This window comes from Geodermatophilus obscurus (assembly GCF_900143215.1).
GTDB classification, from domain to species: Bacteria; Actinomycetota; Actinomycetes; order Mycobacteriales; family Geodermatophilaceae; genus Geodermatophilus; species Geodermatophilus obscurus_A.
Map to the genome: position 1 here is coordinate 1 of NZ_FRDM01000009.1, position 169,518 is coordinate 169,518.

Consider the following 169,518-nt stretch of genomic DNA (forward strand, 5'->3'; position numbering starts at 1 on the left):
CTCAGCCTGGATCCACCGCTGACGATAGGAGCGCATTCCGGGAGCGGCCTTTGGCGCGCCGGTGACCTGCGCGGATGCTCTTTCCGGCGCCCTTTCGGGGTTGCATCTGCGGGATGCAGGTCCGGTGTGCGCCTCTCGCGAGCGTTGTCGCAGGTCGGCGGCGCGTCCCGAGCCTCAGGCGCCCCCACTACACAAGATCAACGGTGGATCCGGGCTCAGCGGACGACGGCCCGCTGACCACGCTGGGCTCGTGCTCGGCGTCGGCCATCACCTTCTCCGCGGGCGCCGCCACGGCGGCCCTCTACGGTCGCCTGCTCGCCCCGCCCCCGCCGGCCCACGGCGGCTGAGCGACCCGCGAACGTCGCGGCTGCGACCCGTGTGACAGGTGTGGTCGCACGTGCCGGGTGCGCCGCCGTGTCGACACGTTGACGTGACGCAACGTGTTTGTGCACGTACTCTCCATGAAGCCCGCGGTTCGTGCGGGTGCCATCCCCCGAGCAGGAAGACCGCTGAGTGTCCCGATCGTCCCGCGCGGACCGCACAGCCGGCGGCGACGGCGCCCCGCAGGGCGCCGTCCTGGTCGTGGGCGGTGGCTTCTACGGCTGCTCGTTGGCGACGCACCTGGCCCGCCGGGGCGCGCGGGTCACCGTGCTGGAGGCCCGGGCCGAACTGCTCGGCGGGGCCAGCTACTTCAACCAGGCCCGGGTGCACGGCGGCTACCACTACCCGCGCTCGCTCCGGACGGCCGGTCGCAGCCAGGCCTCCTACGAGTCCTTCACGGCGCGCTACGCCTCCTGCGTCGTCGACGACTTCCTGTGCATCTACGCCGTGGCGCGCGGGTCACTCACCAACGCCCGCAAGTTCCGCCGCGTCTGCGACCACATCGGGGCACCGCTGATGGACGCGCCCGCCTCGGTGCGCAAACTGTTCAACCCGGCGACGATCGAGGCCTCCTGGGTGACCCGTGAGTCCGTCTTCGACGCGGTCCGGCTGCGCGAGCTCGTCCGTGAGGAGCTCGCCGACGCCGGGGTCACGGTCCGGCTGGGCACCCCGGTGTCGGGCGTGGCGGAGACCGCGGCCGGTGCCCTCGTCACCCTCGAGACCGGGGAGGTCCTCACCGGGGACCGGGTGCTGGTGTGCACCTACGGCGAGGGGATCGACACCCTGCCGCCGGGCGTCGGGTACGGCGGACTGCACTGCGAGCCGTGCGAGATGGCGCTGGTGGACCTGCCGGAGCCGCTGCGCGGGAAGGGCGTCACCGTGATGGACGGCCCCTACTTCTCGCTCATGCCGTTCCCGTCCACGCCGTTCTCCACGCTCAGCCACGTCCGGTACACACCGCACGGCTCGCACCCGACCTACGAGCAGGCGGTGACGGCGCTGCGCGCGGGGCTGACCACCCGGGCGGACTGGATGATCCGGGACGCGGCGCGCTACGTGCCCGCCCTGGCCGGCGCCGTCCACCGGGAGTCGCTGTGGGGCGTCAAGACCGTGCCGGCCCGTCGTGACGGCGACGACGCCCGGCCGATCGTCCTCCGCCGGTCCGACGGCGGCCGCGTGCTGTCCCTGCTGGGCAGCAAGATCGACAACATCGGTGACGCACTCCGAGTGGCTGAGGAGCACCTCCGTGACGCTGTTTGAGACCCACCGCGCCGCGGGGAGCGAGGTCGGGGGGCCGCGCGCCGACGTCGTCGTCCGCACGCCGGCGCCGTCGGCCCGGTCCGGCACCTTCCTCAGCGTCGTCGTGGTCGCCGACGGGGCGGCGGCCGAGATCGAGCAGGACCTCACCGCCCTGGACGCCGCCGTCGCCCGGGCGTACCCCGTGCACGAGATCGTGCTGGTCCTCTCCGGGTCCCGCAGCCGGCTGGCCTGGGCCCGCGCGCTCGCCGAGCGGCAGCCGAACCTCCAGGTGCTCGGCCTGGTGCAGCCGGTCCGGGACGAGGTCGCCTTCACCGCCGGTCTCGACGGCGCTCTCGGCGACGTCGTGGTGACCGCACGCCTCGGGGTGGACGCGCCCGAGGACGTGCTCCGCTGCGCGGGCATGGTCACCGACGAGACCGCCGTCGTCGTCGGGGTCGACCGCCGCGCCCCGGCCGGCCGCCGGCTCGCCCTGCGGCTGAGCCGGGCGCTGGCCAGCCGCAGCATGGGCGAGGAGATCGCCACCGTCAGCCTGGGGCTGCGCGGCTACAGCCGTCCGGCGCTCGACGCGTGGCTGCCCCGCCGGGACCGGGACCGGGTGCTGCGCCTGCTGCCGTCGATCTCGGGCTACCCGTGGGCCGTGCTGCCCTACGAGTCGGGGGACCGGCAGCACCCGCGGCAGGCCAGCAGCTTCCGGCAGGTGGTGCGCTCGATCTTCTACGCCAGCGGCCGCCCGCTGCGGGTCGCCGTCGGCATCGCGCTGGTGACCAGCCTGGTCAACATGCTGTACGCGCTCTACGTGGTGGCCGTCGGGCTGTTCCGGGGGGCCGTCGAGGGCTGGACGTCGATGAGCCTGCAGATGAGCTTCATGTTCTTCATGCTCAGCGTCGTCATCGCGATCATGGCCGAGTTCATGTTCCAGTCGAACGAGACGGCGAACGAGCGGCCCATCTACCGGGTCGCGTTCGAGGCCACCAGCTCGGTGCTGGCGGCACGGGACACGCTCAACGTCGACGCCGAGGCCACCGCGGTGCAGGGCGCCGCCGAGCAGACGGGGGTCCGGCAGTGACCCGCCCCGCCCGTCGGGCGCTGGTCGGCTGGAGCGGCTTCGTCGGGGGCTCCCTCGATGCGCGGATCGCCCCGGTCGCCCGGTTCCGCAGCACCGACGTCGACCGGCTGCCCGCCGCCGACGTCGACGAGGTCGTCTGCGCCGGCGCCCCCGCGGAGAAGTGGCGCGCCAACGCCGAGCCGGAGGCCGACCTCGCCGGGATCCGCCGGCTGATCGCCGCCCTCGACGGCAGCCGTGCGACGTCCTGCGTCCTGGTGTCGACGGTCGACGTCTTCGCCGACTCCCGCGGCGTGGACGAGACGACCCCGGCCGACACCACGCAGGAGCAGGCCTACGGCCGGCACCGGGCGCTGCTGGAGGAGTTCGTCCGCGAGCGGTTCGACGACGTGCTGGTCGTCCGGCTGCCCGGCATGTACGGCCCCGGGCTGAAGAAGAACCTGGTGTACGACCTGGTCCACCAGCCCGAGGCGCGGTTCGCCCACGAGGACTCCAGCTTCCAGTTCTACGACGTGCGCGACCTCTGGGGGCACGTGCTGCTCGCCCGCGACGCCGGGCTGTCCGTGGTGAACCTCGCGACCGAACCGGTCACCTCGGCCCAGGTCGCCCACGAGTGCTTCGGGGTGGACTACCGCTGCGACGACCGGCCCCGGGTCGCCTACGACCTGCACACCGCCCACGCCGCCGCGCTCGCCGGACGCGAGGGCCGGTACCTGCGCTCCGCGGACGAGGTGCTGACCGGCATCCGCACCTGGGGCGCCCGGCTGCCGGCGGCCCGGGCATGAGGCTGGCCTTCTCCAACCTCGCCTGGCCGGCCGACCTCGACGCGGCGGTGCTGCCCGAGCTCGCCGAGCGGGGCTTCGGCTGCCTCGAGGTGGCGCCCACCCGGCTGTGGACCGAGCCGCTGGCCCAGGACGCCGACGAGGTGGCCGCGGCCCGCGCGGCGGTCGAGGCGGCCGGATTGCGGATCGTCGCCCTGCAGTCGCTGCTCTTCGGCCGCCCGCAGTTCCAGCTGTTCGGGGACGCCGAGGCGCGTGCGGGCCTCGTCGAGCACCTCCTCGGGATGGCCCGGCTGGCCTCGGGCCTGGGCGCGACCCGCCTGGTGTTCGGCTCGCCGGGCAACCGGCGCCGCGTCGATCTGCCCGTGCCGCACGCCGACGAGATCGCCGCCGAGGTGTTCGCCGGCCTCGGGGCGCGCGCCGCGGACCTCGGCGTCTGCTTCTGCATCGAGGCCAACCCGACCGTCTACGGGTGCGACTGGCTGACCGACGCGGTCGCCTCCACCGCCTTCGTGCGCGCCGTCGACTCGCCCGGCGTCCGGCTGCACCTGGACACCGCCTGCATGGCGCTGGCCGGGGACGACGCCGCCGAGCGGGTCCGCGCCGGGGCCGACGTGCTGGCGCACGTGCACGCCAGCGCCCCGCAGCTGGGCCCGGTCGGGCCCGACGGCCCGGTCGACCACGAGGCGGTCGCGGGCGCCCTGCGGGCCGCGGACTACGACGGGCACGTCTCCGTCGAGATGCTGCCGCCGAGCGAGGACGACCTGACCGGCGCCGTCCGGCGCACCGCCGAGTTCGTGAGGAAGACCTACTCGTGACCAGCGACCTGCAGGCCACCCCCGACACCACCGGCTGGGCGGTGCCCCGCGGCGACGTGCACGTCCTGCGCCCGCGCGCCAGCCGCCACTGCGTCGTGATCCCGGTGATCAACGAGGGCGAGCGCGTCCTGGGCCAGCTGCGCCGGCTGCGCGACCTCGGGCTGGACCTCGACGTGGTCGTCGCCGACGGCGGCAGCACCGACGGCTCGAACGACCCGGAGCTGCTGCGCGACCTCGGCGTCCGGGCGGTCCTGGTGAAGCGCGACAGCGGGAAGCTCAGCGCCCAGCTGCGGATGGGCTTCGCCTACGCGCTCACCGAGGGGTACGAGGGCGTCATCACCGTCGACGGCAACGGCAAGGACGACGTCTCGGCGCTGCCCCGGTTCGTCGCCGCGCTCGACGCGGGCGCCGGGTTCGTCCAGGGGTCCCGGTACGTCCCCGGCGGCAGGTCGGTCAACACCCCGCGCGACCGGCACCTGGCCATCAAGCTCTTCCACGCCCCGGTGACGTCGCTGGCCGCCCGGACGCGGTACACCGACACGACGAACGGGTTCCGCGGCCACTCTCGGGCGCTGCTGCTGGACCCGCGGGTCGCGCCGATGCGGGAGGTGTTCGACACCTACGAGCTGCTGGCCTACCTGCCGATCCGGGCCGCACGGCTGGGCTACCGGTGCACCGAGGTCCCGGTCACCCGCGCCTACCCGGACGCCGGCGACGTCCCCACGAAGATCCACGGCCGGCGCGCGCAGTTCGCGCTGGTGGAGATCCTGCTGCGGGCCGCGCTCGGGCGGTACGACGCACCGGGGCCGCAGGGGTGAGCCGCGAGCGGGTCGCCGTCTTCCTGCGCTTCGTGCTGGTCAACGTCCTCAACACGGGCCTCTACTGGGGGCTCTACCTGCTCCTGCTGCTGGTCACCCCCTACCTGGTGGCCAACACCCTGGCGCTGGTCGTCGCGGTGCTGGTGGCCTACCTGGCCAACGCCCGCTACGCCTTCGGTGTCGCGCCGTCACGCGGTCGGCTGCTGCGGTACCTGGGCGCCAACGGGACGACGATCCTCCTGCGGACGGCGGTGGTCTGGGTGCTCGTCGCGCTGCTGTCCCTCGACGAGCAGCTCGCCCCGCCGGTGGCGGTCGCCGTCACGATGCCCGCGGCCTTCCTGCTCACCGGGTGGGCCATGGCAGAGCGGCTGAACCGTCGGCCCGCCCCTGCCGCGGCGGCACCGGCGGCAGCACCGCGCGCACCACGCCAACCGTCTACCGATGATCAGCTGAGCTCACGGTCGTGGGTCCTGGCTCAGCGCCGGTGGTGAGCCAGGACCCACGACGATCAGCTCAGCTGATCACCGGCCGGGCCCCTCAGACCACCGGGTCGTCGAGCAGGTGCAGCAGGTAGTCGCCGTAGCCGCTCTTGCCCAGCGGCTCGGCGGCGCGGCGCAGGCCGTCGTCGTCGAGCCAGCCCTGCCGCCAGGCGACCTCCTCGATGCAGCCGATCTTGAGCCCCTGCCGCTCCTCGACCACCGACACGAACTCGGTGGCCTGCCGCAGCGAGGCGAAGGTCCCGGTGTCCAGCCACGCCGTGCCGCGGTCCAGAACGGTGACGGTGAGCCGTCCCTGGCGCAGGTAGTGCTCGTTCACCGCGGTGATCTCCAGTTCACCGCGGCCGCTGGGCCGGATGCCCCGCGCCACGTCGACCACCGACGACTCGTAGAAGTACAGCCCCGGAACGGCGTAGGAGCTCTTCGGTGCCACCGGCTTCTCCTCGATGGACAGCACCCGGCGGTCGCCGTCGAACTCGACGACGCCGTACTCCTCCGGGTTGGCCACGTGGTAGGCGAAGACGTGCCCGCCGTCGGGGTCGGGCAGCCGGCCCAGGGCGGTGCCCAGGCCCGCGCCGTAGAAGATGTTGTCGCCCAGCACCAGGGCCACCGACTGGTCCCCGACGAACTCCGCGCCGATGAGGAAGGCCTGCGCCAGCCCCTCGGGCCGCGGCTGGACGGCGTACTCGATGCGCATCCCCAGCCGGGTGCCGTCGCCCAGCAGCGCGCGGAACGCCTCCTGGTCGCCGGGAGTGGTGATCACCAGCACCTCGCGGACGCCGGCCATCATCAGCGTCGAGAGCGGGTAGTAGACCATCGGCTTGTCGTACACCGGCATCAGCTGCTTGCTGACCGCCTGGGTGATCGGGAACAGGCGGCTGCCGGTCCCCCCGGCCAGGATGATGCCCCGCATGTCCGGCGACGCTACCGGCGGAGCCGAGCTCAGGACGCGGGCGACCCGAGCCACAACCTCCCGACGAGTGAGCTGCCGCCGGGGGTGCCCACCGGCTCCCATCGGGTGGTCCAGCCCTCGGCGTGCAGCTGCACGACGGCCGCACCGACCAGCGCCCCGAGGTTGAGCGCGGCGGTCGTGGTGGCCCGCTCCGGCAGGTGCACGTCGACCACGCCGTCGCCCTCGCCGCCGTAGCGGAGGACGACCGGGAACTCCGGCAGGGCCGCGGTCGCCACCCGGAAGGCGGCGGCGACGGCGTCCAGCTCGCCGTCGCGGGGGACCAGGTCCGCGCCGGGCACGCGGGTCGCCACCAGGTCGCGGCTGCCGTAGGGGAACAGGTCGCCGGGACCGAGGCGGACCAACGGCCGGGTGCCGGCGTCGTCCTCCGGTGGGTCGAACGGCAGCCCGCGGACGACGGCCACCGGGATGCCGGCCAGCTTGCCCTTCACCAGGTCCGCAGCGGCCGCCAGCTCGTCGACCAGGGCGACCTGGGTGGTCTCCAGCCGGTTGCCGTGGGCGTCGACCGCGCCGCGGAGGTCGACCAGCGCGGGGATGCCCGCCGAGCCGACGGCGACGTCGGTCAGCCCGTCCCGCCAGGTGCGGCCGAAGGTGTCACTGACGATGACCGCGACCTCGACGCCGAGCAGCTCGCGCAGCCGGTCGCGCAGGGCCCGGGCCGACGCGTCGGCGTCCTCCGGCAGCAGCACGAGCGCGTCGCCGGACACGTTGGAGGCGTCGATCCCGGCCGCCGCGACCACCCAGCCCTGCGGCGTCTCGACGATCTTCAGCGGCCCGCGCCGGGCGACCACGCGCACCGTCTCCGCGTCGATCGCCCGCTGGCGCGCGGCCTCCCGGTCCTCGCCGGGCGCGACGGGCACCAGCCGGCCCTCGACCTTGGACACCACCTTGGACGTGACGACGACGACGTCGCGGTCGGCCAGCCAGGGCATGGCGCCGGCGATCGCGGCGCCGAGGTCGTCGCCGGGGGAGAACTCCGGCAGCCCGCGGACCGGGAGGACCTGGAGGCCGCTGGGTGGCGGGGGGCAGGGGGCTGCCCCGTCCCGGGTCCCGCCCTGAGCCTGCGAAGGGTGGGGAGGACGGGGTCCTTGCTCAGACACCAGCGGCGTCCAGCGCGGCCCGCGCCATCGCGGCGGTCGCCTCGGGGGAGGACATGAGCAGCGGAACGGCGCGGACATCGACAGCGGGGACGTCGGCCGAGTCGCCGGTGTGCACCAGCCAGCCGTCGAGCAGCCCGCCGGCGGAGCGAGCGCCGTAGTGCCGCCCGACCCCCTCGGCGCTGACCGCCACGCCCAGGACCGGCAGGCAGCGGTCGGCCATCCCGCGCACCACGGCGCCCGAGACGATCGGGGAGACGCCCACGACCCGGCCCGGGGTCGCCAGCAGCGCCTGCCGCAGCCCGGGGACGCCCAGGATCGTGCCGACGGAGACCACCGGGTTCGACGGCGCCAGCAGCACCGCGTCCGCGCCGGCGAACGCCTCCGCCACTCCCGGGGCCGGGCGGGCGGCGTCCACGCCGACCTGCACGAAGGCGCGGGCCTCGGGCTCGGCGCGGTGCCGCACCCACCACTCCTGGAAGTGCACCGCCTGCTGCCGCCCGGTCTCCGGGTCGGCGACCACCACGTGGGTCTCCACCCGCTGGTCGCTCATCGGCAGCAGCTCCACGCCGGGCTGCCAGCGGTCGGCGAGCGCCGCGGTCACCTGGGACAGCGGATAGCCGGCGTCGAGCATCCGGGTGCGCACCAGGTGGGTGGCCAGGTCGCGGTCGCCCAGGCCGAACCAGGTCGGCTCGGCCCCGTAGGCGGCGAGCTCCTCCTTGACCGTCCAGCTCTCGCCGGCCCGGCCCCACCCGCGCTCGGGATCGATGCCGCCGCCGAGGGTGTACATGACGGTGTCGAGGTCCGGGCAGATGCGCAGCCCGTGCATCGTCACGTCGTCTCCGGTGTTGACCACGGCGGTGAGCCGGGCACCGGGCGCGGCAGCGCGGAGTCCGGCCAGGAACCGGGCCCCGCCGACCCCACCCGCGAGGACGACGATGTGCACGAAAGTCATCGTGCCCGATGGGCAGTTGTCCACTGTTCGCCGGGCGTGTCGAGGTGTGCAGCGAGAAGTGACGAACGCCCTGTGGCCGCCGGGGCTGGTGTGACGTGACGCTTACACCGGGCGGAGTTGACGCCCCCACAACGACACGCGTGTAATTCCGGCGGTGTCAACGAGTGCCGAGCGGCCCGGGAACGTCCCGTGGAACGCACATCGGGACGGCAGCGAGAGGGGACGCATCGTCATGGCAGAGGTCTCGTGGTTGAGCGACTACGTCAGCGCGTCGGAGCGGGACGCCGACCGCGGCCCGGCGGGCCACGAGCGGGGCTTCGCGGGCCTGTGGAGCATGGGCCTGGAGGCCGAGGTCCAGTCCTGGCAGGAGCGCGCGCTGTGCGCCGAGACCGACCCCGAGGCGTTCTTCCCGGAGAAGGGCGGCTCCACCCGCGAGGCCAAGAAGATCTGCACCGGCTGCGAGGTCAAGGCCGAGTGCCTCGAGTACGCGCTGGCCAACGACGAGCGCTTCGGCATCTGGGGCGGGCTCTCCGAGCGTGAGCGCCGCCGGCTGCGCCGCCGCGCCGTCTGAGAGACGTCCCCGTCCGCTCCGCCCGACGCTCGAGTGGCCTCGTCCCGGGCCCGGCCCCCTGCAGGGTCCCGCCGCGAGCTTGCGAGCGGTGGGGCAGGGGGTCCTCTCCTGACACCAGCTCCGAGCTGTCCCCACAGCCGCCGACGGACCCCGTCGGCGGCTGTGGTGTTGTTCGGGGCGTGTCGACCTCGGGTGTGCGCGTCGTGACCGGCCGGGCCGGCGTGGTGCGGGAGCTCTGCGCGGCCGGCCCGCTGCTCGCGGCGCTGCACGCCCCGGTGACCGCCCGCGCTCCCTGGCTGACCGCCGCGCTGGCCCTCGACGCCGCCCGCGTCGCCGGGCCCCGGCCGGTCGCCGTCGTGGTCGACCCGCCCGGCGGCACGCACACCCCGCAGGCGCTCGCGACCCTGGTCCTGCGCGGCAGCCTCCGGCTGACCGCCACGCTGCTCGGCGACGGCCTGCCGGTGCCCGCCGGCGCGGCCCCGGCCCGCCTGCCGGCCCGCGACGACGCCGCCGCCCAGCGGCTGGCCGCCGGCGTGCTGGACCTGCTCGACCGGGTGCGCCGGCCCTGGACGCTGCGGCTGGCCGGCCTGCCCCTCGGCGACCCCACGTTGCGCGCGATCGGCCGGCTCCGACCCGAAGCGGCGTTCGCCAGCGCCCGCACCGCCCGCCTCGTCGACACCCTCGACGAGGCCGGTCCGGTGCACCGCACCCGGGACCCCGCCGAGGTCGAGCGCCGGCTGCCCGCGCTGCTCGCCGCCGAGCCCGACCGCCGGGTCCGCACCGCGCTGCGGGTGGCCACCCGGCTGCACGCCGCGATCGGGGAGGTGGAGCTCGCCACGGTGGCCGACGGCGACCGGCTGCGAGCCGGCCTGCTGACCCTCGTCGACGGCACCGACCGGCGGCCGTGGTGGAGCACCCCGGACTCCGGCCTGCGCACCGAGATGGGCGCGCCGCTGGTCTCGCTGACCCTGCGCGGCGGCGGGCCCATGGCGCTGCTGCGCCGGCCGTGACGAGGAAGGACGGGGTCCGCTCTCAGCCGGCGTACCGGACGACGTTCAGCCCCGGCTCGTCGACGCTGCCGGCGCGGTCGGTGCCGAGGAACAACGTGCCCTCGGCGGCCGCCGCGCCGTTCCGGACCGGCCCGGCGGGGGAGACGGTGACCGTCAGGTCGTACCCCCGCCCCGTGTAGGCCGGGGCGGTGCCGATCGGCCGCGTGTAGGTGGGGAAGCGACCGGTCAGCCGGAGGTCGCGGCCGTCCCTCGTCACGGTGAGGGCGGGGGAGGGCAGGTCGGCGTGCTCGGTCCGCGACCGCACGCAGCCCGCGGCGGCGGGGTCGGCAGGCGGCTCGAGGGCCAGGCAGTTCCAGGTCGGCAGCCGCAGGTGCGCCAGCGCCGTCCCGCCGTCCCCGGCCGCGGTCACGCTCACCGACGGGTAGGCCACCGTCGTCCCCACGGCGTGCCGCTCGACGACGATGCCGCCGAACGCCAGCCGTGCCACCACGCCGTCCTCGCCGGGCGGCACCGACCGGGCGGCGAGCACCCCCGCGCCGCCCTCGCCCGGCAGCGGGTCCACCGGCACGGCGGGCAGCGCCGGGGACGAAGCCGGGCTCGTGCCCGCCCGCGGGGACGGCGCTCCCGTGCCGGGAGCGGGGGTCCCCGGCGGATCGCCACCGTCGCGGGTCGCCACCGCCACGCCGGCCAGCGCGGCCACGAGCACCAGCCCCGCGGCCGCCATGCCGGCCAGCACGCGGCGGCTGCCGTCCCGCGTGCCGGCAGGCTCCTCGACGGCGTCCGCCACGGGCGCGGTGGCCGGCGCGGGGAGGGCGCCGGGCGTGCCGGGCGGTCTCTCCAGGAAGCCCGGGAGGTCGTCGTCCGGCCAGCGCGACGCCGGCCGTGCGGCCGCCGCCGGGTCCCGCCCGGTCCGGGGAGGAGCCGGGCTCCGCGGCCGGGTGAGCGCCAGCGCGGCCAGGCCGGCCAGCGCCAGCAGCGCCAGGACCAGCACGACCCAGGGGACGGCGGCCGGCGCGGAGGAGTCCATCGCGACAGAGCATCGCAGCCGCCAGCGGCTCCCTCGCCGACCCCGTCTCGGGCCTCGCCGGCCCCCTGCAGGGTCCCGCCGCGAGCTCGCGAGTGGTGGGGGGGCAGGGGGTCCTTACCCGGTGGGGTCGATCTCCTCCGGGTCGCGCCCCAGCAGGACGGCGACCTGGTCGACGACGACGTCGCGGACCAGGTCGGCGAGGTCGTCGCGGTCGTGCGCGCGCAGCTCCAGCGGCCGGCGGTAGACGACGATCCGCGGCGGCACCTCCCTGGTGCCGTCGCGGTGCGCGGGCAGCACGCGGGCCAGCGGCACGCTGCCGTCGTCGAGCACGTCGGCGTCGAGCACCACCTCGTCGGGGCTGGTGTGCTCCACCCAGGGCACGTCCTCGACGGCGAACTCGACGCCGGCGAGCTCCTTCTCCCACCGCCGCTCGAGGTCCTCGACCGCGTCGAGGACCAGGTCGTCGAACTGCGCGGCGCGGCTGCGGGCCAGCGGGACGCCGTCGGGCACCAGGCGGCCGCGCAGCCCCCTGCCGTGCCGGTCGCGGCGGGATCGGGCGGGTCGGCTCATGACGGGTGCGAGCGTACGGCCGGGTGGATCGGGGGCGCGCCCGGTGCGGGGTCGGGCACGGGCCGCAGCGGGCGCGCGACGGGGTGCACGGGGCCGTCGTGCAGGATGGGACTGCTGCTCCTCCAGGGCGCCGAAACCCGGTGCGCCTGATGCCAACCACCCGGGTACGCGTCTACTGTGCGGTCCGTGAGGAACCGGTGGTGAGGCAGTCACGTCGCTGCTCGCGCAGCGGCTGCGCGCAACCGGCGGCAGCGACCTTGACCTACGTGTACGCGGAGTCGACTGCAGTCGTCGGCCCGTTGGCGACGTTCTCGGAGCCGCACAGCTACGACCTCTGCGAGTTCCACGCCGAGCGGCTCACCGTGCCACGCGGCTGGGAGGTCGTCCGGCACGAGATCGACGTCGAGGACTCCGGTCCGACCGGGGACGACCTGCTGGCCCTGGCCGACGCCGTCCGCGAGGCCGCCCGGCCCGAGCCCCCGCGCAATCCCGCCGACGACGGCAGCGGCACCCGCCGCGGCCACCTGCGGGTCCTCCCCGACATCACCTGAAAGAGGTTCCCCGGCTCCCGTTAGGGTCGGGCGGCGCCGTCGACCGGGGAGTCGGCGGCCGGCTCCGGCGAAGGTGGCAGGGTGGACGGTCTCTCTTCGATCATCAAGGCCTACGACGTCCGCGGCGTCGTCCCCGACCAATGGGACGAGGGGGTCGCCCGCCGGATCGGCGCGGCGTTCGCCGAGCTCGTGTGGCAGGAGAGCCGCGCCACCGCGGTGGTGACCGCGCACGACATGCGCGACTCCTCGGTTCCCCTGTCGCGGGCCTTCGCCGAGGGCGTCCTGTCCCGGGGCGTCGACGTCGTCGAGGCCGGCCTCGGGTCCACCGATCTGCTGTACTTCGCCTCCGGCTCGCTCGGCGTCCCCGGCGCGATGTTCACCGCCAGCCACAACCCCGCGCAGTACAACGGCATCAAGCTCTGCCGCGCCGGCGCCACCCCGGTCGGGCAGGACTCGGGTCTGGCCACCCTCCGGGAGTGGGCCGAGCGCGACTCCTACGACCGGGCTCCCGGGCGGACCGCGTCGATCGAGCAGCGTGACCTGCTCGCCGAGTACGCCGCGCACCTGCGCTCGCTGGTCGACCTCTCGACCATCCGGCCGCTGCGGGTCGTCGTCGACGCCGGCAACGGCATGGGCGGGCACACCGTCCCGGTGGTGCTCGCCGGCCTCCCGGTGGAGGTGCTGCCGCTGTACTTCGAGCTCGACGGCTCCTTCCCCAACCACGAGGCCAACCCGCTGGACCCGGCCAACCTGGTCGACCTGCAGGCCGAGGTGCGCCGCACCGGCGCCGACATCGGGCTGGCCTTCGACGGCGACGCCGACCGGGTCTTCGTCGTCGACGAGCGCGGCGAGGCGGTCAGCCCCTCGGCGATCACCGCGCTGGTCGCCGTCCGGGAGCTGGCCAAGGGCCGGGGGACGACGGTCATCCACAACCTGATCACCTCCCGCGCCGTGCCCGAGATCGTCCGCGAGCACGGCGGCGAGCCGGTGCGCACCCGCGTGGGGCACTCCTTCATCAAGGCCGAGATGGCCCGCACCGACGCCGTCTTCGGCGGGGAGCACTCCGCGCACTACTACTTCCGCGACTTCTGGCGGGCCGACACGGGCATGCTCGCCGCCATGCACGTGCTCGCGGCGTTGGGGGAGCAGAGCCGGCCGCTGTCGGAGCTGACCGCCGGCTACACCCGCTACGCCGCCTCCGGGGAGATCAACTCGACCGTCGCCGACGCCGCCGGCCGCACGCGGGCGGTGCGGGAGGCGTTCGAGGAGCAGGACGGCGTCACCGTCGACGAGCTCGACGGGCTGACCGTCGACCTGCCGGACGGCTCGTGGTTCAACCTGCGGGCCAGCAACACCGAACCGCTGCTGCGGCTCAACGTCGAGGCGCCGGACCGGGCGCGGATGACCGAACTGCGGGATCGAGTGCTGGAGATGGTGCGCGCATGACGACGAGTCCTCCTCCCGACCCCACCGGCTCGCTGGGGTTGGACCCCGCGCTGCTGGAGATCCTCGCCTGCCCGGACACCCACCACAGCCCGCTGGCCGTGGACGAGGTGGCGAGCGAGCTGGTCTGCACCACCTGCGACCGGGCGTTCCCGGTGCGCGACGGCATCCCCGTGCTGCTGCTGGACGAGGCGCGGCAGCGGGGCACGGGGGCGGCATGACGTCGCCGGAGCTGGCCGAGGAGGTCCTCGACGACCTCGACGTGCTGCGCGCCCGGGACCCGCGCGGCCTGCTGCCGGCGGTGGCCGGCGCCGGTGCGCAGGTCCGGGAGACCATGCGGCTGACCGAGGAGGCCGGCCTCGAGCGCATCACCGCCGGTGGCCGCCCGCGCGGGCTGGTCATCGTGGCCCGCCGCGAGGGGGCCGTGGCCGCGCAGGTGCTGCGGGCGCTGCTCGGCCCGGCCAGCCCGGTCACCGTGGACGTCGTCCCCGGGCCCGACCTGCCGGTGTGGACCGGTCCCAGCGACATCGCCGTCGTCGCCACCCGCACCGGCGCCGGCCGCTACGCCGTCACCCCGGCCTACGAGGCGGCCCGTCGCGGCGTGACGCTGCTGGGCATCGGCGCGGAGGACGCTCCGCTGCGCGCGGCCTGCTCCACCGCCCGCGCGCCCTACGTCCCGCTGCCGCGCTCGCGGGTGCGGCACACGACGCTCTGGTCGCTGCTCACGCCGATGGTGCGGCTGGCCGTCGGCCTGGACCTGGTGTCGGAGGGCGCGGCCGACCTGGAGGCGGTCGCCGCGGCGCTCGACGAGGTCGCCGCGGAGTGCGGGCCGGCCCGGGAGTCCTTCGTCAACCCGGCCAAGACGCTGGCCCTGGAGCTGCTCGACGCGCTGCCGGTGATCGCCGCCGAGGGGCCGCTGGCCGGCACCGCCGCCACCCGGATCGCCGACCAGCTCGCCACGCTGGCCGGGCTGCCGGTCACCACGTTCCGGATGCCCGACCAGCGGGTCGCCGCCTGCGCGGTGCTGCGCGGCCCGCTGGCGCCCGAGAGCGGCGAGAACGACTTCTTCCGCGACCGGGCCGAGGACACCGGCCGCCGGCTGCGGCTGCTCACGGTCCGCGACGCCGACGCCGGCGAGCACGACGGCGCGGGCGAGCGCGAGCCCCGGTCGGCCCGCGAGGCGCTGTCCGAGGCGTTGCGCAGCGCCTCGGTGGCCAACGTCCCGGTGAGTGGACTGGCCGAGCACGGGGAGCCGGAGCGCTACGGGCGGCTGCCCCGCCTGGCCCGGCAGCTGGCGGTGGCCGACTTCACCGCGGTCTACCTGGCCCTGGCCCTGGACGCCGAGAGGTCCGCCTCCGCGTGAGCGGCGGCACCTCCCCGGCCGCCGCCACGCGCCTGACCGGGCACTCGGCCGGGACGCCGCGCGAGGTGGCCGACCTCGCGCGGACGGCGGGCTGACCCGATCGGGGGAGCACCCCGGCAGGTGTGGCCCGCGCCATGCCCACCGGAGCGGAACGGCCAGTAACCTCCCGGCTGATGTGGTCCCTCACCAGCGCCGTCCGCTTCTACCCGTGGGGCAGCCTGACGGTCATCCCCGAGCTGCTCGGTCAGCCCAGTCCGGCCCAGCAGCCGCACGCCGAGCTCTGGCTGGGCGCGCACCCGGACGAGCCCAGCCTGCTGGCCGACGGCCGTCCGCTGGACCGGGCCATCGCCCAGGATCCCGACCGGCTGCTCGGCGGGCCGGTCGTGACGCGCTTCGGTCCGCGGCTGCCGTTCCTTATGAAGGTGCTGGCCGCCGACCGGCCGCTGTCGCTGCAGGCGCACCCGACGATGGAGCAGGCGGCGGCCGGCTACGCCGCCGAGGAGGCCGCCGGCATCCCGAAGGACGACCCGACGCGGACGTTCAAGGACCCGTGGCACAAGCCCGAGCTGCTGCTGGCGCTGACCACCTTCGAGGCCCTGTGCGGCTTCCGGCCGGTCGAGGAGTCACTGCACTGCCTGGCCAAGCTGCAGCTGCCCGAGCTCAAGCCGACGATCGCAGCCCTCGCCCGCGGCGGGTTGCGGGCGGCCATCCCGCAGCTGATCGCGCTGTCCGGCCGGCGCCGGACCTCCCTGGTCGAGGCCGTCGCGGACAAGGCGGCGTCCTTCGTCGCCGCCCACGACCCGGAGTTCATCAACACCTACCGCTGGGCGGCGACGCTCGCCGGGGCCTACCCGGGTGACCCCGGCGTCGTCATCTCGCTGATGTGCAACCACCTCAAGCTGGCGCCCGGTGAGGCGGTGTTCCTGCCGGCCGGCAACCTGCACGCCTACCTGAGCGGCGCCGGGGTCGAGGTCATGGCCAGCTCGGACAACGTGCTGCGCGGCGGACTGACCCGCAAGCACGTCGACCTGGCCGCGCTGATCGAGGTGCTCGACTTCACCGACGGCCGGATCCCGGTCATCCACCCCGTGCTCGGTCCGGGCGGGCTGCGCTACCCCGTGCCGGTCGAGGACTTCGACCTCACCCGGGTACAGCTCGACGACGGCACCGGGACGCTGACCACCTCCGGGCCGCAGGTGCTGCTGTGCACCGAGGGCCGGGCGGTGCTGGCCGCGGCGGACGGCGAGCTGGTCCTGGAGAGGGGGCAGTCGGCGTTCGTCCCGGCCGGGGAGCCGGTCACCGCCCGCGGTCCCGCGCTGCTCTACCGGAGCACGACGAACCTGCGCTGACCCCCGCCCGACGGACGGCTCAGCCGGGTGTCCCGTGACGGGTCGAGCGCCGGGCGACGAGCGCGGCGACCCCGGCGGAGGCCAGCTCGACGACGGTGAACACCACCCGGGACACGATGGCGAGGGCCAGGGCCTGCCCGTAGGGCAGGACCGCGGTCAGCGCTCCCACGATGACGGCCTCCCGGGCCCCGATGCCCGAGGGCAGGACGAAGGCGGCCAGGCCGGCGGTCATCGCCACCCCCATGGTCCCCACGCACAGGACGAGGAGCAGCGCCCTGTTGGTCGACCCGGGGCCCAGGACCGTGTCGACCAACAGGAACAGCTGGACGCCGTACAGCAGGTAGCCCAGGAGGCTGAGACCGCTCGCGCGCAGGATCGCCCCGCCGGCGAGACGCTGCGGGAGCGGCTGCTGCCGCAGCAGCGCCAGCAGCCGGTCGACGACGGACGTCAGGACCGCGGGGTGCAGCAGTGCGAGGCCCACGGGCAGCAGGGTGAACAGCCACAGCAGGGCGGGTCGGCTGCCGGCCAGCGCCGGGATCGCGAGCAGGCCGGCGAGCAGGGAGGTGACGACGGCGACCCCTGCGGTCAGCAGCGAGGCGGTGAGGCCGCGGACCCGGGAGATGCCGGCCGCCCGGGCCAGTTCCATCTGGAGCAGGAGCGCCACGACCGAGCCCGGCACGTACTTCCCGAGCTGGCCGACGAGATAGACCCTTGCGGCCTGGGGGATCCGGACACGCGCGCCCATCGCGGCCAGCGCCGCACGCCAGACGAGCGGACCGAGCAGCACCCCCGCCGCCGTGGCGAGCACCGAGAGCAGGACGTGTACCCACGGGAGGGCGCGCACAGTGGCGGACACCTCGGGCCACTGCCGGGCCACCTGGACCGCGGCGAACGCCACGACGGTGGCCACCGTCAGCCGCCTGACCCAGGTCAGCAGCACCGACAGCCCGGTGCGGTGCGGGATGGCGACGGCCGGCGTCGTCCGGGCGGAGCCGGTCGGCTCCGCGACGTCGTCGTCCACCGGGTCCGCACCGCCACCATCCGGCGTGGCGCGGTGCGGCCGACCGTCACTCATCGGCTCGTCACGGTTGCGGGGTACCCGCGCGGACGGCGTCCCCGCGTCCGGAGAGCACGTCGGGCGTCCCGTCCGGCGCGGGCCCGGGGTCCGCGGTGGGGAGTGGCCCACCCCGCCGGCGACGTCGGTGCCCGCCGACGGCCCACACCACCGACTGGCCGAGGGTGACGAGGGCCGCGACGCCCAGGGCCGCCGCCCCCACCGACGACCCGGGCGACCGGAAGTCGACCTCCAGGACGTGCCGGCCGGCCGGGACCGCGACGGTGAGGAGCCCGGCGGGTCCGTCCAGCACCCGGACCGGCCGGCCGTCGAGCGTCGCGGTGTAGCCGGGCCAGGTCAACCGGGCGAAGACCAGCGTGCCGGGACGGGCGGCCTGGAACCGCACCTCTTCGCGGACGCCTGTCCCGGCGTCCGACAGGACCTCCACCCCGGGCGACACCCAGGACAGCCGCCCGTCGTACCCGACGGTCGGGCCCCGGACCCACACGGTGCGCAGGTCGTCGCGGGCCGCGACCGACCACCCGTCCGGCGGGGGCCCGGCGGCCGGTCCGGGGAAGAGCCGGGCATCGATCACCAGGGTCTGCACGCGCAACAGGTCGACCAGCGGCACGCCCGTGGCGCCGGCCGGTCGCAGGGCGCGGTCGAGGGCCTCCGGGCAGACCTGCCCCCGGTAGTCCATGCACAGGGCGTCGACGAACTCCGCGAAGCCCATGCCGCTGTACCGCACGATCGACTCGTGCCCGGACATGAGGGGCTCGTTGCCGAACAGCAGGTCACCGGGCGGCCGGGCCGGGACCGTCACCGGCGACGCCCGGGAGGCCAGCTGCAGCACCGTGCCCCGGTAGGCGGACGTGCGCTCCCGCACCTCGGTGATGGAGACGGGCGTGGGCAGGGAGACGACCGCGTCGGCGTCGTCCGCTGCGTCGGGTTGCTCGGGCGGGGGCAGCGGCAGCTGACCGCTCTGGTAGGTGACGACCAGGGCGGTGCCCACGACCAGGACCGCGGCGGAGAGGACCGGCCCGCGCCGGTGGAACGCGGCCACGGCCAGGAGGACGAGCACGAGGACCACGAGCGCGGCGACGACGTGCATCAGGACGACGTCGGGCCGGACGGCGAAGGAGAGGTAGCCGCCCGCGGCCACGACGGCGACCGTCGTCAGCGTCCGGGCGCGGATCCGGTCACCGGCCAGCCCCGCCGACAGCAGGAGCGCGAGGACGACGGCGAGCGCGAGGTAGAGGTACTCGATCAGCCGGATCGGCCAGCGGAAGAGCCAGAGGTTGGACGGCCCGAGGGCGAGCACCCCGAACACGGCGGCGGCGACCAGTGCGCTGGTCACCGGCCGGTCCGGGCGCCGCCACCCGTGCCACCGCACCCACGGCAGCAGCGGGAGGGCGAACCAGAGGAAGTAGGTCGAGGGCAGGCGCTCGACGAGTGCGCCACCCCAGTTGAGGATCGCGGGGACGTAGGTGGGGGCGCTGGAGGCGGCGACGTCGCCGAGCTGGGGGACGAGGAACGTGTCGTTCGCCAGCATCGCGACCTGCTGCCGCTCGGTCACCGGCAGCGTCCCCACCAGCGGCAGGAAGACGAGTGCCGCGGTGGCTCCCACGCAGGCGCCGGTCAGCACCAGCCCTCCCAGCCGGCGGTGCTCCCGGCGCGCGAGGAGCTCGGCGGCGATGCCGGCGAGCACGACCACCATGCCGAGCGCCGCGTACGGGTTGCCGGTCGTCATGCCGAGGGCGCCGAAGACGAACGGCACGACCGGCAGGAGGTGGCCGCGGGACTGACGACGGGCCGCCCACCAGAACCAGGTCACCCAGGTGAACGCCATGAGCCCTGCCGGCCAGCCGGACGCCTCGTAGAACAGGGTGAACCCCATGACGGGGACGCCCAGGGCGACGACCACCGCGGCCACCCGGCAGGCCCCGTACTCGCGGAACAGCAGGTAGGCGCCCATGCCCAGCAGGGCCAGGAACTGGATCTGCACGACGGCGGCCGCCGCGGCCAGGTCGTCGAACAGCGAGACCAGTACGTAGTCCAGCAGCTGGACCGGGTTCCACAGCGCATAGGCCGCCTCGGCGGCGTAGTTGCCGCCGCTCCAGCCGGCGGGGTCCATCGGAGGCCACTGCCCGCTGCGCAGTCGCTCGCCGAACTGGTGCCACAGCGGGACGAAGGACTCGGGGTTGTCCCCGCGGTAGTAGAACGTGTGCCGCTGCAGGAACGGGATGGTCGTCAGGACTGCGACGGCGAGCCCGACGCCGACGACGACCACGACCTCGAGAACCCGGTGCCGGCGGCGGTCGCTGGTCGGCGGTCCGGTCGACCTCTCCGCAGCGGTGCTCACCGAGAGGCCTCTCCTCCGTGGTGCCCGGGATCCGTGGTCATCCCTCGTCGTGCACGGTCGGCGCGGGCGCGAGGTGCTGTGACGTTACCCTCCGAGAGCGGATCGGGCCCCTGAGCTGGCGCGGGACGAGTGGAGCGGGACGGGAGCCAGCGGGCATGGACGAGTCGGCACCCACGCCGGGAAGTGGCTCGGCTCAGGGCGCCGCGAGGTGCGCGCTCACCTACGTCGTCCCGGCGCACAACAGCACGCTGGCCATCGAGCCCACGCTCCGCGCGCTGGCGAGCCGACTGGCCGACCGGGACGCCGAGGTGATCGTCGTCGAGAACGGTTCGACCGACGGCACCTCCGCCCTGCTCCTGGGGATCGAGCAGACCTGGGCCCACCCCGGGGTGCCCCTGCGGCTCCTCCGGTCGGCCAAGGGGATGGGCAACGCCTACCGCGCCGGCATCGCCGCCAGCCGCGGGGAACGGGTGGTCCTGACGGCGGACGACCTGCCGTTCGGGTTCGACGACCTGGACGCCGCCGAGGGCGTGGACCCCACCGCCCACCCGGTGGTCATCGGGTCCAAGGGACATCCGGACTCCGACGTCGACCGGGGGCTCCTGCGGCGGGTCCTCAGCTCGGGCTTCCGGGTGCTGCGACGCGTGGTCCTGGGGATGCGGACGCTCGACCCGCAGGGCACGTTCGTGCTGGCCGGCGACTGGGCGCGCGGAATCGTCCCCCGGCTCGTCGAGCCCGGTTACCTGGTGACGACGGAGCTGTGCCACGTCGCCGAACGCTCGGGGGTGCAGCCGCTGGAGGTGCCGGTGCGGCTCTCCCCGCAGCACCGCGACCATCGCAGCCGCATCGCCGTGCGGGACGTCTGGCAGATGGCCGTGGGGTTGCTGGCGATCCGGCGCCGGCACGCGTCCCCGGCAGACGGACGAGCGGCGGCGGCCGCTCAGCGGTAGGGCGAGCCGGCCGACCGCCGCACGGCCAGGGCCACCTCGAGAGCCCGACGACCCTGGAGGCCGGTCACTCGTGGTGACCGGCGGTGCATGACGCAGTCGAGGAAGTGCTCGAGTTCGAGTGCCAGCGGCTCTCCGCGGTGCTCGAGGAAGGGGATCTCGACCAGCCCGCTCTGCCGGTAGCGCACGCCCCCCTCGGCGAGGAACTCGTTGTGGTCCACCCGGTGGATCGTGAGGTCCTGGCGCACCAGGTCCAGGACGACGAAGTTCGTGCGCTGGGTCAGCTCGATGCGGCGGATCTTGGTCTGCCCGATCCGGCTGGCCGTGACGCTCGCCGTCACCCCGTTCCGGAACCGGAGCAGGGCGGTCGCGAGGTCCAGGGAGTCGGTCCGCTCACGCCGGCCCATCCCCTCGACCCGCTCGACGTCGGAGCCGGCCAGGGCCAGGGCCAGCTCGAGGTCGTGGATCATGAGGTCGAGAACGACGTCTGCGGTGACCCGCGGCGAGAACGGGCCCATGCGGGTCAGCTCCACGTGCAGCGGGTCGTGCACGAGGCCGTCGAGCTGGAGCACCGCGGGGTTGAAGCGCTCGACGTGGCCGGTCATCAGGACCCGGTGGTGCTCCCGGGCCGCCTCGATGAGGGCGTCGGCGTCCTCGACCGTCGTGGCGATGGGCTTCTCGACGAGCAGGTCCACCCCGGCCTCGAGCAGCGGGACGCCGATCTCGGCGTGCCGCTCGCTGGGTACGGCGAGGACGGCGGCCTCGGCGAGCCCGGCGACCGCTGCAGGCTCGGCGCAGTACCGCGCACCCACGGACTCCGCCAGCGCCCGGCCGCGCGGACCGTCCGGGTCGACGACCAGCGTCAGCTCCGCCTCGGGCAGTCGGCGCAGGACCCGGGCGTGGTTGGCCCCCATCAACCCCGCGCCCACGACGGCCACCGCGGTCACCGGAGGACCTCGGTGACGGCTGCGACGATCCGGTCGAGGTCGGACCGGCTCAGCTGGGGGTGGACGGGGAGGGAGACCACCTCGGTCGTCATCTGCGCTGCGACGGGCGTCTCGTCGACGACGACCCGCGGGTGGTCCCGGTGACCGGGGTGGTCGTGGACCAGCGTCGGGTAGTAGACGCCGGCCCGGATGCCTCGCTGCGCCAGCCCGGCCACGACACCGTCCCGGTCCACTGGCGCGTCCGCGGTGACCCGCACCGTGTACTGGTGGAAGACGTGCTCGCGTCCGGTCGGCACGGAGGGCAGGCGCAGCCCGGGCACGGAGCGCAGCCCCTCCGACAGATGGGCCGCGTGGGCGCGCCGGGCGTCGTTGATCGCCTGGAGCCGGCCGAGCTGGGGGAGGGCGATCGCCGCCTGGAGATCGGTGAGCCGGTAGTTGTGGCCGGGCACCTCGTACCGGTACGGCACCCGCATGCCGTGGTTGCGGAGCAGGCGGAGCCGATCGGCGACGTCCGCGTCCGCGGTCGTGATCATCCCGCCCTCGGCGCACATGACGTTCTTGGTCGCGTAGAACGAGAAGCACCCGACGCCGAAGGACCCAACGGAGCGTCCGTCGACCCGTGCACCGTGCGCCTGGGCGGCGTCCTCCACGATCGACAGTCCCCGCTCCCGGGCGAGCTCGTCGAACCGGGGCATGTCCGCCGGCAGCCCGTAGAGGTGCACCGGGAGGACGGCCCGGGTCCGCTCGCCGACCAGTGCCCGCGCGCACTCGACGTCGAGGCAGAAGTCCTCCGTGACGTCGGCGAAGCGCGCGGTCGCTCCCGACTCGAGGATGGCGTTCAGCGTCGCCACGAAGGTGAACGGCGAGGTGATCACCTCGTCACCCGGTCCGATCCCCAGCGCCTGGAGCGCCGCGACCAGCGCGGTGGTGCCGCTGTTGACGGCGACGGCGTGCTCGACGTCGTGCGCGGCGGCGAACCGTTGTTCGAGCTGCTCGACCTTCGGCCCCTGGGTCAGCCGGCCCGAGCGCAGGACCTCGAGGACGAGCGCCTCCTCGTCCGGGCCGATGGCGACGGCGGAGATCGGGATCGGCGCGTTCACACCAGCGCCGCTCGGTGCTCTGCCGTCCCGTCGCGGTGATCGGTGCACCGCAGGTCACCGGGGGGCTCCGCGGCACGGCTGACCACCTCGCCGCACTCGCACACCCATCCGGCGGGGCGGGCGGGGTTGCCGATCACCAGCTGGTGCGGTTCGACGTCCCGGGTCACGACCGAACCCGCGGCGACCATCGCCCAGCGGCCGAGCACGGTGCCGCAGACGATGGTCGCGTTGGCGCCTATGGAGGCGCCGTCGTGCACGACGGTCGGGGTGACCGACCACTGGTCGGCCGAGGCGCGGGGCCGCAGGTCGTTGGTGAACACGGCGCTCGGGCCGACGAAGACCTCCGACCCCAGCCTGACCCCGTTGTAGACGGAGACGTTGTTCTGGATCTTGCACCGGTCGCCGACCACGGCACCCGAGTCCACGAAGACGTTCTTGCCGAGGACGCAGCCTGCTCCGATCACCGCGCCGGCCCGGACGTGGGCGTGGTGCCAGATCCGGGTGCCCGCACCGATCCGCGCGGCATCCTCGATGACGGCCGTCTCGTGGGCGGCCGCCGGGTGACGCACGGGCTCCTGTGCCGAAGCCATGATCTCCGTCCGGGTCGGTGTGGTCCGGGTCACAGCCGGATCGGTCGAGGGCAGCCTACGGCGATCCCACGACGCCACCACCGGTCCGGAACCGCGCCCGTGCGGCATCGCCGCCGCTCCCTCCGCCGCCAGGGAAGACGCGCACCCCGGGTGGTGGTGTACCGACCCCCCGGAGTGGGCACCGGGTCACTCGCCGTGGTTGCCGCGACGTCGGTGGGACCAAGGTGCGAGAGCCGTGGAGACCTGGCGGCGGAGCCCGCCGGAGCCGCGGCCGGGGGAGGGGTGCGCGTGTCCGGAGGTCCACGGATGCGACCCGGCCGGCTTCCCGCCGCGGTGCGGCGCTGGCTGGTCCGGACGGCGGTGGCGCCGGTCGAGGCCCGGTTCGCCCGCCGGGTGGAGGCGGCCGTGCGCGCCGAGGCCGACCAGGTGGAGGCGGTCGTGCGCGCCGAGGCCGACCGGGTGATCCGGGCGGTGCACGAGGTCGAGTTCCGGGAGCGGCGGGACCTGCTCGCGGCGGGGGAGCGGGACGCGGCCGTGGCCTCGGCCCGGTTCGCGGCCCGGGAGATGTCGACCGCCCTCGCCTTCCACGACCCGGTCAGCACGCTGCGGTACGCCGTCGAGATCGCCCCGACCGGCGGCCTGGCGCTGGAGTTCGGCGTCTTCCGGGGGAGCTCGCTGGAGGTCATCGCCGAGGGGCGCGGTCGCCGCGACGTGTACGGCTTCGACTCCTTCCAGGGGCTGCCGGCGGACTACCGCCCCCACGTGCGGGCCGGCGCCTTCGCCACCGACGGACTGCCCGAGGTCGCCGGCGCCGAACTCGTCGTGGGCTGGTTCCAGGACACCCTCCCCGGCTTCCTCGCCGCCCACCCGGGTCCGGTCCACCTGCTGCACGTCGACGGAGACCTCTACTCCTCGGCAGTGACCGTCCTCGAGCACGTCGGCCACCGGCTGGTCCCCGGCTCGGTGGTGGTCTTCGACGAGTTCTTCAACTTCCCGGGCTGGGAGCAGCACGAGTACCGGGCGTGGCAGGAGCACCTCGCGCGCACCGGGACCCGGGCGGCCTATGCGGCGTACACGTCGAACAACGAGCAGGTCGTCGTCCGCGTCCTGGACCCCGGGACCCCGCCGGGGACTGACCGGGCGTGGCGTCCCGGCGGTGCCCGGTCGGCGCCCTAGCGTCGAGATCTCCCGTCCGCGCGCGTGGGAGGAGCCCCGTGAGCCCCCGCACTCCCGCAACGCCGTCCACGGTGCGCCGCGCTGCCCTGCTCGGCTGGACCGCCCTGGTCCTGCTGACCGGCTGCGTGCTGCCGCCCGGCGAGCAGCCGGCCGGCGGTGCGCCGACCGGCGTCCTGGACGACGCGGCCGCCGACCAGGCGATCGCGGCCGCGCCACCGGGCTCCGCGCTGGCCGCCCTCGCCGACGTCGAGGTGCGGGGCCGGGCGCCGCGCACCGGCTACGACCGCGACCGGTTCGGCGACGGCTGGGTGGACACCGACCGCAACGGCTGCGACACCCGCAATGACGTGCTGGCCCGCGACCTGACCGGCGAGCGGTTCCGGTCCGGCAGCGACTGCGTCGTCGTCTCCGGCACCCTCGAGGACCCCTACTCCGGGCGCACCATCGAGTTCCGACGCGGCGAGGAGACCAGCGACGACGTGCAGATCGACCACGTCGTCGCGCTGTCGGACGCCTGGCAGAAGGGTGCCCAGGGCTGGGACACCGACCGGCGCACGACCTTCGCCAACGACCCGCTCAACCTGCTCGCCGTCGACGGGCCGCTCAACATGCAGAAGGGGGACGGCGACGCCGCGACGTGGCTGCCGCCGAACACCGCCTACCGGTGCACCTACGTCGCCCGGCAGGTCGCGGTGAAGACCGGCTACCGGCTGTGGGCCACCCGCGCCGAGCGCAACGCCGCCGCCACCGTGCTCGCCGGCTGCCCCGCGGAACCGCTGCCCGGCGACCCGGCGACGGAGGCGTCAGCGACCCGGCCGGCGCCGGCGGACGCCGCCTACGCCGACTGCGACGCGGTCCGGGCGGCCGGTGCGGCGCCCATCCGGCGCGGCGAGCCGGGGTGGAGCGCCGCCTTCGACGGCGACGGTGACGGGGTCGGCTGCGAGTAGGACCGGATCGGCCCGCGTATCGTGGTCGGCGGCACGAGCCCCGCCGAAGCCTCGGCATGCTCGCTCTCCCCGCCGGAGCGGGGATCGCAGCGACACTGCATCCGACACGCATCGCTCGGCTCCTGGGCCGGGCGGATCTGGAGCGACATGACCGCCACCACCACCCGTGTGCTGACCGACGGCGACTTCGAGGTCGCCGACCTCTCCCTGGCCGGCTTCGGCCGCAAGGAGATCCGGCTCGCCGAGCACGAGATGCCCGGCCTCATGGCGCTGCGCGCCGAGTACGGCGACCAGCAGCCGCTGGCCGGGGCCCGCATCGCCGGCTCCCTGCACATGACCGTGCAGACCGCCGTCCTCATCGAGACCCTCGTCGCGCTCGGCGCCGACGTGCGCTGGGTCAGCTGCAACATCTTCTCCACCCAGGACCACGCCGCCGCGGCGATCGTCGTCGGGAACGGCACCCCCGAGCAGCCCGCCGGCGTCCCGGTGTTCGCCTGGAAGGGCGAGACGCTGGAGGAGTACTGGTGGTGCACCCAGCGGCTCTTCGAGTTCCGCGACGAGTCCGGCACCGTCGTCGGCCCGAACATGCTGCTCGACGACGGTGGCGACGCCACGCTGCTGGTGCATCTGGGCACCCGCTTCGAGGCCGACGGCGCCGTCCCCGACACCACCGAGGCCGACTCCGAGGAGTACGGCGTCATCCTCGACGCGCTGCGCGGCACGCTGGCCACCGACGCCGGCTACTGGACCCGGATCGGGCAGGGCATCGCCGGCGTCACCGAGGAGACCACCACCGGTGTCATGCGCCTCTACGAGCTGGCCCGCGACGGCCGGCTGCTGTTCCCGGCCATCAACGTCAACGACTCGGTGACGAAGAGCAAGTTCGACAACCTCTACGGCTGCCGGCACTCGCTCATCGACGGCATCAACCGCGCCACCGACGTCATGATCGGCGGCAAGGTGGCCGTCGTCTGCGGCTACGGCGACGTCGGCAAGGGCTGCGCCGAGTCGCTGCGCGGCCAGGGCGCCCGGGTGATCGTCACCGAGATCGACCCGATCAACGCCCTGCAGGCGGCGATGCACGGCTACGAGGTGACCACGCTCGACGAGGTCATCGGCAAGGCCGACATCATCATCACCGCGACCGGCAACCGGGACATCATCTCGGCCGAGCAGCTCGCCTCGACCAAGCACCAGGCGATCGTCGGCAACATCGGCCACTTCGACAACGAGATCGACGTGGCCGGCCTGGCCCGCACGCCCGGCATCACCCGGACGACGATCAAGCCGCAGGTCGACGAGTGGCGGTTCGCCGACGGCCACACGGTCATCCTGCTGTCGGAGGGTCGGCTGCTGAACCTCGGTAACGCCACCGGCCACCCCAGCTTCGTCATGAGCGCCTCGTTCTCCAACCAGGTGCTGGCGCAGATCGAGCTGTGGACCAACCGGGCGGCGTACGAGGGCCAGACCCCGGGCGTCACCGTGCTCCCGAAGAAGCTCGACGAGCACGTGGCGCGGCTGCACCTCGACGCGCTCGGCGTGCAGCTCACCGAGCTGACCAAGGTGCAGGCCGACTACATCGGCGTCCCGGTCGAGGGGCCGTACAAGAGCGACCACTACCGCTACTGAAAGGACCCCGCTGCCCCCCACCGCTCGCAGGCTCGCGGCGGGACCCTGCAGCGGGGCCGTTCCAGCACGTCACCCAGCTCGCGGCGGGACCCTGCAGCGGGGCCGTTCCAGCACGTCACCCAGCTCGCGGCGGGGCCCTGCAGGGGGCCGGCGCGGCCACGCGATCGGGGCACGGGGGACACCCGTCCGGAGCACTCCGGGCGGGTGTCCCCGTTTCGGGCGCCGAGCAGCGCAGAATGGTGGGCGTGCCACCCACCGCTGCTCAGAACGGGTCCTCCCGCGGCCGAGTCCTGGTCGTCGACGACGACGCCGCCCTCGCCGAGATGCTCGGCATCGTGCTCCGGCGCGAGGGCTACGAACCCGCCTTCGTCTCCGACGGCAACCGCGCGGTGGGCGCGTTCCAGCAGACCCGCCCCGACATCGTGCTGCTCGACCTGATGCTGCCGGGCCGCAACGGCCTGCAGATCTGCCAGGACATCCGCACCCAGTCCGCCGTTCCGATCGTCATGCTCACCGCCAAGGGCGACACCATCGACGTCGTGCAGGGGCTCGAGGCCGGCGCCGACGACTACGTCACCAAACCGTTCAAGCCGGTCGAGCTGGTTGCCCGGGTGCGGGCGCAGCTGCGCCGCGGGGAGACCGGGCAGGCGGAGAACCTCTCGATCGGCGACGTGCAGATCGACGTCCCGGCGCACCAGGTAACCCGGGACGGCGTGCCGGTCGCGTTGACCCCGCTGGAGTTCGACCTGCTGGTCGCCCTGGCCCGCAAGCCGCGCCAGGTGTTCACCCGCGAGCTGCTGCTCGAACAGGTGTGGGGCTACCGGCACGCGGCGGACACCCGGCTGGTCAACGTCCACGTGCAGCGGCTGCGCGCCAAGATCGAGCGGGACCCGGAGAAGCCGGAGATCGTGCTGACCGTGCGGGGGGTCGGCTACAAGGCCGGTCCGCCGTGAACGCACGGGCTCGTGAGCACCGCCGCGAGCAACGAGCCCGCCGCGGCAGTGGACCGGTGGGCACCGTGATCCGGTGGACCCGTCGGCCGTGAGCACCACGCGGCCCGCGCCTCCCGCGGCCGGTGCCCCGCCCGAGGCCTCGTCGTCCTCCGGCACCCTCGGGCCGGCGCCCGCCTCCGCGCCGCGCCGGACGCCATCGGGCGGCCTCGGCGCGCTGCGGCGCGAGCTGCGGCGGCGGGCCGTCCGGACCCGTCGGCTCACCACGCGGCTGGCCGCACGGGCGGTGGCCGCCTGGCGCTCGTCGCTGCACGTCCGGATCGGCGCGATCACCATGCTCGTGGCCGGCACGGTGGTCGTCATCGTGAGCCTGGTGCTGTTCAGCCAGATCCGCGAGCAGCTGCTGTCGGTCAAGGAGCAGGCGGCCATCGACCAGGTGCAGACCGGCGTCATCTACGCGCAGACGGAGGTGGCGGGCATCGCCGCCGGCGACAGCGCGAGCGTGCGGGCGACGCTGGACCGCACCGTCCGGCAGCTGCGTGAGAGCAGTGGCCCGGCCGGTGACTTCGAGGTCGTCATGGTCTACCGCACCGGCGACTCGGAGCGCCCGCCCGCGGTCAGCCGGCGCGGCATCTACCCGGCCATCCCCGCCGAGCTGCGGGTCCAGGTCGCTTCCGGGGGCCAGTACGCGCAGTACGCGATGGTCCCCGACGGCAGCGGGCAGCCCCGGCCCACCTACCTCGTCGGCGCTCCGGTGCCCACCGGCGCGGCCGGCGCCGAGCAGATCGAGCTGTACTACGCCTTCCCGCTCGACCAGGAGGCGGAGAGCCTCTCGCTGTTCCGCACCACGGTGGTCATCAGCGGCATCGCGCTCACCCTCCTCGTGGTCGGGATCGCCGTCCTCGTGACCCGGCTGGTGGTCGACCCGGTGCGCCAGGCCGCGGGCACCGCGCAGCGGCTGGCCGAGGGGCAGCTCGAGGAGCGGATGGCCGTCCGCGGCGAGGACGACCTGGCGCGGCTGGCGACCAGCTTCAACGCGATGGCCGACAGCCTGCAGCGGCAGATCACCCAGCTGGAGTCGCTGTCGCAGCTCCAGCAGCGCTTCACCTCTGACGTGTCGCACGAGCTGCGCACGCCGCTCACCACGGTGCAGATGGCGGCCGAGGTGCTCTACGAGTCCCGTGCGGACTTCCCGCCGCACGTGGCCCGCTCGGCGGAGCTGATGCACACCGAGCTCGACCGCTTCGAGGTGCTGCTCACCGACCTGCTGGAGATCAGCCGCTACGACGCCGGGGCCGCCGTCCTCGACGGGGAGCCGACCGACCTCGGTGCGCTCGTGCGCCGGGTGGCGGCCGGGATGTCGGCACTGGCGGAGCGGCACGGCTGCCGGCTGACGGTGTCCGGCCCCGCGCAGGACGTCATCGCCGAGGTCGACGCCCGCCGGGTCGAGCGGATCCTGCGCAACCTGGTCGGCAACGCCATCGAGCACGGCACCGGGAAGCCGGTGGAGGTCACCTGGGCGGCCAACCGGACGGCGGCGGCGGTCACCGTGCGCGACCACGGCGTGGGGCTGTCCCCGGCCGAGGCGCAGCACGTGTTCGACCGCTTCTGGCGCGCCGACCCCTCGCGGGTCCGCACCGTCGGCGGCAGCGGGCTGGGGCTGTCGATCAGCCTGGAGGACGCCCGGCTGCACGGCGGCTGGCTGCAGGTGTGGGGGCAGCCGGGCGCCGGTGCGCAGTTCCGGCTGACCCTGCCGCTGACGGCGGGCACCGACCTCACCAGCTCGCCGCTGCCGCTGCGACCGGCGGCCCTGCGCCCTCCCGGGGGTGCCCGGTGACCCGCCGGGGTGCCGTCCTCGGGGCGGCGCTGCTGGCGCTGGTGAGCGGTTGCGCCACCGTGCCGACGAGCTCGTCGGTCGTGCAGATCACGCAGGCGCCACCGCGTGCGGACAGCCCCGTCGGCATCGAGCCGCTGTCGCCGGAGACCGGCGCCACCCCCGAGGAGGTCGTCCGCGGCTTCCTCGACGCCGCCGCCAGCACCGTGCGCGGGCACCCCGTGGCCCGCGAGCACCTGGCCCCGGAGCCGCAGGGGTCCTGGTCGGACGACGCGGGCATCACCGTGCTCGGCGCCGACTACGCCACCGTCACCACCGACGCCGGCACCGTCGTCGTCACCGGCGAGCTGGTCGGCACGATCGACCAGCGGGGCGGGTTCACCGTGGGTGGGCAGGAGGTCTACTCGCGGGAGTTCCGTCTCGAGCAGGTCGGCGGCGAGTGGCGGATCAGCGACCCGCCGGACGGGCTGCTCATGCTCGAGCCGGACTTCGAGCGCCTCTACGAGCGGCGCGACCTCTACTTCCTCGATCCGACCGGTCAGCGCTTCGTGCCCGACCCGCGGTACCTGATCACCGGGGAGGCCCAGCCGACGGTGCTGGTCGAGCGGCTGCTCGCGGGGCCGTCGGCGGTGCTGGCCGCGGGTGTCCGCAACGAGCTCGAGGGAGCCGCGCTGGGCAGCACGGTGGTGGTCTCCGCGCAGGCGGTCACCGTCGACCTGACCGGGGTGGCCGACGCGACCCCCACCCGCCTGGCCGGGCTGTCGGCCCAGCTGGTGTGGACGCTGGGCCAGCTGCCGTCGGTGCGCTCGGTGGAGGTCCGCGTCGACGGCGACCCGCTGACCCTCGACGGCGTGCCGGCGGTGCAGACCGTCGACACCTGGACCGCCCTCGACCCCGACGCCGCCCCGGTGGACGCGGTCGGGCACTACCTGGTCGACGGCGCGCTGTGGACGGCGACCGATGCGCCGGCGCCGGCGCCCGGCCCGGCCGGCGCGGGCGCCTACGGGCTGTCCAGCGCCGCGGTCGCGACGGACCCCAGCACCGGCGAGCTGACCCAGATGGTCGGGGTGGCCGAGCGGGACGGCGCGGTGACGCTGCTCACCGGCCCCTACGGCGGCGACCTCATGCCGGTGCTGCCGAGCGGCTCGCTCACGGTGCCGACCGTGGCGCCCGCCCGCCAGGAGTTCTGGGTGGTCCGCGACGGCTCGACGGTGGTGCGGGTCGCCGGTGGCCGGCCCCCGCAGGCGGTCAACGCCGTCACCCTGCCGGGCCTGGGCCGGGCCACCGCGCTGCAGCTCTCGCCCGACGGGGTCCGGGCCGCGGTCGTCGTGGAGGACGGCGAGCGGCGGAGCCTGCACGTGGGCACCGTGGTGCGCTCGGACGACGGCCCGGTGGCGCTGCGCGACTGGCGCGAGGTCGCGCCGGCGCTGGGCCAGGTGGTCGACGTCGCGTGGCGGACCTCCGGCAGCCTGCTGGTGCTGGCCGGGGACGCCGGCGAGGAGCGGACCGTGCCCTACCTGGTCGGCGTCGACGGCTGGGACCTCTCGCCGGTGCCCACCGCCGGGCTGCCCAGCCAGGCGACGCAGGTCGCCGCGGCGCCCGAGCGTCCACCGCTGGTCAGCGCCGGCGGCACGATCTGGGAGTGGCAGGTCGCCGGGGGCACCTGGGTGACCCTGGTCCGCGGCCAGCAGCCGCAGCCGGGCACCGAGCCGTTCTACCCCGGCTGAAGAAGGACCCCGCGTCCCCCCGTCCCTCGCAAGCTCGCGGCGGGGCCCTGACGCGGGGCCGTTCCGGCACGTCACCGTCCCCCCGCCAGGGAAGGACCCCGTCCTGCCCACCCCTCGCAGGCTCGGGGCGGGACCCGAGACGGGGCCTGCGGCGGGACCCTGCGAGGGGCCGCACGAGCGAGACGCCAGGGGCTGCACCCGCGTCCACAGATGCGCGGCGGCGCTGGGCGGGTGGGCACGCGGGGCGCGAGGCTGGAGGAGTGGACGGCGGGTTGCTCGCGGCGCTGGCGGACCTGCTGCTGCCGCGCGAGTGCGCCGGGTGCGGGGTGCCGGACGCGGTCCTGTGCCGGCGGTGCGCCGCGCTGCTCACCGTTCCGCACCTGGCCCAGCCGCGGCGCTTCCCGGCGGGCTTCCCGCCGACGGTGGCCGCCGGCGCCTACGCCGGGCCGGTGCGCCCGGCGGTCAACGCCTTCAAGGAGCGCGGCCGGGCCGAGCTGGCCCGCCCGCTCGGCGCCGCCCTGGCGCTGGCCGTCGCCGGCGTGCTCTCCGGGCTGTCCACGCGGCCGGGGCCGGTCCGGCTGGTCCCGGTCCCCAGCGGCGCCGCCGCGCTGCGCGCCCGCGGCCGGGACCACGTCCGCGAGCTGACCGCCCGCGCGGTCGCCGAGCTCCGGGCGGCGGGGGTGCCCGCGGCCGAGGCGCGGCTGCTGCGCCGCAGCGGACGCGCCGCGGACTCCGCGGGGCTCTCGGCGGCACAGCGGCGGGCCAACCTGGCCGGCACCTTCGCGCTCCGGGACGGCGCGCGCGAGCTGCCCGACGAGGCGGTGCTGGTGGTCGTCGACGACGTCGTCACCAGTGGCGCGACGCTCACCGAGGCGGCCGCGGTGCTCGCGCCGGCCGCCGGCCCCCCGGTGCTCGCCGCGGTCGTCGCGGCGACCCCGCGGCGGCCTCCCGCGCAGGCTCCGCGGAGCGTCCCCCCACGTCGTCGTGGGGGGTCTGCTGATCGACTGTCGGGACCCGGCAACGCGGACTAGCGTGGGTTCGATCACAACCCGAACGACCGGGAGGTCTCATGGAGATCGTGGTCCGTGGCCGGAACGTCGAAGTCCCCGAACACTACCGACAGCACGTCGAGGACAAGGTCGGACAGTCCGACCGGTTCGACGGGAAACTGAAGATCCTGCGCATCGACGTGGAGCTCTTCCACGAGAAGAACCCACGCCAGTCCGGCAAGTGCCAGCGCGTGGAGATCACCCTCCGCGGCAAGGGCCCGGTGGTCCGCGCCGAGGCCGCCGCGCCGGACTTCTACGCGGCGCTGGACCTGGCCGCCGGCAAGCTCGACCACCGGCTGCGCAAGGCCGCCGACCGCCGCCGCGTCCACCACGGACGACGGACCCCGGCCAGCGTGCGGGTGGGCGCCGGCGCCCCCGACACCGACGTCGCGGAGTCCTTCGACCGCGACCGGCAGCTCGCGGAGGGGCCACACGTCACCGACCTCGACGAGCACCTCCCCGGCCAGATCGTGCGGGAGAAGCACCACCCGGCCACCCCGATGCACGTCGACCAGGCCCTCCACGAGATGGAGCTGGTCGGCCACGACTTCTTCCTCTTCCTGTGCGCCGACACCGGGCAGCCGACGGTGGTCTACCGCCGGCACGCCTACGACTACGGCCTCATCCGGCTCGTCGACGCACCGCTGGACGGCACCGCCGCGCGGCAGTCCGCCGCGCCCGCGGAGGCCGCGGCGACCGGGGCCTGACGCCGGGGCGGGGGCGCGGGTGACCCCGCCCCCGCCCCGCTCACCCCTCCCGCAGCCGCCCGAAGAGCACCGCGTCCGCGCGGCGGCCGTCGCGGTAGGCCAGGCACCGGCGCGCGACGCCCTCGCGGCTGAACCCCGCTCGCTCGGCCACCGACTGCGACGCGGTGTTCGCCACGTCGGTGAACAGGTGCACCCGCTCCGCGCCGTGCCGGAAGGCCCAGTCCGCGAGCGCCCGGGCGGCCTCGGCGGCGTAGCCCCGGCCGCGGGCCCAGGGCGCGGTCCAGTAGCCGAGGTCCGGCCCCAGCAGCAGCCCGCCGTCCAGGTGCCGCACGCCGCAGGCGCCGACCAGCCCGCCGTCGGCCTCGACGGCGGTGTCCAGCGCGGTGCCCCCGGCGCGACCGCGCGCGGCGGCCACGGCGACGAACTCCTCGGCGTCGGCCCGCGTGTAGGGCTCCGGGAGGTTCAGCAGCCACCGCCTGCTCTCCGGGTCCTGGCAGGCGCGGAACACCGCGTCGACGTCGTCCGGGCGGAACGGGCGCAGCACGAGCCGCTCGGTGCGGACCACCTCGGTGGTCAGGTCGACGCCGGTGAGCGAGAGGCCCCCGGCCCCCTCACCACTCGCACGCTCGCGGCGAGCCTCTGGCCGGGGCCGTGGAGTCGAGGTCATGCAGCGATGATCACCCCTTGCCCAGCACCCGGTCGACCGAGATCTCCAGGACCACCCGTGCCGGGTTCTCCCGGGGGGTGCGGTAGCGGCGGGCGTAGCGGGCCTCGGCGTCGGCGACCGCGGCCGGGTCGTCGCGCACCACCGCCGTCCCCTCGAGGGTCACCCAGCGGCGGCCGTCGACCTGGCACACCGCGACCCGCGCGCGGCCGGCGCGGACGTGCCGGGCCTTGGCCGACGTCCCCGAGGTGATGACCCGGGCGGTGCGGGTGGCGGGGTCGTAGGTGACCCCGACCGGGACGACGTGCGGGCTCCCGTCGGTGCGCAGCGTGGTCAGGGTGGCCAGGTGCCGCTCGGTGAGGAAGGTGAGCAGGCCGTCGGGGAGGTCGTCGAGGTCGTGGGCCACGGAGCGAGGTTAGGTCGTGCACTACCGGGGCATGCGCAGTCCATGGAACTCGCGGGTGCGAGGGTCCTCGTCGCCGGGGCGACCGGGGTGCTCGGCGGAGAGCTGGCGCGGGCGCTGGACGGCGCCGGGGCCAGGGTGGCGCTGACCGGCCGGGACGACGGCGCGCTGCGGGCGCTGGCCGGGGAACTCGGTGGCGTCCCCGCGATCGTGGTGGACGCCGTCGACGTCGAGGCGGTCCGCGCCGCGGTCGGCGCCGCGGTGGCGGGCCTCGGTGGGCTGGACGCCGTGGTCGTCGCCTGGGGTGTGGTGGCCTTCGGCCCGGCGGCGGAGGCCGACGACGCGGTGACCGAGGAGCTGTTCGCAGTCAACACGCTGGCGCCGATGAGCCTGGTCCGCGCCGCGCTGCCGCACCTGTCCGAGGGTGGGGCGGTCGTGCTGCTGTCTGCCATCGTGGCCGACGCCCCGACGCTGCAGATGGCCGAGTACTCGGCGAGCAAGGCGGCGCTGTCGGTCTGGGCCGGTGTGCTGCGCCGTGAGCTGCGGACCCGTTCGATCACCGTGCTCGACGTGCGGCCACCGCACATCGACACCGGGCTGGTCGACCGCGCCCTCGCCGGCGACCCGCCGCGGCTGCCCCCGGGACACGACCGCGCCGAGCTGGTCGCGGCGGTGCTCGACGGGCTTCGGCAGGGCGGCCGGGAGATCGTGCTCGACCCGGGCGAGAAGCGGCTCGTCCGCCGCTGAGCGTCGCGGTCGCGCACGGCGGGTCGTCGCCGGCAGCCCCGGGTGGCCGGTGGCGCCGCCTACCCTGGACACGTGGTGTTCTCGAAGATCCTCCGAGCCGGTGAGGGCAAGATCCTCCGACGACTGAACAAGATCGCCGACGCGGTCGAGTCGCTGGCGGACGAAACTGCCGACCTCACCGACGCGGAGCTGCGCGCCAGGACCGACGAGTTCAAGGAGCGCCTGGCGGAGGGGGAGACCCTCGACCAGCTCCTGCCGGAGGCCTTCGCCGTCGTCCGCGAGGCCGCCACCCGCACGCTCGGCCAGCGGCACTTCCGCGTGCAGATCATGGGCGGTGCCGCGCTGCACCTGGGCAACATCGCCGAGATGCGCACCGGTGAGGGCAAGACGCTGACCGGCGTCCTGCCCGCCTACCTCAACGGGCTCACCGGCCAGGGCGTGCACGTGGTCACGGTCAACGACTACCTGGCCAAGCGCGACGCGGAGTGGATGGGCCGGGTGCACCGCTTCCTCGGCCTGTCGGTCGGCGTGATCCTCTCCGGCGAACGCCCGGCGCAGCGCCGCGAGCAGTACGCCTGCGACATCACCTACGGCACGAACAACGAGTTCGGCTTCGACTACCTGCGCGACAACATGGCCTGGAACAAAGCCGACCTCGTGCAGCGCGGGCACCACTTCGCCGTCGTCGACGAGGTCGACTCGATCCTCATCGACGAGGCCCGCACGCCGCTGATCATCAGCGGCCCGGCCGGCGACCCGGCGATGCACCGCTGGTACACCGAGTTCGCGCGGCTGGCCCCCGTGATGCAGCGCGACGTCCACTACGAGGTGGAGGAGGGCAAGCGCACGGTCGCCATCACCGAGGAGGGCGTGGAGTTCGTCGAGGACCAGATCGGCATCGAGAACCTCTACGAGGCGGCCAACACCCCGCTGATCAGCTTCCTGAACAACGCGCTCAAGGCCAAGGAGCTCTACCACCGCGACCAGCAGTACATCGTCAGCAACGGCGAGGTGCTCATCGTCGACGAGTTCACCGGCCGCGTGCTGTCGGGCCGGCGCTACAACGAGGGCATGCACCAGGCCATCGAGGCCAAGGAGCGGGTGCAGATCAAGGACGAGAACCAGACCCTCGCCACCATCACCCTGCAGAACTACTTCCGGCTCTACGAGAAGCTCTCCGGGATGACCGGCACCGCCCAGACCGAGGCCGCCGAGCTCTCGCAGACCTACGGGCTCGGCGTCGTCCCCATCCCGACCAACCGGCCGATGGTCCGGGAGGACCGCTCCGACGTCATCTACAAGACCGAGCAGGCGAAGTTCGACGCCGTCATCGACGACATCGCCGAGCGGCACGAGGCCGGTCAGCCGATGCTGATCGGCACGGCCAGCGTCGAGAAGTCCGAGGTGCTGTCCAAGCTGCTGCTGCAGCGCGGTATCAAGCACGAGGTCCTCAACGCCAAGAACCACGCGCGCGAGGCGCACATCGTGGCCCAGGCCGGTCGGCTGGGCGCGGTCACCGTGGCCACCAACATGGCCGGCCGCGGTACCGACATCCAGCTCGGCGGCAACCCGGACTTCATCGCCGACGAGCAGCTGCGCGCCCGCGGCCTGTCCCCGGCCGGGACGCCGGAGGAGTACGAGGCGGCCTGGGACAGCGCGCTGGAGAAAGCCAGGGAGCAGGTCGGGGCCGAGCACGAGGAGGTGACCGAGGCCGGTGGCCTCTACGTGCTGGGCACCGAGCGGCACGAGAGCCGGCGCATCGACAACCAGCTGCGCGGCCGGTCGGGCCGCCAGGGCGACCCGGGTGAGTCCCGGTTCTACCTGTCGCTGGGCGACGACCTCATGCGGCGGTTCAACGGCCCGATGCTCGAGTCGATGATGACCACCCTGCGGGTCCCCGACGACCAGCCGATCGAGTCGAAGATGGTCAGCCGGGCGATCCTGTCGGCGCAGACCCAGGTCGAGCAGCAGAACTTCGAGGTCCGCAAGGACGTCCTGAAGTACGACGAGGTGCTCAACCGCCAGCGCACCGTCATCTACGCCGAGCGGCGCAAGGTGCTGGACGGGCAGGACTTGCACGTGCAGGTCCGCGCGATGGTCGACGAGGTCGTCAGCGCCTACGTCGACGGGGCGACCGAGATGGGCTACGCCGAGGACTGGGACCTCGAGCAGCTGTGGACCGGCCTCAAGGCCCTCTACCCGGTGGGCCTGGACCGCGACGAGCTGATCGACCGGGTGGCCGACGGCGACCAGGCGGCGCTGACCGCCGACGTCCTCAAGAGCGAGCTGCTCGACGACGTCCACCGGGCCTACGAGGAGCGCGAGGCCGCCCTCGGCGCGGAGGTCATGCGGGAGCTCGAGCGCCGGGTGCTGCTCAGCGTGCTCGACCGCAAGTGGCGCGAGCACCTCTACGAGATGGACTACCTGCGGGCCGGCATCCACCTGCGCGCGATGGCCAACCGCGATCCGGTCGTGGAGTACCAGCGCGAGGGCTACGACATGTTCATGTCGATGCTCGACGGCATCAAGGAGGAGTCGGTCGGCTTCCTGTTCAACCTGGAGGTCAAGACCAAGGAGCAGCAGGACGCCGAGGCGCGGGCCACGCAGGCCGAGGCCGAGGCCAAGGCGCTGGCGGCGGCCCAGCAGGGGACGGCGCGGGTGCGGGCCCGGCAGGGGGCGGCCGCGCAGGCCGCAGCGGCGCAGGCGGCCGCGGCGGCTCCGGCGCCCGCTGCCCCGGCTGCCGCCCCGCCGGCCCGACAGGCCCTCGCCGAGCCGCCCCTCGCCGAGTCGGCTCCCGCTGCGCCCGCGGCTGCTCAGCCCGCTCCCGCGCCGGCGCAGCCGGCCCCGGCCCCGGCGCCGGTCGAGCCGGTCCCGGCGCCGGTCGAGCCGGCTCCTGCGCCGGTCGAGGGCGATGGCGTCGCGCCGGTCGCCGAGCCCGTCCCGGCGGCCCGCCGCACGGGGACGGCCCGGCGCGGTCGGCACGCCGCGCCGGAGGCCCTCGCCCCGGCGGCGCCCGAGGCCGACGAGCCGGTGCCCGCGGGCACCGGTCCGGAGCTGTCGGTGACGGGTCTCGACGACCCGCACCGCAGCGACCAGCTCAGCTACTCGGCGCCGAGCCTGGACGCCTCGCCCCGGGAGAGCGGACGGGTCAAGGCGGCCAAGAGCGCGACCGTGACCGGCACCAAGGAGCCGGCCCGGAACGCGCCCTGCCCCTGCGGCTCGGGCAAGAAGTACAAGGTCTGCCACGGGGCGCCCTCGCGCGCCTGAGAAACGACCCCCTGCCCCCACCGTGGCAGGACCCCGTCCTCCCCACCGTTGGCAACCTCAGGCCGGGACCCGGACGGGGCCGCGGCGGGACCGTGCTGGGGGCCGTCGTCTGGCCTTCAGCCGATCTGCAGCGCCGTGCACCGCCACCGGCCGTCGATGCCCTCGAGCCGCGCGGCGACCGCGTGTGCCCGGCCGGCGCGGCGGGCCACCGCGGTGACCTCGGCCACCCCGTCGACCGGCTCGCAGACGTGCACCGGACCCAGCAGCACCGGAGCGGTCCCGCCGGCGCACCACCGGGGCCGGCGGCCGCTGGAGAGGGCCGCGTAGACGCCGAGGGCGGTGAGCGGCTGCACCTGGGTCAGCGGTCTCCGCCCGGCCAGCGCCTCGAGGGTGAGGGTCAGCAGCCGCCGGCCGGCGATCTGCGGATCAGGCAGGTCGGCACGGCCTGACCAGGTCGGCTCGAAGCCCGGCGGAAAGCCCGCGGGCGGGTCCTCCGGGCGGGGCCGCGGACCCGGCCGGTGGGGCGCCCGCGGGATCGCCGCGCCCGGCACCACCAGCCGCAGCACCGGCTGCGGGTCCAGTGGTGGCTGTGGCGTCGGGACGACGGTGAGCCGCAGCGTCGCCGCGCGCAGCGGCTGCGGACCGGTCGCAGGCGCGGTCCCGTCGACGGCGAGCTGGGCGGGGGTGGATGGTGCGGTCATCAGGGCGTGCTCCGGGGCTCGGGAACGGACGGGGCGGCGAGGTCAGGACGCCGGGGGTGGGCGCAGCACCTGGCCCGGCAGCAGGAGGTCGGGGTCGGGGCCGATCACCGCGGCGTTGGCCTGCCACCAGGCGTCGACGGCGGCGGCCACCTCACCGTCGGTCGGGGTCCTGCCGGTCCGTCGGGCGAGGTCGCCCGCGGCGAGGTCCCACAGGCACTCCCCCCGCAGGACGACGTGCTCGCCCGCCACCGGGGCCGGCCAGTCCGGCACGACCGGTGCGGACGTCGGCCGGTCGGGTCCGGGCTCCAGGGACGGCATGGCCGGCCAGTCCGCGACCGGCTCCGGCGCGGAGGGAGCGGGGGCCTCCGCGGAGACGACGGCGACGGCCCGGGGGAGCGCGCCCGAGGCCGCAGCGCAACCGGCCAGCAGCGGGCCCCCGGTGACCAGTCCGACGCCGAGGGCGAGGGCCGCCGCGCGCCGGGCGCCGGCGGGCAGCACCCACCGGGTCAGGGCCCGCGCGAGCGTGCCCGCAGCCCCGGGGAGGGCGGAGAACGCCGTGAGGGTCAGGCCGAGTGCGCCCCAGAGCCAGACGGCCCAGGCGAGCGCCGCGACACCGGCGAGCAGGACCGTCTCCGGGCCGGCGGTGTCCACGGCGCGCTGCAGGTCCAGACCGGCGTCGGCGACGGCGGCCAGGTCCGGGGTGACCGCGGACAGGCCGGCGGCCGCAGCAGCCATCGCTGCCGTCGTCCCCAGCAGGCGCCGGATCGACATGTCTCCTCCTCGACTGGTCGACGTGCCGCGTGACTAAAGCAAGCAAACGCATGCAAACGCAAGGTCTGGCACCCACTACTGTGGAAACCGAGGAGGTGGCGGATGCGGTGGCAACGGCTCTTCGCCGACCTGCAGGCGGAGTTCGACGAGGCAGAGGCCGCGGCCGAGCGGGCGGAGGACGCCTCGCGCCGGCGCGCGGAGGCGGGGGCGGTCCGGCTGGTGGACCGGCTGGCCGGCGCGCTCGGCCACCCGCTGACCCTGCGGTGCCGCGGCGCCGGGGACGTCGCCGGCGTCCTCGTCGAGGTGGGGGCCGACTGGCTGCTGCTGACCGACGACGGCCGCCGCGAGGTCCTGGTGGCGACGTCGACGGTGCGGACGGTCGGTGGACTCGGGCGGGCCACGGCCCCGGCCGAGGACCCCGGCCCGGTCCGCGCACGGCTGGACCTGCGGCGGGCGCTGCGTGGCCTGGCCCGCGACCGGAGCGTGGTGCATGTCGTGCTCGACGACGGCGCGGTGCACATCGGCACCGTGGACGGCGTCGGCGCCGACCACGTGGAGCTCGCCGAGCACGCGGCCGACCAGCCGCGTCGGGCTGCGGCCGTGCGCGGTGTGCGGGCGATCGCCCTGCCGGCGGTCGCGGTGGTGCGGACGCTGGCGCCCGGTCTCGACTAGCTCCGACCGGACCGGACCGGACCGGACCAGTCCGGCCCGGGCCGGGCGACCTCCGGCGCCGTGCGGGGTCAGCCCCGGCCGCGCCCTCCGGGGGTGCTCGCCGCGTCGTCCTGCCCGGCCGGCTCGTCGGCCGCGGGCTCGGGGGGGACCGAACCGGCGCGCGCCTCGGCGTACTTCCGCGCGATGAAGCGCTCGAGCTCCTCGTTCTCGACCCGCCACTGGCCGCGACCGCCGATCTGGATGGCGATCAGCTCCTTGCGGCGCACCAGCGCGTAGGCCTGGGACCACGACACGTTGAGGATCTCGGCGACGTCGTCGAGGGTCAGGAACCGCGGTGTGGGCATCAGGTCTCCGTCCGGTCCCGGACAGTCTGGCAGCCCCGTCCGGGTGGCATGCGCGCCGTCCACAACCCCGAACGTGTGGACAGCGCCTGCACGCACCGGCCCCGCTGCCGCATCATCTGCCTCCGACCGTGGCCCACCTTCGCCGTCCACGGCGTCCGTGCAGATGGAGGAACCGCTGGCTGTGAGCGCCACGCGCACCGTGCCCACCGCCCTGGCAGCCGCCCCGGGCCCGGCCGCCCCTGTGCCAGGGGCCGCACCGCGACGGGTCCGGCCCCCGCGCTGGCTGGACCTGCGCCTGGTCCTGGGCGTCCTGCTGGTGCTCGGCTCTGTGCTGCTGGGGGCGCGCGTGGTCGCCGCCGCCGACGCGACGGTGCCGGTCTGGTCGGCCGCGGGCGACCTCGCCGCCGGCACGGTGCTCACCGCCGGGGACCTCGTGGCCGTGGACGTCCGGCTCGACGACGTCGCCGGCGCCTACCTCGCCACGAGCACCCGCCCGGAGGGCCGCACCCTCGCCCGGGGGGTGCGGAACGGAGAGCTGCTGCCGCGGACGGCGCTGGAGGAGCCCGCGGGGCTGGTGCAGCTGGCGCTGCCGGTGCAGGCCGGGTACGTGCCGCCGGGGCTGGACCGCGGGCAGGTCGTCGACGTCTACGCCGTGGCGGACCCCGCTGCCGGGGCCACCGCAGCAGGGGACGGCAGCGTGGCCCTGGTCGTGGCGGCGGCACCGGTGCAGGCTGTCTCCGGGCGCACCGAGGGCGTGCTCTCGACGGCCACGACCACGGTGCAGGTCGTCGTCTCGGTGCCGGTCGACCAGGCGCCGGTCGTGCTCGGGACGATCGGCGGCCGGCCGCTGGTGGTCGTGGTCCACGGTTCGGTGGACGTCGCCGCCGGCATGGCGGCGACGCCGTCCGCCCGCCCGACCGCGACGCCGGCACCGGGCTCCTCGTCGGCGCCCACGGTCCCGTCGCGGACGCCTGTCGCGCCGACTCCGCAGCCCACCGCTCCGCCGACTCCGCCGCCCGCCGCTCCGACGACGCCGCCCGCCGCTGACCCGGCCGTCCCGCCGGCTGCGTCCGCCGCGACGCCGTCCGCCGAGCCGGGCGCCGTGGCGCCCGCCGCCCCGGCGACCGGGACGCCCTGATGGCACTGCAGGTCTTCACCGCCGTCACCGGTGCCGGCTGGGAGTCCGCGCTGGTCGGTGCCCTCGACCGGGCCGACCACGGCGTCACCGTCGTCCGCCGGTGCGTGGACGTCTCCGAGTTGCTGGCCGCAGCGGCCACCGGAACGGCGCAGGCCGCCCTCCTGTCGGCGGACCTGCGCCGCCTGGACGGCGACACCGTCGCTCGGCTGTCGGCGGCCGGGGTGGCCGTCGTCGGGCTGGTCGACCCTGGGGACGAGCAGGCCGCGGACCGGCTCCGCGGCCTCGGGATCGGGCGGGTGCTGCCCGCCGACGCCGAGCCGGAGGAGATCGCCCGGGCGCTCCGCGAGGCGGTGGCCGGCGGCCCGGCGCCCGGGCGGGACATCGCCGACCCGCGAGCGGCCCTGCCCGCGCACGGGCTTCCCGAGCCCGCGCCGGAACGGCCGGCCGGCCGGGGTCGGGTGGTGGCGGTCTGGGGCCCGACCGGCGCGCCGGGCCGCACCACGGTGGCCGTGGGGCTGGCCGACGAGGCCGCACGGCTGGACGTGCCGACCCTGCTGGTGGACGCCGACGTCTACGGCGGTGTGGTGGCCCAGGTGCTCGGCCTGCTCGACGAGTCGCCCGGCCTGGCCGGCGCGGCCCGGCAGGCGGCCGCGGGCACCTTCGACGAGGCGGCGCTCGGCCGCCTGGCGTGGGCGGTGCGCCCGCGGCTGGGTGTGCTCACCGGCCTGGCACGCGCGGACCGCTGGCCCGAGCTGCGCCCGCACGCCGTGGCCGCCGTCCTCGACGAGGTGCGCCGCAGTGCCGAGCTCACCGTGGTGGACTGCGCTTTCAGCCTCGAGGAGGACGAGGAGCTCTCCTTCGACACCGCGGCGCCCCGGCGCAACGGCGTGACGCTCACCGTCCTCGAGGCCGCGGACGTCGTGCTCTGCGTCAGCGGGGCGGACCCCGTGGCGCTGCAGCGGAGCATCCGCGCCCTCGGGGAGCTGCGCGACGTGCTCCCCGACGTCGAGCCGGTCGTGGTCGTCAACCAGGTGCGGCGTGGCCCGGTGCCCGGTGACCCCCGCCGCGAGATCGGGACCGCGCTCGAGCGCTTCTCCGGCCGCGCGGTGGGCTTCTTCCTGCCCGCGGACCGACGCGCCACCGACGCGGCGCTGGCCGAGGGGCGCACGCTGGCCGAGGTGGCGCCGTCCTCCCCGCTGCGGGAGGGGCTGCGGTCCATGGCGGCGGCGCTCACCGGCGTGCCGGTGCCGGTCGCCGGTCGCGGGCGCCCACGGCTGCGCCGGCGCGCCGGCTGAGCGGCGACCACTCCGTCCCAGGTGCCCCTCGACGGTGCCGCGTCGTAGCGTGGGGACCCCGACCGGGAGGAGACCTGAGGTGGAGCGCCTGACCACCCTGGACGCGTCGTTCCTCTACCTGGAGAAGCCGGACAACCCGATGCACGTGGCCGGCGTGCTCGTACTCGAGCCGCCCACGGGCGGTCTGGACGCGCTGGCCTCGCTGGTGGAGGCCCGGCTGCCCCTCGTCCCGCGCTACCGGCAGCGTGTCCTGGAGGTGCCCGGTCACCTGGCCAACCCGGTGTGGGCCGACGACCCGGACTTCGACGTCGAGTACCACGTCCGCCGGTCCGCGGTGCCCCGGCCGGGGACGCAGGCCCAGCTGCTGGACCTGGTCTCCCGGGTGGTCGCGCGGCCACTGGACCGGAACCGGCCGCTGTGGGAGCTCTACGTCGTGGAGGGCCTGCCCGAGGGCCGGGTCGCGGTGATCACCAAGACGCACCCGGCGCTGGTCGACGGGCTGGGCACCGTCGACATCGGCCAGGTCCTGCTCGACGACTCGCCCGACGCGTCCCTCCCCGAGCCGGAGCAGTGGCGCCCCCGCCCGTTGCCCGGTGCGCTCCGGCTGGTCGGCCAGGCGGTGGAGGAGTACGTGCAGCGCCCGTCGACGGTCGTGGAGACCGCCCGGCACGCCGTCACCGACGCCCGGGCCACCGGCGCGCGGTTGACCAGCGCGGCCGGCGGGGCGGTGCGGGCAGCGCGGTCGGCCCTGTTCCCGGCACCGCACAGCCTCCTGAACGCGACCAGTGGCAGCCAGCGCCGGGTGGCGGTGGCACGGGCCGAGCTCGACGACGTCAAGCGGGTGCGCAAGGCGCACGGCGGCACGGTCAACGACGTGCTGCTGACCGTGGTGACCGGGGCGGTGCGTGACTGGCTGCTGTCGCGTGGCCAGGCCGTCCTCGGCTCGACCTCGGTGCGGGCGCTGGTGCCGGTGTCGGTGCAGGACGAGGATGGGGAGGTCCCGGGCGGCCGGGTGTCGAGCTACCTGGTCGACCTGCCGGTCGGGGAGCCGAACCCCCGGGTCCGGCTGACGCGGTTGAGCTATGCGATGCGCGGTGTGAGCCAGCACGGCCGGTCGGTCGGCGCGGACACGCTCATCGCGCTCACCGGCTTCGCCCCGCCGACCCTGCACGCGCTCGGCGCCCGGGCGGCGCGCGGCCTGTCCCGCCGGATGGCCAACCTGGTGGTCACCAACGTGCCTGGCCCGCAGGTGCCGCTCTACGCCGCCGGCGCCCGGATGCTCGAGGTCTTCCCCGTCGTCCCGCTGGCGCCGGGGCAGGGTCTGTCGGTGGGCATCACCAGTTACGACGGCCGCGTCTTCTTCGGCCTGAACGCCGACCGCGACGGCGTCGGGGACGTCGACGTGCTCGCCGACCTGATCGAGCAGGAGCTCGCCGGCCTGGTCGAGACCGCGGATTGACCCGGGGCGGGCGGGACCGCTCGGGCGCCGGGATACCGTCGGGCGTCCGTCCAGCACGAAGGAGCCAGCCCGGTGCGTGTCTACCTGCCCGCCACGACGAGCGTCCTGCGGACCCTCGTGGACGACGGGCGGCTGACCGGGCCGCTCACCGCCTTCGCGGTCACCCCGGGTCTGCGGGAGTTCTACGCCCTCAGTGACGCCGGCGCCGACGAGGAGGAGCTCGAGTACGCCGCCCTGCTGGCGGCCGCGCGGGCCAGCCTCCGGCTCATCGACGTCGACCCGTCGGCGGCCCGCCGCCGGGTCGTGCTCGCCGCCGAGGTCCCCGACGCCGCGGTCGACGACATCGAGGACCCCGACGCCGACCGTGGTGCCGTCCGGGTCACCACGGACGTCGCCCGAGCCGATGTGGCCAGCGCGCACGTCGACGACGCCGCGGCCGAGGACGACGTCCGGGCGGCCGTCGGCGTCGTGCTCGAGGCCGACCTCGGCAGCGCGGACGCGCAGTTCGTCGTCGACCAGGCGGAGGGGCACGAGCTCGCCTGGTACGCCACCCAGGAGATCGGGGCGCTGCTCGAGCTGCTCTGAGCGCGGCCCGGAGCGGGCGGTCACCACCCCGCTCCGCACGCCCCGCTGCCCGCGAGCGCCTCGACCGCGCTCCCCGCCGGCGGATCGCGGCGGGCCACCTGGACCCGCTGCGCGGTGCCCGACACCACCAGCCAGCCCGACCCCGGGCGCGCGGGGACCGGCGTGCGGGGCAGCCGGATGCCGAGCAGGTCGGCGTCCCCGGGACCGGGGGACAACAGCAGGCCGCTGCGCCGCCGCCGCAGCGCGGGCACCGGACCCCGGTAGGCGGCCGACAGCTCGGCGGCCGTCCCCGCCACGACGAGGACGACGCCCGGAACGGACCCCGCCGCGGGCAGCGCGCCGAGCACCGCGGAGTCGGCGAGCAGAGCGCAGTCGTCGACGACCACGGCGGCCGGGCTGCCGTGCAGGCCGGCGAGCCAGGCCTGCCAGCCGGCGACGTCCGTGGCGTCCAGCCGCACCTGCCCCGGCGCACCGTCCGCGTCCGCATCCAGCGTGCTCCGGACCACGTGCCGGACCGCGACCCCCGCGGCCGCGAGGTGGCGGGCGCAGGCCTCCAGCGCCGTGGTCCGGCCACTGCCGGGTGGCCCGGCGACGAGCAGGCCTCCGGTGCGGGCCAGGTCGACGGTCAGCACGCCGCCGTCGTCGCCGCCCGGACCGACCGGCAGCAGCAGCGGGTGCCCCGAGCCGGTCGCCGCCGGCAGCGGCAGCACGGGCGCGGCCGGCAGCTCGGGGACCGACAGCGGCCGCTGCCGTCCGGGGGCGGCACCCGGCCAGGTGCCGGGCAGCCGGCGGGGCAGCGCGAGCTGGCACTCCCGGGCGTCCTCGCCGACCAGCGCGCGCCCCGGCGGCCGGTGCCCGGGCACGGTGCCGGCCGGGACACCGGCGACGGCGTAGTCGGCCCGGTCGGCCAGCGGCAGCACCAGCCGGGTGCCGACGGCGTTGGCCAGCCGGCCGCCCGGCACCGCCCGGTCGGCGGTGAGCAGGCACGTCAGCCCGGCCGCTCCGCCGTCCCGGACCAGGCGCAGCAGCGCCGCCGACCCCCGGCCCGGATCGGACTCGTCCAGCTGCGCCATGACCGACTCCGCGCCGTCGACGAGCAGCAGCAGGTGCGCCGGCGGGTCCTCCGGCGGGGCGGCGCGCCGTGCGGCCACCTCCTGCGCCAGCCGGTCCAGCAGCAGCACGGTGCGCAGGGCGTCGTCCCGGCCGACCGCGGTACCGGTGTGCGGCAGACCGGCCACCGTCGCGGCCAGTCCGCCTCCGCCGTGGTCGAGCACGTGCACGTGCAGCCGGTCGGGGGCCAGTGCGGTGACCGCCTCGGCCAGCACGGTCCGCAGGAACGTCGTCCGCCCGCTGCGGGGCCCGCCGACCGCGAGCCATCCGCCGGCGCGGGCCAGGTCCAGCTCGAGCGGTTCCTGCGCCTGCACGTCCGGGCGGTCCAGCAGCCCCAGTCGCAACCGGTCCACCGCGGCGGGCCGCCCACCCCGGTGCTCGAGGTCCTCGGCGGTCAGGCGGTCCGGGAGAGCGGGGCACCACGGCCGGTGCGGAAGCGGCAGGCCCGTCTCGCCGGCCCGGCGCCCCAGCGTCCCGGTCAGCACGGCGAGGTCGCTCTGCCCGGCCGGACCCGCTGCAGGTGCGGGCGCCGGGGGTGCCGGCCAGCGCCAGAGAGCCACCTGCGCTCCACCGTCCCGGACGTCGAGGGGGCCACCGCTGACCCTCGCGGCCTGGAAGAGCACCGCGGCGCCCCCGCCGGCCCTCAGGTAGCCGCGGCCGGGGGTGTCGACCGGCAGGGCGGCGGCCTGTGCGGAGCCGAGGACGTCCCGGGACTCCGCCTCGTCGGTCGTCCGCAGGCAGACGCGCAGCGTGCAGTTGGCCCGGATCTCGGGGGAGACGACCCCGCTGGGCCGCTGGGTGGCCAGGACCATGTGCACGCCCAGCGAGCGACCCCGCTGCGCGATCCCGACGAGCCCGGACAGGAAGGCGGGCAGTTCCTCGGCCAGCCCGGCGAACTCGTCGACGACGATCACCAGGCGGGCCAGCTCCACCGCGTCGGGCAGGGCGCTCAGATCCGGCACGCCATGGGCGGCGAGGAGGGCCTCGCGTCGGGTGAGCTCGGCGGTGAGCGACCGGAGCGCGCGGGCGGTGGTGGCGCCGTCGAGGTCGGTCAGCAGGCCGACGGTGTGCGGGAGCGCGGCCGCCTCGGCGAACGCCGCGCCGCCCTTGTAGTCGACGAGCAGGAACGTGCAGCGGTCCGGCGGGTGTGCCAGGGCCAGGCCGGCGATGAGGGTCTGCAGCAGCTCGGACTTGCCAGAACCCGTCGTCCCGGCCACCAGGGCGTGCGGTCCGTGCCGGCACAGGTCGACCGACAGGTCGCCGGTCGCGGTGCGGCCCAGCGTCGCGACGAGCGAGTCCCGGGCACGGGACCAGCCGCCGGACGGCGCGCCCGCGGCTGCGGGAACCGCCCCGGCGGCCGGCAGGTCGAGCAGCCGGACGTGCCGGGGGAGGGCGGCGTCGGAGGTGGCCGGTGCCAGCGCTGCCAGGTCGCGGGCCAGCTGCGCGGCCACGCGGCGGGGCAGCCGGTCGACCGCCGTGACCGGCCGCCGGCCGGTGCCGGACCGGAGGAGGGTCGCCTGCCCGCCGGTCTCGCCACCGAGCTGCAGCACCGCCTCGCCCAGCCCGGGGAGGTCGGCCGTCGACGACCCGCAGGCCAGGGGGACGACACCGGCGGATCGGGCCGTGCGCAGGGCGGCGAGCAGGTAGGGGCCGACCGGCCGGTCGACCAGCACGACGACCCAGCCGGGTGCACCGTCCTCGGCCGCTGCCCGCCGGGACAGCAGGGCGGTGAACCAGCGGAGCGAGTCCCCGTCGGGGCCGTCGGCCGGGGGAGCGGAGTGGACCTGCACCGCCTCGGCGGCGAGGTGCGGGAGCCACCGCAGCCACGCCCAGTCGGCCAGCCGGTCGGGGGTGGTGAGCAACGCCAGCTCCACCTCACCGGGAGCGTGCAGCGCTGCCAGCTGGCCGAGGACGGCCCTGAGGACGCCCACCGCCGGGGCGCGCGGACCGGCGACCCCCAGCCCACCGGTGCCGGCGAGCTCGATGACGACGGGCAGCAGTTCCGACGGCTCCCGCCGCCGGGGACCGTCGGACTCCACCCGCACCACGTGGGACTCCCCGGGGCCGGTTCCGATCCGCACGGCGAGCGCGTCAGCGTCCCCCCGGCGGCGCTGCCACAGGTCGGTGGACCGCCGGCGCGCCGCCGTGGTGAGAACGGCCAGGTCGGGGTGCGCGGCCTCCGCGGCGCGCTCGTCGGCGCGCAGTGCTGCGGCCAGCCGGTTCCGCGCCGCGGCGAGCTCGGCTGCATGGGTGGCGCTGGCGCGTCGTGTGCTGCGCCGACCCGACCACCGGTCCGACAACCAGGTACCGACCGCCACCACCGGGCTCAGCAGGGCGAAGAAGAGGAAGTGCGGCGCGTCCAGCACCCAGGTCAGGGCCACACCGCCCACCGCCGGCAGCGCCACCGCGACCCACGCCAGCCGCCGGGGCGGCGCGGGGGCGGGCGCGGCCGGGAAGGTGACCTCGACGTCCTCGCGCGGCGGGTGCAACCGCGGACGCGGGTGCAGGCGCAGTCGCCCGCCGTCCCCGGTCCCGAGGGTGGCCCGGGCGCTCCCGGGCCCAGCCGTCCGCAGCGTGCTGGACCCCAGCCGGATCGGCGCGCCCGCGGGCCAGGGCCGCGGCTCCCCGTCGAGCGGCTCGCCGTCCAGCTCGCTGCCGTTGCTGGACCCGAGGTCGCGCACGCTGAGGTCCCCGGTGCCGACCTCCACCAGCAGGTGCCGGCGGGACACGTCGGGATCGGTCAGCCGGGCGGTGGCCTCACCGCCGCGGCCGACGACGTGCCGACCCCGCGCCAGCGACAGGACCGTGCCTGCGTCCGGGCCCCCGACGACGTGCAGTTCCAGCGCGCTCGACCGCGTGGCGAGGCCCGGGCGCGGGCCGGGCCGGCCCAGCCCCAGCAGCGCTCCGTGTGCCAGCGCCGGATCGCTCAGCGGCAGCTCGTCGTCCAGCCGGGTGCTGCCGGACCAGAGCTCCGCGGACGGCAGGCGCAGGGCGGCGGCCAGCCGGGGCAGGACCGCGCCGAGCCGGTCGTCGTTCCGGGCCGAGACCGCCACGTCGAGGGCGCCGGTGGGCGTGACGAGGGTCCAGCACCGGGTGGCAGGGCAGGGGGCGGGCACGCCGGGACCCTGCTCGCCGCAGACCGCCCACCGCGTTCCGCGCACGGATCTGTGGACGTCGGGCGGGGCTGTGGAGGGCCGGGGCCGGTACCGGCCGAGGACCCCTACCGTCCACCCCGACCGGGAGGGACCCGGACCACGAGGAGGACACGTGAAGGTCGAGATCGCCACCCTGCAGTCGCTGGCCGGCCAGTGCCGCGCCGAGGCCGCCGACACCACGGCCCGGCACAGCACCCTGTCGAGCACCGTCGACGCCTCGGTGCTCGAGGGCTGGACCGACAGCCAGGCCGCGGCCCGCTTCACCGAGCTCTACGAGCAGTGGCGGCTCAGCGCCCAGGGGGTCAGCGACGCGCTCACCGGGATGGGCGGACTCCTCGACGGCGTGGCGGCGTCCTACCAGCAGCACGAGGCGGACATGGCGGCCCGCATCGGTGCGCTGCTCTGACGCCGGCCCGGGTGCGGGCTCAGCCCGGTGGCGCGGTCCCGGCCGGGGTCACCTCGGCCGGGCGTCCACCGCCGCGGGACCGCAGCCGCCGGGCAACCCCGGGCAGCTGCTCCCACGGCAGGATCGACAGGATCGCGACGCAGTGCGGCAGGAAGATGATCGCCACGCCGGCGTAGACGGCCAGGTGGAAGCCGAGCAGGAAGACCACCAGCGCCACGCGCGTGCGGGCCGACCAGACGAGCAGCATCAGCGGTGCAGCGAACTCCAGCGCCAGCATCGTCCACTGGGCGCCGACCAGCAGGCCGGGTGTCTCGAGGAGCCAGTCCGACAGCACGGTCCCGCGCCGCACGATTGCCCGGGCCAGCGTGGAGCCGGTCGCCCAGTCCCAGCCACCGAAGCGCATCTTGGCCCAGGCGGCGAGGAAGTAGGTGAGCATGACGGTGACGAAGACGGCCGCCATGGCCCAGCCGGCCGCCTCGGAGGAGCGCTTGTCGCGCCACCGCACGCGCCCGATGGTGGGCAGCACCGCCAGCGCGACGAGGTAGGCGATCCGGTCGTGGTCCACCTTCCCGTAGCTCATCGCGATGACCATCCACTCGAAGTAGAGGAGGAACACCGCGGTGCCGAGCAGTCGGGGCGCTCGGCCGGTCGCCGCCGCCAGGGCGGTGCCGACCAGGGTCCACTGCACGACGAACACCACCGCCGGGGTGGGCGCCGGCAGGGGCAGCAACTGGCCGATGGTCAGCGGCGCGTACCACTCGGTCGGGACGTCGCCGTGCGCCCGCACCCATGCCGTGGTCAGGAAGACGTCGACCGGCACGAACAGGTAGGCGATGGTGCGGAACACCGCGATGCGCGCCAGCGGAACGGGCCGGAACCACCAGTCCCAGCCCACCCGCCGGGGTGCGGACGACGGCGCGGCGGCGCTCACGGGGTGCCCTCCTGACCGGTCGTCACGGCGTGGTCGACGAGCACGCTCTCGGTGATCTCACCGGTGCGCCGGCCGTCGTCGAGCGCGTGGCGGCGCTGCACCACCCGCACCGCCACGAGCGGCTCGGCGTCGGGGTGGCCGGTGGCGTAGGACTCGGCCAGCAACCCGAGCAGCTGCGGCTCCTCGACGAGGCGGGGCAGCTGCCCCTCGAACTCCGCTCGGCGCAGGCCCACCTCGCCCCCGGAGAGCCGGACCTCGTCGCCGTCGGCGGTCACGCCCACCACGCTGGTGGAGACGACCGGCCGGTCGGGGTCGGCACGCGTCGAGTACATCCGGAACGGGCCGAACGGGAACTCGGAGTCGTTGCCCCACAGGGTGCCTCCTAGCAGCAGCGCGAGCACCACGGCGGTGGCGGCGAGCCGGACCCGCCGGCCGGAGGGGGGAAGCGTCAGGACACCGGTCTCCCCGGTGTCCGGAACGGGAGGAGCCGGTACCACGGGCGCATCGTAGGATCGGCGGCCGTCCAGGTGGGTCACCGACGCGGGGTGGGCAACTGGCCCGCCGGGCGTGGTGGGCCGCGCCTGCGACCGGCCGGTGTCCGCTGTCAGCGTCGACAACGGGAGGCAGCAGGTGCAGTTCGGTCGGTACTACGAGGAGTTCGAGGTCGGTGCGGTCTACAAGCACTGGCCGGGCAAGACGGTCACCGAGTACGACGACCACCTGTTCTGCCTCATCACGATGAACCACCACCCGCTGCACCTGGACACCCACTACGCGGCGGAGACCACCGACTTCGGCAAGAACGTCGTCGTCGGCAACTACGTCTACTCGCTGCTGCTCGGCATGAGCGTCCCGGACGTGTCGGGCAAGGCCATCGCCAACCTGGAGATCGAGTCGCTGCGGCACGTGGCGCCGACCTTCCACGGCGACACCATCTACGGCGAGACGACGGTGCTGGACAAGACCGAGTCGAGGTCGAGGGACGACCGCGGCGTCGTCCACGTCGAGACGATCGGCTACAAGCAGGACGGCACGGTGGTCTGCACCTTCCGGCGCAAGGTGATGGTGCCCAAGCGCTCCTACGGCGAGGCCCGCGGCGGCGAGCAGCCCGGCCGCCCGGAGCCGAAGCCGCGCGGATGACCGGCGGCGTGCTGCCGCGCCCGGTCAGGACGGCAGGACGCCCCAGCCGCTCAGCGTCTCCAGCAGCCGCGGCGTGCAGGTCAGCCGCTCGAGGTCGGCCGCATCGGCGAAGGTGACGGCGTCCGCGTCGTCCCCGGCGACCGGCGTGGCCGAGGGGTCCAGCAGCGTGCAGGTCAGGTCCACGACGTCGTAGACGACGCCGGAGCCGGGGATCCGCACCCGGCCCACCTCGGCGCCGGCCCGCACCGCCAGCCCGGTCTCCTCGCGCACCTCGCGCTCGACCGCCGCGGCCACCGACTCGCCGGCCTCCACCCGCCCGCCCGGCACCGACCACAGGCCGCGCGAGGGCTCGTTGCCCCGCCGGACCAGCAGCAGCCGGCCGCGCGGGTCGAACACCACCGCACCGACGCAGGCGACCACCCGCACGGGGGCGTCGGCGGCGGGCGGCACGCCCCGAACGGTACGCACGACCCCGCCGGGTCAGCGCTTGACGAACCCGTCAGGTCACAGGACGGTGATGCCCGATGACTGCCACCACGGTCTGTCCCCGCTGCGGCCAGCGCGTGGTCGTCCGTCCCGGGAACCCGGCCCAGGCCTGGTGCCACGTGCACGGGGCGGTGACCCCGCTGCACCACACGCTGCTGGTGGCGCACGACGCCATCGCCGCGGTGACCGCCGACGCCCGGGTCCCGGCGTGGGTTCCGGACCCGATGCCGTCGGGCTGGACGGTCACCGGCCTCGCGTGGGGCGGGGAGCCCGGCGCGCGGGCCATCGTCGTCGACTGCGCCGGGCCCGCCCCGCTCGGCGGCTCGGCCGAGCTGGTGCTCGTCGCCGAGGAGCCGGGCACGGGCGTGGGCTGCGGGTACGCCGGGCTGCCCGGCCTCGACCCCGGCGACGTCATCTCCGGCCCCTCGTCGGCCGACGTCGAGGCCGCCGGGCAGCGCGCGCCGCTGTGGGCTGTGCCGACCTCCGACGACCGGGCCGCCTTCGTGGGGGAGGCCTACGGGGTCTGGTTGTGGCTGGTCATGTGGCCGATGTCCGCGGCCTGGCTGCTCGCCGAGCGGCTGCAGCTGCTCGACCTGCGCGAGCGTCTCTACCCCGACCTGCCGCTCGGCCCGCCCAGCGAGCACCTGCTGCCCGGACCGTGACGGACCGGACCGGATCGACCGACATCCCGGGCGGCGTGTCCCGGGAGGGAGCCCTGAGGCGTGTGTTACCCATGGGGCTCGCCGTGCGGGCGACCCCGTCCGCGCGCCCGCCTGACACAACCGCGGAGGTGACGGTGAAGAAGGTCCTCACCTGGCTGGCACTCGCCTTCGTCGTCTTCTACGTCATCTCGGCGCCCGAGGACTCGGCCGACTTCGTCCGCACCGCCGGCCAGGCCCTGGGGAACGCGGCGTCCTCGCTGGCCTCGTTCTTCGACTCGCTCGCCTAGCCGGCGTGGGCGGCCCGGCGACGCCTCCTCCCGACGGCCGCCGGCCGCGGTGGAGCAAGGACGCCGAGAAGTACCTGCTCGAGCACGAGAAGCCGCCCGTCGTCGCCACCCGCCGGCACTGGGCCGTGCTCATCGTGCCGGCGGCCAAGGCGCTCCCGACGCTGGCCGTCAGCCTCTGGCTGATGGTGCTCGACCCGGAGAACCGGGTCACCGCCAGCGTCGGCCTCATCGTGCTGGTCGGGGCGCTGGGGTACCTGGCGCTGCGGGTCGGCGAGTGGTGGATGCGGCACTTCATCGTCACCAACCGCCGGGTGCTGCTGACCACCGGGATCATCGTCCGGACCGTGGCCCTGCTGCCGCTGCGCCGGATCACCGACCTGACGTACAAGGAGACGCCGTTCGGCCAGCTCCTCGGCTACGGCACCTTCCGCTTCGAGTCGGCCGGCCAGCAGCAGGCGCTGTCGGAGATCACCTACCTGCCGCGGGCCGGCGTGCTGTACCGCGACGTGAGCGACCTGCTGTTCGGCGACAACGGCGCCGACAAGGGCGACGACGAGGGCGAGGCCGAACCGTCGCCGCGGCAGCCCCGTCGGCTCCCGCCCCCGTCGCCGGACCGCCCCGCGGCGCAGACCGCCACCGACGGACGGCGGGACACCCAGCCGATCCCGCCGCTGCCCTCGCGGCGTCCCCGCTCGGCGAAGGTGGCCGGCCAGCGGGTGCGGCAGGCTGGGCGCTGATGCGGATCGACCTGCACACCCACTCCTCGGTGTCCGACGGCACCGACAGCCCTCCGGAGCTGCTCGCCGCGGCCCGGGCCGCCGGCCTGGACGTCGTCGCGCTCACCGACCACGACACCACCGCGGGGTGGGCCGAGGCGGAGCGGGCCCGCCCCGACGGGCTCACCGTCGTCCCGGGCATGGAGCTGTCCTGCCGCTGGTTCCCCGCGGGCTCACCGCCGATCAGCGTGCACCTGCTGGCCTACCTCTTCGACCCCGCGCACCCGGCGCTGGCAGCGGAGCGGGCCCGGCTGCGCGATGAGCGGCTCGGCCGCGGCGAGCGGATCGTGACCGCCCTCGCCGACGCCGGCCACCCGGTCGCGTGGAGCGAGATCGTCGAGCGCACCGGCGGCGGGGTGGTGGGCCGGCCGCACGTGGCGCGGGCCCTGGTCGAGGCCGGCGTCGTCGAGTCGGTCGACCACGCCTTCGCCACGCTGCTGCACCACCGCAGCCCCTTCTACGTCGCCAAGGCCGACACCGACGTGCTCGCCGGCATCGCGCTGGTGCGTGCCGCCGGCGGGGTGCCGGTGTTCGCCCACGGCCTGGCGACCCGGCGCGGCCGGGTGGTCGGGGACGAGGCGATCGCGGCGATGGCCGAGGCCGGGCTGCTCGGCCTGGAGGTCGACCACCCCGACCACGACCCGGACGAGCGCGCCCACCTGAGGGGCCTGGCGGGCGAGCTGGGGCTGCTGGTCACCGGCTCCAGCGACTACCACGGCAGCAACAAGACGACACCGATCGGCGCCTGCACCACCGCGCCGGACCAGTTCGAGGCGCTGCTGGCGGCGGGCACCGGCGCCGCGTCGTTCGGCGGGAGCACCGGCGCCTCCGGTTAGCGTGACCGGCATGGAAGCCGCGCAGCTGGAGATGCCGGGCATGCCGCGGCGGCTGTTCCCGGCCACACCGAGCAAGCTGGCCGCCTTCAGCGACTGTCCGCGCCGCTACCGGCACGCCTACGTCGACCGGCCCACCCCGGCGAAGGGCCCGGCCTGGGCGCACAACAGCATGGGCTCGGCGGTGCACGCCGCGTTGCGCTCGTGGTGGGAGCTGCCGCTGACCAGGCGCACCCCGGGCGCGGCGCGCCAGCTGCTCTACGGGGTCTGGTCGACCGCCGGCTTCCGCGACGCCGAGCAGTCCGAGCGGTGGCGCGCCCGGGCGGCCGGCTGGCTCACCGACTACGTGACCGGCCTCGATCCCGCCGACGAGCCGGTCGGCACCGAGCGCCAGGTCGCCGCCACCACCGAGCGGCTGGCGCTGTCCGGCCGGGTCGACCGGATCGACCAGCGCGGCGACGAGCTGGTGGTCGTCGACTACAAGACCGGCCGCTCGGTCTGCACCGACGACGAGGCCCGTGGATCACCCGCGCTGGCCGCCTACGTGCTGGGGGTGCGCCGCACGCTGCGCCGGCCGTGCAACCGGGTCGAGCTGCACCACCTGCCCACCGGCACGGTGGCCGCCTTCGAGCACACCGACCGGTCGCTGGCCAACCACGTCCGGCGGGCCGAGGACGTCGCCGCCGACATCGCCGCCGCCACCGCGGCCGTCGACGGCGGGGAGGACCCGGACGTCGCCTTCCCCGCGGCTCCCGGCCGGCAGTGCGGCTGGTGCGACTTCCGGCCCAGCTGCTCGGTCGGTCAGGCGGCCACCCCGCCGCGGGAGTCGTGGAGCTTCCTCGCCGAGGAGACCGCCGCGCAGGGATGACGCCCCTCGGCCCCGCCCCGAGCCCCCGCCCCGGGCCTGCGAAGGGTGGGGAGGACGGCGGCCCCCTGCAGGGTCCCGCCGCGAGCTTGCGAGTGGTGGGGGGCAGGGGGGCCTTTGTCAGGCGGTGAGCGGCTCGGCGGACGCGACGCGTTCCCGGGCCGAGCGCACGATCGGCGACTCCCGCACCTGCGCCGGAACCGTGAGCGCCGCCCGGCGGAAGGCGCGCACGGCGGCGGTCGCCGCGGTGTCGGTCAGGCCGTAGCCCGGCAGTCCGTACAGCCGGCGCGCCCACCGGGGCAGCGTCGCGGCCCCCAGCGCCGCCAGCGTGCCCCACGCGGGCCGTGCCGGGGTCAGCAGCTGCACCCAGCCGGGCATCGGCGGCAGCAGGACGAAGCGGGAGGCGTTCCGCGCCGCCGGGGTCACTCCCAGCTGCGGGCGGGTCCGCTGCAGGTAGTCGTCCAGCTCCGCCACGCTCGCCGGCACGTCGTCGGGCTCGCAGCCGATGAGCACCGCGGCGGTCACCTGCTCGGCGACGTACCGGTCGGCCTCGGCGTCGGTCAGCGGAACCCCGGCCCGCCGGGCGACCGACAGCAGCGAGTCGACCTCGCAGCAGTGCACCCACAGCAGCAGGTCGGCGTCGTCGACGGCGTAGCTGCGGCCGGTGGTCTGCTCGACCGCCGACTTGCGCCGGTGCATGCCGCGCACCCGGCGCACCGACCGCAGCACCTCGCGGCGGGTGCCGAAGGTCAGGGTGGCGACGTACTCCGCGGTGCGGGTCAGCCGCGCCCACGGGTCGTCGGTGAAGGCGGTGGAGAAGCGGGCGACGCCGTCCATGGCGACCGGGTGCAGCGCCTGCAGCAGCAGCGCCCGGAGGCCACCGATGGAGAACGCCGGGTCGGCGTGGATCCGCCAGCTGATGCTGTCGGGGCCGAAGAAGCCGAGCAGGTCCTCCTCGGCCGTGAAGTCGTCGACCGACGGCAGCCGGTTCACCGGAGCGCCCCGGCCGCGTCGGCCGTGGCCGGCACGGAGGCCCAGAAGTCGAGCAGGACCGCACACGTGCCGGGCGGGTTCTCGATGGCGGGGGAGTGGATCGCGCCGGCGATGACCCCGTGCCGGGCGCCGAGCCGGCGCGCCATGTCCTCCTGCGCGGCCGGCGTCCACGCGTCGTCCGCGGCGCCGTGCGCCACCAGCACCGGGACGCCGGTCGCCGCGAGCTCCGCGACCCGGTCCGGCTCGCTGGTCATCGCATCGGCCATGCCGCGCAGGCCAGCGGCGCTGTTGGCGAGGAACCGCCGGGCCAGGAACTGGCGGGTCGGCTCCGGCACCAGCTGGGCCCTGGGATCGGTCATCGCCAGCTGCTCGAGCGTCTCGTGCACCAGGGGCACGCCGCCTTCGTCCAGCAGCGGGGTGAGGTGCGCGAGCAGCTGTGCCCGGGCGCCTCCCAGCCGCGAAGGGCCGGAGCCGAGCAGGGTGAGCGTGCTGAACGCGGCCGGCTCGGCCAGGACCGCGGCCCGGCTGACCAGACCGCCGAAGGAGTGCCCGACCAGGTGCAGCGGAGCTGCGCCCTCGGCACGCAGCTGCCGCGCGACGCCGAGGAGGTCGTCGGCCAGCTCGGCCACCGAGTAGCGCGCCGGGTCATCGGGCCCGGGGGACTCGAACTGGCCCCGCTGGTCGAGGGCGACGACGCGGTACCCGGCGGCGCACAGCGGGCGCAGCAGCGGCGCGAAGTCCTCCTTGCTGCCGGTGAAGCCCGCGACCAGGAGGACGGTGCCGCGGTCCCCGGTCCCCCCGGTGTCCAGCGCCGCCAGCGGGCCGGCGCCGCCCTCGAAGTTGCGCTGCCGTGCGTCGTGCTCGGCCAGCTGGCGGAGGTCGTCGGGTGCGATGGAGACGGGAGCGCTGTCGTCCGGGCCGTCGGGCATCACCATGCCCACCAGTGAACATCGCCCGCCGCGACCGCGCCGCGCCGGCGGGTCAACGGTAGGCGGTGACGCGGTCGGGCAGCTGGTGGACGAGGACCGGGCCGGCCACGGTGACCAGCCCACCGGCGTCCAGTCCGGGGGCGTCGACGCGCTGCAGCTCGTCGCCGGTGACGAGGTCGCGGAGGACGACGGCGTTCCCCTCGGGCACCGGGACCGACGTCCCCGCGGGGAGCGGCGCCCGGTCGGCGGTGCCCGCGGTCAGGCCGGAGGCCGGGGTGCGCCAGGAGACCGCGCCGGTGCCCTGGTCGACGACGGTCAGCGTGCCGTCGGCCCACACGAGCGCGCTGGTGCCGAAGCCGGTCGCGAGCGGCTCGCCCGCAGCCTCCCCGAGAGGCGACCCGAGCGGGACGCCGTCGGCGCCGGCGAGCAGCTGCACGCCGTCGTCCCCGGCGACCACGACCGCCTGCGCCAACGCGGCCAGCGTCGTCCCCCCGGCCACGTCCCGGGTCCACAGCGGAGTGCCGTCGTAGCCGTCGAGGAGGCGCACCTGCACCGACCCGCCGCAGGTCTGCAGGACGGCGACGCCTGCGCCGCCGACGTCGCCGTCCGCGAACGAGCAGCCCTCGTCCGGATCGGCCCGCCAGCGGATGCTGTCGCCGACCGGGTCGAGGGTGAGCACGCCGGTCGGGCTGGTCGCCAGCACGATCCCCTCGGTGCTCGAGAGCACCGCGTCGGGGCGCAGGTCGAGGTTGCGGGTCCAGGCCCGCACGCCGGTGTCGACGGCGAGCGCGATCGCCTCGTCGCAGCGGTCCTCGGTGCCGAAGACGGCGACGACGCGACCGCCCACGAGGGTCCAGTCGCAGAGCCGGGCGTTGGCGCGGGTGTAGCGCCAGGCCTCCTCGCCGCTGTCGACCGCCAGCGCGCGCACCCCGTGCTCGTCGCCGACGACCACGCGGCCGCCGTCCACGGTCGCACGGACCGCGCCGCCGGTCGGCGTCGTCGGCGCGGACCAGGCGGCGGAGACGGCACCGGCCGGCGTCCCGGTGGGGACGTCGGCCGGTGCTGCGGTGGTGCTGTCGGTGGCGGCCGCGTCCGAGCCCCGCCACAGCAGGGCCCAGACGACGACCAGCGCGAGGGCGGCCGCCGTCCACCCCCACACCCGCAGCGGCGGGCGCATCGGCCACCTCCCGAGCGTGGTCACGTGCTGGGACGGCCCGCCTCCAGGGGTCCGCCCCGAGCGGAGCGAGGGGTGGGGGAGGGGCGGGTCCTCCGACTCGTTCAGGCGGCGGGCTCGGCGGAGCCCTGCCCGGAGCCGCCACGGCGACGACGGCGGCGCTTGCGGGCGGCACCGTCGCCGGTCGCGGCGGCCTCGCCGGAGGAGGCGTCGGCCGGTGCAGCGGGCGCGTCCCCCACCGCGGCACCGCTGCCACGGGTGCGCCGGCGCGGACGGCTCTTGCGCGGGCCGGCCGGCTTCTCCTCGTCCTCGCGGGCGGGGCCGCGACCCGCCCCGGAGCCGCCGCCGGAGCGGGTGCGCTTGCCGGTCTCGCCGAGGTCCTCGACGGTCTCGGCGTCCAGCCCCTCGCGGGTGCGCTGCGAGCGGGGCAGCCGGCCGGTCGCGCCCTCGGGCACGTCCAGGTCGGAGTACACCCACGGCGACGTGGAGTAGGTCTCCGGCGGGTCGGTGAAGTCCAGCTCCAGCGCCTTGTTGATCAGCTGCCACCGGGGGATGTCGTCCCAGTCGACCAGCGTGACGGCGACGCCCTCGCTGCCGGCCCGGCCGGTGCGGCCGATGCGGTGCAGGTAGGTCTTCTCGTCCTCGGGGCACTGGTAGTTCACGACGTGGCTGACGCCGGTGACGTCGATGCCGCGGGCGGCGACGTCGGTGGCCACCAGGACGTCGACCTTGCCGCTGCGGAACGCGCGCAGCGCCTGCTCGCGCGCACCCTGGCCGAGGTCGCCGTGCACGGCGGCGGCGGCGAAGCCGCGGTCGACCAGCTCGTCGGCGACCTTCTGCGCGGTGCGCTTGGTGCGGCAGAAGACCATGACCAGGCTCCGGTCGCGTGCCTGGAGGACGCGGGAGAGCAGCTCGGGCTTGTCCAGGTTGTGCGCCCGGTAGATGAACTGGGTCGTCTGCGGGACGGTGGAGCCCTCGTCGTTGCCGTGGGCGCGGATGTGCGTCGGCTGGGTCATGAACGACCGCGACAGGGTCACGATCGGGCCGGGCATCGTCGCGGAGAAGAGCATGGTCTGCCGCTTGTCCGGGACCATGGCCAGGATCCGCTCGATGTCGGGCAGGAAGCCCAGGTCGAGCATCTCGTCGGCCTCGTCGAGGACCAGCACCTTGACCTTGCCCAGGATCAGGTCGCCCCGCTGGGCCAGGTCGAGCAGCCGGCCCGGGGTGCCGACGACGATCTCGACGCCGGCCTGCAACGCGGCAACCTGCGGCTCGAAGGCGCGGCCGCCGTAGATGGCCTGCACGCGGATGCCGCGCTTGCTGCCGGCGGTGGCCAGGTCGCGGGAGACCTGCACGCACAGCTCACGGGTGGGAACGACGACCAGCGCCTGCGGGACGCCGTCGCCACCCTCGGCCGGCGGGACGACGCGCTGCAGCATCGGGACGCCGAAGCCCAGGGTCTTGCCGGTGCCGGTGCGGGCCTGGCCGATGAGGTCGTTGCCGGCCAGCGCCAGCGGGAGGGTGAGCTCCTGGATGGCGAAGGTCCGGGTGATCCCGACCTCGGCCAGCGCCGCGACGACGTCGGGGTGGACGTCGAAGTAGCTGAACAGCGGGGCGTCCTCGGCGACGGGCGCGCCGCCGAGCTCCTCGACGGCCTGCTCGAGCTGCTCGGGCGCAGGCGCGCCGGTCTCGGCGTGGTCGAGCTCGGGTGTGGTGGGTGTGTTCTCGGTCAAGGTCAGGGTCTCGCCTCTGGTCTGCCGGGGGAGCAGGTCCGGGACGCCTGTCGCTCCGCACCTGTCCCGGTCGGGTGTCGCGGGATCGGTTCCAGCGCCGACGCGGCCAGCAGAAACCGGGCCACACCACGGTGTCGGCCCGGGAGGAAGCCCCTCGGGGCATCGTCTCCAGCGGTCGTCAGCGCACAGATACACAGCGAACCCGAGGGCTCGCCGATTCCCAGTCTAGCGTGCGCACCGGTTAGCCTCCCTCCGCCGCGCGGTCCGGGGCGCCGAGCCACCCGTCCGGGGCAGGCGCCAACGTCCCACCGACCCCGGGAGCTGCCAGTGGACGCGGTCGACCAGCGAGCCGTCGTCGACCTGCTGGGCGTGCTGTCCTACGCCGAGCTGACCGCCTTCGACCGGCTGGCCGAGGACGCGCGCCTCGCGCCCACCCTGGGCGGCCGGGCCGCGCTGGCGCAGATGGCGGCTGCGGAGATCGACCACCACCGCCGGCTGACCGCGCGGCTCACCGAGCTCGGTGCCGAGCCGGCCGCGGCGATGAGCCCGTTCGTCCCCGCGCTGGACGCCTTCCACGAGACCACCCGGCCGCGCACCTGGCTGGAGGGGCTGGTCAAGGCCTACGTCGGGGACGGCCTGGCCTCGGAGTTCTACCGGGAGATCGCCGGCTTCCTGCCCGACCCCGACCGGGCCTTGATCCTCGACGTGCTCGCCGACACCGGGCACGCGGACTTCGCCGTCCGCGAGGTGCGGGCGGCGATCGCGACCGACCGCACGCTCTCCGGCCGGCTGGCGCTGTGGGGACGACGGCTGGTGGGCGAGGCCATGCGGCAGGCGCAGGCGGTGATCGCCGAGCGCGACCAGCTCGCCGCGCTGATCCTCGAGGGCACCGGCGACCTGAAGGGCATCGGGCGGCTGGTCGAGCGGATCACCAGCGCGCACACCGAGCGGATGAAGGCCCTCGGCCTGAATCCCTAGAAGAAGGACCCCGGTGCTCCCCACGCCTCGCGAGCTCGGCGCGGGCCCCTGCACCGGGGCCGTTGCAGCACCTCCCGGCCCCCACGCCTCGCGAGCTCGGCGCGGGCCCCTGCACCGGGACCGTTGCAGCACCTCCCGGCCCCCACGCCTCGCGAGCTCGGCGCGAGCCCCTGCACCGGGGCCTCAGCACCTCGCTCTACACCTTGAACTGGGAGACCAGGCGGGACAGCTCCGCGGTGATCCCCGCCAGTCCCTCCGCCGCCGAGCGAGCCTGCGACGCCTCCTGCTCGGTCTCGCTGCTGACCGCCGAGACGGTCACCACGGCCGAGGCGATCGACCCGGTGCCCTGCGCCGCCTCGGTGACCCCGCGCGACATCTCGCTGGTCGTCGCCGTCTGCTCCTCGACCGCGCTGGCGATGGTGGTCTGGTAGTCGCTGATCCGGGACACCACCTCGTCGATGCGGGCGATGGCGGTCACGGCGCTGGTGGTGTCGGTCTGGATGGCGTCGATCCGGCGGGCGATGTCCTCGGTGGCCTTGGCGGTCTCCTGGGCCAGGTCCTTCACCTCGGTGGCGACCACCGCGAAGCCCTTGCCCGCCTCCCCAGCCCGCGCCGCCTCGATCGTGGCGTTGAGGGCCAGCAGGTTGGTCTGCTCGGCGATGCCGGTGATGACCCGCAGCACGTCCCCGATGGCCTTCGACGAGTCGCCGAGCTTCGCCACGGTCTGCTTGGTCGCCTGCGCGACGGTGACCGCCTCCCCGGCGATCCGCGCCGCCTCGGAGGCGTTGGTGGCGATCTCGCGGATGCTCGCGCCCATCTCCTCCGCGCCGGCGGCGACGGTCTGCACGTTGCGCGAGACCTGCTCAGCGACGGCGGACACCTCCTGCGTGCGCGCGCTCGTCTGCTCCACCGACTCGGCCAGCCGGCCGGACACACCCGACATGCCCGAGGAGAGCTCCACCAGCGATCCCGACGCCCGGCCGATGCCCATGACGGTGTCGGCGACCTTGACGACGAACCGGTTGAACGCCGCGCCCAGCCGGCCGATCTCGTCCTTGCGCGACTCGTCGACCCGCGCGGTCAGGTCGCCGTCGCCGTCGGCGATCTCCTCCATGCGGGCGCGCAGGGCGTCGAGGGGGCGCACCACCCGGCGGGCGACCACCAGCACCGCCAGGCCGGCGAGCAGCATGGTCACGAGCGCGCCCCCCAGGATCGTGGTCCGGAGGGCGGCGGCGTCGGCGAGGATCGCGTCCTCCGGGATCTCGACCACGAGGGCCCACTGCTGGCCGTCGGCCACGGGGAACGGCGTCGCCACGACCACGCGTCCGTCGACGGTGCGCTGCACCACCGAGTCCTCGGTGATGGCCTCGGTGGCCGCCGCGCCGGCCCCGCCCTGCGGCGTCTCGCCGACCACGTCGCCCGAGCGGTTGCTGGCGACCACCATGCCGGCGGTGGAGACCAGCGCCGCCCGGCCGACCTCGTACGGCCGGACGCCGGCGATCTGCTCCTGCACGGTGGACAGCGACACGTCGACGCCCGCCACACCCACGACCGTGCCGCCGACCCGGACCGGCGAGGTCAGCGAGGTCATCAGGACCTCCTCGCCGGCCACCTCGTACACGTACGGCTCGGTGGTCACGTCGACGCCGCGGTCCCGGGCGAGCAGGTAGAAGTCGCCGGTGCCCGGCTCGGTGTAGCCGGCGATCGGGGTCACCCCGATGCTGGCGCCGTCGCGATACCAGTAGGAGAGGTAGCGGCCGCTGGCGTCGCTGGGCGCCCGGCCGGCGTGGAGGGCGTCGGCGAGGTCAAAGGCGTTCGGCTCGAACACCGACCACGTGCCCAGCAGCGTCGGGTCGTCCTCGAGCAGCCGTCGCTCCACGGCGTCGGCCAGGGCGCGATCGGCCTTCCCGGTGGCCACCATCGCCGAGAGGCTGCCGGCGAGGACCTGCGCCGTCCCGAGCTGGCGGGTGAGGCCGACCTGCACCTCCTCGGCCTGCGCGGTGGCCAGGTTCTGCGCGTAGCGCAGCCCGTCCTCGCGTGCCTGCGCAGTCGTCAGCATGGTCACCACGGTGGCCAGTCCGGCGAGGACGACAGCCACGACGGCCACGGTGCTGACGACGAGGCGGGTCTTGACGCTCATGGGGGCACTCCAGGCACGAGGACGGCGAGAGGCTGGCACCGTCTGCATCGGTCGGCCCCGACGTGATGTTGACCTCAGTGCGGAACGGCGTCGGGCGGACCGTCCGGTTCCGTGCAGTGCGACGGGGCGCCCCCTCGGTAGAGGGGACGCCCCGTCGTGGACGTGCCGTCGGTCGTCAGATCCTGCTGTCGGCCCGACTCCGCGCCACGCTCCGATCCTCGCCCGGAGCCGTGCACCGGCCCCGCGGACGCTCCGCTCCTCGCTGATTCCTCGCTGCGATGCTCGTGCCCTGTCGGCGGGGGCCTCGCTGTGGTGCTCCCGGGGCTGTCGTCATGCCCCCGCGATGAAGCCCACGCGCCGCTGGTCGGCCTGCGCGATCTCCACGTAGGCGATGCGGTCGACGGGGACGAGCACCCGGCGACCGCGGTCGTCGACCAGCGTCAGCAGGCCGTCCTTCGTCGCGCCGGACATGGCCTTCGCCACCTCGGCAGCGATCTCGTCGGGGGTCTTGGGGCTGTCGATGACCAGCTCCCGGGGGGAGTGTTGGACACCGATCTTGACTTCCACGGGGGATGCCTCCTCGAGTTGCGCGGCTGTTCCCCACGCTAGTGCAGCGGTCGATCCGCCGACCTGCCGTGCAGGTGCGCCGTCAGCGAACGCGGCCCCCTGCAGGGGCCCGCCGCGAGCTTGCGAGCGGTGGGGGGCAGGGGGTCCTTCTTCAGCGCGCCGCGCCCTCGCCGCCCTCGACCCGGGGGAAGCCGGAGATGCCGCGCCAGGCCAGCGCGGTCAGCAGCGACACCGCCTCGTCGCGGGACACCGTGCCCTTGCGGGGCAGCCACCAGCGGGCGCTGGTCTCCGACAGCCCGGTCAGGCCCGAGGCGAGCAGCAGCGCCCGCTCCCGGTCCAGGCCGGTGTCGGCGGCGATGACCTCGCCGATCGCCTCCACGCAGGCCCGGTGACCGCGGTCGGCCAGCTCGCGGACGTCCTCGTCGTTGTTCAGGTCGGACTCGAAGACCAGCCGGAACGCGGCGCCGTCGGCGTTGATGAAGTCGAAGTAGGCGCCGACGGCCCCGTTGACGCGGGTGCGGTTGTCGTCGGTGCCCTCCATCGCCTCGCGCACCCGGTCGGTGAGCAGGGTGACCTGCTGCTCGAGCAGCGCCAGGTAGAGCTCCCGCTTGCCCGGGAAGTGCTGGTACAGCACCGGCTTGCTGACCCCGGCCCGGTCGGCGATCTCGTCCATCGCCGCGGCGTGGTAGCCCTGGGCGACGAACACCTCCTGCGCGGCCTGCAGCAGCTGCGCGCGGCGGGCGCCCCGCGGCAGACGGGACGAGCGGCGGACGGGCGCGGGCGCTGACCGGGATACGTGCATGGCGGAGGGATGTTACCGACCGGTCACCCGCTCGCGCGCCGCCGTCCGCGCTGGCCTAGCGTCTGCCGGGTGTCCGACGGTCCCGACGCCCGCGCCGCCGCCGACGCACACCCGGCCCGCCTGTCGACGACCCCGCTGCCGAGCACGGACCGCCTCCCGCCGCCGTGGCCCGGGGAGCAGGTCGCCGTCCGCGGAGGAGAGGTGTTCGTCCGGCGGACGCCGTGGACCGGCCCGGTGGACGGCGCGGCCGCGGGTGCACCGCGGGAGCGGGCGCTCTACGTGCACGGGCTCGGCGGCGCCTCGACCAACTGGACCGACCTCGCCGCGCTGCTCGCCGTCCGCTTCGACGGCTGGGCCCTCGACCTGCCCGGCTTCGGCCGCTCGCGGCCGCCGGCGCGCACCTCCTACTCGGTGCGCGGGCACGTGGCGGCGGTCGTCGACGTCCTGGAGCGGGTCGTCGCCGAGCCCGGAGAGGCCGCCGGCCGGCCGGTGCACCTGCTGGGCAACTCCCTCGGCGGCCTGGTCTCGCTGTTCGTCGCCGCCAGCCGCCCCGACCTGGTCGCCACGCTGACCCTGGTGTCGCCGGCGATGCCGGTCCGCCGCGTGCCGGGCGCCTTCAGCCGCCTGCTCCTGCTGCTCTTGCTGCCCGGGATCCCGGCGCTGGCCGAGCGCCGGTTGTCCGGCGTGACGCCCGAGCAGCAGGTCCGCGGGATGGTGCAGGTGTGCTTCGGCGACCCGCGCCGTGTGCCGAGAGCACGGCTGGACCAGGCGCTGGAGGAGATGCGCGAGCGCGCCGGGCAACCGTGGGCGACGCGGGCGCTGACCCGCAGCATGCGCGGCCTGATCACCTCCTACCTCCGCGTGGGCCCGCGCAACGCCTGGCGGCTGGCCCGGTCGCTGCGCCCGCCCACGCTGGTGGTGTGGGGCGACCGCGACCGGTTGGTCGACCCCGCCCTCGGACCCCGGCTGGCCGCGGCCGTCCCCGACGCGCGGCTGCAGGTCCTCGAGGGCGTCGGGCACGTCGCCATGCTGGAGGCCCCCGAGCCGATGGCGCGGGCGGTGCTGGCACTGGCCGAGGACGCCGCCGCGGCGGCCCTGCACGACCCGGCGCACGCCTCCTGACCTGCGGCGGGGCGACGCGAGGCCACGGACCGTCGCCCGGCCACACGCCGTCGCCGCGCGGTCTGCACCGGAGCCGGGGGGCCGTGAGAGTCTGACGAGGTGAGTCCCGCGGACGCCTTCCCCGGCCGCGGGCCGAACGGGCGCACGCGACCGGCGCCGGACGCCGGCCCGCCCGGTCGTCCCGCTCGCGCCGAGGAGCCGGTCCGCGGCCTCCCGCGCGTGCCCCCGCCCGCCGCCCGCCGCGCCGCGCCGCAGCAGCCCCCGAGGTTCGCCGACACCAACCCGGTGGTGACCCGGTCGGACTCCCCGAGCCCGACGGAGCGCCCGCGGGTCCGCCGACCCGTCGCCACCGACCGCACACCCGGGCGGGTCCCCGCGGAGCGCCGCACCGGAGGCACCCGCGTCGTCGTCAGCGGCCGCACCCGGTCAGGGTCCACCGGCGGCGGAGGCGGCCGGTTCCACCGTTTCGTGACCCGGTGGGGCTGGCGCGCCTACGCGATCCCGCTGCTCGCTCTGGCGACCGTGGTCACCCTCGTGGACCTCGTGTCCGGCGGGGCCGGCACGAGCGGGTCGGCCACCGCCGCGCCGACGCCCTCGGCCGAGGCCGCGGCCCCTCGCACCGCCGAGGCGGTCGCCGAGCCCCCGGCGACGCCGACGGCGCCGGCCGAGATCGACGCCGCACCGACCGCGGCGCCCGAGACCGCCGCGGGCGCGCCCGGCTTCGTCCAGCAGGGCGCCGGGAGCGTGACCGTCGTCCCCGGCAGCTCGCAGATCTACGGCACCGGGCCGCTGCAGCGCTTCGTCGTCGAGGTCGAGGACGGCATCGAGGTGGACGGGCCGTCGTTCGCCGCCGCGGTCGAGGAGACGCTGGGCGACCCGCGGTCGTGGGGCAACGGCGGGCGGATGTCGTTCCAGCGGGTCGGCCAGGAGGAGGCTGCGGCCGGCGACTACGCGTTCAAGGTGACGCTGATCAGCCCCGGCAACATGGAGCGCTACTGTCCCGGCGTCGGCACCGGCGGCTACACCTCCTGCCGGTACGGCGATCGGGCCGTCATCAACCTGGCCCGCTGGGCGACCGCCGTTCCCGACTACGAGGGCGACGTCCCGACCTACCGGCACTACGTGGTGAACCACGAGGTCGGCCACGCGCTCGGCAATGGCCACCAGGCGTGCCCCGGTCCCGGCCGGCCCGCACCGGTCATGCAGCAGCAGACCCTCGGGCTCGAGGGCTGCGCCAAGAACGCCTGGCCCCATCCGTGACACGGTCGGCCCGCGGGCCGACCCCGCCAGCACGTGCCGCCTCCCCTGCGCTGAGCGGGTGTGGTCCCTCGCCAGTCCGCCAGCCGTCCGTCAACGACCAGGTGGGCGCGTGAGTCGGCGACGGTGTGCGCTGGTGTGCACGTCCGGTGGTCCGAACTGCGCGTCGGCGCACAGGATCCGGTGCTCGGCCGGTGGTACGACAGCCCGGCATGCCGTGGGAATCGTCCTGGGTGCCGGGCTGTTGACCCGATGAACGCCGGCCTGCGCTGGGCCGCTGTCGAGTACTGAGGAGCAGCTCGTGTCCCTGCCACCCCTGGTGGAGCCCGCCGCCGATCTCACGATCGACGAGGTCCGCCGGTACAGCCGTCACCTGATCATCCCGGACGTCGGGATGGACGGCCAGAAGCGGCTGAAGAACGCCAAGGTGCTCGCCGTCGGCGCCGGTGGCCTCGGTTCGCCCGTCCTGATGTACCTGGCCGCGGCCGGGGTCGGGACGCTCGGCATCGTCGAGTTCGACGTCGTCGACGAGTCGAACCTGCAGCGCCAGATCATCCACGGCGCGTCCGACGTCGGCCGGTCCAAGGCCGAGAGCGCGCGCGACTCGATCAAGGAGATCAACCCCTACGTCGACGTCCGCCTGCACGAGACGCGGCTGGACAGCGACAACGTGATGGAGATCTTCGGTCAGTACGACCTCATCGTCGACGGCACCGACAACTTCGCCACCCGCTACCTGGTCAACGACGCCTGCGTGCTGCTGGGCAAGCCCTACGTCTGGGGCTCGATCTACCGGTTCGACGGCCAGGTCTCGGTCTTCTGGAACGAGCACGGCCCGAACTACCGCGACCTCTACCCGGTGCCGCCGCCCCCCGGCATGGTGCCCAGCTGCGCCGAAGGCGGCGTGCTCGGCGTCCTGTGCGCGACCGTCGGCGCCATCCAGGCCACGGAGGCGGTCAAGCTGATCACCGGCATCGGCGAGACGCTGCTCGGCCGGCTGATGGTCTACGACGCCCTGGAGATGACCTTCCGCACCATCAAGGTGCGCAAGGACCCGGAGGCCGAGCCGATCACCGGCCTCATCGACTACGAGACCTTCTGCGGTGTGGTCTCCGACGAGGCCCAGCATGCGGCCGCAGGCTCGACGATCACCGTCGACGAGCTCAAGGACATGATGGACGCCGGCAAGGACTTCGAGCTGATCGACGTCCGGGAGCCCAACGAGTACGAGATCGTGTCCATCCCCGGTGCGACGCTCATCCCCAAGGACGAAATCCTCTCCGGCCGCGCGCTGTCGCAGCTGCCGCAGGACAAGCCGATCGTGCTGCACTGCAAGACCGGCGTCCGCTCGGCCGAGGTGCTCGCCGCGGTGAAGAACGCGGGCTTCTCCGACGCCGTGCACGTCCAGGGCGGCGTGACGGCCTGGGCGACGCGCATCGACAAGACGCTGCCGACCTATTAGAAGGACCCCCGTCCTCCCCACCCTTCGCAAGCTCAGGGTGAGGCCCTGGACGGGGGCCGGTTCCAGCACGTCACCGGGCCCGGTCCGCTCCCGTACGGGAGCGGACCGGGCCCTCGCGCTGTCTACTGAGCGCATGCCCGACTTCGCCCCCGCCGAGCTGATCGCGCTCTTCCAGCGCGCGCAGGCCGCGTTCACCGACCGCGTCGACGCGGTCGAGCCGGAGCAGTGGGACGACGAGGCACTGCCCGGCTGGACGGTCGCCGACCTCGTCGCGCACCTGGTGTCCGAGGCGCTCTGGGTGCCGCCGCTGCTGGCCGGGGAGCCGTTCGACCTCATCGACGGCCGCTTCCCCGACGACACCAGCGACCTGCTCGGCGACGACCCGCTGACCGGCTGGGAGTCCGCCGCCGACGGCGCGCTGACCGCCTTCGCGCAGGACCGGGCGCTGCTGCACACCGTCCACCTGTCCCGCGGGAAGGTGCCGGCCGGGGAGTACATCGAGGAGATGACCGCCGACCTCACGGTGCACTCCTGGGACCTCGCCCGGGCCACCCACGGCGACACCGAGCTGGACCCGGCACTGGTCACGGCGGCGCTCGTCGTCGCCGACCGGCTCCCCGCAGACGGTGTGCCGGGCCTGTTCGACCCACCGCTCGACGTGCCGCGGACCGCCCCACCGCAGGCCCGGCTGCTGGGCAGGTACGGCCGCCGGGGCTGACCCCGGGAGGTCGGTGTGGGTGGTGGACGACGACCCGCGGACCCGTACGCACGGCCGCGGCGGGCAGCCCTCCCCGGACACCTCGCCGCTGGACGTGGACGAGGCGGTGTTCGACGTCGTGGAGCGCATCCCGCCCGGGCGGGTGAGCACCTACGGCGCGATCGGCCGGCTGGTCGGCGTCGGGCCGCGGCGGGTCGCCCGCGCGCTGTCCCAGGGCGGGGGAGCGGTGCCCTGGCACCGGGTGGTCCGCGCCGACGGGTCGGTCGCCGAGCCGGTCCGCGTCGAGCAGCTCGCCCGGCTCGCCGCCGAGGGCGTGCCGGTGCGCTCGGGCCGCGTCGACCTGACCGCCCTCGGCTGGCCCTGAGCCGGCCGGACGGCGGGCCCGTGCTGCTGGTCACGTGGGCCCGGAAGCGGTGGACCGGCAGGCGCGCGGACCCCTGCACGGCAGCAGCCGCCGCGCTCCGGCCGCGCCGGTGGCCCGGCCCTCCCGAGAACGTCCGACGCTCGTGGTGTCATCGGAGTGTGGCACTGAGGGGGGACGAGTCGACGCCGGTCTACCGCCTCGTGCAGCCGGCCGGAGCGTCGGTGCCACGCCCCCGGCTCGACCCCACCCAGCAGGCCGTCGTCGACCATCAGGGCGGCCCGCTGCTGGTGCTCGCCGGCCCCGGCACGGGCAAGACGACGACGATCGTCGAGGCGGTCGCCGCGCGTATCGACGGCGGCGTCGACCCCGAGCAGATCCTCGTCCTGACCTTCAGCCGCCGGGCTGCGGCCGAGCTGCGCGACCGCGTCACCGCGCGGGTGGCGCGCACCCTCCGGGAGCCGCTGGCCCGCACCTTCCACTCCTACGCCTACGGCGTGCTGCGACGGGCGGCGCTGCTGCGCGGGGAGGCGCCCCCGCGGCTGCTGACCGCCGCCGAGCAGGACGCCGTCGTCGCCGAGTTGCTGCGCGGTGACCTGGCCGGGGAGGGCGCGGTGCGCTGGCCGGAGTCGTTGCTGCCGGCGCTGACCACCGCCGGCTTCCGCGGCGAACTGCGAGAGCTGCTGCTGCGGGCCACCGAGCGGGGAGTCGACCCCGAGCTGCTGGCCGCCTGGAGCCGGGAGACCGGCAACGAGGCGTGGCTGCACGCCGCGGCCTTCCAGGAGCAGTACGAGGCGGTCACCGCCTTCTCCACCGCCGGCGGCGGTGACGCGTCGGGCTACGACTCCGCCGAGCTGGTCCGGGCCGCGATCGCCGAGCTCGAGGACGACCCCGCGCTGCTGCGGGCCGAGCGCGAGCGGGCCCGGTGGCTGTTCGTCGACGAGTACCAGGACACCGACCCCGCACAGGTGGAGCTGCTGCAGCTGCTCGCCGGTGGCGGGGGTGACCTGGTCGTCGTCGGCGACCCCGACCAGGCCGTCTACACCTTCCGCGGCGCCGAGCCGCGCGGCATCGTGGAGTTCCCCGAGCGGTTCCGCACCGTGAGCGGCCGACCCGCACCGCGGCTGTCGCTGGGCGTGTGCCGGCGCTCGGGCCCCGCGCTGCTGGAGGTCAGCCGGAGGGTCGCCGAGGCGCTGCCCGGCCCGTGGGAGCACCGCCGGCTGTCCGCGGTCGAAGGGGCCGAGGAGGGCAGCGCCGAGGTGCACGTCTTCGACTCGGCGTCGGTCGAGGCCGCCTACGTCGCCGACACCCTGCGCCGCGCGCACCTGGTCGACGGCGTCCCGTGGTCGGAGATGGCCGTCGTCATCCGCACCGCGCTGGCCATCGGGCCGCTGCGGCGCGCGCTCACCTCGGCCGGCGTCCCGGTCGAGGTCGGCACAGACGACCTGCCGCTGGCCGCCCAGCCGGCCGTCGCGCCGCTGCTGGCCGCGCTCGGCGCGCTGCTGCCGCGCCCGGGCGCCGAGCCGGGCACGCTGGCCCTCGACGAGCTCGGCGCCGAGGCGCTGCTGACCTCCGCACTGGGCGGCGCGACCGTGCTGGACCTGCGCCGGCTGCGCCGTGCCGTGCGGATCGCGCAGGCCCGGCGCGGGGTCGACGCCGACGAACGGGGCGCGCCGCTGGCCACCGCGCTCGTCGACGAGGGGCTGCTCGAGGAGCTGCCCGAGGCCGTCGCCCGCCCCGCGCGCCGGGTCGCGGACGTGCTGGCCGCCGGCCGGGTGGCGCTGGCCCGCGACGGGTCCGCCGAGGACGTGCTCTGGGCGATGTGGCAGCGCAGCGGGCTGGCCGGCCGGTGGGCGCGGGCCAGCGCCGCCGGCGGGGCGGCCGGAGCGGCCGCCGACCGCGACCTCGACGCCGTCGTCGCGCTGTTCGACGCCGCGGCCGGCTTCGTCGACCGGCTGCCCTCGGCCACCGTCGGCGCGTTCGTCGAGCACCTGTCGGCACAGGAGCTGCCCGGGGTCACCGGCGCCGGCCGGGAGTCGGCGACCGACGCCGTCCGGCTGCTCACCGCGCACGCCTCCAAGGGCCTGGAGTGGGACGTCGTCTGCGTGGCCGGCGTGCAGGAGGGCATCTGGCCCGACCTCCGCGACCGCGGCACGCTGCTGGGCACCGAGCTGCTGGTCGAGCGGGTGGCGGGCATCGACGGCGCCGTTCTCGACCGGCGGGTGCAGATGCTGGCCGAGGAGCGGCGGCTGTTCTACGTCGCCTGCACCCGCGCCCGCCGGCGGCTGGTGGTCACCGCCGTCGAGGGTGCCCTGGACGGTCCCGACGCCGGCGCCACCGCCTCCCGGTTCCTCGACCTCGTCGTCCCCCGGCCCGACGACGGCCGGCCGCTGACGCCGCTGCCGCGCTCGCTGACGCTGCCCGCGCTGGTCGCCGAGCTGCGGCGGGCGGTCAGCGACCCGCAGACCGAGCCGGCCCGGCGGTCTGCCGCCGCCGCGGTGCTGCGCCGGCTGGCCGACGAGGGCGTGCCCGGCGCCTCCCCGGCCGACTGGTGGGGCCTGGCGCCGCTGTCCGACGACGCTCCGCTGGTGCCCGACGGCGAGGCGGTGCGGGTGCGCCCGTCGGCGATCGAGACCTTCCAGCGCTGCCCGCTGAAGTGGGTGCTCGGCGCGGTCGGCGCCGAGGCCTCGCCCGACGCCACCCGCACCGTCGGCTCGGCGGTGCACGCCGTCGCCCAGAAGGTGGCCGAGGGGCTGCCCGCCGCCGAGGCACCCGCCGCGCTGGCCGAGGAGCTCGACCAGCTCGACCTCGGTCCCGGCTGGGCCGACCAGCGGCAGCAGACCGCCGCCCGCGACATGCTCGACCGGTTCCTGCGCTGGCACGCCGCCAACGGCCGCGAGCTGCTCGCCGCCGAGGCCGACTTCGACGTCACCGTGGGGCGGGCCCGCATCCGCGGCCAGGTCGACCGGCTCGAGCGCGACGGCGCCGGCCGGCTGGTCGTCGTCGACCTCAAGACCGGCCGCACCGCCGCGCGCGACATCGACACCCACGGGCAGCTGGCCGCCTACCAGGTGGCCGTCGCCGCCGGCGCGTTCGGCGAGCACGGCGATGCCCCCGGCGGAGCGGCGCTGCTGCAGGTCGGCTCCGGGAGCAGGGCCAAGGAGCAGGCCCAGGACCCGCTGCCCGCCGGCGTCCCGGTGGGGCAGACCTGGGCCGGGGAGCTGGTGGCGCAGGTCGGCGACGGCATGGGCGCGGCCACCTTCGAGGTGCGGACCGGTAGCCACTGCTCCCGGTGCCCGGCCCGGCGCAGCTGCCCGCTGCACGAGCGCGGCCGGCAGGTCACGGCGTGAGCGTGGGGGAGTCCGCGTGAGCCGCCGGACACCAGCGCCGGTCGAGGAACAGCTCGCGTTCGACGACGCCCTGTTCGGGGCGGCGCCCGAGCCGGTGCGGCAGCGCCGGACGCTCACCCCCGCCGAGGTCGCCGCGCGCTGCGGCCTGGCCTACGCGCCCTCCGACGAGCAGACGCGGGTGGTGTCGGCGCCGGCCGACCGGCCGCTGGTCGTCGTCGCCGGGGCCGGGTCGGGCAAGACCGAGACGATGGCCGCCCGGGTCTGCTGGCTGGTGGCCAACGAGCTGGTCGCCCCCGACGCCGTCCTCGGGCTGACCTTCACCCGCAAGGCGGCCAGCGAGCTCAACGAGCGCATCCGCATCCGGCTGGGCGCGCTGTCCCGGCACCCGGAGACCGATCCGGAACTCCGGGAGCGGCTGGCCGTCGCGATGCCGACGGTGTCGACCTACCACGGTTACGCCGCCTCGCTGGTCAGCGAGCACGGGCTGCGGATCGGCGTCGAGCCCGGCGCCGGCGTGCTCGGCCCGGCGATGTGCTGGGGGCAGGCGGCGTCCGTCGTGTCCGGCTGGACCGGCGACATGGACGACGTCCAGCTCACCCCGCTGACCACCGTCGAGGACGTGCTGGCGCTGGCCGGCGAGCTCGGCGAGCACGACATCCCCGCTGACCGGCTGCGCGCGTGGACCGCGCAGCTGGAGCGGCAGATCGCCGGCTATCCCGACGCGAGGGGCAAGCGCGGCCCCTACAGGCCGGTGCTGGAGATGCTGGCCCGCCAGCGCGCCCGCGTGGCGCTGCTGCCGCTGGTCGAGGCGTTCGAGGCACGCAAGCGGGCCGCCGGCGCGATCGACCACTCCGACCAGGTGGCGCTGGCCGCGCGGGTCGCCGTGAGCGCGCCCGAGGTCGGCCGCCGCGAGCGGGCCCGCTGGCGGATCGTGCTGCTCGACGAGTACCAGGACACCAGCGTCGGCCAGCTGCGGATGCTCGAGGCGCTGTTCGGCGGCACCACCGGGCACCCGGTGCTCGCCGTCGGGGACCCGCGGCAGTCGATCTACGGCTGGCGCGGCGCGTCGGCGGGGACGATCGAGCGCTTCGACCGCACCTTCCCCGGGGTCCGCGGCCGGGAGGCGCAGCGGCTCACCCTGGCCACCAGCTGGCGCAACGACGGCGCGGTGCTCGCCGTCGCCAACGACGTCGCCGGGTTGCTGCCGGCGCCCGAGGTGCCGCTGCCCGACCTCGCGCCGGCGCCCACCGCCGGGCACGGGCTGGTCACCGCCGGCCTCTACCCGACCGTGGCCGAGGAGACCGAGGCGCTCGCCGACCGGCTGGCCGCCAGCTGGCGCGGCGAGGACCCGGCGCTGCCGCCGCGCCCCGACGGGCGTTCCCCGACGACGGCGGTGCTGGTGCGCACGCGCAAGCAGCTGCCCGGCATCGCCGCCGCGCTGCGCGCCCGCGGCCTGCCGGTGACCGTCGTCGGCCTGGGCGGGCTGCTGGAGGTGCCCGAGGTCTCCGACGTCGTCGCGACGCTGACCGTGCTCGTCGACCCCACCGCCGGCGACGCGATGGGCCGGCTGCTCACCGGCGCCCGCTGGCGGATCGGCCCCCGCGACCTCGCCGCGCTCGAGTCCCGCGCCCGCGCGCTGGTGCACTCCCGGAAGCCCGACCGCGAGGACGGCGACGACCCCAGGCCGTCCGAGCGCGGCAGCATCGTCGAGGCGCTCGACGACCTCGGGGACCCGTCGGCCTACTCGCCCGCGGCCCACCGGCGGCTGCGGCGGCTGGCCGCGGAGCTGGCGCACCTGCGCGGCCGGCTGGGGGAGTCGCTGCCCGATCTGGTCGACGACGTCGCGCGGGTGCTGGGCCTGGAGACCGAGCTGGCCAGCGCGCCCGGCGTGAGCCCCGGTTCGGCGCGGGCGCACCTCGACGCGCTGCACGCCGTCGCCGCGGAGTTCACCGAGCTGGCCGAGCTGCCCTCGCTGCCGGCCTTCCTCGGCTACCTGCGCGACGCCGAGGAGCGCGAGCGCGGCCTCGAGCCGGGCGAGGTCGCGGTCGACCCCGAGTCGATCCAGCTGCTCACCGGCCACTCGGCCAAGGGCCTGGAGTGGGACGTCGTCGCCGTGCCCGGCATGACGGCCGACCAGTTCCCGGCCCGCACCGACACCAGCGACTCGTGGGTCAAGGACCCCGGCGCGGTCCCGGTCGACCTGCGCACCACCGACCGCGCGGAGCTGCCGCAGCTGCGCCTGCCGGTGCCGGGCTCCGGCGACCAGGCCGCGGTGCGCGCCGCGCTCGAGGACTACGTCGAGGAGTGGAAGCGCTTCGGGGAGGCCGAGGAGATCCGGCTGGGCTACGTGGCGGTCACCCGCGCCAAGCACCTGCTGCTGTGCTCGGGCAGCTGGTGGCGCGAGGGCGTGAAGCCGAACGGCCCGTCGGTGCTGCTCGACGCCGTCCGCCGCGCGTGCTCGGCCGGTGCCGGCGTCGTCGTCGCGTGGGCCGAACGCCCCGAGGAGGGGGCCACGAACCCGGCGCTGGAGGAGTGGCCGGTGGGCGTGTGGCCGGCCGACCCGCTCTCGCCGCCGCGCCGCCGTGCGCTCACCGCCGCCGCCGAGCTGGTGGCCGGTGCCGCCCCGCACCCGCTGGACGCCGCCGCCGCCCTCGGCACCGGCGATCCGGAGGTGGAGCGCTGGGTGCGCGACGCCGACCTGCTGCTGCGCGAGCGACGGCGCACCGCCCGCCCGACCGTCGAGGTGCCACTGCCCAGCCACCTGTCGGTGTCCGAGCTGGTCACGCTGCGCCGCGACCCCGCCGAGCTCGCCCGGCGGCTGCGCCGGCCGATGCCCGCCGCGCCCGCGCCGCTGGCCCGCCGCGGCACCGCCTTCCACGCCTGGCTGGAGGAGCGCTTCGGCGTCGCCCGGCTGCTCGACCTGGACGAGCTGCCCGGCTCCGGCGACGAGTCCGCCGCTCCCGACGGCGCGCTGGCCGCGCTGCAGGAGGCGTTCCTGGCCAGCCCCTGGGCCGACCGGCAACCGGTCGAGGTCGAGGTGCCCTTCGAGACGCCCCTGGGCCCGCTCACCCTGCGCGGGCGCATCGACGCGGTCTTCGACGACGGCGGTGGCGGCTTCGAGGTCGTCGACTGGAAGACCGGCCCGCCGCCGTCGGGCGCCGAGCTCGCCGCCGCGGCGGTGCAGCTGGCCGCCTACCGGCTGGGCTGGTCGCGGCTGACCGGCGTCCCGGTCGAACGGGTCAGCGCCGGCTTCCACCACGTCTCCGCCGGCGTCACCGTGCGCCCGGTCGACCTGCTCGACGAGGCCGGCCTGCTCGCCCTGGTCACCGGGCAGGCGGCCGACGACGACGTGCTCCCCGACGAGCCCGAGCCGGAGGAGTGCTGACCTCCCGCGACGTGGCCCCCTGCAGGGGCTCGCCACTGGCCCCGTCCAGGGCACCGCCCCGAGCTCGCGAGGGGCGGGGAGGACGGGTTCTTCCATGGCGGGGGGCAGGGGTCCCGCTTCACGTGGAGGCGATGCGGTCCAGGATCGCGACGGCCAGCTGCTCGGGAGCCTGCTCGGGGATCCAGTGGCTCACCCCGGCAAGCTCGACGAACCGGTAGTCGCCGGTGACGTACTCGGCGCAGCCCTCCGCGGCCCGCCGCCCGATGGCGACGTCCCCGTCGCTCCACACGTACGCGGTCGGCACCGGGACGTCGTCGACCGGCGTGGACGAGCTCATCGCCCGGTACCAGTTGAGCGCGGCGGTCAGCGCGCCCGGCGCCGAGAGCACGGCCACGTACTCGTCGACGGCCTCGGCCGGGACGGCGTCCCCGAACATCCGCCGGAGCCGCCGGGCGTCGTCGGCCAGCAGCACCTCCTCGGCCTTGCCCTGCTGCCAGAAGAGGCGGATGTAGGCCGACCGCTCCTGCTGCTCGGGGTCCGAGCGCCACGCCGTGGTGAACGCCGTCGGATGCGGCACGGAGACCGCGGTCAGCGAACGCACCCGGTCCTCGTGCCAGGCGGCCAGCGCCCAGGCCACGTTGGCACCCCAGTCGTGCCCGACCACGTCGGCCACCGGCACGTCCATCGCCGTCATCAGGTCGGCGGTCACCTGCGCCAGGTTGGTCAGGGCGTAGGCCTCGACCTCGTCCGGTCGCGCGCCGGGGGAGTAGCCGAGCTGGTCGACGGCGTAGCTGCGCAGCCCCGCCTCGGCCAGCTGGGGGGTCACCGCCGCCCACGACGCCGATGTCTCCGGGAAGCCGTGCAGCAGCAGCACCGGACGGCCGTCGTCCGGCCCGTCGGCCCGGACGTCGAAGCTGAGGTCGCCGACGTCCACCCGCAGGAGCTGTCCCGACATGGCCGCGACGCTACCGTCGGCAGTCGTGAGCAGCCCGGAACGCGACTTCGTCAGCGCGCACCTCGACGACCTGCACGCCGACCTCGACGCCTGGTTGCGGATCCCGTCGATCTCCGCCGACCCCGCGCACGCGCCGGCCATCGCCGCGAGCGCCGAGTGGCTGGCCGCCGCGCTGCGCCGCACGGGCTTCCCGGTCGTGGAGGTGTGGGAGACCGCCGGTGCCCCCGCCGTCTACGCCGAGTGGCCCTCGGCGGACGACGGCGCGCCGGTGGCCCTCGTCTACGGGCACCACGACGTCCAGCCGGTCGACCCGCTGGAGCTGTGGGCGCACCCCCCGTTCGAGCCCACCCGCGTCGAGGGCCCCGACGGCCCGGAGCTGCACGCCCGCGGCGCGATCGACGACAAGGGCAACGTCGCGATGCACCTGCTCGGCATGCGCGCGCACCTGGCCGCCACCGGCCGGGACACCCCGGCGGTCACCGTCAAGGTCCTGGTCGAGGGCGAGGAGGAATCCGGCTCGCCGCAGTTCGCCACCCTGCTGCGGGAGCGGGCCGAGCGGCTGCGGTGCGACGTCGTGGTGGTCAGCGACACCGGGATGGCCGCCCCCGACGTCCCCAGCGCCGTCGTGGCGATGCGCGGGCTGGCCGACGCCGAGATCACCCTGCGCGGGCCCGCCGTCGACCTGCACTCCGGCTCCTTCGGCGGCGGCGTCCCCAACCCGCTGCACGCCATGGCGACCCTGCTGGCGAGCCTGCACGACGCCCACGGGCGGGTCACCCTGCCCGGCTTCTACGACCGGGTCCGCCCGCTCACCGACCGCGAGCGCGACCTCATGGCCCGCGTGCCCTTCGACGAGCAGGCCTGGCTGACCGGTCCCGCCGCCTCCCGGCTCGCCACCGGGGAGGACGGCTTCACCACCCTGGAGCGGATCGGTGCCCGGCCCACCGCCGAGGTCAACGGGATGTGGGGCGGCTACACCGGCCCCGGGCACAAGACGATCATCCCGGCCGAGGCGCACGCCAAGATCACCTTCCGGCTGGTCGCCGACCAGCGCCCTGCCGACCTCGCCGAGCAGGTGCGCGGCTGGGTGGCGGCCAACCTGCCGGCGGGCATCCAGGCCGACGTGCACGTCCCGGCCGGCGGGGTCTCCCCGTGCGCCAGCGACCTGGACTCCCCGGCGATGGCCGCCCTGCTCACCGCGATCGGTCAGGCCTTCGACCGGGACCCGGCCGACGTGCTGTTCACCCGCGAGGGCGGCAGCGGCCCGGAGGCCGACCTGGTCGACGTCCTCGGCGCGCCGCTGGTGTTCCTCGGCGCCGGGCTGCCCACCGACCGCATCCACTCGCCGAACGAGCGGGTGCTGCTGCCGATGCTGTACCGCGGGGCCGAGGCCGCCGCGCACCTGTGGCGGGAACTCGCGACCGTGCCGCTGCGCCCGCGGTGACCGACCGCCAGGACGGCGGGCGTTTCGGCCCCTACCGGATCCTGGGCGTCCTCGGCCGTGGCGGCATGGGGCAGGTGCTCCGGGCGCACGACGGCGAGCACGAACGGGACGTCGCCCTCAAGGTGCTGCACCCGCAGTGGGCCCAGGACGAGGGCTACCGCGACCGCTTCCGGCGTGAGGCCCGCATCGCCGCGCGCCTCACCGAGCCGCACGTCGTCCCCATCCACCGGTACGGCGAGATCGAGGGGCAGCTCTTCCTCGACATGCGCCTGGTCGACGGCGAGGACCTCGACTCGCTGCTGCGGCGCACCGGCCCGATGGACCCCGCCCGCGCCGTCGACCTGGTCGGCCAGGTCGCCCGTGCCCTGGACGCCGCACACGCCGGGGGCCTGGTCCACCGGGACGTCAAACCGTCGAACGTGCTGCTCGTCGCCCGGGCCGACGGGCGGGACCTGGCCACCTCCGCCGCCGGAGAAGACTTCGCCTACCTGGCCGACTTCGGCGTCGCCCGCGGCGCCGACGACGGGCCCGGACCGGCGCTGACCGCCGTCGGCACCGCGGTCGGCAGCACCGAGTACATGGCCCCCGAGCGCTTCGGCGCGGCGCCGCCGGACGCCCGCGCCGACGTCTACTCCCTGGCCTGCCTGCTGTTCGAGCTGCTCACCGGGCGCCGTCCGTTCCCCCCGGGCGATCCGGCGCGCACGATGGCCGCGCACCTGCACGAGGTGCCGCCGGCGCCGTCGTCCCTGCGTCCGGAACTGCCCGCCGCGCTGGACGAGGCCGTCCTGCGCGGGCTGGCCAAGGACCCCGAGCGGCGCTGGCAGCGCGCCGGGAACCTGGCCGACGCGGCGCGGTCGGCGCTGACCGGCAGCGGCGTCCCGGTGCCCCGCCCGGACGACGCCCCGACGGCAGCCGGGCCCCGGCCGGTGGACGGGGACCGCTCGACCACCCGGCAGGTGCCGGCAGCCGCCCCGGTCGCGCCCGCACCGACCCTCGTCGGCGATCCCCCGGCCGGTCGGTCCCGGCGCCGGCTCGGCTGGCTGCCGTGGCTGCTCGCCGCCGTCGCGACGGGAGCGGCGCTGGTGCTCGCCGGGCTGCTCGTCACCACCGACCGCCGCGCCGACGAGGCCGCCGGCGACGTCTCGGGGATCGCCCAGCGGCTGCTCGCCCTGGCGCTGCCCGAGGAGGTCGACCCCGCCGACTGCACGGCCGCGCCCGTGGACGGGGCGCAACTGGGTCGGCTGGAGTGCCCGGCGGGGGACCTCGACGAGGGCGGCGCCCCGGCGGGGACGTACGCCCTGTACGCCGGGGACGGCGCGGCCACCGCCTTCGCCGAGCACGTGGCGGCCGCGGGGCTGCCCGTGCTCGACAGCGAGTACGGCTGCGGGAACGGCGACGACCCGGAGGGCTGGCTGCCGCTGGAGGACTCCGACGACCGGACCGTGGGCCGGCTGGCCTGCTCCCTCGATGCCGAGGGCGACGCGCAACTGCGCTGGACCTGGGACGACACCGGCACGCTCGCCGTCGCCGAGGTGCGCGGCGGCGGGGAGGACGAGTTGCGCGAGCTGGTCTCCTGGTGGGACGACGCCGCCGACCGTCGGTGACCGGAGCACCCCGGCGGCGGTCCTAGGGTGATGCCGTGACCGGTCAGTCGAGCGCACCGCCGGGCTGGTACCCCGACCCCGACGGCACACCCGGGATGGTGCGCTGGTGGAGCGGCGCCGGCTGGTCCGACGTCACCACCCCTGCCGGTCCCGGCGTGGCCGTGCAGGCGCCGGTCGCGCCGCCGGCCGCGGCGCCCGGGATCCCCGAGCAGAACCCGTCGCCCGGCCCTGGACGGCCACCGCAGCGCACCGCCTGGGTGGTCGGGCTGTCCGTCCTCGGGCTGGTGCTCGTCGTCCTCATCGGCTTCCTCGTCGGGCGGCCCAGCGGTCCGGACGACGACCGGGGCACCGCCGCACCGCCCCCGCCGACCAGTTCGCCGTTCCCGCCCGGCACCGTGCGGATCGTCGACGAGGCCGCCGGCATCGCCTATCCGTACCTCGGCCAGGGCTGGCTGGAGTACGACCTGCAGGACGTGGTCGAGACGACGTCGGTGGCCGGGCAGTACCTCGTCACGCAGGAGGTGACGCCCGACGGCTTGTTCATCGCCCAGTGCACCTCGGGTCCGCTGCTGCCCGGCCTCTACCCCGGTGCGGGGGGTCTGCAGCCGGCTCTCACCCGGGTCGCCGACAGCGTGCGGCTGAACTACTACCCGAGCCCCAACGAGCGAGAGGTCCTGCGCGACGAGGCCCGGACCGTCGACGGCGTCCCGGCACACCTGCTCGAGTTCGACCTGTCCTGGGACGTCGACGGCTACGAGGCGTCGGGAGAGCGGGTCGCCCTGCTCCTCGTCGACGTCGGCCGCCCGGCCCCCGCGCTGCTGTACATCTCCATCCCCAACACCCACGCGGAGCTGTACGGGGTCATCGACCGGGTGGTCGACGGCGTCGACGTGCTGTGACACCGTCGGCCTACCGGCCGACACGGGGCCACGTGCCGTCCCGGCCGCCGCTGAGGTCCGGACCACCGTCCCCGCTCGGGGGACCCTCCGGGCCGCCGCTCCCAGGTACCCGCACCGCGGCCACGTGCCGTCCCGGCCGCCTGCCGTCCCGGCGACGAGTGGTCCACCGGAACTCTCGCGCGGTCGCCCTCGCGTTCGCGCGGGCGCAGCGGCGCGGGAGCGGGTGCAACGGCGGAGGAGCGGGGGAGCCGCCGCGGGTGGCCGACGTCGCAGCCCCGGCGTCGCCCGGCGCGGCGTGCCCGGGCGCGGTTAGGGTCGGGCACGTGACTGCAGCTGGGGCCGACCTCACCCTCCGGCACCCGGTGGAGCGTTTCCGACTGGAGAACGGGCTGCGCGTCGTGCTGGCGCCGGACCGCAGCGTCCCGGTGGTCGCCGTGACCGTCTCCTACGACGTCGGGATGCGCAACGAGCCCCAGGGCCGCACCGGTTTCGCCCACCTCTTCGAGCACCTCATGTTCCAGGGCTCGGCCAACGTCCCGAAGATGGAGCACGCCCGGCTCGTCCAGGCCGCGGGCGGCACCTTCAACGGCTCGACCCACCAGGACTACACGAACTACTACGAAGCCCTCCCCGCCGAGGCCCTCGAACGCGCCCTCTTCCTCGAGGCGGACCGCATGGCGGCGCCGGCGATCACCGAGGAGAACCTCCGCAACCAGATCGACGTGGTCAAGGAGGAGATCCGGGTCAACGTGCTCAACCGCCCGTACGGCGCCTTCCCGTGGCTGCAACTGCCGTCGATCGCCTTCGAGAGCTTCGCCAACACCCACGACGGCTACGGCTCGTTCGTGGACCTGGAGTCCTCGACCGTCGACGACGCCACGGACTTCTTCCACCGCTACTACGCGCCGGGCAACGCCGTCCTGTGCCTGGGCGGCGACCTCGACGTCGAGGAGACCGAGCAACTGGTGCGCCGCTGGTTCGGGCCCATCGCCGCCCGCGAGGTGCCGCCGACGCCGCCCACCGGGGAGCCGTCGCCGACGAGCGTGCGCTCCGGCGTGGTCGAGGACCCGCTGGCCCCGGCGCCCGCGGTGGCCCTCGGCTGGCGCGTTCCGGACCCGGTCGGCGACCTCGACACCTACCTCGGCACGGTGCTGCTCGCCGAGCTGCTGAGCGAGGGCGACGCCTCCCGGCTGGAGCGCCGGCTGGTCCACGACGACCAGCTGGCCATCGCGCAGAGCAGCTACGTGGGCCTGTTCGGCGACCCGTTCGACGTCCGGGACGCCACGTTGCTCACCACCCAGGTGCACCACCCGGCGTCGGTCCCGGTCGAGAAGGTCGTCACCGCGGTGCACGAGGAGATCGGCCGGATCGCCCAGGACGGCGTCGGCGCCGACGAGCTGGCCCGCGTGCAGGCGCGCACCGAGGCCCAGCTGCTGCGTCAGGCCGACTCGGTGCTCGGCCGCACGCTGGCCTTCGCCACCGCCGAGCTGGTCCACGGCCGCGCGGAGCTGGCCGGCGAGCTCGCCGCCCGGCTGGCCGCCGTCGGCTCCGAGCAGGTGCAGGCCGCCGCCCGGGGGCTGGACCCCGGTACCGTCGCGCTCCTCGAGCTGCGCGCCACGGGGGGACGTCGATGAGCGAGCTCGCGAGCTCGTCCGTGAACACAGCAGCGCCGCGAACGCGGCCGGCCGGCGACAGCGAGGAGGGCTCGTGAGCGCGCCCGTGCTGGTCCCGCCGCTGGGTGAGCCCCGGCCGCAGCCCGAGCTGGCCGTCACCGAGGCGACGCTCCCCAACGGCCTCCGGCTGGTCGTCGTCCCGCGGCCGGGTGTCCCCCTCGTCGAGCTGCGGCTGCGGGTGCCCTTCGCCGCGGCGACCGCGCGCGCCGCCGCGCAGCACACCGCCCGCGCCTCGGTGCTGTCCGGTGCCGTTCTGCTGGGCACCGGCGGGCGCGACGCCACCGGCATCGCGGAGGCCGTCCAGGCCCACGGCGGGGAGCTGTCGGTCTCCACCGACCCCGACCGGCTGCTGTTCGCCACCACGCTGCTCGCCGAGGGGCTCGCTCCCGTGCTGGGCGTGCTGGCCGAGGTGCTGACCGACGCGACCTACCCGGTCGACCGCGTGGAGGCCGAGCGCGCCCGGGTCGCCGAGCGGATCTCCATCGCCCGGTCCCAGCCCGGGATCATCGCGCGCACCGCGCTGGCCGCCCGCCGCTACGGCGCCCACCCCTACGCCGAGCAGCTGCCCGCCGTGGAGCTGGTGGACGCGGTCCGCAGCCAGGCGCTGCGCAAGCTGCACCGGGACCGGGTGCTCCCCGCCGGCAGCACCCTGGTGCTGGTCGGCGACCTCGACCCGGCCGCGGCCGTCGACGCCGTCGGCACCGCGCTGGCCGGCTGGACCGGCGAGGGGACGGCGGTCGCCGCCCCGCCGGTGCCGCAGCCGGCACCCGGGGCGCTGCAGGTGGTCGACCGGCCCGGCGCGGTGCAGTCGAACCTGCGCCTCGGCGGCCCCGCGCCCAGCCGCACCGACCCCGACCTGCCCGCCGTGCGGCTGGCCAACATGGTCTACGGCGGCTACTTCTCCTCCCGCCTGGTGGAGAACATCCGCGAGCGGCGCGGCTACAGCTACAGCCCGCGCAGCTCGGTCGACCACCTGGCCGCCGCCTCCTCGTTCCTCGTCGAGGCCGACGTCGCCACCGAGGTCACCGGGCCGGCGTTCCTCGAGACCTGGTACGAGCTCGGCCGCATGGCACTCGTGCCGGTGACCGAGGAGGAGCTGGACGCCGCCCGCCGCTACGTGCTCGGCAGCATGGCGCTGTCCACCGCCACGCACGCGGGGCTGGCCAGCACGCTGTCGGCGCTCGCCGGTTCGGGCTTGCCGCCGCAGTGGCTGGCCGAGCACCAGCAGGCGCTGGCCCGGGTCACGGTCGAGGAGGTGCAGGAGGCGGCCCGCCGCGTCCTGCAGCCGGCCGCGCTGACGGCCGTCGTCGTCGGCGACGCGGGGCAGGTCACCGACCCGTTGCGGACGTTCGGACCGGTCGAGGTCGTCTCCCCGGCGGATCAGGCATGAGCGTCCCGGACGGCGGCAGCACCCCCGCGGACAACCCGCCGCCGTCCGGCGACGGCGTCTCGTGGCCGGAGAGCAGCCCCTCGCCGGCCGGCGCGGTGCCGGTGCTGTCCCGGTCCGCGCACGACCGCAGCCACCTGGCCCGCCTGCTGCCCGACCCCACCGGCGGCCGCCCGGTGCGGGTGCTCACGGTGGACGGGCGGCGCACCGTGCCCGTCGAGGAGGCCGAGGGTGGTCCGCGGCTGCTCTGGGAGGAGCGGGCCGGGCTGCCGGAGGGCGCGGTCTACCTCGGTGAGGCCGGCAGCGTGTGCTACGCCGCCGTCCGCGGAGAGCGGCGGCTGACCATCGGCGGCCGCCCGGCCGACACCTGGGCGGGGCTCCGGGACCTCGGCGCGGACCTCGACGACCTGGACGCCGGCCTGCTCGCCGAGGCGGTCGCCATGGTGGAGTGGCACGAGCGCAACCGGTTCAGCCCGCTGTCCGGCGCGCGGACGACGATCGAGCGGGCCGGCTGGGTGCAACGGGACCCGGAGACCGGCGCGGAGCTGTTCCCCCGCACCGACCCGGCCGTGATCATGCTGGTCCACGACGGCGGCGACCGGTGCGTGCTGGGCCGCCAGGCGGTGTGGCCGCCGGGACGCTTCTCCATCCTCGCCGGCTTCGTCGAGCCGGGGGAGTCCGCGGAGGGCGCGGTGGCCCGGGAGGTCGCCGAGGAGGTCGGGCTGCGGGTCACCGACATCCGCTACGTGGGCAGCCAGCCGTGGCCGTTTCCGCAGTCGCTGATGCTGGGCTACACCGCGCGGGTCGAGGGCGACCCGACGCTGCACCTGGACCCCACCGAGATCGAGGAGGCCCGCTGGTTCACCCGCGACGAGCTGCGCTCCGGCGCCGGCCCGCGGGCGCTGCCACCGGCGGTCTCGATCGCCCGGCACATCATCGACCGCTGGGTCGACGGCGAGCTCTAGGCGAAACCGCGTGGCGATGATCAGGTCCCCTGATCGTGGAGCGTCCTCCCTCACGTTCTGCGGTGGGGGAGGACACGTTGTGATCAGGGACCCTGATCATCGGAAGTCTCAGGTGAAGCGGCCCTGGAGCACGAGCGCGGGGTGGTCGGGGGAGTCGGTCAGCACCACGGCGTCGGCCAGCGACACCGGCTCCACCTCGTCGTCGTAGCGGTCGAACGCCGGCAGCTCCCAGTCCCGCTCGGCGGGCGTGCGACGGCGACGGGCCGCCGGGGCCACCCGCAGGTGGACGACGACGTCGAAGGCCAGCCCGATCCCCTGCAGCAGCGCACCCGGGACGAGCAGCACCCCGCGGGGCGGCATCGGCCGGGGGACGGCGCGGGCGGCCCGGTCGCGCTCGACGTCCCACAGGACCGGCAGGTACTCCCCGGAGCCGCCGGGCCCCACCGGGTCGAGCACCTCGCGGGCCAGCGCGCCGGCGTCCAGCCAGTCGGTGTAGCGGGCGTCGGGGTCGGTGCGGCCGCGCTCGAGCCGCACCGACGCCGGGCGCAGGAACCCGCCGGCCGGGACGACGACAGCGGGGCGACCCAGCGGCGGGAGGCGTCCGGCGAGCGCGGTCGCCAGCTCGACGGGTCGCGCGACGTCGGGGCCGTCGACGGCGACCCGGAGTGCGGATGCCCCCGGGTCGGGCTCGGTACCGGCGAGCAGCGCGGCGAGCCGGTCGGCCAGCGCCCCGGGCGTCAGCGGCTCCGGACGGGTCAGGACCGGCCCTCGGCGGGCCCGCGCCCGGTCCGCGAGCGGGTGCGGGGAGCGCGGCCGGCCTCGCGGAGCGGGGTGCGTGGTGCGGTCCTCGGCGTGGCGGGGACCTCGGCCTCCACCGTCGCGACGCGAGCGGCCTGACCGTCGAACACCTCGCGGGCCAGCTCGGGCACCGGCCGTCCCTGCGAGCGGGCGTCGCGGCGCAACTGCTCGAAGGCGGCCTGCGGCGTCGTGCCCTGCCGTTCGGCGAGCGCGCCGATGGCCCGCTCGGTGGTGACCCGGGCGGCCAGGGCGTGCTCGAGCTGGGCGACGGTGCGCTCCAGCGCAGCGATCCGGGCGTCCCGCGGATCGGCGTCCGGGCCGGGCTCGGCCGCCGCGCCCCGCGCCGCGCGGCGGGCTCCGCGGTCCGGTTCGACCGACGCGCCGAGCTCCTCGCTGACCAGGTCGGCGAGGCTCATGCCCTCCACGAGGTCGTCGACGTCCTCCGCGCGGCCAGGGGCGAACACCGACCAGCCGCGCCCGGTGCGGGCCACCACCACGGTGGGCTGCTCCGTGCCGCACGGGTCGTCCGTCGCCGTCACGTCCTCCAGGCCCTGGCTCACCCGGACGCCTCGGAACCGGCCGACGGCGACGGCGGCGGGCACTCCGCTGGGTGTGTGCGCTTCCTCACTGGGCGGCCTCCGCGAGGGACTGGGCCCGGCGGGCAGCCGGGCTACGGTGACGAGCCGGTCACCCCGACTATGCCCCCTCACGCGACGCTGCGGAGGGACCACCCGCCGTCATGCCCGTGTGGACTGCGCCAGCTGGGCCTTGACCTGGTCGATGGTGGGGTTGGTCAGGGCGCTGCCGTCGGGGAAGAGCAGCGTGGGGACGGTGCGGTTGCCCCCGTTGGCCTGCATGACCAGGTCGGCCGCGGCGGCGTCCTGCTCGATGTTCACCTCGGCGTACTCGATGCCCTCGCGCTGCATGAGCTTCTTCAGCCGCACGCAGTACCCGCACCAGCTGGTGGTGTACATGGTCACGGCGGCGGGGGCGGCGGTCATCGAGGCGTTCCTCCTGGTCGACGGGGAGCCGGGCACAGGGCGCCGGGCGGTCACGGGCCACAACGCCGCGCCCCTGGGGATGCTTCCCCCGCCCGTCGGTGCCGGCTGGGAGGATGGGCCCGGCCATCGACGGGAGACGGGGAGGCCGATGTCGCAGATCGCCGGTGCACCCGGGGACGTCCGGGTCGCGGGGGCCGAGGCGGTGCTCGCCCAGCTGGACGACGAGCAGCGCGCCGCCGCCCAGGCGGTGTCCGGGCCGGTCTGCATCCTCGCCGGTGCGGGCACCGGCAAGACGCGCACCATCACCCACCGCATCGCCTACGGCGTGCACACCGGGGCCTTCGCGCCCGAGCGGGTCCTCGCCGTCACCTTCACCGCCCGCGCCGCGGGAGAGCTGCGGTCCCGCCTGGCCGCGCTCGGGGTGGGCGGGGTGCAGGCCCGCACCTTCCACGCCGCGGCCATGCGCCAGCTGCGCTACTTCGCCCCACGGGTGCTGGGCGGCCCGATGCCGCAGCTGGTCGAGAACAAGCTGCGGCTGGTGGCGGCCGCCGCCTCCCGCTCCCGGCTGTCGACCGACCGCACCAGCCTGCGCGACCTCGCCAGCGAGATCGAGTGGGCCAAGACCACGCTGGCCACGCCCGACGACTACCCGGCCCGGGCCCAGGCCGCCGGCCGCGAGCCGCCGTTCGAGCCGGCGGCGGTGGCCCGGGTCTACGCGAGTTACGAGTCGGCCAAGCAGCGGGACGGCGCGCTGGACTTCGAGGACCTGCTGCTGGTCACCGCCTTCGCCCTCGAGGAGCACCCGGACGTCGCCCGGCAGGTGCGCGGGCAGTACCGGCACTTCGTCGTCGACGAGTACCAGGACGTCAACCCGCTGCAGCAGCGGCTGCTCGACGCCTGGCTCGGCGGCCGGGCCGACGTCTGCGTGGTGGGTGACCCGAACCAGACGATCTACTCGTTCACCGGCGCCGACCCCGACTACCTGCTGGGCTTCGCCGACCGCTACCCGGACGCGGAGGTCGTCAAGCTGGAGCGGGACTACCGCTCCACGCCGCAGGTGGTAGCGCTGGCCAACAAGCTGATCGGCCAGGCGCCGCCGCGCAAGGGGCTGCCCGGGCTGCGGCTGCTGGGCCAGCGCGCCGAGGGGCCCGCGCCGCGCTTCTCCGAGCACCCCGACGAGCCGAGCGAGGCCGCGGCGGTCGCCCAGGCGTGCCGGGCGCTGGTCGACGCCGGGACCCCGGCCGCCGAGATCGCCGTCCTGTTCCGGATCAACGCCCAGTCCGAGGTCTACGAGAACGCGCTCGCCGCCGTCGGCGTGCCCTACGTGCTGCGTGGTGGCGAGCGCTTCTTCGAGCGGCCGGAGGTGCGCGAGGCGGTGCTGCTGCTGCGCGGCGCCGCGGCCGGCGGCACCGACCCGGGCGCACTGGTGCCGACCGTGCGCGACGTGCTGGCCTCCACCGGCTGGGTGGAGCACCGCCCGCCGCCCGGGGGAGCGGCCCGCGACCGCTGGCAGTCCCTCGCCGCGCTGGTCGACCTCGCCGTGGACCTCGTGGCCGAGGACCCGACGTTGGACCTCGCCGGCTTCGTGTCCCACCTGGCCGCCCGCGCCGACGCCCAGCACGCCCCCACCGTGCAGGGCGTCACGCTGGCCTCGATGCACGCGGCCAAGGGCCTGGAGTGGGATGCCGTCTTCGTCGTCGGCCTGGTCGACGGCGTCCTCCCGATCTTCCAGTCGCTGTCCCGCCCGGACGCGGTCGAGGAGGAGCGACGGCTGCTCTACGTCGCCGTCACCCGGGCGCGCGAGCGGCTGACCCTCTCGTGGTCGCTGGTCCGCAACCCCGGTGGGCGCCGGTCCCGGCCGCGCAGTCGCTTCCTCGACGGGCTGGTTCCCGGGTCCACGCCGACGGCGGCGCCGCCGCAGCGCCGGCAGAAGCGTGCCAAGGTCGTCCTGGAGGGCGAGGCGGGGGAGCTGTTCGAGCGGCTGCGGGCCTGGCGCAGCGAGGCGGCGGCCTCGGCGTCGGTCCCCGCCTACGTCGTCTTCACCGACGCGACGCTGCAGGCGATCGCGGAGACCCGGCCGGCGTCGCTGCGCGAACTGGCCGCGCTGCCGGGCATCGGAGCCCGCAAGCTCGAGCTCTACGGCGAGGACGTGCTGAGCACTCTGGGCTCCTGACCCATCGCGATCGGTCACGGCGATCGGACCTGCTGAGCCACTCGGACACGGCCCGGTTAATTGCGTTGACCGTCTCCGCGGCGGCACCCTACTGTCCTGATCGCGCTCGGGAGCACGCGAGCGCGCCAGACCCGAGACCGGCCGCACGGCCGCGATCCGACCCCCGGAGGAGGTGGGCGACGTGATCAGCACGATGTGCACCTCCGCCCCCGCCGGGGCTCGTGGCCCGGTGGGCCTCGCCGTGCGCACGGCTGCCTGCGCCGTCGAGTCGCCCGTGACCGCGCGCCCGCGCGCCCTCCCGGTGACCCCCGTCGCCACCCCGCGCCCCGCCACCGGTGTCTTCGGCACCCGAGTCCCCGGCATCGACGTCTTCGCGACGCCGGCGACCGACGCCTCCGGCACCACCGGCTACGCCCAGCAGGTCAGCAAGCGCAGCACCACCGAGCACAACGGCACCACCCTCGGGATCCACTCCTCGAGGAGATCCTCGAGCTAGCGCTCGACAGGACCTCCTCGAGGCCGCGGAACCCGAACCCGGGATCCGCGGCCTCTCTCATCTCCCCCGCGGTACCCGGCCCCGACTCCCCGGTCGGCGGGTTCCGCCGGTCGTAGACGACGAGTACGAGGAGGAGCGGCAGTGCAGTCGACGGCCGACCGTCCGACGTCCCACCGCCGAACCGGGCTGCCCCGGATCGGTGGCCCCCTTCCCCGACGCCCGGCGCCCCAGGTGGCGCCGGCACCGGTACGGCGCCCGCTGCCGTGCCGGACCGACCCGGACCTGTGGTTCGCCGAGACCCCGGCAGGGCTGGAGGAGGCCAAGGTCCGCTGCACGGAGTGCCCCGTCCGCGACGCCTGCCTGGCCGGAGCACTGGACCGCGGCGAGCCGTGGGGCGTCTGGGGCGGGGAGATCTTCGAGCGGGGTGTGGTCATCCCGCGCAAGCGCCCGCGGGGTCGCCCCCGCAAGGTGGCGGTCGCCTGAGCGACCGGCACGCAGTCCCAGTCGACACGACACCACCGGTCCGCCGACGGCGGGCTGCCCACGACGACGTGAGGACCTGACGTGTACAGCTACGAGTACGACCTGGCCGTCGACCGGTTGCGCAGCCTGCGCGCCGAGGCCGACGCCGAGGCGCGCGCCCGCCGTCTGCGGGCCGCTCGCCGCTGGGCCCGCCGCGCCGAGTACGCCACGCGGCGTGCGGCGCGGGCCAGCGCTGCCGTCCGCTGAAGATCGGCCCCGCTGCCCTCCACCACGGAAGGACCCCGTCCGCACGGCTCGCGAGCTCGGCGCGAGCCTCGGGACGGGGCCGGGCGGTGGGCCCCTGCAGCGGGGCCATCCGGCCGAGGCCGGGTCCGGACGCTCCCGGTGCGTCCGGACCCGGCCTCCTCTGCGCCGTGGCCCCGCCGCAGGGAGGAGGAGGTCCTCACTCGGTGAAGCCGGGCAGCCACTCCTCGACCACGCTGCGGTAGTCGTCCTCCGCGTCGAGCTGGCAGAGCACCCCGATGGACCCGATCGTCACCCGGTGGATGAGCAGGTACGCCGGCGGCAGGTTGAGCATCCGGCCCAGCCGGTTGGCCTCGGTCCGGGGATCGGCGATCCGGGTGGCCTGCTCCTGCATCCACGCCCGCGTGAAGTGGAAGCGCGACTGCCGGATCGGCTCCAGCAGCGGCAGCAGGTACTCCAGCACCCCCTGTGCGTCGACCTCCACGCCCGGGCGGACGAAGCCCTCGGTGCGCAGGTCGGCCAGCACGTCCTCGGCCCGGCCCTCCAGCGCCCAGCGCACCAGCCGCCCGATCGGCTCGGGGTGCCCATCGGGCAGCCGCGCCGTGGCGCCGAAGTCGATGACCCCGAAGCGGCCGTCAGGGGTCAACCGGAAGTTCCCCGGGTGCGGGTCGGCGTGCAGCAGCCCGGCCCGCTGCGGACCGGAGAAGTGCAGCACCGCGAGCAGGTGCCCGGCGCGGTCGCGCTCCTCGCGGCTGCCCGAGGCGATCACCTTCGACAGCGGCGTCCCCTCGAGCCACTCGGAGACGATCACCTTGGGCGCGCTGGCGACCACCCGGGGGACGACGATCTGCGGGTCGCCGGCGTACGCGGCGGCGAAGGTCCGCTGCGCGTCGGCCTCCAGGCCGTAGTCCAGCTCCTCGACCACGCGGGCCTTGAGCTCGGTGATCAGCGGCTTGACGTCCAGGCCGGGGAACAGCGCGGCGAACAGCCGGGCGAAACGGGCCAGCTGGTTGAGGTCGGCCATGAGGGCGGTGGCCGCGCCCGGGTACTGGATCTTGACCGCGACGTCCCGGCCGTCCCGCCAGGTCGCCCGGTGCACCTGCCCGATGCTGGCCGCGGCCGCCGGGGTGTCGTCGAAGTCCCGGAAGCGCTCCCGCCACCGGCCGCCGAGCTGCTGGGCGAGCACCGCGTGCACGGTGCGCACCGGCATCGGCGGCGCCTCCTCCTGCAGCTTGACCAGCGCCTCGCGGTAGGGGGCGGCGACCTCCTCGGGCACGGCGGCCTCGAACACCGACAGGGTCTGCCCGAGCTTCATCGCCCCGCCCTTGAGCTGGCCCAGGACGGCGAAGAGCTGCTCGGCGGTGCGCTGCTGCAGCTCCGCGTTCACCGCGTCGGCGTCGCGGCCGGAGAGCCGCTTGCCGATGCCGAGCGTCGCGCGGCCGGCCGCGCCCAGCGGCAGCGAGGCCAGGCGTGCGGTCCGTGAGACCGAGCCTCGTGGGATCCCCCGGTCGGGCTCAGTCACGCATCCTCCTCGGCGGTCGGTCGGCCGCGGTCGCGGCGGCGCCGGCCCCGTCCGGGGCCCGGAGGCGCACTCGGCGACCATTGTCCCCCGATGTGCGGCAGCGCCGCTGACGGAGGAGCTCAGGCCCTGTCGCCGGCGCTGCGGGGCATGCAGCCGCAGTCCCGGTGAGCCGTCCACCGGCGCGTGCGGGGGAGGAGGTCCGGCGGGCGGAGTTCCACCGTCGTCCCGAGGCTGACCGGGGCACCTGCGCCGTCGACCACGGCCAGGACCTGCACGGCAGCCGTCACCGCCGTCGCCAGGCAGGTCACCGTCGCCCCACCGGGCGGCGCCTCGCCCGAGGTCAACTGGGCGGCCAGCACCGGCCACCGCGGGTCGGCGTCCCGGCGGTGCAGGTCCGCGCAGCGCAGGCAACTGGTGGCGCCGGGCACCACCAGCGGCCCCACCACGCCGGTCTCCCCGCGGACGGTCGCCACCAGGTGCCGCACCCCGCGCCGCTGCAGGTCGGCCGCGAGCGGGTCCGAGGCGGCCCACGGCCGGGTGAGGACGACGAGGTCGGCCGTGCTGCCGGCGGGGAGGGGGCGCAGGTCGGTCAGTGGACTGACCCGGCGGACGGCGTCGGCGGCCGCCAGCACCCGCGGACGGCCCTCGTCGTCGGCACCCAGCCCACCCACGACGGCGTCCCCGGCCGCGGTCAGCCCGTCGTCCCGGACGCTCACGCGGCCCACGCCGCTCGCGGCCAGCACCGCGGCGAGCGGCACGCCGACCCTCGTCGCACCGTCGACGACCACCGTCGCCGACCGACGGCCGCGCCAGCGCGACCCGGAGTCCCGGCTCGTGGCGGTCGGCAGCTCGGCCTGCGTGCGGGCGGCGGCGGCCGGCCCGCCGGCGGAGGCCAGCAGGTCGGCGGGGTCCAGGTCGACGAGCAGACCGGTGGAGCGCAGGGCGTCGAGCACCGCGGTCACCGCCGTGGGGTCGTGGCCGTCCCGGGCGGCCTCGGCGAGGACCGTGCGCTGCGGCCGGTGGCCGTCCAGTCCGCGTAGCAGGGTGCGCAGCCCGGCCGTACCGGGGGAGACGAGCAGCCCGTCGGCGGAGTCGGCGCCGCCGACCTGGAGGTCGTCGCTGCCGCCCGTCCCGGCCAGGCGCAGCAGCGGGACGCTCGCGGGTAGCAGGGGGTGCGCGGTGTCGGCCACCGGGGCAGGGTGCCAGCGCACGGCCCGGCGCGCTCCGTCCGTCCACAGGCACCCGGTGGGGCCGGAGACGGCGAACGGCGGTGCCCGCCGTGCGAGCACCGCCGTTCGCCGTCCCTCCCGGGCCGCGTCCCGGTTCCCGTCCCCGAGCCTGCGAGGGGTGGGGAGGACGGGGTCCGCTTCCGAGGGGGAGGGGTCGTCCTTCGTCAGGCCTTGCCGAGGATCCGGTTCATCTTGGTGCCGCACACCGGGCAGGTGCCCTGCGCCATGCGGCGGCCGGACTCGCTGACCTTGACCTCGCCGTCGAAGTCGCGCTTCTCCTTGCACTTCACGCAGTAGCCGTTGTAGCTCTCCGCCACGGTGCCTCCTCGTCTCGGTCCGCTCGGCGTCCCCGCGCGGGGCGCCGTCCTCCCGAACGCTACCCGGGGCGCACGCGGTTCCCGGAGCGGCGGCGGCCCCGGCCGCCCGCGCCGCCCACAGCCTGTGGACAGCCCTGTGGAGCACGTGGGGACCGGCGGCGTGTCGCTGTGCGCGGCCGGGGGACAGCCCTCCGAGCGGCGCGGGTGCGACACGACGCGACGCGCCTCCCCACCTGCGGGAACGTCTGGTGCGTCCTTGTGGACGGCCACCTGAGGGACCCGTCCCCGGACCGGGCGGGCTGTTGTCCACCGTCCGTGCGACATGGGACCGCCGCGGTGCGGCTGCCGGCGCGTGCCGCCGTCGTGGTGGCTACGGTTCCTCCGTGCCAGGAACGTCTCCCGACACCCAGCGCCGCCCCGGCCCCGACCCCTCGGTGCCAGGGGACGTGCGGGGCTCCCGCGCGGTCCCCGCCGACCGGTCGGCGGGGACGTCCGGCGCAACGCCGCCCGGAGGGGACGTCGAGGTGCGGCGGAGCAGCAGACGGCGGCGGACGGTCACCGCCTACCGGGAGTCCGGGCGCACGGTCGTGCTCATCCCCGCGGCGTTCAGCCCGGCCGAGGAGCGGCGCTGGGTGGCGCAGATGGTCGCGAAGCTGCAGACCCGTGAGGAGCGGCGCCGCCGGTCCCTCGGTGGGGACGACGAACTGATGGCTCGGGCGCGGGCGCTCTCCGCGGCACACCTCGACGGGGCGCCGCAGCCGGCCAGCGTCCGCTGGGTGGACAACCAGAACCGGCGCTGGGGCTCGTGCACGCCGGCCGACCGCACCATCCGGCTCTCCAGCCGGCTGCGCGCCATGCCGGAGTACGTCGTGGACTACGTGCTGGTGCACGAGCTGGCGCACCTGGTGGAGCCGAGCCACGACGCGCGCTTCTGGTCACTGGTGGCGCGCTACCCGCGAGCCGAGCGGGCGCGCGGCTTCCTCGAGGGCGTCGAGCTGGGCAGCGCGCACGGCACCTCGTCCGCCGGGGATGACGACGTCGACTGAGCACGTCGTCGGCCCACCGGCCGACCCCGCGGCGAGGAGCCGTCCCCGGTCGGCGCTGAGCCTCCCGTGGCACCCGGCGGGGACCCTCCGGGGCTCGCGAACGGGCGCGCCCCTCGCGGAGCGACTCCCGTCGGCCACCGCGGCCAGGAGTCGTCCCCGGCTCAGTCCTCGGTGTCGGGCTTCTGGGTGTGCGGCCTCTGGGCGTCGGGTTTCTGGGCGTCGGGTTTCTGGGCGTCGTCGGCGGTGAGGCTGCGCAGCTCGTCGTCCGCACCCTGGCGGGCGACGAAGTCCAGCGGCTCGTCCAGGTCGTCCGACGTCGGCAGCAGGTCCGGGTGCGACCACAGTCGGTCGCGCTCCGCGTTGCCGTGCCGCTGGCCCATGGCGCCCCAGACGGTGGCCGCGTCGCGCAGCCGCCGCGGCCGCAGCTCCAGGCCCACCAGGGTGGCGAAGGTCTGCTCGGCCGGTCCGCCGGAGGCGCGACGGCGGCGCATCGTCTCGGCCAGCGCCCCGTGCCCGGGCAGCCGGTCGCCGGCGGCCGCGGCCACCACGCTGTCGACCCAGCCCTCGACGAGCGCGAGCAGCGTCTCCAGCCGGCGCAGCGCCGCCTGCTGCTCCGGGGTCTCCTCCGGCTCGAGCAGCCCACTGCCCAGCAGCGCCTGGATGCCCTCGGGGTTGGTCGGGTCGATCCCGCCCATGGAGCCCATCGCCTCGTTGATGCCGCGCTCGATCGCCTCGCGGTCGACGTGGATGCCGCGCGCGTACGCGTGGACGGCGTCGTGCAGCTGCTGGCGCAGCCACGGGACGTGCACGAAAAGCCGCTGCGAGGCCGCCTCACGCAGCGCGAGGAACAGTCGCACCTCGTCGGCGGGGCGGTCGAGGCCGGCCGCGAACTCGGCGACGTTCTGCGGCAGCAGGACACCGGCGCCGGCCGGGGCCAGCGGGATGCCGATCTCGCTGCTGGTGAGGACCTCGCCGGACAGCCGGCCGAGGGCCTGGCCGACCTGGGCGCCGAACATCAGGCCGCCCATCCGGCCCATGATGCCGGCGAGCGGGCCGGCCATCGCGGCGGCCTCGGCGGGAAGGGCGCTGGTCATGGCGCCGACGACGCGCTCGGCGAGCGGGTCGATGAGGGTGCTCCAGGCGGGCAGCGTCTGCTCCACCCACTCCACGCGGGACCAGGCCAGCGGCCGGTCCACACCGGAGGGCAGCTCGGTGACCTGGTCGAGCCACAGGTCGGCCAGCCGGAGGGCGTCGGCGACGGCGGCGCGCTCGGCGTCGGAGGTCGGCTGCGACCCGGCGGCCAGCGAGCTGATCGCCCCCTGCCGGGCCAGGTCCCAGTTGACCGGGCCGCCGGACCAGGTCATCAGCTTCTGGAGCTCGGCGAACAGCGGCATCTTGGCGAGCAGCTCCTCCGGAGTCCCGCCACCGGCGCCGCCGAAGAGCGCGCCGAACCCCCCGAAGGGATCGTTCCCGGGCCCTGACCCGGACTGGTCGCGACGCTCGGGGTCGCGGTCGGGCACACCGAAGCCGAACGGGACATCGCTCATACCCCCACGGTAGCCGCGTGATCTCCACCGGAGCGGGCCGCCGCTACGCCCTGCGCGGACGGCCCTCCTGCAGGGCCCCGCCGCGAGCCTGCGAGCGGAGGGGGCAGGAGCGGCCTCCCTGCAGGGTCCCGCTGGCCCGTCCAGAGGCTCGCCGCGAGCTCGCGAGCGGTGAGGAGGACGGGGTCCTCTCACGAGGCGTGGGGGGCAGGTCGGTCCTTTATCTAAGCTCGCCGGTCGTGACCCGTCGGATGGCCGTCCTCAGCGTCGGTGTCGTGCTGCTGGTGGTGTTCGGCGTCCTGGGTGCGGCCGTGCCGGTGCCCTACGTCGCGCAGGTGCCGGGGCCGACCTTCAACACGCTGGGCGACGTCGACGGTGAGCCGATCATCAGCGTCGAGGGCCGCGAGCGCAACGAGACCGAGGGCGAGCTGACGCTGACCACCGTCGGCGTCAGCCGGGCCGGGCTGAGCCTGGTCGAGGCGGTCCAGGGCTGGTTCGACAGCGAGGTCAGCGTCGTCCCCGAGGAGACCGTCTACCCGCCGGGACGCACCGAGCAGCAGACCCGCGACGCCAACCGGGAGGCCTTCCTCACCTCCGAGGAGGCGGCCGAGGCCGCGGCGCTGGCCGAGCTCGGCTATCCGGTCAAGGTCGTCGTCCGTGAGCTGTCGGAGGACTCGCCGGCCGAGGGCAGGTTGCAGGAGGGTGACGCCATCGAGACCGTCGCCGGCCGGCCGACGCCCGACCTCGCGACGCTGGACGCCGTCCTGCGGTCGATCCCCGGCAGCACGACGGTGAGCGTCGGGTACACCCGCCTCGGGCAGCCCGGGACCGCCACGATCACGACGCGCTCCGCCGCGGACGCCGAGCAGACCGACGGCCCGGCGGACGCCGAGGAGCGCGAGGGCTCGCTGCTCGGCGTGCTCGTCCGCGAGCAGCCCGCGGCACCCTTCGACGTCGACATCGCCGTCGAGGACGTCGGCGGCCCGTCGGCCGGGCTGATGCTGACCCTCGGCATCCTCGACCTGGTCGGCGACACCGACCTGACCGGCGGCGCCACGGTGGCCGGCACCGGCACGATCACCGCCACCGGCGAGGTCGGCCCGATCGGCGGCATCCAGCTGAAGATGATCGCCGCCGAGGAGATCGGCGCCGAGCTCTTCCTCGTCCCGGCCGACAACTGCCCCGACGCCCTGGGCGCTCTGCAGCCGGGCCTCACCCTCGCCCGGGTGGGGAACCTGGACGAGGCCCTGACCGCGCTCGAGGACCTCCGCGCCGGCCGGACCCCGCGGTCCTGCTGACGCCGCCCCGGCGACACGGACGCCCCTCGTTGGGGGAAGCTGTCGGGCGGAGCGGGCGGTCGGGGAACCCCGCACGGCCCCGAGCGTTGGTCTGGGCGACCGGATCGGTGCCCGGGGGCCCGAGCCGGGGCCGACCCGACCGTCCGTGGCCGGCACCGTCCGTGGCGCTCCACCACGACCGCAACTGAAGGAGATCCTCGTGGCCATGCGGCCCCCCGTAGCCGTGCCGACCCTGTCGCGGCGCGCGAAGGTGGTCATCGGGGCCATCGCCGTCCTGCTGGTGCTGTTCACCGCCATCGGGACGCTGACCAACGTCTACGTCGACTACCTGTGGTTCGACGAGACCGGGTTCACCGAGGTCTTCTGGACCGAGCTGCAGACCCGCGCCCTGCTGTTCGCCGTGGCCGGCGTGGCCACCGGTGGGCTCACCGCGCTGGCCATCCACCTGGCCTACCGGTTCCGCCCGACGTTCCGGCCGATGTCGCTGGAGCAGCAGAACCTCGAGCGCTACCGGCAGTCGATCGAGCCGCGCCGCACCCTGGTGCTGACCTCGGTCGCCGTCGTGCTGGGCCTGTTCGCCGGGTTCACCGCGCAGGGCAGCTGGGAGACCTGGCTGCAGTTCCGCAACAGCACCGCCTTCGGCCGGGTCGACCCCGAGTTCGGCCTGGACATCTCGTTCTTCGTCTTCGACTACCCCTTCTACCGGCTGCTGCTGGGCTTCGGCTTCGCGATCGTGATCCTCGCGCTGATCGGCTCGCTGCTGACCCACTACGTGTTCGGTGGCCTGCGGCTGCAGACCCCGGGCCAGAAGCTCACCGGCGCGGCGATGGTGCAGCTGTCGGTGCTGCTCGGGCTGTTCGTGGCGCTCAAGGCGGTCGCCTACTGGCTGGACCGCTACGCGCTGGTCTACTCCGACCGCGGCGGCCTGTTCACCGGCGCCAGCTACACCGACGTCAACGCGCTGCTGCCGGCCAAGACGATCCTGGTCTTCGCCGCGGCCGTCTGCGCGGTCGCGTTCCTCGCCAACGTCGTCGTCCGGAACTTCCGGCTGCCGGCCGCGGCGCTGGTGCTGCTGTTGATCTCCAGCCTGGTGATCGGCGTGGCCTACCCGGCGATCGTGCAGCAGTTCGTCGTCCGGCCCAGCGCCAACGAGCGCGAGGCCGACTTCATCGCCCGCGCGATCGAGTCGACCCGTCAGGCCTACGGCCTGGCCGACGTGGAGTACGTCGACTACGCCCAGCAGGAGACCGGCGAGGAGGTCGACCCGGCCGCGGCCCTGGCCGAGCTGCGCAACGACACCGAGACGATCCCCAACGCCCGGCTGCTGGACCCCAACGTCCTGTCCGACACGTTCACCGCGCGCCAGCAGATCCGGAACGTGTACGGCTTCCCCGAGAAGCTCGACATCGACCGCTACACGATCAACGGCGAGACGCAGGACTACGTGGTCGCGGTCCGCGAGCTCAACAGCCAGGGGCTCAGCGAGAACCAGGACACCTGGATCAACCGGCACACCGTCTACACCCACGGCAACGGGTTCGTGGCCGCGCCGGCCAACGAGGTCGTCGCCGGTCAGGAGGGCGGCGAGCCGCGCTTCACCACCCGGGACCTGCCCACCCGCGGCACCATCGAGGTCAGCGACGACGGCGCGCGGGTCTACTACGGCGAACTGATGGAGGACTACTCGGTCGTGGGCGCCCCCGAGGGAGGTGTGCCGCGGGAGTTCGACCTGCCCGAGGGCAGCGACGGCGAGGGGCAGATCAACAACACCTACGACGGCCGGGGCGGCGTCGAGATCGGCAGCTTCTTCCGGCAGCTGACCTTCGCGATCTTCTACCGGGAGCGGAACTTCCTGCTCTCCAGCGCCGTCAACGACGCCTCCAAGGTGCTCTACGTCCGCGACCCGATGGACCGGGTGGAGAAGGCCGCGCCGTTCCTCACCGTGGACGGCGACCCGTACCCCGCGGTCATCGACGGCCGGGTCAACTGGATCCTCGACGGCTACACCACCTCGGGCTCCTACCCCTACTCCGAGCAGATGGAGCTGGGCGAGGCGGCCACCGACGCGCTCACCGGTACCGGGACGACGCCGCTGCCGAACGAGACGTTCAACTACATCCGCAACTCGGTGAAGGCCACCGTCGACGCGTACGACGGCACGGTCACGCTCTACGAGTGGGACACCGAGGACCCGGTCCTGCAGACCTACATGAAGGCCTTCCCCGGCCTGGTCCAGCCGCGTGAGGAGATGGCGCCGGACCTGGTCGGCCACGTCCGCTACCCGGAGGACCTGTTCAAGGTCCAGCGGGACATCCTGACCCGCTACCACGTCAGCGACCCGGGCGACTTCTACAGCGGCAACGACCGCTGGGCGGTTCCGGCCGACCCGACGCAGGACACCCAGGAGCCGCAGCCGCCGTACTACATCCTGGCCCAGCGGCCGGGCGACCCGCAGGCCAGCTTCCAGCTGACCAGTGCGCTCAACGCCTTCCGCCGCGAGAACCTGTCGGCGTTCGTCTCGGCGTCCAGCGCGCCGGAGACGTACGGCGAGATCCAGGTGCTGACCCTGCCGGGCAACACGCCGTTCCGCGGCCCGCAGCAGGTGCAGCAGTCGTTCATCACCAATAACCAGGTGCGCCCGGACCTCACGCTGTTCAACAGCGCGGAGTCCCGAGCGGTGTTCGGCAACCTGCTCACCCTGCCGATCGGCGACAACGGCCTGCTCTACGTCGAGCCGCTGTACGTCGAGGGCACGGGCGAGAACTCCTTCCCGCTGCTGCAGAAGGTGCTGGTCAACTACGGCGACCGGGTCGGGTACGCCAACACCCTCGCCGAGGCCCTCGACCAGGTGTTCGGCGCCGGGGCGGGACAGGCTGCCGTCGACAACGACAACGCCCCCGCACCCACCGATCAGCCCGATGCGCCGGCGACTCCGGCCCCGCCGGCCGACGGCGGGACGGCGGACACCCCGAGCACCCCGGAGATGCAGTCGGCGGTCCAGGCCATCAACAGCGCCCTGGCCGCGCTGGAGACCGCGCAGCGCAACGGCGACTTCGCCGGGCAGGGGCAGGCCCTCGAGGACCTGCAGGCCGCCGTCACCGCGTACCAGACCGCGCAGGCCCAGGCCGGCCAGGCGGCCACGACACCGGGGGGCTGAGCCCGGGCCCGGCGTGGGTCCCATCCTGTGGCGGGGCCCACGCCGGCCCGCGCTGCACGCCCGGGTCGCGCGGGGGTATGGTGGTCTCACCGCCGCGGGGTGGAGCAGCTCGGTAGCTCGCTGGGCTCATAACCCAGAGGTCGCAGGTTCGAATCCTGCCCCCGCTACCAGGTACAGAGGCCCTCACAGGAACTGTGAGGGCCTCTGTCATCTGCGCAAGGGTCCACGCGCCTCTTGATGGAGAGGCGCGTCACGCTGATCGGTACGGACGCCGGTCGGGGGCCGGCGAGGCTGGTCACCGTGGCTTATCGGGGATTGGGTCCGCCCGGCTCGGCTACTCGACCGATGCGCTGCCGTGTTGCCACGCGGCGATGCTGCGCGCCGCCCAGCTCAGGCGGGTGAAGCCCTCGTCGACCAGGCGGCGGATCGCCGGACCGGCGGGTCCGCCGCCGACGTGGACGGAAACGGCGTGGACGCCGCGCACACCGTGCGGGAACGGGGTCGAGGTCTGCTCCTCCTGCCACTGCCCGGCGGTGGTGCGGCAGCGGACCCGCAGCTCGTGCCGGCCGGGGGGAGCCGTCCAGCGGGCCGTCCACGGCCGCCAGGCGTCCGGGCCGAGGTCGAAGCCGAGCGCGGCGTCGACCCAGGGACCGCCGTCGACCTGCAGCTGCACCCGGTCGACGCCGACCGGCGGCGCCCAGGCGTAGCCGCGGACGGTGACCTCACCGGGCGCGAGGGAGCCGTGGGCGCCCGGGGTGTCGATGCGGGCGGCCGGGTGCACCGGGTAGGTGCCGTCGGCCCACCCGCGCGAGCCCCAGTACGACGGCGGCGGGGTCGCGGTGACGGTGAGCCGCCGCAGCCACTTGAGGTTGCCGTCCTGCCCGTGCCGGCCGGAGACCAGCAGCCGGGCGGGGCTGCCGTGCTCGCGGGGCAGCGGCTGCCCGGCCATGCCCACGGCGAGGAACCCGTGCGCGCGGGCGGCGGCCACCGGCAGCACGTTGGTGTAGCCGTCGACGGCCTCGGCGACCAGCCAGCCGTCGTCGTCGGGAACGCCGGCCCGGTCGAGCAGGTCGGCCAGGCCGATGCCGGTCCGGCGGGCGCAGCCCATCCGCGCGCCGCCGACCGGGTTGTGCACGCAGACCATGAGCAGGTCCCGCTCGGCCAGGGGCAGGGCGAGCAGCTCGGGCAGGGTCAGCGACAGCGGCTTCTCCACGTGCCCGCCCACCTCCAGCCGCCACGCGCCGAGGTCGGTGCGGGGCTCGGGCACGGTGACGTCGATGACGACCAGCTCGCCGGGCCGGGCGAGCAGCGGCGCGACGCCCTCCTGGGCTGCGGCCTCGGCGGCGGGGACCGGGGGCAGCGGCCGGGCGGGCGCCGGCAGCCGCACGCGGTCGCGCAGGGCGGCGGCGCCGCGGCGGCGGGCACGACGGTCGACGGCGACGACGGCGCCCGTGGCGGCGGCAGCGGCGGCCAGCACCGCCGGGGGCCGCACGGGCAGCGGGGCGACCGCGGCGGCGGCGACCAGCGTGCCGGCGGCCGTGGCGACGCCGGTGTCGCGGGCCGAGGCATCGCCGCGACGCAGCGCCAGGCAGCCGCCGAGGGCGTGCGGCAGCGCGGCCACGGCGGCGCCGAGGCCCGGGCGGCGGCCGGCCAGGGCACCCCCCGTAGCGGCAGCCAGGCCGGCGGCGCCGGCGGCGAGCACGGCCAGGCCGGGCTTGTCGGCGCGGCCGACGAGGGCGACGCCGCCGTCGACGAGCACCGCGGGGGCCGCGTCGACCAGGCCGCGCGCCAGCCCGGAGGACGGTGAGCGGCCGCGGCTGGTGGTGGAGGCGGTGATCTCGCCGGCCGCGGCGGCGAGCAGGCCGGCGAGCAGGCCGACCCGTCCGGGCCGGGGGCGGGCGATGCGTCGGGTGGTCATCGGGACTCCTCGGGGCGGTCAGGCGCGGGCGGAGGTCGGGTCGGCGGTCATCGGCGGGAAGGCGGCCATCGCCAGCGCCGCGGCCAGCACCGTGCTCACCGGCCCCCACAGCACGACCCCGGCCGGGGTCAGCCAGCCGGCCGCGCCCGCCCCGGCGAGCACGGCCGCCGGGGCGGCGAGGACCGCGAGCACGGCGCCGGCCGCCCAGCCGCGGCAGTGCAGCCAGCCGGCGGTGGCCAGGGCCCAGCCGCTGACGACCGCGCCGGCGGCCGGCCAGGTGCCGGCGGCCGACGACGACCCGGCCAGTTCGAGGGCGACCATCGCGGCCACCAGCGGCAGCAGCGTGGCGCCGAAGGCGGTGACGAACCGGACCGCGGCGGAGGACCCGGACGCCGGCGGCCCGGGGACGTGGGTGTCGGTGGCCGGGAGCGGCGGCGCGGTGGACATGCGGCCGACGCTAGGCAGGCGGCCGCGGGGTCACGCCGGCGAAACCGCCGGGGTCGCCGGCCCGCGACCGGGCACGTCGGTGGTCCCGGCTCCGGGAGTCAGCCGGGCGGCCAGCGCCTCGGCGTCGGCGCCGACGAACCCGAGCAGCGCCGACCCACGGCAGGTCTGCCAGGGCAGGCCGAGCACGTGCAGGCCGGGCACGTCGGTGGACCCGGCGGTGTGCCGGAGCTGCCCGTCGACGACGGCGCCGGGCACGTGCAGCCAGGAGTGGTCGGGGCGGTAGCCGGTGGCCCAGACGACCGCGTCGACGTCGACGGTGGTGCCGTCGGTGAAGGTGGCGGTGCGGTCGGCGAGGCCGGTCAGCCGGGGGCGGAGGTCCACCCCGCGGCGGCGCAGGTCGCGGGTGCGGGTGCCGATCACCAGGTCGCCGCGGGCGCGCAGCCGGCGGCCGACGCGGGTGTGCGCGGGCACGGTGAAGAACCCGACCGCGTCCAGCCAGGAGAACAGGTCGCGGCCGGCGATGCGCTGGGGCAGTTCGGTCGGCCGGGTGCCGACGGCGACGGTGACCGGCCGGGTGGCGGCCAGCTCCGCGGCGATCTGCAGGCCGGAGTTGGCGCCGCCGACCACCAGCACCCGGCCGCCGCCGGGCAGCTGGGTCGGGTTGCGGTACCGGGCGGTGTGCACCTGCGGGACGTCCGGGTCCAGCGGGTCTGCGAAGGCCGGGATGTACGGGGTCTGGAAGGGGCCGGTGGCGACGACGACCTGCCGGGCGCGCAGCGTCCCGGTCGGGGTGGTGGCCTCGAAGGTGCCGTCGGTGTCGCGGTGCAGCCGGACCACCGGGGTGCCCAGCCGGACCGGCAGGGCGAAGTGGGCGGCGTAGGCGGCGAGGTAGTCGGCGACGTCGTCCTTGCCCGGGTGGGTGTCGGCCGGAGCGGGGAACGGCAGGCCGGGCAGCGAGTCGTACTGGGCGGGACTGAACAGCCGAAGCGAGTCCCACCGGGCCCGCCAGGAGGAGCCGATCTCCGGGCCGGCGTCGACCAGGAGGAAGTCCGCGCCGCGGCGGGCGAGGTGGTGACCGAGGGCGAGTCCGGCCTGGCCGGCACCGATGACGAGGACGTCGAGGAGCTCGCCGCGGTCGATGGGCGAGGTGGTCGGCATGGCTTCTCCAGGCAGAAGAGGAGTGGAGTGGGAGGGGGAGGGGGCCGGGTGAGCGGCTACACGAGGCCGACGGTGAGCAGCACGGTGGCGAGGCACAGGTCGGCGACCAGGCAGGTCTCGGCGTACCAGCGGGGCACCACGCGACCGAGACGGTGGTGGAGGGCGTCCCAGGCGGCGTGGGCCGTCCATCCGGCGGCGAGCACGTAGCGGGCCGCGTCGGGGTCGACGGCGACCGCGGTGATCGCGATGGCGCCGAAGGCGAGCACGCCGGTGGTCTGCGCGGTCAGCCGGCGTCGGGCGGCGAGCTCACCGCGCGCGGTGCCCCAGGTCAGGTAGATGACCGCGGCGAGCAGCACGCACCAGGCGCTGGTCCAGACCTGCACCTGTTCGGGCAGCGGAGAGAGGAGGGTCAGGCTGGCGGCGGTGGCGACGAACGCGACGCCGGTGGGCCAACGTCGGGCCAGCACTGCGGGCAGGCCGGTCCGGCCGGTGCTGGGCGCGGCAGTTTCGGTAGGAGTGGTGACGGTGCTGGTCAACGGAGCTCCTTCGTCCGAGCGGGTCTGCACCGGACGCTAGGAGCGAGCCGTCGGTGTCACGCCGGCAGAACCACCAGGTCGGTCGCCGGGACCTGACCGGGCTCCTCGGGGTCAGAGGTCCAGCGGGAGCGCGGTGAGTTCGGTGCGGGAGCTGACGCCGAGCTTGGTGAAGACGTTGCGCAGGTGGAAGTCGACGGTGCGGGGGCTGACGTAGAGCTGCGCGGCGGCGTCCCGGTTCGACAGCCCCTGCCGCACCAACTGGGCCACCTGGACCTCCTGCGGGGTGAGGTCCACCACGGTGGAGACGTTGCGGCGGCGGGTCGTCTCCCCGGACGCCCGCAGCTCCTGCCGGGCGCGGTCGGCCCACCGGCGCGCACCGAGGTCCTCGAACGTCTCCAGGGCGGCGCGCAGGTGGGGACGGGCGTCGACCCGGCGACGGGAGCGGCGCAGGAAGGCGCCGTAGGCCAGCTGGGTGCGGGCTCGGTCGGGTGGGCGGTCGGTCTTGGCGTGCGCGGCGAGGGCCTGCTCGAAGTGGCGCTCGGCCTCCGGTCCGTTCCTGAGCAGGGCCAGGCCGTGCTCGGCCACGGCCTGCGCCCAGGCAGAGCCGGTCGCCTCGGCAAAGCCGGCCAGCTCCTCCACCCAGGCGTGGGCCAGGTCCGGCCGCCCGGCCCGCACGGCGGCCTCGATGCGGTCGGTGGCGGCCAGCCGGCGAGTGATCGGGTGGCGTATCTGCTCCAGCTGGTGCAGCGCGCCGGCGGGCTCGGCGGCGTCGCGCACCCCGCGGACCCAGCGCAGGACGTCGGGCACCACCTCGGCCAGGATGCCGAGCGGCTGCACGGCGCAGATCTGCTCCACGTCGGCGAGGTGCTGGTCGACGGTCTCGTCGCCACGCAGCGCGGCCAGCAACGCCAGCCACGCCGTCGGCAGGGCGGCCAACCCGCGGTGCCCGGACTGCTCGGCCAGCGGCAGCGCCTCGGCGGCCGCGGCGCGGGCAGTGGTCCACCGCCCGCTGGTCAGTTCGGCGAAGCCGAGCCGGGCCAGGGAGTAGAGGGTCATCAGCACGGCGCCGGTGCTCCGGGCCCGGGCCAGCAGCTGCTCGTGATACCGCCGGATCAGCGCGTCGTCGCCCAGGTACATCGCGGCGATGCCGAGGTTGGGGAGCAGGTCCTGGTCCTCCTCGGCCAGGTGCTCGGCGAGGGCGAAGGCCTCGTCGAGCGGACCCATCGCGGCCGGCCAGTCGCCGTGCACGGCGGCGTCGAGGCCGTGCAGCAGATCGGAGAAGCAGCGGGCGCGCAGCGGTGCTGCGGGCACCGGCGCGGGGACCAGAGCGGTGGGGTCGACGGCGCTGCCGGAACGTGCCCCGAACGCGGCGAGCGCCACGGCGAACATGGCCATCTCCCGCGCCCGCTGGTGGTCGTGGGGGGCGACCTCCGCGGCAGCCTCGAGCACCATGCGCTGCCCGGTGTGCAGCGAGCCGGTGTTCCACTCGATGCGGGCCCGCAGCCGCAGGACGTCAGCGCGCAGCAGCGGGTCCCGGGCCTGGGCCGCGGCGGCGTCGACCAGCGCCCGGGCCCGGGCCGGCTGAGCGGCCAGCCAGGCGGAGCGGGCTGCGGCGTAGAGCCGCTCGGCCTGGGCGTTCCCGGCCGGGGAGAGCTCGGCAGCGCGTTCCCAGGCGGACGCGGCTGCCTCCAGCCCCCCTCGCGCGCGGGCCCGCTCGGCGGCGGCGTCGAGCTCGGCGACGACGGCCTCGTCCGGCTCCTCGATGGAGGCTGCGAGGTGCCAGGCGCGCCGGTCGGCCTCCTCGGTGCCGGTCAGGACGGCGGCGAGGGCCCGGTGGGCCCGGCGGCGCTCGGTGCTGGTGACGGCGCCGTACACGGCCGAGCGCACCAGCGGGTGCCGGAGATCGACGGTGGCGTCGCGGATCCGGAGGAGGCCGGAGCGCTCGGCTGCCACCAGCGCGTCCTCGCCCGCCCCCAGGGCGGCGGCCGCCTGCCGCACGACCCGCGTCCGACCGGAGTCGTCGGCAGCCGTGACCAGCAGCATCGTCCGGGCCGGCTCGGGCAGCCGCCGGTAGCGGTCGAGGAAGGCTCGTTCCACGCCCTCGGTCAGCGGCAGCCGGGCGGGCAACCGCACCCGGCCGGACAGCTGCTCGGACGTCAGGACCTCGGCGAGCTCCACGAGCGCCAGCGGGTTGCCCCCGGTGCTCGCGAGCAGCGCGTCGCGCACGACCGCGGGGACGGACACCCCGGCGCGGGCGCGGATCAGCTCACCGGCTGCCCCGGCGTCGATGCCTCCGAGGGAGAGGCGGGGCAGGTCGCCGCTGTCGAAGGTGCGCACGTCGGCGTCCCGGGCGGCGAACACGAGGGCGACCCGCTCGACCTGCAGTCGGCGAGCCACGAACAGGAGTGCTGCAGCGGAGGCGTCGTCGAGCCAGTGGGCGTCGTCGACGACGGCGAGCACCGGGCGGTGCTGTCCGGCGTCGGCGAGCACGCTCAGCGCCGCCAGGAAGACGAGGAAGCGGTCGCCGGGGCCGTCGTCGACCTCACCGAACGCCGCCCGCAGCGCCCGGGCCTGCGGCTGCGGCAGGTGCTGCACGCGGTCGTCCATGACCGGGCGCAGCAGCCGCTGCAGCGCGGCGAAGGCCAGCGGGGACTCCGACTCCACACCCTGGGTGCGCAGCACCGTCATGCCGTCGGCCCGCGCGATCGCGTCGGCCAGCAGCGCCGACTTGCCCACACCGGGCTGCCCCACCACCACCAGGGCCCCGCCCCGCCCGGCCCATGCTTCGTCCACCAACGCCGCGACGGCCTCGCGCTCGCGGTCCCGTCCGGACAACACGGCGAGACCGTAGTCCGAATCGGACGCGACCGAGTCGCTTCCCGGCGCAGGACCCACACGCCGGCTCCTCATCCCGGCGGAATCACCGGCGAGGCCCGGTCCCGCCGACGGCGACGGTGGCAGGCACACCAAGACCTGCCACCGAGGAGACGACCATGTCGATCCACTCCGCTGCCGAACCGGCGGCGCACGCCCACGCGCACCCCTCACCCCACCCGACCCCGGCAACCGTCGACGAGCCGCGGCGGCCGTGGACCGTCTTCGGTCTGATGATCGCCGCACAGTTCATGGTGATCCTGGACGTCTCGGTGGTGAACGTCGCGCTGCCGTCCATCAGCCGCGCCCTGCACCTGTCCGCCGCGGACTACCAGTGGACGATCAGCGCCTACGTACTGCTCTCCGGCGGCCTGCTACTGCTCGGCGGCCGCATCGCCGACCTGCTGAACCGGCGGGGAGCGTTTCTCACCGGGATCGGCCTGTTCACCGTGGCGTCGCTCCTCAGCGGCCTCGCCCAGGCGCCGTGGACGCTGATCCTCGCCCGCGCCGGACAGGGCGCCGGCGCCGCACTGCTCACCCCGGCCGCGATGTCGATCATCATGACGCACTACGCGGGTCGTCAGCGGCAGACCGCCCTCGGCGTTTGGGGCGCGATCGGCAGTCTGGGCATCGCCGCCGGCGTGCTGTTCGGCGGGGTGCTGACCAGCGCGGTCGACTGGCGGGCCGTGTTCTTCATCAACGTGCCGATCGGCGCGGTCGTGGTCCTCGGCACCCTCCGCACCGTCACCCGCGGCGAGCGGCAGCCGGCCGCGCTGCGACGGCTGGACGCACCCGGCGCGCTGACCCTGGTGGCCGGGCTGCTGGCGCTCGTCTGCGGCATCGAGGCCACCCGCTCGGCCGGCTGGACCTCGGCCCGGACCTGGATCGCCCTGGCCGCTGCCGCGATCCTGCTGACGACGTTCGCCCGGCTGGAGCGGCGCGCCGCTGACCCGCTGGTGCCGCCGGCCACCTGGCGGATCCGGTCGCTGGTCTCCGCCTCGGCGGTGATGGCCGGCGTGACCGGTGTCGTCGTCGGCGCGATCTTCCTGAGCTCGCTCTACCTGCAGGACGTCACCGGCGCCTCCCCGATCATCGCCGGGCTGGAGTTCCTGCCACTGGCCGCCGCCATCACCCTCGCCGCCACGGTCGCGTCGAAGGTCATCGACCGGATCGGTGCCCGCCTCCTCATCCTCGGCGGCCTGGTCGTCATGGCCGCGGGCGTGCTGCTGCTCGCGGCGAACGCCGGCGGCACCTCCTACGCCGCCGATGTGCTGCCCGGCTTCCTGCTCGTCGGTGCCGGCGTGGGCCCGATGTTCGTCGCCATCGCGATCGCCGCGATGAGCGACGTGCCGGCCGACCGATCCGGCCTGGCCTCGGGGCTGATGATGACCGGCCACGAGATCGGAGCCGCCCTCGGTGTCGCCGCCCTGACCGCCATCGCCGGCGACCTCACCAGCCGGGCGGGGCTCATCACCGGCTACGGTCACGCCTTCGTTGCGACCGCCGGCATCCTCGCCGCACTGTTCCTGCTCACGGCCCTCGCCGTCCCCGGCGGCAGGGCCGCCGTGGGTGCGAGCGCCCACGGGCACGGCGGTCACGGCCACTGACCCGATCCCGGGCGGTGCGGCGGGATCCCGTCGCACCGCCCGGCGCAGCGCCGCCAGCGTCAGGTCCACCGCCGAACGGCCAGTAGCCCACGCCGGGTCCTCCTCCAGGAGCCCCCGCGACCTCCACCCAGGAGTACCTGGCGCGCTTCCGCGAGCAGGAGCTGATCGGTGGTGCGCATCGGGCCCGGCTCGCCCGGCACCTGCAGCCCTCCCGGCTGTGACGGCGGCGTCCCGCTGTCGCGGCGGCTGACTGGCACGCCGTCCATGCCGCCGGCCACACCGCACGGGCTGCGCCCTGCCCCGCCCGGTGGAGATCCCGGCGATTCACCCGGTGAGACGCCCCCGGCCTGGCGTCGACGCTTCTGCCGACCGCACCACCACCCGCACCCCGAGGAGTTCCCATGCTGTCCAGCACGCCGCGCACCTTCATCGGCTCGACCACCTTCACCGTCACCGGCATGACCTGCGGGCACTGCCAGCGCGCCGTCACCGAGGAGATCGCCGCCGTCGCCGGCGTCGAGACCGTCACCGTCGACCTGGCCAGCGGCACCGTCACCGTCACCGCCGAGCGCCCCGTGGACCGGGCCGACATCGCCGCCGCCGTCGACGAGGCCGGCTACGCCCTCGTCCCGTGACCTCCGCCCACCTCGATCCTCACCGGAGACCCGCCGTGCCCACCCCGACCCACACACCCAGCGCCGCCACGGCGCACGCCGAGACCGCGCACACCACGCATCACCTGAGCGCCAAGAATTTCACCCTCCACTTCCTCGAGATGGTCGTCGCGATGGCCGTCGGCATGGTGGCCCTGCACCCGGTGTGGACCCTCGTCCTCGACGCCGTCGGCGCCCCCGGCCTGATGCACAACCCCTACACGGGCGCGCTGATCATGGCCACGAACATGACCGTCGCCATGTCCGCGTGGATGAAGGTCCGCGGCCACCGCTGGCGGCCCATCGCCGAGATGGGCGCGGCCATGTACCTGCCCTTCCTGGTGCTCTTCGTCCCCCTCGCACTCGGCCTCATCGGCGAGAGCGCCCTGATGCTCTGGGGCCACGTGCTCATGCTCCCGGCGATGGCCGCGGCGATGCTGCTGCGCCCCCACGAGTACGCCTACTGCTGACGCCAGGACGACCGGCGCGGCGGGAGCGGCCCTCCCGCCGCGCCACTGCCACGACCTCCACCGGAGCCCGCCATGACCGCTTCCACCATCACGATCCGCCGCGCGACCCCCGCGGACGCCGGGACCGTCACCGCGATGGTCCGCGAGATCGCCACCCACGAGGACCAGGCCGAGCACGTGCAGGTGACGGACGAGCACTGGCGCCAGCTGCTCGACCGACCCGAGGTCACAGTGCTGCTCGCCGAGCGCGACCGCGACGCGATCGGCTACGTCTCCGCCGTCCGCCAGCTGCACCTGTGGACCGGTGGCGACGTGCTCAACCTCGACGACCTCTACGTCCGCCCTGGCCACCGCGACGCCGGCGCCGGCCGGCACCTCATGGCCGCCCTGGCCGCCGTCGCCGCACCCGAGCAGCTGCTCATCCGGTGGGGCATGGAGGTCGACAACGTCGACGCCCAGCGGTTCTACCGCCGCCTCGGCGCGACTCTCCGGCCCAAGATCCTCGCCGCCTGGACGCCCGCCGCGCACAGCGCGCTGGCCGTCGACCACGGACCTTCCCGAGAACCTGGTGGAAACGCCGGTTCGAGCCCGGTCCTCACCTCGAACGATCAGCTGTAGCCGAACAGCCATCCGACCCCAGGAGCCCGGGATGACCACCACCGCGCCGTCCACCGCGGCGGCCAACGAGTCAACCGCCAGTTGCACCCTCGACATCGGCGGCATGACCTGCGCGTCCTGCGTCGGCCGGGTGGAGAAGGCGCTGCGCCGGGTCGACGGCGTGGCCGGCGCGGAGGTCAACCTGGCCACCGAGGTGGCCACCGTCCGGTTCGACCCGACCGAGGCCGGCCTCGAGGACCTGACCGCCGCGGTCGCCCGCGCCGGCTACACCGCCACCCCGCGCCGCGAGGCCCAGCCCGCCGACGAGCTGCTCGGCGCCGAGGCCTCGAGCGAGGGCCGAGACGAGGCGCACCTCACCGCGCTGAGGACGAAGTGGCAGGTCACCCTCGCCGTCGGGCTCGGCCTGATGGTGCTGATGTACGTGCCGCTGTACCTCGACACGATGGACTGGCTGATGCCGGCCATCCTCGTGGTCGCCACCGTCGTGCAGTTCTGGGCCGGACGGGAGGTCTACCGCGCCGCCTGGACCGCAGCCCGCCACCGCTCGGCGAACATGAACACCCTCGTCGCCCTCGGGACCGGCGTCGCCTACGGCTACAGCGCCTTCGTCACCCTGTGGCCGGCCGCCGCGGAGCGCTGGGGACTGCCGCTGCACGTGTACTTCGAGACCTCGCTGGTGATCCTCGCCCTGGTCCTGGCCGGCCGGTGGCTGGAGGCCCGGGCGAAGAAGCAGACCGCCGCGGCGATCACCGCCCTGGTCGGCCTCGCGCCGAAGACGGCCCGCGTGCTGCGCGACGGCGCCGAGGTCGACGTCCCGGTCGAGCAGGTCGTCGTCGGGGACCTGGTGCGGGTCCGGCCCGGCGAGAAGGTCCCGGTCGACGGTGTCGTGACCGAGGGCGCCACGGCGGTCGACGAGAGCATGCTGACCGGCGAGAGCCTGCCGGTGGACAAGACGGCCGGCGACACGGTCATCGGCGCGACGCTCAACCGCACCGGCACCGTCGTCATCCGGGCCACCGCGGTCGGTGCCGACACCGCGCTCGCCCAGATCGTCCGCCTGGTGGAGGACGCGCAGGGCGCGAAGGTCCCGCTGCAGCGGCTGGCCGACCGGGTCTCGGCCTGGTTCGTCCCGATCGTGCTCGGCCTGGCCGCGGCCACCTTCCTCGCCTGGGCGCTGTTCGGCCCGGACAGCGGCCGGCTGACGATGGCGATCACCACCACCATCGCGGTGCTGATCATCGCCTGCCCGTGCGCGCTGGGCCTGGCCACGCCGACCGCGGTCATGGTCGGCACCGGCCGGGCCGCGGAACTCGGCATCCTGATCGGCAACGGGGACGCGCTGGAGACCGCCCGCCGGGTCACCGCCGTCGTGCTCGACAAGACCGGCACCCTCACCCGCGGCAAGCCGGCCCTCACCGGCATCACCACCACCGCCGGCTGGGCCGAGGACGACGTCCTGGCGCTGGTGGCGGCCGCGGAGACCGGCAGTGAACACCCCGTCGGTGAGGCGCTCGTCGCCGCCGCCACCGCCCGCTTCCTCGACCTGCCGCCGCTGCGCACCTTCGACGCCGTTCCCGGCCACGGCATCGACGCCGTCGTCGACGAGCGGCACGTGCTGGTCGGCAACGCTGCCCTGATGACCGCCCGCAGCGTGGACACCACCGCGCTCGCCGGCACCGCTGCCTCAGCAGCGGCGGTGGGCCAGACCCCGATGTTCGTCGCCATCGACGGGCAGCCGGCCGCGGTGCTGTCGGTCGCCGACACGGTCAAGCCCGAATCCGCCGAGGCAGTCGCCCAGCTGCAGGCGCTCGGCCTGCAGGTGTGGATGCTCACCGGCGACAACGCCGCCACCGCCGCCGCGATCGCCGACCAGGTCGGCATCGAGCACGTGCTCGCCGAGGTGCTGCCCGCCGACAAGGCAGCGCAGGTCCGCCGACTGCAGGAACAGGGGCACGTCGTCGCCTTCTGCGGAGACGGCATCAACGACGCTGCTGCCCTCAGCGCGGCCGATGTGGGCATCGCCATCGGCACCGGCGCCGACGTCGCCATCGCCGCCTCCGACATCACCCTGGTCGGCGGCGACCTGCGCGGCATCGTCTCCGCGATCGCGCTGTCCCGGCGCACCGTCACGACGATGAAGCAGGGGCTGGGTTGGGCGTTCGGCTACAACCTGCTGCTGATCCCGGTTGCGGCCGGCGCCCTGTACTGGTGGAACGGGCTGCTGCTCGACCCGGTTCTGGCGTCGGCGGCGATGGCGATGAGCTCGGTCAGCGTCGTCACCAACGCGCTGCGGCTGCGCCGCTTCCGCCGGCCGGCCACGGCGGACGAGATCCTGCACCCGCCGCTGCGCGCCCGGATCGGTCAGTACGCCTATCTGACCGGCGTGGCAGTCGTCGCCCTCGCCCTCGGCGCGGGGCTGACCGCCGTGTCGCGGATGGACTTCGCCGAGCGCGGCATGAACGGCCAGCTGGCCTGGGCGCAGGGCACCGGCATGCCGATGCGGCCGGCGATGAGCGAGATGATGACCGCCGAGGTGCCGCCCACCGACGCCACAGACGCCGGCGTCGACGTCCGCCTCGACCTGCCGGCCGACGTGCGCCCCGGGCAGCTGACGCGGCTGGTCGCCACCGTCGTCGACAGCGGGACCGGCGAGCCGGTCGAGGACCTCACCCGCAGCCACGAGGCGTGGATGCACCTGATCGCCACCCGGGAGGACCTGGGCACGTTCGCGCACGTCCACCCGCAGCCGACCGGCGAGCCCGGGCAGCTGGCCGTGGAGGTCACGTTCCCGACCGCCGGCCGGTACGTCGTCGACACCGAGTTCCGCCGGCAGGGCGAGATGAGCGACGTCCACTCCCGGCAGGTGATCACCGTCGCCGGTACCGCGCCGGAGCCGGTGGTCCTGACAGCCGGACCGCGGGTCGTCGAGGTCGACGGCGTCCGCGTCGAGCTCGAGGGCGACGTCGAGGCCGGTGGGCGCAGCGATCTGGACTTCACGTTCACCGACGCCGCCACCGGCCGGCCGATCGACGACCTGCAGCCCTACCTCGCCGCCGCCGGCCACGTCGTGGTGATGCGGGCCGACGGGCAGACCTTCGCCCACGAGCACGCCGAGGTCGAGGACGCGTCCGGCCGCCCGGTCTTCGCCCTGCCGGGCCAGACCTTCGGCCCGGAGCTCGACGTGCACGCCGACTTCGCCACCGCCGGGACGTACCAGCTGTGGGCCCAGTTCCGGCTCGCCGACGGCGGCGTGATCACGGCGCCGTTCACCATCGAGGCCACCTGACCGCGGGACCGGCGGCCCCCGCATGCGGCCATCAGCGTGCGGGGGCCGCTGCTCGACCACCGGATCCGTCGGCCGTGGACGTCCCAAGAACTGACCGAGGAACGAATGACACTGCAGGTGCGCGCGGCGGCGCTCGACGACGTCCCCGCCGCCGCCGAGGCGCTCGCCGACGCCTTCGCCGACTACCCGTGGACCCGATGGACGGTCGACGCCGACGGCCACGGCGATCGGCTGCGGGCGCTGCACCACCTCTACCTGTCCGCCGTCGCAGTGCCCTTCGGCCACGTCGACCTCGGGGAGGCGGGGCAGGAACTCGTGGGCATCGCGGTCTGGGTGCCCAGCACCGGGATCCCCGACGAAGTGTGGGCGCACGTCGGCCCAGCCGCCGCCGAGATGGCCGGGCACCGGGCGGCAGCCGCTGCCGAGGCCGAGGAGACGCTGGCCGACCGCCGACCGAGGGAGCCGCACCTGACCCTGGCCAGCCTGGGCGTCGTGTCACACAGGCAAGGGCAGGGTCTCGGTGCCGCGCTGCTGGCCCCCGGGCTCGATCGCGCCGACCGGGACGGATCGCCGGTGTGGCTGGAGACGAGCGCCGAGGCCAACGTGCGGTTCTACCGCCGCCTCGGCTTCGCGGTGACCGACGTCGTCGACCTGCCCCGCGGTGGCCCGCGCACCTGGTTGATGCTCCGCGAGCCGGGAGCGACGGCCGCCGACCGGACGGCGACCGCGGCGGCCGGGCGCCGGGCGGACAACGCCCCATGAATGCGGTCCTGATCACGGTCATCGTGGCCTGCGAGGTCGGTTCCTGCTGCCTGCTCGGCGCCGGCCTGGTGGCCCGGTACGTGATGCGCCTGTCCCGCACGAGCGCGGCCCTGCTGGCCAACGCCCCGGTCCTCGACCTCGTTCTCCTGATCGCCTCGGTCATGGACCTCCGCTCGGGGAGCACGGCCGGGGTCTCGCACGGGCTGGCCGCCGCCTACATCGGTTTCTCCGTGGCGTTCGGGTCGACCACCCTGCGACGGGCCGACCAGCGGTCAACGGCCTCACTGCCGGCGTGATCATCTGGGCGCTGGTCTGGCCCCTGCCCTACACCCTCTGGCCGAAGAGCCCCCCGACCACCGAGCCCCGACCCGTCGCGGCGGCGGAGCAGGAGACCAGCGCATGACCACGACCATCGCCACGAACCGAACGACGCATCGGCACGGGCTCGCACCGGGCCGGCCGCCGGTCGCCTCACCGCGACCGGGCGAGCCGGAACCCCAGATCGTCGATGCGGAAGGTCGGGTGGCTCTTGCGTCGGCACGACGCCCGGCAGGCTCGGGGGTGGTCCTGCCAACCGCCGCCCCGGAACACGCGGTAGGGCCCGTAGACGCCGGGATCGAAGACGTCCCAGCACCACTCCCACACGTTGCCGATCGTGTCGAAGAGGCCCCACGCATTCGGAGCCTTCGTCGCGACCTCGTGCACGGAGCTCCCGGAGTTGGCGCGGTACCAGGCGATGTCGTCCAACGCTCCGTACCGGACGTCGGCGGAGCCGGCCCGGCACGCGTACTCCCACTCAGCCTCCGACGGGAGGCGGAACCCGTCCGCGTCCCGGTTCCACACCACGTCCAGCGCGTCGGGGTCGTCGCCCATCGAGTAGCAGGGGGTGAGCCCCGTCGCCTCAGACAGGAGGTTGCAGAACCGGACGGCGTCCTGCCAGGAGACGTCGGTCACCGGGGTCCGTGGCCCCATCGAGTCGGGGGGTGGCCCGCCCTGCACGGCGAGGTAGAGCTCACGGGTGACCGGATGCGGCGCCAACCGGAAGGTGTCGACCTCGACCGTCCAGCTGGCTCTGGTGCCTTCGTCCCGCAGGACGATCTCCCCGGCAGGGATGTCGACCAGGTCGTCGACGACCGCATGGAGCAGCGGTGATCCGGGCTGCCTCGCAGAGCCGCAGCCTGCGTGTGTCACCCGATCCCCTCCAGTTCCGACAGCGGGGAGTGACGGTATCGGCGGGGCGGAGCGGTCGACGTCGAGCCCTGTCCTCCTGTCGCCGGTCGGTGAGGCGGGGAGCGCGCCGGGGAGCGCGCCCGCGATCAGAGGCAGCGGCGCCGGCGCAGCCACACCAGGGCGGCCATCGCCGTCGGCACCACCGGCGGCGGCCCCGACGCCCCCGGCCATCCGCAGATGCCGACCCAGACCTGGGAGGCTTTCTCCCGGAGCCAGCGCCGGGACGGTCGCCGCCGGTCCGCGTAGCCGTCCGAGGATCGGCGCTGACAGCGAGGCTGGCAGCGCGGTCGCCGGGCTGGTCATCCATCCACAGCCTCCCGGCCCTGGTCGGTGGCCGGCTCCGGGAACGGGCAGGCCCGCATCAGGGTGACCGGGCCCGGCCACTGGTGCACGCCCCCGCTGCCCGGCTGTTCGGCCCCGGTACTGGCACGGGTCCTCACCGCCCGGGGCTGCGAGCGGACGTCGTGCGGGATGCGCTGCTCGGCTCCGGGCGCTCTGGGCTCGGTTCCGCGGGACGCGGGCTGAGCGGGCATCCCACGGCCGGGGCAGCCTGCGGCACACTGCGCGGGCACCGGCGGGAGAGGAGCGATGGGCAGGCCCGTGCTGATGGCGGTGGATGACGAGCCGGCCGTCCTGCGGCTGGTGCAGGAGGAGCTGCGCAAGCGCTACGGCAGCGACTACGACGTCCGCTGCCTGACCTCGCCGGAGGACGCGCTTCGCGACCTGGCCGCAGTCCCCGCCGGAGGTGAGGTGGCGGTGGTGTTGGCCCACCAGTGGATGCCGGGCATGACCGGGGTGGAGTTCCTCGACCGGGTGCGGACGCTGCACCCGGAGGCGAAGCGGGCGGTGCTGATCACGTGGGGCGACCGGTCGACGGCCCCGGTGCTGTCCGCGTCGGTGCTACGGCGGATCGACTGGATTCCGAAGCCCTGGCGACCGGGTGACGAGCATTTCCACCAGGCCATCGGTCAGTGGCTGTACGAGTGGCCCTTGCCGCACCGCCCGCGGTTCGTCGCCGCGCGGATCATGGGCGAGCGCTGGTCGGCGCTCGCACGAGCTGCGGGACCTGCTCAGCCGCAGCAGCGTGGCCTTCGATTTCCTCGACGTGAGCTCGGAGGAGGGCCGGGCCCTGTTGCGGGAGGTGGGCGCGGACGCGGGGGCGCTGCCGGTGGTGGTGGTCTTCGACGGCCGGGTGCTGCGGGATCCGTCCGGTGTGGAGATCGCCGGCGCGCTCGGGATTCGGACGCGGCCGGATCCGCGGCCGTACGACGTGACGGTCATGGGCGCCGGTCCTGCGGGTCCGGCCGCGGCGGTCTACGGCGTCTCGGAGGGGCTGCGCACGGCAGTGCTCGAGGCGGAGGCGATCGGCGGGCAGGCCGGCACCAGCTCATTGATCCGCAACTACCTGGGCTTTCCCCGTGGCATTGCCGGCGCCGATCTGGCGCAGCGGGCGTACGAGCAGGCCTGGCTGCTCGGGGCGGAGTTCGTCTACGGGCCGCGGGCGGTCGGTCTGCGGGCGGACGGCGAGATGCGGGTCGTCTCGCTCTCCGACGGGTCTGCCTCCATCAGCCGCGCGGTCGTCCTGGCCACCGGGGTGACCTACCGCCGCATCGGCGTCCCGTCGCTGGACGCTCTGATCGGGGCCGGGGTGTTCTACGGGGCTGCGGCTCCGGAGGCGCAGGCGATGGCGGGGGAGGAGGTGTACGTCGTCGGTGGGGCCAACTCGGCCGGCCAGGCCGCGCTGCACCTGGCGCGCTATGCCCGGCAGGTGACGCTCCTGGTGCGGGGGTCCTCGCTGGCCGCGACGATGTCCGACTACCTGGTCCGTGAGGTAGACGCCGCGGCGGACATCGTCGTCCGCCACGGCACCGAGGCGGTGGGCGGCGGCGAGGGGCGGTTGACCCACCTGGTGGTCCGCGATCGCGGCCGCGGGCACACTGAGACGGTGCCGGCGGCGGGTCTGTTCGTGCTCATCGGCGCGGAGCCGCACACCCAGTGGTTGCCCGACGGAGTGGAGCGGGACGACGCGGGCTACGTCCTGACCGGCGCTGACCGGCGCGGCGGCGCAGCCTCCGCAAGCGGGGGAGCCCACCTGTTCGAGACCACCCTGCCCGGCGTCTTCGCCGTCGGCGACGTCCGGCACGGGTCGGTGAAGCGGGTGGCCTCCGCGGTCGGCGAGGGCGCAGTCGCTCTCCGCATGGTCCACGACCACCTCGGCCAAGCGTGAGGTCGTCGCCCCGGCGGTCGCTGCAACGCTGTTCGTCAGGTGACGGTGATGACGACCTTGCCTCGCGCGTGCCCGTCCTCCACGTGCCGTAGGGCGGCCGCGGTGTCGGCCAGCGGATAGCTCCGGTCGAGGACGGGGGTGACCTGTCCGGTCTCGACGAGCTCGGTGACGACGAGCAGGTGCTCCCGGGCCCAGGTGCTCGGCAGCGGCCGCAACCGCTGCCGGACGAGTCCGTCGAGCACCGCCACGCGGAGGATCGTCGCGATCGGGCCGAGCAGGTGGCCGGGCGAGCCGCCGGCGTTGAACACCAGGGTGCCGGTGGGGGTGAGCGCCCGACGCAGCCGGCCCAGCGGCTGGCTGCCGGCGTTGTCGAGGATCACGTCGTAGCGCGTGCGCCCGTCGGTGAAGTCCTCGGCGGTGTAGTCGATGACGTGCGCGGCGCCGATCGAGCCGACGAGCTCGACGTTGCGTGTGCTGCACACCCCGGTGACCTCCGCGCCCAGCGCGGCCGCGATCTGGACGGCGAAGCTGCCGACGCCACCGGCGGCGCCGTTGATCAGCACCCGCTGCCCGGCCTGAACCTGACCGGCGTCCCGGATCGCGCGCAGGGCGGTCTGCCCGGTCATCGGCACGGCCGCCGCCTGCTCGAAGGTCAGCCCGGCCGGCTTGGGCACCACCCGGTCCGCGTCGGCGCGCGCGTACTCGGCGAACGAGCCGTCGAACCAGCCGAGCACCTCGTCGCCGGGCGCCGGGCCGCGCACGCGTGAGCCGACCGCCGCTACCTGCCCGGCCCCGTCGACTCCGGCCACCCGCTGCTTCGGCCGGGTCAGCCCGACACCGCCGATGAGCCGGGCGATGTAGGGGTCGCCGCGGACCATGTGCCAGTCGTAGGGGTTGACCGCGGCGGCGTGCACGCGCACGAGCACGTCGTCGGGGCCGATGTGGGGGAGGTCGGTGTCCACGAGCTGCAGGACGTCCGGGGGGCCGAACCGCTCCTGGACGATCGCCTTCATCTCGGCTCCTTCGTTGCTCGCTGGATGGTGGTGTCGGAGCCGACCCCGGCTGTCCCGTGGGTGGGGCGGCCGGGGCCGGTGACAGCGCTCAGGCCGGTGACAGTTCGGAGTTCCGGTCCCGGGCGCCGGAGGGGAGTTCGGCCACGGCGGACGGCCGGAAGCCCTTGACGGTCAGGTAGACGCCGAGCGAGAACTCCCAGACGGCGATCGGGAGCGCGGCGAGCGCGATCGGGCCCGTCCGGTCGAAGACGCCGAAGAAGATCGCGATGTCGGCGGCCAGCAGCAGCGGGGCACCGACGAGCCCGATGGTGGGCAGGATGCGCGGCACCAGGCCGGACCGGTACAGGACGTAGCCCAGGCACAGCGCGTTGAAGACCGGCGCGAGGCTCTGGCTGAGCAGGAACGTCCAGTCGTAGACCGCGGCCAGGGTGTGGCCGGTGGTGGCCAGCGACGCCGGGTCCGCGTCTGCGGTGCCGGCGACGTCGTTCTTCAGGTTGACGAGAGAGAGGACGCTGACGACGCCGACGATGATGAGCGCGCCCTCCACCACGCGGGATGTGACGAACCCGAGGGCGGCGGTCTCGCTGACCCGCTTCGCCACCGGGAACAGCACCACGGCGGTGCCGATGCCGGCCAGGGCGACGACGACCTCGGAGAAGGCGCCCCACATCACGCCGGTGTCGCTGCCTGCGCCGAGAACGAAGTCGGCGCCGTTCCGCACCGGCTGGAACACGATGAGGGTGGGGATCGACACGAAGGTGATCAGGTACAGGATCCCGGCGGCCAGCGAGGTCCGGCGCATCGTGTCGGGCCGTCGTGGCGCTGCGGGGGTGTGCGCGGTGGTGGTCATGTCGCGTCCTTCGAGGGGTCGGCGGGCCGTCTGGTGGAGGTGTGCGGTGGGTCCGGGTCGATGTGCGTGACCGCGAGCAGCGGCAGGCCCAGGTCGCGGACCTTGCGCAGCAGGCCGTGCAGTGCGGCCTGGTCGAGCGCCGCGCCGGTGAGGACGGTGCTGCCGTCGTCGGCGCGGGTGAGGGTCATCCCGTCGAACCAGGCGGCCCAGCGGGAGTCCAGGTGGCCCGCGAGGCGGATCTCGTAGCGGCTCGAGTCGGAGGGGCCGACGGTGGGCTGCTTCGTCATCGAGTCCCCTGTCCACGTGCCGGCCGGGAGGGTCCTCGGCCGGGCGTTCCGGCGTTCGCCGGTGCACGGGGAACGTAGGAACGGGGGTGGTGAGCGCGGATCACCACGTGTGGTGATCTCGTTGGTGACCCGGGCCCGAGGAGGCGGTGCGGACCCGAACCAGCCGCGACGGCGAGCCGGACGGCCGCCGGTGGCCTACCGGTCGGGAGTGCCGGCGTGTTCGGGGCGGTGGTCGCGGGGCCGGGCCAGCAGGTCGAGCTCCTCGCCCCGGCGGACCGCCGCGCGCCGGTTGGTCACGCCGAGCTTGGCGTAGATGTTCTTGGTGTGGGTCCGGACGGTGTTGACCGACACGAACAGCTCGCGGGCGATGTCCGGGCCGTCGAGGTCGCTGCCGAGCAGCCGGAGCACGTCGAGCTCCCGCGCGCTCAGCGGCTCCACCAGGCCCACCAGGACCGGCGCGCTGTCCGCGCCCGGTGCCAGGGCCGCCAGGATCCGGCGGGCGTAGCCCGTGACGGTCCCCGCCGCGGCCGCTCGCAGCAGGACGGCCATCGGGCGGCCCTCGTCGGCGAACACCCGGACGTACCCCTGCGGTTCGGCCAGCGTCAGCGCGCGTCGCAGGGCCACGAGGGCAGCGGGCAGGTCGTGGCGCGCCTGCTCGGCGAGCGCCCGCACGACCAGCGCGTCGAGGACGCTGCCGGTCCTGCCGCCCTGCTCCGCCGCGGGCAGGAGGCGCTCCAGCAAGCGCACTGCCCCGGAGATGCAGCGCTCGTCACCCTCGGCCGCGAACCGGGCCACCAGCACCCGCACCAGCGTGAGGTGCTCGAACTCGCGCAGGTGGTCCAGGTCGTCCCCGGCCGACAGCCCCCGCTCCTCCGCCCAGGCGAGCGCGTCGGCCCACCGGCCCTGCCGGGCGTGCACCCGAGCCCGCAGCGCCGGGACCGGCCGCACCTGGGGGAAGTAGTCCCCGACGTACCGGCGCTCGGCCTCGTCGAGGAGGGCGAGCGCGCCGTCGACGTCGCCCTCGGCCTCCCGGAGGCGGGCCGTCGCCACCCGCCAGCGGTACGGGTTCTGCGGCATGCCGGCGTGCTCGCCCAGATCCGTGCTCGTGGCGAGGTGCCGGCGGGCGGCCTCGAGGTCACCGCGTTCCAGCAGCACCCCGGCGATGGCCACGTGCATGTCCGCCGCGCCGCGCCGCGCCGGGCCGGTCTCGGGGCTCACCATCTGCAGCACCCGCTCGCAGGTGCTCATCGCCTCGCGGAGACGGCCCTGCGCGATCCGGATGTCGGCCAGCCCGAGCGCGCAGCCGGCCACGTCGGAGAGGTGCCCGGCCTTCTCCAGGCTCGCCGCGGCGTCGGCGTACCACCGGTGCCCGGCGTCGAGGTCGCCGCGCGCCCAGTACGCGAGGCCGAGCAGGCCGGCCGCCCCGCCGCGGCCGAGGTGGTCGTCGACGGCGGCCAGGTCCAGGGCCGCCCGGGCGTGCGAGATCGTGCCGGCCCCGTCGCCGGACAGCAGGGCCGCGCCGGCGCGGTACATGGCGATCGCGCTGGGCAGCCGGCGGAAGCCGGCCTGGTCGACGACCACCATCTCCGCCGGCGACGCCGGGGAGCGCTGGCCGCTGGCCGTGGTCGTGGTCGTGGTCAGCCAGCGCTCGGCGTCCCGCAGGCGTGCCTCGACCCCCTCGACCTCGCCCCGGACCATGAGCGCCCCGGCGTACCCGACGCTGAGCACCGGCCGGACCCGGATCACCTCGTCCGGCAGCGCCTCCAGCCAGCCGCGCAGGGTGGCCTCCTGCCTACCCTGCTGCAGCGCCGGCAGCGCCGACTCGACCAGGTCCGCCGCTCGCGTGACGTCCCCGCCGGCCAGCGCGTGGTGGATCGCCTCGGCCGGGTCCCCGATCGCCTCGTACCAGTCGCCGGCCCGCTGGTGCAGGCCGCCCACGTCGTCGGGCTGCTCGGCCTGCAGGTGCACCCGCAGCACGTCGGCGAACAGGTGGTGGTAGCGGTACCAGCGGCGGTGGTCGTCGAGCGGGACCAGGAACAGGTTGCCCCGATCGAGCGTCGCCAGCATCGCCTGGCCGCCGTCCCGACCGGTGACCGCGTCGCACAGCGGGCCGGTCAGCCGGCTGAGGATGGACGTTCGCAGCAGGAAGTCGCGGACCTGAGCGGGCTGGCGCTGCAGCACCTCCTCGGTCAGGTAGTCGATGATGTAGCGGTCGTCCCCGGCGAAGCCGGCGAGGAAGTCGGCGGGGTCGTCGCGGCCCTGCATCGACAGCGCGGCCAGCTGCAGGGCGGCGATCCACCCCTCGGTGCGCTCTTCGAGCGCCGCGACGTCACCGGTGGTCAGCGTCAGCCCCATCGACCCGTTGAGGTATGCCGCGGCCTCGTCGGCCGTGAAGCGGAGGTCGGCGGCGCGGACCTCGACCAGGTCACCGCGTCCGCGCAGCCGCGCCAGGGGCAGCGCCGGGTCGGCGCGGCCGGCGATCACCAGGTGGACCTGCGGAGGGAGGTGCTCCACCAGGAACGCCATCCCGTCGTGCACCTCACGCGCCTCGATGACGTGGTAGTCGTCGAGCACCAGCACGAGATCGCCGGAGATGCCGGAGAGGTCGTTGGCCAGCGTCGTCAGCACCGCGTCCAGGGACGACGGCGTCGACTCCAGGAGTGCCAGCGTCCCCGCGCCCATCTCGGGCGCCGCCGTCCGCAGAGCGGCGACGAGGTAGGTCCAGAACAACGCAGGATCGTTGTCCCGCTGGTCGAGCGACAGCCACGCGACCGACCGCTGCTGAGCGGGGAGGGAGGCCAGCCACTCCGTCAGCAGCGTCGTCTTCCCGAACCCCGCCGGGGCCGACACCACGGCCAGCGACGACTCATCCAGACGGCCCAGGCGCTCGTGCAGCCGGGAACGCGGGACCACGCCGCGTCGCCTCCGGGGGACGTGGAGCTTCGTCGCCAGCAGTGGGCCCACCACGACCACCCCCTGACCGGTCAGCATGCCCGCGTCGTCGACACAGCAGGCGCTGCCCGGCCACCTCGGTGGGCCTCCGGGCGCACATCGTGTCAGCAGCGGCTCGTCGGTGTCGATGGACTCCGCCCCGGCGGGGGTCCGGGTTCTGCGGAGGCCGCCGCCTCGACGTCGTCGGGGACGCGGGCGGGTGCGGAGCGGTTGACCATCCGGGCGGTCCGGCCGCGGCGGTGCAGCGCGTCGAGGAGGGCCGGGCCGATCGCGCCGCTGCCGGAGATGACGCGCCGCGGGGTGGTCATGCCCGTGCCTGAGCGGGGGTCGGCGCGGCGGGTGTGCCGGCCGCGGGGCGGTGGGGCAGGAGGAGGAGCAGGAGGATCCCGGAGAGAGCGGAGAAGGTCACTGCGCCGTAGGCGCCGAAGACCATGAACTGGTCGTCGACGGCGATCCCGCCGAGGGTCGTGGTGGTCCAGCCCAGCGCCCACAGGGCGGGCATCGCCGCCGCCCACGCCCAGCGCGGGCGCGTTCCCCGGGGCAGCGCCACCGCCTGCGCGGGTCCGAGGACCAGGCCGGTGAGGGCGCCCATCAGCGCCAGGTCGGCGAGGGAGGTGTCGTAGCCGACCGCGACGGCCGCGAGGAGCAGACCCAGGCCCATGCCGAGGGCGGTGGCCGGTACCCACTTCCGGATGTCGAGCCGCCCGCGGCTGGCCAGGGCCTGTCCAGCGCCGATGACGAGGCCGGTGACTGCTCCGCCGACGAGCACGGCCATCGGGTCGTCGGCGCGGCCGGCGACCGCCGTACCGGCGAGCCCCGCGACAGGAAAGGCGAGGAACCCGGCGGTCCAGATCAGCCAGGGACGGAGGGAGGGTGCTCGGGAACGAGGATGGGTCACGGGGGTCATCTCCTGACGTCGGCAGCCGCCGACTGCCGGGGCGACGGGACGGTCGCGGGGTCGGTGGGGTCTTCCGCGGACGTCGGGCTGTCGGCACGGACCGGCCGCAGCAGGACCGTTCCGCCCAGAGCGGCGACCCACAGTCCCCAGCCGGTGCTGCCGAGCAAGCCGGCGAGGCCCCAGATGGGGAATCCCGGAACGGCGGTGGCGAGGACGTCGCCCTGGTTGAGCAGGTAGATCGCGCTGACCGCGAGGCCGGTGGTGCCGAGCCAGCGGGGCAGGGCCCGGGTCCGCAGGATGATCACACTCAGGGTGACCGACCAGCCGATGGCCAGCAGCTGGCCGAGGTGTTCACCGAGCAGTGCGCCGCCGAACTGGTGCTGGGCCGTCCATGCCGCTTCGACTGCGGCCCGGGTGGTGGCGTCTCCGGCGAGGTAGGTGAGTCGGCCAGCGGTGGAACGACGAAGACCCAGCGCAGGAAGCCGATCAGCGCGAGCACCACCGAGGTGGCGCCCGCGCACGTGGCGGCCCACAGCACCGGGTCGTCGCGCCTGCTGAGCACCGCGGGGAGCAGGAGGATCGGGACGGCGAGGACCGCGTAGGTCCAGGCGGTGGCGAGCCAGGTCCACACCAGGCCCGTGCCACCGGCGGCGAAGGCGGGCAGCACCACCGCTGCCGGTTCCCGCAGGATGTCCGGCCAGTCGAAGGTCGACGACAGCATCGTGGCGGCCCCGGCGAACGCGAGCACGCCGCCGAGGAGGAGTCCGCCGGTCGTCCGGCGCAGGCCGTTGCTCACGATCCCAGCAGTCATCCGAGCGGCCTCGTCTCACGGGGGATGGAGCGGCTGGATGAGGTGGCTGTGCGTCCGTCGTCCCACCGATGAGGAGCGGGCGACCGACACCCCGTGCGGTCGAGGTGCGTCGTCTGGCCCGGTCCCCCGTGAGGGGCACGGCGACCGGGCACCGTCGACGTCCCGGTGCTCAGACGCGGGACACAGCTGCGGGCGGCTCGACCGACCCGATGGTGCCGGCGGTGATGGGTGAGGGCTTGAAGCCCCTGACCACCAGCCAGACGCCGAGCGACAGCTCCCAGAAGAAGATCGGGACGAGGGCGACCCCCGACCACAGCGAGATCTCGTCGTTGACGCCGAACACCATCCCGAGCTTGGCGGAGAGGAGCAGAGGGGCTCCGACGAGTCCCATGAGCGGGATCACCCGTGGCACGAGTCCGGACCGGTACATCAGGGTGCCCAACAGCAGTGCGTTGATGGCGGCCATGACGCCGGGTCCGAGCAGGAACGTCCAGTCGCGCACCGCGACGAGCGACGCCCCGACGGTGACCAGGGAGTCCGCGTCGGCTCCGGGAGCGCCCGCCATGTCCTGCCGCAGGGTCACGACCGCGAAGAGGCTGATGACGCCGGTGGAGATGATCGCGGCCTCGAGCAGGCGCGAGGTGACGAAGCCGAGCGCCAGGGTCTCGTTCTGCCGTTTCACCACGGGGAACAGCACGACCGCGGTGCCGATGCAGGCGAGGGCGTTGACCATGTCGAGGAGGCCGCCGACGAGCACGCGGGTGTCGGCGCCCGGGCCGACGATGTAGTTCGGGTCGCTCAGGACGGGGTCGAGCACGAAGATCGCCGGGATCGAGGCGATGAAGGTGATGAGGTACAGCGCGCCCGCCAGGAACGCGGTCCTCCGCAGTGGGGTCGTCGGGATCCCGCTGGTCCGTCCGGTTCGGCTGGGAATCGTCATGACGGCCTCGTCCTGTGGATCGGTGATGGGGGTCGCGCAGCGTGTGCGGTGGCCGGATGGGGGCGCGCCGGCTCAGCTCGCCGCTCCCGGGCCGCGGCGTCATCCCGGGGGCGGCGAGCGGTCACCGGACCGGGGCTGCCGGAGCGGGCGGCGCTCCGGCCGGCACGCCGGAGGGCGGCGGCGCGAGGGGCTCGACAGGTACCGACCCGGGGTCGGTGCCGCCCTGGTCGAGTCGGAAGGGCGGGTAGCGGTCGGTCATCAGCGCGGCGTATGCGGCCACCCGCAGCGCCCAGCGGTCCATGCCCAGGACGAAGTCGTACAGGGGCCGGGGATAGCGGCCGGTGAACAGCAGCACGATCGCGGCGATGAACACCAGCAGGGCGACCAGGCTGACACCGGCACCCCAGCCGTCGTCCCAGGTGCTGTCCGACGTCCCGGCCCTCGTGCCGAGCCAGATCCCGCCGCCGGTGAAGACCGACAGGACCAGGTAGTGCGGGATGGCCAACAGCCACGACTTCACCAGCACGAGCCCGCGGGAGAGCCGCTCGGGGTAGGCGATGTCGAGGTGGGCGGGGTAGTCCGGCACCTCGGCGAGGGTGAACGGCGGATAGCGGTCGGTGCCCAGCGCCCCGTAGCCGTAGTAGTGCACTCGCCAGCTCCAGCGCAGCACCCCGACGTTGAAGTCGAACAGGGGCCGGGGGTAGCGCGCGGTGAACAGGATCGCGAAGAACGCGACCACGCTGACGATCAGGAAGGCCAGCCAGAGGAAGGCCAGCACGACGTAGTGCGGGACGAGCAGCAGCCACTTCACCAGCCACAGCCCGCGTGAGGGCGAGGGGGCCTGCGACGCGTCCACACGGACCGGATACGGCATTCGGGTCTCCGTCACGGTTCTTCCTCTCCTGACAGGTGCGGCGGTCGCCGCGATGTCGGCTGGAGTCGGCAGCTGAGGTGCCATCCGCCTGGACGCCGACCGGTGGACCAGACCGGAGCGCGTGGAGACGGCGCGACCTCCGGGACCGGCGTGGCCCTCGAGGCTGCGGCAGCTGCGCCAGAGGGAGAACTGGCCCCTCTGACGGAACTGCGCAACTACAGGTAGCGCAAGTCCTGACTCGGAGCTTCGCAGCTCGACCAGGCACCGAGTAGGGTCTAACCGCCCTGATCAAAACGGAGAGTTGCGAGAAAATGGGTGCGCCTCCAGCTGTGTCACCAGGACGCGGGCGGCCCCGGGACCGCGCCCTGGACGAGCGCATCCTCGAGCAGGTCATCGCGCTGCTCGGCTCCCGCGGCTACGCCGGCCTGACGCTCGACGAACTGGCCGCCCGCAGCGGCGTCGCCAAGACCACGATCCTGCGCCGGTGGCCGTCGAAGGCTGCGGTCGCCGCCGCGGGTGTGGAGAAGCTGGCTCTGCAGAGCGTCGACGTGCCGGACTCCGGCACCCTGGAGGCCGACCTGCTCGCGCTGCTGCACGGCGCCGTGGAGGCGTTCGTGCGCGGCCGAGGGCAGTTCATCGCCCGGCTCATCCGCGAAGCCGGTCACCACCCCGAGATCGCCGAGCTGCTGTACACCGTCATCCACACCCGCCGACAGGCCTACCGGCGGGTCCTGGCGCTGGCCATCGCTCGCGGCGAACTGGCCCCCTCGGTCGACCAGGACCTGCTGATCGACCTGCTCATCGGCCCGATCTGGACCCGCATGCTGATCACCCGGGACCCCATCACCCGCGAGTACGTCGACTCCATCGTCGAGGCCGTGCTCATCGCCTTCGCCGTGAAGGCGACGACGACAGGCTGACCGCGGGGTCGTCCGGTGCGCCGCCCTCTCCGGAGGGCCGGCGGGGAACGGGCCGGTGCGGTGCGTGGATGCCGGCCGCGACGGATGCGACGACGGGCACTCGCCGACCGGGTCCGGCACGTGGAGCCGGCGCCCGGCGACGTCCGGTCGATCGACAGCCGGCCCGGCAGGACGCGGGGCACCGCTCGACACGGGGGGAGGGCCAGCCGTTACGGTAATCCCTATGAGTCCGGTCGGCATTGTGCGGTTTGCGCTCGTCGCGCGCCGTCACATCGACCTGCTCCGGTGCGCGAGCGCGCTCTGTACGGCCTGACGCCGTCCGAGCCCGTTCCCATCCACCCCACCGGAGTCCCGTCATGACCCTCACTGCCCCTGTCCTGCCTGCCCCGGCGGCGTCCGCCGCCCCGACGACCCTCGACCTGGAACGCCTCGCGCCCGGGTTCGGCGCCCGCGTGCACGGCGTCGACCTCGCCTCCGCCACCGACGAGCAGGTCCGCGCCATCCGCACCGCGCTCGCCGACCACAAGGTGCTGTTCTTCTCGGGGCAGCACGCGCTCCACCCCGACAGCCAGATCGCGCTCGGCCGCCGCCTGGGGGACGTCACCGAGTCCCACCCCGTGGTGCCGGGGGTCGACGAGGAGCACCCCGAGATCTACGCGCTCGACAGCGCCTCGGGCGGGTTCGCCGACGTCTGGCACACCGACGTCACCTTCGTCCGCCGGCCGCCGCTGGGCTCGGTGCTGCGCGCCGTCGTCCTCCCGCCCACGGGCGGGGACACCCAGTGGGCGGACCTCCAGCTGGCCTACGAGTCGCTCAGCGAGCCGCTGCAGCGCCTGGCCGACCAGCTGGTCGCGGTGCACGACGGCACCCGTGAGTTCGGCTACTACCTGGCTCAGCGCGAGGCACGGACGACGTGGGAGGGCGAGCAGTTCCGGGCCCTCGTCCCGATCGAGCACCCGGTGGTGCGGGTCCACCCCGAGACCGGTCGCAAGGGCCTGTTCGTCAACCCCGGTTTCGTCTCGCACCTGAAGGACGTGTCCGACGCCGAGAGCCGGTACCTGCTCGACCTCTTCTACGCCCACACCACCAAGCCCGAGCACATCGTCCGGCACCGGTGGTCGGTGGGGGACGTCGTGATGTGGGACAACCGATCGACGGTGCACTACGCCAACCGCGACTACGGTGACCGGCGGCGTGTCATGCACCGCATCACGCTCCGGGGGGACCAGCCGGTGGGTCCGACTGGCGCCTGACCGGGCACGTGCACGACGCTCGTCTCCGAGAACTGACCGCGCGGCGAGGCGCAGATCCCCTCCAGGGCCTGCGCTTCGTCGCACGACCACCCGCCGGCGAGCCCGCGCCCGGCGCCGCAACGAGAGAAGACCCCCATGCTGCGCACCACGATCCGTTCCCGCGCATCCGCGGTGGCGCTGGCCGCCGTCCTCGCCGCGACCGTCACCGGGTGCAGCGCCGAGGAGGGCGCCGACAGTGCGACCGGTGGGGGGGACGGCATCACCGTCCAGGCCGCCCAGTTCAGCTGGACGGCCGCCGGCCTGACCAACTCCATCCTCAGCGAGATCGCCACCGACCGACCCGAGCTGGGCGTGGCCACGCTGCAGACCACGCAACTGGACCCGGCCGCGGCCTGGGCGGGTGCGCAGCGCGGGGACATCGACCTGCTGACCGAGGTCGCCCTGCCCAACCAGCAGGAGCTCGCCGAGGGCGCGGCCGACCGCGTCGAGATCGTCTCGCAGACCTACGGCGACGCCGCACAGGGCTGGTTCGTGCCGGCCTACGCCGTCGCGCCCGGGGGCCCGCTCGAGGGCCTGACCAGCGTCACCCAGCTCAACGACTACGCCGACGAGCTGGGCAACAAGTTCTACGACGCCGACCCGGGCTACATCACCACCGAGCAGAACGCCAAGCGGCTCGAGGGCTACGGGATCACGCTGGAGCACGTCGTCTCCAGCGAGGCGGCGGAGCTGGCGCAGCTGGAGAACAGCTACAGCCGCGAGGAGCCGATCGTGCTCTACCTGTACCACCCGCACGCGGTCTTCGCGCAGTACGACATGGTCCAGCTCGAGGAGCCCACGTCCTACACCGAGGGCTGCCTGACCACCGGCGACGGCGCCTGCGCCATGCCCTCGTACAGCGCCAACATCGCCGCGAGCACGGAGCTGCAGGAGCAGGCCCCCCAGTTCGCCGACCTGCTGGTCGACCTGCGCATCTCGGTCGAGGAGATGGAGCAGATGCAGAAGCAGGTGGACGTCGACGGCGAGGACGTCGGGACGGTCGCCCGGCAGTGGGTCGACGAGCACGCCACCCAGATCGACGAGTGGGTCGGCTGACCGTGCCCCCGGTGCTGCGCGCCACCGGCCTGACGAAGGTCTTCGGGCCGCGGGAGCAGGAGGCACTGCGGCTGGCCGGCGAGGGGGTCGGGCGGGACGACGTCCTGCGCCGGACCGGGTGCACCCTCGCCGTCCACGACGTGGGCTTCGCCGTCGAGCGCGGTGAGCTGTTCGTCGTCATGGGGCTGTCGGGGTCCGGCAAGTCGACCCTCGTCCGGTTGCTCAACCGGATCGTCGAGCCCAGCGCCGGCACGGTCGAGGTCGACGGCCAGGACCTGCGGGCGCTCAGCGACGCGGACCTGCGGAACCTCCGCAACGAGCGGGTCAGCATGGTGTTCCAGCACTTCGCGCTGCTCCCGCACCGCAGCGTGCGGGAGAACGCGGCCTACGCACTGAAGGTCCGTGGGGTCCCCGCGGCCGAGCAGCGGGAGCGTGCCGACTGGGCACTGCGCACGGTGGGCCTGCTCGACCGGGCCGACGCCCGCCCGGACCAGCTCTCCGGTGGGATGCAGCAGCGCGTGGGCCTGGCCCGGGCCCTCGCCGCGGACTCCGACGTCCTGCTGATGGACGAGCCGTTCTCCGCGCTGGACCCGCTGATCCGGCGGGACATGCAGGACCTGCTGGTCCAGCTGCAGACCGAGCTGCACAAGACGATCGTCTTCATCACGCACGACCTCAACGAGGCCATGCGGCTGGGCGACCGCATCCTCATGCTCAAGGACGGGCGGACGGTGCAGCTCGGCACCGGGCCGGAGATCATCTCCGCGCCGGCGGACGAGTACGTCGCCGACTTCACCTCCGACGTCGACCGGACGCGGGTGCTCACCGCGGGGGACCTGCTGCGCGAGCCGCGGATGACCGCCCGGCTGGGCCAGTCGACGGGTGAGGTGCTGCGCACCCTCGGTGCCGCGGAGGCCAACGGCGTGTACGTGCTGGACGACGGCCAGCGCATCGCCGGGGTGGCGCGCGACGACCTGCTGGCCCGCGCGGTGCAGGAGGGCCGGACCGCCGTCGGCGCCCGGGAGCTCGTCGCCGACTACGCCACGATCGCACCGGACCGGCCGCTGGTCGAGTTCATCCACCTCGTCGGCAAGCACGCGGTACCGCTCGGGGTCGTGGACGGGAGCGGGCGGCTGCTCGGTGTGGTGCCACGGGCGGCGGTGCTCGACGCGCTGGCCGCCGTCCCCGCGCGACGGGAGGGCTGACCGGTGCCGCACATCCCGCTCGGACAGTGGATGTCCGACTTCATCGACTGGTTGCTGGCCGCGGTGCCGTGGCTGTTCGACGCCATCTCGACCGTCATGCAGACGGTGGTCGACGGCCTGACCGACGCGCTGGCCACGCCACCGCCGGTGGTCTGGATCGTGGTCTTCACCCTGCTCGCCCTCGTCATACGCGGGTGGGGGCTGGCGCTCTACACGGTGCTGGCGTTCCTGCTCGTCGTCTCGCTGGAACTGTGGGTCGAGACGATGCAGACCCTGTCGCTGGTCCTCGTGGCCGCGGTCATCGCCGCGGCGATCGGGGTGCCGATCGGGATCCTCGCGGCCCGGCACCGAGCGGTGAGCGTCGCCGTCCGCCCGGTCCTGGACTCCATGCAGACGACGCCGGTGTTCGTCTACCTCATCCCGGCCGTCTTCTTCTTCGGCGTGGGGGTCGTGCCCGGCGTCGTGGCGACGATCCTGTTCGCCATCCCGCCCGGCGTGCGGCTGACCGAGCTGGGCATCCGGCAGGTCGATCGAGAGGTCGTCGAGGCCGCGCAGGCCTTCGGGGCCCGGCCCGGACAGATCCTGCGGGAGGTCCAGCTGCCGCTGGCGCTGCCGTCGATCATGGCCGGCGTCAACCAGGTGATCATGCTGGCGTTGTCGATGGTGGTCACGGCCGGACTGCTCGGCGCCGCCGGCCTCGGCGCGGTGGTGGTGCGGGCGGTGACCCAGCTCGACGTGGCCTCCGGGTTCGAGAGCGGCCTCGCCGTCGTCCTGCTCGCGGTCTTCCTCGACCGGCTGACGGCGGCCCTCGGCCACCCGACGGCCCTGTCGCGGTTGCTGCGGGTGCGGACCCGCCGGACCCCGCCCTCCGGCGGGACGGCGGAGACCCCGCAGCGGTCCGAGGAGCCCGCGCAGGCCTCCGCCTGACGCTCCGTGCGCGGCCGGCCGGCGCGCACGGACGCCGACGTTCCCGACCCTCCCCGTCCCGGGGCTCCGGCGAGGGCCGCCCGGGCACGTGTAGGGTGGTGTCACCGACGCGGGGTGGAGCAGCTCGGTAGCTCGCTGGGCTCATAACCCAGAGGTCACAGGTTCGAATCCTGTCCCCGCTACCAGGTACGGAGGGCCCGGTCACCACGGTGACCGGGCCCTCCGGCGTCGTGCCGCCGGCCGCCGCGAGGGGTGTTGTGCGTCACCGGCCGGCTCCCTAGCGTCGCGGGCACCGACGCTCCCAGGGGAGGGCACCCATGACCGTTGAGGCCGTTCCACCCGGACCCGTCGACCTGGACGCGGTCGACCTCTCGGACCGGGACTGGTGGGCCGGTCCGCCGTCGGTGCGGTACGCGACCTTCGCGGCACTGCGCAGGGAGCGACCCTTCGCGTTCTTCGCCGAGCCGGAGCTGCCGGGGATCCCGGTCGGGCCCGGCTACCGGGCCGTCACCCGCTACGCCGACCTCGAGGCGATCAGCTCCCAGCCCGCAATCTTCTGCTCGGGTCGCGGTGCGGTCTCCATCCCCGACGTCCCGGCCGAGCTCAACGAGTTCTACGGCTCGCTGATCAGCATGGACGACCCCCGGCACGCCAAGATCCGGCGCATCGTGTCCAAGGCGTTCACCCCACGCGTGCTGGAGCAGCTGATCGACCAGGTCAGCGCGGTCGTCGACGACGTCCTGACGCGGGCCCGCCGGACCGCGGAGGCGCAGCACGGCGCGATCGACGTCGTGACCGACATCGCGGCACCGATCCCGCTGCGGGTCATCTGCGACATGATGGGCGTCCCGGAGGAGGCCCGGGAGACGGTCCTCGCGCAGTCCAACGTCATCCTCTCCGGAGGGGACCCCGAGCTCATCGAGGACGAGAACGACCCGGTCAGCGCCTTCCTGCTGGCCGGGATGGAGCTCGCCGGGCTCATGGAGCGGCTGGCCGCCGAGCGGCTGGAGCACCCGCGGTCGGACCTCACCACCGCGCTGGTCACCACGGAGGTCGACGGCGAGCGGCTGTCCCAGCAGGAGATCTCCTCGTTCTTCATCCTGCTGCTGGTCGCCGGCAACGAGACCACCCGGAACGCCATCTGCCAGGGCGTGCTGGCGCTGCACGAGCACCCCGACCAGCGGGCCCTGTGGGCGGCCGACCCGGGACTGGACCGCACGGCCGTCGAGGAGGTGGTGCGCTGGACCAGCCCGGTCACCTGGATGCGGCGCACCGCCACGCGAGACGGCGAGGTGAACGGTCACCGGTTCCGGGCCGGGGACAAGTTCCTGCTCCTCTACGCCGCCGCCAACCGCGACCCCGCGGTGTTCCGGGACCCGGAGGTCCTCGACCTGGCCCGGGACCCCAACCCGCACGTCGGGTTCGGGTCGAGGGGGCCGCACTTCTGCCTGGGCGCGCACCTGGCCCGCCGGGAGCTGGCGGTGACTTTCCGGGCGCTGTTCGACCAGTTGCCCGACCTCGAGGTCACCGGCGAGCCGGACCGGCTGCGGTCGTCGTTCGTCAACGGCCTCAAGCGGCTGCCGGCCCGGCTGGGCGGGGGGCGCTGATGCGCATCGAGGCCGACCGCGATCTCTGCGTCGGATCGGGCACCTGCGAGTTCCTGGCGGCGGACGTCTTCCAGGTCGGTGAGGACGGCGTCGTCCGGGTGCTGCGGCCGCAGCCCGGCCAGGCCGCCGCCGCCGTCCGGGACGCCGTCGCCCAGTGCCCGACAGGGGCGCTGGGGCTCGCCGACTGGTGAAAGGCCCCCCTGCCCTCCACCGAGGAAGGACCCCGTCCTCCTCATCCCTCGCAGGCTCGGGACGGGGCCGGCGGCGGGACCCGGCAGGGGGCCGCCCGTCCTCCCGTGGGAGGACCCCTTGCCCCCCGCCACTCGTAAGCTCGCGCCAGGCCGCGTTGAGAGGCTCGCCGCAGGCCTCGTCCCGGGTCCCATCCTGAGCCTGCGAAGGGTGGGGAGGACGAGGTCCTCCCACGGTGAGGGGGACGGGTCCTGCTGCCTGCACGTGCGCCGTCGGGGCTCGGGGCGGTGCCCTGGACGGGGGCCGAGGAGAATGTGCCGGCATGGAGCTCACCGTCACCGACGTTCCCGAAGCCGGCCGCTACGAGGCCCGGGCCCGCGACCGCGTGCTGGGCCAGGCCAACTACCAGCGGCGGGGCGACCAGGTGGTGTTCACCCACACCGAGGTCGACCCGGACACCGAGGGCAGCGGCGTGGGCAGCTCGCTGGTCCGCGGTGCCCTGGACGACGTCCGGGCGCACGGGCTGCGGGCGGTGCCGCGCTGCTCGTTCGTCCGCGCCTGGATCGACCGGCACCCCGAGTACGCCGACCTGGTCGATCAACCGGCCTGAGGGCGGCCCCGTCCAGGGTCCCGCCCCGAGTCGGCCCCGTCCAGCGGCTCGTCCCGAGCCTGCGAGGGATGAGGGGGACGGGGTGCTTGCACGGTGAGGAGGACGGGGTGCTTACTCAGAGGACCTGGTGGCCGTACATCTCGCCGAGCGGGTCGGCGATCAGTTCGATGCGGGCGCCGTCGGGGTCGCGGAAGTAGACCGAGACGCCGCTGTGCACCTCGTGCTCCACCCCTGCGTCGGTCAGTCGCCGCACCAGGTCCTGCCAGCGCTCGGGGTCGACGCTGATGGCCATGTGGTGCAACCCGCCGAGCACCTCGGCGTACGGGCCGACGTCCAGGCCGGGGAAGTCGAAGAAGGCCAGCAGGTTGCCGTGGCCGATGTCGAAGAAGAAGTGCGAGGAGCCCGGGTAGTCGCGGTTCTCGATCAGGTCGGTCAGCGGGAAGCCGAGCACGTCCTGGTAGAAGCGGACGGTCTGCTCGACGTCGCTGCTGATCAGCGCGGTGTGGTGCAGGCCGCGGGCGGTGGACGGCGGCCGCTCCCCGGCGGGCTTGAGGTGCGCCTCCCGGATGCGGGCGCGTTCCTGCTCGATGGCGGTCAGGTCGAGGTCGCTGGCGGTGTCGCTCACGGGGGCTCTCCTCGGGGTCGGACGACGGTCGGGACAACCGCTGCGACCAGGATCTCGTTCCCTCGACGGGTTCCCGTTCCCCGTCGGTGCGAGGCTGGTGGCCATGCGTGTCCTCCTCGCCGGGTGGTTCAGCTTCGACGAGGTGATCGCCACCGTCGGCGACGAGCTCGGCGCCGACGTGGTGGCCGGCTGGCTCACCGACCTGGGCATCGACCACGACGTCGCCTGGGCGCCGTACCCGGAGCGCGGCGTGGACTGGCGGGACGTCGACCCGGCCGACCACACCCACCTGGTGTTCGTCAGCGGCCCGCTGACCGACCGGCCGCTGCTGCGCGAGCTCACCGGGGCCTTCACCGGGGTGCAGCGCTGGGGGGTCAACGTGTCGGTGGTGGAGGAGTCCGCACGGACCCTGTTCGACCGGGTGTGGGAGCGCGACGCCGCCGGCCTGGCCCGGCCCGACCTCGCCGTCGAGGGCCCGGAGCCGGAGGTGCCGGTGCTCGCGGTGGCGTTCACGCCGGTGCAGGGTGAGTACGGCGAGCGCAGCCAGGCCGAGCGGGTCCGCGGCGCGATCGCGGAGTGGCTGGCCGACCGGGCGCTGCCCTGGTTCGAGCTGGACATGGACCTCTTCGAGAAGCCGCACGCCCGCCGTCCGGCCCAGGTGGAGGCGCTGGTCCGGCGCGCCGACGTCGTGGTGAGCATGCGGCTGCACGCGCTGGTGCTCGGTCTCGAGCACGGCCGGCCGGTCGTCGCCTGCGACCCGATCAGCGGAGGCGCCAAGGTGACCGGCCAGGCCACCGCGCTGGACTGGCCGCTCGTCGTCCCGGCCGAGGAGCTCACCGCCGAGGTCCTCGACGCCGCGCTGCAGCGCTGCCCGTCGGGTGCGCTCGCCGAGCAGGTGCGCGCGGCGGGGGAGCGGGGCCGGGCCGGCAACGCCCGGGCGCGCGCCTGGTTCGAGGAGCAGCTGGCCAGTTGAGCCCCCGATCTCGCCACCCGAGGAGGACCGTTGATCGAGCTGCGCACGCCAGGTGAGCTGGACGCCATGCGCGCCGCCGGAGCGGTCGTGGCCGACATGCTGGCCGCCGTCCGCGCCGCCGCGGCACCGGGCGTCCGGCTGACCCAGCTGGACGAGGTGGCCCGGGCCGTCCTGGCCGGTGCCGGCGCCACCTCGCCGTTCCTCGGCTACGCGCCGCTGGCCACCACGCCGCCGTTCCCCGGTGTCGTCTGCCTGTCGGTCAACGACGTCGCGCTGCACGGTGTCCCGACCCCGCAGGAGCTCGAGGACGGCGACCTGCTCAGCGTCGACGCCGGGGCCATCCTCGACGGCTGGGTGGGCGATGCCGCGATCACCTTCCCGGTGGGCACGCCCCGGCCAGACGACCTGGAGCTGGTCACCACCACCGAGCGCGCGCTGGCGGCCGGGATCGCCTCGGCCGTCGTGGGCAACCGCGTCGGTGACATCTCCGCGGCGATCGGTGCGGTGGGCCGCGCCGGGGGCTGCGGGATCAACACCGACCAGGGCGGCCACGGCGTGGGCCGCTCGATGCACGAGCCGCCGTCCGTCCCGAACGAGGGCCGCCCCGGCCGCGGGCTGCCGCTGCGCCCCGGCCTGGTGATCGCGATCGAGCCCTGGTTCCTCGCCGGGGGCAGCGACGACTACCGGGTCGCCGCCGACGGCTGGACGCTCTACAGCGCCGACGGCAGCCGCGCGGCGCACGTGGAGCACACCGTGGCGGTCACCGAGGACGGCCCCCGGATCCTCACCGCCCCGCGCTGAGAAGGACCCCCTTGCCCCCACCGCTCGCAGGCTCGCGGTGGGACCCTGCAAGGGGGCCACCGCGCGGCCACTGACATGTGAGACCCGTTCAGGCGAGGGACTGGTCCAGGTCGGCGATGAGGTCCTCGACGTCCTCGATGCCGACCGAGAGCCGCACCAGGTCGGCCGGTACCTCCAGCGGGGACCCGGCGGCGCTGGCGTGTGTCATCCGCGCCGGGTGCTCGATCAGCGACTCCACCCCGCCCAGCGACTCCGCCAGGGTGAACACCTGCGCCCGCTCGCACACCTGCAGCGCGGCGTCCTCCCCACCGGCGAGCCGGAACGAGAGCATCCCGCCGAACCCGGACATCTGCTTCGCGGCGATCTCGTGCCGGGGGTGGTCGGGCAGGCCCGGGTAGCGCACCGAGGCGACGGCCGGGTGGCCGAGGAGGAACTCCGCCACCCGGGCGGCGTTGTCCTGATGCCGGTCCATCCGGACGCCGAGGGTCTTGATGCCGCGCAGCACCAGCCAGTCGGCCAGCGGGCCGGAGACGGCGCCCATCGCGTTCTGGGAGAAGGCCAGCTGCTCGGCCAGCTCGGCGTCGTCCCCGACCACCAGCGCGCCGCCGACGACGTCGGAGTGCCCACCGAGGTACTTCGTCGTCGAGTGGACGACGACGTCGGCGCCGAGGGTCAGCGGCTGCTGCAGGTAGGGCGAGGCGAAGGTGTTGTCGACGACGAGCAGCGCCCCGGCGTCGTGCGCGACCTCGGCGGTCAGCGCGATGTCGGCGATGTTGAGCAGCGGGTTGGTCGGCGTCTCGCACCAGACGACCCGCGTGCTCGGCCGGATCGCCGCCCGCAGCGCGTCGGGGTCGTTGAGGTCGGCCGGCGTGTGCTCGACACCCCAGCGGGAGGCCACCTTCGAGATGAGCCGGAACGTCCCGCCGTAGGCGTCGCCTCCGAGGACGACGTGGCTGCCCGGCTCGCAGACCGTCCGCAGCAGGGTGTCCTCGGCGGCCAGGCCGGAGGCGAACGCCAGCCCGGTGCGGCCCTGCTCGAGGGCGGCCAGCGCCTCCTGCAGCGCCGTCCGGGTGGGGTTGGCGCTGCGCGCGTACTCGTAGCCGCCGCGCAGCCCGCCGACGCCGTCCTGCTTGAAGGTGGTCGCCAGGTGCAGCGGGACGACGACGTCGCCGGTCGCCGGGTCCGCGTCCTGCCCGGCGTGGATGGCGCGCGTGTTGAAACCGGGGAGCCCCGGGGTCCTGTCCATGGCTCGACTCCGCCCTCGGTCCGCTCCTCGCTCGCTGGCGCTCGCTGCGGTGCTCGCTCGGGCGTCGTCTTCGCGGCTCATGCCTCGACGGTAGAAGCCAGCCCGGCAGATGACATGCCGGCCAGGTGCCCGAGCACGTCCTGCCGGGTGACGACGCCGGCCGGCTTGCCCTCCTCGTGCACCAGCAGCGCGTCCGCCGTCCCCAGGGCCGCGACCGCGGCGCTGACCGGCTCGCCCGAGCCGATGATCGGCAGCGGCGGGGACATGTGCCGCTCCACCCGGTCGGAGAGGTTGGCCCGCCCCGCGAAAAGCGCGTCGAGCAGTGCCTTCTCCTCGACCGACCCGACGACCTCCCCGGCGGTCACCGGGGGCTCGGCGCGCACCACCGGCAGCTGGCTGACGCCGTACTCGCGGAGGATGTCGATGGCGTCCCGCACGGTCTCGTTCGGGTGGGTGTGCACCAGCTCCGGCGTCGCCCCGCCCTTGCCCGCGAGCAGCTCGCCGACGGTGCCCTGCGTGGCCTGCTCCAGGAAGCCGTAGTCGGCCATCCAGTCGTCGTTGAAGATCTTGCCGAGGTAGCCGCGGCCGCCGTCGGGCAGCAGCACCACCACGACGTCGTCCCGGGTCAGCCGCTCGGCGGCGCGCAGCGCGCCGGCGACGGCCATGCCGCACGACCCGCCGACCAGCAACCCCTCCTCGCGGGCCAGCCGCCGGGTCATCGCGAAGGAGTCCCCGTCGCTGACGGCGACGATCTCGTCGGCGATCGAGCGGTCGTAGGCGTCGGGCCAGAAGTCCTCGCCCACGCCCTCGACCAGGTAGGGGCGTCCGGTGCCACCGGAGTAGACCGAGCCCTCCGGATCGACGCCGACCACCCGGACCCGCCCGCCGGAGGCCTCCCTGAGGTAGCGGCCGGTGCCGCTGATCGTGCCGCCGGTGCCGACGCCGGTGACGAAGCAGGTGACCCTCCCGTCGGTCTGCTCCCAGATCTCCGGGCCGGTGCTCTCGTAGTGCGACTGCGGGTTGGCCGGGTTGGCGTACTGGTCGGGCTTCCACCCACCGGGGATCTCGCGGGCCAGCCGGTCGGAGACCGAGTAGTAGGAGCGCGGGTCGGCCGGGTCGACGGCGGTCGGGCAGACGTGCACCTCGGCGCCGTAGGCCTTGAGCACGTCGATCTTCTCCTTGCCCACCTTGTCGGGGCAGACGAAGACGCAGCGGTAGCCGCGCTGCTGCGCGACCAGGGCCAGCCCGATGCCGGTGTTGCCGCTGGTCGGCTCCACGATGGTGCCACCGGGCCGCAGCGCGCCGCTGGCCTCGGCGGCGTCGACCATCCGCACGGCGATGCGGTCCTTCACCGAGCCGCCGGGGTTGAGGTACTCGACCTTGGCCAGCACCAGCGGCGCGTCCGGCCCGAGGTCTCGGGTGACCGACGTCAGCCGGACCAGCGGGGTGTTCCCCACCAGCTCGATGACGTTCTCGACGTACTGCACGACACGCCCTCCTCGGCGGCCGGCAGCACGCCGGCCCGTCGCCGTCCATCCCACCAGACGGGACCGGCACACGCCGGGTGTCGCGGATGCGGGTGCCGGGCACCGGACCGGGCATGACCGAAAGCTTCCCCACCGTGCCGCTCGACGGCGCCCCCGGCATGCCGCTGCTCGGGTTCGGGACCTGGCAGATGACCGGGCCCACCTGCTACGACGCCGTCCGCACCGCCCTGGACACCGGCTACCGGCACCTCGACACCGCGGCGATCTACCGCAACGAGTCCGAGGTCGGGCGGGCGCTGCGCGACTCCGGCGTCGACCGGGACGAGGTCTTCCTGACGACCAAGCTGCCGCCGCCGCGGGCAGACCAGGCCGACCAGGTGCTGGCGGGGTCCCTCGACGCGCTCGGCGTCGACGCGGTCGACCTGTGGCTCGTCCACTGGCCGCCCGGCGGTGCTCGGCCGGACGTGTGGGAGCGCTTCGTCGCCGCCCGTGAGGCCGGCCGCGCGCGGGCGATCGGGGTCAGCAACTACTCGCTCGAGCAGATGGACGAGCTGACCGAGGCGACCGGCGTGACGCCGCAGGTGAACCAGGTCAGCTGGGCGCCGTCGCGGTACGACCCGGCCGTCGAGGCCGGGCACCGGGACCGCGACGTCGTCCTGGAGGGCTACAGCCCGTTCAAGAACACCGACCTCGGCGACCCGGTGCTGCGCGAGGTCGCCGACGCGCACGGCGTCACCCCGGCGCAGGTGGTGCTGCGCTGGCACGTGGAGCACGGCGTCGTCGTCATCCCCAAGTCGGCCACCCCGGAGCGGATCCGGACCAACCTGGCGATCGGCGGGTTCTCGCTCAGCGACGACGAGGTCGCCCGCATCGACGGGCTGGCGCAGAGGTGAGCACCGCCGACGCGTCGGTCTTCGAGGGCTCCTTCTGGCGCGACCCCTATCCCGCCTACGAGCGGCTGCGCGCCCAGGCTCCGGTGCGCGAGGTGGCGCTGCCCCGGGGCGGCACCACGTGGTTGGTCACCCGGTACGACGACGTGCGCTCCGCCTTCACCGACCCCCGCCTGGTCAAGGACCACCGCGCGACCCTGCCGCCGGAGGTCCGCGAGCAGGCCCCGCGGCTGCCGGGCCCCTTCGGCTCGATGATGATCCTGCTCGACCCGCCGGACCACACGCGGCTGCGCCGGCTGGTCTCCCGGGCCTTCACCGCGCGGCGCACCGCCGAGCTGCGTCCCCGCATCGAGGCGCTGGCCGCGGGCCTGCTCGACGCGGTGCCCGCGACCGAGCCGGTCGACCTGCTGGCGACCTACGCGGTGCCGCTGCCCATGGCCGTCATCTGCGAGCTGCTCGGGGTGCCCGACACCGACCGCGACGCCTTCGGCACCTGGTCGCGCGCGCTGGTCGACGACCACGACGACGTCGACGAGCAGCAGGCCACCGCGGGGCTGGCCGAGTACCTGCACGCCCTCGTCGAGACCAAGCGGCGCGCCCCGGACGGCGCCCTGCTCTCGGCGCTGGTCGAGGTCTCCGAGGCCGGTGACCAGCTCAGCACCGAGGAGGTCGTCGCGATGGGCGTGCTGCTGCTCATCGCCGGCCACGAGACCACGGCCAACCTCATCGGCAACGCGGTGCTGGGCGTGGCCACCGGCGCCGCGCTGCGCGAGCACCTGCTCGCGGACCCGCAGCGGATCCCCGCGGCGGTCGAGGAGTTCCTGCGCTGGGACGGCCCCGTGCACAACGCCCCGCTGCGCTTCGCCGCCGAGGACGTCGAGTACTCGGGGACCACCATCCCCGCGGGGTCGGTGGTCACGCTCTCCGTCGGCGCGGCCAACCGCGACCCGGGACGCTTCGACCGGCCCGAGCTGCTCGACCCCGACCGGGACACCGGCGGGCACCTGGCCTTCGGCCACGGGCTGCACTACTGCCTGGGTGCACCCCTGGCGCGTCTCGAGGGGGAGGTGGCCCTGCGGTCGCTGCTCGACCGGTTCCCCGACCTGCGCCTGGCCGTGCCCCCGGAGGAGCTGCGTCACCGGCGCAGCGTCCTCGTCCACGCCCTGGAACAGCTGCCGGTGGTCCTGCGGCCACCGGCCGCGGGGAGCGCCTCCGCGTAGCCGGCCGGTGGCGGGCCCGGGCGGGACGGGACGAGGATGCCGGGGTGACCTCTCCCTCTCCTGTCGGTACCCGCACGCTCGGCCGCGACGGTCTGGTCGTCTCCGCCCTGGGCCTCGGCTGCATGGGCATGAGCCAGATGTACGGCGCGGCCGATCGCGGCGAGTCGATCGCGACCGTGCACCGTGCGCTCGACCTCGGCGTCACCTTCCTCGACACCTCCGACGTCTACGGCGACGGGCACAACGAGGAGCTGGTCGGCGAGGCGATCGCCGGACGGCGCGACGAGGTCCAGCTGGCCACGAAGTTCTCGCTGTCGCGCAACGACCGCGGGGGCATGGACATCGACGGCCGCCCGGAGAACGTACGCGCCCGCGCCGAGGCCAGCCTGCGCCGGCTCCGGGTCGACGTGATCGACCTCTACTACCAGCACCGGGTCGACCCGAAGGTGCCGATCGAGGACACCGTCGGCGCGATGGCCGGGCTCGTGCAGCAGGGCAAGGTCCGCCACCTCGGGCTGTCGGAGGCCTCGGCCACCTCGATCCGCCGCGCCGTCGCGGTCCACCCGATCGCCGCACTGCAGAGCGAGTGGTCGCTGTGGACCCGCGACCTGGAGGGTGAGGTCCTCGGCGTCGCCCGCGAGCACGGCATCGGCATCGTGCCGTTCAGCCCGCTGGGCCGCGGCTTCCTCACCGGCGCGATCCGCAGCCAGGAGGACTTCGCCGAGGACGACTGGCGCCGCGGCCACCCGCGCTTCACCGGCGAGGCGTTCGCGGCCAACCTGCGGCTGGTCGACGCCGTCCGGGCGATGGCCGAGGAGAGGGGCTGCACGCCCGGCCAGCTCGCGCTGGCCTGGGTCCTCGCCCAGGGGGACGACGTGGTGCCGATCCCCGGCACCAAGCGGCGCCGCTACCTCGAGGAGAACGTCGCCGCCGCCGCCGTCGAGCTCTCGGCCGACGACCTCGCGCGGCTGGGCGAGATCGCGCCGCCCGGGGTCGCGCAGGGCGGCCGGTACGTCGACTCCTCCTACGCCTACGGCGACAGCCCGGAGCGCGTGGCGTGACCGTGCCGGCGACGAGGCTGCGGGTGCCCGGGGCCGACGGCGTCGAGGTCGCCGTGCACCGGTGGGGGGCCCCCGGTGACCTGCCGCCGGTGTACCTCCAGCACGGCTTCGTCGCGGACACCCGGCTCAACTGGGTCGGCACCGGGACCGTCGGCGTCCTGCTGTCGGCCGGGCGGGAGGTCGTCGGCGTCGACGCCCGTGGGCACGGGCGCTCGGACAAGCCGCACCACCCGGCCGCCTACGGGGAGCTCCGGATGGCCGACGACCTGCGCCGGGTGGCCGACGCACTCGGCCACGACTCCTTCGACCTGGCCGGCTACTCGATGGGTGCGACGGTCGCGATGCTGACCGCGGCCACCGACCGGAGGGTGCGCCGGCTGGTGGTCGGTGGTGCCGGCGCCGCGTTCGTCGAGGCCGGGAGTGCCGAGCGCCACGCCGCCCTGATGGCCCGGCTGGCCGCCGCGCTGGAGGCGGCCGACGTCGCCGAGGTGCGCGATCCGGTCACCGTCGACTTCCGCCGGATGGCCGACGCCCTCGCCGCCGACCGGCACGCCCTGGCCGCGCACGCCCGTGCGGTGCACACCCGGGAGGTGGACCTGGCCGCGATCACCGCGCCCACGCTCGTCCTCTCCGGCGACGCCGATCCGCTGGCGGCCCACCCCGAGGCGCTCGCTGCGGCCATCCCCGGTGCCCGGGTGTCCGTCGTCCCCGGCGACCACTCGACCACGCTCCGGACGCCGGCCTTCGCCGCGGCGCTGGTCGACTTCCTCGGAGAGGCGTCGTGACCGACCCGAACTGCGAGGTGGCCCACGGTGCGCCCGCCGACCGGGCCACCGGCCGGGTGCTCGTCGCCGTCTTCGCCTCGCCGGTGGCCGAGGTGCTGCTGCGCTGGGGTCCGGAGCTGGGCTTCCGCACCGTGCTGCTCGACCCCGACCCGTTGCGCGGCGCGGAGCTCGGCGGCCTCGCCGGGGTCGACGGCGAGCTCGGTGACGCCGACGTCGTCGTCACCGACCACCACCGCCCCGAGCTCGGCGAGGTGCTGCGCGACGCGCTGGCCCGGCCGGTGCGCTGGATCGGCGTCCTGGGCAACCCGCGCCACGAGGGACCGCACGTCGCGGCCCTGGCCGCCCTCGGCGTCCCGCCGGAGGAGGCCGCCCGCGTGCACCGGCCGATCGGGCTGGACATCGGCTCGCGGACCCCGGCGGAGATCGCGCTGAGCACCCTCGCCGGGCTGCTGGCCGACCGCAACGGCCGCAGCGGCGGGTTCGCCCACCGCCCGCGGTGAGCGAGCTCGCGAGCTCACGCAGCGGCACAGCACCCTCGGGCACGGGGTCGACGAGCGCCCGCGAGGAGAGCTCGTGACCGGCGTCGTGCTCGGTGCCGACGCGGGCACCAGCGGGCTGAAGCTCGTGGCGCTCGACCCCTCCGGTGCCGTGCTGGCCGAGGGGGAGTCCGGCTACGAGGTCGACCGCCCGCGGCCCGGCTGGGCGCAGACCGACCCGGCCGTGTGGCGACGGGCCCTGGACGACGCCCTGGCCCAGCTCGCGCCGGCCCTGACCGGCCGCCGGGTCGCCGGGCTGGGGCTGTCCGGGCAGATGCACGGCACCGTGCTGGTGGACGACACCGGCGTCCCGCTGGGGCCCGCGGTGCTCTGGCCGGACTCGCGCGCCGTCGCGGAGGTGGACCTCTGGCGGGCGCTGCCGCACGCCGCCCGCGCCGCGCTGGCCAACCCGCTGGTGCCGGGGATGACCGGTCCCGTGCTGGCCTGGCTGGCCGCGCACGAGCCCGGGCTGCTCCGGCGGGCGGCCGCGGTGGTGCTGCCCAAGGACGCGCTGCGCGCCTCGCTCGTCCCGGACGCCGACCCGCGGGTCACCGACCGCAGCGACGCCTCGGCCACCCTGCTGTGGGACGTCGTCGCCGACGGCTGGTCGCCCGAGGCCACCGCAGCCGCCGGCGTCGACCCGGGGTTGCTGCCCCGGGTGCGTCCCTCGACGGAGGTCGTGGGCGCCGCCGCGCTCCCGGTGGGCGAGGTGCCCGTCGTGGTGGGCGGCGCGGACACCCCGCTGGCGCTGCTCGCCGCGGGTACGCGCGCCGGCCGGCAGGTCAACCTCGGCACCGGCGCGCAGGTGCTCCAGCCGGACTGGACGCCGACACCGGCCGACGACCCGCCGGTGCACGGCTACGCCGACGTCGAGGACCGCTGGTACGCGATGGCCGCGCTGCAGAACGGCGGCCTGGCGTGGACGTGGGTGTGCGGGGTGCTCGGGATGACGCCCGCCGAGCTGTTCGACGCCGCGGCGTCGGTTCCGACCGGTGCCGGGGGAGTGGTGTTCCGGCCGTTCCTCACCGGCGAGCGCGGTGGCGTCGCGGGCCCCGCCGACCGCGGCGGGTGGACCGGACTGTCCGCGAGCACGACCCGCGCCGAGCTGGCCCGCGCCGCGGTCGAGGGCGTCGTGTTCGCGGTCGCGGCCGCCGCGGAACTGCTCGGCGGGGAGGGGCCGGTGGTGCTCACCGGGGGCGGCGGGCGGCCGGCCGTCGTCCAGCAGCTGCTCGCCGACGTCCTCGCCGTCCCCGTGCGGTTCCTGCCGATCCGCAGCGCGTCGGCGGTCGGTGCCGCGCTGCTGGCCGCCCGGGGGACGGGAACCGAGGTCGCGACGGGGCAGCAGCCGGGTCGGCCGGTCGAGCCGCGGCCGGGACCGGAGCTGGCCCCGGCGCTCGACCGGTGGCGCGCGGAACGAGCCCGGCGGCCGCCGCGTTGACCTGGTCAGGAGGGCGGCGCCGCCGCCCGGACGACGCGAGGAGGACCCAGGGATGGCGTCGCTGTTCAGCAAGCTGACCCAGTTCGCGAACACACCGAGGGGCCGGCAGGTCATCGCACAGGCCACCGAGAAGGCGCAGCAGCTGGCCAAGGACCCGAAGACCCGGGCGAAGATCGACGACGCCCGCCGTCGCTTCCAGGGCGGCCGCGGCACCGGCACCGGGCACTGAGCAGACGGGCCCGGCCCGCCTCAGGGGCGGGCCGGGCCCGCCTCAGGCGGCCGGGTCGGGCTGGCGCAGCAGGCCCAGCGCGGCGTCGTGCAGCTGGCCGTTGGTGGCCAGCGCGCTGCCGCCGGCCGGCCCCGGGACGCCGGTGAGGTCGGTGAACGCGCCGCCGGCCTCCCGCACGATGACGTCGAGGGCGGCGAGGTCCCACACCGAGACCTCCGGCTCGCAGGCGACGTCCACCGCCCCCTCGGCCAGCAGCACGTAGCTCCAGAAGTCGCCGTAGGCGCGGGTGCGCCACACCGAGCGGGTCAGGTCGAGGAAGCCGCCGAGCAGCCCGCGCTCCTCCCAGCCCGAGAGGCTGGAGTAGGACAGGCTCGCGTCGCTCAGCTGAGCGACGCCCGACACCGTGCAGCGGGTCGCCGACTCCAGCCGCCGGCCGGTCCAGGCGCCCACGCCCTTGGCCGCCCACCAGCGGCGGTTGAGCGCCGGCGCGGAGACCAGGCCGACGACCGGCTCGTCACCGTCGAACAACGCGATGAGGGTCGCCCACACGGGCACGCCCCGCACGAAGTTCTTCGTCCCGTCGATGGGGTCGAGCACCCACCGCCGCGGACCGCGCCCGGTCATCCCCATCTCCTCGCCGAGCACCGCGTCGCGGGTCCGCGCGCGAGCAAGGGTGATGCGCAGCTGCTCCTCCACGGCCCGGTCGGCGTCGGTGACCGGCGTGAGGTCCGGCTTGGTGTCGACCTGGAGGTCCAGCGCCTTGAAGCGGTCGAGGCTGATCGAGTCCGCCTGGTCGGCCAGCACGTGCGCCAGGTGCATGTCCCCCGTGTAGTCCCGGCCCGGTGTCATGGGCACCGAACCTAGCGGGCGCTCAGTCGAAGACCGCGGCACTGACCCCGCTGGGCCCCTCGTACTCCCGGTCGTCGATCTTGTCCAGTGCGTCGAGGACCTCCTTGTCGCCGCCCTTGGCGTGCTCGAGGATCTGCTGCTTCGTGGCCGGGTAGTCCATGCCCTTGAGGGCCTTCTGGATGTCGATGGGGCTGACCATGGCCCCGGCCTACCCGCGTCCACCGCGGCCGATGCGCGGATACCGTCGGGGAGTGCGTGCCGCGACGATCGCCGGGCTGCTCGCCGACCCCACCCGCCTCAAGGTCGTCGCCGCCCTCGCCCTGGGTGCCGGCACGCTGGAGGAGGTCGCCGAGGCCACCGGGCTGCCCCTCAAGGACGTCGCCCTGGCCGCGCGACGGCTGGGCCGGGCGGGCCTGGTCCGCCGCGACCGGCACGAGCTCGAGCTGCTGACCGAGCAGTTCGGCGTCGCGGCGCGCGCCGCCGCCGAGGCCGCTCCGCCGCCCGAGCCGCTGTCCGACGACCCCGCCGAGGACGCGGTCCTGTCGGCGTTCGTCCGCGACGGCCGGCTGGTGTCCATCCCGGCGCAGCAGACCAAACGACGCATCGTCCTGGAGCACCTGGTGCGGGTCTTCGACGCCGGCATCCGCTACCCCGAGCGCGAGGTCAACGCGCTGCTGGCGGTCTGGCACCCGGACACCGCCGCGCTGCGCCGGCATCTGGTCGACGAGGGCCTGCTCACCCGCGAGGCCGGCCTGTACTGGCGCAGCGGCGGCTGGGTCGACGTCTGAGGCGGGTCGAGTGGTGACCTGTCGTCGTCTCCGGGTCCAGGAGTCGACGGCGACTCGCCACTTGACGCCCGCAGCGACTCGGTGGCCCGGACGGTGGCGGGCCCCGAACCGGGTGAGGCGTTCCCGCGGGAACGCCTCGGGCCGTTGACCTGCGGAATCGTCGTCCCCCTGCCCTAGCATCCGAACAGGCGTTCGACGAGGAGGGTGGTGTCGTTGTCGGAGGACGGCGTGGGTGGTGAGCTGTCGCTGGAGGAGCTGGCGCGGCGGATCACCAGCGGGGCGGTGCGGCTGGCGGCGGCCACCGCGGCGTGGCTGGTGCTGGTGGCGGAGTTCGACCGCCGGGAGGGCTGGGGTGCGGTCGGCATCCGCTCGTGCGCGCAGTGGCTGGCCTGGCAGTGCGGCCTGTCCCCGGGCGCGGCGCGCGAGCACGTGCGGGTGGCGCGCGCGCTGACCGCCCTGCCGGCGACGACGGCGGCCTTCGCCGCCGGGCGGCTGTCCTACGCCAAGGTGCGGGCGCTGACCCGGGTGGCCGAACCCGACACCGAGCCCGCGCTGCTGGAGCTGGCGTACGAGCTCACCGCGTCACAGCTGGAGCGGGTGGTCCGGGAGTGGCGGCGGTCCGACGCCGTCGATGACGCGACGGTGCCCGCCAAGCAGCGGTTCGACCACTGGTGGGACGACGACGGGATGCTGCACGTGCGGCTGTGCTTGGCCGCCGAGGAGGGCGCGGCGTTCCTGGCCGGCGTGGACTCGGTGGCCGAGCGCTCCGCCCGCCGGGAACGCGCCGCGGTCAAGCAGGACGCTGCAGGCGTCCCCGACGGCGAGAAGTGCGACGAGGACGACGACGTAGCCAACGCCCGGGACCGGAGCACCGCGCGGCGCTGCGCCGCGGTCGCCCAGCTGGTCTCCGCCGCAGCCGAGGCCGACCGGCGGGCTGGGGACCCACCGCGCCGCGAGGTGGTGGTGCACGCCGACGCCGCGGTGCTCGCCGAGGACGCCGCCGCCGGCCGGGCGCACATCGAGGGCGGTCCGGCGCTGCACCCCGCGCAGGTGCGGCGGATGCTGTGCGAGGCCACGGTGGTGACCATGCTGGAACGCGGCCGCGAGCCGCTGGCCGTCGGCCGCGCCCGGCGCTTCGCCACCCGGGCCCAGCGTCGGGCGCTGTACCGGCGCGACGGTGGCTGCGCCCGGCTGGGCTGCGCGGAGACCCGCATCGAGCGGCTGCACGCCCACCACATGCGGCACTGGCTGCACGGCGGGCCGACCGACGTCGCGAACATGGTGCTGCTCTGCGACGTCGACCACGGCCTGGCCCACGACCTGGACCTGATCATGTCCCGCCGCGACGGGCGGCTGGTGATCACCGCGCCTGACGGCCGCTGGGTGTGGGGCACCGCCGACGCCGCCTTCACGCGGGGTTGGCGGGCCAGCCGACCGGGACACACGACGCGGTGTTCGCCGGCGTCCACCCCATGGACACCGCCATCGGCCGCCGCCCGGAGGCAGCGCCTGTGCCGGCGGCATCACCGGCCGCCGACACCCCTGCTGAGGCCGCGGGCGCGACGGCACCGACCGCGTCGATCACCCGGCTGCTCTTCCCCGACCGGGAACCGGACCTGCCCGACGCGATGCACGTCAACGGCGAGCCGATGGACCTGGCCTACGTGGTCGGCGTCCTGCTCGGTAACCGCGACCTCGAACGCCGCCTGGCCGCCGAGAACGCCGGCAGCACCGGGAGGCTGGTCGCCGTGGCTTGACTGGGGGCCCACCGGACGTTCCCGCGGGAACGCCGACGAGTGCCGAACGGTGACTGTCCACGCACCGGAGTCCGAGAAGCGATGACGCGTGGGTGGCCGATTCCACCCCGGGGGATGTGCGCCCACTCCAGGCGGACGATGCCCGGTTCGGTCGAGTACGGCTGCATCAGCCACTCACGTGGGTCCGGAGGTCGGTGACCACGCCCCCGCCCGCACCCTGCTCGGGCCGTCGGTCGCCTTCGTGCTCATCCGTGCCCGAGTCGACCAGCGCGAGATCCTGCTGCACATCCGGGCCACCGATCCGGCCAGATCGCCGAAACAGACGGGGCAGATCGTGGTCGCCGCGCGCTGCCTCACCGCCTACGACCACTGACCCCCGAACTAACCACCTAGCCGAGCCGGACGGTGCCGTCGGTGTCGACCGACCAGCCCGGGTTGTGCGCGACCTCCCAGACGACGCCGTTGGGGTCGGCCACCAGCGCGTGGAAGACCCCGCCGAAGGCGCCCTCCTCCGGTGCGGTGAGCACCGTGCCCCCGGCCGCCGACATCGCGTCGACGACCGCGCGGACGGCGTCCCGGTCGGCCACGTTGTGCGCCAGCGTCACGCCCGAGACGACCGGCCGGTCGGGACCGCGGCCGAGGTCCTGGGCGAACTTCCCCGCCTCGAAGAAGGCCAGCACCGTGCCCGGGGCGATCTGGAAGAAAACGATCTCGCCGGGGAGGTCGAGCAGCGGGCGCCAGCCCAGCCCGTCGGCGTAGAAGCGGCGGGCGGCGTCGAGGTCGGCGGTCGCCAGGGTGGTGAAGTGGACCTGCTGCTCCACGGCGTCTCCTCGGTCCATCAATAGCCGGGGCCGAGCTGGCCGACGGCCTCCAGCAGCCGCCGCAGGCTCTCCAGCCGCTCCCGGCGGGCGGGCGGGCCGGCGTCGGCCCAGGCGTCCAGTGCGCAGTCGGGGTCCTCGGCCGTGTGCCCGCAGCCGGGCGGGCAGTCCACCGCGGCCTCGGCGACGTCGTCGAACGCCGCGACGACGTCCTCGCCGGTCACGTGCGCCAGGCCGAAGGAGCGGATGCCGGGGGTGTCGATGACGGTGCCGCCTCCGGGCAGGTCGAGCAGCACCGCCGAGGACGACGTGTGCCGGCCCTTGCCGACCTTGCTGACGTCGCCGGTGGCCCGGAAGGCGTCGGGCACCAGCCGGTTGACCAGCGTGGACTTGCCGACGCCGGACTGCCCGACCAGCACGCTCATCCGCCCGTGCAGCCGCTCCAGCAGCGCGTCCAGCGGCGCCTCCCGCGACATCGGGACGGCGTCGACGTCGAGGCCGGCGTAGCGGTCGAGCAGCGGCTGCGGGCTGGCCAGGTCGGTCTTGGTGAGGCAGAGCAGCGGCTCGAGCCCCCCGGCGTAGGCGGCCACCACGCAGCGGTCGAGGAAGCCCAGCGCCGGGTCGGGGTCGGTGACCGAGGTGACCACGACCAGCTGGTCGGCGTTGGCCACCACCACCCGCTCGGTGGGGTCGGTGTCGTCGGCGGTGCGGCGCAGGGACGTCTTCCGGTCCTCGATGACGACGATGCGGGCCAGCGAGTCGGTGCGCCCGCTGGTGTCCCCGACCAGCCGCACCCGGTCGCCGACGACGACCCCGTGCTTGCCGAGCTCGCGGGCGCGCATCGCGGTGACCTCGACCGGGGCGCCGTCCGGACCCTCGATCCGCACCGTCATCCGGCCGCGGTCGACGGCGACCACCAGGCCCGGGACGGCGTCGGAGTGGGTCGGCCTCGTGCGGGTGCGCGGCCGGGAGCCGCGCCGGCTGGGCCGGACCCGGACGTCGTCCTCGTCCGACCGGGAGTCGTGCTTGCGGCCGCTCAGCGCTCGACCCCCAGCATCCCGTTCCACCTGTCCACGAAGTCCGGCAGCGTCTTGGTCACCGCACCGGGGTCGCGCACCTCGACGCCCTCGACGGCGAGGCCCAGCACGGCGGCGGCGTGCACCATCCGGTGGTCGGCGTAGCTGCCCACCTGCGCTGCCCGGTGCGGGCCGGGCGAGATGACCAGGCCGTCGGGCAGTTGCTCGACGGAGGCGCCGACGGCCGTCAGCACCTCGTCCAGCGCCTGCAGCCGGTCGGTCTCGTGGCCGCGCAGGTGCCCCACGCCGGTCAACCGGGAGGTCCCGTCGGCCAGCGCGCAGAGGGCGGCCAGCACCGGTGTCAGCTCACCCACCTCGCCGAGGTCCGCGACCAGCGGCCGGACCGTTCCGCTCCCGGTGACCCGCAGCCCCTCGCCGGTGCGCTCGACGTGCGCCCCCATCGCGCCCAGCAGCGCGTCCAGCCGGCCGCCGGGCTGGGTCGTCCGCGCGGGCCAGTCGCGGACGGTCACCCGCCCGCCGGTCACCAGCGCAGCCGCGAGGAAGGGAGCCGCGTTGGACAGGTCTGGTTCGAGCACCTCGTCGCGCGCGGCGACCGGGCCGGGGGGGACCCGCCAGCCCCTCCCGGTGCGGACGACGTCGACGCCCCGCTCGCGCAGCGACTCGACGGTCATCTCCACGTGCGGCATCGACGGCACCCATCCGGCGAGGGCGAGGTCGACCCCCTCGTCGAAGCGGGGCGCGGCCAGCAGCAGCCCGGAGACGATCTGCGAGGACTCGCTCGCGGCGACGGTGACCGCGCCGCCGCGCACCCGCCCGGTGCCGTGCACGGTGAACGGCGCCCGGCCGCGGCCGCCGTCGTCCACCGGCACGCCGAGGCTCCGCAGCGCCGCGATGAGCCCGGCGTTGGGACGCTCGTGCAGCCGCGGGTCGCCGTCCACCCGCACCGGGCCGTCGGCCAGCGCGGCGACCGGCGGCAGGAAGCGCAGCACGGTGCCGGCCAGGCCGGCGTCGACCTCGGCCGGGCCGCGCAGCGGGCCGGGGGTGACGACCCAGTCCCCGCCGTCGTCGTCGACACCCACGCCCAGGGCCCGCAGCGCCGCCGCCATGAGGTCGGTGTCCCGGGCGCGCAGCGGCCGGACCAGCCGGCCCGGGCCGTCGGCCAGCGCGGCCAGGACCAGTGCCCGGGCGGTCAGCGACTTGGACCCGGGCAGCGCCACGACCGCGTCCACCGGGGTGGCGCGGTGCGGCGTCGTCCAGACCTGGCTCACGCAGACCATCCTGCACGCACCGCACCGCCGACGTGGCCCCTGCAAGGACCCCGTCCTCCTCACCCCTCGCAGGCTCGCGGTGAACCTCGGGACGGGGCCGGACCGGGACGGGGTCCTTCGTCAGCCCCCGACCGGGCGGTCGGCCTTCTTCACCGGCACCGTGCGGACCAGCCGCCGGTTGGCGAACTCGAACATCGCCAGCTCGGAGAGCTCGCGGCCGTAGCCCGACCGCTTGATCCCGCCGAAGGGCAGTTCGGGGGAGGAGCCGGTCGGCTGGTTGATCCACACCATGCCGGCCTCGAGCCGCTCGGCCACCGCGCGCGCGCGGTCGAGGTCGCTGCTCATGACGGTGGCGCCCAGACCGAAGTCGCTGTCGTTGGCCAGTGCGACGGCCTCGTCGGCGTCCTTGACCTTGTAGACGACGGCCGCGGGGCCGAAGAGCTCCTCGCGGAAGGCCCGCATCTCCGGGGTCACGTCGGTGAGGATGGTGGCCTCCACGAAGGCGCCCGGGTGCTCGGGCCGCTTGCCGCCGGCGACCACGGTGGCGCCCTTGTCGACGGCGTCCTGGATCTGCGCGTGCAGGTCCTGCGCCGCCCGCTCCGAGGACAGCGGCGCCAGCGACGTCGACGGGTCGGCCGGGTCGCCGGGGGAGAAGGTGGAGAACGCCTGCTTGAGGCCCTCGACGAAGGGCTCGTAGAGCTCCTCGGTCACGATCAGCCGCTTCGACGCGGTGCACGCCTGACCGGTGTTCTGCATCCGGCCCATGGTGGCGGCCTTGACCGTGGCGCCCAGGTCCTCGGCGTCGAGCACGATGAACGGGTCGCTGCCGCCCAGCTCCAGCACCGACTTCTTCAGGTACTTGCCGGCCAGGGCGCCCACGGCGCTGCCGGCCCGCTCGCTGCCGGTCAGGGTGACGCCCTGGATGCGCGGGTCGGCGATGACCTGCTCGACGTCGGCGATGCGCAGGAAGGTGTTGGTGAACACGCCCTCGGGAGCGCCGGCGTCGGCGAACAGCTGCTCGATGGCCACCGCGCACTGCGGGGTGATCTCGGCGTGCTTGAGGATGACGGTGTTGCCCAGCACCAGGTTCGGGCCGGCCACCCGGACGACCTGGTAGAAGGGGTAGTTCCACGGCTCGATGGCCAGCAGGACGCCGATCGGCCGGGTCTCGACGACGGCCTCGCCCTTGCCCATCAGCGGCTGGATCGGCTGGGGCTCGAGGAAGCCCGGGCCGTTGTCGGCGTAGTACTTGAGGATCATCGAGCACAGGTAGAGCTCGCCCGTGGCCTCCTCCCGGCGCTTGCCCATCTCGGTGGTGATGAGGGCGGCGAGGTCATCGCGGCGCTCGTCCATGAGCTCCGCGGCCCGCCGGACGACGGCGGCGCGGTCCTCGACCGGGCGCTGCTGCCACTCCTGGTAGGCGGCGTGCGCCCGCTCGATGATCCCGTCGATCTCCTCGGTCGGGGTGAAGTCGAACTGCTGCTCCGTCTCGCCGGTGAAGGGGTTGACCGTCGCGTAGCGGCGCTCGCCGGACTCGCTGGCGGTCTTGGGGTGTTCGGTCGGTGGGTTCTGGGTCGCGGTCACGTGCGTGATCCTCGTCTCCCGGGCATCGGGACGTCGACCCGGCCTCCCCGTCTCCCACCGCCGGGAACCGTCCCCGGCCCGGCCTACAGTCGCAGGGAACCGCATCAGCCGGCCCGACCGGGAGGTACCACCGTGTGTGGCCGCTACGCCGCCAGCCGCCGTCCCGAGGACCTCGTCCTGGAGTTCGAGGCGGTCCCGGCCGAGGGGCAGTCCCCGCTGCCGGCCGACTACAACGTCGCCCCGACCAAGGACGTGTACGTCGTCCGGCAGAAGAAGGAGCGCGACGCCGAGGGCGCGCCTACCGGCGCCACGCACCGCGAGCTGCGCGCCGTCCGCTGGGGCCTCGTGCCCTCCTGGGCCAAGGACGCGTCGATCGGCAGCCGGATGCTCAACGCCCGCGTCGAGTCACTGGCCGAGAAGCCGGCCTTCCGCCGGGCCGCCCGCTCGCGGCGCTGCCTGGTGCCGGCCGACGGCTGGTACGAGTGGGCGAAGAAGCTCGACGGTCCCGGCAAGCAGCCCTACTACATGACCCCGCGGGACGGCTCGGTGCTCGCCTTCGCCGGCCTGTGGGAGGTCTGGGGTGAGGGCGACGACCGGCTGTACACCTGCACGGTCATCACCGAGCCGGCCGTCGGAGCGCTCACCGAGATCCACGACCGGATGCCGTTGGTGCTGCCCCGCGACCGCTGGGCCGACTGGCTCGACCCGGCCCGGGAGGACGTCGCCGAGCTGGCCGCGCCGACCCCGCCGGAGCTGGTGGAGGGCCTGGAACTGCGGCCGGTGAGCCCTGCGGTCAACAGCGTGAAGCACAACGGCGTCGAGCTGACCGCCCACGTCGAGTCGGTCGCCGCCCCGGCCGACCAGCCCGCGCTCTTCTGAGGTGGCCAGCACCGACGAGGCCCTGACCGCGACCGGGGACCGGACCCGCGCGGCCGCGCTGCCCGACTGGGTGGCCGCCGCCGTCACCTTCCTGTCCTCCGGTGCCGTGCTGGTGCTCGAGATCGCCGGGCTGCGGCTGATCGCCCCCTACGTCGGGATCACCCTGCAGACCAACACCGCGATCATCGGCTTCGCGCTGGCCGCCATCGCCGTCGGGGCGTGGACGGGCGGCGCGCTGGCCGACCGCACCGATCCGCGCCGGCTGATCGCGCCGCTGCTGGTCGCCGGTGGCGCCCTGGTCGTCGCCGTGCTGCCGCTGGTGCGCTTCGCCGGATCGGTGCTGACCGGCGCCGACGCCGGCAGCGTGCTGCTGCTGGCCGCGGTCGCCGTCGTGATCCCCGCGGCACTGCTGTCCGCGGTGCCGCCCATGGTGGTCAAGCTGCAGCTGGCCAGCCTCGCCGAGACCGGCTCGGTGGTCGGCCGGCTGTCGGGCATCGGCACCCTCGGCGGCATCGCCGCCACCTTCCTCACCGGCTTCCTGCTGGTCGCGGTCTTCCCGACCAGCGGCATCCTCGTCGGCACCGGGCTGGTCACCGTGCTCGCCGGCGTGGCGGTCGGGGTGCTGCTGCGGCGGCGGACCGGCGGCGCCGCCGGGCGGGTGCCGGCGGCGCTGCTCCTGCTGACCGTGGTCGGCTCGCTGCTCGCCGCCATCGCGCCCAGCCAGTGCCAGGCCGAGACCGCCTACCACTGCGCGCGGGTGGTCGCCGACCCCGACCGCGACAGCGGCCGGGTCCTGGTCCTGGACACGCTGCGGCACTCCTACGTCGACCTGGCCGACCCCACGTACCTGGAGTTCGACTACGTCCGGGCGATCGCGGCGGTGACCGACGCGATGGCCCCGGCGGGCGAGCCGCTGTCGGCGCTGCACCTCGGCGGCGGCGGGGCGACCGTCCCGCGCTACCTCGCCGCGGTCCGCCCGGGCACCTCCAGCCTGGTCGTCGAGGTCGACCCCGGCGTCGTGGAGATGGACCGCGAGCAGCTCGGGCTGACCGAGACCGACGGGCTGCGGGTCGAGGTCGCCGACGCCCGGGTCGGGCTGGACCAGGAGGCGGCGGGGGAGCGCGACCTCGTCGTGGGCGACGCGTTCGGCGGGCTCTCGGTGCCCTGGCAGCTGACCACCGTGGAGGCCCTGGGGCTGGTCGACCGCGCGCTCACCGACGACGGCCTCTACGTCGCCAACCTCATCGACAACCCGCCGCTGGGCTTCGCCCGCGCGGAGCTCGCCACCCTGCAGGCGGTCTTCCCGCACGTCGCGCTGCTGGCCCGGGACGCCGTCCTGGCGGGGGAGGACGGCGGCAACGTGGTCGTGCTGGCCTCCCGGGAGCCGCTCCCGCTCGACGCGGTCGGCGCCGCGCTGCGCGGCCAGGACCTCGACTGGCGGGTGGCCTCCGGCGCGGAGCTCGTGGAGTTCGTCGGCGACGCGGAGGTGCTCACCGACGACCACGCGCCGGTCGACCAGCTGCTCACCCCCTACGCCGCGCCCGGCAGCTGAGGCCCAGGGCCGGCCACGCACCTGGGCTGCACCGCTGCGGTGATCACGGAGCTGCGGTGCCCACACGCCCACGGCGGACGGCGCGTCGCCACCGCAGGTCCATGACCGTCCGGGGCAGCGGGTGTCGGGGCTTCCTCAGCGGCTGATCGCGGCGGTGCGTGCCCGGGTCAGCCGCACCAGGTCCGCCGGCGCCAGCTCCACCTGCAGGCCGCGCCGTCCGGCGCTGACCAGCACGGTGGCGAAGTCCAGCGCCGACTCGTCGACGACCGTCGGCAGCGCCTTGCGCTGGCCGAGCGGGCTGATGCCGCCGAGCACGTAGCCGGTGGTGCGCTCGGCGTCGGCCGGGTCGGCCATCGCGGCCTTCCGCCCGCCGGCGGCCGCGGCGAGCGCCTTGAGGTCCAGGCTGCCGGCCACCGGGACGACCGCGACGGTGAGCGCGCCGTCGACCCGGGCGACCAGCGTCTTGAACACCTGCCGCGGGTCGGCGCCGAGCGCGGCCACCGCCGCCTCACCGTGCCCCTGGTCGGCAGGGTGCTCGGGGTCGTACGGGTGCAGGCTGTGGGCCACCCGGGCCCGTTCGAGAGCCCGCACCGCCGGGGTCGCCGCCACGGCGCCGCAGCCTAGTTGTGACGGCCGCATCCCCGGCCACGGGGAATGGGGACCGCAGCCCGCACGGTTGGACCCGGCGTGAGCAGCACCCTCTCCACCAGCGCCCGCCAGCGCCCCGCGCTCCGGCGGCCCCCGGGCCGGCCCGGGGCCGCGCGGCTAGGATCGTCGGAGGCGGTGGCTCGCGTCCGGGCGCCGCAGAGAGGACGGTCGGTGCCTGAGCAGTCCGCGGACCGCACGCCCGAGACCACGACCACCGATGCCGTCGAGGGGACCTCGCCGGTCGAGGTGCCCGAGGCGCGCGAGGGCGGCAGCCGCACGGAGGTCGACGAGACCCGTGCCGAGCGCGACGCCCGCTTCGAGCGCGACGCGCTGCCCTACCTCGACCAGCTCTACCCGGCGGCCCTGCGGATGACCCGCAACCCGGCCGACGCCGAGGACCTGGTCCAGGAGACGTTCGTGAAGGCCTACTCGGCCTTCCACCAGTTCGCCGAGGGCACCAACCTCAAGGCCTGGCTGTACCGGATCCTGACCAACACCTACATCAACAGCTACCGCAAGAAGCAGCGACAGCCGCAGCAGTACCCGACCGACCAGGTGCAGGACTGGCAGCTGTACGCCGCCGAGGAGCACAGCTCCAGCGGCCTGCGCTCGGCCGAGATCGAGGCGCTGGACCACCTGCCGGACTCCGACATCAAGGAGGCCCTCCAGCAGCTGCCGGAGGACTTCCGCCTGGCGGTCTACCTCGCCGACGTCGAGGGGTTCGCCTACAAGGAGATCGCCGAGATCATGGGCACGCCCATCGGCACGGTGATGTCCCGCCTGCACCGCGGCCGCCGCGGGCTGCAGAAGCTGCTGGCCGACTACGCCCGGGAGCGCGGCTTCGTCCGGGCCGGTGCCGGGGAGGAGGCGAGCCGGTCATGACCGACGACGACCGTGGCGCAGGCGAGCCGATCGAGATCCACTCCTGCGACGACGTCCTCTCCCACGTCTTCGAGTTCCTCGACCACGAGACCGGCGACGAGCGGCGCGCCCTCATCGCCGAGCACCTCGAGGACTGCTCCTCGTGCCTGCGCGAGTTCGGCATCGAGCAGGAGTTCAAGGCCCTGGTCCGCCGCCGCTGCGGGGGCGACACCCCGCCGCCGGGGCTGCGGGACCGGATCAAGCTGCAGCTGACCAGCGTCGCCTTCGAGGAGGACGGCACCCAGGTCAGCGTCGAGCGGATCAGCGTGGAGCGCACCGAGGACCGCCCCGCCACCGCCTGAAGCATCACCCTTCCCCCCACGCCTCGTGGCAGGACCCCGTCCTCCGCACCCTCCCCACGCTCAGGGTGGGGACTGCGACGGGGTCAGTGGCCTCCTCGAGGGGTGACCTGGACGCCAGAGGCCCAGAACCCGCCGCCGGGTTCTGGGCCTCTCGCGTCCGGCCCCGCTGCAGGGTCCCGCCGCGAGCCTGCGAGTGGCGGGGGCAGAGGGGTGCGTGCTCAGGCGTTGGGGCGCTTGCCGTGGTTGGCCTTGTTCCCCTTGCGGGAGCGCCGCTTGCGTCCACGCTTGGACATCGCTGCCCTCCTTCCCTCGTCGCTGATCCGGGCCCGCTGTGCAGGCCCCTGGACACCTCCGGGTGACCCGGAGCGCGTGTGGTGCTGCGACCCCGCGGAGACCCGTCAGGCTGGACCCCCAGCTTCTCACGGGCCCGTGCGGTACCGCCCCCCTGTGGCGGTCCGGCGGGGCGACGGGTCAGGCTGGGAGCGGCACGACACTGAAGTCGGTGGAAGGCGGTTCAGGACGTGGCACACGTCGGGATCGAGAGCGTGCTGGTGGCGGGCCGAGGGCCGGCTGCCTGCGCGGTGGTGGCGGCCTGCTCCCGCCTGGAGGTGAAGACGGTCGCCGTCCACTCCGAGGCCGACCGCTCCGCCCGTCACGTGCGGCTGGCCGACGACGCGATCCTGCTCGGTCCGGCACCGGCCGCGGAGTCCTACCTGGCCGTGGACCGCATCGTCGAGGCCGCTCGCCGCAGCGGTGTGCAGGCCGTCCTCCCGGTGCCCCCGGCACTGGCCGGCAACGCCCGGCTGGCCGGCGCGGTGGTGGCCGCCGACCTCACCTGGGTGGGTCCCGCTGCCGCGGTGCTCGAGCGGCTCGGTGGGGACGGCGTCGAGCCGGCCAGCGAGCGCGGGTTCCTGGCCCTGGTCACGGACGGCGAGCTGCGCTGCACGACGCCGGTGTCCCGCGACCGCGCGGCCGGCATCGCCCGGGTCTCCTGGACCCCGGACGAGCCGTTCGAGCTGCCTCCGGCGGCCAAGCGGCTGCCGGAGATCGGCTGGCGCGGTCTGGTCACCGTCGGCATCGCCCCCGACGGCGAGCTCGCCGAGGTGGCGGCCGGCTTCTCCCTCGACACGACGGTGCTGGAGCGGGCGTACGGCGTGGACGCCGTCGAGCTCGCGCTGCGCAGCGCCGCGGGCACCTCGACTGCCGATGCCGGGACGGGCGCTCCGCCGCGGCGGGCGGTGACCGTCCAGCTGCGGTCCACCCTGCCGCCGGGGCAGGGCGGCCGGGTCACCGGCCGGCTGCCGCGGTCCGGCCGGCCCGCCGGCGGCGCGCGCGGCGTCGACGTGGTGGCGGTGAGCGGCTACGAGCCCGGGGACCGGCTGGACCGCTGGTACGACGCGCTGCTGGCGACCATCAGCGCCGGGGCCCGGGACACCGTCACGGCGGCCCGCGCCGTCAGGGACGTGCTCAACGCCGTGCCGGAGGTCGGCGTGCCGCACGACGGCCCCCAGGTGTGCGCGGTGCTCGAGCGGCTGGCGTCCGGCAGCCCCGCCGAGGCCTGACGCGCGTGCCCGGGACGAGAAGCGTGCCAGGATGGGCGGCAGGTCGGTCGAGGAGGTGCTGGTGGTCGAGGAGATCCACGCCGAGATGGTGTCGAGCGTGTGGAAGGTCCTCGTGCAACCGGGCAGCGAGGTGGCGGCCGGCGACACCCTGGTGATCCTCGAGTCGATGAAGATGGAGATCCCCGTCCTCACCGAGCAGGCGGGCACCGTCCGCGAGCTGCACGTCGTCGAGGGCGAGGTGCTCCAGGAGGGCGACCTCATCGCCACCGTCGACGGTTGACGGACCCCCGCCACGCGGAGGAGGACCCCGTCCCGCCCACCTCTCGCACACTCGGACCGAGCCTCCGGACGGAGCCGGCGAGACCCTGCAGGGGGCCGGACGGGGCGGGACGGGGCCGTCTCAGAGGTCGAGGGCGTACACCAGCAGGTCGATGCCGGGCACAGGCTGCCAGTCGCGCTCCGGCAGCCGGGTGAACCCCAGCCGCTCGTAGAGGCGCTGCGCCGTCGTCATCCGCCGGTCGGTGGACAGGACCATGCGCCGCTTCCCGGCCGCACGCGCCCGCTCCAGGCAGGCGGTCACCAGCAGCTCGCCGATGCCGCGGCCCTGCACGGCCGGGTCGACGACGAGCATCCGGAACGCCGCCTCGTCGTCGGACTCGGTGACCTCGCCGAAGTCGCCCTCGAGCACCAGCGCCACGCTGCCGACCACGCGACCCCCGTCGTCCCGCACGACGAGCAGCTCGGCCCGGTCGGCCCGCCCGGCGACGTCGCGCAGCTGCTCGCCGTAAGCGGCGGAGGCCAGCCCGCCGCCCACGTAGACGTCGGAGGTCAGCTGCCCGATCCGCGGGAAGTCGTCGGGACGGGCGCCGTCGACGGTCAGGGCCGGTGCGTCGGGGGACGAGGGCACGGCGACGAGCCTAGGAGGACCCCTCCTCCCACCCCTCGTCCAGGCGGCCCTCCGGCAGGGGCCCGCCGCGAGCTCGCGAGTGGTGGGGGGCAGGAGGGCCGCCTCTCATACCCTCGGAGCCACCATGAACAGCCTCTCCGAACGCCTCACCCGCGGCGCGGCCTCGGCGCCGGCCCAGGTCGACCACGCCCGCCGGCTGGTCGCCGACTGGCAACTGCTCGCCGACCTGTCGTTCGCCGACCTGACGCTGTGGGTCCCGCTGCGCACCGGCACGTGGTGGTGCGTCGCGCAGGTGCGTCCGCTCACCGCACCCACCAGCCAGCCCGAGGACCTCGTGGGCTCGGAGGTGGAGGGGCCGGCTGCCGGGCCGTTCCTGGTCGCGCACCGGGAGGGTCGCCCGGTGACCGAGGGGGAGCCGGACTGGTCGGGCAGCACCCCGCGGCGCCGGGAGGTCGTCCCGGTGCGCCACGACGGCGTCGTCGTCGCCGTCCTGGCGCGGGACACCAACCTGGCGGTGACCCGGTCGCCGTCCACCCTGGAACTGACCTACCTCGACATCGCCGCCGACCTGTGCCTCATGGTCTCGGCCGGCACCTTCCCACCGCAGAAGCCGCTCGACGGCGAGCTGAGCCCTCGGGTGGGGGACGGGCTGGTGCGGCTGGACGCCGACGGGCGCGCGGTCTACGCCAGCCCCAACGCGCTGTCGGCCTACCGCCGTCTGGGGGTCACCGGGGACGTCGTCGGCGCCGACCTGGCCCGCATGACCCGGGACGCCGCGGCCGACCGGGTGGCCGGCGAGACGGTCGCGGCCGGCATCCGGGCCGCGGTGGCGGGGCGGTTCCCCGATCCGATGGACGTCGAGAGCGTGGCGGCGACCCTGCTCGTGCGGGCGCTGCCGCTGCAGGCACCCGGCGCCGAGGAGGGCGCGCTGGTGCTGGTGCGGGACGTCACCGACCTGCGCCGGCGGGACCGCGCGCTGCTGACCAAGGACGCCACCATCCGGGAGATCCACCACCGGGTGAAGAACAACCTGCAGACGGTGGCCGCGCTGCTGCGGCTGCAGGCCCGCCGGATGACCGAGCCCGCGGCCCGCGAGGCGCTGGAGGAGTCGGTGCGGCGGGTGTCGTCGATCGCGGTGGTGCACGAGACGCTGGCCGGCAGCCGCGAGGACGTGGTGGACGTCGACGACGTCCTCGATCGGGTGCTGCCGATGCTCGGCGACCTGACCTCGGTGGGTCCGGCGGCGCGGACCCGGCGGGTCGGGCAGTTCGGCGAGCTGCCGGCGGTGGCCGCCACTCCGCTGGTGCTGGTGGTCACCGAGCTGCTGCACAACGCCGCCGAGCACGCCTTCCCCGACGGCAGCCCGGGCAGCATCGAGCTGGTGGCCGATCGGGACGGGGACGACCTGGTGGTCCGGGTGCGGGACGACGGGCGCGGAGTGCCCGAGGACTTCGACCTCTCGACCAGCGCCGGCCTGGGGCTGCAGATCGTGCGCACGCTGGTCACCAGCGAGCTGGGCGGCAGCCTCACCATGACCAGCCCGCCGTCCCACTCCGGCGACACCGGCACCGGCACCGAGGTGGCCATCACCCTGCCTGGCGCGGGGAGGCTCCGCAGGTAGGCCGCCGGCCGTCGCGTTGCGGTGCGACCCCGCCGACCCCACCGACGCAACGAGGCCGGTCCGGAGAACTCCGGACCGGCCTCGTGGCGGTGCAGTGGTGCGGTGTGCTCAGGCGGTGCGAACGCGAGTGCGGGCCTGACGCCGCTTGAGAGCGCGCCGCTCGTCCTCCGACAGCCCACCCCAGACGCCGGAGTCCTGCCCCGAGCGCAGTGCCCAGTCCAGGCACGACTCGGTGACGGGGCAGCGGCGGCACACACCCTTGGCCTGCTCGATCTGCACGAGGGCGGGGCCGGTCGTCCCGATGGGGAAGAACAGCTCCGGGTCCTCGTCGCGGCAGAGCGCGCGGTGGCGCCAGTCCATGGCCGTGTTCTCCTCGATGTCGTCTACGGTGTGGTGCAGTCGTCGCCGGCCTCGGACCGATCCGCAGGCCGGCACCGGGGTGGCCAGCGCCATGGCACAGCGACTTCGTGCATTTGTTACCGATAGGTTGCTTTCCTCCCGCGATGTTTTCACGGCGAGGGCACCTGTCAAGCAGAACGAGGGCATCGGTCGAGCCCTCGTGAGCAAGCTCACCATGGGCATGGTAGAGCCGCCACTCGACCAGACGGTCGCCCCGCGTGCTGCGTTGACGACCGCCTCGCCCCGTGCGCGAAGCCGCAGGTCACGCGCGAGGTACCGGAACCGTGTGGTTCCCGGGCGTCACGCGACGACGGTCAGCGCGGACGGCACGCTGCGCACCCGCAGTCCGGTCGCCGTCCCGAGGTGGTCGCCGTCGAGCTGCCACCCCTGCGGACGGCGCGCGGTGAGGGTCAGCTCGGCCTGGTCGTGCCAGCGGTGCACCCCCTCGCCGCGGACGTCGGGCCGCGCGGCGAACACCTCGCGCACGTGCTGGAGCATCCGGGCGATGCCGGTCCGGCCCAGCGCGAACACGTCCAGGCCGGTGTCGAAGGAGGCGTCCGGGGTCGGGTTGACCGCCCGGGCGCCCAGGTAGGTCCACGGCGAGACGTTGGAGACCAGGCACAGGAACAACCCGTCGATGGCGGGCTCGCCGGCCAGCTCGATCGACATCGGCGGGTCCCGGCGTTCGCGCCCGAACACGAAGGTGCCCGTGGCCTCCAGCACGTAGAGCAGGCCGGTGGAGCGGACGCCGCGGGCGCGGTGGGCCTCCACCCGGCCGATGACGTCGGCGTCGAAGCCCAGGCCGGCGGAGAAGGCGAACCAGCGCGGTTCGCCCCACTCGGGGTGCGCCGCGGCCCCCGCATCGGCCGCGGACTGCGCCAGCTTCGGGTCGGGCAGCCGGGCCGGCGCCGTGGTGGCGCCGCGGGCGCTGGCCGTGCCCAGCGAGATCCGCCGGGTGCGCCCGGCGCGCAGCGAGTCGAGGACCTCGCGGGTGGCGGCCAGCGGCTCCCGGGCGCGACCGAGCGCGCGGGAGAAGACGTTCGTCGAGCCACCGGGCACCACGGCCAGCGGCGGGACGTGCTCGCCGGGCCCGTCGTGCAGCAGGCCGTTCACCACCTCGTTGACCGTGCCGTCGCCGCCGAGCGCGAGGACGACGTCGGCCCCCTCGACGCACGCCTTGCGGGCCAGTTCGCTGCCGTGCCCCCGGTGCGTGGTCTCGGCGACCTCGACCTGCAGCTCGCCGGCGAGGGTGGTGAGCACGCGGTCGCGGACGCCGCGGTTGGTCGTCGTCGCCGCGGGGTTGGCCACCACGAGCGCGCGCATGACAGCCAGGCTAGTCAGCGACGTGACTCCTCCCGGCGCTGGCGTGCCGCGGCTGCGCGGTCGGGGCCGGGCCTCCGGGACGCCGTCCCGCCGGTGCACCGGCGCGTACCCTCCCGGTCGTGACCGAGCAGTCCGGAGCCAGGCCGCCGCGGGACCGACGGCGGGCGGAGCGGCTGCTCGGCGGGGCCGCCGAGCCGGCGGCCCCGCGCCCGGGGCGGCAGCACCCGGCCGCCCCGCCGGCGGTGCGCCGTGCTGCCCTGGTCGCCGGCCTGGAGGCCGCGGCGCTGGCCGCGGTCTCCCTCTGGCTGCTCGTGCTGACGATCACCTCCACCCCCGACAGCCTCTCCCGCGCCGTGGCCGAGGTCGTGCTGGTCGGTCTCGGGGCCGCCCTGCTGGGCGCTGCCGCTGCCGGGCTGGCGCGGGTCGCGCAGTGGACGCGTGCCCCGGTCGTCACGATGCAGTTGTTCCTGGGGCTCTTCGGCTTCTACTCGGCGTCCGCCGGGGCGCCGCTGATCGGCGTCCCGGTCCTGGCGCTGGCGGTCACCGAGCTCTACCTGCTCGCCACCCCCGAGGCCCGGCTGGCGTTCCTCGAGCACTGAAGAAGGACCGGCAGGAGCCCGTCGGCCCCGTCCAGAGGCTCACCGCGCGGCCCCGTCCCGGGTCCCGCCCCGAGCCCGCGAGGGGTGGGGAGGACGGGGTCCTGCCACGGTGAGGAGGACGGGGTCCTCGTTCAGACGAGGTCGACGACGTCGGCGATCGAGTCGAGCACCCGGCCCGGCCGGAACGGGAAGCGCGCCACGTCCGAGGCCCGGGTCGAGCCGGTGAGCACCAGGATGGTGTCCAGGCCGGCCTCGATGCCGGCGACGACGTCGGTGTCCATCCGGTCGCCGATCATCACCGTCGACTCCGAGTGCGCCTCGATCCGGTTCATGGCGCTGCGGAACATCATCGGGTTGGGCTTGCCCACGAAGTAGGGCTCGGAGCCGGTGGCGCGGGTGATCATCGCCGCGACCGACCCGGTCGCCGGCAGCGGGCCTTCGGGGGAGGGACCGGTGACGTCGGGGTTGGTCGCGATGAAGCGCGCCCCGGCGCCGATCAGCCGGATGGCCCGCGTGATGGCCTCGAACGAGTACGTGCGGGTCTCACCGAGGACGACGTAGTCCGGCTCGGTGTCGGTGAGCGTGTAGCCGGCCTCGTACAGCGCGGTGGTGAGGCCGGCCTCGCCGATGACGTAGGCCGAGCCGTTCGGCAGCTGGGTGGCGAGGAAGTCCGCGGTCGCCAGCGCCGAGGTCCAGATCGACGCCTCGGGCACCTGCAGGCCCGACCGCGCCAGCCGCGCGGAGAGGTCCCGCGGCGTGAAGATCGAGTTGTTGGTGAGGACCAGGAACCGCCGGCCCGCAGCGACCAGGCGGTCGAGGAAGTCGGCGGCGCCGGGCAGCGCCAGCCCCTCGTGCACCAGGACGCCGTCCATGTCGGTCAGCCAGCACTCCGCCGGCTTGCGGTCGGTCGTCATCCGTCGTCCTCCGGTCCGGGGCGGGTCGGCTCAGCCGCGGCGGTCGGCCGCGAAGTCGGTCAGAGCGTCGTCGGTGAGCCGGTAGACCGTCCACTCGTCCATCGGCACGGCACCCGCGGCCTCGTAGAACTCGATCGAGGGGGTGTTCCAGTCCAGCACCGACCACTCCAGCCGGCCGTACCCGCGCTGCACGCACAGGCCGGCCAGCGTGCGCAGCAGCTCCCGGCCCAGCCCGCGGCCGCGGTGTGCGGGCTGGACGTAGAGGTCCTCGAGGTGGATGCCGTGGGTGCCGCGCCAGGTGGAGAAGGTGAGGAACCACAGCGCCGTCCCGACGACCGCCGCGTCGCCGGCCACCGCGACGTGGCCGAAGACCTTCGGGTCGTCGCCGAAGAGCGCCGCGGTCAGCTGCTCCTCGGTGAGCTGCACCTCGTGTGCGGCCTTCTCGTACTCGGCCAGCTCACGGACCAGGCCCACCACGGCGGGGACGTCGTCGGGCCGGATGGGCCGCACGGTCACGGATCCTCCTCGCCGACGCTCGCCGGACCCGTGCCCGACGGTGCTCTGCCCTCCGCGTGAGCCCGCAGGCTCACGTGAGCAACTCCTTGACACGGGCCGGCACCAGCCGGCCCAGGGGCGAGAACACCGGCACGAGGACCGGCGCCAGCAGGTAGCCGTAGGCCAGCACGCAGCCGGTCACGACCGGCACGAGGGCGAAGCCGACGACGACGGCCAGCGCCGCGGCGATCAGCCCGTACGGCCGCCCGCTCTTGGGGCTGACCAGCGAGCGGAACGAGCGGAAGCGGACCGTGCTGACCATCAGCAGCGCCGGGACGGCGAGGATGAGCAGCACCCACAGCCGCTCCCGGCCCTGCATCTGGTCGCCGAACGCGAAGACCGAGGCGAGCACGACGCCGGCGGCACCCGGGCTCGGCATGCCGGTGAAGTACCGCTTGTCCGCGGTCGGGTCGATGGTGGTGTTGAACCGCGCCAGCCGGATCGCCGCGCAGGCCACCCACAGGCCGCAGGCCACCCAGCCCAGCGGGTCCCAGGCGTCGCGGCCCTCGGAGAACAGCGTGAAGGCGACCAGCGCCGGGGCCAGCCCGAAGGAGACCAGGTCGGCCAGCGAGTCGAACTGCAGGCCGAAGGGGGTCACCGCGCCGACCAGCCGGGCGACGGCGCCGTCGGCGATGTCGAAGACCACCGAGAGCCCGACCAGGACGGCGGCGAGCGTGTACTGACCGCGGATGGAGACCAGGATCGCGACGAAGCCGCACATCATGTTGGCCAGCGTGAACAGGCTGGGCAGGGTCGCCAGCGCCCGCCGGCGGGTGCCGCGCACCGACCCGCGGACGAACTCGACGGTCGCTGTCCGCCGGGTCGGCGGGAGGCGGGCGCCGGAGGGGGAGCTGGGCACCGGGAGCCTCCTCAGCCGGCGGCGGACCAGCGGGCGATGACGGTCTCGCCGCCACGCACCCGCTGGCCCACCCGGACGAGCACCGCGCAGTCCCGGGGGACGAAGACGTCCATCCGGGAGCCGAACTTCATCAGCCCCATCCGCTCGCCGGTCGCCAGCTCCTGGCCCACGCCGGTGCGGGTGACGATGCGGCGGGCGAGCACGCCGACGATCTGCCGGAACACCACGGTGCGGGGGGCGGGGCCGTCGGTGTCGCGCAGCCACAGCTCGCTGCGCTCGTTCCGGTGCGCCGACTCCTTGCGGTAGGCGGCCAGGAAGCTGCCTCTGCGGTGGGAGCTCTCCACGACCTCACCGTGGTACGGCGAGCGGTTGACGTGCACGTCGACGACGGACAGGAACACGCTGACCTGCTGCCAGCCACCCTCGGGGGCGGGTTCCGGGGCGACGCCATCCTGCGGCTCGCCCGCCACCATCACCACGCCGTCGGCGGGGGAGAGGACGTCGTCGGCGGCCGGCGGCTCGACGTCGCAACGCCGGTCCGGGTCGCGGAAGAACAGCGCCATGTAGGCCGCCAGGAGGGCGAAGGGCCAGGCGGCGAGCCGCAGGCCGCGCCGGCTGCCGGCCCGCCCGGCCGCAGCCAGGACGGCGGCGGGTGCCAGGGGCCCGGTGATGAAGGGCCACCCGGCCGGATCGATACGCATCGAGGTCAGACGGTACCGGGGAGCAGTCACCCCCTACGACCGGTCGCCGCCCTCGCGAGGACGGCGACCGGACGGCCCAGGTCAGGCCGGGACCGAGCCGATGTTCACCAGCCAGCGCAGGCCGTAGCGGTCGGTCACCTGGCCGAAGGTGTCGCCCCACACCTGCTTCTCCAGCGGGACGTCGACCTCGCCGCCCTCGGCCAGCGCCTCGAACCAGCGGGTCAGCGTGGGCTCGTCGTCCCCGGACAGCGACAGCGAGACGCGGTCGGGGCCGGCGGCGTCGGGGTCGTGGCCGTCGGAGGCCATCAGCTCGAGGCCGTCGCCGGTGCGCAGGAACGCGTGCATGACGCCGTCGTCGGGGTACTCGCCGCCGCCCCCGCCGGCATCGCCGAAGGTCATCACGTCGAGCTGCCCGCCGAGGACGGAGCGGTAGAACTCCATCGCCTCACGGGCGTTGCCGGAGAAGTGCAGATAGGGGTTGAGGCGAGCGGCCATCAGGTCTCCTGGGTGTGCGGACGTTCGGTGTCAGCACGGCAGACCGCCCGGCCCCACCGAACTCATCGCCCGGGGACGACGAACGGCCGGCGAGCGGAGCGCTCACCGGCCGTTCGCCGTGCTGTGCGAGAGGCCTCAGCCTGGATCCACCGCTGACGATAGGAGCGCATTCCGGGAGCGGCCTTTGGCGCGCCGGTGACCTGCGCGGATGCTCTTTCCGGCGCCCTTT

General features: G+C 75.2%; 163 protein-coding genes, 2 tRNA genes and 2 pseudogenes. 98 read left to right on the forward strand and 69 right to left on the reverse strand.

The genetic code is table 11. The annotated features are described in order from the left end of the window. Positions 1 to 203 precede the first annotated feature (203 nt). The 7 genes from BUB17_RS26800 to BUB17_RS10720 all read left to right on the forward strand — a co-directional run bounded on the left by BUB17_RS26800 (position 204) and on the right by BUB17_RS10720 (position 5,610). Entirely contained in the window at positions 204 to 347 is a 144-nt protein-coding gene (locus BUB17_RS26800) for a hypothetical protein (protein WP_175561332.1), read from the forward strand. Positions 348 to 513: 166 nt separating this feature from the next. Next, complete coding sequence (locus BUB17_RS10695) at positions 514 to 1,641, forward strand: FAD-dependent oxidoreductase (protein ID WP_083606252.1); 1,128 nt, start codon at positions 514 to 516, stop codon at positions 1,639 to 1,641. Further along, positions 1,628 to 2,707 (forward strand): glycosyltransferase family protein, encoded by a 1,080-nt coding sequence (locus BUB17_RS10700; protein WP_072917833.1) that lies wholly within the window; start codon positions 1,628 to 1,630, stop codon positions 2,705 to 2,707. The genes BUB17_RS10695 and BUB17_RS10700 overlap by 14 nt, the downstream gene beginning before the upstream one ends. After that, a complete protein-coding gene (locus BUB17_RS10705; protein ID WP_072917834.1) occupies positions 2,704 to 3,489 on the forward strand; it encodes an NAD-dependent epimerase/dehydratase family protein in 786 nt (261 codons plus the stop codon). The genes BUB17_RS10700 and BUB17_RS10705 overlap by 4 nt, the downstream gene beginning before the upstream one ends. After that, the gene (locus BUB17_RS10710) at positions 3,486 to 4,301 is read left to right on the forward strand and encodes a sugar phosphate isomerase/epimerase family protein (protein WP_072917838.1); all 816 of its coding nucleotides are present in this window, start codon (positions 3,486 to 3,488) and stop codon (positions 4,299 to 4,301) included. The genes BUB17_RS10705 and BUB17_RS10710 overlap by 4 nt, the downstream gene beginning before the upstream one ends. Further along, entirely contained in the window at positions 4,298 to 5,119 is an 822-nt protein-coding gene (locus tag BUB17_RS10715; protein ID WP_072917840.1) for a glycosyltransferase family 2 protein, read from the forward strand. Before BUB17_RS10710 ends, BUB17_RS10715 begins: the two co-directional genes overlap by 4 nt. Continuing rightward, positions 5,116 to 5,610, forward strand: coding sequence for a GtrA family protein (locus BUB17_RS10720; RefSeq protein ID WP_072917843.1), 495 nt, complete (start codon positions 5,116 to 5,118; stop codon positions 5,608 to 5,610). Before BUB17_RS10715 ends, BUB17_RS10720 begins: the two co-directional genes overlap by 4 nt. A gap of 46 nt (positions 5,611 to 5,656) precedes the next feature. On the opposite strand, the gene rfbA is transcribed toward BUB17_RS10720, so the two are convergent. From rfbA to cofD, 3 genes are read right to left on the reverse strand one after another with little or no spacing between them, the layout of a single operon-like run. Continuing rightward, positions 5,657 to 6,529: a glucose-1-phosphate thymidylyltransferase RfbA gene (gene rfbA / locus BUB17_RS10725; RefSeq protein WP_072918066.1), complete on the reverse strand. Its 873-nt coding sequence runs from the start codon at positions 6,527 to 6,529 to the stop codon at positions 5,657 to 5,659. Between the two features lie 29 nt (positions 6,530 to 6,558). Beyond that, entirely contained in the window at positions 6,559 to 7,764 is a 1,206-nt protein-coding gene (locus BUB17_RS10730) for a coenzyme F420-0:L-glutamate ligase (protein WP_072917846.1), read from the reverse strand. Next, on the reverse strand, positions 7,679 to 8,629 hold the full coding sequence (gene cofD / locus BUB17_RS10735) for a 2-phospho-L-lactate transferase (RefSeq protein WP_072917848.1): 951 nt from the start codon (positions 8,627 to 8,629) through the stop codon (positions 7,679 to 7,681). Before cofD ends, BUB17_RS10730 begins: the two co-directional genes overlap by 86 nt. A gap of 343 nt (positions 8,630 to 8,972) precedes the next feature. Between cofD and BUB17_RS10740 the strand changes: the two genes are divergently transcribed. Both BUB17_RS10740 and BUB17_RS10745 read left to right on the forward strand, forming a co-directional pair. Further along, complete coding sequence (locus tag BUB17_RS10740; RefSeq protein ID WP_170856690.1) at positions 8,973 to 9,209, forward strand: WhiB family transcriptional regulator; 237 nt, start codon at positions 8,973 to 8,975, stop codon at positions 9,207 to 9,209. Positions 9,210 to 9,388: 179 nt separating this feature from the next. Further along, positions 9,389 to 10,219 (forward strand): hypothetical protein, encoded by an 831-nt coding sequence (locus tag BUB17_RS10745; RefSeq protein WP_244277136.1) that lies wholly within the window; start codon positions 9,389 to 9,391, stop codon positions 10,217 to 10,219. 22 nt (positions 10,220 to 10,241) lie between these two features. Here BUB17_RS10745 and BUB17_RS10750 read toward each other — a convergent pair whose 3' ends face one another. Together BUB17_RS10750 and BUB17_RS10755 are read right to left on the reverse strand one after the other, a co-directional pair. Continuing rightward, complete coding sequence (locus tag BUB17_RS10750; RefSeq protein WP_072917853.1) at positions 10,242 to 11,246, reverse strand: hypothetical protein; 1,005 nt, start codon at positions 11,244 to 11,246, stop codon at positions 10,242 to 10,244. Positions 11,247 to 11,360: 114 nt separating this feature from the next. Beyond that, a complete protein-coding gene (locus BUB17_RS10755) occupies positions 11,361 to 11,816 on the reverse strand; it encodes a metallopeptidase family protein (RefSeq protein ID WP_012950287.1) in 456 nt (151 codons plus the stop codon). A gap of 149 nt (positions 11,817 to 11,965) precedes the next feature. On the opposite strand from BUB17_RS10755, the gene BUB17_RS10760 reads away from it, so the two are divergent. The 5 genes from BUB17_RS10760 to manA all read left to right on the forward strand — a co-directional run bounded on the left by BUB17_RS10760 (position 11,966) and on the right by manA (position 16,522). Further along, a complete protein-coding gene (locus BUB17_RS10760; RefSeq protein WP_280173874.1) occupies positions 11,966 to 12,367 on the forward strand; it encodes a DUF3499 domain-containing protein in 402 nt (133 codons plus the stop codon). Positions 12,368 to 12,448: 81 nt separating this feature from the next. Next, positions 12,449 to 13,813, forward strand: coding sequence for a phosphomannomutase/phosphoglucomutase (locus BUB17_RS10765; RefSeq protein WP_072917858.1), 1,365 nt, complete (start codon positions 12,449 to 12,451; stop codon positions 13,811 to 13,813). Next, positions 13,810 to 14,031, forward strand: a complete 222-nt coding sequence (locus tag BUB17_RS10770; RefSeq protein WP_072917861.1) for a Trm112 family protein — start codon at positions 13,810 to 13,812, stop codon at positions 14,029 to 14,031. The genes BUB17_RS10765 and BUB17_RS10770 overlap by 4 nt, the downstream gene beginning before the upstream one ends. Further along, positions 14,028 to 15,173 carry an SIS domain-containing protein gene (locus BUB17_RS10775; RefSeq protein ID WP_072917863.1) on the forward strand — a complete coding sequence of 382 codons (1,146 nt, stop codon included), beginning with the start codon at positions 14,028 to 14,030 and terminating at the stop codon, positions 15,171 to 15,173. The genes BUB17_RS10770 and BUB17_RS10775 overlap by 4 nt, the downstream gene beginning before the upstream one ends. Positions 15,174 to 15,346: 173 nt before the next feature. Further along, positions 15,347 to 16,522 (forward strand): mannose-6-phosphate isomerase, class I, encoded by a 1,176-nt coding sequence (manA, locus tag BUB17_RS10780; RefSeq protein ID WP_072917866.1) that lies wholly within the window; start codon positions 15,347 to 15,349, stop codon positions 16,520 to 16,522. A 19-nt stretch (positions 16,523 to 16,541) separates the two neighbouring features. On the opposite strand, the gene BUB17_RS10785 is transcribed toward manA, so the two are convergent. Both BUB17_RS10785 and BUB17_RS26805 read right to left on the reverse strand, forming a co-directional pair. Further along, on the reverse strand, positions 16,542 to 17,597 hold the full coding sequence (locus BUB17_RS10785; RefSeq protein ID WP_083606253.1) for a lysylphosphatidylglycerol synthase domain-containing protein: 1,056 nt from the start codon (positions 17,595 to 17,597) through the stop codon (positions 16,542 to 16,544). 7 nt (positions 17,598 to 17,604) lie between these two features. Continuing rightward, positions 17,605 to 19,938, reverse strand: a complete 2,334-nt coding sequence (locus tag BUB17_RS26805; RefSeq protein ID WP_072917868.1) for a hypothetical protein — start codon at positions 19,936 to 19,938, stop codon at positions 17,605 to 17,607. 155 nt (positions 19,939 to 20,093) lie between these two features. On the opposite strand from BUB17_RS26805, the gene BUB17_RS10795 reads away from it, so the two are divergent. Then, positions 20,094 to 20,888 carry a glycosyltransferase gene (locus BUB17_RS10795; RefSeq protein ID WP_072917871.1) on the forward strand — a complete coding sequence of 265 codons (795 nt, stop codon included), beginning with the start codon at positions 20,094 to 20,096 and terminating at the stop codon, positions 20,886 to 20,888. Here the strand turns inward: BUB17_RS10795 and BUB17_RS10800 are convergent. Genes BUB17_RS10800 through BUB17_RS10810 form a run of 3 tightly spaced genes read right to left on the reverse strand, consistent with a single transcriptional unit; the run spans position 20,879 to position 23,501 of the window. After that, a complete protein-coding gene (locus BUB17_RS10800; protein WP_083606254.1) occupies positions 20,879 to 21,832 on the reverse strand; it encodes a Gfo/Idh/MocA family protein in 954 nt (317 codons plus the stop codon). The two genes, BUB17_RS10795 and BUB17_RS10800, sit on opposite strands and share 10 nt — an antisense overlap. After that, the gene (locus BUB17_RS10805; protein WP_072917873.1) at positions 21,829 to 22,932 is read right to left on the reverse strand and encodes a DegT/DnrJ/EryC1/StrS family aminotransferase; all 1,104 of its coding nucleotides are present in this window, start codon (positions 22,930 to 22,932) and stop codon (positions 21,829 to 21,831) included. Before BUB17_RS10805 ends, BUB17_RS10800 begins: the two co-directional genes overlap by 4 nt. After that, positions 22,929 to 23,501: an acyltransferase gene (locus BUB17_RS10810; protein WP_244277138.1), complete on the reverse strand. Its 573-nt coding sequence runs from the start codon at positions 23,499 to 23,501 to the stop codon at positions 22,929 to 22,931. Before BUB17_RS10810 ends, BUB17_RS10805 begins: the two co-directional genes overlap by 4 nt. Before the next feature lie 327 nt (positions 23,502 to 23,828). Here BUB17_RS10810 and BUB17_RS10815 point away from each other — a divergent pair, with 327 nt between their 5' ends. The 8 genes from BUB17_RS10815 to hpf all read left to right on the forward strand — a co-directional run bounded on the left by BUB17_RS10815 (position 23,829) and on the right by hpf (position 33,541). Then, the gene (locus tag BUB17_RS10815) at positions 23,829 to 24,698 is read left to right on the forward strand and encodes a TylF/MycF/NovP-related O-methyltransferase (protein ID WP_244277140.1); all 870 of its coding nucleotides are present in this window, start codon (positions 23,829 to 23,831) and stop codon (positions 24,696 to 24,698) included. Positions 24,699 to 24,736: 38 nt separating this feature from the next. Then, a complete protein-coding gene (locus BUB17_RS10820) occupies positions 24,737 to 25,645 on the forward strand; it encodes a GmrSD restriction endonuclease domain-containing protein (RefSeq protein WP_072917879.1) in 909 nt (302 codons plus the stop codon). 147 nt (positions 25,646 to 25,792) lie between these two features. Continuing rightward, positions 25,793 to 27,274: an adenosylhomocysteinase gene (gene ahcY / locus BUB17_RS10825; protein ID WP_072917881.1), complete on the forward strand. Its 1,482-nt coding sequence runs from the start codon at positions 25,793 to 25,795 to the stop codon at positions 27,272 to 27,274. Positions 27,275 to 27,510: 236 nt separating this feature from the next. Continuing rightward, positions 27,511 to 28,227 (forward strand): MtrAB system response regulator MtrA, encoded by a 717-nt coding sequence (gene mtrA / locus BUB17_RS10830; protein WP_072917884.1) that lies wholly within the window; start codon positions 27,511 to 27,513, stop codon positions 28,225 to 28,227. Between the two features lie 88 nt (positions 28,228 to 28,315). Next, positions 28,316 to 30,061: an MtrAB system histidine kinase MtrB gene (gene mtrB, locus BUB17_RS10835; RefSeq protein ID WP_072918073.1), complete on the forward strand. Its 1,746-nt coding sequence runs from the start codon at positions 28,316 to 28,318 to the stop codon at positions 30,059 to 30,061. Further along, positions 30,058 to 31,785 (forward strand): LpqB family beta-propeller domain-containing protein, encoded by a 1,728-nt coding sequence (locus tag BUB17_RS10840; protein ID WP_072917886.1) that lies wholly within the window; start codon positions 30,058 to 30,060, stop codon positions 31,783 to 31,785. The genes mtrB and BUB17_RS10840 overlap by 4 nt, the downstream gene beginning before the upstream one ends. Before the next feature lie 260 nt (positions 31,786 to 32,045). After that, entirely contained in the window at positions 32,046 to 32,816 is a 771-nt protein-coding gene (locus BUB17_RS10845) for a ComF family protein (RefSeq protein WP_072917889.1), read from the forward strand. A 38-nt stretch (positions 32,817 to 32,854) separates the two neighbouring features. Next, positions 32,855 to 33,541: a ribosome hibernation-promoting factor, HPF/YfiA family gene (hpf, locus tag BUB17_RS10850; protein WP_072917891.1), complete on the forward strand. Its 687-nt coding sequence runs from the start codon at positions 32,855 to 32,857 to the stop codon at positions 33,539 to 33,541. A gap of 40 nt (positions 33,542 to 33,581) precedes the next feature. On the opposite strand, the gene BUB17_RS10855 is transcribed toward hpf, so the two are convergent. Then, positions 33,582 to 34,208 (reverse strand): GNAT family N-acetyltransferase, encoded by a 627-nt coding sequence (locus BUB17_RS10855; protein WP_083606255.1) that lies wholly within the window; start codon positions 34,206 to 34,208, stop codon positions 33,582 to 33,584. Between the two features lie 10 nt (positions 34,209 to 34,218). Next, a complete protein-coding gene (locus BUB17_RS10860; RefSeq protein ID WP_072917894.1) occupies positions 34,219 to 34,611 on the reverse strand; it encodes a pyridoxamine 5'-phosphate oxidase family protein in 393 nt (130 codons plus the stop codon). 42 nt (positions 34,612 to 34,653) lie between these two features. Between BUB17_RS10860 and BUB17_RS10865 the strand changes: the two genes are divergently transcribed. After that, entirely contained in the window at positions 34,654 to 35,355 is a 702-nt protein-coding gene (locus BUB17_RS10865) for an SDR family NAD(P)-dependent oxidoreductase (protein ID WP_072917896.1), read from the forward strand. A gap of 72 nt (positions 35,356 to 35,427) precedes the next feature. Continuing rightward, positions 35,428 to 38,622 (forward strand): preprotein translocase subunit SecA, encoded by a 3,195-nt coding sequence (secA, locus tag BUB17_RS10870; protein ID WP_072917899.1) that lies wholly within the window; start codon positions 35,428 to 35,430, stop codon positions 38,620 to 38,622. 116 nt (positions 38,623 to 38,738) lie between these two features. Here secA and BUB17_RS10875 read toward each other — a convergent pair whose 3' ends face one another. Together BUB17_RS10875 and BUB17_RS10880 are read right to left on the reverse strand one after the other, a co-directional pair. Then, entirely contained in the window at positions 38,739 to 39,323 is a 585-nt protein-coding gene (locus BUB17_RS10875; protein ID WP_072917901.1) for an Rv3235 family protein, read from the reverse strand. Positions 39,324 to 39,365: 42 nt separating this feature from the next. After that, the gene (locus BUB17_RS10880) at positions 39,366 to 40,094 is read right to left on the reverse strand and encodes a LysM peptidoglycan-binding domain-containing protein (RefSeq protein WP_072917904.1); all 729 of its coding nucleotides are present in this window, start codon (positions 40,092 to 40,094) and stop codon (positions 39,366 to 39,368) included. A 102-nt stretch (positions 40,095 to 40,196) separates the two neighbouring features. Here BUB17_RS10880 and BUB17_RS10885 point away from each other — a divergent pair, with 102 nt between their 5' ends. After that, positions 40,197 to 40,766, forward strand: coding sequence for a hypothetical protein (locus tag BUB17_RS10885; RefSeq protein WP_072917907.1), 570 nt, complete (start codon positions 40,197 to 40,199; stop codon positions 40,764 to 40,766). Between the two features lie 68 nt (positions 40,767 to 40,834). Here the strand turns inward: BUB17_RS10885 and BUB17_RS10890 are convergent, their stop codons facing one another. Continuing rightward, positions 40,835 to 41,110, reverse strand: a complete 276-nt coding sequence (locus tag BUB17_RS10890) for a helix-turn-helix domain-containing protein (protein WP_072917909.1) — start codon at positions 41,108 to 41,110, stop codon at positions 40,835 to 40,837. Positions 41,111 to 41,291: 181 nt separating this feature from the next. Here BUB17_RS10890 and BUB17_RS10895 point away from each other — a divergent pair, with 181 nt between their 5' ends. From BUB17_RS10895 to BUB17_RS10910, 4 genes are all read left to right on the forward strand, one after another. Beyond that, a complete protein-coding gene (locus BUB17_RS10895; protein WP_072917911.1) occupies positions 41,292 to 42,248 on the forward strand; it encodes an SAF domain-containing protein in 957 nt (318 codons plus the stop codon). Then, positions 42,248 to 43,543 (forward strand): CpaE/TadZ family protein, encoded by a 1,296-nt coding sequence (locus BUB17_RS10900; protein WP_072917913.1) that lies wholly within the window; start codon positions 42,248 to 42,250, stop codon positions 43,541 to 43,543. Before BUB17_RS10895 ends, BUB17_RS10900 begins: the two co-directional genes overlap by 1 nt. A gap of 79 nt (positions 43,544 to 43,622) precedes the next feature. Beyond that, positions 43,623 to 45,002: a WS/DGAT/MGAT family O-acyltransferase gene (locus BUB17_RS10905; RefSeq protein ID WP_072917916.1), complete on the forward strand. Its 1,380-nt coding sequence runs from the start codon at positions 43,623 to 43,625 to the stop codon at positions 45,000 to 45,002. A 72-nt stretch (positions 45,003 to 45,074) separates the two neighbouring features. Next, a complete protein-coding gene (locus BUB17_RS10910) occupies positions 45,075 to 45,587 on the forward strand; it encodes a DUF6912 family protein (RefSeq protein WP_072917917.1) in 513 nt (170 codons plus the stop codon). Positions 45,588 to 45,607: 20 nt separating this feature from the next. Here the strand turns inward: BUB17_RS10910 and BUB17_RS10915 are convergent, their stop codons facing one another. After that, positions 45,608 to 49,813 (reverse strand): FtsK/SpoIIIE domain-containing protein, encoded by a 4,206-nt coding sequence (locus BUB17_RS10915; protein WP_141242987.1) that lies wholly within the window; start codon positions 49,811 to 49,813, stop codon positions 45,608 to 45,610. Positions 49,814 to 49,964: 151 nt separating this feature from the next. Between BUB17_RS10915 and BUB17_RS10920 the strand changes: the two genes are divergently transcribed. Then, on the forward strand, positions 49,965 to 50,258 hold the full coding sequence (locus tag BUB17_RS10920) for a WXG100 family type VII secretion target (RefSeq protein WP_072917920.1): 294 nt from the start codon (positions 49,965 to 49,967) through the stop codon (positions 50,256 to 50,258). Positions 50,259 to 50,277: 19 nt separating this feature from the next. Here the strand turns inward: BUB17_RS10920 and BUB17_RS10925 are convergent, their stop codons facing one another. Further along, on the reverse strand, positions 50,278 to 51,189 hold the full coding sequence (locus BUB17_RS10925; RefSeq protein WP_072917921.1) for an HTTM domain-containing protein: 912 nt from the start codon (positions 51,187 to 51,189) through the stop codon (positions 50,278 to 50,280). Then, positions 51,186 to 51,686: a hypothetical protein gene (locus tag BUB17_RS10930; protein WP_072917923.1), complete on the reverse strand. Its 501-nt coding sequence runs from the start codon at positions 51,684 to 51,686 to the stop codon at positions 51,186 to 51,188. Before BUB17_RS10930 ends, BUB17_RS10925 begins: the two co-directional genes overlap by 4 nt. 133 nt (positions 51,687 to 51,819) lie before the next feature. On the opposite strand from BUB17_RS10930, the gene BUB17_RS10935 reads away from it, so the two are divergent. Continuing rightward, on the forward strand, positions 51,820 to 52,329 hold the full coding sequence (locus tag BUB17_RS10935; protein ID WP_072918077.1) for a MaoC family dehydratase: 510 nt from the start codon (positions 51,820 to 51,822) through the stop codon (positions 52,327 to 52,329). Between the two features lie 24 nt (positions 52,330 to 52,353). On the opposite strand, the gene BUB17_RS10940 is transcribed toward BUB17_RS10935, so the two are convergent. After that, positions 52,354 to 52,779, reverse strand: coding sequence for an NUDIX hydrolase (locus BUB17_RS10940; RefSeq protein ID WP_072917924.1), 426 nt, complete (start codon positions 52,777 to 52,779; stop codon positions 52,354 to 52,356). A 74-nt stretch (positions 52,780 to 52,853) separates the two neighbouring features. On the opposite strand from BUB17_RS10940, the gene BUB17_RS10945 reads away from it, so the two are divergent. From BUB17_RS10945 to BUB17_RS10965, 5 genes are all read left to right on the forward strand, one after another. Next, positions 52,854 to 53,477, forward strand: coding sequence for a DUF6758 family protein (locus BUB17_RS10945; RefSeq protein ID WP_072917926.1), 624 nt, complete (start codon positions 52,854 to 52,856; stop codon positions 53,475 to 53,477). A 128-nt stretch (positions 53,478 to 53,605) separates the two neighbouring features. Next, entirely contained in the window at positions 53,606 to 53,764 is a 159-nt protein-coding gene (locus tag BUB17_RS26810; RefSeq protein ID WP_175561334.1) for a hypothetical protein, read from the forward strand. A gap of 5 nt (positions 53,765 to 53,769) precedes the next feature. Further along, positions 53,770 to 54,501 (forward strand): PH domain-containing protein, encoded by a 732-nt coding sequence (locus tag BUB17_RS10955; RefSeq protein WP_072917929.1) that lies wholly within the window; start codon positions 53,770 to 53,772, stop codon positions 54,499 to 54,501. Further along, entirely contained in the window at positions 54,501 to 55,376 is an 876-nt protein-coding gene (locus BUB17_RS10960; RefSeq protein ID WP_072917930.1) for a PHP domain-containing protein, read from the forward strand. Before BUB17_RS10955 ends, BUB17_RS10960 begins: the two co-directional genes overlap by 1 nt. Positions 55,377 to 55,386: 10 nt before the next feature. Then, positions 55,387 to 56,241 (forward strand): RecB family exonuclease, encoded by an 855-nt coding sequence (locus tag BUB17_RS10965; protein ID WP_072918078.1) that lies wholly within the window; start codon positions 55,387 to 55,389, stop codon positions 56,239 to 56,241. Positions 56,242 to 56,358: 117 nt separating this feature from the next. On the opposite strand, the gene BUB17_RS10970 is transcribed toward BUB17_RS10965, so the two are convergent. The 4 genes from BUB17_RS10970 to BUB17_RS10985 form a co-directional block, all read right to left on the reverse strand. Beyond that, entirely contained in the window at positions 56,359 to 57,231 is an 873-nt protein-coding gene (locus BUB17_RS10970) for an oxygenase MpaB family protein (protein ID WP_072917932.1), read from the reverse strand. Beyond that, positions 57,228 to 58,166, reverse strand: coding sequence for an alpha/beta fold hydrolase (locus BUB17_RS10975; protein ID WP_072918080.1), 939 nt, complete (start codon positions 58,164 to 58,166; stop codon positions 57,228 to 57,230). Before BUB17_RS10975 ends, BUB17_RS10970 begins: the two co-directional genes overlap by 4 nt. 46 nt (positions 58,167 to 58,212) lie before the next feature. Further along, positions 58,213 to 59,337, reverse strand: coding sequence for an outer membrane protein assembly factor BamB family protein (locus BUB17_RS10980; RefSeq protein ID WP_072917933.1), 1,125 nt, complete (start codon positions 59,335 to 59,337; stop codon positions 58,213 to 58,215). A 101-nt stretch (positions 59,338 to 59,438) separates the two neighbouring features. After that, the gene (locus BUB17_RS10985; protein WP_244277142.1) at positions 59,439 to 61,067 is read right to left on the reverse strand and encodes a DEAD/DEAH box helicase; all 1,629 of its coding nucleotides are present in this window, start codon (positions 61,065 to 61,067) and stop codon (positions 59,439 to 59,441) included. Positions 61,068 to 61,394: 327 nt separating this feature from the next. On the opposite strand from BUB17_RS10985, the gene BUB17_RS10990 reads away from it, so the two are divergent. Then, complete coding sequence (locus tag BUB17_RS10990) at positions 61,395 to 62,045, forward strand: ferritin-like fold-containing protein (protein WP_072917936.1); 651 nt, start codon at positions 61,395 to 61,397, stop codon at positions 62,043 to 62,045. A gap of 196 nt (positions 62,046 to 62,241) precedes the next feature. Here the strand turns inward: BUB17_RS10990 and BUB17_RS10995 are convergent, their stop codons facing one another. The 3 genes from BUB17_RS10995 to BUB17_RS11005 form a co-directional block, all read right to left on the reverse strand. Continuing rightward, positions 62,242 to 64,185, reverse strand: coding sequence for a methyl-accepting chemotaxis protein (locus BUB17_RS10995; protein ID WP_072917937.1), 1,944 nt, complete (start codon positions 64,183 to 64,185; stop codon positions 62,242 to 62,244). Between the two features lie 330 nt (positions 64,186 to 64,515). Beyond that, positions 64,516 to 64,752, reverse strand: coding sequence for a DUF3107 domain-containing protein (locus BUB17_RS11000; protein ID WP_012950239.1), 237 nt, complete (start codon positions 64,750 to 64,752; stop codon positions 64,516 to 64,518). A 151-nt stretch (positions 64,753 to 64,903) separates the two neighbouring features. Further along, positions 64,904 to 65,554, reverse strand: coding sequence for a TetR/AcrR family transcriptional regulator (locus BUB17_RS11005; protein ID WP_072917939.1), 651 nt, complete (start codon positions 65,552 to 65,554; stop codon positions 64,904 to 64,906). A 69-nt stretch (positions 65,555 to 65,623) separates the two neighbouring features. Here BUB17_RS11005 and BUB17_RS11010 point away from each other — a divergent pair, with 69 nt between their 5' ends. The 7 genes from BUB17_RS11010 to BUB17_RS11040 all read left to right on the forward strand — a co-directional run bounded on the left by BUB17_RS11010 (position 65,624) and on the right by BUB17_RS11040 (position 77,209). Beyond that, positions 65,624 to 66,676 (forward strand): alpha/beta fold hydrolase, encoded by a 1,053-nt coding sequence (locus BUB17_RS11010; protein WP_072917946.1) that lies wholly within the window; start codon positions 65,624 to 65,626, stop codon positions 66,674 to 66,676. Positions 66,677 to 66,775: 99 nt separating this feature from the next. Then, a complete protein-coding gene (locus BUB17_RS11015) occupies positions 66,776 to 67,936 on the forward strand; it encodes a DUF3152 domain-containing protein (RefSeq protein ID WP_072917948.1) in 1,161 nt (386 codons plus the stop codon). A 298-nt stretch (positions 67,937 to 68,234) separates the two neighbouring features. Beyond that, positions 68,235 to 69,395 carry an adenylyltransferase/sulfurtransferase MoeZ gene (gene moeZ / locus BUB17_RS11020; protein ID WP_072917949.1) on the forward strand — a complete coding sequence of 387 codons (1,161 nt, stop codon included), beginning with the start codon at positions 68,235 to 68,237 and terminating at the stop codon, positions 69,393 to 69,395. A 133-nt stretch (positions 69,396 to 69,528) separates the two neighbouring features. Then, entirely contained in the window at positions 69,529 to 70,113 is a 585-nt protein-coding gene (locus BUB17_RS11025) for a TIGR03086 family metal-binding protein (RefSeq protein WP_072917951.1), read from the forward strand. A gap of 19 nt (positions 70,114 to 70,132) precedes the next feature. Next, entirely contained in the window at positions 70,133 to 70,477 is a 345-nt protein-coding gene (locus BUB17_RS11030; RefSeq protein WP_244277144.1) for an MGMT family protein, read from the forward strand. A 158-nt stretch (positions 70,478 to 70,635) separates the two neighbouring features. Next, complete coding sequence (locus BUB17_RS11035; protein ID WP_208983371.1) at positions 70,636 to 73,824, forward strand: ATP-dependent helicase; 3,189 nt, start codon at positions 70,636 to 70,638, stop codon at positions 73,822 to 73,824. Positions 73,825 to 73,840: 16 nt separating this feature from the next. Next, entirely contained in the window at positions 73,841 to 77,209 is a 3,369-nt protein-coding gene (locus tag BUB17_RS11040) for an ATP-dependent DNA helicase (protein ID WP_072917953.1), read from the forward strand. Between the two features lie 118 nt (positions 77,210 to 77,327). Here the strand turns inward: BUB17_RS11040 and BUB17_RS11045 are convergent, their stop codons facing one another. After that, positions 77,328 to 78,164, reverse strand: a complete 837-nt coding sequence (locus tag BUB17_RS11045) for an alpha/beta fold hydrolase (RefSeq protein ID WP_072917954.1) — start codon at positions 78,162 to 78,164, stop codon at positions 77,328 to 77,330. 25 nt (positions 78,165 to 78,189) lie between these two features. On the opposite strand from BUB17_RS11045, the gene BUB17_RS11050 reads away from it, so the two are divergent. From BUB17_RS11050 to nudC, 6 genes are all read left to right on the forward strand, one after another. Next, the gene (locus BUB17_RS11050; protein WP_244277146.1) at positions 78,190 to 79,608 is read left to right on the forward strand and encodes a M20/M25/M40 family metallo-hydrolase; all 1,419 of its coding nucleotides are present in this window, start codon (positions 78,190 to 78,192) and stop codon (positions 79,606 to 79,608) included. Beyond that, positions 79,605 to 81,212, forward strand: a complete 1,608-nt coding sequence (locus BUB17_RS11055) for a serine/threonine-protein kinase (RefSeq protein ID WP_072917957.1) — start codon at positions 79,605 to 79,607, stop codon at positions 81,210 to 81,212. The genes BUB17_RS11050 and BUB17_RS11055 overlap by 4 nt, the downstream gene beginning before the upstream one ends. A 35-nt stretch (positions 81,213 to 81,247) precedes the next feature. After that, complete coding sequence (locus BUB17_RS11060; protein WP_072917959.1) at positions 81,248 to 82,111, forward strand: DUF2510 domain-containing protein; 864 nt, start codon at positions 81,248 to 81,250, stop codon at positions 82,109 to 82,111. Between the two features lie 323 nt (positions 82,112 to 82,434). Next, positions 82,435 to 83,745, forward strand: a complete 1,311-nt coding sequence (locus tag BUB17_RS11065; protein WP_072917960.1) for a M16 family metallopeptidase — start codon at positions 82,435 to 82,437, stop codon at positions 83,743 to 83,745. 73 nt (positions 83,746 to 83,818) lie between these two features. After that, positions 83,819 to 85,174 (forward strand): M16 family metallopeptidase, encoded by a 1,356-nt coding sequence (locus BUB17_RS11070; RefSeq protein WP_072917962.1) that lies wholly within the window; start codon positions 83,819 to 83,821, stop codon positions 85,172 to 85,174. Continuing rightward, positions 85,171 to 86,136, forward strand: coding sequence for an NAD(+) diphosphatase (gene nudC / locus BUB17_RS11075; RefSeq protein WP_083606260.1), 966 nt, complete (start codon positions 85,171 to 85,173; stop codon positions 86,134 to 86,136). The genes BUB17_RS11070 and nudC overlap by 4 nt, the downstream gene beginning before the upstream one ends. Before the next feature lie 108 nt (positions 86,137 to 86,244). On the opposite strand, the gene BUB17_RS11080 is transcribed toward nudC, so the two are convergent. The 3 genes from BUB17_RS11080 to BUB17_RS11090 form a co-directional block, all read right to left on the reverse strand. Beyond that, positions 86,245 to 86,670, reverse strand: a complete 426-nt coding sequence (locus BUB17_RS11080) for a nucleoside/nucleotide kinase family protein (RefSeq protein ID WP_244277148.1) — start codon at positions 86,668 to 86,670, stop codon at positions 86,245 to 86,247. A gap of 221 nt (positions 86,671 to 86,891) precedes the next feature. Next, on the reverse strand, positions 86,892 to 87,494 hold the full coding sequence (locus BUB17_RS11085; RefSeq protein WP_072918085.1) for an ANTAR domain-containing protein: 603 nt from the start codon (positions 87,492 to 87,494) through the stop codon (positions 86,892 to 86,894). A gap of 177 nt (positions 87,495 to 87,671) precedes the next feature. Then, positions 87,672 to 87,935 (reverse strand): mycoredoxin, encoded by a 264-nt coding sequence (locus tag BUB17_RS11090; RefSeq protein WP_072917963.1) that lies wholly within the window; start codon positions 87,933 to 87,935, stop codon positions 87,672 to 87,674. Positions 87,936 to 88,083: 148 nt separating this feature from the next. Here BUB17_RS11090 and BUB17_RS11095 point away from each other — a divergent pair, with 148 nt between their 5' ends. The 4 genes from BUB17_RS11095 to BUB17_RS26815 all read left to right on the forward strand — a co-directional run bounded on the left by BUB17_RS11095 (position 88,084) and on the right by BUB17_RS26815 (position 91,333). Next, positions 88,084 to 90,108 (forward strand): ATP-dependent helicase, encoded by a 2,025-nt coding sequence (locus BUB17_RS11095; RefSeq protein WP_072918088.1) that lies wholly within the window; start codon positions 88,084 to 88,086, stop codon positions 90,106 to 90,108. Between the two features lie 181 nt (positions 90,109 to 90,289). Then, entirely contained in the window at positions 90,290 to 90,604 is a 315-nt protein-coding gene (locus tag BUB17_RS11100; protein ID WP_141242988.1) for a hypothetical protein, read from the forward strand. A 231-nt stretch (positions 90,605 to 90,835) separates the two neighbouring features. After that, positions 90,836 to 91,087 carry a WhiB family transcriptional regulator gene (locus BUB17_RS11105; RefSeq protein WP_072918090.1) on the forward strand — a complete coding sequence of 84 codons (252 nt, stop codon included), beginning with the start codon at positions 90,836 to 90,838 and terminating at the stop codon, positions 91,085 to 91,087. A gap of 81 nt (positions 91,088 to 91,168) precedes the next feature. Then, entirely contained in the window at positions 91,169 to 91,333 is a 165-nt protein-coding gene (locus BUB17_RS26815) for a hypothetical protein (RefSeq protein WP_175561335.1), read from the forward strand. A 196-nt stretch (positions 91,334 to 91,529) separates the two neighbouring features. Here the strand turns inward: BUB17_RS26815 and BUB17_RS11110 are convergent, their stop codons facing one another. From BUB17_RS11110 to BUB17_RS26820, 3 genes are all read right to left on the reverse strand, one after another. Then, positions 91,530 to 92,852, reverse strand: coding sequence for an ABC1 kinase family protein (locus BUB17_RS11110; protein WP_072917966.1), 1,323 nt, complete (start codon positions 92,850 to 92,852; stop codon positions 91,530 to 91,532). A 119-nt stretch (positions 92,853 to 92,971) separates the two neighbouring features. Continuing rightward, positions 92,972 to 94,042: a ThiF family adenylyltransferase gene (locus BUB17_RS11115; RefSeq protein WP_072918092.1), complete on the reverse strand. Its 1,071-nt coding sequence runs from the start codon at positions 94,040 to 94,042 to the stop codon at positions 92,972 to 92,974. 203 nt (positions 94,043 to 94,245) lie between these two features. Beyond that, the gene (locus BUB17_RS26820) at positions 94,246 to 94,398 is read right to left on the reverse strand and encodes a DUF5679 domain-containing protein (protein ID WP_012950213.1); all 153 of its coding nucleotides are present in this window, start codon (positions 94,396 to 94,398) and stop codon (positions 94,246 to 94,248) included. Between the two features lie 383 nt (positions 94,399 to 94,781). On the opposite strand from BUB17_RS26820, the gene BUB17_RS11120 reads away from it, so the two are divergent. Continuing rightward, the gene (locus BUB17_RS11120; RefSeq protein ID WP_072917968.1) at positions 94,782 to 95,444 is read left to right on the forward strand and encodes a M48 metallopeptidase family protein; all 663 of its coding nucleotides are present in this window, start codon (positions 94,782 to 94,784) and stop codon (positions 95,442 to 95,444) included. Between the two features lie 161 nt (positions 95,445 to 95,605). Here the strand turns inward: BUB17_RS11120 and BUB17_RS11125 are convergent, their stop codons facing one another. Further along, positions 95,606 to 96,991: a zinc-dependent metalloprotease gene (locus BUB17_RS11125; RefSeq protein WP_072917969.1), complete on the reverse strand. Its 1,386-nt coding sequence runs from the start codon at positions 96,989 to 96,991 to the stop codon at positions 95,606 to 95,608. Between the two features lie 236 nt (positions 96,992 to 97,227). Between BUB17_RS11125 and BUB17_RS11130 the strand changes: the two genes are divergently transcribed. The 3 genes from BUB17_RS11130 (at position 97,228) to BUB17_RS11140 (ending at position 101,613) form a co-directional block, all read left to right on the forward strand. Further along, positions 97,228 to 98,286 (forward strand): YlbL family protein, encoded by a 1,059-nt coding sequence (locus BUB17_RS11130; RefSeq protein ID WP_244277150.1) that lies wholly within the window; start codon positions 97,228 to 97,230, stop codon positions 98,284 to 98,286. Positions 98,287 to 98,491: 205 nt separating this feature from the next. Further along, on the forward strand, positions 98,492 to 101,443 hold the full coding sequence (locus BUB17_RS11135; protein WP_244277152.1) for a UPF0182 family membrane protein: 2,952 nt from the start codon (positions 98,492 to 98,494) through the stop codon (positions 101,441 to 101,443). Positions 101,444 to 101,536: 93 nt separating this feature from the next. Beyond that, positions 101,537 to 101,613, forward strand: a tRNA-Met gene (locus tag BUB17_RS11140). A 164-nt stretch (positions 101,614 to 101,777) separates the two neighbouring features. Here the strand turns inward: BUB17_RS11140 and BUB17_RS11145 are convergent. The 5 genes from BUB17_RS11145 to BUB17_RS11165 all read right to left on the reverse strand — a co-directional run bounded on the left by BUB17_RS11145 (position 101,778) and on the right by BUB17_RS11165 (position 108,340). Then, a complete protein-coding gene (locus BUB17_RS11145) occupies positions 101,778 to 103,361 on the reverse strand; it encodes a molybdopterin-dependent oxidoreductase (RefSeq protein ID WP_072917974.1) in 1,584 nt (527 codons plus the stop codon). Positions 103,362 to 103,379: 18 nt separating this feature from the next. Continuing rightward, positions 103,380 to 103,808 carry a hypothetical protein gene (locus tag BUB17_RS11150; protein ID WP_072917975.1) on the reverse strand — a complete coding sequence of 143 codons (429 nt, stop codon included), beginning with the start codon at positions 103,806 to 103,808 and terminating at the stop codon, positions 103,380 to 103,382. 30 nt (positions 103,809 to 103,838) lie between these two features. Further along, on the reverse strand, positions 103,839 to 104,966 hold the full coding sequence (locus tag BUB17_RS11155) for a flavin-containing monooxygenase (RefSeq protein WP_072917977.1): 1,128 nt from the start codon (positions 104,964 to 104,966) through the stop codon (positions 103,839 to 103,841). A gap of 56 nt (positions 104,967 to 105,022) precedes the next feature. Beyond that, on the reverse strand, positions 105,023 to 105,502 hold the full coding sequence (locus BUB17_RS11160; RefSeq protein WP_141242989.1) for a hypothetical protein: 480 nt from the start codon (positions 105,500 to 105,502) through the stop codon (positions 105,023 to 105,025). 111 nt (positions 105,503 to 105,613) lie between these two features. After that, positions 105,614 to 108,340 (reverse strand): helix-turn-helix transcriptional regulator, encoded by a 2,727-nt coding sequence (locus BUB17_RS11165; RefSeq protein ID WP_072918093.1) that lies wholly within the window; start codon positions 108,338 to 108,340, stop codon positions 105,614 to 105,616. Positions 108,341 to 108,495: 155 nt separating this feature from the next. Here BUB17_RS11165 and BUB17_RS11170 point away from each other — a divergent pair, with 155 nt between their 5' ends. The 7 genes from BUB17_RS11170 to BUB17_RS11200 all read left to right on the forward strand — a co-directional run bounded on the left by BUB17_RS11170 (position 108,496) and on the right by BUB17_RS11200 (position 116,068). Continuing rightward, positions 108,496 to 109,983 (forward strand): MFS transporter, encoded by a 1,488-nt coding sequence (locus BUB17_RS11170; protein WP_072917980.1) that lies wholly within the window; start codon positions 108,496 to 108,498, stop codon positions 109,981 to 109,983. A 401-nt stretch (positions 109,984 to 110,384) separates the two neighbouring features. Next, positions 110,385 to 110,618 (forward strand): heavy-metal-associated domain-containing protein, encoded by a 234-nt coding sequence (locus BUB17_RS11175; RefSeq protein ID WP_175561336.1) that lies wholly within the window; start codon positions 110,385 to 110,387, stop codon positions 110,616 to 110,618. 35 nt (positions 110,619 to 110,653) lie between these two features. Beyond that, entirely contained in the window at positions 110,654 to 111,106 is a 453-nt protein-coding gene (locus tag BUB17_RS11180; RefSeq protein WP_083606262.1) for a hypothetical protein, read from the forward strand. A 72-nt stretch (positions 111,107 to 111,178) separates the two neighbouring features. Next, a complete protein-coding gene (locus BUB17_RS11185) occupies positions 111,179 to 111,724 on the forward strand; it encodes a GNAT family N-acetyltransferase (RefSeq protein WP_083606263.1) in 546 nt (181 codons plus the stop codon). 31 nt (positions 111,725 to 111,755) lie between these two features. Continuing rightward, positions 111,756 to 115,010 (forward strand): heavy metal translocating P-type ATPase, encoded by a 3,255-nt coding sequence (locus BUB17_RS11190; RefSeq protein WP_072917982.1) that lies wholly within the window; start codon positions 111,756 to 111,758, stop codon positions 115,008 to 115,010. A 105-nt stretch (positions 115,011 to 115,115) separates the two neighbouring features. Continuing rightward, positions 115,116 to 115,772, forward strand: coding sequence for a GNAT family N-acetyltransferase (locus BUB17_RS11195; protein ID WP_072917983.1), 657 nt, complete (start codon positions 115,116 to 115,118; stop codon positions 115,770 to 115,772). Further along, complete coding sequence (locus BUB17_RS11200; RefSeq protein WP_072917985.1) at positions 115,769 to 116,068, forward strand: hypothetical protein; 300 nt, start codon at positions 115,769 to 115,771, stop codon at positions 116,066 to 116,068. Before BUB17_RS11195 ends, BUB17_RS11200 begins: the two co-directional genes overlap by 4 nt. A gap of 175 nt (positions 116,069 to 116,243) precedes the next feature. On the opposite strand, the gene BUB17_RS11205 is transcribed toward BUB17_RS11200, so the two are convergent. Next, positions 116,244 to 116,963, reverse strand: a complete 720-nt coding sequence (locus BUB17_RS11205; protein WP_244277153.1) for a formylglycine-generating enzyme family protein — start codon at positions 116,961 to 116,963, stop codon at positions 116,244 to 116,246. Between the two features lie 645 nt (positions 116,964 to 117,608). Here BUB17_RS11205 and BUB17_RS27775 point away from each other — a divergent pair. Together BUB17_RS27775 and BUB17_RS11210 are read left to right on the forward strand one after the other, a co-directional pair. Continuing rightward, positions 117,609 to 117,881: pseudogene (locus BUB17_RS27775) on the forward strand (response regulator); the annotation flags it as partial. 205 nt (positions 117,882 to 118,086) lie between these two features. Beyond that, complete coding sequence (locus BUB17_RS11210; protein WP_244277155.1) at positions 118,087 to 119,229, forward strand: NAD(P)/FAD-dependent oxidoreductase; 1,143 nt, start codon at positions 118,087 to 118,089, stop codon at positions 119,227 to 119,229. A gap of 35 nt (positions 119,230 to 119,264) precedes the next feature. On the opposite strand, the gene BUB17_RS11215 is transcribed toward BUB17_RS11210, so the two are convergent. The 10 genes and pseudogenes from BUB17_RS11215 to BUB17_RS11260 form a co-directional block, all read right to left on the reverse strand. Then, positions 119,265 to 120,242 carry an NAD(P)-dependent alcohol dehydrogenase gene (locus BUB17_RS11215; RefSeq protein WP_072917986.1) on the reverse strand — a complete coding sequence of 326 codons (978 nt, stop codon included), beginning with the start codon at positions 120,240 to 120,242 and terminating at the stop codon, positions 119,265 to 119,267. Positions 120,243 to 120,330: 88 nt separating this feature from the next. Then, complete coding sequence (locus BUB17_RS11220; protein ID WP_072917988.1) at positions 120,331 to 121,092, reverse strand: DUF4386 domain-containing protein; 762 nt, start codon at positions 121,090 to 121,092, stop codon at positions 120,331 to 120,333. After that, positions 121,089 to 121,379 (reverse strand): hypothetical protein, encoded by a 291-nt coding sequence (locus tag BUB17_RS11225; protein WP_072917989.1) that lies wholly within the window; start codon positions 121,377 to 121,379, stop codon positions 121,089 to 121,091. Before BUB17_RS11225 ends, BUB17_RS11220 begins: the two co-directional genes overlap by 4 nt. Positions 121,380 to 121,574: 195 nt before the next feature. Further along, the gene (locus BUB17_RS11230; protein WP_072917991.1) at positions 121,575 to 124,370 is read right to left on the reverse strand and encodes a winged helix-turn-helix domain-containing protein; all 2,796 of its coding nucleotides are present in this window, start codon (positions 124,368 to 124,370) and stop codon (positions 121,575 to 121,577) included. A gap of 65 nt (positions 124,371 to 124,435) precedes the next feature. Next, entirely contained in the window at positions 124,436 to 124,639 is a 204-nt protein-coding gene (locus BUB17_RS11235) for a hypothetical protein (RefSeq protein ID WP_072917992.1), read from the reverse strand. Further along, the gene (locus BUB17_RS11240; protein WP_083606265.1) at positions 124,636 to 125,229 is read right to left on the reverse strand and encodes a hypothetical protein; all 594 of its coding nucleotides are present in this window, start codon (positions 125,227 to 125,229) and stop codon (positions 124,636 to 124,638) included. The genes BUB17_RS11235 and BUB17_RS11240 overlap by 4 nt, the downstream gene beginning before the upstream one ends. Positions 125,230 to 125,234: 5 nt before the next feature. Continuing rightward, a complete protein-coding gene (locus BUB17_RS27780; protein WP_348537041.1) occupies positions 125,235 to 125,762 on the reverse strand; it encodes a DUF4386 family protein in 528 nt (175 codons plus the stop codon). Further along, positions 125,681 to 126,040, reverse strand: a pseudogene (locus BUB17_RS28215) (DUF4386 family protein); the annotation flags it as partial. The pseudogene BUB17_RS28215 and the gene BUB17_RS27780, both read right to left, overlap by 82 nt. A 169-nt stretch (positions 126,041 to 126,209) precedes the next feature. Then, positions 126,210 to 126,980, reverse strand: a complete 771-nt coding sequence (locus BUB17_RS11255; protein ID WP_072917999.1) for a DUF4386 domain-containing protein — start codon at positions 126,978 to 126,980, stop codon at positions 126,210 to 126,212. A 121-nt stretch (positions 126,981 to 127,101) separates the two neighbouring features. After that, the gene (locus tag BUB17_RS11260) at positions 127,102 to 127,836 is read right to left on the reverse strand and encodes a DUF4389 domain-containing protein (protein ID WP_244277157.1); all 735 of its coding nucleotides are present in this window, start codon (positions 127,834 to 127,836) and stop codon (positions 127,102 to 127,104) included. Between the two features lie 347 nt (positions 127,837 to 128,183). Between BUB17_RS11260 and BUB17_RS11265 the strand changes: the two genes are divergently transcribed. The 10 genes from BUB17_RS11265 (at position 128,184) to BUB17_RS11305 (ending at position 135,660) form a co-directional block, all read left to right on the forward strand. Further along, entirely contained in the window at positions 128,184 to 128,774 is a 591-nt protein-coding gene (locus BUB17_RS11265; RefSeq protein WP_072918002.1) for a TetR/AcrR family transcriptional regulator, read from the forward strand. A gap of 223 nt (positions 128,775 to 128,997) precedes the next feature. Then, the gene (locus BUB17_RS28550; RefSeq protein WP_432416382.1) at positions 128,998 to 129,087 is read left to right on the forward strand and encodes a putative leader peptide; all 90 of its coding nucleotides are present in this window, start codon (positions 128,998 to 129,000) and stop codon (positions 129,085 to 129,087) included. A 43-nt stretch (positions 129,088 to 129,130) separates the two neighbouring features. Continuing rightward, positions 129,131 to 130,027, forward strand: a complete 897-nt coding sequence (locus BUB17_RS11270) for a TauD/TfdA dioxygenase family protein (RefSeq protein ID WP_072918004.1) — start codon at positions 129,131 to 129,133, stop codon at positions 130,025 to 130,027. Between the two features lie 135 nt (positions 130,028 to 130,162). Continuing rightward, positions 130,163 to 131,122, forward strand: a complete 960-nt coding sequence (locus tag BUB17_RS11275) for a glycine betaine ABC transporter substrate-binding protein (RefSeq protein ID WP_072918006.1) — start codon at positions 130,163 to 130,165, stop codon at positions 131,120 to 131,122. 11 nt (positions 131,123 to 131,133) lie between these two features. Further along, on the forward strand, positions 131,134 to 132,327 hold the full coding sequence (locus tag BUB17_RS11280; protein ID WP_244277160.1) for a quaternary amine ABC transporter ATP-binding protein: 1,194 nt from the start codon (positions 131,134 to 131,136) through the stop codon (positions 132,325 to 132,327). Between the two features lie 30 nt (positions 132,328 to 132,357). Further along, the gene (locus BUB17_RS11285; RefSeq protein WP_083606273.1) at positions 132,358 to 133,254 is read left to right on the forward strand and encodes an ABC transporter permease; all 897 of its coding nucleotides are present in this window, start codon (positions 132,358 to 132,360) and stop codon (positions 133,252 to 133,254) included. Positions 133,255 to 133,362: 108 nt separating this feature from the next. Next, positions 133,363 to 133,439 (forward strand) — tRNA-Met (locus tag BUB17_RS11290). A 132-nt stretch (positions 133,440 to 133,571) separates the two neighbouring features. Next, positions 133,572 to 134,861: a cytochrome P450 gene (locus BUB17_RS11295; RefSeq protein ID WP_072918009.1), complete on the forward strand. Its 1,290-nt coding sequence runs from the start codon at positions 133,572 to 133,574 to the stop codon at positions 134,859 to 134,861. Continuing rightward, positions 134,861 to 135,052 carry a ferredoxin gene (locus tag BUB17_RS11300; RefSeq protein ID WP_175561337.1) on the forward strand — a complete coding sequence of 64 codons (192 nt, stop codon included), beginning with the start codon at positions 134,861 to 134,863 and terminating at the stop codon, positions 135,050 to 135,052. The genes BUB17_RS11295 and BUB17_RS11300 overlap by 1 nt, the downstream gene beginning before the upstream one ends. Before the next feature lie 320 nt (positions 135,053 to 135,372). Next, positions 135,373 to 135,660, forward strand: a complete 288-nt coding sequence (locus tag BUB17_RS11305) for a GNAT family N-acetyltransferase (protein ID WP_072918011.1) — start codon at positions 135,373 to 135,375, stop codon at positions 135,658 to 135,660. Between the two features lie 115 nt (positions 135,661 to 135,775). On the opposite strand, the gene BUB17_RS11310 is transcribed toward BUB17_RS11305, so the two are convergent. Further along, complete coding sequence (locus tag BUB17_RS11310; protein WP_072918012.1) at positions 135,776 to 136,285, reverse strand: VOC family protein; 510 nt, start codon at positions 136,283 to 136,285, stop codon at positions 135,776 to 135,778. 103 nt (positions 136,286 to 136,388) lie between these two features. Here BUB17_RS11310 and BUB17_RS11315 point away from each other — a divergent pair, with 103 nt between their 5' ends. Both BUB17_RS11315 and map read left to right on the forward strand, forming a co-directional pair. Continuing rightward, a complete protein-coding gene (locus BUB17_RS11315) occupies positions 136,389 to 137,258 on the forward strand; it encodes a polysaccharide pyruvyl transferase family protein (RefSeq protein WP_072918102.1) in 870 nt (289 codons plus the stop codon). 30 nt (positions 137,259 to 137,288) lie between these two features. After that, complete coding sequence (map, locus tag BUB17_RS11320; RefSeq protein WP_072918014.1) at positions 137,289 to 138,059, forward strand: type I methionyl aminopeptidase; 771 nt, start codon at positions 137,289 to 137,291, stop codon at positions 138,057 to 138,059. An 88-nt stretch (positions 138,060 to 138,147) separates the two neighbouring features. Here map and BUB17_RS11325 read toward each other — a convergent pair whose 3' ends face one another. After that, positions 138,148 to 139,305, reverse strand: a complete 1,158-nt coding sequence (locus BUB17_RS11325) for a cystathionine gamma-synthase (protein WP_072918016.1) — start codon at positions 139,303 to 139,305, stop codon at positions 138,148 to 138,150. Positions 139,306 to 139,382: 77 nt separating this feature from the next. Continuing rightward, positions 139,383 to 140,792: a cystathionine beta-synthase gene (locus BUB17_RS11330; RefSeq protein ID WP_072918017.1), complete on the reverse strand. Its 1,410-nt coding sequence runs from the start codon at positions 140,790 to 140,792 to the stop codon at positions 139,383 to 139,385. A gap of 113 nt (positions 140,793 to 140,905) precedes the next feature. Here BUB17_RS11330 and BUB17_RS11335 point away from each other — a divergent pair, with 113 nt between their 5' ends. From BUB17_RS11335 to BUB17_RS26825, 7 genes are all read left to right on the forward strand, one after another. Then, complete coding sequence (locus tag BUB17_RS11335) at positions 140,906 to 141,685, forward strand: aldo/keto reductase (protein WP_072918104.1); 780 nt, start codon at positions 140,906 to 140,908, stop codon at positions 141,683 to 141,685. Continuing rightward, complete coding sequence (locus tag BUB17_RS28220; protein WP_072918019.1) at positions 141,682 to 142,902, forward strand: cytochrome P450 family protein; 1,221 nt, start codon at positions 141,682 to 141,684, stop codon at positions 142,900 to 142,902. The genes BUB17_RS11335 and BUB17_RS28220 overlap by 4 nt, the downstream gene beginning before the upstream one ends. 44 nt (positions 142,903 to 142,946) lie before the next feature. Next, on the forward strand, positions 142,947 to 143,963 hold the full coding sequence (locus BUB17_RS11345) for an aldo/keto reductase (RefSeq protein ID WP_072918021.1): 1,017 nt from the start codon (positions 142,947 to 142,949) through the stop codon (positions 143,961 to 143,963). After that, positions 143,960 to 144,748, forward strand: coding sequence for an alpha/beta fold hydrolase (locus BUB17_RS11350; RefSeq protein ID WP_072918022.1), 789 nt, complete (start codon positions 143,960 to 143,962; stop codon positions 144,746 to 144,748). Before BUB17_RS11345 ends, BUB17_RS11350 begins: the two co-directional genes overlap by 4 nt. Next, positions 144,745 to 145,248, forward strand: coding sequence for an XdhC family protein (locus BUB17_RS11355; protein WP_072918024.1), 504 nt, complete (start codon positions 144,745 to 144,747; stop codon positions 145,246 to 145,248). Before BUB17_RS11350 ends, BUB17_RS11355 begins: the two co-directional genes overlap by 4 nt. 73 nt (positions 145,249 to 145,321) lie before the next feature. Then, entirely contained in the window at positions 145,322 to 146,722 is a 1,401-nt protein-coding gene (locus tag BUB17_RS11360) for an FGGY family carbohydrate kinase (RefSeq protein WP_072918026.1), read from the forward strand. A gap of 52 nt (positions 146,723 to 146,774) precedes the next feature. Then, positions 146,775 to 146,951 (forward strand): hypothetical protein, encoded by a 177-nt coding sequence (locus tag BUB17_RS26825; RefSeq protein ID WP_175561338.1) that lies wholly within the window; start codon positions 146,775 to 146,777, stop codon positions 146,949 to 146,951. 42 nt (positions 146,952 to 146,993) lie between these two features. Here the strand turns inward: BUB17_RS26825 and hisN are convergent, their stop codons facing one another. Together hisN and BUB17_RS11370 are read right to left on the reverse strand one after the other, a co-directional pair. Next, on the reverse strand, positions 146,994 to 147,800 hold the full coding sequence (gene hisN, locus BUB17_RS11365; protein WP_072918027.1) for a histidinol-phosphatase: 807 nt from the start codon (positions 147,798 to 147,800) through the stop codon (positions 146,994 to 146,996). 22 nt (positions 147,801 to 147,822) lie between these two features. Further along, complete coding sequence (locus BUB17_RS11370) at positions 147,823 to 147,999, reverse strand: DUF2795 domain-containing protein (RefSeq protein WP_072918029.1); 177 nt, start codon at positions 147,997 to 147,999, stop codon at positions 147,823 to 147,825. A 52-nt stretch (positions 148,000 to 148,051) separates the two neighbouring features. Here BUB17_RS11370 and BUB17_RS11375 point away from each other — a divergent pair, with 52 nt between their 5' ends. The 3 genes from BUB17_RS11375 to BUB17_RS11385 all read left to right on the forward strand — a co-directional run bounded on the left by BUB17_RS11375 (position 148,052) and on the right by BUB17_RS11385 (position 150,718). Further along, entirely contained in the window at positions 148,052 to 148,588 is a 537-nt protein-coding gene (locus BUB17_RS11375; RefSeq protein ID WP_083606267.1) for a DUF2087 domain-containing protein, read from the forward strand. A 207-nt stretch (positions 148,589 to 148,795) separates the two neighbouring features. Then, positions 148,796 to 150,430, forward strand: coding sequence for an HNH endonuclease signature motif containing protein (locus BUB17_RS11380; RefSeq protein WP_072918030.1), 1,635 nt, complete (start codon positions 148,796 to 148,798; stop codon positions 150,428 to 150,430). A gap of 93 nt (positions 150,431 to 150,523) precedes the next feature. Further along, positions 150,524 to 150,718 (forward strand): hypothetical protein, encoded by a 195-nt coding sequence (locus BUB17_RS11385; protein WP_072918032.1) that lies wholly within the window; start codon positions 150,524 to 150,526, stop codon positions 150,716 to 150,718. A gap of 16 nt (positions 150,719 to 150,734) precedes the next feature. Here BUB17_RS11385 and BUB17_RS11390 read toward each other — a convergent pair whose 3' ends face one another. The 4 genes from BUB17_RS11390 to BUB17_RS11405 form a co-directional block, all read right to left on the reverse strand. After that, on the reverse strand, positions 150,735 to 151,166 hold the full coding sequence (locus BUB17_RS11390) for a VOC family protein (protein ID WP_072918034.1): 432 nt from the start codon (positions 151,164 to 151,166) through the stop codon (positions 150,735 to 150,737). Between the two features lie 17 nt (positions 151,167 to 151,183). Then, positions 151,184 to 152,230, reverse strand: a complete 1,047-nt coding sequence (rsgA, locus tag BUB17_RS11395; protein WP_072918036.1) for a ribosome small subunit-dependent GTPase A — start codon at positions 152,228 to 152,230, stop codon at positions 151,184 to 151,186. Next, entirely contained in the window at positions 152,200 to 153,468 is a 1,269-nt protein-coding gene (gene aroA, locus BUB17_RS11400) for a 3-phosphoshikimate 1-carboxyvinyltransferase (protein ID WP_208983373.1), read from the reverse strand. Before aroA ends, rsgA begins: the two co-directional genes overlap by 31 nt. A gap of 120 nt (positions 153,469 to 153,588) precedes the next feature. Beyond that, complete coding sequence (locus BUB17_RS11405; protein ID WP_072918039.1) at positions 153,589 to 155,052, reverse strand: NAD-dependent succinate-semialdehyde dehydrogenase; 1,464 nt, start codon at positions 155,050 to 155,052, stop codon at positions 153,589 to 153,591. 132 nt (positions 155,053 to 155,184) lie between these two features. On the opposite strand from BUB17_RS11405, the gene BUB17_RS11410 reads away from it, so the two are divergent. Both BUB17_RS11410 and BUB17_RS11415 read left to right on the forward strand, forming a co-directional pair. Next, on the forward strand, positions 155,185 to 155,931 hold the full coding sequence (locus tag BUB17_RS11410; protein ID WP_072918041.1) for an SOS response-associated peptidase: 747 nt from the start codon (positions 155,185 to 155,187) through the stop codon (positions 155,929 to 155,931). Position 155,932: 1 nt separating this feature from the next. Continuing rightward, the gene (locus BUB17_RS11415; protein ID WP_072918043.1) at positions 155,933 to 157,483 is read left to right on the forward strand and encodes a fused MFS/spermidine synthase; all 1,551 of its coding nucleotides are present in this window, start codon (positions 155,933 to 155,935) and stop codon (positions 157,481 to 157,483) included. A 135-nt stretch (positions 157,484 to 157,618) separates the two neighbouring features. On the opposite strand, the gene ybaK is transcribed toward BUB17_RS11415, so the two are convergent. After that, positions 157,619 to 158,092 (reverse strand): Cys-tRNA(Pro) deacylase, encoded by a 474-nt coding sequence (gene ybaK, locus BUB17_RS11420; protein WP_208983374.1) that lies wholly within the window; start codon positions 158,090 to 158,092, stop codon positions 157,619 to 157,621. A 210-nt stretch (positions 158,093 to 158,302) separates the two neighbouring features. Between ybaK and BUB17_RS11425 the strand changes: the two genes are divergently transcribed. After that, positions 158,303 to 159,013, forward strand: a complete 711-nt coding sequence (locus BUB17_RS11425) for a sigma-70 family RNA polymerase sigma factor (RefSeq protein WP_072918046.1) — start codon at positions 158,303 to 158,305, stop codon at positions 159,011 to 159,013. Further along, complete coding sequence (gene rsrA / locus BUB17_RS11430; RefSeq protein ID WP_072918048.1) at positions 159,010 to 159,354, forward strand: mycothiol system anti-sigma-R factor; 345 nt, start codon at positions 159,010 to 159,012, stop codon at positions 159,352 to 159,354. Before BUB17_RS11425 ends, rsrA begins: the two co-directional genes overlap by 4 nt. Positions 159,355 to 159,572: 218 nt before the next feature. Here rsrA and BUB17_RS28555 read toward each other — a convergent pair whose 3' ends face one another. Continuing rightward, positions 159,573 to 159,647 carry a 50S ribosomal protein bL37 gene (locus tag BUB17_RS28555; protein ID WP_014377707.1) on the reverse strand — a complete coding sequence of 25 codons (75 nt, stop codon included), beginning with the start codon at positions 159,645 to 159,647 and terminating at the stop codon, positions 159,573 to 159,575. 228 nt (positions 159,648 to 159,875) lie between these two features. On the opposite strand from BUB17_RS28555, the gene BUB17_RS11435 reads away from it, so the two are divergent. Both BUB17_RS11435 and BUB17_RS11440 read left to right on the forward strand, forming a co-directional pair. Beyond that, on the forward strand, positions 159,876 to 160,916 hold the full coding sequence (locus tag BUB17_RS11435) for a biotin carboxylase N-terminal domain-containing protein (RefSeq protein ID WP_072918049.1): 1,041 nt from the start codon (positions 159,876 to 159,878) through the stop codon (positions 160,914 to 160,916). Positions 160,917 to 160,947: 31 nt separating this feature from the next. After that, positions 160,948 to 161,196: a biotin/lipoyl-binding carrier protein gene (locus BUB17_RS11440; protein ID WP_244277162.1), complete on the forward strand. Its 249-nt coding sequence runs from the start codon at positions 160,948 to 160,950 to the stop codon at positions 161,194 to 161,196. A gap of 120 nt (positions 161,197 to 161,316) precedes the next feature. Here the strand turns inward: BUB17_RS11440 and BUB17_RS11445 are convergent, their stop codons facing one another. Beyond that, positions 161,317 to 161,823, reverse strand: coding sequence for a GNAT family N-acetyltransferase (locus BUB17_RS11445; RefSeq protein ID WP_083606268.1), 507 nt, complete (start codon positions 161,821 to 161,823; stop codon positions 161,317 to 161,319). Positions 161,824 to 161,947: 124 nt separating this feature from the next. On the opposite strand from BUB17_RS11445, the gene BUB17_RS11450 reads away from it, so the two are divergent. Further along, the gene (locus tag BUB17_RS11450; RefSeq protein ID WP_072918051.1) at positions 161,948 to 163,444 is read left to right on the forward strand and encodes a sensor histidine kinase; all 1,497 of its coding nucleotides are present in this window, start codon (positions 161,948 to 161,950) and stop codon (positions 163,442 to 163,444) included. Positions 163,445 to 163,552: 108 nt separating this feature from the next. Here BUB17_RS11450 and BUB17_RS11455 read toward each other — a convergent pair whose 3' ends face one another. Next, positions 163,553 to 163,804: a WhiB family transcriptional regulator gene (locus BUB17_RS11455; RefSeq protein WP_072918112.1), complete on the reverse strand. Its 252-nt coding sequence runs from the start codon at positions 163,802 to 163,804 to the stop codon at positions 163,553 to 163,555. 339 nt (positions 163,805 to 164,143) lie between these two features. Continuing rightward, positions 164,144 to 165,166 carry a diacylglycerol/lipid kinase family protein gene (locus BUB17_RS11460; RefSeq protein WP_072918052.1) on the reverse strand — a complete coding sequence of 341 codons (1,023 nt, stop codon included), beginning with the start codon at positions 165,164 to 165,166 and terminating at the stop codon, positions 164,144 to 164,146. A gap of 119 nt (positions 165,167 to 165,285) precedes the next feature. Here BUB17_RS11460 and BUB17_RS11465 point away from each other — a divergent pair, with 119 nt between their 5' ends. After that, a complete protein-coding gene (locus BUB17_RS11465; RefSeq protein WP_072918054.1) occupies positions 165,286 to 165,765 on the forward strand; it encodes a hypothetical protein in 480 nt (159 codons plus the stop codon). A gap of 131 nt (positions 165,766 to 165,896) precedes the next feature. Here the strand turns inward: BUB17_RS11465 and BUB17_RS11470 are convergent, their stop codons facing one another. From BUB17_RS11470 to BUB17_RS11490, 5 genes are all read right to left on the reverse strand, one after another. Then, on the reverse strand, positions 165,897 to 166,679 hold the full coding sequence (locus tag BUB17_RS11470) for an HAD-IIA family hydrolase (protein WP_072918056.1): 783 nt from the start codon (positions 166,677 to 166,679) through the stop codon (positions 165,897 to 165,899). A gap of 30 nt (positions 166,680 to 166,709) precedes the next feature. Continuing rightward, positions 166,710 to 167,195 carry a GNAT family N-acetyltransferase gene (locus BUB17_RS11475; protein ID WP_072918058.1) on the reverse strand — a complete coding sequence of 162 codons (486 nt, stop codon included), beginning with the start codon at positions 167,193 to 167,195 and terminating at the stop codon, positions 166,710 to 166,712. 70 nt (positions 167,196 to 167,265) lie between these two features. Further along, a complete protein-coding gene (pssA, locus tag BUB17_RS11480) occupies positions 167,266 to 168,093 on the reverse strand; it encodes a CDP-diacylglycerol--serine O-phosphatidyltransferase (RefSeq protein WP_072918059.1) in 828 nt (275 codons plus the stop codon). Between the two features lie 11 nt (positions 168,094 to 168,104). Then, positions 168,105 to 168,794 (reverse strand): phosphatidylserine decarboxylase, encoded by a 690-nt coding sequence (locus BUB17_RS11485; protein ID WP_072918061.1) that lies wholly within the window; start codon positions 168,792 to 168,794, stop codon positions 168,105 to 168,107. A gap of 81 nt (positions 168,795 to 168,875) precedes the next feature. After that, complete coding sequence (locus tag BUB17_RS11490; RefSeq protein WP_072918062.1) at positions 168,876 to 169,289, reverse strand: VOC family protein; 414 nt, start codon at positions 169,287 to 169,289, stop codon at positions 168,876 to 168,878. Positions 169,290 to 169,518: the final 229 nt, after the last annotated feature.

Excerpts from the sequence above, each read along its gene's own strand:
- BUB17_RS11305 (WP_072918011.1), top strand. The coding sequence starts at position 135,373 with ATGGAGCTCACCGTCACCGACGTTCCCGAAGCCGGCCGCTACGAGGCC.
- hisN (WP_072918027.1), bottom strand. The coding sequence starts at position 147,800 with ATGACACCGGGCCGGGACTACACGGGGGACATGCACCTGGCGCACGTG.
- BUB17_RS11455 (WP_072918112.1), bottom strand. The coding sequence starts at position 163,804 with ATGGACTGGCGCCACCGCGCGCTCTGCCGCGACGAGGACCCGGAGCTG.
- BUB17_RS10815 (WP_244277140.1), top strand. The coding sequence starts at position 23,829 with ATGCGACCCGGCCGGCTTCCCGCCGCGGTGCGGCGCTGGCTGGTCCGG.
- BUB17_RS10855 (WP_083606255.1), bottom strand. The coding sequence starts at position 34,208 with ATGACCTCGACTCCACGGCCCCGGCCAGAGGCTCGCCGCGAGCGTGCG.
- BUB17_RS11190 (WP_072917982.1), top strand. The coding sequence starts at position 111,756 with ATGACCACCACCGCGCCGTCCACCGCGGCGGCCAACGAGTCAACCGCC.
- BUB17_RS11095 (WP_072918088.1), top strand. The coding sequence starts at position 88,084 with ATGTCGCAGATCGCCGGTGCACCCGGGGACGTCCGGGTCGCGGGGGCC.
- ahcY (WP_072917881.1), top strand. The coding sequence starts at position 25,793 with ATGACCGCCACCACCACCCGTGTGCTGACCGACGGCGACTTCGAGGTC.
- BUB17_RS11270 (WP_072918004.1), top strand. The coding sequence starts at position 129,131 with ATGACCCTCACTGCCCCTGTCCTGCCTGCCCCGGCGGCGTCCGCCGCC.
- BUB17_RS11370 (WP_072918029.1), bottom strand. The coding sequence starts at position 147,999 with ATGGTCAGCCCCATCGACATCCAGAAGGCCCTCAAGGGCATGGACTAC.
- BUB17_RS10885 (WP_072917907.1), top strand. The coding sequence starts at position 40,197 with ATGCGGTGGCAACGGCTCTTCGCCGACCTGCAGGCGGAGTTCGACGAG.
- BUB17_RS11490 (WP_072918062.1), bottom strand. The coding sequence starts at position 169,289 with ATGGCCGCTCGCCTCAACCCCTATCTGCACTTCTCCGGCAACGCCCGT.
- BUB17_RS11125 (WP_072917969.1), bottom strand. The coding sequence starts at position 96,991 with ATGAGCGATGTCCCGTTCGGCTTCGGTGTGCCCGACCGCGACCCCGAG.
- BUB17_RS10960 (WP_072917930.1), top strand. The coding sequence starts at position 54,501 with ATGCGGATCGACCTGCACACCCACTCCTCGGTGTCCGACGGCACCGAC.
- BUB17_RS11145 (WP_072917974.1), bottom strand. The coding sequence starts at position 103,361 with ATGACCACCCGACGCATCGCCCGCCCCCGGCCCGGACGGGTCGGCCTG.
- BUB17_RS11155 (WP_072917977.1), bottom strand. The coding sequence starts at position 104,966 with ATGCCGACCACCTCGCCCATCGACCGCGGCGAGCTCCTCGACGTCCTC.
- BUB17_RS10750 (WP_072917853.1), bottom strand. The coding sequence starts at position 11,246 with ATGGACTCCTCCGCGCCGGCCGCCGTCCCCTGGGTCGTGCTGGTCCTG.
- BUB17_RS11235 (WP_072917992.1), bottom strand. The coding sequence starts at position 124,639 with ATGACCACCCCGCGGCGCGTCATCTCCGGCAGCGGCGCGATCGGCCCG.
- BUB17_RS11300 (WP_175561337.1), top strand. The coding sequence starts at position 134,861 with ATGCGCATCGAGGCCGACCGCGATCTCTGCGTCGGATCGGGCACCTGC.
- BUB17_RS26825 (WP_175561338.1), top strand. The coding sequence starts at position 146,775 with ATGGCGTCGCTGTTCAGCAAGCTGACCCAGTTCGCGAACACACCGAGG.
- BUB17_RS11220 (WP_072917988.1), bottom strand. The coding sequence starts at position 121,092 with ATGACCACCACCGCGCACACCCCCGCAGCGCCACGACGGCCCGACACG.
- BUB17_RS11045 (WP_072917954.1), bottom strand. The coding sequence starts at position 78,164 with ATGTCGGGACAGCTCCTGCGGGTGGACGTCGGCGACCTCAGCTTCGAC.
- BUB17_RS11215 (WP_072917986.1), bottom strand. The coding sequence starts at position 120,242 with ATGAAGGCGATCGTCCAGGAGCGGTTCGGCCCCCCGGACGTCCTGCAG.
- BUB17_RS10795 (WP_072917871.1), top strand. The coding sequence starts at position 20,094 with ATGGACGAGTCGGCACCCACGCCGGGAAGTGGCTCGGCTCAGGGCGCC.
- rsrA (WP_072918048.1), top strand. The coding sequence starts at position 159,010 with ATGACCGACGACGACCGTGGCGCAGGCGAGCCGATCGAGATCCACTCC.
- BUB17_RS11195 (WP_072917983.1), top strand. The coding sequence starts at position 115,116 with ATGACACTGCAGGTGCGCGCGGCGGCGCTCGACGACGTCCCCGCCGCC.
- BUB17_RS11470 (WP_072918056.1), bottom strand. The coding sequence starts at position 166,679 with ATGACGACCGACCGCAAGCCGGCGGAGTGCTGGCTGACCGACATGGAC.
- BUB17_RS11325 (WP_072918016.1), bottom strand. The coding sequence starts at position 139,305 with ATGGACAGGACCCCGGGGCTCCCCGGTTTCAACACGCGCGCCATCCAC.
- BUB17_RS10875 (WP_072917901.1), bottom strand. The coding sequence starts at position 39,323 with ATGACCGCACCATCCACCCCCGCCCAGCTCGCCGTCGACGGGACCGCG.
- BUB17_RS11200 (WP_072917985.1), top strand. The coding sequence starts at position 115,769 with ATGAATGCGGTCCTGATCACGGTCATCGTGGCCTGCGAGGTCGGTTCC.
- BUB17_RS10980 (WP_072917933.1), bottom strand. The coding sequence starts at position 59,337 with ATGCGCCCGCCGCTGCGGGTGTGGGGGTGGACGGCGGCCGCCCTCGCG.
- BUB17_RS10710 (WP_072917838.1), top strand. The coding sequence starts at position 3,486 with ATGAGGCTGGCCTTCTCCAACCTCGCCTGGCCGGCCGACCTCGACGCG.
- BUB17_RS10890 (WP_072917909.1), bottom strand. The coding sequence starts at position 41,110 with ATGCCCACACCGCGGTTCCTGACCCTCGACGACGTCGCCGAGATCCTC.
- BUB17_RS11255 (WP_072917999.1), bottom strand. The coding sequence starts at position 126,980 with ATGACGATTCCCAGCCGAACCGGACGGACCAGCGGGATCCCGACGACC.
- BUB17_RS11185 (WP_083606263.1), top strand. The coding sequence starts at position 111,179 with ATGACCGCTTCCACCATCACGATCCGCCGCGCGACCCCCGCGGACGCC.
- hpf (WP_072917891.1), top strand. The coding sequence starts at position 32,855 with ATGGAGATCGTGGTCCGTGGCCGGAACGTCGAAGTCCCCGAACACTAC.
- BUB17_RS10730 (WP_072917846.1), bottom strand. The coding sequence starts at position 7,764 with ATGTCCGCGCCGTTCCGCTGCTCATGTCCTCCCCCGAGGCGACCGCCG.
- BUB17_RS11150 (WP_072917975.1), bottom strand. The coding sequence starts at position 103,808 with ATGTCCACCGCGCCGCCGCTCCCGGCCACCGACACCCACGTCCCCGGG.
- BUB17_RS10775 (WP_072917863.1), top strand. The coding sequence starts at position 14,028 with ATGACGTCGCCGGAGCTGGCCGAGGAGGTCCTCGACGACCTCGACGTG.
- BUB17_RS11170 (WP_072917980.1), top strand. The coding sequence starts at position 108,496 with ATGTCGATCCACTCCGCTGCCGAACCGGCGGCGCACGCCCACGCGCAC.
- BUB17_RS11135 (WP_244277152.1), top strand. The coding sequence starts at position 98,492 with ATGCGGCCCCCCGTAGCCGTGCCGACCCTGTCGCGGCGCGCGAAGGTG.
- BUB17_RS10785 (WP_083606253.1), bottom strand. The coding sequence starts at position 17,597 with ATGAGTGACGGTCGGCCGCACCGCGCCACGCCGGATGGTGGCGGTGCG.
- BUB17_RS11440 (WP_244277162.1), top strand. The coding sequence starts at position 160,948 with ATGGGCGGCAGGTCGGTCGAGGAGGTGCTGGTGGTCGAGGAGATCCAC.
- BUB17_RS11485 (WP_072918061.1), bottom strand. The coding sequence starts at position 168,794 with ATGCGTATCGATCCGGCCGGGTGGCCCTTCATCACCGGGCCCCTGGCA.
- BUB17_RS11025 (WP_072917951.1), top strand. The coding sequence starts at position 69,529 with ATGCCCGACTTCGCCCCCGCCGAGCTGATCGCGCTCTTCCAGCGCGCG.
- BUB17_RS11295 (WP_072918009.1), top strand. The coding sequence starts at position 133,572 with ATGACCGTTGAGGCCGTTCCACCCGGACCCGTCGACCTGGACGCGGTC.
- BUB17_RS28550 (WP_432416382.1), top strand. The coding sequence starts at position 128,998 with ATGAGTCCGGTCGGCATTGTGCGGTTTGCGCTCGTCGCGCGCCGTCAC.
- BUB17_RS11335 (WP_072918104.1), top strand. The coding sequence starts at position 140,906 with ATGACCGAAAGCTTCCCCACCGTGCCGCTCGACGGCGCCCCCGGCATG.
- BUB17_RS10995 (WP_072917937.1), bottom strand. The coding sequence starts at position 64,185 with ATGAGCGTCAAGACCCGCCTCGTCGTCAGCACCGTGGCCGTCGTGGCT.
- BUB17_RS10760 (WP_280173874.1), top strand. The coding sequence starts at position 11,966 with ATGCCAACCACCCGGGTACGCGTCTACTGTGCGGTCCGTGAGGAACCG.
- BUB17_RS11285 (WP_083606273.1), top strand. The coding sequence starts at position 132,358 with ATGTCCGACTTCATCGACTGGTTGCTGGCCGCGGTGCCGTGGCTGTTC.
- nudC (WP_083606260.1), top strand. The coding sequence starts at position 85,171 with ATGAGCGTCCCGGACGGCGGCAGCACCCCCGCGGACAACCCGCCGCCG.
- BUB17_RS10900 (WP_072917913.1), top strand. The coding sequence starts at position 42,248 with ATGGCACTGCAGGTCTTCACCGCCGTCACCGGTGCCGGCTGGGAGTCC.
- BUB17_RS11275 (WP_072918006.1), top strand. The coding sequence starts at position 130,163 with ATGCTGCGCACCACGATCCGTTCCCGCGCATCCGCGGTGGCGCTGGCC.
- BUB17_RS10865 (WP_072917896.1), top strand. The coding sequence starts at position 34,654 with ATGGAACTCGCGGGTGCGAGGGTCCTCGTCGCCGGGGCGACCGGGGTG.
- BUB17_RS10945 (WP_072917926.1), top strand. The coding sequence starts at position 52,854 with ATGACTGCCACCACGGTCTGTCCCCGCTGCGGCCAGCGCGTGGTCGTC.
- BUB17_RS11230 (WP_072917991.1), bottom strand. The coding sequence starts at position 124,370 with ATGCTGACCGGTCAGGGGGTGGTCGTGGTGGGCCCACTGCTGGCGACG.
- BUB17_RS10755 (WP_012950287.1), bottom strand. The coding sequence starts at position 11,816 with ATGAGCCGACCCGCCCGATCCCGCCGCGACCGGCACGGCAGGGGGCTG.
- BUB17_RS11090 (WP_072917963.1), bottom strand. The coding sequence starts at position 87,935 with ATGACCGCCGCCCCCGCCGCCGTGACCATGTACACCACCAGCTGGTGC.
- BUB17_RS11175 (WP_175561336.1), top strand. The coding sequence starts at position 110,385 with ATGCTGTCCAGCACGCCGCGCACCTTCATCGGCTCGACCACCTTCACC.
- BUB17_RS11460 (WP_072918052.1), bottom strand. The coding sequence starts at position 165,166 with ATGCGCGCGCTCGTGGTGGCCAACCCCGCGGCGACGACGACCAACCGC.
- BUB17_RS11315 (WP_072918102.1), top strand. The coding sequence starts at position 136,389 with ATGCGTGTCCTCCTCGCCGGGTGGTTCAGCTTCGACGAGGTGATCGCC.
- BUB17_RS10770 (WP_072917861.1), top strand. The coding sequence starts at position 13,810 with ATGACGACGAGTCCTCCTCCCGACCCCACCGGCTCGCTGGGGTTGGAC.
- manA (WP_072917866.1), top strand. The coding sequence starts at position 15,347 with ATGTGGTCCCTCACCAGCGCCGTCCGCTTCTACCCGTGGGGCAGCCTG.
- rfbA (WP_072918066.1), bottom strand. The coding sequence starts at position 6,529 with ATGCGGGGCATCATCCTGGCCGGGGGGACCGGCAGCCGCCTGTTCCCG.
- BUB17_RS10965 (WP_072918078.1), top strand. The coding sequence starts at position 55,387 with ATGGAAGCCGCGCAGCTGGAGATGCCGGGCATGCCGCGGCGGCTGTTC.
- BUB17_RS11450 (WP_072918051.1), top strand. The coding sequence starts at position 161,948 with ATGAACAGCCTCTCCGAACGCCTCACCCGCGGCGCGGCCTCGGCGCCG.
- BUB17_RS11225 (WP_072917989.1), bottom strand. The coding sequence starts at position 121,379 with ATGACGAAGCAGCCCACCGTCGGCCCCTCCGACTCGAGCCGCTACGAG.
- BUB17_RS10880 (WP_072917904.1), bottom strand. The coding sequence starts at position 40,094 with ATGTCGATCCGGCGCCTGCTGGGGACGACGGCAGCGATGGCTGCTGCG.
- BUB17_RS10740 (WP_170856690.1), top strand. The coding sequence starts at position 8,973 with ATGGGCCTGGAGGCCGAGGTCCAGTCCTGGCAGGAGCGCGCGCTGTGC.
- mtrA (WP_072917884.1), top strand. The coding sequence starts at position 27,511 with ATGGTGGGCGTGCCACCCACCGCTGCTCAGAACGGGTCCTCCCGCGGC.
- BUB17_RS11005 (WP_072917939.1), bottom strand. The coding sequence starts at position 65,554 with ATGCACGTATCCCGGTCAGCGCCCGCGCCCGTCCGCCGCTCGTCCCGT.
- BUB17_RS10975 (WP_072918080.1), bottom strand. The coding sequence starts at position 58,166 with ATGGTGATGCCCGACGGCCCGGACGACAGCGCTCCCGTCTCCATCGCA.